Annotated in this window: 186 protein-coding genes, 5 tRNA genes and 5 pseudogenes; 116 read left to right on the top strand and 80 right to left on the bottom strand. The window is 58.2% G+C overall.

The features are described 5' to 3' along the window. Nucleotides 1-934 precede the first annotated feature (934 nt). The 4 genes from GDA65_12955 to GDA65_12940 all read left to right on the top strand — a co-directional run bounded on the left by GDA65_12955 (nt 935) and on the right by GDA65_12940 (nt 4,108). Nucleotides 935-1,690, top strand: a complete 756-nt coding sequence (locus tag GDA65_12955; GenBank protein MBA5863598.1) for a hypothetical protein — start codon at nt 935-937, stop codon at nt 1,688-1,690. A gap of 26 nt (nt 1,691-1,716) precedes the next feature. Then, nucleotides 1,717-2,475 carry a hypothetical protein gene (locus tag GDA65_12950; protein ID MBA5863597.1) on the top strand — a complete coding sequence of 253 codons (759 nt, stop codon included), beginning with the start codon at nt 1,717-1,719 and terminating at the stop codon, nt 2,473-2,475. 85 nt (nt 2,476-2,560) lie between these two features. Further along, complete coding sequence (locus GDA65_12945) at nt 2,561-3,508, top strand: hypothetical protein (GenBank protein ID MBA5863596.1); 948 nt, start codon at nt 2,561-2,563, stop codon at nt 3,506-3,508. A 354-nt stretch (nt 3,509-3,862) separates the two neighbouring features. Then, nucleotides 3,863-4,108 carry a hypothetical protein gene (locus tag GDA65_12940; protein ID MBA5863595.1) on the top strand — a complete coding sequence of 82 codons (246 nt, stop codon included), beginning with the start codon at nt 3,863-3,865 and terminating at the stop codon, nt 4,106-4,108. Between the two features lie 71 nt (nt 4,109-4,179). Here GDA65_12940 and GDA65_12935 read toward each other — a convergent pair. The 3 genes and pseudogenes from GDA65_12935 to GDA65_12925 form a co-directional block, all read right to left on the bottom strand. Next, nucleotides 4,180-5,168: pseudogene (locus tag GDA65_12935) on the bottom strand (IS481 family transposase). 289 nt (nt 5,169-5,457) lie between these two features. Next, on the bottom strand, nt 5,458-6,414 hold the full coding sequence (locus GDA65_12930) for a DUF4892 domain-containing protein (GenBank protein ID MBA5863594.1): 957 nt from the start codon (nt 6,412-6,414) through the stop codon (nt 5,458-5,460). Between the two features lie 129 nt (nt 6,415-6,543). After that, nucleotides 6,544-6,828 carry a DUF805 domain-containing protein gene (locus GDA65_12925; GenBank protein MBA5863593.1) on the bottom strand — a complete coding sequence of 95 codons (285 nt, stop codon included), beginning with the start codon at nt 6,826-6,828 and terminating at the stop codon, nt 6,544-6,546. 735 nt (nt 6,829-7,563) lie between these two features. On the opposite strand from GDA65_12925, the gene GDA65_12920 reads away from it, so the two are divergent. Both GDA65_12920 and GDA65_12915 read left to right on the top strand, forming a co-directional pair. After that, entirely contained in the window at nt 7,564-8,445 is an 882-nt protein-coding gene (locus GDA65_12920) for a DUF4384 domain-containing protein (GenBank protein MBA5863592.1), read from the top strand. Nucleotides 8,446-8,460: 15 nt separating this feature from the next. Further along, a complete protein-coding gene (locus GDA65_12915) occupies nt 8,461-9,990 on the top strand; it encodes a hypothetical protein (GenBank protein MBA5863591.1) in 1,530 nt (509 codons plus the stop codon). Between the two features lie 121 nt (nt 9,991-10,111). On the opposite strand, the gene GDA65_12910 is transcribed toward GDA65_12915, so the two are convergent. Further along, the gene (locus tag GDA65_12910; protein ID MBA5863590.1) at nt 10,112-11,458 is read right to left on the bottom strand and encodes a response regulator; all 1,347 of its coding nucleotides are present in this window, start codon (nt 11,456-11,458) and stop codon (nt 10,112-10,114) included. A 586-nt stretch (nt 11,459-12,044) separates the two neighbouring features. Between GDA65_12910 and GDA65_12905 the strand changes: the two genes are divergently transcribed. Beyond that, complete coding sequence (locus GDA65_12905; GenBank protein MBA5863589.1) at nt 12,045-13,361, top strand: GAF domain-containing protein; 1,317 nt, start codon at nt 12,045-12,047, stop codon at nt 13,359-13,361. A gap of 212 nt (nt 13,362-13,573) precedes the next feature. Here the strand turns inward: GDA65_12905 and GDA65_12900 are convergent, their stop codons facing one another. Next, the gene (locus GDA65_12900) at nt 13,574-15,319 is read right to left on the bottom strand and encodes a protein kinase (GenBank protein ID MBA5863588.1); all 1,746 of its coding nucleotides are present in this window, start codon (nt 15,317-15,319) and stop codon (nt 13,574-13,576) included. Between the two features lie 179 nt (nt 15,320-15,498). On the opposite strand from GDA65_12900, the gene GDA65_12895 reads away from it, so the two are divergent. Together GDA65_12895 and GDA65_12890 are read left to right on the top strand one after the other, a co-directional pair. After that, a complete protein-coding gene (locus tag GDA65_12895) occupies nt 15,499-16,263 on the top strand; it encodes a hypothetical protein (protein MBA5863587.1) in 765 nt (254 codons plus the stop codon). A gap of 74 nt (nt 16,264-16,337) precedes the next feature. Further along, the gene (locus GDA65_12890; protein ID MBA5863586.1) at nt 16,338-17,819 is read left to right on the top strand and encodes an FHA domain-containing protein; all 1,482 of its coding nucleotides are present in this window, start codon (nt 16,338-16,340) and stop codon (nt 17,817-17,819) included. Nucleotides 17,820-17,823: 4 nt separating this feature from the next. Here GDA65_12890 and GDA65_12885 read toward each other — a convergent pair whose 3' ends face one another. Further along, complete coding sequence (locus GDA65_12885) at nt 17,824-20,583, bottom strand: protein kinase (GenBank protein MBA5863585.1); 2,760 nt, start codon at nt 20,581-20,583, stop codon at nt 17,824-17,826. Between the two features lie 339 nt (nt 20,584-20,922). On the opposite strand from GDA65_12885, the gene GDA65_12880 reads away from it, so the two are divergent. From GDA65_12880 to GDA65_12860, 5 genes are all read left to right on the top strand, one after another. Then, on the top strand, nt 20,923-21,954 hold the full coding sequence (locus GDA65_12880; protein ID MBA5863584.1) for a hypothetical protein: 1,032 nt from the start codon (nt 20,923-20,925) through the stop codon (nt 21,952-21,954). A 79-nt stretch (nt 21,955-22,033) separates the two neighbouring features. After that, nucleotides 22,034-22,972 carry a DUF4384 domain-containing protein gene (locus tag GDA65_12875; GenBank protein MBA5863583.1) on the top strand — a complete coding sequence of 313 codons (939 nt, stop codon included), beginning with the start codon at nt 22,034-22,036 and terminating at the stop codon, nt 22,970-22,972. Nucleotides 22,973-23,386: 414 nt separating this feature from the next. Beyond that, nucleotides 23,387-25,084 carry a BamA/TamA family outer membrane protein gene (locus GDA65_12870; protein MBA5863582.1) on the top strand — a complete coding sequence of 566 codons (1,698 nt, stop codon included), beginning with the start codon at nt 23,387-23,389 and terminating at the stop codon, nt 25,082-25,084. Between the two features lie 79 nt (nt 25,085-25,163). After that, nucleotides 25,164-27,590, top strand: coding sequence for a filamentous hemagglutinin N-terminal domain-containing protein (locus tag GDA65_12865; GenBank protein MBA5863581.1), 2,427 nt, complete (start codon nt 25,164-25,166; stop codon nt 27,588-27,590). Nucleotides 27,591-27,638: 48 nt separating this feature from the next. Continuing rightward, a complete protein-coding gene (locus tag GDA65_12860; protein MBA5863580.1) occupies nt 27,639-30,104 on the top strand; it encodes a CHAT domain-containing protein in 2,466 nt (821 codons plus the stop codon). Nucleotides 30,105-30,626: 522 nt separating this feature from the next. Here GDA65_12860 and GDA65_12855 read toward each other — a convergent pair. The 5 genes from GDA65_12855 to GDA65_12835 all read right to left on the bottom strand — a co-directional run bounded on the left by GDA65_12855 (nt 30,627) and on the right by GDA65_12835 (nt 34,770). Beyond that, nucleotides 30,627-32,453, bottom strand: coding sequence for a tetratricopeptide repeat protein (locus tag GDA65_12855; GenBank protein MBA5863579.1), 1,827 nt, complete (start codon nt 32,451-32,453; stop codon nt 30,627-30,629). Between the two features lie 31 nt (nt 32,454-32,484). Beyond that, a complete protein-coding gene (locus GDA65_12850; protein MBA5863578.1) occupies nt 32,485-33,210 on the bottom strand; it encodes a glycosyltransferase in 726 nt (241 codons plus the stop codon). A gap of 372 nt (nt 33,211-33,582) precedes the next feature. Further along, the gene (locus GDA65_12845; protein ID MBA5863577.1) at nt 33,583-34,353 is read right to left on the bottom strand and encodes an IS5 family transposase; all 771 of its coding nucleotides are present in this window, start codon (nt 34,351-34,353) and stop codon (nt 33,583-33,585) included. Between the two features lie 178 nt (nt 34,354-34,531). Further along, a tRNA-Phe gene (locus tag GDA65_12840) sits at nt 34,532-34,607 on the bottom strand. Between the two features lie 72 nt (nt 34,608-34,679). Next, nucleotides 34,680-34,770 (bottom strand) — tRNA-Ser (locus GDA65_12835). A 1,293-nt stretch (nt 34,771-36,063) separates the two neighbouring features. Between GDA65_12835 and GDA65_12830 the strand changes: the two are divergent. From GDA65_12830 to GDA65_12820, 3 genes and pseudogenes are all read left to right on the top strand, one after another. Then, a pseudogene (locus GDA65_12830) lies at nt 36,064-36,156 on the top strand (transposase). A 957-nt stretch (nt 36,157-37,113) separates the two neighbouring features. Next, entirely contained in the window at nt 37,114-37,326 is a 213-nt protein-coding gene (locus tag GDA65_12825) for a hypothetical protein (protein ID MBA5863576.1), read from the top strand. Between the two features lie 384 nt (nt 37,327-37,710). Beyond that, nucleotides 37,711-40,506, top strand: coding sequence for a response regulator (locus GDA65_12820; GenBank protein ID MBA5863575.1), 2,796 nt, complete (start codon nt 37,711-37,713; stop codon nt 40,504-40,506). A gap of 515 nt (nt 40,507-41,021) precedes the next feature. On the opposite strand, the gene GDA65_12815 is transcribed toward GDA65_12820, so the two are convergent. Both GDA65_12815 and serS read right to left on the bottom strand, forming a co-directional pair. Next, nucleotides 41,022-41,111: transfer RNA gene (locus GDA65_12815), tRNA-Ser, on the bottom strand. A gap of 22 nt (nt 41,112-41,133) precedes the next feature. Beyond that, a complete protein-coding gene (gene serS / locus GDA65_12810; protein MBA5863574.1) occupies nt 41,134-42,423 on the bottom strand; it encodes a serine--tRNA ligase in 1,290 nt (429 codons plus the stop codon). A gap of 101 nt (nt 42,424-42,524) precedes the next feature. Here serS and GDA65_12805 point away from each other — a divergent pair, with 101 nt between their 5' ends. The 3 genes from GDA65_12805 to GDA65_12795 are packed head-to-tail and all read left to right on the top strand — an operon-like array spanning nt 42,525 to nt 45,037. Then, nucleotides 42,525-43,586 (top strand): PA0069 family radical SAM protein, encoded by a 1,062-nt coding sequence (locus GDA65_12805; protein MBA5863573.1) that lies wholly within the window; start codon nt 42,525-42,527, stop codon nt 43,584-43,586. Between the two features lie 47 nt (nt 43,587-43,633). After that, nucleotides 43,634-43,963, top strand: a complete 330-nt coding sequence (locus tag GDA65_12800) for a sulfurtransferase (GenBank protein ID MBA5863572.1) — start codon at nt 43,634-43,636, stop codon at nt 43,961-43,963. 3 nt (nt 43,964-43,966) lie between these two features. After that, nucleotides 43,967-45,037 carry a DUF362 domain-containing protein gene (locus GDA65_12795; GenBank protein MBA5863571.1) on the top strand — a complete coding sequence of 357 codons (1,071 nt, stop codon included), beginning with the start codon at nt 43,967-43,969 and terminating at the stop codon, nt 45,035-45,037. 3 nt (nt 45,038-45,040) lie between these two features. Here GDA65_12795 and GDA65_12790 read toward each other — a convergent pair whose 3' ends face one another. Continuing rightward, entirely contained in the window at nt 45,041-45,598 is a 558-nt protein-coding gene (locus tag GDA65_12790; GenBank protein ID MBA5863570.1) for a hypothetical protein, read from the bottom strand. 200 nt (nt 45,599-45,798) lie between these two features. Here GDA65_12790 and GDA65_12785 point away from each other — a divergent pair, with 200 nt between their 5' ends. After that, a complete protein-coding gene (locus tag GDA65_12785) occupies nt 45,799-46,200 on the top strand; it encodes a hypothetical protein (protein MBA5863569.1) in 402 nt (133 codons plus the stop codon). Between the two features lie 30 nt (nt 46,201-46,230). On the opposite strand, the gene GDA65_12780 is transcribed toward GDA65_12785, so the two are convergent. Then, nucleotides 46,231-47,817: an HD domain-containing protein gene (locus GDA65_12780; GenBank protein MBA5863568.1), complete on the bottom strand. Its 1,587-nt coding sequence runs from the start codon at nt 47,815-47,817 to the stop codon at nt 46,231-46,233. A 14-nt stretch (nt 47,818-47,831) separates the two neighbouring features. Further along, a complete protein-coding gene (locus GDA65_12775) occupies nt 47,832-49,688 on the bottom strand; it encodes a hypothetical protein (GenBank protein ID MBA5863567.1) in 1,857 nt (618 codons plus the stop codon). A 146-nt stretch (nt 49,689-49,834) separates the two neighbouring features. Between GDA65_12775 and GDA65_12770 the strand changes: the two genes are divergently transcribed. Further along, nucleotides 49,835-50,506: a hypothetical protein gene (locus GDA65_12770; protein MBA5863566.1), complete on the top strand. Its 672-nt coding sequence runs from the start codon at nt 49,835-49,837 to the stop codon at nt 50,504-50,506. Further along, nucleotides 50,503-50,832, top strand: coding sequence for a thioredoxin (locus GDA65_12765; GenBank protein MBA5863565.1), 330 nt, complete (start codon nt 50,503-50,505; stop codon nt 50,830-50,832). The genes GDA65_12770 and GDA65_12765 overlap by 4 nt, the downstream gene beginning before the upstream one ends. A 55-nt stretch (nt 50,833-50,887) precedes the next feature. On the opposite strand, the gene zwf is transcribed toward GDA65_12765, so the two are convergent. The 5 genes from zwf to GDA65_12740 form a co-directional block, all read right to left on the bottom strand. Continuing rightward, nucleotides 50,888-52,432, bottom strand: coding sequence for a glucose-6-phosphate dehydrogenase (zwf, locus tag GDA65_12760; GenBank protein ID MBA5863564.1), 1,545 nt, complete (start codon nt 52,430-52,432; stop codon nt 50,888-50,890). A gap of 26 nt (nt 52,433-52,458) precedes the next feature. Continuing rightward, complete coding sequence (gnd, locus tag GDA65_12755) at nt 52,459-53,352, bottom strand: decarboxylating 6-phosphogluconate dehydrogenase (GenBank protein MBA5863563.1); 894 nt, start codon at nt 53,350-53,352, stop codon at nt 52,459-52,461. 155 nt (nt 53,353-53,507) lie between these two features. Beyond that, nucleotides 53,508-54,314: a hypothetical protein gene (locus tag GDA65_12750; protein ID MBA5863562.1), complete on the bottom strand. Its 807-nt coding sequence runs from the start codon at nt 54,312-54,314 to the stop codon at nt 53,508-53,510. A gap of 18 nt (nt 54,315-54,332) precedes the next feature. Then, nucleotides 54,333-54,560 carry a hypothetical protein gene (locus tag GDA65_12745; protein MBA5863561.1) on the bottom strand — a complete coding sequence of 76 codons (228 nt, stop codon included), beginning with the start codon at nt 54,558-54,560 and terminating at the stop codon, nt 54,333-54,335. 76 nt (nt 54,561-54,636) lie between these two features. Then, complete coding sequence (locus GDA65_12740) at nt 54,637-55,668, bottom strand: aminotransferase class I/II-fold pyridoxal phosphate-dependent enzyme (GenBank protein MBA5863560.1); 1,032 nt, start codon at nt 55,666-55,668, stop codon at nt 54,637-54,639. 123 nt (nt 55,669-55,791) lie between these two features. Between GDA65_12740 and GDA65_12735 the strand changes: the two genes are divergently transcribed. Further along, on the top strand, nt 55,792-57,063 hold the full coding sequence (locus GDA65_12735) for an MFS transporter (protein MBA5863559.1): 1,272 nt from the start codon (nt 55,792-55,794) through the stop codon (nt 57,061-57,063). 230 nt (nt 57,064-57,293) lie between these two features. Here GDA65_12735 and GDA65_12730 read toward each other — a convergent pair whose 3' ends face one another. After that, entirely contained in the window at nt 57,294-58,007 is a 714-nt protein-coding gene (locus GDA65_12730) for a hypothetical protein (protein ID MBA5863558.1), read from the bottom strand. 94 nt (nt 58,008-58,101) lie between these two features. On the opposite strand from GDA65_12730, the gene GDA65_12725 reads away from it, so the two are divergent. Further along, a complete protein-coding gene (locus GDA65_12725) occupies nt 58,102-58,791 on the top strand; it encodes a chloramphenicol phosphotransferase (protein MBA5863557.1) in 690 nt (229 codons plus the stop codon). Nucleotides 58,792-58,824: 33 nt separating this feature from the next. On the opposite strand, the gene GDA65_12720 is transcribed toward GDA65_12725, so the two are convergent. The 10 genes and pseudogenes from GDA65_12720 to GDA65_12675 all read right to left on the bottom strand — a co-directional run bounded on the left by GDA65_12720 (nt 58,825) and on the right by GDA65_12675 (nt 70,074). After that, nucleotides 58,825-61,941 carry an MMPL family transporter gene (locus GDA65_12720; protein ID MBA5863556.1) on the bottom strand — a complete coding sequence of 1,039 codons (3,117 nt, stop codon included), beginning with the start codon at nt 61,939-61,941 and terminating at the stop codon, nt 58,825-58,827. A 19-nt stretch (nt 61,942-61,960) separates the two neighbouring features. Continuing rightward, a complete protein-coding gene (locus GDA65_12715; GenBank protein MBA5863555.1) occupies nt 61,961-63,040 on the bottom strand; it encodes an efflux RND transporter periplasmic adaptor subunit in 1,080 nt (359 codons plus the stop codon). Nucleotides 63,041-63,114: 74 nt separating this feature from the next. Further along, nucleotides 63,115-63,480: pseudogene (locus tag GDA65_12710) on the bottom strand (hypothetical protein). Between the two features lie 122 nt (nt 63,481-63,602). Further along, nucleotides 63,603-64,649 (bottom strand): TonB family protein, encoded by a 1,047-nt coding sequence (locus tag GDA65_12705; protein MBA5863554.1) that lies wholly within the window; start codon nt 64,647-64,649, stop codon nt 63,603-63,605. Beyond that, nucleotides 64,646-65,020, bottom strand: coding sequence for a biopolymer transporter ExbD (locus tag GDA65_12700; protein MBA5863553.1), 375 nt, complete (start codon nt 65,018-65,020; stop codon nt 64,646-64,648). The genes GDA65_12705 and GDA65_12700 overlap by 4 nt, the downstream gene beginning before the upstream one ends. Next, the gene (gene exbB, locus GDA65_12695) at nt 65,010-65,435 is read right to left on the bottom strand and encodes a TonB-system energizer ExbB (protein ID MBA5863552.1); all 426 of its coding nucleotides are present in this window, start codon (nt 65,433-65,435) and stop codon (nt 65,010-65,012) included. Before exbB ends, GDA65_12700 begins: the two co-directional genes overlap by 11 nt. A 90-nt stretch (nt 65,436-65,525) precedes the next feature. Beyond that, nucleotides 65,526-65,783 carry a hypothetical protein gene (locus GDA65_12690; protein ID MBA5863551.1) on the bottom strand — a complete coding sequence of 86 codons (258 nt, stop codon included), beginning with the start codon at nt 65,781-65,783 and terminating at the stop codon, nt 65,526-65,528. Between the two features lie 4 nt (nt 65,784-65,787). Then, the gene (locus GDA65_12685) at nt 65,788-68,352 is read right to left on the bottom strand and encodes a TonB-dependent siderophore receptor (protein MBA5863550.1); all 2,565 of its coding nucleotides are present in this window, start codon (nt 68,350-68,352) and stop codon (nt 65,788-65,790) included. 103 nt (nt 68,353-68,455) lie between these two features. Then, entirely contained in the window at nt 68,456-69,457 is a 1,002-nt protein-coding gene (locus tag GDA65_12680) for a DUF4880 domain-containing protein (protein MBA5863549.1), read from the bottom strand. Between the two features lie 101 nt (nt 69,458-69,558). Beyond that, nucleotides 69,559-70,074 (bottom strand): sigma-70 family RNA polymerase sigma factor, encoded by a 516-nt coding sequence (locus GDA65_12675; GenBank protein ID MBA5863548.1) that lies wholly within the window; start codon nt 70,072-70,074, stop codon nt 69,559-69,561. A 199-nt stretch (nt 70,075-70,273) separates the two neighbouring features. On the opposite strand from GDA65_12675, the gene GDA65_12670 reads away from it, so the two are divergent. After that, nucleotides 70,274-70,759, top strand: coding sequence for a transcriptional repressor (locus GDA65_12670; protein MBA5863547.1), 486 nt, complete (start codon nt 70,274-70,276; stop codon nt 70,757-70,759). Here GDA65_12670 and GDA65_12665 read toward each other — a convergent pair. The 7 genes from GDA65_12665 to GDA65_12635 form a co-directional block, all read right to left on the bottom strand. Further along, nucleotides 70,756-71,976, bottom strand: coding sequence for a PepSY domain-containing protein (locus tag GDA65_12665; GenBank protein MBA5863546.1), 1,221 nt, complete (start codon nt 71,974-71,976; stop codon nt 70,756-70,758). The two genes, GDA65_12670 and GDA65_12665, sit on opposite strands and share 4 nt — an antisense overlap. A gap of 498 nt (nt 71,977-72,474) precedes the next feature. Next, nucleotides 72,475-75,078 carry a TonB-dependent siderophore receptor gene (locus tag GDA65_12660; protein ID MBA5863545.1) on the bottom strand — a complete coding sequence of 868 codons (2,604 nt, stop codon included), beginning with the start codon at nt 75,076-75,078 and terminating at the stop codon, nt 72,475-72,477. 155 nt (nt 75,079-75,233) lie between these two features. Continuing rightward, complete coding sequence (locus tag GDA65_12655) at nt 75,234-76,244, bottom strand: DUF4880 domain-containing protein (GenBank protein MBA5863544.1); 1,011 nt, start codon at nt 76,242-76,244, stop codon at nt 75,234-75,236. A 73-nt stretch (nt 76,245-76,317) separates the two neighbouring features. Continuing rightward, nucleotides 76,318-76,845 (bottom strand): sigma-70 family RNA polymerase sigma factor, encoded by a 528-nt coding sequence (locus tag GDA65_12650; protein MBA5863543.1) that lies wholly within the window; start codon nt 76,843-76,845, stop codon nt 76,318-76,320. Between the two features lie 10 nt (nt 76,846-76,855). Continuing rightward, complete coding sequence (locus tag GDA65_12645) at nt 76,856-77,761, bottom strand: TonB family protein (protein MBA5863542.1); 906 nt, start codon at nt 77,759-77,761, stop codon at nt 76,856-76,858. Next, a complete protein-coding gene (locus tag GDA65_12640) occupies nt 77,758-78,276 on the bottom strand; it encodes a helix-turn-helix domain-containing protein (protein ID MBA5863541.1) in 519 nt (172 codons plus the stop codon). Before GDA65_12640 ends, GDA65_12645 begins: the two co-directional genes overlap by 4 nt. Before the next feature lie 315 nt (nt 78,277-78,591). Next, complete coding sequence (locus GDA65_12635; protein MBA5863540.1) at nt 78,592-78,939, bottom strand: hypothetical protein; 348 nt, start codon at nt 78,937-78,939, stop codon at nt 78,592-78,594. Nucleotides 78,940-79,160: 221 nt separating this feature from the next. On the opposite strand from GDA65_12635, the gene GDA65_12630 reads away from it, so the two are divergent. From GDA65_12630 to GDA65_12620, 3 genes are read left to right on the top strand one after another with little or no spacing between them, the layout of a single operon-like run. After that, complete coding sequence (locus GDA65_12630; protein ID MBA5863539.1) at nt 79,161-80,525, top strand: glutamate-5-semialdehyde dehydrogenase; 1,365 nt, start codon at nt 79,161-79,163, stop codon at nt 80,523-80,525. A gap of 31 nt (nt 80,526-80,556) precedes the next feature. Next, the gene (locus tag GDA65_12625) at nt 80,557-81,783 is read left to right on the top strand and encodes a methyltransferase domain-containing protein (protein MBA5863538.1); all 1,227 of its coding nucleotides are present in this window, start codon (nt 80,557-80,559) and stop codon (nt 81,781-81,783) included. Continuing rightward, nucleotides 81,780-82,631 (top strand): dTDP-glucose pyrophosphorylase, encoded by an 852-nt coding sequence (locus GDA65_12620; protein ID MBA5863537.1) that lies wholly within the window; start codon nt 81,780-81,782, stop codon nt 82,629-82,631. The genes GDA65_12625 and GDA65_12620 overlap by 4 nt, the downstream gene beginning before the upstream one ends. A gap of 10 nt (nt 82,632-82,641) precedes the next feature. Here the strand turns inward: GDA65_12620 and GDA65_12615 are convergent, their stop codons facing one another. The 4 genes from GDA65_12615 to GDA65_12600 form a co-directional block, all read right to left on the bottom strand. After that, nucleotides 82,642-86,094 (bottom strand): CHAT domain-containing protein, encoded by a 3,453-nt coding sequence (locus tag GDA65_12615; protein MBA5863536.1) that lies wholly within the window; start codon nt 86,092-86,094, stop codon nt 82,642-82,644. 614 nt (nt 86,095-86,708) lie between these two features. Next, nucleotides 86,709-87,101, bottom strand: coding sequence for a hypothetical protein (locus GDA65_12610; GenBank protein MBA5863535.1), 393 nt, complete (start codon nt 87,099-87,101; stop codon nt 86,709-86,711). Next, nucleotides 87,082-87,411: a hypothetical protein gene (locus GDA65_12605; protein ID MBA5863534.1), complete on the bottom strand. Its 330-nt coding sequence runs from the start codon at nt 87,409-87,411 to the stop codon at nt 87,082-87,084. Before GDA65_12605 ends, GDA65_12610 begins: the two co-directional genes overlap by 20 nt. A gap of 100 nt (nt 87,412-87,511) precedes the next feature. Continuing rightward, complete coding sequence (locus GDA65_12600; GenBank protein MBA5863533.1) at nt 87,512-88,777, bottom strand: acyltransferase family protein; 1,266 nt, start codon at nt 88,775-88,777, stop codon at nt 87,512-87,514. A gap of 798 nt (nt 88,778-89,575) precedes the next feature. Here GDA65_12600 and GDA65_12595 point away from each other — a divergent pair. The 27 genes and pseudogenes from GDA65_12595 to GDA65_12465 all read left to right on the top strand — a co-directional run bounded on the left by GDA65_12595 (nt 89,576) and on the right by GDA65_12465 (nt 122,031). Then, complete coding sequence (locus GDA65_12595; GenBank protein ID MBA5863532.1) at nt 89,576-91,027, top strand: AAA domain-containing protein; 1,452 nt, start codon at nt 89,576-89,578, stop codon at nt 91,025-91,027. Nucleotides 91,028-91,256: 229 nt separating this feature from the next. Continuing rightward, complete coding sequence (locus tag GDA65_12590) at nt 91,257-91,526, top strand: hypothetical protein (GenBank protein ID MBA5863531.1); 270 nt, start codon at nt 91,257-91,259, stop codon at nt 91,524-91,526. Nucleotides 91,527-91,551: 25 nt separating this feature from the next. Further along, complete coding sequence (locus GDA65_12585) at nt 91,552-93,156, top strand: phage tail sheath family protein (GenBank protein ID MBA5863530.1); 1,605 nt, start codon at nt 91,552-91,554, stop codon at nt 93,154-93,156. 14 nt (nt 93,157-93,170) lie between these two features. Further along, on the top strand, nt 93,171-93,692 hold the full coding sequence (locus tag GDA65_12580) for a phage tail protein (protein ID MBA5863529.1): 522 nt from the start codon (nt 93,171-93,173) through the stop codon (nt 93,690-93,692). A gap of 2 nt (nt 93,693-93,694) precedes the next feature. Further along, nucleotides 93,695-94,435, top strand: a complete 741-nt coding sequence (locus tag GDA65_12575) for a phage baseplate protein (GenBank protein ID MBA5863528.1) — start codon at nt 93,695-93,697, stop codon at nt 94,433-94,435. After that, a complete protein-coding gene (locus tag GDA65_12570) occupies nt 94,432-95,184 on the top strand; it encodes a hypothetical protein (protein MBA5863527.1) in 753 nt (250 codons plus the stop codon). The genes GDA65_12575 and GDA65_12570 overlap by 4 nt, the downstream gene beginning before the upstream one ends. Then, nucleotides 95,181-96,476, top strand: a complete 1,296-nt coding sequence (locus GDA65_12565) for a DUF4255 domain-containing protein (protein ID MBA5863526.1) — start codon at nt 95,181-95,183, stop codon at nt 96,474-96,476. Before GDA65_12570 ends, GDA65_12565 begins: the two co-directional genes overlap by 4 nt. Then, the gene (locus GDA65_12560) at nt 96,473-98,410 is read left to right on the top strand and encodes an AAA family ATPase (protein MBA5863525.1); all 1,938 of its coding nucleotides are present in this window, start codon (nt 96,473-96,475) and stop codon (nt 98,408-98,410) included. Before GDA65_12565 ends, GDA65_12560 begins: the two co-directional genes overlap by 4 nt. Next, nucleotides 98,407-98,721: a hypothetical protein gene (locus tag GDA65_12555; GenBank protein ID MBA5863524.1), complete on the top strand. Its 315-nt coding sequence runs from the start codon at nt 98,407-98,409 to the stop codon at nt 98,719-98,721. Before GDA65_12560 ends, GDA65_12555 begins: the two co-directional genes overlap by 4 nt. Next, nucleotides 98,718-100,712, top strand: coding sequence for a DUF4157 domain-containing protein (locus GDA65_12550; GenBank protein MBA5863523.1), 1,995 nt, complete (start codon nt 98,718-98,720; stop codon nt 100,710-100,712). The genes GDA65_12555 and GDA65_12550 overlap by 4 nt, the downstream gene beginning before the upstream one ends. Beyond that, a complete protein-coding gene (locus GDA65_12545; protein ID MBA5863522.1) occupies nt 100,670-101,608 on the top strand; it encodes a hypothetical protein in 939 nt (312 codons plus the stop codon). Before GDA65_12550 ends, GDA65_12545 begins: the two co-directional genes overlap by 43 nt. Then, nucleotides 101,605-102,300 (top strand): hypothetical protein, encoded by a 696-nt coding sequence (locus tag GDA65_12540; protein MBA5863521.1) that lies wholly within the window; start codon nt 101,605-101,607, stop codon nt 102,298-102,300. Before GDA65_12545 ends, GDA65_12540 begins: the two co-directional genes overlap by 4 nt. Nucleotides 102,301-102,517: 217 nt before the next feature. After that, nucleotides 102,518-102,604 (top strand): annotated as a pseudogene (locus GDA65_12535) (DUF4157 domain-containing protein). A 405-nt stretch (nt 102,605-103,009) separates the two neighbouring features. Next, nucleotides 103,010-104,176 carry a DUF4157 domain-containing protein gene (locus GDA65_12530; protein MBA5863520.1) on the top strand — a complete coding sequence of 389 codons (1,167 nt, stop codon included), beginning with the start codon at nt 103,010-103,012 and terminating at the stop codon, nt 104,174-104,176. A 68-nt stretch (nt 104,177-104,244) separates the two neighbouring features. Next, nucleotides 104,245-104,895, top strand: a complete 651-nt coding sequence (locus tag GDA65_12525; GenBank protein ID MBA5863519.1) for a hypothetical protein — start codon at nt 104,245-104,247, stop codon at nt 104,893-104,895. A 148-nt stretch (nt 104,896-105,043) separates the two neighbouring features. Further along, nucleotides 105,044-105,403 carry a LysM domain-containing protein gene (locus GDA65_12520; GenBank protein ID MBA5863518.1) on the top strand — a complete coding sequence of 120 codons (360 nt, stop codon included), beginning with the start codon at nt 105,044-105,046 and terminating at the stop codon, nt 105,401-105,403. Then, nucleotides 105,396-106,520, top strand: a complete 1,125-nt coding sequence (locus GDA65_12515; GenBank protein MBA5863517.1) for a hypothetical protein — start codon at nt 105,396-105,398, stop codon at nt 106,518-106,520. The genes GDA65_12520 and GDA65_12515 overlap by 8 nt, the downstream gene beginning before the upstream one ends. Continuing rightward, nucleotides 106,517-107,032 carry a baseplate assembly protein gene (locus GDA65_12510; protein ID MBA5863516.1) on the top strand — a complete coding sequence of 172 codons (516 nt, stop codon included), beginning with the start codon at nt 106,517-106,519 and terminating at the stop codon, nt 107,030-107,032. The genes GDA65_12515 and GDA65_12510 overlap by 4 nt, the downstream gene beginning before the upstream one ends. A gap of 219 nt (nt 107,033-107,251) precedes the next feature. After that, entirely contained in the window at nt 107,252-107,575 is a 324-nt protein-coding gene (locus GDA65_12505) for a hypothetical protein (protein MBA5863515.1), read from the top strand. A 2-nt stretch (nt 107,576-107,577) separates the two neighbouring features. Beyond that, nucleotides 107,578-107,901: pseudogene (locus GDA65_12500) on the top strand (hypothetical protein). Then, entirely contained in the window at nt 107,817-110,423 is a 2,607-nt protein-coding gene (locus GDA65_12495; GenBank protein ID MBA5863514.1) for a putative baseplate assembly protein, read from the top strand. The pseudogene GDA65_12500 and the gene GDA65_12495 overlap by 85 nt, the downstream one beginning before the upstream one ends. After that, nucleotides 110,420-113,233: a putative baseplate assembly protein gene (locus tag GDA65_12490; protein MBA5863513.1), complete on the top strand. Its 2,814-nt coding sequence runs from the start codon at nt 110,420-110,422 to the stop codon at nt 113,231-113,233. The genes GDA65_12495 and GDA65_12490 overlap by 4 nt, the downstream gene beginning before the upstream one ends. Then, nucleotides 113,230-115,311, top strand: coding sequence for a hypothetical protein (locus GDA65_12485; GenBank protein MBA5863512.1), 2,082 nt, complete (start codon nt 113,230-113,232; stop codon nt 115,309-115,311). Before GDA65_12490 ends, GDA65_12485 begins: the two co-directional genes overlap by 4 nt. A 53-nt stretch (nt 115,312-115,364) precedes the next feature. Next, nucleotides 115,365-118,682, top strand: a complete 3,318-nt coding sequence (locus GDA65_12480; protein ID MBA5863511.1) for a hypothetical protein — start codon at nt 115,365-115,367, stop codon at nt 118,680-118,682. A gap of 26 nt (nt 118,683-118,708) precedes the next feature. Then, a complete protein-coding gene (locus tag GDA65_12475) occupies nt 118,709-119,035 on the top strand; it encodes a hypothetical protein (protein MBA5863510.1) in 327 nt (108 codons plus the stop codon). Between the two features lie 30 nt (nt 119,036-119,065). After that, nucleotides 119,066-121,597, top strand: a complete 2,532-nt coding sequence (locus tag GDA65_12470) for a DUF4157 domain-containing protein (GenBank protein MBA5863509.1) — start codon at nt 119,066-119,068, stop codon at nt 121,595-121,597. A gap of 47 nt (nt 121,598-121,644) precedes the next feature. Next, the gene (locus GDA65_12465) at nt 121,645-122,031 is read left to right on the top strand and encodes a hypothetical protein (GenBank protein MBA5863508.1); all 387 of its coding nucleotides are present in this window, start codon (nt 121,645-121,647) and stop codon (nt 122,029-122,031) included. A 174-nt stretch (nt 122,032-122,205) separates the two neighbouring features. Here GDA65_12465 and GDA65_12460 read toward each other — a convergent pair whose 3' ends face one another. Both GDA65_12460 and GDA65_12455 read right to left on the bottom strand, forming a co-directional pair. Further along, nucleotides 122,206-122,391, bottom strand: a complete 186-nt coding sequence (locus GDA65_12460; protein MBA5863507.1) for a hypothetical protein — start codon at nt 122,389-122,391, stop codon at nt 122,206-122,208. A gap of 144 nt (nt 122,392-122,535) precedes the next feature. Further along, a complete protein-coding gene (locus GDA65_12455) occupies nt 122,536-122,817 on the bottom strand; it encodes an antibiotic biosynthesis monooxygenase (GenBank protein MBA5863506.1) in 282 nt (93 codons plus the stop codon). A 194-nt stretch (nt 122,818-123,011) separates the two neighbouring features. On the opposite strand from GDA65_12455, the gene GDA65_12450 reads away from it, so the two are divergent. Both GDA65_12450 and GDA65_12445 read left to right on the top strand, forming a co-directional pair. After that, nucleotides 123,012-123,290, top strand: a complete 279-nt coding sequence (locus tag GDA65_12450; protein ID MBA5863505.1) for a hypothetical protein — start codon at nt 123,012-123,014, stop codon at nt 123,288-123,290. Nucleotides 123,291-123,637: 347 nt separating this feature from the next. Continuing rightward, nucleotides 123,638-124,423, top strand: a complete 786-nt coding sequence (locus GDA65_12445) for a DUF1353 domain-containing protein (protein ID MBA5863504.1) — start codon at nt 123,638-123,640, stop codon at nt 124,421-124,423. 68 nt (nt 124,424-124,491) lie between these two features. On the opposite strand, the gene GDA65_12440 is transcribed toward GDA65_12445, so the two are convergent. Further along, on the bottom strand, nt 124,492-124,950 hold the full coding sequence (locus tag GDA65_12440) for a rhodanese-like domain-containing protein (GenBank protein ID MBA5863503.1): 459 nt from the start codon (nt 124,948-124,950) through the stop codon (nt 124,492-124,494). A 373-nt stretch (nt 124,951-125,323) separates the two neighbouring features. Here GDA65_12440 and GDA65_12435 point away from each other — a divergent pair, with 373 nt between their 5' ends. Further along, nucleotides 125,324-125,662, top strand: coding sequence for a hypothetical protein (locus tag GDA65_12435; protein ID MBA5863502.1), 339 nt, complete (start codon nt 125,324-125,326; stop codon nt 125,660-125,662). Nucleotides 125,663-125,675: 13 nt separating this feature from the next. On the opposite strand, the gene GDA65_12430 is transcribed toward GDA65_12435, so the two are convergent. Beyond that, a complete protein-coding gene (locus GDA65_12430; GenBank protein ID MBA5863501.1) occupies nt 125,676-126,692 on the bottom strand; it encodes a helix-turn-helix domain-containing protein in 1,017 nt (338 codons plus the stop codon). Between the two features lie 191 nt (nt 126,693-126,883). On the opposite strand from GDA65_12430, the gene GDA65_12425 reads away from it, so the two are divergent. Together GDA65_12425 and GDA65_12420 are read left to right on the top strand one after the other, a co-directional pair. Further along, complete coding sequence (locus GDA65_12425) at nt 126,884-127,705, top strand: methyltransferase domain-containing protein (GenBank protein ID MBA5863500.1); 822 nt, start codon at nt 126,884-126,886, stop codon at nt 127,703-127,705. Nucleotides 127,706-127,738: 33 nt separating this feature from the next. After that, a complete protein-coding gene (locus tag GDA65_12420; GenBank protein MBA5863499.1) occupies nt 127,739-128,086 on the top strand; it encodes a carboxymuconolactone decarboxylase family protein in 348 nt (115 codons plus the stop codon). 216 nt (nt 128,087-128,302) lie between these two features. Here GDA65_12420 and GDA65_12415 read toward each other — a convergent pair whose 3' ends face one another. Next, a complete protein-coding gene (locus tag GDA65_12415) occupies nt 128,303-129,484 on the bottom strand; it encodes a PAS domain S-box protein (protein MBA5863498.1) in 1,182 nt (393 codons plus the stop codon). A 154-nt stretch (nt 129,485-129,638) separates the two neighbouring features. Between GDA65_12415 and GDA65_12410 the strand changes: the two genes are divergently transcribed. Both GDA65_12410 and GDA65_12405 read left to right on the top strand, forming a co-directional pair. Further along, nucleotides 129,639-130,361, top strand: coding sequence for a hypothetical protein (locus GDA65_12410; GenBank protein MBA5863497.1), 723 nt, complete (start codon nt 129,639-129,641; stop codon nt 130,359-130,361). Nucleotides 130,362-130,592: 231 nt separating this feature from the next. Continuing rightward, on the top strand, nt 130,593-130,997 hold the full coding sequence (locus tag GDA65_12405; protein MBA5863496.1) for a hypothetical protein: 405 nt from the start codon (nt 130,593-130,595) through the stop codon (nt 130,995-130,997). Between the two features lie 83 nt (nt 130,998-131,080). Here the strand turns inward: GDA65_12405 and GDA65_12400 are convergent, their stop codons facing one another. Next, nucleotides 131,081-131,722, bottom strand: coding sequence for a DUF2959 family protein (locus GDA65_12400; protein ID MBA5863495.1), 642 nt, complete (start codon nt 131,720-131,722; stop codon nt 131,081-131,083). Between the two features lie 327 nt (nt 131,723-132,049). Here GDA65_12400 and GDA65_12395 point away from each other — a divergent pair, with 327 nt between their 5' ends. After that, nucleotides 132,050-132,496 carry a polyketide cyclase gene (locus tag GDA65_12395; protein MBA5863494.1) on the top strand — a complete coding sequence of 149 codons (447 nt, stop codon included), beginning with the start codon at nt 132,050-132,052 and terminating at the stop codon, nt 132,494-132,496. A gap of 4 nt (nt 132,497-132,500) precedes the next feature. Here the strand turns inward: GDA65_12395 and pyk are convergent, their stop codons facing one another. Beyond that, on the bottom strand, nt 132,501-133,925 hold the full coding sequence (gene pyk / locus GDA65_12390) for a pyruvate kinase (GenBank protein ID MBA5863493.1): 1,425 nt from the start codon (nt 133,923-133,925) through the stop codon (nt 132,501-132,503). Nucleotides 133,926-134,391: 466 nt separating this feature from the next. Between pyk and GDA65_12385 the strand changes: the two genes are divergently transcribed. Then, entirely contained in the window at nt 134,392-135,600 is a 1,209-nt protein-coding gene (locus GDA65_12385) for a threonine ammonia-lyase (GenBank protein ID MBA5863492.1), read from the top strand. A 124-nt stretch (nt 135,601-135,724) separates the two neighbouring features. On the opposite strand, the gene GDA65_12380 is transcribed toward GDA65_12385, so the two are convergent. From GDA65_12380 to GDA65_12370, 3 genes are all read right to left on the bottom strand, one after another. After that, nucleotides 135,725-136,411, bottom strand: coding sequence for a carbonic anhydrase (locus tag GDA65_12380; GenBank protein ID MBA5863491.1), 687 nt, complete (start codon nt 136,409-136,411; stop codon nt 135,725-135,727). Nucleotides 136,412-136,749: 338 nt separating this feature from the next. Beyond that, nucleotides 136,750-137,268 (bottom strand): hypothetical protein, encoded by a 519-nt coding sequence (locus GDA65_12375; GenBank protein MBA5863490.1) that lies wholly within the window; start codon nt 137,266-137,268, stop codon nt 136,750-136,752. A 170-nt stretch (nt 137,269-137,438) separates the two neighbouring features. Continuing rightward, nucleotides 137,439-138,179, bottom strand: a complete 741-nt coding sequence (locus tag GDA65_12370; GenBank protein MBA5863489.1) for an MBL fold metallo-hydrolase — start codon at nt 138,177-138,179, stop codon at nt 137,439-137,441. A 191-nt stretch (nt 138,180-138,370) separates the two neighbouring features. Between GDA65_12370 and GDA65_12365 the strand changes: the two genes are divergently transcribed. Beyond that, the gene (locus GDA65_12365; protein ID MBA5863488.1) at nt 138,371-138,949 is read left to right on the top strand and encodes a sugar O-acetyltransferase; all 579 of its coding nucleotides are present in this window, start codon (nt 138,371-138,373) and stop codon (nt 138,947-138,949) included. Nucleotides 138,950-139,013: 64 nt separating this feature from the next. Here GDA65_12365 and GDA65_12360 read toward each other — a convergent pair whose 3' ends face one another. Beyond that, the gene (locus GDA65_12360; protein ID MBA5863487.1) at nt 139,014-139,532 is read right to left on the bottom strand and encodes a hypothetical protein; all 519 of its coding nucleotides are present in this window, start codon (nt 139,530-139,532) and stop codon (nt 139,014-139,016) included. Nucleotides 139,533-139,692: 160 nt separating this feature from the next. Continuing rightward, nucleotides 139,693-140,121, bottom strand: coding sequence for a DUF393 domain-containing protein (locus tag GDA65_12355; protein ID MBA5863486.1), 429 nt, complete (start codon nt 140,119-140,121; stop codon nt 139,693-139,695). A 144-nt stretch (nt 140,122-140,265) separates the two neighbouring features. Between GDA65_12355 and GDA65_12350 the strand changes: the two genes are divergently transcribed. Both GDA65_12350 and GDA65_12345 read left to right on the top strand, forming a co-directional pair. Further along, complete coding sequence (locus GDA65_12350) at nt 140,266-140,568, top strand: hypothetical protein (GenBank protein MBA5863485.1); 303 nt, start codon at nt 140,266-140,268, stop codon at nt 140,566-140,568. Nucleotides 140,569-140,589: 21 nt separating this feature from the next. Further along, entirely contained in the window at nt 140,590-140,853 is a 264-nt protein-coding gene (locus GDA65_12345; protein ID MBA5863484.1) for a hypothetical protein, read from the top strand. Nucleotides 140,854-141,210: 357 nt separating this feature from the next. Here GDA65_12345 and GDA65_12340 read toward each other — a convergent pair whose 3' ends face one another. Continuing rightward, a complete protein-coding gene (locus GDA65_12340; protein ID MBA5863483.1) occupies nt 141,211-141,543 on the bottom strand; it encodes a transcriptional regulator in 333 nt (110 codons plus the stop codon). Nucleotides 141,544-141,658: 115 nt separating this feature from the next. Here GDA65_12340 and GDA65_12335 point away from each other — a divergent pair, with 115 nt between their 5' ends. The 10 genes from GDA65_12335 to GDA65_12290 all read left to right on the top strand — a co-directional run bounded on the left by GDA65_12335 (nt 141,659) and on the right by GDA65_12290 (nt 152,913). After that, nucleotides 141,659-142,537 (top strand): pirin family protein, encoded by an 879-nt coding sequence (locus GDA65_12335; protein ID MBA5863482.1) that lies wholly within the window; start codon nt 141,659-141,661, stop codon nt 142,535-142,537. A 217-nt stretch (nt 142,538-142,754) separates the two neighbouring features. Next, the gene (locus GDA65_12330) at nt 142,755-143,318 is read left to right on the top strand and encodes a thioredoxin domain-containing protein (GenBank protein ID MBA5863481.1); all 564 of its coding nucleotides are present in this window, start codon (nt 142,755-142,757) and stop codon (nt 143,316-143,318) included. A 384-nt stretch (nt 143,319-143,702) separates the two neighbouring features. After that, entirely contained in the window at nt 143,703-144,413 is a 711-nt protein-coding gene (locus tag GDA65_12325) for an SDR family oxidoreductase (protein ID MBA5863480.1), read from the top strand. Between the two features lie 38 nt (nt 144,414-144,451). Beyond that, nucleotides 144,452-145,645 (top strand): efflux RND transporter periplasmic adaptor subunit, encoded by a 1,194-nt coding sequence (locus tag GDA65_12320; GenBank protein MBA5863479.1) that lies wholly within the window; start codon nt 144,452-144,454, stop codon nt 145,643-145,645. Beyond that, on the top strand, nt 145,642-148,824 hold the full coding sequence (locus tag GDA65_12315; GenBank protein MBA5863478.1) for a multidrug efflux RND transporter permease subunit: 3,183 nt from the start codon (nt 145,642-145,644) through the stop codon (nt 148,822-148,824). Before GDA65_12320 ends, GDA65_12315 begins: the two co-directional genes overlap by 4 nt. 1 nt (nt 148,825) lies before the next feature. Next, a complete protein-coding gene (locus GDA65_12310) occupies nt 148,826-150,259 on the top strand; it encodes an efflux transporter outer membrane subunit (GenBank protein MBA5863477.1) in 1,434 nt (477 codons plus the stop codon). A 69-nt stretch (nt 150,260-150,328) separates the two neighbouring features. Further along, the gene (locus GDA65_12305; GenBank protein ID MBA5863476.1) at nt 150,329-151,228 is read left to right on the top strand and encodes an MBL fold metallo-hydrolase; all 900 of its coding nucleotides are present in this window, start codon (nt 150,329-150,331) and stop codon (nt 151,226-151,228) included. A 36-nt stretch (nt 151,229-151,264) separates the two neighbouring features. Beyond that, nucleotides 151,265-151,651 (top strand): NAD(P)H-binding protein, encoded by a 387-nt coding sequence (locus GDA65_12300; protein ID MBA5863475.1) that lies wholly within the window; start codon nt 151,265-151,267, stop codon nt 151,649-151,651. Beyond that, nucleotides 151,573-151,935, top strand: coding sequence for a hypothetical protein (locus GDA65_12295; GenBank protein MBA5863474.1), 363 nt, complete (start codon nt 151,573-151,575; stop codon nt 151,933-151,935). Before GDA65_12300 ends, GDA65_12295 begins: the two co-directional genes overlap by 79 nt. Nucleotides 151,936-152,148: 213 nt before the next feature. Further along, nucleotides 152,149-152,913 (top strand): methyltransferase domain-containing protein, encoded by a 765-nt coding sequence (locus GDA65_12290; GenBank protein MBA5863473.1) that lies wholly within the window; start codon nt 152,149-152,151, stop codon nt 152,911-152,913. An 875-nt stretch (nt 152,914-153,788) separates the two neighbouring features. Here GDA65_12290 and GDA65_12285 read toward each other — a convergent pair. The 4 genes from GDA65_12285 to GDA65_12270 all read right to left on the bottom strand — a co-directional run bounded on the left by GDA65_12285 (nt 153,789) and on the right by GDA65_12270 (nt 158,323). Next, nucleotides 153,789-154,619 carry an MBL fold metallo-hydrolase gene (locus tag GDA65_12285; protein ID MBA5863472.1) on the bottom strand — a complete coding sequence of 277 codons (831 nt, stop codon included), beginning with the start codon at nt 154,617-154,619 and terminating at the stop codon, nt 153,789-153,791. Nucleotides 154,620-155,443: 824 nt separating this feature from the next. Beyond that, nucleotides 155,444-156,118, bottom strand: a complete 675-nt coding sequence (locus GDA65_12280; protein ID MBA5863471.1) for a hypothetical protein — start codon at nt 156,116-156,118, stop codon at nt 155,444-155,446. 880 nt (nt 156,119-156,998) lie between these two features. Next, nucleotides 156,999-157,778, bottom strand: coding sequence for a hypothetical protein (locus GDA65_12275; GenBank protein ID MBA5863470.1), 780 nt, complete (start codon nt 157,776-157,778; stop codon nt 156,999-157,001). Continuing rightward, a complete protein-coding gene (locus GDA65_12270) occupies nt 157,775-158,323 on the bottom strand; it encodes a hypothetical protein (GenBank protein MBA5863469.1) in 549 nt (182 codons plus the stop codon). The genes GDA65_12275 and GDA65_12270 overlap by 4 nt, the downstream gene beginning before the upstream one ends. A gap of 938 nt (nt 158,324-159,261) precedes the next feature. On the opposite strand from GDA65_12270, the gene GDA65_12265 reads away from it, so the two are divergent. From GDA65_12265 to GDA65_12250, 4 genes are all read left to right on the top strand, one after another. Continuing rightward, nucleotides 159,262-159,462, top strand: coding sequence for a hypothetical protein (locus GDA65_12265; protein MBA5863468.1), 201 nt, complete (start codon nt 159,262-159,264; stop codon nt 159,460-159,462). Then, a complete protein-coding gene (locus GDA65_12260; GenBank protein MBA5863467.1) occupies nt 159,459-159,713 on the top strand; it encodes a hypothetical protein in 255 nt (84 codons plus the stop codon). The genes GDA65_12265 and GDA65_12260 overlap by 4 nt, the downstream gene beginning before the upstream one ends. Before the next feature lie 130 nt (nt 159,714-159,843). Next, nucleotides 159,844-161,742 (top strand): radical SAM protein, encoded by a 1,899-nt coding sequence (locus GDA65_12255; protein ID MBA5863466.1) that lies wholly within the window; start codon nt 159,844-159,846, stop codon nt 161,740-161,742. Between the two features lie 152 nt (nt 161,743-161,894). Next, nucleotides 161,895-163,862, top strand: a complete 1,968-nt coding sequence (locus GDA65_12250) for a radical SAM protein (GenBank protein ID MBA5863465.1) — start codon at nt 161,895-161,897, stop codon at nt 163,860-163,862. A 350-nt stretch (nt 163,863-164,212) separates the two neighbouring features. On the opposite strand, the gene GDA65_12245 is transcribed toward GDA65_12250, so the two are convergent. Continuing rightward, nucleotides 164,213-164,467, bottom strand: a complete 255-nt coding sequence (locus GDA65_12245) for a hypothetical protein (GenBank protein ID MBA5863464.1) — start codon at nt 164,465-164,467, stop codon at nt 164,213-164,215. A gap of 81 nt (nt 164,468-164,548) precedes the next feature. Between GDA65_12245 and GDA65_12240 the strand changes: the two genes are divergently transcribed. The 4 genes from GDA65_12240 to GDA65_12225 all read left to right on the top strand — a co-directional run bounded on the left by GDA65_12240 (nt 164,549) and on the right by GDA65_12225 (nt 168,740). Beyond that, entirely contained in the window at nt 164,549-165,790 is a 1,242-nt protein-coding gene (locus GDA65_12240) for a hypothetical protein (GenBank protein MBA5863463.1), read from the top strand. A 394-nt stretch (nt 165,791-166,184) separates the two neighbouring features. Continuing rightward, the gene (locus tag GDA65_12235) at nt 166,185-167,114 is read left to right on the top strand and encodes a PhzF family phenazine biosynthesis isomerase (GenBank protein MBA5863462.1); all 930 of its coding nucleotides are present in this window, start codon (nt 166,185-166,187) and stop codon (nt 167,112-167,114) included. Nucleotides 167,115-167,223: 109 nt separating this feature from the next. Then, nucleotides 167,224-168,255, top strand: coding sequence for a zinc-binding dehydrogenase (locus GDA65_12230; GenBank protein MBA5863461.1), 1,032 nt, complete (start codon nt 167,224-167,226; stop codon nt 168,253-168,255). 50 nt (nt 168,256-168,305) lie between these two features. Beyond that, entirely contained in the window at nt 168,306-168,740 is a 435-nt protein-coding gene (locus GDA65_12225) for a CBS domain-containing protein (protein ID MBA5863460.1), read from the top strand. A gap of 519 nt (nt 168,741-169,259) precedes the next feature. Here the strand turns inward: GDA65_12225 and GDA65_12220 are convergent. The 3 genes from GDA65_12220 to GDA65_12210 all read right to left on the bottom strand — a co-directional run bounded on the left by GDA65_12220 (nt 169,260) and on the right by GDA65_12210 (nt 170,736). Then, nucleotides 169,260-169,772, bottom strand: a complete 513-nt coding sequence (locus GDA65_12220) for a molybdenum cofactor biosynthesis protein (protein MBA5863459.1) — start codon at nt 169,770-169,772, stop codon at nt 169,260-169,262. 151 nt (nt 169,773-169,923) lie between these two features. Beyond that, entirely contained in the window at nt 169,924-170,250 is a 327-nt protein-coding gene (locus tag GDA65_12215; GenBank protein MBA5863458.1) for a (2Fe-2S) ferredoxin domain-containing protein, read from the bottom strand. A gap of 42 nt (nt 170,251-170,292) precedes the next feature. Continuing rightward, on the bottom strand, nt 170,293-170,736 hold the full coding sequence (locus GDA65_12210) for a gamma-glutamylcyclotransferase (protein MBA5863457.1): 444 nt from the start codon (nt 170,734-170,736) through the stop codon (nt 170,293-170,295). 203 nt (nt 170,737-170,939) lie between these two features. On the opposite strand from GDA65_12210, the gene GDA65_12205 reads away from it, so the two are divergent. After that, nucleotides 170,940-171,395: a hypothetical protein gene (locus GDA65_12205; protein ID MBA5863456.1), complete on the top strand. Its 456-nt coding sequence runs from the start codon at nt 170,940-170,942 to the stop codon at nt 171,393-171,395. On the opposite strand, the gene GDA65_12200 is transcribed toward GDA65_12205, so the two are convergent. Further along, complete coding sequence (locus GDA65_12200; protein ID MBA5863455.1) at nt 171,385-171,711, bottom strand: Rieske 2Fe-2S domain-containing protein; 327 nt, start codon at nt 171,709-171,711, stop codon at nt 171,385-171,387. The genes GDA65_12205 and GDA65_12200 overlap by 11 nt on opposite strands. A 196-nt stretch (nt 171,712-171,907) precedes the next feature. On the opposite strand from GDA65_12200, the gene GDA65_12195 reads away from it, so the two are divergent. Then, complete coding sequence (locus tag GDA65_12195) at nt 171,908-172,453, top strand: HNH endonuclease (GenBank protein ID MBA5863454.1); 546 nt, start codon at nt 171,908-171,910, stop codon at nt 172,451-172,453. A 23-nt stretch (nt 172,454-172,476) separates the two neighbouring features. On the opposite strand, the gene GDA65_12190 is transcribed toward GDA65_12195, so the two are convergent. Beyond that, nucleotides 172,477-172,929 (bottom strand): hypothetical protein, encoded by a 453-nt coding sequence (locus GDA65_12190; GenBank protein MBA5863453.1) that lies wholly within the window; start codon nt 172,927-172,929, stop codon nt 172,477-172,479. A 169-nt stretch (nt 172,930-173,098) separates the two neighbouring features. On the opposite strand from GDA65_12190, the gene GDA65_12185 reads away from it, so the two are divergent. Both GDA65_12185 and GDA65_12180 read left to right on the top strand, forming a co-directional pair. Further along, nucleotides 173,099-173,758: a bifunctional precorrin-2 dehydrogenase/sirohydrochlorin ferrochelatase gene (locus GDA65_12185; GenBank protein ID MBA5863452.1), complete on the top strand. Its 660-nt coding sequence runs from the start codon at nt 173,099-173,101 to the stop codon at nt 173,756-173,758. A 16-nt stretch (nt 173,759-173,774) separates the two neighbouring features. Beyond that, nucleotides 173,775-174,083: an MTH1187 family thiamine-binding protein gene (locus GDA65_12180; GenBank protein MBA5863451.1), complete on the top strand. Its 309-nt coding sequence runs from the start codon at nt 173,775-173,777 to the stop codon at nt 174,081-174,083. 7 nt (nt 174,084-174,090) lie between these two features. Here GDA65_12180 and GDA65_12175 read toward each other — a convergent pair whose 3' ends face one another. The 13 genes from GDA65_12175 to GDA65_12115 all read right to left on the bottom strand — a co-directional run bounded on the left by GDA65_12175 (nt 174,091) and on the right by GDA65_12115 (nt 184,634). Beyond that, nucleotides 174,091-175,512 (bottom strand): DUF4403 family protein, encoded by a 1,422-nt coding sequence (locus GDA65_12175; protein MBA5863450.1) that lies wholly within the window; start codon nt 175,510-175,512, stop codon nt 174,091-174,093. Between the two features lie 144 nt (nt 175,513-175,656). After that, nucleotides 175,657-176,820, bottom strand: coding sequence for an alanine racemase (gene alr / locus GDA65_12170; GenBank protein ID MBA5863449.1), 1,164 nt, complete (start codon nt 176,818-176,820; stop codon nt 175,657-175,659). Between the two features lie 26 nt (nt 176,821-176,846). Then, complete coding sequence (locus GDA65_12165) at nt 176,847-177,410, bottom strand: ribosome recycling factor (GenBank protein ID MBA5863448.1); 564 nt, start codon at nt 177,408-177,410, stop codon at nt 176,847-176,849. Nucleotides 177,411-177,421: 11 nt separating this feature from the next. Beyond that, a complete protein-coding gene (locus GDA65_12160; protein ID MBA5863447.1) occupies nt 177,422-178,147 on the bottom strand; it encodes a UMP kinase in 726 nt (241 codons plus the stop codon). Next, on the bottom strand, nt 178,144-178,740 hold the full coding sequence (tsf, locus tag GDA65_12155; protein MBA5863446.1) for a translation elongation factor Ts: 597 nt from the start codon (nt 178,738-178,740) through the stop codon (nt 178,144-178,146). Before tsf ends, GDA65_12160 begins: the two co-directional genes overlap by 4 nt. 51 nt (nt 178,741-178,791) lie before the next feature. Beyond that, on the bottom strand, nt 178,792-179,565 hold the full coding sequence (gene rpsB / locus GDA65_12150) for a 30S ribosomal protein S2 (GenBank protein ID MBA5863445.1): 774 nt from the start codon (nt 179,563-179,565) through the stop codon (nt 178,792-178,794). A 228-nt stretch (nt 179,566-179,793) separates the two neighbouring features. Continuing rightward, nucleotides 179,794-181,005, bottom strand: a complete 1,212-nt coding sequence (argJ, locus tag GDA65_12145; GenBank protein MBA5863444.1) for a bifunctional glutamate N-acetyltransferase/amino-acid acetyltransferase ArgJ — start codon at nt 181,003-181,005, stop codon at nt 179,794-179,796. 57 nt (nt 181,006-181,062) lie between these two features. Next, complete coding sequence (locus GDA65_12140) at nt 181,063-182,136, bottom strand: N-acetyl-gamma-glutamyl-phosphate reductase (protein ID MBA5863443.1); 1,074 nt, start codon at nt 182,134-182,136, stop codon at nt 181,063-181,065. Between the two features lie 110 nt (nt 182,137-182,246). Then, nucleotides 182,247-182,639, bottom strand: a complete 393-nt coding sequence (gene rpsI / locus GDA65_12135; protein MBA5863442.1) for a 30S ribosomal protein S9 — start codon at nt 182,637-182,639, stop codon at nt 182,247-182,249. A 42-nt stretch (nt 182,640-182,681) separates the two neighbouring features. Further along, complete coding sequence (rplM, locus tag GDA65_12130; protein ID MBA5863441.1) at nt 182,682-183,113, bottom strand: 50S ribosomal protein L13; 432 nt, start codon at nt 183,111-183,113, stop codon at nt 182,682-182,684. 62 nt (nt 183,114-183,175) lie between these two features. Further along, nucleotides 183,176-183,664 carry a bifunctional nuclease family protein gene (locus GDA65_12125; GenBank protein ID MBA5863440.1) on the bottom strand — a complete coding sequence of 163 codons (489 nt, stop codon included), beginning with the start codon at nt 183,662-183,664 and terminating at the stop codon, nt 183,176-183,178. Nucleotides 183,665-183,667: 3 nt separating this feature from the next. Next, nucleotides 183,668-184,123, bottom strand: a complete 456-nt coding sequence (locus GDA65_12120) for a bifunctional nuclease family protein (GenBank protein ID MBA5863439.1) — start codon at nt 184,121-184,123, stop codon at nt 183,668-183,670. Nucleotides 184,124-184,352: 229 nt separating this feature from the next. Beyond that, on the bottom strand, nt 184,353-184,634 hold the full coding sequence (locus GDA65_12115; GenBank protein ID MBA5863438.1) for a Fe-S cluster protector protein: 282 nt from the start codon (nt 184,632-184,634) through the stop codon (nt 184,353-184,355). A gap of 178 nt (nt 184,635-184,812) precedes the next feature. Here GDA65_12115 and GDA65_12110 point away from each other — a divergent pair. The 3 genes from GDA65_12110 (at nt 184,813) to GDA65_12100 (ending at nt 186,375) form a co-directional block, all read left to right on the top strand. Further along, nucleotides 184,813-184,899 (top strand) — tRNA-Leu (locus GDA65_12110). A 279-nt stretch (nt 184,900-185,178) separates the two neighbouring features. Further along, nucleotides 185,179-185,961 carry a hypothetical protein gene (locus GDA65_12105; protein ID MBA5863437.1) on the top strand — a complete coding sequence of 261 codons (783 nt, stop codon included), beginning with the start codon at nt 185,179-185,181 and terminating at the stop codon, nt 185,959-185,961. A 153-nt stretch (nt 185,962-186,114) separates the two neighbouring features. Next, entirely contained in the window at nt 186,115-186,375 is a 261-nt protein-coding gene (locus GDA65_12100; GenBank protein MBA5863436.1) for a sulfurtransferase TusA family protein, read from the top strand. Nucleotides 186,376-186,379: 4 nt separating this feature from the next. Here GDA65_12100 and GDA65_12095 read toward each other — a convergent pair whose 3' ends face one another. Beyond that, nucleotides 186,380-187,123, bottom strand: a complete 744-nt coding sequence (locus tag GDA65_12095; GenBank protein MBA5863435.1) for a 16S rRNA (cytidine(1402)-2'-O)-methyltransferase — start codon at nt 187,121-187,123, stop codon at nt 186,380-186,382. A gap of 65 nt (nt 187,124-187,188) precedes the next feature. Between GDA65_12095 and GDA65_12090 the strand changes: the two genes are divergently transcribed. From GDA65_12090 to GDA65_11980, 23 genes are all read left to right on the top strand, one after another. Continuing rightward, the gene (locus tag GDA65_12090; GenBank protein MBA5863434.1) at nt 187,189-187,995 is read left to right on the top strand and encodes a c-type cytochrome biogenesis protein CcsB; all 807 of its coding nucleotides are present in this window, start codon (nt 187,189-187,191) and stop codon (nt 187,993-187,995) included. After that, nucleotides 187,995-189,401 (top strand): glutamyl-tRNA reductase, encoded by a 1,407-nt coding sequence (locus GDA65_12085; GenBank protein MBA5863433.1) that lies wholly within the window; start codon nt 187,995-187,997, stop codon nt 189,399-189,401. The genes GDA65_12090 and GDA65_12085 overlap by 1 nt, the downstream gene beginning before the upstream one ends. An 86-nt stretch (nt 189,402-189,487) precedes the next feature. Then, a complete protein-coding gene (hemC, locus tag GDA65_12080; GenBank protein ID MBA5863432.1) occupies nt 189,488-190,417 on the top strand; it encodes a hydroxymethylbilane synthase in 930 nt (309 codons plus the stop codon). A 5-nt stretch (nt 190,418-190,422) separates the two neighbouring features. After that, nucleotides 190,423-191,988 carry a uroporphyrinogen-III C-methyltransferase gene (cobA, locus tag GDA65_12075; GenBank protein ID MBA5863431.1) on the top strand — a complete coding sequence of 522 codons (1,566 nt, stop codon included), beginning with the start codon at nt 190,423-190,425 and terminating at the stop codon, nt 191,986-191,988. 54 nt (nt 191,989-192,042) lie between these two features. Next, on the top strand, nt 192,043-192,435 hold the full coding sequence (locus GDA65_12070; GenBank protein MBA5863430.1) for a CBS domain-containing protein: 393 nt from the start codon (nt 192,043-192,045) through the stop codon (nt 192,433-192,435). 4 nt (nt 192,436-192,439) lie between these two features. Then, nucleotides 192,440-193,423 (top strand): porphobilinogen synthase, encoded by a 984-nt coding sequence (gene hemB, locus GDA65_12065; GenBank protein MBA5863429.1) that lies wholly within the window; start codon nt 192,440-192,442, stop codon nt 193,421-193,423. After that, nucleotides 193,300-194,382, top strand: coding sequence for a bifunctional riboflavin kinase/FAD synthetase (locus tag GDA65_12060; GenBank protein ID MBA5863428.1), 1,083 nt, complete (start codon nt 193,300-193,302; stop codon nt 194,380-194,382). Before hemB ends, GDA65_12060 begins: the two co-directional genes overlap by 124 nt. Nucleotides 194,383-194,385: 3 nt before the next feature. Next, on the top strand, nt 194,386-195,867 hold the full coding sequence (gene tilS / locus GDA65_12055) for a tRNA lysidine(34) synthetase TilS (GenBank protein MBA5863427.1): 1,482 nt from the start codon (nt 194,386-194,388) through the stop codon (nt 195,865-195,867). Between the two features lie 2 nt (nt 195,868-195,869). Beyond that, entirely contained in the window at nt 195,870-196,421 is a 552-nt protein-coding gene (hpt, locus tag GDA65_12050; GenBank protein MBA5863426.1) for a hypoxanthine phosphoribosyltransferase, read from the top strand. Nucleotides 196,422-196,508: 87 nt separating this feature from the next. After that, a complete protein-coding gene (hflB, locus tag GDA65_12045; protein MBA5863425.1) occupies nt 196,509-198,323 on the top strand; it encodes an ATP-dependent zinc metalloprotease FtsH in 1,815 nt (604 codons plus the stop codon). Between the two features lie 272 nt (nt 198,324-198,595). Continuing rightward, nucleotides 198,596-199,405 (top strand): dihydropteroate synthase, encoded by an 810-nt coding sequence (folP, locus tag GDA65_12040; protein ID MBA5863424.1) that lies wholly within the window; start codon nt 198,596-198,598, stop codon nt 199,403-199,405. Next, a complete protein-coding gene (locus GDA65_12035) occupies nt 199,398-200,747 on the top strand; it encodes a phosphoglucosamine mutase (protein MBA5863423.1) in 1,350 nt (449 codons plus the stop codon). The genes folP and GDA65_12035 overlap by 8 nt, the downstream gene beginning before the upstream one ends. Before the next feature lie 26 nt (nt 200,748-200,773). Continuing rightward, nucleotides 200,774-203,305 carry a DNA internalization-related competence protein ComEC/Rec2 gene (locus GDA65_12030; GenBank protein ID MBA5863422.1) on the top strand — a complete coding sequence of 844 codons (2,532 nt, stop codon included), beginning with the start codon at nt 200,774-200,776 and terminating at the stop codon, nt 203,303-203,305. Between the two features lie 317 nt (nt 203,306-203,622). After that, nucleotides 203,623-204,807, top strand: coding sequence for a glycosyltransferase (locus GDA65_12025; GenBank protein MBA5863421.1), 1,185 nt, complete (start codon nt 203,623-203,625; stop codon nt 204,805-204,807). Nucleotides 204,808-204,974: 167 nt separating this feature from the next. Then, entirely contained in the window at nt 204,975-206,042 is a 1,068-nt protein-coding gene (locus tag GDA65_12020) for a hypothetical protein (GenBank protein MBA5863420.1), read from the top strand. Nucleotides 206,043-206,175: 133 nt separating this feature from the next. Continuing rightward, nucleotides 206,176-207,240: an S-methyl-5-thioribose-1-phosphate isomerase gene (gene mtnA / locus GDA65_12015; GenBank protein ID MBA5863419.1), complete on the top strand. Its 1,065-nt coding sequence runs from the start codon at nt 206,176-206,178 to the stop codon at nt 207,238-207,240. A 160-nt stretch (nt 207,241-207,400) separates the two neighbouring features. Further along, complete coding sequence (locus tag GDA65_12010) at nt 207,401-207,820, top strand: nucleoside-diphosphate kinase (protein MBA5863418.1); 420 nt, start codon at nt 207,401-207,403, stop codon at nt 207,818-207,820. After that, a complete protein-coding gene (locus GDA65_12005) occupies nt 207,738-209,372 on the top strand; it encodes a tetratricopeptide repeat protein (protein MBA5863417.1) in 1,635 nt (544 codons plus the stop codon). The genes GDA65_12010 and GDA65_12005 overlap by 83 nt, the downstream gene beginning before the upstream one ends. 96 nt (nt 209,373-209,468) lie before the next feature. Next, complete coding sequence (gene gcvH / locus GDA65_12000; protein MBA5863416.1) at nt 209,469-209,855, top strand: glycine cleavage system protein GcvH; 387 nt, start codon at nt 209,469-209,471, stop codon at nt 209,853-209,855. Between the two features lie 86 nt (nt 209,856-209,941). After that, on the top strand, nt 209,942-211,369 hold the full coding sequence (gene lpdA, locus GDA65_11995) for a dihydrolipoyl dehydrogenase (protein MBA5863415.1): 1,428 nt from the start codon (nt 209,942-209,944) through the stop codon (nt 211,367-211,369). After that, entirely contained in the window at nt 211,366-211,908 is a 543-nt protein-coding gene (locus GDA65_11990; GenBank protein ID MBA5863414.1) for a hypothetical protein, read from the top strand. Before lpdA ends, GDA65_11990 begins: the two co-directional genes overlap by 4 nt. Continuing rightward, nucleotides 211,905-213,122, top strand: a complete 1,218-nt coding sequence (locus tag GDA65_11985; protein MBA5863413.1) for a tyrosine--tRNA ligase — start codon at nt 211,905-211,907, stop codon at nt 213,120-213,122. Before GDA65_11990 ends, GDA65_11985 begins: the two co-directional genes overlap by 4 nt. Before the next feature lie 69 nt (nt 213,123-213,191). Further along, nucleotides 213,192-213,266: transfer RNA gene (locus tag GDA65_11980), tRNA-Gly, on the top strand. Nucleotides 213,267-213,491: the final 225 nt, after the last annotated feature.

The following is a 213,491-nucleotide window of genomic DNA, read 5'->3' as shown; positions in this document are numbered from 1 at the left end:
AAGGATTAGCACGCTATCTGACGTTCTACAACCAGACCAGGCCGCACCAGGCGCTTGACGGCCACACACCCGATGGAGTGTACTTTGACCACCTACCGACACAGCACACCGCTGCATAGGTAGAACACCGCCAGGCTCCACCTAAGAAAGAAAACATTCTGTCTAACCAACCGGGGCCACCTCTGGCTCTCCTCTCGTTGTAGTCCGAACACCGTACAGTTGGGCAACTATTCGATTGCCGCTCCGAACACTCCAACCATCCTTCCTCAGACTCCAACGGCTTACTATTTCTCACCTGAGGATACATCTCGTATCCGAATCGATATACCAGCATTCATCCGGTTGTTCCGCTGCTGATCTCGCCGATAAACGAGTAGTCTTCGTAACTGTGCGATGCACCGTTACTCTGCTGTGTTCGCGTCGCTTCCGTTGGCTGGCTAGAAAGACGGCCCGATCTTTGCTGCTCTTCCGTAGGAGTTGTGGCGCGAGTTCGACAATACCGTCCTGAATGCACACCAAAATCGCACCGTACTGAACGAAGGAGGACAACCTGGCGAACCTCATGCGTACTGCCAATCCAACCCTCAATGATTCTACCTTTAATGAGGTGATCGATGAACATCTCGCCCACGGCACCATCCCGATAACGTTCGGGTTCGAAGTTGTCGGGAAGTATTCCTGTGACTCGATCTCAATAGTTGAGCTCGCGTATCTGATTGGATACGCGCTGTATCATTTTAGGTTTCTTCCGACGGTTCTCCTTATTGCCGAACTACGATGAAGTACTGAATGGCTAAGAGATTTGTTGCAGAGCCTCTTTCTCAATATGAGAGGGGCGTAAGCATGTATTTTGCTTGCTCCCAGGGCAGCGCGTGTACGACGCACTGACAGAAAGCACTCCATTCGCATTACACGTTGGAGAAAGGTCAAGACTATGCTTAGACGGGTAAACGCGTTCACCATTCTTGTCATCGCTGTATGCTGTCTCGCGGCACCAGCCCAGGCTATTGATCTTCCCGCGAAGGACAGTTCTCCTTCTGAGCCAGAAATCCAGGCCCTTCCCCGTGTCCTATTTATGATCGCGGAACAGAATATTGGACAGGAATTGGCCATCTTTTGGTGGAGTTGGTTTGGCCAGGGTGGTTCCCAGTTCGTGGGGCAAACGGTCGATATGGCCGTCAGTGAATCAGTCTTGAAGGAGGCATTCTTGGGACAGGGGTTCGACGTCATCGATATTTCTACTAAGACCGGGACGATAGAAATTTCCAATGCCTATCGTGTGGCTGACCTGACGAATGCGGCTGTCAGGTCCTATGGCAATAAGTTTGATGCCGACATTGTGGTTACTGGGAAGGCCTTGGCGAAAGAAGGTCCGCGTACGCCAGGAAGCAGTGTGGGGTCCTACCTCGCCGATATCACCTTATCGGCCATCCGAGTGGATACCGGCCAAGTCCTGAGTTCCGCTCGTGGGCATGGAGTTGCGCGTCATGTGGCGCAACATAGTGGAGGGAATGAAGCCCTCGCTCGTGCCACCCAGGGCGTGACCGACAGGTTCATGTCTCAAATTACGTCGAAATGGTCTTCGAGGCCAGCTTCGGGATCCAGGAAGCCTTCCGAGGCGAGTCCTAGTGACAAGATTTCCGGTAGGGGCGATCACGGCCTACCCGATAGAACGACGAACGTTCGTTAATTCACGACGCAATAGAGAGGTAACCTATGCGCAATGAGTTGCCATGCAGATATCTCAGGACGATCCTGATGATAGGACTGGGTCTTTCTTTGACCGCGTGTCTAAATCTTCCTTCAAATGTCACCCCCAATGCCTCGAATCCGATCAGGGAAGTGGCGATCTTACCCTTTGTTAATAATACGAACGACGTTGCCGGCCCGGACTATGTTCGGACGAAGCTCGCGGAAGAGCTGGTTCGGCACGCCTATGCGGTCAAACCACTAGGAGAGACTGATGTGTTGTTGCGTGACCAAATGGGAATAACCATCGGTACGCAGTTGGACATGGCTACACCTCAGCAATTCGGTGAAGCTTTGGGTGTGGATGGAGTCATGTATGCATCGTTGGAAGATTTTAGTCACAACGTATATGGGGTGACGAACAACAAGACGGTGCGCATTCGAGCCAAACTTGTTGAATGCAAAAGCGGCGCAGTCATCTGGTCGGATGGCATCGGCGTAAAAAATACCTCGGGGGTTGCCGGTGGGTTCTCCAATGAAGGCAGTGGAAACGGGGATGATCTTCCGCCGCTATTCGGCACTCCAATCAACACACGATGGGAACGGCAAGCGGGTGTGAATACAGGACTCAGCGGTGGAGGCCTTTTGGTAGGAGCCGTGGCGGGCTTGACGGAAAAGATTGCTACGAAAGCCGCTAGCGCACCCATGTTTTTTGAAACGACCACCGCCGTGAGGGGCATTCTTCAGGGGATTCCGGCCGGCTCCTATTCGGGAAGTACTCCCTAAACCAGTCTCTGCGCCTTGAGGTCAAGCCACCAAGCGATTGTAGAGTAGGATCGATGCAAATAATTTTCGCCAAAGGAGATGCACTGTGAAACGTCTAATGTTATCCCCGCTCGCGATTGGACTGCTCGCTTCGGTCATCGGATGCCAAGCCCAGATGACCGGCCAGGTCAAGGATGATGCCAGTGTGACTGGACAGCCTCAGAAGCTCGAAGCTGCCGGAAAAAACTATACTGGGCCACAATACACGATCGGTCTCGTGAGTTTTGCGAACAAGACCCCGTCGAAGGTCTTGGGCGTGGGCGAGGCTGCAACTGACATTCTGCGGACGATGCTCAAAAGCTCGGGGTTGGAACCCATCGACATTAGCACCTCTGCCATGCAGCAGCAGGAAGAACTGATCAAGCTTCAGCAGACTGGGGCTGTCAAAACCGGAAAGAAAGATGCAGCCGAAGGTTTTGATTCCATCGACTATAGAATACAAGGGGCCATTACCGGCTATTCGGAAGCTCAAGAAGGAACCGATTTGCTTGTATATCAGAAGAAAGCTCAGGTCGCGCGGGTGCAAGTTGATTATTCTCTCATCGATGTGGCCACAGGGCGGAGTCTGGTCGCAGAATCTGGAATGGGCGAATACCGCAAGGAAACATCGGGGGCATTAGGTTTGGGGTCTCGATCATCCGCTGACGCTGGCCTCCGTGATGGTGCCCTCAGAGACGCGTTCTCAAAGGCGATGGAAAAGATGATTGCGAAACTTAGCTCTCAACCTTTTCAGAGCCGAATCATGTCTGTGGAGGGCTCCGAAGTACTGATCCGTGCGGGAGAAAAATCGAAGCTGTCCGAAGGGACCAAGTTGGCCGTCTATCGGGCGGGAAAAGACTTGATTGATCCGGAGACGGGACGCTCTCTTGGGAGAAAGGAAAAGCAGATCGGAGAAATTGTCCTCGTGAATCACCAAAATGAACGCGTCTCGGAAGCGAAAGGGGCCGCGACAGCAGGGTTCGAAGTGGGAGATGTTGTTCGGGTAATGAAATAAGTCCTCGCATCTACAAACGGAATAGACTGCCTAAGATCTAACGACTTGACAATATCTGAGGCATCCCATGGCGATGTTCTAGTGATGGCGGTCTATTGAGTGATCGGTCTGGTACTTGTGCCCCTGGGTGATAGCTCACCCAGGGGTAGAGGGCAAGAGACCTGTGAGCGTACGGTGGTGTTCCTTCCGAAGTAGCCCCAGAAATGCTGTAAGAATTTGCTATGTCTCTGCAGATCTGCACTCCTTTCCTTCTCAGGACATTCGGAATCACGTATCCTAATGGAATGGACCCATCCCTCTAAGTTTGTCATGATGGTGATCCTGCGAGTCCACCACTTCACCGAGGAGGGAACCATGAGCCTGACGACGCTGCTGATCGACATCGCAAAGAACGTCTTTCATGTATACGGGGGTGATGCCGCTGAGAAAGCCGGGTTTCAGAAACGGTTCTCGTGGGTGGCCTTGATCAAGTTTATGGCCAGGCGGCGCGAGTACAACGATGAGCCACCGAAAGCAGCATTGGGCGGCCTGACACTTGCCGCCTATGCTAGGCAATTGGCTAGAAAATCGGGTACAGTCGCATCCGGACTCCAAACGTAGCTGCTACTCAAGACGGAGGGACGTCGCTCCGTCTTTAACACGGCAAATCTGTGTGATTCGGAGACAGCGTTTCACTTTTCCTGAGCCTGAAACCTCGCTTCCATATGCCGCCTGAGAACTAAATCTGTTTGATAGTGAGCAACCTGAAATCGCTCACCAGTCGCGTCATACTTGGCTTCGACCTCATCCCAAACTGGCGTGGCTTCCTGCTTGGCACAGAACGCTTCGAGGGGTGTCTGGCCGTTCAAGGAGCCATGAGGCCGAGCCCAGTTGTCATCGTGTTGCCACTCGGCCAACCGCAACTCCACGTCAGGCGTTCGCGGATCAGTCACTGCCCAGAATTCCTCGCGGTCGGTTTTCTGCGAGCGTTCAACTTTGCCAATCACATGCGGAGAGGCCGGTCGATTGGGGCGGAATTTAATGCAGTGGTCCATGAGCACTGCTGCACCGCCACCGCGAAGAATTCTCGGCCACGGTCAGTTTGGACCCGCTGCACCGGAAACGGCATTTCTTCGATGACCCGCTCCAAGAAGAGCAGCGTATTGGCCGCGGTGCATCGAGGGAACACGCCCAGCACGCGATAACGAGTGCAGTCATCGATGGCCGTGTATTGATAACATCCCGGCGCAATCTTGCACGTATCCAGCTGCACGCGGTCCCCCGGAATCGGTCGGGCATACCGGTGTCGTGTCTTCTGCCGAGCAGGGCGCACCAGTGGGGGCATGTGATTGGTGACCAGGACTTTGTGAATGGAGTCGAGCGAGAGGTTGATCTCATGTTGGCGCCGCAGCTCGTGTTGGATCCGGCGAGCTCCTAACTTCCGCTCCCTCCGCAGGCTGAGAATCAAGGCGCGCTCGCGGTCAAAAATACGTCGGTTTGGAGATTGGGTGGGACGGCGGCTGCGACTGACCAGGCCGGCCTCACCGGTTTCTTGGTATCGGCGGATCCACTTGCGAAGTGTCGGATAAGAGATCCCGCATCCACGGCATACAAGACCTGCATCTCCCGTTTCCTGATAGAGCTGTACCCACCGTAGTCGCTTGCGCAGATCAGCATTCATCCGGGCAGTTGACGTGAAACGATGTGTGCGAATCACACATCTGATTTCAGAGGAGCACTACAATTGCGCGTATCTAATCGGATACGTGGTGTATCAATTTGGTTTTCTCCCAGTCTCTCTTCTGATTCTCTAAGTCCGGCGAAATGATCGCAGATTGGAGAATCGCTTCAAAAACTCTTTGTTATCGAATCAACTCCTAGATGCGCAGATACCCAAACTGAGGGCAAGCATGGGCTGGACGTCGAATGCGGAGCCTGAGGAAGAATTGATCCTTCCCCGGCTCTCCCGTCTATTCTTCAACCAATTCCACGCGCCGATTCTTGGCCCTTTCCTCTTCAGTCTTGTTCGGGGCCACCGGCGCAGCAGATGACACTCCTACTGGAATAAGCCGGTTCTTCTCCACCCCATACTTCGCCACCAGAGTATTCACCACGGCCTGTGCGCGGCGCTGGGAGAGATCCAAGTTGAAAGAATAGGTGCCCACGTTGTCGGTATGACCGACGACAAGCAATTTTAGGGCAGGGTGAGTCTTGAGCAATCTTGCTGTCTCTTGCAAAGTCGGATCCGACTCTGGCATCAAGTCCGTTTTCTTGGTATCGAAGTAGATACCATAGAGTGCGACGCGTCCGTTCGCAGCAATTTCCTCTGCCATTTCTTGTGCCGGTATTAACCTGTTAGTTTCCATAGGCTTCTCAATAATCACATGCGCGTATAGAAGCGTCTGTCCTTGTTCGGAACCAACATGTGGATCGCCGAGAGAAGCGAAGGAATACAAGACAACATATATGTTCCCTTCGGGACGAGGTCGCTTCCAAACATTGAAGCGAAAGTCACTCCCATATGCACGATCGAACTGTTTACTGATGTAGAAAATCCTTTCCGCCTCTGTTCCCGTCGAGGCATAAAGGCTCACGTACCCCTGCTTCTTCAAATCTTCTTGGTAGTTCCGCATTACCTCCAGGGTGGAGCGTCCTTGCGGAATTGAATACATAATGCGCGTGATATCGCCTTCAAGGTGCGCTGACTTTGTAAATTGCTCTCCTCTATATGTGGCATCCGACATTTCTTTGTCCAAAGGCACAACATACTCGTCGAATACCTTGTGATCGTACTGAAGAATTGAGGCACCCATGTATCGTTTTAGCAAGGGATGATCCTTGCTGTCCTTCACATCCGCCGCACCGACTGCGGTAGACAACGAGATCAGGGCTACCAATATCCCCACGACTATCAGTCGAATGTTCATGCTCGATCCTTTTTCCGAGTTACTGGCGATGATGAGTACATGTCATCAAGCCTTCATGCTTTTCAGTGAAGGCACGTCGCTCTTGATGACATGAGGTTGTCGAGCCAGCCGCCAAGCGGATTTTGTCAATTACGCCCCAGCTCCGTATCGATTGTTTTCGGGGTCTCCTGCTTTGCAGACCCAGTAATAGAAGAGGATGATTCCCACGACAGTCATGGGGATCGGCATCCACCATCCGCTCCGGCTCACGTCATGCAACCGGCGAGCGGTAACCGCTATCCTGGGCAACACGATGGCCAGATATAACATGACAACAAAGGCAGTGACTCCATCCTCTGAAAGCCCCAACATTGCAGCCAATACCCCCGCAAAGAGGGAGAAGCACGCACTTGCGAGAATTTGAAAAAGAGACAACCACCAATATTCTGATCAAGTCGCCCGTCCTTTGAAATCCGCGTACTTTTTAATGCACGTTGAGATGGATTGTGAAAAGGTCATGGCTCCTCCTTGGGTTCTGGAGATTGGTGTGCATTGCTACGGTTAGTAAGCTCTCAATGGTCATTCAATGTTGTCCTCCCAATAGCCAACACAGGTGCACCCCCGTCGAGGTATTTGCCAAAAATCTAGAAGGCACTGAAAGTTCAGTGTGCAAGATGCATGCGTGACCGGCATGGAGCAAGTCATGAATGAGGCACTGTGCGGGGTGAAGAAAAACTTGTGCGGGAAGAGCAACGTAGAATGCGTATATTTTTGTTCTCAATCGACGAATAGTGAGGATGTCACGAAGGGAAGGGAGTGAACGTTATCCAATACGATACATATATCTATTGAGATGGATACAAAGAAGGGTCGTGCCGATGGAACATCCGTGGGTGCAATGACGCGATCGGATTGCGAGAGATGGTGGACGGCTCTATCAAATTCAGAATCGGACGCGGGCCAGACTCGTCTTTGTGGAAGGTCGGGTGGATGAGCTGGGTTGCTTGCTCTATCACACGCCACTTGACCTATCCGCGAGGGCTTCAATGAATCGGAAATCCCAAGTCTGGAAAGAGGCTGCATTTCTCATGGCCGGATACATCTAGGTATTGCTTTTGATTCCCCTTTGCTCTAGACATATGCGCGCGAATTTTCTGTCTGGAGCAGCCTGTGATGATTGCCAAATTACTCGTGCTCTTGTTCGTTTTACTATCACCCCCAGCGTACGGGCTGGATCCCGCTCGCAGGGACCCCCCTGCGGCAGATGATGCCCAGCAAGAAGGGGTCTGGGTGACTGTTGAAGGAGTTGTACTGTTTACTGATGAGTACACGATCAGTGAGGTCAAAGCTCGATCCCGAAATGAGGCACGCAGATTGGCGGTTGAGAAGGCCGTGGGGCACTTTGTCCGAGGGAGCACGGTGGTCTACAACTATGTGCTGGCCGAGGACTTGGTTCAATCGGTCGCACGCGGCCTCGTGGTTGAGGAACAGATTCTCGAAGAGGGTGTGCGGGAAAGCGTGCATGAATCCGGGACGAAGGCGCTCTTCTATGTGACGAAGCTCAGGGCGAAAGTGCAGCGGGTCCACGCGGAACACAAAGAGCATTTTAGGGTCCAAGGAATCTTAAATAAGACGGTGTTCCATTCCAAGGACGAGATGCAAGTTCGCGTGACCTCTTCGCGGGACGCCTATCTCTATATTTTCAATATCGGTCAAGACAACTCAGTGACCGTTCTGTATCCCAATCGGTTTGCGCAAGACGGTTTCATCAGTGCCGGGAAAGAGTTGGTATTTCCTGATGACAAGCTCCGGGCCGTCGGAATTGTACTCCGCGTTGTGCCACCTCCCGGTGCGGCAAAGGCCACTGAACGCATTAAACTGATCGCAGTGACGCATAAGACCGATTTCATCAAAGATCGCTTTAAGGAGGGAATCTTCCAGGTGTATGACGGCAAAGACACAGGGCTCATCACAGACTTATTGAAAGCATTGTCGGCATTGGATGATTCCGAGTGGGCGGAATCAACCATCGCCTATGAAGTGAACCGGTAACTGAGGAATCTTGATATGACAACTCGCATCACTCAAAGGCTTGCCGGCATTATGACTCTTATTCTTGTATGTGCGGAATTGTCGGGCTGTTCACCGACAAACCTATCGTTGCAAGCCTCCGCTGGTCCCATGAAGCTCAAAAAAATGCCATTATCTGCTGCGCTGGTGATTCCGGACTCACTCAAACAGGCTCACCGTGTTCATGAAGTTCCCTGTGCGGGGAACTATTCGGTTCCCACTGGGCTAGAGCTCGAAAACGCACTGATAGGTGCGTTTTCGCAAGTATTTGACTCTGTGGAGACCATCACCGACAAGAAGCATGCGGCTGGCAATTACGATGTAGTAATAGAAGTGACTGAGCCCGAGCTTGAGATTGATGGCCACTGCCTGACGAGACGCTTTCTTTACCTGACGGGTCCTTTCTACCTCTTCTTTGATCCGACAGATCGATTTGAAGGGCAGGGTCTGCTCCGTGCGACGGTGACGGATCGCAATGGCCAAATTCTTCACGAGGAAGCGTTTAAGTCACAGCGAATTACCAAAGATTCCATGTTCGCGACAAGTTCAGATCGGACCAACGCAGCGGCGGCCGTTCTGCGTGATTCCTTGGTTGATACGGTCATGCAAATGACCCGGGGAGTCGTCGGCTCGCCCCAGATGGTGGCGTATGCGCGTAAAGTTATGAAACCGGCTGGCGAAAAAGGGCAGCGACCTGTGGCTCAGATAGTGCCCCCGAGTGACGTCGATGTGCCCCCACCCTCGGTGGGCAAGCCGCATCCAAATCGGTTTGCCCTTGTCATCGGCATAGAACAATACCGGCAAGGGTTAGCTTCCGTGGAGTTTGCATCTCACGATGCCCGTGTTATGAGAGACTATTTGACGAAGACCTTGGGATTCCCCGAGGAAAATGTCGCGATGTTGGTGAACGATCAGGCGGCGAAGAGTGACGTGGAGAAATATGTTGAACGCTGGCTTCCAAACCGAGTGGATGCGAATAGCAGTGTCCTCATCTATTATTCAGGTCATGGCGCACCCAACCCGATCACGCAGGAAGGCTTCTTGGTTCCCTATGATGGGGATCCGACTTTTCTGGAGATCACCGGGTACTCACTCAAGCGTCTCTATGATCAACTCGGGAAGTTGCCGGCGAGAGATGTCGTCGTGATGCTCGATTCCTGTTTCGCTGGAACGGGTGAGCGGTCGGTCATCGCCAAGGGAACGCGGCCAGTTGTGATCAATGTGGAGAATCCTCTCCTCGCTGGCGAAAAAATTGTGGTGCTCACGGCGGGAACAGGGGCGCAAACATCGAGTACCTACCATCAGAAAAGCCATGGGTTGTTTACCTATTTTCTTCTCAAAGGCCTGCAAGGTGCTGCCGACATGAATCAGGACAGCAAGATCGACCTGACCGAGCTGTACGCGTATCTCAAGCCACAGGTACAAGGAACGGCGAGACGTGAATTTAACAACGATCAGGCACCCCAGCTGCTCGGGAACCCTGATGTCCTCCGGAAAGGGATCTCGTTGTTTGAGTTCACGAAGTGATGAGGGATCGCTGTGGGGCACCTCTGATTAATTCTACACGCCGATCAAAACGAAGTGAATTTCCCGTAGAGGAAATGAAATCTTTGTGGGAGATCAAGAAACAATTGGTTCTTCCTGGCAATTAGGAAATATTCATTTGCTTAATCAGCCTCGAAAGATAGGTGGGTTGAAGGCTGAGTAATTTTGCTGCCTGCGCCCTACTTCCGCCTGTTTTGACGAGGGCGTCTCGAATGATGAGCACCTTGTGCTGTTCGACTGAATCATGGAAGGGAAGGTGGTTGGCCGGGCTCTCCTGCTGTTGCAATTCAAGGCTGTGCAATGCAAAGTCCTCCGGCTCCAGCAGGTCCCCAGTTTTCAGCACCACTGCCCGCTCAATGGCATTTTCAAGCTCCCGCACGTTGCCCGGCCAGGCATAACCCACTAATTTCTTCATAGCTGAGGGGGACACATGCAACATGGACCGTTTCATGTCCCGGCAAAGCCTGGCGAGGGACCGTTCGATCAATTGAGGGATATCTTCCTGACGATTTCTCAGTGGCGGGATGGTCAGGCTGACAACATTCAGGCGGAAAAAGAGATCAGCCCGGAAGGCTCCGTCCTTGACAGCCTGTTGGAGGTTCCGATTTGTCGCCGCGACGATACGGACATCGACCTTGATGGATCTGGTTCCTCCCACCCGGTCAAATTCACGGTTCTGCAAGAACCGCAGGAGCTTGGCTTGTAGAGCCGGTTTCATATCGCCGATTTCGTCCAGGAACACTGTTCCCCCTGCCGCCACTTCGAGCTTGCCCAATTTCTGTGCGTGTGCGCCCGTGAAGGCTCCTTTTTCATGACCAAACAGTTCCGATTCCAGCAATTCCTCGGTCAATGCCACACAGTTTACGGGGGTGAAGATTTTGTTTCGTCGGGGGCTCCAGGCATGGATGCAGCGTGCGAACAGGTCCTTGCCGACGCCGCTTTCACCCAGCAGTAGGATCGTGGCATCGCTTTGGGCGGCCTTCTGAGCCGTGGTGAGAACCCGCAGCATTTCCGTATTGACGCTCGAGATGGTTTCGTAGCGACTGTCGACTTCATTCCGTAGGACCTCAACTTCTCGCCGCAGTCCTTCACGTTCCAATGCCTTTTGAATGACGAGGAGTAGCTGCTCCATCTCAAAGGGTTTCGTGATGAACTCCGTGGCGCCCTCTTTCATGGCTTCCACGGCTAGGCAGATCGTGCCGTGTGCAGTCATGATCACAACCGGCAAGGCCGGCCAGTCCTTGCGGAGATGCCGCAACACTTCAATCCCCGTTAGGTGAGGCATTTCAATGTCTAACACCAAGAGGTCCGGGCGATTCTGCTCGATAGCTTGAATGGCGGACTTACCATCGGAAGCTGTGATGACCTCGTAGCCCTTTGTTCGAAAGCCAAGCTTCAGAATCTCGAGAATCGACGGGTCATCATCAGCAACCAACACAATCGGTTTCATGTTGTATCTTCCTTCATTCACGTCCCAATAGGGCAATCGCAGCGGTCTGGCGTCGGACACCATTGTATAAAAGTTAGCGAATCAAATCACCACCTGGAGCGCCTGGAGGGTGATAATAAGCGGGGTGACAAATGAACGGGACAAGCTGATGCTACGGATCTGTATCCTGGCCGCTGAATCGGTGTATTCGTGAGGATATGGTTCTGCCACATTTCGGAAGAGGTTTAGCAAGTTGCCGAAAGATTCGCCTGGTGCGTCATAGCTCACGTTGAGCTCCGCGTGCCGTCTCGCGTCAAAACAAACCGCAGGATGCGCATAAATGCCGTCTTCATAACCCCTCGTTCGTGAAACGTCGTTCGCCTCTTGTAACACCCCGGTTGCGGATTCTAACGAGACACGCTTCACGATTCACGGATGTCGAGAACGCCACTGGCAGACTTCTGGTAGATATTGCTGGTAATTTCCCCGCACGATTTGATTGCTGACCCCGTTTTCTACTTCAGTGAAAGGGCTGGGCTCAGGGGCATGGGAGTTGCCTACTCCATTGGAGAGGCCTACACTCCGGGCTGAATGTGAGGCATGTTCGATGTTGCCAGAATCACAGCCGGCAGAAAATCTCGCACCGCACTTCACGCCGCGGGGAACACCACGACGGGAAGCAGATCTGCGCTTGCTCCATCGCGATCGAGAACTCGATGCAGCCAGACGGGTGAGTGAAGCCCTCTTTCAGCATCTGACGCCTGATGACGTGTCGATCCGTGCCGTCGAAATTGCGTTAGAAGCGGTCGATGCCGAAAGTGGCTCAATTCTTCTTGCCGATCAAGCGACAGAGCAACTCGTTTTTCGACACTCCATCGGGGATAGCCGAGTCAAAGCAGGAACCGCCATCCCGTGGGATAAGGGTATTGCCGGCGAGGTGTTCCGTACCGGCGTCCCGATTGTGATTCGTGATGCCCATGCCGATCCACGGCACAATGCCTCTATCGATGAAATGTTGGGGCATGTGACGCGCGACATGATTGCGTTGCCGCTGAAGCGTTGGGAAGGAAACCCGATCGGGGTCTTTGAAGTTCTCAATAAGCGTGGGGGGCGACTGGACGATGACGACCTGGCTATTTTGACGATCGTGTCGGCAATTACGGCCGCCTCGATTGAGCAGGCTCGTCTGTTTCAAGAGGCCAAGCTGGCTGAGGTAGCGAGAATCGTCGGTGATATCGGGCACGACATCAAGAACTTGCTCATGCCGCTCGTGTGCGGGGCTGGGTTGTTGGAGGGCGAAATGAAAGATCTCGTGGCTAGTTCCGCAGATCCATCCAGCGCGACCGCCAAAGGCACGTTTCAGCTATGTGCCGAAGTGATTCATATGGTGAGAGGCTCGTCCAGACGGATTCAGGATCATGTAGCGGAGATTGCGGATTGCGTGAAGGGATTGAGCTCTCCACCGAAGTTTGCCCCCTGTCGAATTGCCGATGTCGTCGGATCGGTCTATGACACCCTACGATGGCAGGCTCAGGAACAAGGTGTGATGTTGTGCCGTGCAGGGCTGGAGGGTCTTCCGACCATCATCGCGGACGAGCGCCGCTTGTTTAGCGCCTTCTATAACCTCGTGAACAATGCTATTCCGGAAATGTCCGCAGGCGGGACTGTCACGGTAAATGGAGAAGAGGATCCCTCAGGGGCACGGATCCTTCTCCATGTGGCCGATACAGGCCATGGAATGCCGGATGAGGTCAAGGACAGTCTATTTTCGGTTCGGGTCGTGAGCCGAAAAGTTGGCGGCACCGGCCTCGGGACGAAGATCGTCAAGGATGTGATTGATGTGCACCATGGTCGGATCTCCGTGGAAAGCGTCCTAGGGAACGGGACAACATTTCATATTCAATTGCCGATCGTGCAGCCCTAGCCCGGATTCTTCAAGAATATTTGCCGCGGCTTCCGATCCTCTCGCCCGGCGGAGCTTTTCTCGTTCGGCCTCCTCGACGGACTGCCAGTACGCCTATATCGGCCTTACGTGCGAGAAGCCCAGGCGGGCTTCGGTCTCGAACGCCTCGCGCACGATTTACGAATAATCCTGGCTAGAGCCCTGCGAAGGCCTCCACAAAGGATGATCCTTCTTTACCAGAGCACCTTGCTCCAGCGATCGCCCTCTTTGCGAACTGTGATCCGAATACTCCGCATGATTTGATCGGGAGCGACCGGTTCGCCGTTTTTATCGACGAGTTCCTCATGGATCAATGTCGCCGTTGCCCGGTCGTTCTTGATTTCGACATCCTGAATAGAGGTTCTAATGACAGAATAATTGTTGGCCATTATGTCCAAGAACATCTGACGGTCATGGCTGATGTCGGACAGTCGATGCAAGGAGGATACATCCTGCCTCTCATAGGCTGTTTGAAATTCGCTGAGGAGCCGGTCCAGCTGCTGCCGTGACGGAGCGATTGGCTTTTTGTGGATGGGCGGCTGTGGCTCCGGTTTAGGCATGGCAGGTTGTCTGCCTGAATCTTCTGATCTTCGGCGTTCAGATGACGTATCCGGACCTTGTATCCCTTCGTCGCGATCGGATCTAGGGGGGATGTCAATAGTTCGATCTTCTTGAGGAGGTGTGCTTGGCTCCGGCGATCTCGACCATTCGCCGCGGCTCAGAAAAAAAGCGAGGCCCCCTAACACCATAGTTGTCGCCAATGTCACGGTTACAAGGGGAAGCACGTTATATCTTTGCCAGAAGGACTCTGGCAGATGACGAGTTTCCGGCTTGTTTTGTGTTTTCGGCCTTGAGGTGACGTCTGTCTTTCCTTCTGTCACGGCCGGAGCATGGCCTGATCGGTCAACGCCTTTCCGAGGCAGAACATCCGGCTGGGACGGGGATGGATAGGGTGGCGGAGATGCTTGATAGAGTGGCCTTGAAGAGGCAAGTGGCGTCATGCGCGTCTTCGTATGTCTCGCGGTATCGGGAGTCACGACAATGGTGGGTTCCTCTGTGGCTGATTCAGGCGGGGAGGGAAGCGTTTGGAGGCATTCCTTCAGTTGAGTCACGAGGAACCTGGCTGTCGGCATGCGATATTCCGGATCGCGTCGGACCAGATCCTCGATGATCGCTTTGACGAGTGAAGGAATATTGTCGGAAAAGTCCAGCGGGATCTCTTCCTCAGTATCGAGGAGCTTACTTTGGATGACGCTCTTCGGAATGCTCCGAAACGGATGATGCCCGACGATCATTTCGTACAGGACGATGCCGAGCGAATAGAGATCGGCGCGACCGTCAACCTTGCCCCCTCGTGCTTGTTCGGGAGACATATATTCGGGTGTGCCGAGTACTTGGCCGACCGTCGTAATCGAGACTTCATCGAGGGCCGCCGCAATTCCAAAGTCTGTGAGTTTGACCCGGCCGCGGCTGTCGACGAGAATATTGGCCGGCTTGATGTCGCGGTGAACGATCCCTTGATCGTGGGCATAGGCCAGCGCCTCAGCCACTTGGAGCGCGATGTCGAGGCTTGTTCGAAGAGAGACGGGTTTACGGGCTTGCATGAAGGAACGGAGATTGCTGCCCGGACAATATTCCATGACGATGAAAGGCGTGCCGTGTTCTTCCTCGACTGCATGGATAGTCACGATATTGTGGTGGTCCAGCCGTGCCATGGCCCGTGCTTCACGCAGGAACCGTGCGGTGAAGGAGGGATCTCCTGACAAATGTTCGTGAACGGCCTTAATGGCGACGACTCGATTGAGTGTCTGATCTAACGCTTTGTAGATCACCCCCATCCCACCCTTCGCCAGCACTTCTAGGACGATATATTTGCCGGAGAAGACCTGGTCGGACATCCAACGTCTCCTGGGAGAGTGGTGCGTGGAGCGGTGTTGCATTAGCCTATCTGAAACGCTTCAAGAAGAACAAGAAGTGTCCTGTTGGTATCGTGAAACCACGACATTGTGAGGCGAGAACTTGTGGTAGAAACGGGGTTCTTCATCAGTATTCATAAGCCTTCCCTTGATTTTTCTCCGGGGGCACAAGATAATGGCGCCGCGATCGTGAGGTGATGCCGATGGGCGAGTCCAAGACAGGGCAGGCGCTGACGATAGGGGATGTGGCAGCCCTTCGTGAAAAGACGGAGGCCGTCTCTCAGATCTTAGGGGGCCATCTCCGCACCTACATCGACACTCTCAAGCCGTTATTGGCGCCGCGACGGCTGTTGGGACGACATGTCGGATCACGTGAGGATGTAAACGGTTCCGATCTTGCCCTGACGCGGTTGAAAGATCTCTATCGCGAAGGGAGCCACACTCCATTCGGGTTGCCACTCGAATTTCCCGATACCACCCTCGCTCAACTCGATAGCCAGCCGGTGATCTACCGATGGGAATATACCTATACGGCCAAATCGGAACGAGACTCCAGGGCTCTGACCATTACTTCGCCCGTGCAATGGGTGTTGAGTTACGAGTCGGGCCTAACGCTTTCCCAGGTGCATTCGATGCTGGAGAGCCGGATGGAGCGGAAGACTGAGGCCTTGCGGCAATTCGTCATCAATGCGCTGGTGATGCAGCTTTTCATAAAAAACCAGCCAAACTTGGTTCAGCTTTTAGCGGCGTTGCGTTACCAAGTCGACATGAAACCGTTGCCCGGTTTAGGGGCCTTATCCTTTGTCACCATCACCGCCCCTCTCGCATCGTTCCGTCCTGCCGACGAGCTGCTGCTCATGGCGACACGCTTTTCCGGTGTCCCTGCTTTTGTGGAGCTGATTTCGCCCGAGTCAATCGAGCACTTCGACGATCCATTGCGCACGCAACTTCAGCAAGCGCTTGCCTAGCCTTCTCAAGCTTGCGCAACCTATGTGGTGATGAGTAGCCTGTCCGTGGATCACATACTCCTTACCCACCCCACATGTCAGACGATTTAACAACCGCTCTCAATACGCCACAGTCGGTTCGCATACGGGTCCGCATAGGTACGATGTGGAGCGGCGAGCAACGCTTTACTCATGCCTTCCGGATCGGGCGATCGGCCGAGTGCCAAGTCGTAGTGCCGGAACGGGTGGTTAGCCGCGTCCACGCTGAGGTGCGTTTTGAGGCGGGACGGTGGTGGCTTCTCGATCTGCAAAGCACACATGGTTTGTATATTGACGGCCAGCCGGTCACTCGTGTGCCACTGCAAGAAGCCGTGACCGTAGAGCTTGGGTTGGGTGGGCCGGCCGTATGGCTCACGGTCGGCGACGAAATCGCCTTTTCCGACCAGCCCACGGAGGTGGCTCAGCTCGGCAAGAAAATGGAGTCGGTGACGGAAATTGTTGACCGCTGGAAACGGGGAGACACGGCGGAAGAGAGCGAAGAGGCTCGTCGTTACCGTGCGGCCGCCAAGCGCCGTGAGCGACAGCAGAGACGTCGATATCGTGTGGCCGTCGGAGTGGTTGTTATCTTACTGGTCTGCGCCGTGGGATACGCATGGTACCAGAGGGCCAGGGTCGATCAGATGACACGAACCGCCGGAGAGATGTTCTACACCATGAAGCAGGTGGAAATTCAGGTTTCCGAACTCGAAGAGGTCGTGGCCGAAACCAAGCGTAAAGACCTTATGGAGAGAATTCTGACGAAACGCCAGAAGCTCCGCGAGTTGGAGACGCAATACGATCGCTTTCTCACGGAGCTGGATATTTATGAAGGCATGGGTGAACAGGATCGTCTGGTGTTTCGGATGGCACGGTTATTCGGCGAGTGTGAAGTGGCCATGCCGCGGGATTTCCTCTCCGAGGTGAAGAAATACATCCGTCGTTGGAAATCCACGGAACGGCTGCAGAACGCGATCAAACGTGCTCGGGAGCATGGGCTTATTCCGACGGTTGCCAATGAAATGTGGACGAAAAACCTGCCTCCTCAATTTTTCTATTTGGCACTCCAGGAGAGTGGGTTCGACTCGAAGGCAGTGGGTCCTCCGACTCGAATGGGTTATGCTAAGGGAATTTGGCAATTTATTCCCCAAACGGCTGAACAGTATGGATTGAAGCCCGGACCACTAAAACATAGTGCGGCATATGATCCGCAAGATGAGCGCTTTCATTTTCAAAAAGCTACGAAGGCGGCTGCGAAGTATATTAGGCGAATCTACAATACCGATGCCCAGGCATCGGGGCTGCTTGTCATTGCCTCATACAATTGGGGGGAGGGGAACATCATCAACATTATTCGAAAGATGCCGAACAATCCGAGAGAGCGAAACTTTTGGCAGTTGTTGAAGCAGCACAAGATTCCGCAAGAAACGTATGATTATGTATTTTACATTTTTTCCGCTGCTGTCATTGCGGAGAACCCGCAGCTGTTTGGGTTCGATTTTCAGAACCCCTTTGCCGAGCAGACTCAGGCTGCTAAGTGAGTGCCTACCAGACGACCTTTGTCCATTGATCCCCGTTTTTTCGGATCTTGATTCGCGCCGATCTAAGAATCGGGCTTGGCATCACCATGTCGCCGTTCTTGTTGACGAGCACATCATGAATGATGATCGCCGAGGCTTCTTGGTCTTTGACCGCAAGATTCTGGATGGAGATTTTAATGGTCCGGTAGTTACTGAACATGGTGTGGAGAAAACTCAAGCGGTCATTCCCCATCTCGGACAGCCGTTCCAAACTCTCAAAGTCTTGCCCTTCGTAAGCCCGCTTGAATTCTTCAAGCAAGTCCCGTAATTGCCGCTGCGATGCGATGGCGCTCATCTGACCACCGGGAGTGAGTTTGGCTACCAATTGGTCCTTCTTCTGCTGTTCTTCCTCCTGGGCCGCCTGCTTCTTTCGAGCTTCTTCTTCACTCTTTGCTTGCTGAGCCGCCGCCTCGCGCTTTTCCTTTTCTAGTCGTTCGCGTTCAGCTTGTAGCTGTTTCTGTTCCGCATCGTAGCGCTCACGAGCGGCACGGGCTTCCTCCTGAGCTTTCCGCCGTTCCTCGGCTTCGATTTTGGCCCGCTGCGCCGTCATCTCCTTCTCTCTTTCAGCCCGTTCCAGTTCGGCCTGGAGTCGCTTTTGTTCCGCCTCATTGCGCTCGCGAGCAGTCCGTGTTTCTTCTTCCGCTTTCCGGCGTTCCTCTGCTTCAATACGAGCCTTCTGCGCGGCTACCTCTTTCTCCTTCTCCAGACGATCGCGTTCGGCTTGCACCCGCTTCTGCTCCGCATCTAGGCGTTCACGGGACAAACGGGCCTCTTCGGCGGCCTTGCGACGCTCCTCTTCTTGTAGTTTTGCTCGCTGGACGGCGAGTTCATTCTCCTTTTGCATGTGTCGTTGTTCGGCCTGGAGTCGCTGTTGCTCTGCTTCATGACGCTCTCTGGCCAGCCGGGCCTCCTCTTCCGTCTTCTTTCGCTGAGCCTCTGCCAGGCGAGCCTGCTCTTCGGCCACTTCCCGTTCTTTCTCTAGCCGCTGGCGCTCGGCCTGCAAATGCTTCATCTCCGTCTCTTCCTTGGTTCGTTGGGCTGCGAGTTCTTCTCGTTCACGGGCCACGCGCGCGTCTTCCTGCGCCTTGCGACGTTGTTCTTCGGCCGCCTGAGCCTGTCTGGCGGCGATCTCCTGTTCTCTCTCGAGACGCTTTTGTGCATCGGCAAACTTGCGCTGTTCGGATTCCTGCCGTTCGCGGGCGGCACGAGCCGCCTCTTCCGTTTTGTGCCGTTGTTCTTCGGCGGCCTTCGCTTGTTTGGCCGCCTGGTCCTTTTCTTTTTTCTGAATCGCTTCGGCTTCGCGACGTTTGGCTGCCACCCTAGCCTCATCGACGATGAGCTGTTGTTGTTCCTTTTCTATTTGGGCCTGTAGGTGAGCAGTGGCACCGCTTTCAGACTGCACGGTGGTGTCTCGTCGAGCGTTGTCCATTGGTGGTTGATCGCGACTTGCATCGGAGGCGGTCTGTGTTTCGCTAGTAGTAGAATTGGGGCCGGCAGGAAAGGCCGGTCCGGCCTTGTCTGCTGAGGAAGTCGGTGACCACCCTCCTTTTGACAAGAAGAATGTGAGGCCGCCAAGGATGAGAATGAGGGTCACTACTCCAACCGCGACCGGTGCAAAATTATGAGTCTTCCATAGGGATGTGCCCTGTGGCGACGGCGGTGGTTGTAAGACAGTTTTAGGCCTCGGCAGGATATCGGTCGCTTCATCCTCTGTCGGAGAGGGGGGTTGAGGGAGACTGACCTGAGGTTGTGGATCTGACTCGCTATCAGGCCGCACAGGCTGTGAGGATGGGATGGTCCATGATTCGTGAGGCGGAGAGGAGGCACTCACCGTTGTCGCGCGCGTGATACGAGTCGGCGGCGGCGGTGTAATGATAGTGGGGGCGTCTTCAGCCTCCTGTTCGGGCAAGGACGCCAAGCATTCCTTAAGTTGGTTTGCAAGAATCGCGGCCCTCGGCGTTCGATGTTCGGGATCCCGGCGGACCAGGTCTTCGACGATGGCTTTTACCGTCGATGGTGCCTCAGCTGAGAATATCAGTGGGATCTCAAATTGCGGATCAAGCAGCTTGCTCAGAATACTGGTTTTCGGAATGTTCCTGAATGGAGTCTGCCCGACAACCATCTCGTGGAGCACGATGCCTAAAGAATAGAGGTCGGTGCGGCCGTCTACCTCTTTGCCTGCGGCTTGTTCCGGAGACATATATTCCGGCGTTCCTATGATTTGCCCCGTACTGGTAATGGAGGCTTCGTCCAGTGCCGCTGCGATGCCGAAGTCGGTCAATTTGACACGTCCCCGGTTATCAACCAGAATGTTGGCCGGTTTGATGTCACGATGAACAATGCCTTGTGAATGCGCAAAGGTCAGCGCATTGGCGATTTGCAGGGCGATGTCGACACTTTCATGGAGGGGAAGCGTTTTCCTGGCCTTAATCCTGGCGCGGAGATCCATGCCGGGAAAATATTCCATCACAATGAAGTGGGCGCCCCGCTCTTCTTCAACGGAAAAAATGGTGACGATGTTTTCGTGGTGGAGGCGAGCCATCGCACGGGCTTCACGGAGGAACCGCTCGGTGAAGGAGGCATCGCCGGAAAAATGTTCGTGGATGACCTTGATCGCGACGAAGCGATTGAGAGTCCGGTCTAAGGCTTTATAAATAACGCCCATGCCGCCCTTGGCGATTTCTTCCTGGACGACGTATTTCCCGGAAAAGATCCGGTCCGGCATAAGGAGCCTCTCATCGGGCGGAATCGGGGAGGGGGCGATGGCCAAGTAGGGTATACGAAAGTCTTACGGGAGAACAAGACCGTGTGATTGGAAGCTGCCGCAAGCCGATGCTTCTCTGGTGAAAGAAATTTCCGACGTTCCTCGCTCAGTAGAAGCCTGCGTCTGGGGCTGTTTGCACATGAAATGCCTGTTGGGGCTGACAGCGGTGGGGCTGGATCTGTGTGAGGGCTTCGAAGGAGAGTAGCTGAAGGCGAGTATTCCGATGCCATCCCGGAAAACGACGCTCGCGGCATGATTATTGATTGTTTCCGGTGATGGAATCGCCAGATACGATTCCCTATGAGGATCGAAGGGAGGCAGACGATGAATCGTACGAAAACCTATCTGGTCGCACTGATTGTCGTGTCGGCCATGGGATGTCAGAGCGACATGGAAGTGCGGGAGAAGGGCGCTTCAGATGCGCGGGCTGCTAGTTCGACCAATCCGCCAGGCTCGTCAGCTGTCGCCTCGACCCCGCCCCAGAGCTCGGCCGCCTCCACTGCAATTTCAACCGCGCACGATGGTCAGGGGACTACATCCGATTCGAGTTCCTATACGGAAGTCGTCGGGCAAGAGGGTGTCGTAGATTGGACGGCGGGCATTGTGACGGCCTCAGGAATCGGCTTTCCACCGGCGGATGCCCTCAACAGCACACAGGCTCGATTGTTGGCAAAACGCGCGGCCCAGTCCGTTGCCTATCGAAACCTTCTGGAGGCCTTCACAGCAATCCGTGTCGATTCCACCACGACGGTAAAAAATTACGTCACCACCAGCGATGAAATTCAGGTGAAGGTTCAGGGGATGGTTGAGGATGCGAAAATTATTCACGAGCGGCAGTTGGAAAAGGGCGGGTATGAAGTCACGCTGAAAATGAAACTAACTGGACGCATCTCGGAGACGTTTGCGCCGAAGAATGCACCGCCGGCTAAAAGGCTCGTCGCAGAAACACTTCCGACTCCGTCACCCAAACCAGGCATGGCCTATACCGGACTTGTCGTCGACGCGCGCGGTATGGAGGTTCGCCCGGCCCTGGTGCCGAGAATTCTCACGGAGGATGGTCAAGAAGCCTATTCGCAGAGCTACGTGCTCGCGAAGTATCGGGAGAAGGAAGGAATCGCCGCCTATGTGTCTGATCCTCTGGCGGCCAAGACTCACCCGAAGGTCACGGCCAATCCGCTGTATGTCAAAGCGCTTCGACGGGCGGGAAACAGCCATACCGATCTCGTCATCAGCAATGCCGCCGCACAGACGATTCACGGGGTGAAAGATCACTTTGAATTCTTAGAGAAGGGACAGGTGATTGTGGTTGTCGATCGGGCCGGTTCCTCATGATGGTGAGAAACGAGATGAAGAGTCCGGTGACGCAAACAGGGAATTGTCATGGCAAGGCGTTGGCCTGTGGCGGGGAAGTATGAGTAACGGTGTACGACTGAATTGCTTGATCAGTGCCGGGTGTGTAGCCGTATTGATGCCGGTGCTCTGGATGGGGTTTGCCCGCGCGAGTCAGCCACCAGGAGAAACCGGGCCAACAGAATCAATTCGAGGGTTTGCTTGCTATAAGTATGGTGACAATGAAACCCCTGTTCAGGCGAAACGCGTTGCCATTGCCTTAGCTCAAGAGGACGCCGTTCGTCTTCATAGGGTTTTTGTGCAGTCTTCTTCAAAAGTGAAGAATCTTCAGCTGGAAGAAGATATCGTGCAGACGGCCAGCGCAGCGATGCTCGAGCAGGTTCACGTGGAGAAAGAGGAGAAGCAGGGCCAAGAGATCTGCATCACAATTGCAGCGAGGATGAGTCCCGTGTCGATCGACGAACTCATCAAGCAACGAATTAACGCAAAAGAGATCTCGCAGCAAGCACAAGCCCCTATGGTTGCGGCATCCGCCGGGTTTGGGTTACGCGTCTGGACCAATCGGGAGGATGGCCGTTTCAGTGAGGGGGACGAGTTGATCATCCACGTGCAGTCCGACCGCGACGGGTATCTAAAGCTGGACTATTTTCAGGCCGACGGCTGTGTGGTCCACCTGGTTCCCAATCTTTATCGAGGAGAGGCCTTCATTAAAGGCGGGCAGACCTACTCGTTTGGTAGTGCGACGTCTCCGGAGCAATTCACCGTCACGGGTCCTTTTGGGGCAGAGACCATTAAGGCCATTGTCGGCGTAAAACCGTTCGATCCTTCTCTTCAGGGGAAATCCACTGAGTGTGACGATGGCCGCGCGTACGTGCAGGGCTTACAGCAAGGGCTGCGCGGTCTGAAGGTGAGCGGAGTGGAAAAGGCGATCTCCCTCACCACGCTGAGTCGGACAGTTGATGGGTATCGGAAGGATCGTCGTCCAGGGCTGAGCCCGTAGTGTCGCGAGACATTCCGCAAGTAGTGAGTCGATCCATCGGTAGCTGACGGTAGTATCGCGCCTGCAATGAATTCAGGCCCTCGAGTGTTCACACACCCCCGACCTGTTTGATAATTTTCATCGTGATGGACTGATCTCAGCGTCACATCGTTTCTCTTCCCGCCACGCCATATCCCGCAACGATAAGTATCAAAAGAGATACGTATACTGTATCCAAAGTGATTCACCGGGGATACTACCGTCAGTGTCACATCCCTGGAGTTTGGCGGATTTTGCGCGCTCCTCGGGGAGTAATTGGGGTGTAAGTAATGCAACCATTTGCACGCGATTCGACGGCATGTGTTCTGCAGAGGTGCCAGTTCCATTGAGAATCGAGTAGAGAAAGCTATGAAGCTGGCATACCGGCAGAAACGGATGAGGCCTATCCCGATCGCATGGGGCGTAGGAATCTTGCTCGGGTTCCACGTTCTGTTGTGTGCGATGCCTCTGCATGCGCAGGTCGGGGTGCCACTGCCGCCGAAACCTCCACAGTTACCGATTGAGCCTCCGCCAGCTCAGCCCCCTGTGCTTGAAGTGCCGCCACCGGCGCCACCCGTTGCCGGTGAGCCGATTACTGGCCCCAAGATCTTTGTCAAGGAAGTACGCTTGATTGGGAACACGGCATTCACCTCGCAACAACTGAGTGAGGTCACGGGGCCCTATACCAATCGCGACGTCACGGCGGAGGAACTCGAAAGTCTACGGTTGGCCCTCACGTACTACTATGTCAATCGCGGATATGTGACCTCCGGCGCCCTTATCCCTGAGCAAACAGTGACGGATGGCATTCTGACCGTGCAGGTTGTCGAAGGGAAACTGGCAGAGATCAAGGTGGAAGATGCGCGCTGGTTTCGCCCGTCGTATTTTCAAAGTCGAATCGATGCGGCAGCCGGCCCCCCGCTCAATGTCGGAACGTTGCAGGAGCGGTTACAGTTATTGCAAGGTGATCCCCGCATTCAACGCATCAATGCGGAGTTGCGTCCCGGTCTCTCGCGGGGCGAAAGCGCATTGAATGTTCGGGTGGCGGAGGCTAATCCCCTGAAAGCCTGGCTGGAATTCAATAACTTTCAATCGCCCACGGTCGGGGCCGAGCAGGGGTTTATCACCCTCGCGCACCAAAATCTTTTCGGATTCGGCGACCAGTTGAGTCTGCAGTACGGAAGATCGGCCGGAGTCGACCCCATTCTCAATTTCAGTTATGCGATTCCTGTGAATCGGTATGACACGACAGTCGCCCTTCAATATCGACGGTTTGATTTTACCGTCAAGGAAGACCCGTTTGAAGAGCTGGATATTCGGAACAAGGCGGAGATTTTTGGCATCTCCCTGCGCCATCCGGTCTATCGCAAAGTCGATCAGGAATTTGCCCTCACCTTGACCGGTGAACATGAGCGAAACAAGAGTTTCCTGTTGGGACAACCCTTTGAATTCATTGCCGGGTCTCCCGATGGGAAGTTTCGTGTGATGGCGTTGCGGTTTGGTCAGGAGTACACGCGCCGGTCGGTTGATCAGGTGATTTCCGCTTCATCGCGATTTTCAGTCGGCATCGGCGCCATGGGCGCCACAGCGAATGCAGATCCGAATCTACCCGATGCCCGGTTCTTTTCCTGGCTCGGGCAGGCCCAGTTGATCCGGCAATTACCCTTCTGGCGGACACAGTTGGTGGGTCGCGGTCTCGTTCAATTGTCAAATGACCATCTGTTTCCGCTCGAACAGGTGGCGGTTGGAGGCCGGTACAGTGTCCGCGGCTATCGGGAGTACACCTTGATCCGCGATAACGCGGCGATCGGGTCGATCGAACTCCGAGTCCCGGTCTATACAACGAAGGCCGGCGTGGATACGGTCTTTCTCGCACCGTTTTTCGATATCGGCCATGGGTGGGAAACGAATGTGTCCACTCCCACGAGTCCTCCAAAGACGCTCTCCAGTGCCGGCATCGGCGCCATCTGGAACTTCTGGCGGGGCAGCCGATTTGAAATCTACTGGGGTAAACAACTTAGAAAATTTGATACAGGCCGCGATAATTTGCAAGATCATGGCGTGCATCTGCAGCTGGTGGTTGAGGCGTTTTGATCATGGGAAGTCTGCTCATCGGTCAGGTGTAACTGCTTTGCCGATGCGAGCCCAAGGAAGTGGTTAAGGAGGATCGGCCATGCTAGTTCTTTACAGATCCTATAGTGTCAGTTGGCTGGTCGGCCTAGTGCTTGTGGCTTCTCTCTCGCCATACGTCCAGGCCCAAACTACTACAGCCATTTCAGCCAATGGACTTGGAACTAAGGTAGCAGAGCTTTCGGGAAACCGGATTGATATTGGAGGGGGTACGCGAAGTGGACAAAATCTGTTTCATAGCTTCAGCCAATTTAATCTCGCAGCGAAGGACACGGCAAATTTTGTCAGACCTGAAGGAGCGAGTAATGTAATCAGCCGCGTCACAGGATCTCAGTCATTCATAGACGGAACTTTGCAGGCAACCGGCTGGACGAATTTTTATTTCGTCAATCCAAATGGAATCGTGTTTGCACCTACGGCTAAACTGAATATCGGCGGATCTGCGTATTTCAGCACGGCCCACTATTTGGTCTTTAGTGATGCAGGGGTATTTAATACGCGATCTGTCAGCGGTGGAGAAATACTCTCAAGTTTTCCAGTCTCGTCATTCGGTTTTCTGCAAGGCGCTCATCAAGCTCCCCTCACTATTTCTGGAAGCCAGTTAAAGGTTGGATCAGGGCAAACGCTCTCAGTTATTGGTGGCCCCATTACGATAGACGAAGCGCAGCTAATCGCACCAAACGGTACCGTGCAAGTAGCTAGTGTGGGTGGGGTTGACAGCGACACAATCGTATTTTCAAGGCGCGAAGTAGGATCTGGAGACTCTAAAGATATAGTTCGTGATTTTTTGGGCTATGGCGGTGAAGTTAATGTCAAGTCTCTTGGGCTGACCGAGCTCAGGGAGGGGAGTATCACCATGAACCCCGGGAACTCTTTCGCCGCGCTCGATGCAGGTCCCAATGGCACGGTACAAACCATCCCGGCGCCTGCAAGTATTCAAACGCCATCAGGCTCGCAGAAAATTGTCCAATCCAGCCTCGTTAAGGTTGTAACAGAACCAGTCCTCAGTACGATATCACCGAATCTGACGATTGAAGAGGGCCAAACCACCACGGTAACCATCTCTTTAAATAAACCAGCCGAAATAACTGAAACAGTGACGCTCAGTAATTCAAATGCTGGCGCGGCAACCACTGCACCGTCTGGCCCAACCATTACCTTTAATCCCGGAGAACAAACAAAAACGATCCAGGTGACCGGTGTTAAAGAAGGTTCTACACAAATCACGGCGACACTCCGCAATCTCGCGAGGAGTGCGGCGATAGCTGTCATACCCCGCTTGGCATTCTCCGGAACGCTTACCTCGACAGTCGAGCTCGGGCTCAACGGGACTCTCACGATTACTCTAAATCGAACGTCTTCAACCCCTACTGACGTGACTTTGAGCAGTCTCACTCCGGGGGTAGCTACTCTGAATAGGTCAAGAGTCACTATCCCTGCTGGGGAGACATCGTCGGCCCCGATTGAAGTGACAAGCGTTAACGTGGGCTTAGCTACCATTCGGGCATCGCTCAACGGAGTCACTGTGGACAGGTCTATGCAGGTTACACCCATGTCGCTTGGCTCGTTGAGCGGCGTTTCTATTTTGGAAGGACAGTCCGGAACAGTCATCGTGACTCTTCCCCGGAATGCGCCGTCTACGGTGCGAGTTACATTGGCGACCTCCGATTCAACCATTGCCACGGTGGAGCGCGCGTTCGTAGATATTCCCGCCAACACAAACAGTGCCTCGTTCACAGTTCGCGGTGTGGCGGAAGGTTCTGTGCAAGTACGCGCCCAGTCCGGTAATTCGACTCAAACAGCCGCTGTGGTGGTCAATGCGTTGCCTCCGCCTCCGCTCACCGCACTTGCGCCGAATCTCTCACTCAAAACCGGAAGCTCTGGTTCAATCTCAGTTGTTTTGAAGGAGTCGTTCAAACGGGATCTGACAGTCCTGCTTAGAAGCTCTGATCCTTCGATCGCGAGCGTCAACGACTTGGTCACAATCCCGGCGAATAGTACGACCAGTAGTCCGATCGTGGTGACCGCCAACCGTGTTGGAAGCACAACTATCGTGGCGTCGTTACTTAATTCAAGTGTGCAGGCCCTTGTTGATGTCACGTCACCTGGCGTGGTCCTTCCACCTGGTGCGAATGGAACTATCGGTCTTTCGTCCGCCGTCCAGTATCCGAGGGCTGTGGCTGCTCCCCAGGGGTCCGTTGCCGTCCCGCGATTGCTGGCCGACAAATGCGCGGCAGTGAAAGATGGCCAGTTCAGCAGCTTTGCGCAGCTGAATCGGGATAGTGCTCCCTCGCAGCCCGGGCGCTACTTGTCGGCTCCGACGTTGTTGGAGGGTGATCCGATAACGGGCGCACGCGACACTGTGCCGGAGATCAGTATCATGGTCGGTCCGCCGAAGGTGTTGACCGTGCGTCCCGATGTGATGAGCTTCATCGCGCTTGCACAGGATTGTCGGCTTGAGGTCAAGTGAGCAGCATTCGATGACCTTGAAGGGACCGTCTCCAGCTAGGAGGACGTCATGCGATTTGCACGACTGTTATATTTGACATTCGGCCTGTGTTTGACCATCTCAGGCCAAACTCTCGCCGTCGAACTTTCTGGCAGCGCGGCTCCCACGTCTCCAGATCAAGAGATGCAGCAGGCAAAGGCTCAATTCCAGCAAGGCGCCTTCGCCCAGGCGGCCGTGCATTGGATGGAGGCCGCCCGGTTGTATGAGCAGCAGCAACAACCACAACAGCAGTGCCAGGCGCTTATTAACCTCGCACATGCATTAGAGCAGAGCGGCCAGATCAAACGGGCGCAAGTCACATTGCAAACAGCGCTGAAGCTTTCTGAACAGACCGGCAACCGAGCCCTCACGGCGACGATCTTAGGGCGTTTGGGCAGCGCCGCGTATGCGCTCGGCAAAGGTGCCCAAGCGGCCGAGCATTTGACCAAAGCCCTTGAACTTGCGCGGGAGGAACACAAACCGGCGCTAGTGGCCGGCCTCTTGAACGACCTGGGGAATGTTCTTGCGTCGCGCAGCGAGTTTGCAGAGGCTCTTGACGTGTTTGCCGAGAGCAAGAATCTTGCGACTCAGACGAATCAATCAGCTCTGGCAGCCACTGCGCAAACGAATGCGGCCATGGCCTTACTGGAAAACCAACAGTTCGCCGAATCGGAGCGGGCGTTGGCCGTGGCATCGGCGGACCTGCAAACTCTTCAAGACAGTTATGCCAAGTCCTATGGGCTGTTGAATGTCGGTCTCGGCTATGATGATCTGCGCTCGGCTGTCGCCACGCCAAAGCTCATGGCCCAGGGAGAGCGTCAGGTCGCCGATAAAAGCCGCGGGCTGAGTGTAGGGGCTGGACAGGGCGCCGGCCTGGCTCCTCCCGCTACGACTAAGCCGAAGGAGAAAGCGTCCGGCAAGATTCAGGCACCCGGTGCGTACAAGCCGGCGGCCGGCAATCTTCTGCGACAGGCCTCCGACTCATTCGTTGCGGCGGCCCAGGTTGCCACACGCCTGGGGGACGCCAGGGCCCAGTCCTATGCCTGGGGATATCTCGGCTCCTTGTTGGAGAAGGAGCGGCGATACGGTGAGGCTCTGGATTTTACCCGCAAGGCCAGCTTTGCCGCGCAAAAAGTCAACGCACCGGAATCACTGTACCGCTGGCAGTGGCAGACCGCTCGCCTGCTCAAGGCCAGCGGCAAAGACGACGAGGCGATGAGCGCGTATCAGCGGGCGGTCTCTGTATTAAAGCCGATTCGTTATGAGTATTCGGTCGGGTATCAGGGGCGCCATTATTCTTTCCGTGATTCGGTCGCTCCACTCTTTACCGAAGTGGAAGACACCCTGCTACGTCGTGCAGCCGCAGCCGGTTCTCCGGAGCAGAGCCAACAATGGCTGGTGCAGGTTCGAGACACGGTGGAGGCTTCTCGTGCAGCTGAACTCCAGGACTATTTTCGCGACGACTGCGTCGCGACGGCCCATGCCAGGGGAGGCGGGGGACTGCTGCCTGCCAACACCGCGGTGGTATACCCCATTATGTTGCAGGACCGGCTCGAACTGCTGGTAAACACCACCGGTGGCCTCAGGCGTTACGGCGTCCCGGTGAATGCTGACACGTTGACTCAAGAGGTCAGAACTTTTCGACGGCTCGTGCAGGATCGGCGGTCCCAGAACTACCTCTCATCAGCTCAGGTTCTCTACAGCTGGCTCATGGCTCCGCTGCAGCAGGATTTCCTGGCCATGGGCATTACGACGGTGGTGATGGTGCCGGATGGGCCGCTGCGTACGATTCCCATGGCGGCGCTCCACGACGGTCGCCAATTCGTAGTCGATAAATATGCGGTTGCGGTGACTCCGAGCATGGATTTGACCGATCCACGCCCATTGGATCGAGGAAAAATTAACCTGCTTTCCATGGGCTTGACCGAATCCGTGCAGGGTTTTCCAGCGCTGCCCAATGTTGGCACGGAGGTCCAAGCGATCAAAGCCATCTACGGAGGGCAACTGTTGATGGACAACCAGTTCCTTGTGCCGTCGATGGAACGCGAAATGAAAGAGCAGGGAATCGGGATCGTTCATATTGCTTCCCACGGGGTTGTGGAGAGTGATGTCAATAACTCATTTTTGCTGGCCTACGATGACAAGATTACGATGGACCGCCTCTCGCAGCTGGTGGGGTTACTCCAGTACAGGCAAGCCCCTCTCGAATTGCTGACCCTCAGCGCATGCGAGACTGCCGTGGGGGATGATCGGGCCGCATTGGGGTTAGCCGGCGTGGCAGTAAAGGCGGGGGCACGGAGCGCGCTGGCGAGCCTTTGGTTCATCGATGATCAGGCCACATCGGACCTTGTGACAGAATTCTATCGACGGCTTCAGGATCCTGCGGTGACCAAGGCCGTGGCATTGCAGCGGGCGCAACAAAAAATTCTCGCGCAGCCTGGCCATGAGCATCCGAGTTTCTGGGCGCCGTTTCTCCTGATCAATAATTGGATGTGACTCAAGGCGATGGTAGAGATCAACGGTCGATAAGCAGTCTTGTTGTCGCGGCTGTGTGCTCCCCACACAGTAGCCAGAAAAGCTAAGGCGTGCGCCAGTTGGCGAGGGTCGGTATGGAGAAAAGCCTGAGTTAGTGGGGGTTGGATGGCCGGAAATGGGAGTTTAGAGCCTTGTTCCCGTCATGTTTTGTAGCCTTCCTCGAAGTGGGGTCAATCGTTCCTGTCGCTTCTGAGTGCCTGTAATGGTGACGCCCTGAATCAGGGCGTCTCACGTCAGTAACGCAAGAAAGCTGATAGCCAAGGCGGTTCCGGGGCTCTCTCCAGTCAAGGGGCCAGAAAATGCTTGTTCCTCACGTATTGGAAGACGGCGGGGTAACCCATTCCTCGGTTAACCCGCCTGCTCGGGATCCACCAAGTGAGTGACCTGTATGTCTGCCAAACGCCAGGAGTGGATGGCGATGGAATCCGGCGGCTCTGGCAGGTGTAGGATCAGAACCGCAAGTTGATTTTACACATGACACATCTAAAGTTTGGATTGCCGGACACCATACAGTGACCTCATGGCCTCAAGTACTCGCGATTCACTGATCGCTCTTTCTTTATCGACTCCCTCCAAAACCGCTACACGTTTTTGTCTCACCTGAAGTTTGCCGTAGTTGATCTCAAGGGAGCGGTCATATTCCAACAGCGCTTCGATTGCCCTCCCTTGCCTGTGCCATATGTCGCCTAATAATTCGTGCTTGGTCGCTGCAGCGTATGAATCATCGGAGATCTTGGATAAATACCGCAGTGCCGTATCTGTGGTCTGGTGGAGCAAGGCGTGACGGGCGAGTGAGAGATTCGCAAATGCTGAAAATGTACCGTCCATTGAAGATGATCGCTCCCAATACGCTAATGCGTCCTTGTCCTTGCCTGCTTGTGAGAGTACCCAGGCGTGAATATTGAGATAGGCTGTCCGATCATTTGCGCCGGGAATCGGGATAAATTCAGTTGCCCCGAGAAGGCCGACAAGAAGTACGCAAGCGGCACTCCTGCCAAGATGTCGTTTGCGAAAACAGTATGCGAGGTGCTCAAGGCAAATGAAGACGAAGGGTAGCAGTATGACGGCGAACGGGAGCCGGTACCTGCCGTTGATGTGAAATGGCAGTAGCGCGAGGGCATAGCCTACAAGGAGGAGAGCAACGCCGAGTTTCGCCCGTGAAGATGTGGAGTTTAGGATCAAGCCCGCCACTCCCAACGGCATGATGATACCGAAGCTCGGAAACGGAAATGCGAAGAACTTTGCGAATTGGCTTAGGAACCCGATGTCATAGTGATCACCGGCCTCCGCGGGATTGAGGAGTGCAAGCAGTTTATAGGTTTGTTTTGCCGCAAACGTAGCAGGGTTTGCGAGTGCCGAATCAATCGCTTGGTGAATCCAATAGCGTTCGGATTCTCCAGGCGAAACGAGATGCCCTAACCGCCGGCTCGCTTCAATTCGGAAGTGAATCTCAAGTTCGTCGGCATTGGATGAAGCCCAAGACACAGGGCGATAAAATGGATTCATGGTGTCGAGTTGGTTGCCAAGGTAGAAATTGAAGCCTCCTTGATGTGTAGTGAGAACCGGCTCTCCAGCGATAACATAATTGCGAACCATAAAAGGGGTGAGGGCTAGGAGCAGCCCGAGCATGAACGTGCCGCCCTGTGAGGCAACGCGTTTGAGTGGCTCGCGGCTTCGAGGGAGGTTAGTCCAGAGTAGTAACGACAAGATAATGGCGGAGAACACAATGGTGTTTTCACGTGTAGCGTTCAGTAATCCGGTTGCTAGTCCCAACAGCAGGAAGCCCCACGAACCATTTCTCGTCAGTGCTCTCGCCAGCAAGAGGGCAGTGAGGGAGAACAGAAATACTTCCAAGGCAGTTTTGAGTGGGACAATGCTGTAAAGAATGAAGGGTTGGTAGAGTGCTGCTAGAAAGGCAGAACAGAGGCCAGCCTGGCGGTTGGCCATTTCTTTGCCCAACAAGTAGAGAACCCCGCACGTGACAGTTCCCAGGCCAATGTTGAGCAACCGAAAGTACACTGGGTCCGGGTGGAAGACCATGTACAGGATTCCGACGACGTAGGCAGGCAGTGGAGACGTTTTGTAGGCCCAGGTCGATGTGTATGTCCCCGCAGCAAGCTCCGCCGCCCATGCATGGTAGATTTGTTCATCGATGATGAGGGTCTCGAAATATTCTGTTTGGGACATGGAATAGAGGGCCAGGCTCCGCACAGTCAGCGCCAAGAGCATGGATCCGCCAACAAGAGTCAACCAGGGAACGCCTGCCTCTGCTCCCTTCCAAGGTCGACCAGTTATTGGCGGTAATCCCATTGAATCAGCCGAAGGCTATGTTGAAACCTGATTAATCGAGAAAACGAAGCTTGAATAGAACCCAGCTCGCCTTGAGGCCATCTATCGCTCGAATTTTCTTCCCATCCAAAAAGCGCCTCGGTGTATAGCGAATGGGTATTTCGTGAATGGGAATTCTCCGCTTCGCCACTTGGGCCGTCACTTCCGCTTCGAACTCGAACCCTGCAGTGTTCAATTGAATGGATTTTAAGACGTCGGTTCTGAACAGTTTCTGGCAAGTCCACAAGTCCGTCAGTGCTAGACCATATAGCGTATTGGCTAGATAGGTAAGTAGAGCTGCTCCCATCCAATACCAAATATAAGAGATCCTGTTTGTTTTGTTGAGGTTTCGAGAGCCATAGACTACACAATCGCGCTCCTGCGCAGCCCTCAGAAGGCTCAATAGATCAGCAGGGGCATATTCTAGATCTGCATCCTGGATAGACACAAATTTACCGCGGACATGGCCGATGGCCGTACGGATTGCCATCCCTTTACCATGATTCTTATGATGCTCAAGAACGTGGACACTCTTGTGAGCGACTGTCTTTAAGTACTCATGTGTTCCATCTATTGAGCCGTCATTGACAATTAAAACTTCCTTGTCCACTGGGAGCGACAAGACTCTCTCCAATACCAGCGGTAACGTAGAGATCTCATTGAAGGTAGGAATGATGACAGAAAGAAGAGGGGAAGTCACAGGCACAACTGATTCGCTCTTTCCTAGAGAGGCATCCATTTTTAGCGGGTCAGCGAAACCGGCAGGTGGGTAGGGACGAATCGAGGTCGGCCAATGATGTGAGCCGGCAGTTGGATGCGTTCACCCTGTAGAGCAGCCTACCAGGTTGGGGAGGTTGGAGATAATAGAAAATGATGGCCTCGCAGATTTACGTGTGCAATTTGGATCTGGAGATGTTCTTTCACTTTGTCTCAATGAGCTTTGCGTGTGGGGGGATTGCGCGGAGCGCCGAGTCTGACTGGTAGTGAGCAACCTGGAACCGCTCCCTGCTCGTGTCTTCGGTAACTTCAATGTCACCCGAACGGCGTTTTCTCGCTCAGCATGCAGTATATCGATGGGGGATTAGCCCTGTAACGAACCCTAGAACCTATCTCAAAATTGTTTCAGGAGCATGGTGATGCAGGCGAGCTGCACAAAGCCGAGGAAATTGGTGGCGTAGTATTCCCAGCGTATCAGGAGCCGTCGTTTCCACTGGAGCCAGGCAAAGAACCGTTCGACAAGCCAACGGCGTTCGTACCGACGTAAGTGGCGGCCATCTTGGGTCTTGAGTTTGCGCGTGGAGCGATGGGGCGCAATCATGTTGACGCCGTTCTGTTTCAAGTCGTCATCGAGGCCGTCACTGTCATAGGCACGATCCCCAATGAGATGTTCGGGCTTGGCTTCGAGCATGTAGAAGTCGAAACTGAGTTGGACCAAGGTGACTTCATGATGATTCGCCGCATGGGTGCTCACAGAAAGCGGCAAGCCATGCCGATCCACAATCGCCAGGATTTTCACGCCTTTGCCGCGTTTGGTGAGCCCGACCGCCTCGCCGCCGCCCTTGGCCGCAGCGAAGGTGGCATCGATGAAGCTCTCGCGTTCATCGATGGTTCCTTCGTCGCGCAGCGTGTTGGCCAACTGGGTCAGCACCTCGCGCAGAACCTCTTGTTGGCACCACTGTTGGAATCGACGATGAACCGTTTTGTAGTTGGGGTAGCACTGTGGCAACAGGTGCCACTGGGCTCCCGTATTCAGAATCCAGAGTACCGCTTCCAGAACAGCCCGCGTCGGGATTGGTTTGCGCCCCGGCCGACTGTCCGAAATGTGCTCTTCGGGAAAATGTTCGCGTATCCGATCCCAGTGGTCATCGCGCAACCGCAGCATGATGGCACTTATAAGGATGGAACTTCGTGCCGTCAACTATTTTGAGATAGGTTCTAGTCTGCTCTTGACCGTCCTCCAATTATCTAGCTTAACCTTTGCCGGTTTAGTCTTGAGAACCGACTGCGCGAAACACTAAGGACTGCGTTGCTGAGGGACCTGAAAGAATTTGAAGGAAATATGGTGCCGAGGGACAGAATCGAACTGTCGACACCAGCCTTTTCAGGGCTGTGCTCTACCAACTGAGCTACCTCGGCATTCCGGAAGAATTTGAGAGGGGTTTCTGTCTACAGTATCACCGTCCAAAAATCAACTCTTCATCGTGGGTGTGGCGGAGAGGGCGGGATTTGAACCCGCGACAGGCTTTTGACCTGTGCCGGTTTAGCAAACCGGTGCCTTCGGCCACTCGGCCACCTCTCCGCAAGCCACAGACTGTGTGTGGATCTCTCGCGCCTGGACGCCGTCGACTAGGATCCTGTTCCACTCAAAGAAGGGGGATCATACCCTAGAGCATGGATCGCACTCAAGTGATTCTCGCGAAGGATTTTGCGCTTCTCTCTATGCAGTGAGACGGCGGGGAGGGCATGTCAGCGTTACCGTTTTCCGAATTCCCTGAGGATATCGACGAAGGTGGTATGCCAGTGGGCAAGTAGGCCCAAGTGCCGTTTGTGCCCTGTCGTGTGAATCAGTTTGGTATGCACTGATTTGCTTGGGAAGAGTGTGCGGGTAGGGCTCGTTTGGAATCGTGCGTCGGATATCTCTGGAGGATCCACGTCGGCCGCCCGGATCACCCCGCTCGTCAGGAGCATCCGCAGGGCATGTGACTTCTGATGGGTTCGAGATTTGATCGATCTGTGAGCGTTCGCCATGGATCCTCGTGCTTCGACCGTTATTCGTGGAGAAATTGAAGGGCCCGGTTGCTACATCCAGAGGATGCGGCCAAGATCTTCATCAACTTCTTTGGTTCGTTGACATTGGCTGCAGCGAGCGAGGAGGCCGTCGGTAGATGGAAGCGTGGCAGCACGAAGCACAAGTTGATACTTCTGTCCTCCGCAAAAAGGGCAGGCCTTCCCGTGAAGTTCTCGGCGCACGGAACCGATTCTTCCTACTTGTTTGTGCATACGACCTCCGGTGAATTGAAACGGAATTGCGTCGCGCTTCAGGCCGACGGACTTTTCTGTGGGGGGTGATGCGTGCATGCTCAACAATACCGAGCAAGTAGGAGGGTGAGAATACCGTGGAGGAGGGGATGGCGAGGGAGCAAAAGAGGGGGGATGGAATGGAAATGTTCTGCAGATTATGCGGGGTGGATATGTTTATGAAAAGTATTCTGTATCAATGACTTGAGATGAATTGTTCAGCGTATTATTTTGGTTTGTGAGAGGTTGGAACAGCCTCGGCTGGTGGAGCCTGTCATCGTGGGGCAAGAAGAAGTGATCTGATTGTTGAGGTTTTGGGGGTGAAGGCAGATCCCGCCAGGAGGATGCCGAGACCTCTTCCCGCCCTGGGTGGGCACTACCAAGGCAGAGACCTTCACCCTTTTTCAGTCAACCACGCGGTCGGCTGTTCACGCAAGTGCGTAGTTGTCAGGATGGATAGTCTGTCTGGACGAAGGTCGGCGTGTATTGGACAGACCAGCAGTGTCCTGCTCAATCGCAGTGAATCATGGGATGGGGTTTTATCGCGATCCTGGGAAATTGGGACTATCGGCGCGGGATCCAACTCGACTTCATTCGTCCCGGCAAGCCAGTGGAAAGTGCCTGGATTGAATCATTCAACGGGCGTCTCCGCGACCATTGCCTGAACGTGTTACTCGTTCGCATCGTTGGCTACCGAGTGGGCCATTAAGGAATAGGCGGTGCGACTACACGCATCGTCCTTCCCACGGCTCACTCGGGGACTTGGCTTCGAATGAGTGTCCCGGTCAACGTCAAGGTCAGCACATCGTTGAGGACGTCATCCCCTCTGATGAAGACACCTCACAACCGGCCCAACGGCATCAACCCTGATCAGTTATCAGTCGTCGAAACCTGGGGAATATTGTACCCCTTCGCGTGTGCCTGATCGAGCAAGCTTTTGACCATGTTGGAAGCGTGGTCCATTACCCACTAGATGTCCTGCCTCGGGACAGCCCGCGCATGAGTATTTGGGGCGGCTGGGCGTCACCGTACTTCGAGACGGAGCGTTCCTACAGCGCACTTTATGATTAAGGCAGGCATAAATAACACCGATAAAGTCATTGCGATATCACTTAACTACCCACTCGGTATCGTGGATGTGGAGCAGGAGGTGCTCGGCGAGCGAGTGGCACAGAGGGCTTGCGTGGCGGTACCCAATAAGAACGCACGGATCATCTGGGCCTTGCCAGCGCACGACACCGGCGATCAAAAAAAGGTGAACCCGGTTGATGGCGACATGGTCGGACCCGCTCTTTCTCGCCCTGGAAGAGGAGCCGGTCATCGAAGGCCGCTATTCTGAGAAGGCGCAAGAGCGCACATTCCATCACGGCCTAAACTGCCATCTGCAGTTCGCTTAGAGGCCGGATATATGCCCGCAGTCCGTCCTCGTTCATACAGCTTGAACTCTCTTGGCAGCCGGTTGGGTCCATTGATTATGCTCCCTTTGAAATTGAGCCCGACTTCAAGACGTGGTCCTGGGGGACCAAGGATGGCGAGATGTCAGCAGAAGCTATCAACCTGATTGAATGGTGGACAGCCAAACCCGGGTGACGTTGGTGGTCGGTATCGTGAAAGACGAAACCTCGTGGCTGAAGCGGCTTATCAGCATAGCCTGATCGTGGCCGAGGTGGAGGGCTGGCGAGAGAAGCCTGTGCTGAGCGCGGAGAATGCATTCCGCAGTCGTTCTCGAGATGAAGAAGCCATGAAGGACGAGCAGACAAAGAAGGTGAAACAGAAGATCGGCGATCTGGTTCTGGGCAGCGATATGTTGCGGGAGGCGTTGAAACCCTCCTCTTGAGACTGGAAGACGTCCGACGCGTGAGGGCCTGCGTGTGGGGTGTCTCGGAACGGCGGAGTTGTCACGTGTTGGGACTGAGCCGCGTCCGGCGGCATCGGACAGGCGCGTTAGTAACGCGTGTAGATACCTAAGTTATTGCCATAATTAATTCAGGTTCGGAGTATTCAATCAATCGCGATCTCGATGGCATGGCGGTCAGGTCGTGAAGGAACAGTCCTGCAGTTGAATGTATGCGTTTGCTAGACAGAGTGTCCGGGGGCACCAGACACGTGAAGCCGGTCCATGGTCATTGGGGAATCGCTATTTGGCCCCTATGCTGAACGCGGCAGCAGGCGCACTTCACTTGCTGTGTCTGGTTGAGTGAAAGCTGCGGAAGGACGGACTATGGAAGAGCCACAGGCGACGGGGGGATCTGCAAGTCCCATGGTTGTGAACTCCGGTGCACAGGCGCCCCGGGCTTCGGATAGGATTACCCCTCAGCAAAGCCCCTCTCGTCTTTATGCGTGGCTTCCCCCGCTGGTGCTGATTCTTCTGCTTGTCACCGTCGCAATGAGTGCGTTGGCATTACATTATGTTGAAGCGCGCCTCGTGGCCTCATCCGGTGAAACGGTGGCCCTGGCCGCAACGGATGTGGCCGACAAACTGGACCGCTTTTTGTTCGAACGCTATAGCAATGTCCTAATGGCGGCCAGTCTTATCAGCGCTCGGCCTGGCGATCGGACATACCAGCATGAGTATATACATCGCATGAAGGACTTGTATCCGGAATACCTGTGGCTGGGGATTACGAATGAGCGGGGACAGGTTGTCGTCGCAACCGACCCGACAACCGTTGGCCGTGACTACGGTGCTGAGCCGTGGTTTCAGGCAATGTTGCGTGGGGAATCGATTTATGCCGGCGATGTGGAACCATTCGCCATCATGGGAGGCGTCGACGCAATCGCCTTCACCGCCCCGCTGAAAGGACCCCGGGGAGAATTTCTTGGATCCATGACGACACGTGTCTCCACAACCAGCCTGGAGAATGTGCTGATTCAAAGCCTGGTGGCGTATCAACAGCGTGATGGATTGCAGGGTGGCTTGGCATATGAATTTCTGACGGAGCCAGGCATGGCCTTTATTGAGTCCGAATTACAGTTTAAAGGGAATGTCAATCTCAAGCAGTTAGGCCTGTCCTCTGCTCTCCTGGCGGAGCAGTTCGCCTCCGGATTTGTGGAGGAAGCGCATCCCCATCGTCACGTTCCGATTATCAGTGGGTACAGCAAAACGCACGCTCTCGGTACGTTCGAAGGGATGCGCTGGACGGTCCTCATGCATGTGGATCGGGACGACGTCTTGAGACGAGTCCATTCCATTCTCTGGAATCTGAGTCTCGCGGGGAGTGTCGTGGTGTTTCCCACCTTCGGCATCTTGCTGTGGACGATGAAACGGGTGCAAAAAGAACATCGTTCCGCCCAGCACGAAAGTCGGACTGCCAAAGCAGCAGAAGCATCCCTCCGTGAGAGCCAAGCCAGTGTGAATGCGTATGCGCAAACACTCGAGGAGAAGAATCGCGAATTGGATCAGGCCGTAGTCGAGGCTCAAGCGGCAACTGTAGCAAAATCCGCCTTCCTGGCGACCATGAGTCATGAGATTCGAACGCCAATGAATGGGATCATCGGAATGACAGGCCTGTTGATTGACACGTCCTTGACATCTGAACAGCGCGAGTATGTCGAGATCGTCCGGCGTTCCAGCGAAAGCCTGCTCAATATCATCAACGATATTCTGGATTTTTCGAAGTTTGAGGCCGGTGCGCTCAAGCTTGAGCAGATCGATTTTGATCTTCGGACGACAGTTGAGGAAGCCTTAGACCTGTCCATTGAAGAGGCGCAACGGAAGGGATTGGAATTGGGCTGTCTGTTGCATGCGGACGTGCCGGAATCCTTACGGGGTGATCCTGGCCGATTGCGGCAAATTCTCGTCAATTTGACAGCCAATGCGGTGAAATTTACGTCCTGCGGCGAAGTCATGATCCATGTGACGCGGGTAGCGGAACAAGGCGACCAGGTCCAACTCCAGTTCGCGGTGAAGGATACGGGCATAGGTATTCCGAAAGAAGCTCAAGCCGGGCTATTCCAACCCTTTTCCCAGGCCGATAGTTCCACGACCAGAAAGTTTGGAGGGACCGGGCTCGGCCTCGCCATCTGCAGGCAGTTGGTGGAACAGATGGGTGGCCAAATCGTCCTGGAGAGTGAAGTCGGTCAGGGCACGACATTTCGATTTACCATAGCGTTGACCAAGCAAACCAACCCCGTGCCCATTCCGACTATACCCGGAGGCGTTCTCAAGGGAAAGCGTCTCTGCATCGTGGATGACAACGCCACCAACCGATGTATTCTGGAGCAATATGCCGCACAGTGGGAGATGCCGAGTACCTCTGCGTCTGGCGGACCTCAGGCGCTCGAACTCTTGAGAGCGGCGCATGCCCACGGAACGCCATTTGATGCGGCCATTCTCGACTTGCAGATGCCCGACATGGATGGATTTGAGTTAGGGCGAGTTATAAGCACGGATCCCCTCTTGAGCGACACGCGGCTATTGCTGTTGACATCAGTTGGCATACGCGGGCAGGCCGAGCAGGCTCGAGCCGCGGGAATCGCAGCCTATCTGACCAAGCCCGTGCGTCGTGCTCAATTGCATGATTGCCTGTGTATGATTTTGGGAGAGACGAATACCTCCGCTGCGAGGCGCTCGGAGGAGCCTGCTCGTGTGTTGATCACGCGGCATGTGATAGGGGAAGCGGCTTCCGCCAGGCGTCCGCGCATCTTGGTCGCGGAGGACAACATCTTTAACCAAAAGGTGATTGTTCGAATGTTGGAAAAATTGGGCTACCGCGCCGATGTGGCGGCAAACGGTCTCGAAGCGGTTGAAGCAGTGGCTCGTATTCCTTACGCGGCGGTGTTAATGGATTGGCAAATGCCCGAACTCGATGGACTCCAAGCGACGGAAAAGATTCGGATGAATGAACGTTGTCACGCGAGTCGTCAGACTCCAATCATCGCCCTGACGGCGAATGCCATGCGTGAAGATGCTCAACGTTGTTTGGCTGCGGGTATGAACGACTACCTCAGTAAGCCCGTGAGGAAAGAGGAGCTAGCCGTGGTGATCGAAAAATGGCTGTCTGCTACGTCCAATTAAGCGGCCGCCTCAAAACTCCTTCCACGACTGAATAGGGGCAAACCCGCAATCAGCGCCCGAGCCAATCTCTCTCAAAATCTAGCCGCCGCGCCAACGGCTCGAAATGGGAACATACCACGCTCGCGAAATGAGAGTGGCTGTGTTCGCTTCCCGCCCAGCAAACCAAGACTGACAAGCTGGTGTGATGTCCCTTGCAGGTCTTTCGATACTCCTTCCTCAACTGTAGTTCCTCGTGTGTCAACGAGTTGGAATCCGTGGTAAGACCTTTCACGACCTGAGGCGTACAGGAGTCCTTACCTCATCCGCGCGGGGGGCCTAAGACGGTCGCCATGAAGATCACCGGGCACAAAACGAGCAGCGTGTTCGCCTGAGGCAACGTGACGACTGGCGAAGACCTAAATCAGGCAGCAGAAGGGTTGAATCGAAGGAGAGGATAGCGGAGTTACCGTCACGGTTACAATTATCGGGACAAGCGAGTTGGTTGGATCTATGTGTGTGGATAATTCATTGAAATTTGGCGGAGGGGGCGAGATTTGAACTCGCGGATAGGTTACCCCATCTCCGGTTTTCAAGACCGGCACGTTCGGCCACTCCGTCACCCCTCCACACCAGGCCAGGACACGTTGACTATGAGGATCGTGCGATCGTCTGAATCCCACCCATATACGGTTGTAACACTGCTGGAATAGCCACGGTACCATCCGGCTGCTGGTAATTCTCGAGAATGGCAACCAGGGTTCTGCCGACTGCCAGGCCCGAGCCGTTTAACGTATGAACGAATTCCGGTTTGGAATCTTTTTTCCCAGCCTTAGCACGGCACCGAATGTTCGCTCGCCTGGCTTGAAACGCTTCGAAATTACTGCAGGAGGAGATTTCGCGAAACGTCTGCTGCGATGGCAACCATACCTCAATGTCATAGGTCTTTGCCGCAGAAAATCCCATGTCGCCCGCGGAAAGCGTCACCACGCGATAGTGCAATCCCAGTCCTTGAAGCACGGCTTCGGCATGAGAAGTGAGCCGCTCCAGTTCATCATAGGACTGTTCGGGTTTCGCGAAGACGACGAGCTCCACCTTGTTGAATTGGTGAAGACGAATGAGGCCGCGCGTGTCTTTGCCGTAGGAACCGGCTTCGCGTCTGAAGCAGGGGGTATAGGCCGTATAGCGAATTGGCAAAGTATCTTCCGGCAAGACCTCTTCGCGGTGCAGATTGGTGACCGGCACTTCTGCGGTAGGGATCAAGAACAGCTCCTCGTCTCGCATCTGGAACAGGTCTTCTTCGAACTTCGGCAATTGTCCGGTCCCGGTCATGGCGGCGCGATTCACCATGAGCGGCGGCATCACCTCGCGATAGCCGTGTTGGGTGGTATGCATATCCAGCATATAGTTGATGAGCGCCCGCTCGAGACGGGCGCCTAGCCCGGTCAGGACGGCAAAGCGGGCTTTGGCCATGCGCACCGCGCGGTCAAAATCCAGAATGCCTAACGCTTCGCCAAGATCCCAATGCGATTGCGCCGGCGCAGAGAGTTGCGGCGGCGATCCCCATCGACGAACTTCCACATTATCCGCCTCGTTATGACCAGCCGGCACGGAGGCGTGCGGGAGATTGGGAATGCGGAGCGCGATGTGGGCCAACTGTTCCTCGATCACACGAAGCCGGTCCTCAAAACTCTTGATGGTGTCTCCCACGGCCTTCATGGCCGCCATGGCCTCTTCGGCAGGTTGCTTCTCTCGTTTGAGGCGGGCGACTTCCTCGGAACCCTTTTTGAGCTGGTGCCGAAGTTCTTCAACCTGAATCGTCTGGGTACGACGATCCTCCGTCAATTTCCTCAGATCCTCCCAGGCGACGTCCTTCCCGCGTGCCCCTAACCGGTCACGAAGTTCGTCCAGGCTCTCCCGCAATACTCGAAGATCGTACATATCCTCTCCCGTTGAAGCGGCCAGAAATTTAACACCCGATGCCAGCGTAGTCAATGAAACGGGTCTCACCCCGCGATGACGCCTCATCAAGCCCGGCGTCATTGACAACGCGCGGGCGGGGCGGCACCATAGCCCGCGTGAAGCCCGTCTCCAATCCTCCCAATCGATTTGAAACAGTGCAGCGTGAAGCGCTTGAGCCAGCCATGCGCGCCCGCATTCAGCTGTTTGAAGATAAGACGCAGCAGATTCTCAGCCGGAACGACAGCCCTGATCTCCCGTTTCAATGGAGCGTGAATCCCTACCGGGGCTGTTTTCACGCCTGCGCCTACTGTTACGCGCGCCCATCCCATGAGTATTGGGGGTTCGGCGCCGGAAGCGATTTTGAGTCGAAGATCGTGCTGAAGCGTCGGGCGGCAACTCTCTTGCGTCGGGCATTCGAGAAGCCAACCTGGAAAGGCGAGTTAGTGGTGTTTTCGGGCAACACCGACTGTTATCAACCCATCGAGGCGACGCTCGGTTTGACCCGAGCCTGTCTCGACGTCTGTGCGGAGTACCGAAATCCCGTGAGCCTTATCACAAAAGGCGCAATGTTAACACGTGATTTGGATGTGTTCACTCAATTGCACGAGCAGGCCTGGATTCGCGTCTACTTCAGTATCGCCTTTGCCGATGATGAAACCGCGCGTGCGGTGGAGCCGCAGGCTCCCGGCATCAGTGCGCGCTTTGAGGCGATGCGTATGCTTTCCGAGGCCGGCATTCCTACTGGAATTTCCGTGGCGCCGATCATCCCGGGTTTGAACGAACAGGCCATTCCTGAAATACTGTCCCGTGCCAAGCAGGCGGGAGCGACCTCTGCGACCTGGAGTCTGCTTCGGTTACCGGGACATGTCGAGCAGGTCTTTATTGAGCGTCTGTGCGAGGCCTTTCCCGATCGGGTTTCGAAAATCATGCATCGCATTCGGGAGGTTCGCGGGGGAGCCTTGAGCGACGCGGAATTTTTCAGCCGGCATCATGGCAGGGGGACCTATTGGCGCTGTATCGAGCAGTTATTCGAGTTGGGACGCAGGCGTGCCGGCTTCATGTCGGATGAGTTGCCCGTTCCGCAGACGTTTCGGCGCCCGACGGGGCAACAATCGCTGTTTTGCGAGGAGGAGTCGCTGTGAAGCATAACCCGGGATTCTTAAAAGTCGTGGATGAAGCGCGGGCCCGCGTGTGCGAATGTACCGCATCTGATGTGAAACTCCGACTGGATCGCGGCGAACGGTTCTACTTTGTTGACGTCCGGGAGGATGACGAATTCTGTCAGGACCATGCGGCAGGGGCCATCCACATCGGCAAGGGTGTGATCGAGCGTGATATTGAAACGGCGATTCCCAACAGGCAGGAGCCGATCGTGTTGTATTGCGGTGGCGGGTATCGGTCGGTATTGGCTGCCGACAGCCTCCGCCAAATGGGTTATACAAATGTGATTTCGATGGACGGTGGCATCAAGGCATGGCGCGCCGCCGGATACCCGATTGAGAAAGGGCGGCGTCCCTAACGCATGCCGTTTTCAAGGCGCGAATTCTTCCACAATGCCGGATTTGGTGTCCTCCTGCTGCCGGCACTGCTGCGCTCGCCACAGACCATTTTACGTCATCTCCTGTTCGATCCCGAGGGGCCGCTGGTTTCGCCTAAGCCCATTCCGGTCAATCCATTCATGCGGGAAGGCCGCTCCCTTGTGGTTATAGTCTACGGCACAGACCCCGGGCGTATGCTTGCGCGCGCCCTTGAGCTGCTTGGCGGGATTGACCGGTTGGGCCTCGGCGGGACCCGTGTCCTGCTGAAACCCAATGTGCTGAACGATCAGCCGCCGCCGTCGACGACCAATCCTCTGGTGGTGAAGGCCATGGCCGACATGGTCAGGGCCAATGGCGCGGCAGAGGTGGTGGTGGCCGACGGGTCGGGGATCATCCGCCTTCCGACATCCGCCAACCTGACCAGCACAGGGATCCGAGCGGCAGCGGAATCAGCCGGGGCCAAGGTGCTGGCGCTTGAAGATGAGCCCTGGGTGCGGCTTGAACCGCCTGAAGCCAAGGCGATCGGCCATTTCTATTTCTCGAGGCCGGTGCATGAAGCTGATGTAGTGATCAACATGCCGGTCATCAAGACCCATCGCTTTGCAGAGTTTTCCTGCAGCCTGAAAAATTTCGTGGGGGCGGTCCATCCGCGCTATCGTCCTTCAGTGACTTTTTGGAGCGGGGATTGGCACGAGCGCATTGCTGAAATCAATCTCGCGGTTCATCCCGCGCTGACCGTGGCCGACGGCACCACCATCATGATCGAGGGCGGGCCGACATCAGGCACCCCCTCGAAGACGGATCTACTCATTTGCAGCGGTGACCGAGTTGCGGTGGACCTCACGGCCATCGCGCTGCTGCGGTCGTTCGGCGCGTTGTCGAAACTGCAGGGCAGGCGGATCGGCGATCAACGGCAGATCCGACGCGCGGCGGCACTTGGATTAGGAGTCGAATCTGGGCGAGGGATTGAACTCGTCACTGGGGCGGTGGGTCCGGCTCCACCAGCTTTTTTCCAGCTGGTGGAGCATATTCGGCAGGAACTGCTGGAGCCATGACGGCTATTTGTTGGTGCGGTCAAACTCCTTGATGACCTGTTCGGTCAAATCGATCGTGTCTTTGTTGAAAATCACGATTTTTACCGTTTGCTCGCTCCCCTTATCCAACACCAGTTGATACCCGCCCTTGTCGGCGACCGCCTGTGTGGCCACGGCAATCTTCTTCATATACTCATCGACGAGTTCCTTCTGCTTGCCCTGCAGTTCTTGGTTAAACTCCTGCGCGCGCTTCTGGTAATCCTGGATCTTGCTACGAAACGAGGTTTCCTTGTCTTTCTTTTCCGCGTCGGTCAATTTGGAGGTCGGCTCTTTGAGCTGCTTCTCCGTATTGCGCAACTCTTCCTCATCCCGGGACAGCAGCTTCTGGCGTGTTGCCACATACTCCCGCAGCCCGTCCAGCGCTCGTTTGCCGGCCTTGCTCTTTTCGAGGATCACTTGAGGATCGACGACCCCCATCTTGAACTCCGCCGCTGGACTTGTTGAAAACAAGCCGAGGGTCGCTGCGACAAGCGCTCCGACCACGACCGCGAGCCGGCCTGCTCCATGCCACTTCACACCCATCTCGGGACTCCTTTCGCGGGAAAAATGTCGTACTTCAAACCTTGGGAGAATAGCTGCCTGCCGGTATCGTGTCAAGAAGGGAGGTATTGAGGAGGGAGGCTGATTTGACAGGCGTTGGACTGGTGGCTATAAGCCAGACACAGGCATGTATCGTCAGAACATCCGGCCGGCGCCAGAGGCGGGTGAGAAAGGAATCCATAATGTCTTCCGAGCAAGAGCAGGCGCACCGCCTCTTTATCCGTGCGCTGCAACATGACGTTATCGGTTGCGGAAACGCCGGATGTCCGGGGCCGGTCGAGGCGGTCGATCAGTCGCAAACACGAGACCGGGTCAAGACCTTTGAGATGCATTGCGAGCGTTGCGGGTGGCACACCAGCGTGACGGGGCGTGAACAGCCTACCCCGCTCTGGGACAATGCTTCCTTGGAATTGATGGCAGATGAACATTTGATGCATCAACAGCCGGTCTGCCCCTACGATGACACGCCGGTCGTGTTCATCTCCCTGCCGAATCCGCGCCGGAAGGCGAAGTACCGTGTGGCCTGTTTTTATTGCGGCAGACAAACCGAAATGGATTGGCCGCCGCCTGAGAGCAGGCGATAGCGACGGGATCTGACATGAGGCGCCGGGAGGTTAGACGAAGTAGCGGCCCGTGTCGAAGTGGTATTCGGCGTTGTCGACAAGCTGCAGAATGTTGTGGGTATACGTTCCAGTTCCGTCCTGCGCGGCCAGGTCGAGCTCGGGGCCATCCTCGATCGGAGTTCCCTCCGCATCCGTAATCACTCGTACCATTGGACGTTCGGCATTGCTCTTGTCCTGAGCGGGCTTGATGACGACCGCCAGCGGGCCGGAGTCGAGACGTACGAGGCTGCCGATGGGAATGATGCCCACGCAGTTCACGAACAGTTTGAGCAGCACGGGATCGAAGGATTGCCCGCTTTTCCCAAACATGAATTTGAGCACGTTCGCGGGGGACATCGGCTCCCGGCGATACACGCGTGAGGAGGTCATCGCATCGTAACAGTCGGCGATCGTGATGATACGGCTGGCCACGGTTTGACTCCAGGGTACCCGGAGTTTGGGATACCCCGAAAAATCATAGTTCATATGATGTTCGAAGGAGGCCGAGGCCATGCGTGCGGGCACATTGTTGATGCCGCGCGCCTTGACAAGGGTGAACACTCCTTCAATCGGGTGTGAGCGCATGATGGCCCACTCGTCCTGCGTAAACTCGCCGGGCTTGTTCAAGACATCCAGGGAAATGGCGCACTTGCCCACGTCGTGAAACAGCGCCGACAGCCCAAGATCGGCCAGTTCGACCTTCGGGTATCCGGCTCGATTGCCGAGGGCCATCGCCAACAGCGACACGTTCACGGAATGGTTATGGGTATATTGATCATGACAGCGGAGGTTGGTCAGCCCCAGGAGCGTGGATTCGTCTTGCATCAACAATTCGACGATATTCTGAATCGCGCGTTTTGCCTGCTTGAAGCTGACGGTCCCGCCGGCACGCGTATTCTTTGTGAGGTCGCCGAGAGCCGACGCCGCTTTCGCATAGCGGCCTTTCGCGATGGCCTTCCGCTTCTCCCTCACATCTTCCGGGCCACCCGCTAACGTCCCGAGCCGCGTTCCAGACGTGCCGGCGTCGTTCGACGGTTGAAGCTGAAGTGCTCGAGGTTCCTCCAGTGCGATCCCTTTGACGCCCGCCGTTTGAAGGGCTTCCTGCAGATCGGCGAGCGTCTGCTTTTCCGGATCCAGGCTGACAAAAAGATAGGCGAACTCACGAAAGTCTTTGGACTCGGCCGCCGAGGCAAACGTGATCCCGCCGATATGCCACTTGTTCAACGCTTCGATGATGCTCGCAAAGACGGCCATCTGCTGTGAGCTCATTTTCAGATGGCTGTCTCCGAGAAAGAGAAAGTCATTCTGCAAGCGAAGCGCAACGGGATGGTCCGCCGCCAGCGTTTTCACCAGGGTCAATATGGAATCCACGGGCTTGTCGAGCGCCGCATTGGTGCGACCGTGAATGCGCGAGGTTTTGATCAGGACGTTCAGCTGAGTCACCAGCTGGATGCCCAGCATGGCCAGTTGTTGGTCGAGAATATCCCCGGCCTCGGAACCTTTGGCGATCTTGTTGGCGAGCGACCGTTCATGGGTGAGGATCGGATGCGCCGCGTCCGTGCTCGGGGCCGGATTCGCAGGAGAAGGAGAGTCGGTCACAGGGTTCCTCGCAATTAGGAGTTGGCTGCGCTGGGAATGGTATGCCGCTGTTGGCGGTTTGCGAAGGAGAGGGCCGCGCTGCAGGCTTGCCGGATGGCGGTGCCACCCTTTTTTTGTCCGAGCTCAAGGGCGGCCATTGCCGCAGGGGTGGCCAATTTGCCGAGGATTTCTGCCGCCAATAACGCAAGCTCCTCTTTCTTTTTTCGATTGGTCCAGGACCATTCCGTCAACAGTCCTTGCCAGTAGGGCACGGCTTCATCCGCGGTCGTGTGTTTGATGGCCTGATAGATCGCGCGTTTTTCCGCCGGCGAACGGTCGTAGAAGTCATCGGCCGTAACGAAGGGGGCCCACGCTGAAAAGGCGGCCGTATATTGGCCGCCGGTGAGTACTTTCATCGCCGTGAGGCGAACGGTTTCATCGCTGTCGCTTAAGACCCCGACCAGCTTCACACCGCTGCCGGAGGGGCGAAGGGCCGACAGAATTCGCAAGGCGTCGCGACGCACGGTGGCTTCGGGATGGCGCAGCGCTTTCTCCACGCTGTCGGCAAAACGGGCATCATTCCATCGGGAGATGAGGGTCAGGAGATTCCTTACGAAGGTCGGCCGTTTATCGGTCAGGCCGCGGATGATCGGTTCGGCATGATCCCGCGCGAGCGATTGCAGGGTCTCCATGACGACGGCCTGATGTGCCGGCGTATCAAGGGTTGCCAGCACTGAGCAGAGTCCCGGGATCACAGCGGGTTTCATCATGAGCAGGAGGGTGATCAGCCCTTCCGTGTTGGCCTGGGGGTTGCGGTTCAGGTAGACACCAATGGCTTTCAATCGCTCAGGGCGACCCAAGCCATCGAATAATGCGGCGACCTGTTGTTTGTGGCTTTCCGAAAGATCAGGCCGGACCGTCTCCGCTTCCTGCAACATCGTCAGCACGGTTTCGATCAACGTCCATTGTCCTGCCCGAATCAGCGCCTCCAACACGTGATCCCAGACGTCGAAGAGTTTGGTCAGGAGCACAGGGGACGGTTCGGAAGCCAGCACAGCCGAGAGGATATCGAGGATGTACGCCGTGGCATCGCGAGCGGTTTCGCGCTGGATTTCTTGAGTCAACGCCTCGTGCTCTTCGTCCGAGACATCATAACCGACGACATTGGTCTGGAAGCGACGGTTGCGGTTGGCGGTGCCGCTGGTGGCATTCCCACTCGCCGGTTCGGCGGTGCCGCCGGCGCCTTCCTTTTCAGCGGCCTTCGTTGCGCGCTCGCGATCGAGTAGTTCGCGCAATGAGCCGACGGGCATACTCATGTAGCCCTGGGTCTGAAGTTCGAGTTCGTCGAGTCCGAACCCGGATGCCCGGACAAGTTCTTCCGCGGTCACCAGGGTAATGGTCTCAAGGTTTTTCGCCCACAATCGCGTCACGATATCGTCGTCTTCTTCATGCTCGACGGCGCCGTCGGCCGATGTGCTCTCGTCGGCCGGCATGCCCCAAAGCGCCTCTAGAAAAAAGGCGAGGTCTTCGCGGGAGAGTCCCTGGTGGAAGCTCAGCTCACGGATCCCGTCCGAATACATTTTGAAGGCGAAGCTATCTCCGGTGGCATCGCGCTCCGGTTCGTAGACCACTTCGTCTTGGAAGAACAGCTGGTTGCGCTGCACCAGCAGGGTGAGGCGGGTGTGCTGCGCCAGATGGTTGGTCAGGTCATCATAAAATTGTTGGAAGAATCGCTGCGCCACCGGGTTGTTCGTGCCATACGTACGAGCCGATTTGGCCGCCTTATCGAGCAGCTTCAACAACTGCTTGATGGCAGCGACTTGCGGGTCGGCGCCTGCTTTCACGAAGGGAGTCAGCGGAATGCCGTCTCCGGGCGGTACCGTAGGTTCCATACGGTCAGTCGTACCGTGAGGCTCACTATTCGTCAAGAAAATAGCCGGTCTGCGCACGACTTCCTGCGCAGGAGCCCGTCGCGATTCCCGGACAAGGCCGGTCCGCCGCCATTGCGCCGGCCAGGACGAGACAGTAGAATTCCTCCGTGACTAGTCCGGCTCCATCCCCGCTCATTCTTTGTTTCGGTGATAGCCTCACGGCCGGGTATCAAACGCCCGGTCCGGCGCATCCCTCCGGTGAAGACACGCCATATGGTCACATCTTGCAGGAATATCTCGGCAAGCAAGGCCGGGTCGAGGTCAGCGGAATCTGCGGTGAAGTGACCGGCGAAATGGTGCTGCGTTTCCGCACGGCGGTCCTCGAACGCCGTCCTCAGATGGTGATCATTCTGGGAGGCACGAATGATCTGGGATGGAACGCCGATCCCGCGGAGATCATGCGCAATCTCACCAAGCTGTATGAATTGGCGAGAGCCTCGTCGATCGTACCGGTTCCCGTGACTGTCCCATCCATCCGGGTTGAGCTGGGCGGGGAGAATGCCGATGCCGCCTCGTGGGTGGCGCAGCATATTCAGCGGCGGCAGCAATTGAATGCCATGATCGCAGACTACGCGGAAAGAAAGGGCCTTCAGTGGGTCGACTTGTTCATGGCGACAGCTGAACCGGCGTCTCTGATGCTGGCGCAGCCGTACTCGAATGACGGGCTGCATTTGACCAGCAGCGGCTACCGCGTATTCGGCCGGCTGGTGTATGAGCAGATCTTCGCCGCGGGTCACGCCATCTCAGATGGGGCGCCTTCGGATGCGGCGGGTTCATGATCGAGGAGGTGACGGATCACGATTTCGCGCGCACAGTGGAGCAGGTCTCCATCCCGGTGCTCGTGGAGTTCTGGCAGCCTGGATGCGGACATTGTGTGGCGCTTCTTACGCAACTCGAGCAGCTACAGGATGAGATGGGAACAGCGGTGAAGATTGTGAAAATGAACGTCCAAGAAAACTTCCAGATTCCTGCCGAACTCGAAATCAGGTCCTTACCGGCCCTGGCGCTATTTGAGCACGGAGCATTCGTGCGGTTTATCGGCGGGATCGGGAAGAAGGAGGAAATCCGAAAACAATTGCATGCATCAGTCAGCGCTCAGCAGTGATCGTGCTGGATTTCGCCACGGCGAATGTCGCCGGTGGCCGTATTGTTGTCTCAGGCTACAGGATCCTCCAGGTCCGCCCGTCGTGTTGAATCATCCGTTCGGCCTCCACCGGCCCCCAGGTTCCGGCCTGGTACTCGGGCAACCAGCGCAGCTTCTGCTGCGTCCAGCCTTCGAGAATCTTGGTCACCCAGTCCCATGAAGCCTCCACCGCGTCTCGCCGCATGAAACGCGAGGCGTCACCCGCCATCACGTCCAGCAGCAACCGTTCATAGGCTTCCGGGGAGGGGCATCCGAACACGTCGCTATACTGAAAATCCATCTCCACGGGATGCGTCTGCGCCCGTGTGCCGGGGACTCGCGAGATGATGCGCAGGGAGAGGCCTTCGTCCGGCTGAATGCGCAAGGTCAAGACGTTGGCCGGTTGAGGATTGGCGGGGTTGGCATTGAAAAGAATCTGCGGAATGTCTTTGAATTGCACGGCGATTTCACTCGCCCGCTTCGGAAGGGCTTTCCCGGTGCGAAGATAAAACGGCACGCCGGCCCAACGCCAGTTTTCGACGAACGCTTTGACCGCGACAAATGTTTCCGTGGTGGAGGTCGAGCTGACGCCTTTCTCCCGTCGATATCCTGGAATCGGCTGGTCATGCGCGACACCCTCGGCGTATTGCGCCCGCACCGTATACTGCTCCACATCCTTGCCGACGATGGGCCGGAGACAGCGCAGCACCTCCATCTTGGCGTTGCGCACCACGTTCGGGTCGAGCGAATAGGGCGGCTCCATGGCCACAAGACAGAGCAGCTGCAGTAAGTGATTCTGAATCATGTCCCGCAGCGCGCCGGCCTCTTCGTAGTAGCTGGCTCTGGTCCCCACGCCTTCCGATTCGCTGACGGTGATTTGGACGTGATCGATATATTTGTGGTTCCAAATCGGTTCGAAAATGCTATTCGCGAACCGGACCACCATGAGATTCTGGACCGTCTCCTTCCCCAGATAGTGGTCGATCCTGAAAATCTGAGATTCATCGAACACTTTTCCCGTCACTTCATTGATTTGTCGCGCGGAGGCCAGGTCACGCCCGACCGGCTTTTCGACGATAATCCGCGAGTAGGGCGAGGCGGAGGCCGCTGAGGCGGCCAGGCCGGCCTGGGCCAATCCTTCACACACCGAGGCGAAGGAGCTGGGTGGAATACTCAGATAAAAAATGCGGTTGCCGGGCAACTGCATCGCTTGCTCCACGGCCTCCGCTTTGGCGCGGAGCGTGGCGTAGGTCTGTGCATCCTCATTCTCTCCCTGGATATAAAAGAGATGAGACTGGAAGGTGGACCAGGTGTCCTCCACCAGGGCCTGTCGCGAGTGTTTGACGATCCCTTCTTTGACCAGATTGCGAAATTCGTCATCAGTCATCGGCTTGCGTCCCAGGCCGATCACGGCGTATTTGGCCGGCAGGAGCCCGTCCAGCAGGAGGTTATAGACTGCCGGGATGAGGCGGCGGCGCGCGAGATCGCCGGAGCCGCCGAAAATGACGAGGGTACAGGCCTCGACCGGGGTGACGGTTTCAGGAACAGGCTTGATATCGACTGGCGTTGTTGGCGAAGGCATGGTGTTGGTGTCCGTTGGGTTGAAGCTCAGCGCCGGACGCTATGTCCGCCGAAGGCGTTGCGCAATGCGGCCAGCATTTTTTCCGCAAACGATTCTTCCTGCCGCGACCGGAAGCGGGTGAACAGCGCCGCCGTAAGAGTCGGCACGGGCACATCCTTATCGATCGCATCTTGTATCATCCAGCGGCCCTCGCCGGAATCCTGCACATACCCTTTGAGTTTTTCGAGCTTGGGATCCTGCTTCAACGCGCCGACCGCCAATTCCAGCAGCCAGGAGCGGATCACGCTGCCATGCATCCACACATCGGCGATCTTCCCCAGATCGAGGCGATACTCGCTTTTCGCCATGAGCTCAAACCCCTCGGCGTACCCTTGCATCATGCTGTATTCAATGCCGTTGTGAACCATCTTGACGTAGTGGCCGGCGCCGTGCCCGCCCATATGAGCCCACCCCTGTTCGGGAGCCAGCGTCGTGAAGACGGGGGTCAGGCGCTGAACCGGTTCGGTCTCGCCGCCGACCATCAGGCAGTACCCAACCGTCAGCCCCCAAATGCCGCCGCTGGTGCCGACGTCGATATAGTGGATGCCTTTCTTCTGTAATTCGGCGGCGCGGCGAGTATCGTCGTGGAAGCGGGTGTTGCCGCCGTCGATAATCGTGTCGCCTGGCTGCAGCAGCGCGCTGATGGCTTGAATCGTTTCTTCAGTCGGCGCTCCCGAGGGAACCATGACCCACACCGCGCGAGGGGCGGCGAGTTTCGAGACAAGGTCGCTCAAGGAGGCGGCGCCCATACAACCCTTGCTCTCGGCCTGCTTGACGACATCTGGTGAACGATCGTAGACCACGACGCGGTGCCGGCCCTGCTGCAGGCGCGTCACCATATTCATGCCCATCTTGCCGAGTCCGACGAATCCAAGTTCCATAGATCACCTCTCTGATGAAGACCGGTAAACGATGACTTGCGCGGCGCAGGTTCTGGACAACGCGCCGCTCCATTGGTTCGGTGAAGTCCCGATGCGATTACGGTCGGGGCTCCGTGCACACGAATGCCACCTTTGAACGGGATGACGGAGCCCTGTTAATCCACCCGGGGCGGAAGGGGGATATCGCGGAACAGGGTCTCGGCAAACCGTCGGCCGGCCATCAGCCGGTCGTGAAGGGTAGCCGCGCTCAGGAACTGGCCGGCTAATTCCCCGAGTGCCGGGTCACGGGAAGCCAGGAACCGGAGGGTGTCTACCGGCGCGGTGAACCAGAGTCCACGGGTTCGAAAGAATGCGGCTACGCACTCCTCGAAAAAGAGGTGCAGCAGGTATTGCGCGGTGTTGGGCTTGTCGCGCAAGTCCTCGACTTTTCCGAGCCAATGCAGGCACTCCGCCTTCAGGCGGATGCGTTCGTGCATCGTGGCCGCAGGCGGACCCTGGCGAAAACGTTGCGCAGCTTTAGCGATGAGTTGCGCGGCGATGTCTTCATGGTCATAGAGAACCCGTCCTTTGCGAAGCAGGGGCGCGAGACGAGGAGAATAGGCCAGATCCTCGGAGACGGTCTTGTATTCCCCGTAGCGGAGATCGACAAGCCGGTCTCCCACGCGAATCATTTCCTGTCCATCGGTCGGGCCTTTGACCAAAACAATGAGATCGATATCGCTGTGCGCGGTCACGGCGCGCCGTGCGCCGGTCCCGACGAGGATGATGCCGACCAGATCGCCGCCGCGTTTGGCCCGCACGTACTTGACGGCGCCAGCGAGGGCTTCGTCGTAACCGGGCGGCGTCACTGCCGGAGGCATCTCAGGCGGTTCGGGAATATCCAGTAACTCGGCCTTCAGTTCCTCTGACGAAGGGAGTGCCGAGGAAGACTGCGGTGAAGAGGCTGCAAGGGGTGATTCCATATCTATCCTTGAACGTGGTCAGGCGGCCTGCACACGGCGTATCTGTTGCTCAAGCGTGCCGAGCCAGGTGTCGAACGGCTGGTCGGCATCGACGACAATCTCAAGCTTTCCATTAGGGAGTTTGCGGACGATGCCGGGATGTTCCGGCGAGAGGGGAATTTCCACCCACTCGCGATTGAGTCCTAGGGCATCCGTCACGTCAAGAATGCGACTGATCTGTTGAAACGACACTGCCTGAAACGACACGCATTCCTCTCTGCTCGAATCGGCTGGTGGGCATTGTAGGAGGGGGAACACAGCCTGTCAATGTGAGGCGCCGGGCCTATGGGTTGAGCACGCGCGCGATATGGTCGGCGGCCTGCTCGATGGCCTCGGACGATACGTCGAGATGGGTCACTGCGCGACACGTGAATCCGCCGACGGCGTTGATCAGCACGCCTTCCTGCTTGAGAGCGGCCACGAAAGCCGGTGTGGAAAATTTCGGGCTGTGTACGTCGAAGAACAGAATGTTCGTCTCGACCAGGGTTGGATCGATGGTGACGGCCGGAATCTGTTGGAGTCGGGCAGCGAGACGCTTGGCGTGTGCATGGTCGTCACTGAGGCGTTGAATGTGATGTTCCAAGGCGTAGAGGCCCGCCGCCGCGAGAATGCCGGACTGGCGCATGGCGCCTCCGTACATGCGGCGAAAACGGCGGAGTCGCTCCAGCAAGCCGGGATCATCGGTCGCAATCAACGAGCCCGCCGGCGCTCCCAGTCCCTTGGAGAGGCAGAAGGTGACCGTGTCGAAATGCCGCGCGTATTCCGCGGCTGACACTCCCGATGCCACGACTGCGTTGAAGAGGCGGGCGCCGTCGAGGTGCATGGGCAAGCCATGCGCGGTGGCGACGGCGCGAATGGCGTGAATGGTTGAGAGCGGGTAGACCCTGCCACCTCCGGCATTGTGCGTGTTCTCAATACAAATCAGCGCACTCTGGATACTGTAGGGATCCTTCGGACGAATAGCGGCTTGCACCTGTTCCGCTGTCATGAGCCCCTGCTTGCCGGTCACCCAATGGAGTTGCACTCCGGCCAATGCGGCCGCTGCGCCCTGCTCATACCGAATGATATGCGACTGACCTTCAACAATCACTTCATGTCCTGGTTGAGCCTGCGCGCGCAGAGACAATTGGTTGCCAAGGGTGCCCGAGGGCACAAAGAGTGCGGCGCGTTTTCCCACGAGGGCGGCGCCGACCTCCTGGAGACGGTTGACCGTGGGGTCTTCCCCATAGATGTCATCACCCACTTCGGCGCGGGCCATGGCTTCGCGCATGGCGGGGGAGGGTTTGGTGACCGTATCGCTCCGGAGATCGATCATGGATGGGCCTGTGTTCAACAAGAAGGGCCGAATGATTCACGACCAGCCGCGGGCCCCATTCTAACAAATTTTCTTCGTGCCGGTGGTCATCGGCCTGGTACACTGACACACAGTTGGAGTCTCATGGAGAGATCGCATTGGTCAGTGCTCCGCTTTGTGCAGGCTGAGCCGCAAGAAGTGCGGCCGTTGGCCTGGTCGTTCGGATATTTTTTCTGTCTCCTCTGCGGCTACTACATTCTTCGCCCCGTGCGCGATGAAATGGCGATCCAGGGCGGGGTCCACAATCTTCCCTGGATGATGACGGGCACGTTTGTCACCTTGCTGGCTGTCACGCCGCTGTTCGGCTGGTTATCGGCGAGGTATTCCCGCTATCGGTTGCTGCTCGCCGTCTATCTGTTCTTTATTGCCAATCTGATCGGCCTGTATTTTTTGATGACGAGCGGTGTGTACATCGAATGGGTCGCGCGCGGGTTTTTTGTCTGGCTCTCGGTATTCAACCTGTTCGTCGTCTCGGTGTTCTGGAGTTTCATGGCCGATCTGTTTACGCCGGCGCAGGGGGCGCGCCTCTTTGGAATGATTGCGGCAGGCGGCAGCACCGGCGCCTTGTTCGGACCGCTTATCACGACCGGACTGACCTATGTGTTCCCGGTTCCGGTGTTGATGCTGGTATCGGCTGCCTTCCTTGTGGCCTGCATCGGCTGCATCTACCAACTGGAGATGTGGAGCCGCAGCCGGTCACGGTCCCATCACGAGAACAGCGGGGAACCATTGGGTGGAGGCTTTCTGGCCGGCGTTCGCCTCGTGTGGTCGTCGCCGTATCTACTCGGTATCTGTGGCTACCTGACCTTTTTGACCATGACGGCCACCTTCTTATATTTCGAACAGGTGCGTCTGGTGGCTCAACAGTTCGACACGCCGGAAGCCCGCACGCGCCTGTTCTCCATGCTGGACTTTGCCACCAACATCCTCACCTGGCTGACGCAGCTACTGCTCACCAACCGCGTGGTGGCCAGGTTCGGGCTGGCGGCGGCCTTACTGTTTCTGCCGGCGGTGAGTCTCCTCGGGTTTCTGGGCATTGCGCTCTGGCCGGGATTGGTCGTGTACGTCAGCTTTTCCGTGCTGCGTCGAGTAGGGGAATATGCGCTTTCGAAACCGGCGCGTGAGGTGCTGTTCACGGTGGTCAGCCGCGAGGAGAAATATAAGGCGAAAAATTTTATCGATACGGCGATTTCTCGCGCCGGTGATGCCTCGACCGGTTGGGTAATCTCTGGCCTCAAGGCGCTCAGCGTGACGACGGTACAGATCGCCTGGGTCCTGGTCCCTCTCATGGTTCTGTGGGCCTGGCTGGGCCGATGGCTGGCCGCGCAACAGCGCAAACAGGCCGACTCAGGGTAGGCCGGCGCTTGACGGGGCGAGGCTGCATCGATCGATCCTCGTCCTCGAAGTGAGCGCCAGAAGCTGCCAACGGCTCCTTCCGTTTGGCTCTCATCTTCATAAACGGGGGCGTCCCCGTGAACGCATAGCTCATCTATCACGTGAGAGGTTGATCGACCGGCGGTGTCTTGGCCTTGTTGGCAGCGCAGGTGCTGGAACCAGGAGGAGAATCGGTGGGCTTCGTTGGCCTGCTAGATGCCCAACACGCTACGCCGTGGATGCACCGAAGGGACCGACGCCCATGGAAAAACTGATGGTGTACATTTGGCGAGACTTGCAGGACGCCTGGGATGCGACGGGTGAATCCAAGCACGAGGACGTGAAGCCTCCTCTCGAACAACGAGGTGAAGAGGCCCGAGTGGAGACTCCAATGCAGTGGGCACAGGACCGAGGTCCGTTACCTGAAGCGGGCAGGCTGCCTTCGGTTCGCTGAAACTGGGATACGCCATGGCATGCGAAGCTGGACGAGTGGTCGCTTGGTCACTCGTTCGCCTCCCGGTCGATGGGGCGGATCGGAGTTGTCTCATAAGCCTGGGGAAATCTATTTCTCCCCATGATTCTGCAATGGTCGTGCACTCAATTCGGTAAACGACTATCGCGGTAAATTCTACTTTCCGATCTGCGGGCGCCAGACCTTGGAACTCTCCATGATGTGTGGCTCGTGCGGTCGACCGCAGGACTACTCGGTCATCTTCTGCAATCAGATCATCGATGGAGTGGTGAGTGTCCGGAAAGGCACGACGAAACTCTCGTTCTGATCGGTCCAATTCCAGTCGATCCATTGTGCTCCCACCCACATGACCGACATAGTCAGGAGCGATAAACTCGTCAAGATTTCCTGCAAAGCCAGAGTTCGCGAAGGCAATCCACCGGCGAATGAGATCTTTGTTGCGATCCTGGGTCATAGCCTCAACACGTTGCCGAACGACGAATGCGATGGTCGCGCACGCGTGTAGGTTTCAACCTTCCTGCCCGCGCGACCCATGATATAGTCGGTCAATGACGAAGCAGCCGGACGTGGAGGGCAGAGAACGCCCCTGTCTTTCTCCAGCCATCATGTCCCTACGAGAAGGTGATATGGATCGGCATTCGCGCGAAAGGCATGACATGATAACCCCACAAATCATTTGCCTGAATGGCACATCAAGCGCCGGGAAAACTGCCATCGCCAAGCAACTTCAGGAACAATTGCTCCCGACAGTCTATTTGAACTTCTCAATCGACAGCATTTTGTACACCGTGCCTCCAAGTGCCCTTTACCGCATGACGCATGGAGAGGATATCGCTGACCTCAACTATCCTCAGTTGGTGCGGTCCTTTCATGCCTGCGTCGCTCGCTTGGTCGAGATGGGCAATTTTCTGGTGATCGACAATGCGATGGATCGAGCCGAACACGCGATCGATTTGCTAGAGAGGGTCCAGGCATGTAGCCTGCTCTTGGTGGGGGTTCACTGTTCGTTGGATGAGCTGAATCGGAGGGAACGTCAACGGCAGGATCGAACGATCGGGGAAGCGGCCGCTCAGTTCAATCGGGTTCATCAGGGCATCATCTATGATGTGGAAGTTGATTCCAGCACCAAAGATCCATCTGAGTTGGCAGCAGAGATCGTGGATTACATCAAACGAGTTGGTGTTTTACGAGGACGCGACAAGACCATGGCAAGCAGGCGAACACTCGATCGCACATAGATAGAGACACGGATCGTGGAGTCCTTCCAACGATTAGGACTGCGTCGGCTTAAGCGCCACGACGGGCGAACGGCCTGATTGCGTCTCCTGCTGCGCACGCTCTCGATGACGCACCTCCGCAAACATCGTATACATCACCGGTACCAAAAACAGGGTGAGGAGTGTTGATAGGGCGAGACCGGTGATGACGACAAGGCCGATGTGCCAACGGCCCGCCGCGCCGGCACCGGAAGCCAAGGCCAGGGGAAGCGCAGCCAGAATCGTGGCCATGGTGGTCATAATGATGGGGCGCAGACGCAGGACCGACGCTTCGACAATGGCGAGGTGGAGCGAGCGGCCGTCGTGCCGAAGCTGATTGGCAAACTCGACGATGAGAATGGCATTCTTCGTGACGAGTCCGATCAGGATCATCAATCCAATTTCGCTGTAGATGTTCAGGGTGCCACGAAACAGCGAGAGCGCCAACAAGGCGCCGGCCATGGCCGGCGGAACCGACAACAACACCGTGACCGGATGGCGGAAGCTTTCGAACTGTGCCGCCAAAATGAGATAGACCACCAGCAGGGCCAGGACGACGATGAAGTGAAGATTCCCGGATGATTCCTTGAACTCTTTGGTTTCTCCCGCATAACTGACACTGGCCCCTGCCGGCAGGTGTTTCCGGATCATAGTCTCGAGTGCGTCGATCGATTGACTCAGCGTAGATCCGGACCCGACTCCCGCGCTGATCGTGACGGCTCTCAGTTTTTCATAATGATTCAGTTGTTTCGGCGCGACCGTCTCGCTCAGCGTGACCAGATTGCTGAGCGGGATGAGATCGCCCCGGCTTCCGCGAACGTGAAGATGGTCGATATCCGATTTCGTGCCGCGGTGCAGGGGCCGCGTTTGCATAATGACCGGATACTCCTTCCCCTCGCGCATGAATGTGGACGATTTCCGCCCACCCAAAAATACCTCCAAGGTACGGCCGATCGTTTCGATTGGAATCCCGAGGTCGGCAGCCTTGTCGCGGTTGATCTCCACACGCAGCCCGGGTTTGTTCATGTCCAGGTCACTGTCAACGTTGATCAATGAAGGGTGTCCCGTTGCGTCATGGCGGACTTTCGCCACGATCTCGTCTAAGACGTCGTAGGTCGGGCCTCGCACGACGATCTGCACCGGGGTTTTACTATCCTCCTGGTTGAAGGGCGGCGGGTTGAGTGCGAAGACCGTGGCGCCCGGAATAGCTGAGAGCGCCGGTTCGACGTCGTTGACGATTTCCCGTTGCGCACGGTCGCGGTCGGACCAATCCTTCAATGTCACCCATGTGACGGCACGATTGACTAATGTGGGGCGGAACCCTCGCGCAACGACCGTGTAATAGGAATCCATTTCAGGAATGTTCGCGGCCTGCTGCTCGCTGTCCTTGGCATACCGGTCCGTGTAGTCGAGGGTCGCCCCTTCGGGCGCGTTCACGTGAATTGCGAACCAGCCGGTATCTTCAAGGGGAGCCAGTTCGCTGGACAGCGTCCAGAACAGCAGACCGCTGACGGCAAGGGAGAGCAAAGCCGCGAGCATGGTCAGCAGCGGTCGTCGCAGCGTCATCTCCAAGGTCGCCCGATAACGTCGGGTAAGCCATTGCAACCAGGCGGAGGCATCCAGTGCTGAGCCCTGCGTGGACGATCCGGCGGTGGCCGCCGAACCTAAGAGGCGGGCACACATTGCCGGCGTGAGAGTTAAGGCGATGAACCCAGAGAGGAGCACCGAACCCGCGACGGCGATTCCTAATTCAGAGAAGAGGCGGCCCACGATGCCGGGAAGGAATATGATCGGGAGGAAGACGGCGGCGAGTGTCAACGTCGTCGAAATGACAGCGAACCCGATTTCACGGCTCCCTGTGAGCGCGGCCTGCGTCGGACTCATGCCTTGTTCGATGCGCCGGTAGACATTTTCCACCACGACGATCGCATCGTCCACGACCAGGCCGATCGCCAACACGAATCCTAACAAGGTGATGGTGTTGATCGAACTACCGGTCACGTGCATCAATACGAAGGTGCCCAGGATCGACCCCGGGATGGCCACAGTCGGAATCAGTGTCGCTTTGGCGCTGCGTAGAAAAATGAACACCACCATGACGACCAAGAGTACGGAGATGCCCACGGCCTCGTAGACCTCCTTCAGCGACCGTTCGATGTAAATGGAACTGTCGAAGGCGGTAACGAGTTGCATGCCCTCAGGCAATAACGATTCCAGAGAGGGAAGGGTGCGCTTGACGGCGCGCGCGGTTTCGAGCGTGTTGGCCTTTGACTGCTTCATAATGCCCAGGCCAATTGCCGGTTTCCCGTTGACCCGGACCAGTTTCCTCTCGTCTTCCGGGGCGATTTCCGCGATTCCGATATCCTGCAGGCGGACCGGGTATCCGTCACGGTAGGCCAGGATCAATCGATTGAATTGTGCTGGTTGCTCCAGTCCTCCTCCCATCCGCACACTGAACTCACGGTGGGTGCTTTCAATTCGGCCTGTGGGTATGGACACGTTCTGCGTGAGGAGGGCATTCTCCACGTCCTGCACCGTCAGGAGTCGCGAAGCAAGCCGATCCGGGTCCAACCAGATCCGCATGGCATAACGTCGCTCGCCGTCGAGCACCACACTCGACACGCCCGGCAGTGGGGCTAGACGATCCTTCAATTGCCGTTGGGCGAAGTCAGTCATGTCTAATTCGCTATGCCGGTCGCTGATCAACGCCAGCCACATGATGCCGTCGGCTTCGCTGTCTTCTTTCATGACGAGTGGCGCTTCAATGGCTTGAGGCAAGAGGGATTGCACTCTGGTGACGCGATCGCGCACATCGTTGGCCGCCGCATCCAGGTTGCGGGTCAAGGCGAATTCGAGGCTGATGGCGGAGAGACCTTCTCTGCTGCTTGAACGCAAGGTTCGCAGGCCCTCGACGCCGCTCAGGGCATCTTCAAGCACGGAAGTAATGTCCGTTTCCACCAGCTGGGCGTCGGCGCTCTTGTACACCGTCAGTACGGACACCACAGGGAAAGTAATATCGGGGTACTCGCGAACGGGGAGCCGAGAGAAAGACAAGATCCCAAAGAGCATCAGCAAGAGCGTGGCAACGGTGGCCAGGACCGGACGCTCGATGGAGAGTGCGGACAGTCTCATAGTGGTATGGGATGAAGGGTCAGCGGACCGAATCCGTCACGGCAACGATCGGATCGTTCTCTTGCACTTTATGGTGGCCGACGCGGATTACCGTGTCCTGTTCCGTGAGTCCGCTTAGCACTTGCGCAAAGCCTCTGATGCGCGTGCCCAACGTAATCTCACGCAGCCGCGCGGTCCCGTCATTGGCCAGGTAGACATAGATCTTGTCCTGTTTCGGCATGACGGCTTCTTCGGGAATCATCAGGGCCCGCTCGTCCTCGCCGTACGTGAGGAGCACTTGGGCAAACATGCCTGGACGAAGGAGCTGTTGCGGGTTGGGAATGCGGGCCCGTAACTGGACGGATCTGGTGGTCAATTCGACCTGTGGATCGATCACGTAGACGGTGCCGTTAAACGTCTTGCCTGTGTATGCATCGGTGGTCAACTCGATTGGTTGGCCCGGCGCCAAATGGCGAAGAAGTGTCTCCGGCACTTTGAAGTCGATCTTGAGCAGGCTGAGGTCTTCGAGATTCACCAGATCCAGGCCGGTGCCGACGAAGTCGCCCGGTGAGACACGACGGATCCCGGTGATCCCTGAAAATGGCGCGCGTATTTTCGCTTTTGCCAATCGCGTGGCAGAGAGACTTTGGTTGGCGTGGGAAACTTGGAGCGCTCCTGCCACCTCATCAAGCTGCTGCTTTGTCACATATCGCTTGCCGTCCAAATCTAACTGTTTCAGTCGTTCATACGTGAGACGGGACACTTTGAGTTGCGCCGCGGCTTGAGCCATTTCGGCTTGGAGTTCGGAATCGTCGAGTTCGACCAGCAGTTGATCTTTCTCCACGGCCTGGCCTTCCTCGAACCAGATCTGACGGATGCGCCCTGCGATCTCGGGGCGAATCATGATGCTTTCGTTGGCGCGTAGCGTGCCGACCGCTCTGATGGTATGCCGGATCCGGTCGAGCGTCACCGGAGCGAGCACCACCGCCGTCGGTGACGGCGGTGGGTTTGGTATGTCTGAAGCTGGGACGGGGGTTAAGCCAATCCATCGGACAGCCAATAGCCCCAGGATCGCGCTCAGAGAGAAGAGCAGTAGGTATATGGTGCGGCGAGGAGTCATGAAATGGTACCGGTACTCAAGATCCCCCGGACACGCAGCCTGAGAGGCGCACACGGGAAGAAATTCTGCGATCGCTATTTGAACTCGAGTTTCTTCAGTCCCTGGACAGGGAGTTCAACCTGTCCGAAATCGGAGTCGCCCTTGAAACTTCCCTCAATCGCGAGTGGAAAATCTCCCGTCTTGCCGTTCGCCAGCGTGATGTGGAGTGTCGGCAGGGCCTTGTCGGCGCCGGGTGTCACCTCCAATTGTTTCACGCCGTCGAACTTGATGTTGACCGTCGCGGTGCCACGTTTGACCGGCAAGTGCTTTAACTCGTGCGGGATAAAGGACGTTTCGTTGACTTTTTCTTCCCAATAAAACAGCACGTTTTTCAAATCGGTCTGCACGTCTTTCGCATCGGTGACCAGCGCATGAAACGCTTTGTCGCCGTTCTGCTGCGCGACAGCGGGCCATGTGCCAGCGCAGAGTGTCGTGACAGCCATGGCCAGGACAGTAAATGGAAAATATAGCAATTGACGACGGTGTGCCATGAAGTCCTCCGTACTTGATAAAAGACAGGCGGTTATTCCATTCGATATGAAAAGGGCAAATCCAATTGTATTTTTGCCAGGGCCAATTGATGTTTGACCTGCAAGGGAAAGGCGTTTCGCACCATGTCCAGCGTGTGACGGTCCAGAACAGAATGCCCTGAGCTTTCTTCGAGCACGAGATCGAGCAAATGGACGGCGGCGCCCCGTTGTTCGATCGTCAAGCGCAGTATGACGCGGCCTTCCCAACGATTCCGTTTTGCCTCTGCCGGGTAGCGTTTGCGTTGATCGACGGAAGACCAGAGAGCCTGCGAAAGCCACCCGTAGTCAGGACGTTCTCCAGGTCGCGCCCGCACGGTTCGCTGTTGCACGACCCGATGCTGGACGGGTTCTACCGGCCGTTGAACGATCGCCTGTTCGACTTGTTGTGGAGCCTCGACCGGCACGGGCGCCGTTTCGATTGGCGCGGCGTCGCTCTCAATGGCGGCGATCTGAGTGAGAGGCTCCGCCTGTTTGATGACCGGTTCGGTTGAAGCGACCGCTTGAGGCACGGAGTATTGTTGGACGACTGGAGTCGATTCTTGGACGACGGCAGTGTGTTCCACAACGGTTTTCGCGACTTCCGTGGTGGAACTCACCGGTTCCTGGATGGTCGGGGTAACAGTTGCGATCTGTTGCGTGGTGACCTGTTGAATTGGTTGAGCAGTCTGTACCGGCAGGCTGTCCCGGATGGGCTGGGTCTGTTGAACCGGCCGCGGCTCCGTCACGCGTTGGACCTGTTGGACGACGGGTTGACTCTTGACCTGCTGAACCGGCTGAGGCCGAGGGTGTGTCTGTGTCACCGGTTGAGGTGTGGGCGGAGGCTGCGACTCAACGGGCGGCGACGGCGCTGGTTCTGTCGCAGGAGGCGGAGGTTGCACGACCGCCACGTCCCACTTGAAGGTGGGGGGGGGCGGCGTTGGTATTTCCGTGAGCAACGCGACGGCTAGCCCGATGAGCAGGCCGTGGATCGACATGGAGAAGGCCCAGCAGAGCGAAGCCCGTTGGCGTTGCGACGAGTCCACTGGCAGTGCCAGACTCATGAGCGAACCACCTCAAGACTGACCTGCTGAAAGCCCAAGCTGCGGATCTCATCGACGACGGACACGAATCGGTCGAGCACTGTCACTCGATCAGCGCGCACGAGCACGGATGATTCCCGTGGGTGGGCAGTGAGCAGGCTGCTTAAGCCATTTTCAGGAACCGGCGTATCGTTCATGAAGATTGTCCCTTCCGCCGTTATGGTGATGACGAGAGGGACATCCTTTCGCTCCGAGGCAGCGTGCGCCTTCGCCAACTGAACCGGGATTTGTCCCGTCGTAATGAACGTGGCCGTGGTCAGGACAATGACCAGGAGGACGAGCATGACGTCGACCAAGGGGATCACATTGATCTGGTCCAGATCACGTCCCATGCTGAATCTTGAATTGCGTCATTAACTCCGTGACCCGCCGCCGGAGCACATTGTTGAGCACGACACAGGGAATCGCCACGAGTAGGCCGACCGCCGTGGCCTTGAGCGCCAGACTCAGGCCGACCATGATGGTCTGAACCGCCATGGTGCCCGAGGATCCCATGGTGTGGAAGGTCAGCATAATGCCGAGCACCGTCCCGAGCAGGCCGATATAGGGAGCATTCGCGGCTACGGTTCCAATGACCACCAACCGCTTTGTCAGGGCCACTTCGAATTCTTCTTGGGAACCGTATCGCCGGAGGTCGATACGATGGTAAAAGATCCAGCGTTCCGCGGCTACCGCAATGGCCCAGAGACTGAGGGCCAACAGCAGCCCGATGATCCCGTAATCCACCAACCCTTTGAGATGTTCCACTCGATTCGCTCCCTTTCCGTTCGAATCCGCTCCCCCTCACTATATCGACGTTCAAGCGAGCGAGTTCTGCACCCCCTGCGAAGATATTTTTTATCGCTGGGAAGGGACCGGGGGCCGTGACGGTTCTTCTGTGTAGGCATAACCTTTGCTGTGCATGCAGCCGCTCAGATTGATGCCGCCGGCCATGGTTTCTTTTCCATGTTCGGCTCCGGAGAGCACCTCCGCTTTGCATTGCTCCCAATCTTCCTGCGTGTGGAGGTCGGACTTTCCGGTTTGCCCCCATCGCCCCTCGGCACAAGCGGACAGGAGCGTGAAGAGAAGGCCTGTTGCGATCCAGATCAACGGCATGGCCTTAGAACTTCAACCCAACGGTGGCCAACACGGTCCGAGGCTCGCCGAAAAAGAAGAAGCTCGAACCGTTGTAGGAAGTGGCCACGTACCGCTGGTCAAGCAGATTTCTGACGTTGAGCGCGATGTGCATGCTCTTCGCTCCCACCCAGTTTCCCTTCTGCAGGTCATGGTTGTAGTAGAGGGCCGCGTCGGCGCGGATGTACCCGGGCATCTCGGTTTGATCCCCGAAGATGGAGGCGTTCCGGCTCGTGTAGGCAAAGAGGCCTCCACCGACGCCGAATCCCTGCAGGAGACCTTCCTGAATATGGTAGGTCGACCAGAGCGTGAATTTGTTGTAGGGCACGTTGGCGAGCCGTTTGGCAACCAGCGTTGTATCGGTGTCTTTCGTCACCTCTGCATCGGTGTAGGCGTAACCGGTGAGGAGGTTCCATCCGGGCGTCAGCTGTGCCGTGATATCCAATTCAATACCCTGGCTTCGCTGTTCACCAGTCTGGACAGAGTAGCCCAGGGCGGCAAGTCCGGGATCAGGATTGGGCGTCAGAAGATTCTCGCGTGTCAGGTGAAACCAGGCCAGAGTAGCCGACACGCGGTTATCCAGAAAGAACGTTTTCATGCCGACCTCATACTGAGTCGACCGTTCCGGTTTGAACAATTGTCCATTGGGATTCACGTTGAGTAAGGAGCTGGGCTGGAACCCTTTGGTCCAGGACGTATACAGGGAGAGGGGCTCGATCGGCTGATACACCAGACCCAAACGAGGACTGACGGCATGATCGTCCGACCTCCGTTCATCCGCTCCCACGGCTTGGGTGGATTGATGAACATAGTCGAATCGCAGGCCACCCATAAATTTCAGGTTTGGGAGAATGGTGACTTGATCTTGGACGTAGAACGCCGCGGTCTTGTTCTCGGACTGAGAGCTGATCAGGTCACCGGTGAACGGAAGGGGAGTGAGCGAATAATCGGGCGCAAACAAATCGATCGGTGGCGCCCCGGCGAAGGTAAACGCGAAGCGATCCGTCTTTTCTTGCCTGAGTTCGACACCGGTCAGCAGCGTATGGTCCATGTCCAGGAATCGAATGTGTCCCACGACGTTCGTGATCATCGAGTTGGCATGGCGACGCGCGATCTGGGGTTGAAGCACCTGAAAGCGTTGGAGGGTGCGTTCGTCGGGGTCCAAGGAAACTGGGGAGGCATAGAGGTTATTTTTGTCGTCTTCCACAATCGTGTGCCGAAAGGCGTTGCGGATGGACCACGTGTCGTTGAACTGATGGGTTAGGTCATACCCGACCCGATAGGAGGTGCGGTTGAAGGTGCTGAACTCTCCCAGGGTGACCGAGCGATTTCGTGCAATGGGGCCATTTATATTCGGGAGAAGCGTTCCCTGTGCTGGCAGGCCGTACGGATCGTTGCTCCAGCGCCGCAAGTAGTCCGCTTCGACAGTCAAAGTGGTGCGTGAACTCATCAACCACGTGATGCTCGGAGCGATGGCCGCCACATTGCGGTTGGCATAGTCCATGAAACTGCCGGCTTTCTGCCCTGCCACGTTTAAGCGATAGAGGATTGTCTTGCTGGCATTGAGCGGGCCGGTGGCGTCGAGTTCCGATCGATAGAAGTGAAAATTCCCCAACGTGACATTCGCCGAGTAGGCGGCGTTCGGCAGGGGTTTGTTCGTCACGATATTGATCACACCGCCCGGATCTCCCTGTCCGTACAGGACGGATGCCGGGCCCTTCAGCACTTCCAGCCGGCGAATGTTGTAGGTGTCGGAGGCCGTAAACTGCGCGAAGGGGTCGAGCAGGCCGTTTCGGAAATAGCTGCGATCCGTGGCGGTGAAGCCCCGGATGATCAACGAATCGTAGAGAGAAGCGGCGGACTCCGTCGCATTGATGCCGGAAATATTTTCCAAGGTGTTTTGCAAGCGGAAGGTGCGCTGCTCTTCGATGACCTTGCGGGTGATGACGTGAATGGATTGCGGCACGTCGCGAATCGGAGTGTCGGTTCTCGTCGCCGAAATGGCTTCTTCCGCCACGTAGGTCTGGAGATCGTCCTCTCGTTCGTGGACGTCCTTGACGACGATTTCCGGAACTTTCACCGACTTCTGTGCGGCGGGTCGAGGCGAGGCCTCGGACGCCGCGACTGATGTGACACCGCGGGCGCTGGCCGCGGACAGGGATTGAGGGGCGGAAGTTCGTTCGAGCGTGATGCTGTCCGAGGATGTGGTGCGGGCGCTGAGGCCCGTCTCCTGCAAGAGAATGTGCAGGGCCTCTGCAGGAACGTGGTCGCCCGAGACTCCCTGTGTCCGGAGGTCGTGCGTCATGGCGGCATCGAACAACAGTTCAATCTGTGCCGTGGAGGAAAACTCCAGCAAGGCGGATGAGAGCGCCTGAGGTGCGATGTCGAACCTTTGCGGAGAGGCTGCGGACATTTCCTGCCCCTGGGCTGCAACCAGCGGAGCCTGGTGAATCATCAATAGACTGAGGAGTAATAGCGTGCAGCCTTGACGGCGTCGCTGATGCCTGTGAACGAAGTGTGGTGGGTATCCGGAAAAACGGAACGCAAACATGGGTCATCCTTTCCGTCGTCGTGCGAAATGTCATGGGGCTCATGAGGGGCCATTCACTACGACGGACGAAGGAAGGCAAAGGTCTACTGCAGAACCCTGCGGTTTAAGATTTTGTGGAGCGGGATCGGTAGAGAAGGGAGATGCGATCGGCGAGGGTGACGATACGAACCGGAAGACTTTCCTCCAAGGCAGGCAGGAAGCGATCCAAACGATCGGTATCAAACGACCCGGTGACCAGCAGCTCGTTCAGGGAGTGATCTCGCAGAAACACGAGATGACCGGAGCGATACCGTGCCAATTCGGCCAGGACGACAGGCAATGGGTCATTGTTGAAAACCAGGCGGTGCCGCTGCCATGCCAACGCGCGGGGCATGTCCGTTCGTTCCACCGATCCTAGCCATCGGTTGTGGTGGTACTGAATCCGTTCCCCCGCGTGTATATCCATGGACGCATCGGACTCTAACATGACCTTCACGGTATGTTCCGCCACGGTGACGGTGGTGTGATCACGTTCCGTGCGAACATTGAAAGCGGTTCCCAAGGCGCGAATCACACCGTGATCGGCCGTGACTTCAAAGGGGCGGCTGGAATCGGGCGCCACTGTGAAGAAGGCCTCTCCTCGATGGAGTGTCAACCGACGTGCTCCTTCTGTCATGCTAATGGACAACGCGGTATTCGTGTTGAGGTGTACCGTTGAGCCATCGGAAAGCGGCACGGTGCGCTGCTCTCCCACCGCCGTGCGGTAGTCGCCGACTGGAAGCCCCGCGACTGCGATCCAGGTGACGATTGCGACGACGAGGAGAACAGATGCGGCCAGTGCCATCCGCCGCCATGGCAGGATCGCGTGCGTCGATGTTGCGTGGAGCGGCTCCTGAGGCAGAAATCGATCCCACTCGCGAACATGCTCCGCGCTCACGTCATCCAAAGCGTGCCAGAATTGTTTGGCCTTACGATAGGCGGCGAGATGAGCCGGATCGGCGGAAAGCCACTCGGAAAATCGTTGGCGCTCCTCGGCTGTGACGGGTCCGGTCTCTATCCGGACAAGCCACGCAGAGGCGGTTGAATCGACAGTCTTGGATTCAGGTGTGCCCATCGAGTGGGTCATGGTAACGCCTGGTGGAGGCCTTGTCACGTGGTTGACTCAACCGTCTCTCAAGAGAGGAAAGGCGTCATGTTGAGTGAACCTCCATGAGGTAACGGCGATCGCTAGTACGGCTCATCGAGCCGGCTGCGACAAAAGTCGATGGCCTTGATCATGTGCTTGACGACCGTGCTTTGGGCAATGCCGAGTTTCGTGGCCACCTCCGCGTGAGTGCAGTGGTGAAATTTGATGAGCAGGAAGACCTGGCGGCACTTTGGGGGCAGTTCTTCGATCGCACGGGTCAGGCGCGCGACCTGTTGCTTCGACCAGACGACCGTTTCGAGAGACGGCGCCTGGTCCGAGTGATCGAGCGGGCGCTCAGGGTCGTCCAGTGTCTCCGTGGCCCGGTGTTGCTGCCGACGGTGATGATCGATCAGTAAATTCGTGGCCACCCTGAAAAGAAATGCGCGTGGATTGCCCAGCACTTCACCAGGCCTGTTTTGAAGCACCCGAAGGAACGTGTCCTGCACGAGGTCCTTGGCCGTGTCGATGCAACCCAAGCGGCGCGTCAGGAACTGTTGCAGTTCCGAGGCATGATCACGAACTAGTGTCGATACGTCGTGTTGAGTTAATTCCGACATAGGCTCCTGTGCTGTCGGTCGAGAATCGTCACGCTCACGCGGCGGATAGTAGGGGTGAGAACTGGTGAATGGGAATGCTCATCTTCCCGATCCATTCGGCCCTGATCATTTTTGGAGGTGCGGAGACCGTCGCCTCGCGCGTCTTACTGAACAAGAGCCGGAATCGACGTCAGAGGGGAGACTCGGCTGGATGAACGGTATGACGCAATTGCGCGCCGATCGAAACGATCGGCAGTCGGTACAGGGAATTGACCACATCCGGAGGAGTTTGGGTCGCACGCGGCTGAATTGGAGTCTCCAGCGGGAACGAATCGTCCAAGCGTTTTTGCAAGGGGAGCACATGACAATCCGAGAGTTGTATCGCGTGCTCAATCGCCGCGGCCATCGTGCGCCCTTGAACACGATCTATCGAACGATGCGGATCTTGTGCGAAAAGGGCTTTGCGCAGGCAAGGCGGTTCGGGGAAGAAACACAGTACGATAATGTGTTTGCGAAAGGCGATCACGATCATCTGATCTGCACCGGGTGTGGGCACATCGTGGAGTTTGAAGATCCGACCATCGAACGGCTGCGGAAGCAGGTTGCAGAAGCGAATGGATTTCATCTGACCGCGCAGAATCTCGAACTGTATGGACTCTGTGCCGGCGGTCGCGCGTCCAGCGCACGCCTGATACCCCGGCGTTAACCTTCCCGACGGCGCCTGTGCGCGTCTCGTTTCAGCCACCACATCCGCAGCGCCGTGCCATATAACAGAAGCGGCGTGAAGCCCGTGACGAAGATCAACCATCGACCCGTGAGGCCGAAGGCCTCACCGTTGTGCAAGGGGAAGAGCCAAGACAAGAATGTTTCTCCTCCGGTAAATTGACGCCAATCCGTGATCCGTCGAACGAGGCCGCTGTATTGATCGATCCACACCTCGGTTTCTCCCCCCGCCTGCCGAACTTCCCCAGGTTGCCGAAGGCCCACGGAATAACTGTCCCGCTCATGCTGAGGGAGGCCGATCCACATCGGTTGAGCATCGGGAAAGGTGGTCCGGGCGATCGCGATCGCTTGTTCGACGGGAATCTTTTTCATCCCCGGCTGGAATTCCGACTGCGGCTGTTCGGGCGACAGATCCCGAACGGGCGAAAACCAGCTGACGACGGGGGAGACCACACGGGGAAACTCTAAGTAAAACCCTGTCAGGGCAAGAAGCGTGAGCAAGACGGCTCCGGCCAGACCGGTGAGTTTGTGCAGGTCGTAGTGGTTTCTGATAGGGCTACCGCTAGTCTGAAACGTGAGGGCGCGACGGAGTTTTCCCGGCTTCGGCCACCAGAGATAGAGTCCCGTTCCGATCGACAGGAGGAGAAGCAGGGCCATGATACCGACGATGACCTCTCCCGGCTTTCCCAACAGCAGCTCCTGATGCAACTCATAGATGATGGATACCAGAAACGACCCCCAACGGCGATCGCTCAAGGGGCGAGCCGTCGAGGGATCGATGGCGACGACATGCCAACGGTCTTCGGCGAGAGGGGGCGTCTGGTCCTTGAACCAGGCATGGAATGAGTCGCGGTTGTGGAGCGGAAAGATAAGGGTATCGGGAGAGGACCAATCCGGATGTGCCGACTGGGCTCCGGCCAGGATCTCGCTCAGAGGCTGTTCGTTTCCGGAGGTTCGGATCAACTGAGCGGGATTCAGCCATTCATCGATGGCCTTGTAGAAGACCAGAAAGCTGCCCGTAAGGCTCGTCAGGACGAACAGCGCGCCGCCCAGGAGGCCCACGTACAAGTGGACCTGTAGCCACAACCTTTTTAGACGATGGCCAGATGGTGGAGATGCTGTACCCGCTGGCGACGACGCGAGACGATGTCTCGCGGCCTTCGACGCGGACACGTGTGATTTCAGATGGGTGACGGGCATGCGTCTTGGTTCCTTCTCTCTGTTGACGTTTGACGGAGAAGAAACCGCACCGGGGCCCCCTGAAAAAGCCACGGATTCATGAATGATGCGTGTCCGGGGTGATGTTTTACGACGTTCGTGCGTCCTATACCGTATGGAGCTACTGTTGGCTGCCAGTCTGTCATAGGCCACAGCATGGACAAACCTACCGATACTCAGGGCGCCACGGATGTGCGTTGTGTCTGTGGTCGACTAACAGCCCGGCTCGAGAAGCGTGGTGTGGTGGTTAAGTGCCATCGTTGCGGTGAACTTGTGGTGCTTTCTCTTGCCGATCTTCCCGAAGATCACTCACACCCCTCAAAAAGACCTCCCGCTGACTAGTGCCTCATCTTAAGACAGATCCGGCTGGCTTCTTTTCGAAAACGGTCAGGCTTGGGTACAGTGCTTTCGGCCGCAGTGCCGTCTGGCGAGACAGCCCTCTCAGGAAGGAACTGTCTCGCCAGGTCATCCCTATGAAAATTAGTGGAACTCGAACTTCAGTGACCCGATAGCGGTGAACGGTGCACCGGTATATACGATTTCCCGGAAATTCTGTGCGCCGGTGAAGTAGCGGTGGTCAAGCACATTGGTGAAGTTGATCGCCGCGAGGAGATTAGTTCGTTTGAAGAATTCCTGCTTTCGGTAGTACAACGCTGCATCCATCCGCACGTAACCGGCCATTTCAAACGGTGCTTGGCAATTGGCCGGATCCTGACATTGGAAAATGCCGTTCCGTTTACCTTGCGCATACATGCCGATACCGGCGCCGAATCCCTGCGCGATGCCTTCCTGGAAGAAGTAGGTAGTCCAGAGGCTTCCTTGGTGCAGCGAGCTGTTGGGTACGCGGCTGCCTTCGGCGAAGAGCACATCCTTCGTCACGCGCGTGTCGATGTAGGCATAGTTTGCAATGATGTCCCATCCGGGCAGGATTTGCCCCGCAATGTCGAATTCGACGCCCTTGCTGCGTTGTTCGCCAGTCGCGACGGAAAAGAAGAAGCCGTTGAGCGGATCGGCCGTCAAAACATTCTTCTTCTTGATGTCGAACAGAGCGACCGTGGACCGTAACCTGCCTCCAAAGGCTTGGTACTTGATACCGCCTTCATAGGATTTTCCACGTTCGGGGGTGAAGAGAGTGCCATTGATGCTTCGCGACCCGGCGCTCTGCGGAGCGAACGATTCCGTGTAGTTGGCAAACAGCGTGATCGGCTTCATTGGTTGATAGGCGATGCCGACTGATGGGCTGAAGGCCGTGTCGGTTTGGTTGTTCTGACTACTGGTCGAGGTGAAATCGTCCGGACGATTCGTGATGGTTTGATCAAAGAGATCGAACCGGCCGCCGAAGTGCATGTGCAGGTTGTCCAGCAAGTCGAGCTGGTCACCGACGTACGCACCGAGAATGTTGTTTTGCGTGCTGGAATCGCTGAATTTTGTGAGGGCCGGATTCAGAAACAGCCGATCCCTGGTATTGAAGAGGTTGATGTAGCTGAAGGCTCCAGGCGTGCTCGTGTCACCGCCGAAATCACCCGAGGCTGTGGCGGTCGAGTTTTCCCGGCCAAGTTCAATACCGATGATCGTCTTGTGTTTGATCGAGCCGGTCGTGAAGTTGCCGTGGAGTTCGTTTTGTAAGTAGTGACTCTGGACCGTCGTTGGAAGTTCGTAGCGAGCCAGATTCAAGATGCCATCGCTTTCGGCTCCGACTAGGAAATTGGATTCCAGGCTTGAGTAGCGGCCGCTGGCGACGGCGGTTCGGAAGGCGGTTCGCCACCGAAATAGGTTGCTGATGTCGTGCCACAGAGTGATGGTCGCCTTCCCTTGATGAGTCTCCAGTTTGCGGGACGGATCGCCCAGGTAGCTGGAGACTGGAATCGGGGCGACCCCGTTGCCGAACGCGACGAGGCCTCGATCAATCGGGGCTCTGTCGTACATATATTCGGCCTCAAAACGTAGGTTCGTGCGTGAACTCATCTCCCATCCGAAGGTCGGCGCGAGGAAGATACGTTCTGAATTGACACCGTCTCGATAACTCCCGGCCGATTCATACATGCCGTTGAAGCGATAGGTGAGGGTCTTGCTTTCGTTAAGCGCACCGCCCATGTCGATCTGCGGACGGTAGAGACCGTAGCTTCCGATGATCATCTCAGCGGCATAATAGGAGTTCTTTAACGGGGCTTTGGTGACTTGGTTAATGACGCCACCCGGATCGGAACGGCCATAGAGATACGATGGTGGACCTTTCACGACTTCCACGCTCTCGATGTTGATGATGTCGCGTTGTGCACGGGAGCTAAAGGTACTGTCGTCGCGGAACCCGTTCTTGAAGACGTTGAGTTCAGATGCGAAGCCGCGAATCATGAAGGTGCCGGCTTGACCGCCCTGTGTGCTGGACTGTGAAACGCCGCTGACGTTCCGGAGGGCTTCGCTGAAACGAATCACTTTTTGATCGTCCAGGACTTGCCTGGTGACCACTTCGACCGAGCGCGGTGTGTCGTGGATCGGCGCCGGAATGCGCGTGGCCGTTGAGGAGTCGTCTACTGCGTATCCTCGATCTTCGACGTCCTTCACTACAATTTCAGGCACTTTCACGGGTTTCGCTGATCGGGGGACCTCCGTATTGAGATTTCGGGGTTCCGGTGGGGTCGATTGTGCAAGGGGTGCCGGTGGCGGTGGCAATGCGGCGGCTGGCTCGAGAGTCATGGTGTGGGGTTCGGTTAACCGGTACGTGAGTCCGGTCCCAGCAAGCATGAGCGCCAAAGCCTCTTCCGGTGAGTGATGACCGGTCACGCCGGTGCTGGTCTTCCCCTCTGTCATTTCTGAGGGAACCAGCAGACGATAGTTCGCTTGATCGGCGAAGGCAGTGATGGCCGAGCCCAGCGGCTGTGGCGGAATGTCGAACTCCGTGCGTTCTGACAATTCGTCGCCCGAAGTCGCCTGTGCCAAGGAGAAGATGCCTGGCCGGCCGGCCGTCTTCGCTTCGTGTGCTGCCCCGGCCCGGGCGTCGGCCGCGTGAAACGATACGACCGAGAGAAGTGTGAGTATGATGCCCCGCCATGAGAGCTGCATGATTCCCCCTGTTCTTGTCCCCATGAAGCCGAAAAAATATAGAGAAAGACCGGACGATTTCTGACCGTCGTTCCATAGGTAAAGACGGACGGAGCCGTTGAGACTGCAGTGAAATTCATCGGTCGGGTAAAAAATCCTGCGAGGAAACAGCTCGGGACGGGGAGAGAGTTGTTGGGGCTTTAGTGCAAGAATACAAAATATGGACTGAGAGTGGTGTCGCGGATACCGAGCGTCTGTTCGATGACGCGCAAGGCCGCATCGGGATCGTGGGTCTCGAATACGCCGGTGACCGGTAGCGAACGGAGGGATGGATTCAGGATAAAGATATGGCCGTGGCGATATCGATTCAGATCTGCCACTACCGTTCCGAGTGGTTGGGCGTGGAAGATCATTTTGCCTCGTTGCCATGCGGACACCTCATTGGCATCCACTGACCAGGCCGCGCTCCAGCCTCCATCCGTCGAATAGGAGACCTGTTGTCCTTCTCGAACCATTCTAGGTGACGCAGTAGGGCTGTTTAGAGAGGAAACCTGTACAGCATGTTCCGACACAGTGACCGTCACTGAATCATTCCGCGTCTGTACCACGAACTTCGTGCCTAATGCGGTAGCAGCGGCACCATGGGTCTTGACGGTAAAAGACCGCGTTGAGTCGGGTGCTACGGTGAAAGCTGCTTCTCCCTTGAGCAGGTAGACCTCGCGCCTTTGCGGCGAGAACACCACGTTGAGTGCGGTGTCAGTATTCAGCATGAGTTGGCTGCCGTCTTGGAGCACGATCTGCGCTTGCTGTCCGACCGCAGTCCGATGCTGGGCCGTCCGAAGACGAAATTGAGTGAAGAGGGGTTCCCAGGAGACCCAACCGATCGTCAGAAGGAAGACACAGGCGACCAGGCTCCAGCTTCGGAGCCGTGGCCACTCTTGACGACTATAAGAATCAGCAGGCCGCACGGTTCGGGAAGGTGAACGCCGAGTGGGGCCTATAGAACCGATCTCTTCCCACAAGGTCGAGGCTTCCCGGAACGCGCGTTGATGAGCGGGACTGACGCGTTGCCATGCTTCGCAGGCACGAACCTCTTGGTCGGAAGCATGGCCGGAGTGAAGGCGCACGACCCACGCAAGGGCCTCGTCTTCGAGCGCTGAAGGGGATTGTGGGGGATTCGCGTCGGACATCCATCCATCCGTCGCATGCATACCAGGCGATTTTTCGGTCAAGCCTGGGGCGAACAGCTACTGTATAAGACGGATGGAGGCGAGCTTGCAACAGTCACGAACCAGATGGCAACTCTTCCGCATCTAGGCGCGCACGGCAGTGCTTCAGTGCCTGGATGACATACTTGGCAACCATGCTTTCCGATACCCCGAGTTTTTCCGCGATCTCCCGATGCGTTTTTCCCTCTAAGCGATTCATCAACAAGGCGCTCCGGCACTTGGGTGACAGTTCCCCAATGGCGCGTTCCACCCGGACCAGCCGCTGCTTGGCCTCCAATGCATCTTCTGCCGAGGGCGCCATGCTGGCGGCATTGTCTGGGGGCGGGTCGACACTCAATGTTTCCCGGCGAATGCGGATCTTCCGGAGATTGTCTACGGCCAAATTGGCGGCAACGCGAAAGAGAAATGCACGGGGGTTTTGCACATCAATGGTCGAGCGCATGCGGACCAAATGGACATAGGTCTCTTGCGCACAGTCCGCTGCGAGGTCGCGACAACCGAGTTTATGGGTAAAAAACCTCAGGAGATCGTTATGATGCTGTTCAAACGCAGAGAGGCAGGAGATGCTCTGTTCGTGTTGCATAGTCAAAGTCCTATTCCAGGCGATAACCAATTGGGATGCGGATGACAATGAATGACTGATCGAGTGGATACTGCAACTGCATCGGAGAAATGCGCTCTAGTAAAGCGATCGCATCAAGGTCGAGCGTGTCATGTCCTGAGGAATCCATCACCTCAACATCGCTGATGCGGCCATCCTCATGGATGATCGCCTGAACAACAACCTTGCCTTGCCACCGGTGCCATTTCGCTTGAGCCGGATACCGTTTGATTTGCTGGACTTCCGTGGCGACTGCGCTGGCCAGCCAGCCATAATCGGGCTGCGTGCGACGCGAAACCGGTGTCGGCCTGAACTGCGGTGCTGGAAGGTTCTCCAAGCGAGGCGCCTCCTGCACCGTGGGTTTCATCGCCATGTTTGATTGATCGGACGCTTCCACGGCGGGTGGTGGCATCTCGGCTGGTGTAGAACTCGTCACAGGCCAGATCATCTTGGTCGGCGTGGGGCTTTCAGCACTAGGTTTCTGGGGCGAGGGTTCGGCCACATCCCTGGAATTCTCAACAAACGGAGTTGCCTCGGCAGGGGCATGGAGGTGGCTGCCTGGAGCCAGGCGCCCGATGGTCTCATGAACCGCCTGTTTTATGACGGAGCGAGACAAATCCTGGGCCCGGCGCACAGCCTGCGTGCGAGGGGGCAAGGGCGGATCATCGCTGACAGACTCTTCATGAACTGGTGAGGCCAAGGTGGGGCTAGGGGTGTCCGACATCAACGGTTCCGGCTTCGAGGCGGCCACCAGAGAGATATGCCAGCGAAACGGAGCGATCTGCGGCACTACAGAAAATTCCGCCGCGAGGAGAATTGCGACGCAGAGACCCGACGCATGCACGATCATGGAGAAGATCCACGCGCCCAGTGAGGTTAGTGGAACGCAAGGAGTCATGCCCTATCCGCCTGCCGGAGTTGCTGTCTGCGATATTCCATGGGTGAGCAGCCGACGGCTCGTTTAACGAAGTGACTGAAAGCAAACGCGTCACTGAAGCCAATGGATTCGGCGATCTTGCTGATGGTATGCCCTTTTTCCCGCAGCATGGAGATGGCTCTGTCGAGACGAAGCTGCTTCAGGTGCGTGGAGAACGGACGACCCATACAACGTTGGAAGACATCGGAGGCGTATTTTTCGGAATAGCCCAGAAAACGAGACAGTTCTTTTAATGTGACCCGTTCACGGACGCGACCGGAGAGAAATGTAGGGAGACGCTCCACTACGATGTCGGAGCCATGCGGATGTGAACATGCGTTCTGTTGTGTAGAGGGCCTTGATATCGGAGTGTGCTCCACTGGTCTGGTCTGCTCATATGTCGCGTTGGCTGCGGATTGACAAACGTTAGGAACAGATGAATTGCTTGCTGGATCGGGATATTCGGCTTCGACGTATATGTGGATTGTTTGAACCATGCTCACCTCAAAAAAAGAAAAAGCCCACGATCAAAAGGGACCGTGGGCTCAGGGAATCAAATTCCTCGGGCCTCTACTGCATATGCGTAGAGAAGTATGTTGAATATGGTTCTCAGTATCATTGATCGCGCGATCTTTGTCAAGTGCTCCCTAGGAGCCTGTGTTCACCGGGGGAATTCCGGGTGCCATCGGGTTGCGCTCATGGCGAATTGAAGGAAGAAAGGAAGATCGGAGAGGAAATCAGGAGTGATGACCAGTAACAAGCGTCAGCAACAGGGCGGTGGTGAACATCACTGTGATACCAGTCCATACGCCTCAGACGAACGGGACTTTCTGAGGGCTGCTCCCGGCCAGAGTCACAAGGGTGAAGACCACGTAGAGAAGTGAACCAGCAGCCAAGGCATTCCATGACAAGGAAAAGGAGGACGATAAGGCGAGGCCGCTGAGCAGCGTGCCGAGACAGGTCGGTACTCCGCCTACTACGCCAAAAAGCAGCGCGTCTCGAAGGGATAAGGAGGCGTTGCCAGCTGCGCCGATCTTTCCGAATCCTTCGGTGCCGTTATGGAGGGCAAACCCAAGAATGAGCAACCAGCTGGGTTCCCAGGCTCCGCTCGAAAAACTTGCCCCGATGGCCAGTCCTTCGCCGAGATAGTGCAACCCCATGCCGGCGATCTAAGCCCAACAAGGGTTATAAAGGTGGTGAGGGAATTATGCCCCCGGTACGCGCCTGTTGCAGGCAGACCTCGCTTTGACTCGCAAAAAAATCGCATGGTATAGTCCGGCGCGGATCGTTCAGGACCGTTGATGCTGTTGCCCTGACGATTCCCTGCGCTCTATGGCAATGCCCAAGACGACCACTCACCAGATCACCAATTGGGGAAACAATGGTTGAAGTTCCAGTTAAGCTATACCTCGATAAAGTATTGAAGACGGCCCGTGCAGCGGTGCGACCGACTTCGCTTCTTTCCGGTCCCATACGGGATAAGGCGCTGCGCGGAATGGCCGCATCTATTGCTGAGGCGGAAGAGTCCATCCTGGCTGCGAACGAAAAGGACGTGGACGCGGTCGGGAAGTCAATGACGGGATACGAAAACCGGGAGCGTGTGCGCGACGCCGTGGCCCGAATTCGTATGACGGCCGACGACGTCAAGGCTCTCGCGGATCGATTGCATCACATTGCCGATTTGCCGGATCCGCTAGGAGAGGTGCTGGGGCGCCACGAGGAACCGAACGGGCTTCAGGTCAGCCGGGTGCGCGTCCCGATCGGGGTGATCGGCATCGTCTCGGAGCTATCGCCGCTCGAAACGATCGATGCGCTGGCGCTCTGTTTGAAGTCAGGCAACGTCTGTGTCTTTCGCGGCTCACCGGACTGGACCCATACGCAGCAAGTCATTGCGGCCGGTCTTGCGAAGGCCATGCAGGACGCGGGAATTCCCAAGGGCGCCTGTACGATTATCGATCGTCAGGAAAAAGAGGCGGCCCTGGAGCTGATCAAGTCCGGCAAGGCGTTGGATGCGATCATCCCGCGCGGTGGCGCAGGACTCCGGAAGGTGGTGCAGGAACAGGCCAAGATGCCGATTCTCTGTCACGACGGCGGGATTACGCACATCTACATCGACGATGACGTGGAGATCCCGCTCGCGCAGAATATTGTGGTGAATTCCAAGGTGCAGAATCCGTCGGCGCCTAACTCGGTGGATACGCTGCTGGTCCATCAGGGGATTGCCCGCCCGTTGTTGTCGGCACTCATCCTTCGATTGCTGGATGAATTCAAGATCGATGTTTACGGCTGTCCGAAAACCGTGTCCTTGATGGGGCAGATGCTCATGACGGGCCACAAGGCGGTCAAACCGGCGCAAGAGTCTGATTGGAACAAGCAATTTCAGGGGCCCGGCATGGCTATCAAAATGGTGCCGGACTTCGACGAGGCGCTTGCGCATATTGCGCAGTACGGTCCCAGCCATACCTGCGTTATCGTGACGAAGTCGTATGAGTCCGCCATGCGGTTCAGCAAAGAAGTGGATGCCGGGTCAGTCTTGGTCAATGCCTCGTCCCGATTAAACGCCGGCGATAGCCTGGGCTTCGGCGCGGATATCGGTTTGAGCTCCGCGCGGCATCATGCTCGAGGTCCGATCGGATTGAACCAACTGACCTGTGAAAAATATGTCGTATTCGGCAGCGGGCAACTCCGGCATCCGCATCCGGTACCGCTGGCCTATGAAGATGCCATCATGCTGAAAAGGCCGTAAGGCCTGAAGCGTCTTTCGTGAAGAGGATTCTGTGCCTGGCGACACGAATGAGGAGATCCGAGCGTCGCTTCACGAGCACTTGACCTGGTGGGGGCTCCGGCACATCGAATCCGATGCCGCCTATTTTGCTTGGCAGCGAGAGGTCTTCACCCCCGAAGAACTGTCCACGCTGCACCGGGCTATCGAAGCCAAACGAGCGGCGACTGCCGGATCGTCCGCCGAAATCGCCTTTTACGATTTGACGGCGCAGCCCCGGTCTGTTCCCGCCCTCTACAGTCAACGCTACGAATACTATCTTGAGGTCGGCTCGCGGATCGCCGCTCACCTCAAGGGCGCACGGACCATTCTTGATGCCGGGTGCGGCATCGGCCTGCTCACGACCTTCTACGCGAAACAGTGTCCCGCTGCCACGGTAGTGGGAGTCGATCGTTCACCGGCGTCAATCGCTCTCGCGCGACAGCGGGCACAGGATCTGGGTTTGACCAATCTCCGCTTCGAGTGCCTCGATCTGGATCAGCACCATCTCGCCGGCCGGTTTGACGTGATCGTCGCCACACATGTATTACTCCAAGCCGAGCAAGATCCCGGGATTCCCAGTGCCGACTGGCAGGGGTTTACGCGAGCGACGGATGCGGAGACACAACAGGCCTTTGAACAGCGGACCGGCGTAGGTCCTCGGTTGGATCAGCTCCGCTGCGCGCTGACATCGCAGGGCTGTGTGATGGTGTTTGAAAAAACCAGACAACTCGCGCGGCGGATTCCTTTTCAGCGGGCGTTGGCGGCTCGCGGCCTGCAGTTGCTCGCGCCGTCCGAACCGATCCGATATCGATCCATCGAAGAGGTGACGGATGACGGCCCTCTCTATGTCACCGGATTGGCGCCATCAGCGAGTGCCCTGCCGTGGGATGAATCCCCCGAGCCCGACGGTGTTCCTCCACTCAATCTGGAGCAGTTGCGCTCCGTTCACGTACCCCAGGATCAGCCCCTTTACGAAAATCATGGAGCGTCGGCGCAGCAGGCCTGGCTGGATCTTCCCGCGAAACAGGCGGTGGATCAGGTTACCAGGACAGAGACGGATGGACGGCAGCTCCACGTCGAGTGGGGGCGGGCAGGTGAGTTCATGTATCTCTATTGCGCGAATACGTTCGATCAGCGCCAGCTGGTTGTGGTCGAACCGGGCCGCGCGGCGATGATAGAAACCTACTACCGGGAAATTACCGGCAGGCAGCCGGACGGCGAGCGGGCAGTCTTGCGATGAGCGCGTTGAGCGGTCACTCCAAAGGTTCTGTGCAGGGTGTGCCGGAAGTCGTCGGGCTCATTCCGGCGGCCGGAATGGCCACACGCCTGCAGCCCTTTCCGTGCAGTAAGGAGGTCTATCCGGTCGGCTTTGTGCGAGATGAGAAGAGCGGGCTGCCTCGTCCGAAAGTGGCGGCACAGTACTTACTGGAGAAATTCAGGGCAGCTGGAATCACGAAAGCCTTCCTCGTAATCAAAGACGGCAAATGGGATATTCCCCACTATTTCCGAGAGGGCAACCTGGTCGGCCTCTCGCTGGCCTACGTCGTGATCGCCGGATCCCTCGGGCCGCCCGATACCCTCGATCGTGCCTTCCCGTTTATCGAACAAAACCGCGTGGCCTTTGGGTTTCCGGATATTCTCTTCGGGCCTGACGATGCCTATGTCCGCTTGATTGCGCGGCAGGAACAGACCGGAGCCGACGTGGTGTTGGGTCTGCATGAGATCGAAGACCCGCGCGTGTGGGACATGGTGGACAGCGACGCAGCAGGCCGCGTCCTAGACCTTGTGATGAAACCGGCCTCGACCAAGCTGACCCATGGTTGGTGTTGCGCGGTCTGGACGCCACAGTTCTCGGCTTTCCTCCACTCGTTTCTTCGATCCGAGGAGACCAGTCGTAATCTCGACCGGCTCGCGAGCAAAGCCAACGACCCGGGCGGTGATCTGGCCGTGGGCGTTGTCCTCCACGCTGCCTTGAAGGCCGGCCTCTCGATTCAGAGCGTGACATTCCCCGGCGAACGTTATCTCGACATCGGCACGCCGGAGAACCTGGCCAAGGCGGTGACTCGGTTTCACCTGCCTGAATCGTGAGGGGCATCGATCAGGGGTAGGCCGAGAGAATCTGTTCGGCGGCCTGCAGCCGCTGTTTCGCGTCGTTGCCCGTGAATTGGTTGCGGCAGTTTTCGCAAAAGCTCAGCCGCCCGGCGATCGATCGGATGTCCCGTTTCTCGTTATAAAAAAGTGGGCAATCGGCGGGCCCCACCCGGCGCGGATGCGGCGGGATTCCCGCGACAACCGCCGCCGCCAGGTGAGCTATCATGTGTTCCACCGTGAATTCCCGTTCGTTCAGCTGTTCCAGCAACCCGAAAGTCGAGGTCACGATCAGCGGGTCCCGCCGCCAATAGTACAGATACCTCGTTCGCGCGTCCTTCATCGGAAAGTTGATCATGCAAATGAGCGCATCCACGCCCAATTCTTTGGGTTTGTCCTGTAGTCGGTCATAGAGCGTTTCGGCCACCACAAAGGCCTGATCCTTCTCCTGCTCCCGGCGCCAGATTCCGATCGGGGCTGGAAAAGACACGGTTTCGAAGGCGTATTGATCCTGGGTCCTGGTGAGACGCTCGCAGATTTCCGGCAAGTGGGGAATCATGCGATGCGCGTTCCACATTCCGATTTTGGTTCGATCTTCCATCGCGCGCCGCCGCTGGCGTACGGCCGCGCTTCTCGTCCGCTCGTAGTCGGCCGCCGTCCTTGGCAGGCAGAGACGTTGTGCAGGGTTACGGGCAAAGACCACGGGGACGGCCCAGTCGATCGCTTCTCCGGAGATCGAGTAATTCACCGACACCCGCGCCTCACGGGCGGCATCGCCGATGCTGTGTCCCATCGCCAGGGCCCAGTAGAAGTGGCGGGAGAAGGCGGTGGCGGAGACATCCAGCACTGGGTACTGATTGGCGACCACGGCCGGCACGCCGCCGGCAATGAGGGCCTGGGCCACGCCGCGACTGAAATCCTGTCGGCCGCCACGGCCGGTTTCGCAAGCATTCAGACAGACAAGACGAATGCCCCGGCGGCAGACGATCTGGCGCAGCGTGGATGAATCCAAACGCTGCTCGCCGCCGTCTTGATTCTCGAAGATCACATACCCGCAATCGGTCTGCTGGTTGTATTCCCCATGGCCGATAAAGTGGATCACGTCGATCGGGGCGGCCGTTGATTCCAGGGTGCGATGCAATAGCTCCGGAGTGGCGTCGAGCAGCAACTCGACCTCGGCCAGCCCTGCGTCGAGGAGACGGCGGAATCCGCTCCGAATCACGTCGGCTTCTTCCTCCACCGAGAGGGTGCCGAGTCCCAGCGGTTGGGCGACCACGACGAGGATGCGCATGGTGGGGCGAGCCGGTATGCGTTCAGCCGGAATGGCCGTGAGCACGTTGCGCGTAAAATTGACTTCCTCCAGTGCAAGAAAATTTCTGCGATCGGGGTCGTAAATGAACTCCCACGACTGGTCGGCGATCCACCCGATGTCCGAGGTGAAGATCAGGTTCAGTCGCTGGCTGACCTGTTCCGCCCGGGCCGCATCATAGAGCCGGCGAACTTGTCCGGGAAACAGCGCGGCGAAGAGTGCAGCACCCATCTGTTGCAGCTCGGCTTCATTCGGAAGCTGCGGGTAGGCAGGGTCCCCGTTGATGTAGCCTTGAATATGAGCCTGGCCTGCCTTGATCCGGTCCCACTGGGTCGGTCCGTGATCCGTGGTGTTTCGACGGGGCGTTCCAGTGCTTCTTCGCTCGCCTCCCGTGTGCAGATGTTCCATGACCCGGGCGTTGCGAAACGTGGCAATGAGTTGTGCGACGTCGGCTCCCTGCTGGGGAGCGATGAGCGCAATGTGGAACACGTCGTCCGGCTCCGGCGAGGGCGCAAGCGAAGTGACGGGTGCGGCGACGCGTTGAGGGGGGAGCGCCGGTTGTGTTGCGGTCGGTTCCTGGCGTGGTTTGGCGGCCACAGCGGGCGAAGGTGATTCCATTCGAGCGACACCTCGACGTCTGCCCGACGGCAGGTCATGCTCGATGTCGATGGGCGTGGAGGGCTGTGGCTGTCCGCGTAAGGCTCGGACGAGAAAGTCTACTGTGCCGGGATCCTGAAAGAAGTTCACATGGTTCACGGGCGTTTGCTGCACAAGATTCCCGCCCAAGCCGAAACAGCCGACACGGGCTCCCGGAATTGCGGCCGTTCCGGTTCCCGGATCCACACGCCAGCCGCCTTCGGTCGGGACGACGAGGTCATTCGCCGTCGGAAAAAACAAATCCGCGCCCGTATCGATGATGCGTTGAAGCAACCCGGCATCCGGTTCGAAATTCGCGACGAGGGCGGAATAGGCCTGACCGGGCGGGCTCGGTGCCGCCTGTAATCCCCGGATGATCTCGCCATTGTTATCCATCGAGGCCAGGCCCGGGAGGCTGCCGACCAACCGTCGCGCGATCCAGGACAACGCCTCGCTTACGAATTCCACGCCGGTTGTGAAGGGATTCTCAGGGAAGAGCTCCATCACGTTGGAGAGCCAATTGGTGTATTGCGTCACATGGTCCGGTGAAGCGAGGGGGGTTCCCCCGTTCGGACTGGCGACCAGCACAGCGCGACCGACGGCGAAGCGACTGGCCAGCGTCCCGAACCGCTCGCGGCGTTCAACCAGATGTCGAAGGACCAAGCCGCCGCGTGAATGGGTGATCACGTCGAAGGTGGTGGTGCGATCGGGCAGGGCGTCGAGCAACATGCGCACGTTTTCTTCCGGCGTGCGGCTGAGGGTGAAGTGATCAAACCCATAGATGCGGTTTCCGTAGGCTTCCTGCAGTTCCTCGAAGAACGTCCTGCCGTTGCTGCCGCGCGTCTTGGCCAATTCCTTGAAAGCGGCGGTCGTACTTGAAAACGTCCCGTGGATGAACAGGAGATTGCGTCCGGTGCTACTCAGGGTCTGCAGATCAGCCGCAGGCAGGACGTTGTTGCTGCCGAGTCCTTCGGGGGTGACCGCAAGCCATCCTTCCCGTCGACCCTTCATCTTCCAGGTGCTGGTCTCCCAGAGCAGGGCGAGTTTGGCGAGGGTATAGTCGGCAATCTTGCCGGCCACTTTGAGCACCACGGTTTTGATGGCGGCGCTGATGAAGCCACGGCGTCCTCCCGCTTCCGGCACCGGTGCGGCTGGAACCGGGATCGAAAACCGATAGACCGTGCGTGTCCCCCTGCGCTTTCCGCGACGAGCCGGTTCGCTGGGAATGTGAAACCGGATCGCGCCCGAGGCATACCGCGTCATCACCACGTAACTATCGTCGGTGCCACCTTCGACATCCAAGGTGAGAGGAGTCGGCGCTGCGTCGCCGCGCCTGGCCTTGGGCGTGGCGGTGAGAGTCTGCTCGATCTGCCAGCGTTTTGTCGCAGTGAGATTTGCCAAAAACGGATCCGGCGCCTCGGTTGCTCTTCGTCGTCCGCCGCGAGCCGGTTCCGCCGTGCGAACGTCCCATTCCCCTGATGTCTCCCAGCTGACCGTGCCCGATTTCATTTTCGCCATGATGGGCTCCTGCTGATGTCGTGCCGCCTGCCGGCACCTGATTGTGCGACGATGTCCCGATCAAGGCTCGGTGATTCGTCGTTCTCACGCGTAGCCTGTAAATCGATCCCGATTCACCGAGGAACGACGACTCACGATTGATGAAAGACAAAAGTTGATCGCCGCGCTTATCCCATAACCGGAGCGATCAGGCAAGGGGTTCCTTGAGTGCGCAGGGGACAATACAGGTATTCGGTTGCGGGCAGTCGGAAGATGACGAATCTATTGCTGCCGGTGGTGGGCTGCTTAGCAGGATGCGGAAAACGTCCACCAGCGGCGTTCTCGCCTCGTTCAGCGGCTCAACGTACGACACGAGTACGATTCGCCGCTTCACTCGCTGCGGCCTTGCTGGATGGCCTTGTTGCGCATCCTGGCTACTATCCTGATACCAACACGCCACGTGAGCTGATCGCGGCGTAGCGTGCAAAAAAAAACGAGTTTTTCCGCAGCCTGGTTAGAAGCCGGGAGCTTTCTCCAGATCGGCCGGCTCCTTTTTGAGGGTGTTCTCGCGCTCTGCTTAGACCTGCGCCTGGCGAGGCCCGGTTTGCTTCCGGACGGTTTCAGCCTGCTCGTCATCAGAGATGGCCAGGCGGAAGAACTTTCGGCCTTCCTTGGCAGGCAGGGTATTGGCGTGTCGCGCGGCTCGCGCGCAGATCCGTTCCTCCTATATCCAGCTTTTTGTAGCCATGAGAATTTTGGAACGGCCCGGCCGGTTGTTTGCTGCCCGTGATAGTGATCTGCCCCATCTTGACGCGCGCCTTCTGTCCCTGCTCGACCGCAAAGGCGTCGATCCTGGCCGGAATGCCTTCTTTCGTGAGCGATATGAAGCCGCCCATCTTCGCGCCGTCATTGCCGGTCGTGATGATCGTGCTCGTGTTCATGACGATCCCGTTCAATGTCGTCTGTTCGATATGGAAGCCCGAGAGGTCGGATGTATCGTGCGCCTGTTTATTGCCCGGCGCTTCCATTACACCTGTTGTCTTCCGGCGTGAGCGTCCAGCTGACCTGCTTGTCACGACGGGTGATCATCATGCCGGCGCCTTCTTCTGCCTCGATGGTGTGGTCGGTCGAGGTTGCGACGTTCATCCGGTCGGTTGCGAGTGCGAGTCCCGAGGTGCTCAGTGTCGCAGCGGTCAGCGCAAGAACCAGCGTGAATCCTGTCAACCTGAACGGCTTCTTAATGGGTAATGGGCAGATGACGAATCTGCCGCCTGTTGCATCGGCGAGTATCTTCGGCCTTGCCGGAACATGGGCGGGAAGGGGCTGCTCGGCGTGCAAGCCTGTCGATTCACGCTGCGCAGACGAGCCGGAAGATCAAGGTGTCTCCTGGTGTGCCGGCGTCTCCATAAGGAGCTGGAGACACCTGGGCGGAGGCCGATTACCTTGCTGAAGCCGGGGTTGGAGCAGTTTTGGTTCGGGGAGCCGGCGATTGTCCGGCCCTGGGCCGCGCCTGCTGGGGAGATTTGCTGGACTGCGCCGTGTCTGTCGATACGGGAAACGCCCGTTCAGGGAGGGCCGGTCGGATGCGCAGAGCGCGTGTCGTGGACAGGCGAGCTGCCAGCCGCGAGCCCAGCCGGATCATCGGCGCTTCCACAAGATGATAAAGGGCCACGGGCAGGCCTATGCTGAGTACAATGAGCAGGCTGTAGCGAACGGCTGCCGGTTGGTCTTTGAGTGCCACCAGCGCAGCCCATTGCGCGTGCAGATGGGTCAGATAGATTCCGTACGAGTACCGGGCGATCAGTTCGGCGCCTTTGTTCAGCGCCGGCCGGTTCAATTCGGCAAAGAACGGCGCGGTGAGACCGATCATCAGGCACAATGTCCATCGCGCTACGAGCTCATATCCGTAATAGTTTCCCAAGGCCTGGATTCCGGCGGCGGCAAGAAGGATCAGCGGCCACCCGAAAAACGGAAGCGGGCGCCGGCGAACGCCATACCCCATAAAGTAACAAGCCACGCCGGCGATGAAGCAGGGGGCAAATTGCGCTACTTCTAAGCGGCCAGAAATGTAGGGCTGGACGATGCCGCCGCCGACTGCGAGGCCCCAGAGCGCAAGGATCCCTCTGATCCCATAGGCCTTGCCCGCCAGGTAACAGAACGGAAGGACGGCATACATGGCCACTTCATAGGGGAGACTCCAGAGCACAGAGGTGACGACAGGCTTATAGGCAAACTCGGTATACAAGAGAAGATTCGCTAGAATGGTCGACGCGTCCGGTTGGGACCAGGGCCACCAGGGGGCCCGGGGGAGTTGAAAGAAGACGATGAGGCAGACGCACACGATGCTGAGCGGGTAGATCCGGAACAAGCGGCGCAAATAAAAGGTCGCAAACAGTCTCTGCCCCCTGAGGTCAATCCGCTCCAGCGAGAACATCAAGACCAAACTGGTGTGAACAAAAAAGAGAAGAACTCCGAATTGAGCCAGGAAGTCGGGCAACCGGGGGCCAGTCGTAATAAACAAATGGAAGAAGTACACCAGGAGAACGGCTACGGCGCGCAGGAAATCCAGATTAGGTGACAGAGAGGTGACTGGAGTTGCACTGCGGGTCATCTCGCGAGGTCCTTCTCGCCGCAAAAAATGAGTTGGCCCTGCCTGGCCGGGTGATCCCGCATTCTCCTCAGGACGAGCCTGATGGGCGCGCATCTGCCGAGATGCATGAACGCCGGGAGGCCTTCGATACGTTGAAGTGACTGTCAGGATGCCAATGTCCCGGTGGGGAATTTCGGGAATTGGGCCACACTGAGAGCCCTGGTGTTGCAGGTCACATGGGCCCCAATGGGGTGGAACGTGGTGACCGCACGTGAGTACAACCTATCCTCCATCGTGGTGTCAACCCTTCACGACATTTTTCTGTGAACGCGCCGTAAGTTGTATCATGGCGCGTCGTTCAGGGAAGCGCAGATCTGCCAAAAAATAAAATACCGGTCCAGTCGGAAACCATGCCGGAAGGAGTTCTTCCTGATGCCGACCGAGTAATGGAGGCGTTGCCGGCTGTTCTGCAAGGTGAGAATGAGACGACTATGGACACAGCGCTGGCCACGTGAACTTGCGTAGCGCGCCAGTCAGTTTCAGTCATGTTCGCTCGCAGGCCGCATGGTCGAGTGTGGCGTTCTGTGCTATAAGTCCGGCCTACAACATATGTGTTGGTACTGTATCCAGTTGCAGCGATGCCTGTATCGGATCACATACAGAGAACCGATCGGGAGACGATGATGTGTACGGACGGGGCACGCGGCCTCAGGAATACAACTGTCGAGCAGCCTGTGTAGAGGCGGCTTCCGTCGGCATGCTCTAGATTGAGACAGTGATCGCCCCGTTGTGCACGTCATGTGGTATGGATGGTGCAGATCTAATTCTAGATGAGAAAGGTGATTCGATCCTGTCGAGTGTTTCCCCGGCCGATCATACGAAGCGCTTCATCCTAAAAGAGAGGTGAGTCGAATGAGGGACGTCATCAGAATCGTCTTTCTCTCCCGGGAGGAAGATGGCCGGTCCTGTTGTGATCACGCCCGTATCCGGGAATATGTGGAACGCGCCCTGGCCGGCGAACGGGTTACGCTCGACTCCATGGCCGACCCGTCTCTCGCGGCTCACGTGCCCCACCTCGTGCTGCTCCATCAAGATTCCTCCATGCGATCATACGAAGAGCGCATCGCGACTGTGACACGGCGATGGCCGGATGTGCCCATTGTAGGGGTCTTCGGTGGGCTGCGGGGTTGCGCCGGGATGCTCGCGCAGGACGTTCCAGCGGAACTGCGTGATTTTATCGTCTGCCCGATAGACGGACAGGAATTGGCGCTCCGGGTGCGCCGGGTGCTGAGTCGGGACCCTCCGCCTGCCCAGTGTGGCGCCGGTCATGCGCGCTCTGTGCGAATCAATTCCCTAATTGGAGAAAGCGCGATTTTTCAGGCGCAGGTGGAAAAGATTCCCCTCTTCGCCGACGTCGACGCGCCGGTGCTGCTACAGGGAGAAACGGGAACGGGCAAGGAGGTCTTTGCCCGAGCCATTCATTATTCGAGTGCACGACGAGACTACGCGTTCATTCCGATCAATTGTGCCGCATTGCCGGATCAGTTATTTGAAAACGAATTATTCGGGCATGCCAAAGGCGCCTATACCAGCGCGGCCCAGGAACAAGGCGGGTTGGTGCTTGAAGCTGAAGGCGGGACGCTGTTCCTCGATGAGGTTGATGCGTTGAATCCCTATGCGCAGGCGAAACTTCTGCGGTTCGTGCAGTACCGGGAATTCCGGCCGTTGGGTTGTTCGCGCACGAAGTTGGCCAATGTGCGCATCATTGCCGCGTCCAATCTTGATCTTCGGCAGGCCGTGGCCAACCGGCAGTTCCGCGAAGATCTGTTCCACCGCTTGAACGTGCTGTCGCTGCTGGTGCCGCCCTTACGCGAGCGGGCAGAGGATATTCCCTTATTGGCCAAGCGGTTTTTGCAACGGTTTCAGCGCGCCGATGGCCAGGGACCACGCCGGCTGTCCGAAGAGGCCATCCAAAAACTACTGGCGCATGTCTGGCCGGGTAATGTGCGGGAATTGGAGAGCACCGTCCAGCGCGCCGTGGTGATGTGCGCGTCCTCCACCATACAGGCGCAGGACATTGAGTGTGCTGTAGACACGTCGCGAAGCGTCCCGCTGAATGGGTCGCTCCGTGCCGTGAAGAACTCTGCCACCATGGACGCCGAGCGGGCCTATCTCGTCAAGACCCTGGTGACCTTCCGGGGAAATGTGACCCATGCGGCAAAAGCGGCCGGGAAGGAGCGCCGCAGCTTTCAGCGGCTACTTCGAAAATATGGGATTCACCGGGAGTCGTTTCAACATGACGAGACAGGTCCAGTGGGGACGTATCCGCCTCCGCTCCATCAGCCATTCGACGGGCATGCCTAACCTCCGCAGTGCTGCGGTGATTGTGCCGCACCGGGCATCACGCTGATTTCCCACGCGCTTGCGCGATCGTCCTTGCGACTCACCTGCGGCAGAATTACCGCACCTCCGGGAGTCGATCATCAGAAATCCCCGATAACCGGTACACACAGGGGATTTCCCCTAGTGGCATTGCTTTTGCTCGTTCCGATCTTCGAGCCACGGCGCGTAGCGTCCCCGGGGACAGATCCGGATGGAATCACTGGATGCAGTTCTCAGATACAGCATTCTCGACTATCTGGTTCGCCATCCCGGGGCGAAGGACACCAGAGCAGGCGTCCTCAATTGGTGGATTGCCAAGCCTTGTCCGGACGAACGTCTCGCGATGGAGGCGTTGGAAGCCCTCGTGACACGCGGATGGATTGTCAAGCGGGCCACGTCGAATCAGCCGATCTACAGCGTGAATCACGCGCACTTGAACGAGATCCGTGAATTCGTGACTCAGAACGGACAGCCGAAGTGAATGTTCTCAGCCGAGGAGGAAGAGTATGCCAGTGCAACCAACCTATCCGGGTGTGTACATCGAGGAATTGCCGAGCGGAGTACGCACCATCACAGGCGTGGCGACATCGATCACCGGGTTGATCGGCAAGGCACTGCGAGGCCCGACGGATCAGCCGGTCACCATCACGAGTTTCGCGGATTACGAGCGGATCTTCGGCGGTCTCCATCGCGATTTCACCCTGAGCTACGCGGTGCGCGACTTTTTTCTCAATGGCGGCGGGCAGGCCGTGGTCGTGCGGCTCTACAGGGCAACCGGTGGCAGCGCCAGCAAGGCGACCTATGAAGTACCCAATTTAACATTGCAGGCTGCCTCCGAAGGCGCGTGGGGCATGCAGGTGCGCGTGCGCGTTGACAAGAAGATCGTCACTGATCCGAACCTGATCGCGGTGGCCACGCGGCTGGGCGTGCAGCCGGCCGACCTCTTTGATCTGACCATACGCGACGCGGGGACCGGCGTCATCGAAACCTTCTTGAATTTGACGACTAAAGAAAGCGCGCGGCGCGCGGACCGGGTGCTGGCGGCCGAGTCGACGCAGGTGCGCGTGACGTCGATCCTGCCTGCCAACACGTCGCCCGCGGCCCATGCCGGGGCGTTGGTAGATGCCGATGTCTGGACGGCCAACACCAAGTCCACGGCCGCCAAGAATGCGGCGCCGGCGGATGTGGCGGTTGATAGCGCGGCGCTCGATGCTGCGACCTACAAGGGAAGCCAATCGTCCAAGACCGGCTTGTATCAGTTAGAGAAAGTCGATCTTTTCAATCTGCTCTGCGTGCTGCCGGATGCTCGCGGCGGCGATGTGCCCGATGACGTGTACCAGGAAGCACTGGGGTACTGCGTGAAACGCCGGGCGATGTTGATCGTCGATCCCAAGGCGGCCTGGGCGACAGTGAGCGCGGCGCAAAGCGGGGCGGCGGGCATGAATCTGAACGGAGACATGGCGCGTAATGCGGCGATCTACTTTCCGCGCATCAGGCAGGCGGATTCGCAACTCGGCGGGCAGATCGACATGTTCGTGCCCTGCGGGGTGATTGCCGGAGTCATGGCCCGCACAGATAGTCAGCACGGAGTCTGGAAGGCGCCGGCTGGGCTTGATGCCTCATTGAACGGGGTAGCCGGGCTGCAACTTGATATGACGGATGCAGAAAACGGGTTGCTGAATCCGCTGGGCATCAACTGCCTGCGGACCTTCCCGGTGCACGGGCGGGTGGTGTGGGGTTCGCGGACCATGCGAGGGGCTGACGCGGCGGCGGATGAATACAAATACGTTCCTGTCCGCCGGTTGGCCCTGTTTCTCGAAGAGAGTCTCTATCGCGGGACGCAGTGGGTCGTGTTCGAACCGAATGACGAACCGCTCTGGGCCCAGATCCGGCTGAACCTCGGAGCCTTCATGCACAATCTGTTTCGGCAGGGTGCGTTTCAGGGCACCGCGCCGCGCGATGCCTACTTCGTCAAGTGCGACAAGGAGACGACCACTCAGAATGACATCAATCTCGGCATCGTCAACATCGTCGTCGGGTTCGCACCGCTCAAGCCAGCCGAATTTGTCGTCATTAAGCTGCAACAGATGGCTGGCCAGATTGCGAGCTAACCAAAGGAGAGACCATGGCGCAGTTCACCGTGAACACGACTCGATTCGATCCGTACAAGAATTTCAAGTTTCGCGTCAAATGGGATGGGCGCTACGTGGCCGGCGTCAGCAAAGTCGGCTCCCTCAAGCGGTCCACTGAGGTCGTTGAACATCGGGAAGGTGGAGATCCCAGCAGCAGCCGCAAGTCGCCCGGCCGCACCAAGTTCGAGGCCATTACGCTCGAACGGGGCGTCACGCACGATACGGCTTTTGAGCAATGGGCGAACAAGATCTGGAATTTCGGCTCCGGGTTGGGCGCGGAGGTGTCGCTGAAGGATTTCCGGAAGGACATTATCATCGAGCTGTACAACGAGGCCGGACAATTGGCGATCGCGTACAAGGTCTTTCGTTGTTGGGTCTCGGAGTATCAAGCGCAACCGGATCTCGATGCCAATGCCAACGCCGTGGCGATTCAGACCCTCAAGCTCGAAAACGAAGGTTGGGAACGCGACTACGAAGTCGTCGAACCGTCTGAACCCACCTTTACGGAACCATGAGCATGATGCAGCAACCTGTCCAGGGCCTGTCTGCCGCCGCCATGCTGGAGGTGTGGGAACAGGGAGAGGGGCGGCATCCCCTCGACCGGGCATTGCTGTTGCTGCGACTCGCCTGTCCCGGTCAATCGTTTGAAGCGCTCTGCGAATGGACGATCGGGCAGCGTGATGCCTGTGTGCTGGAGCTTCGGCGGCACACCATCGGGGATCGCATCGAGGCCTACGCGGAATGTCCGGCCTGTCGCAACGGGCTCGAATTCGAACTGTCATGCACCGAGCTCCTGGCGTCGGTGGTCACATCGGAGGCGACCTGGACGGCCGTGGAGCAGGACGGCCGCTCCGTTGAACTGCGCAGGCCGAACAGCCGGGATCTGGCGCTGGCGATCACTGCCGCCAATCCGGAGCAGGCGCGGCGGATCATTCTGTCCCGCTGCGTTCGCAGAGGGGCTGTGGATGCCGAGGCGGCGGCGTGGGACGACGCTGATGGAGCTGCGCTAGCCGGACGTTTGGGCGAACTGGATCCGCTGGCTGAAGTGCTCATCGATGTGCGATGCGAGATGTGCGGGCAGCAGTGGCAGGCATTGTTTGATATCGTGACGTTCTTCTGGAATGAACTCCATGCGCGAAGCCGGCGATTGGTGCAGGAAGTCGATCTCCTGGCCCGTACCTACGGATGGACGGAAGGAGAGATCCTTCGCATGAGTGCGCAGCGTCGGGGGCTGTATGTGGAGATGGCCCTGTCATGAGTGATTTTTTGACCAGGCTTGTGGAGCGACAGACCGGGACCGTGGCGATGGTTCAGCCGCGCACTCCTTCGATGTTTGCCCCGGCATCGGGTTCGCAGGGCTTCTCGATCATCGATGAGTCGGCGATGACGGAGTCTGCTCCAGTAGAGGTTTTTAGGCGGGCGCCCGAGGCGCCCAGTCGCGTCGCTGCCGCCACGCCATCAGCCTCAGCCATCGATGCACCGTTGCCCGCAGAGACTCCGGTGGGTCGAATCCAGGCCGCTCCTGTCGTCCAGCCGCCGCACGTGGCTGAGACATCGCCCACGGCAACCAGGGCGGAAGGTCGCGCCGCCAGAAGCGAAGCCACGAGTATTGAACTGCAGCCTCCACTCCGTACCCGCTCACTGCCTGTGGCTTCTTCTGGACCGGAACCGAACCGTCGGCCGGCGGAGAACCGTCCTGAACGACCTGGTTGGACAGAGGCGGCGGCGGGTCCTCTCATGACGCCTCCGCCGCCGTTGGTCCGGCCCTCGCCAATGCAGCAGTCACCCGTTCTGTCGGCTCCGCCCTCGCTGCGGCCGGCCGAACAATCGGGACAAGGGCCCAAACAGGGGCAGCTGAATGAGGAGCCTCCCGTGCAAGTCACGATCGGGCGTATCGAGGTGACGGCCGTGTCCACCACGCCCGAGACGAAGCGGAAATCGGGCTCTCGCCGGCCGGCGATGTCGTTGGAAGAATATCTGACTCGTCGTCAGGGAGGAAAAGCGTGAGCAGTGCACTGGCCATTGCGGGTGTCACGGCCGTCCTTCGGGATCTGCTCAACGATGGCTTGATCAACCACAACGTGAGCGGCCTCTTGGGCAGCACCGTCACGGTGAGCGCCTTGCCGCCGGATCGTGTGGTGCCGGTCAATGGAACCGAGAGCACCCAGCTGAATCTCTTTCTCCATCAAGTCACCTTCAATACCGGCTGGCGCAATCACGCGTTGCCCTCCCGCGACGGATCGGGCCAGCAGCGCCTCAGCAATCCGCCGCTGGCGCTCGATCTCCATTATCTGCTGAGCGCGTACAGCGCGGAAGAATTGGGGAGTGAAATTCTGCTGGGGTACGCCATACAGTTGCTCCATGAGGTGCCGGTGCTGGATCGAAAAGCCATTACGACGGCCTTGACGCCGTCGCCATCGGTCGATACCAATCTGCCACCGGCGCTTCGGGCCTTGGCGGAATGCGGGTTGGCCGACCAGGTGGAACAGATCAAACTCGTCCCGGACCCTCTCAGCAGCGAGGAAATGTCGAAACTTTGGACCGCCGTGCAGTCCCATTACCGGCCTTCCGCGGCCTACGTCGCGACAGTCGTGCTTATTGAATCCAGCAAACCGACCAGGCCGACTCTGCCGGTGCTCACTCGGGGGCCGGTTGATCCAGTCACGCACTTGGAGCGGGGCGTGGTGGTGCAGGCCGATCTGCTCCCGCCGTTTCCGACCATTCAGACCGTGGCTGCGGCCAGCGGGCAGCCGGCAGCTACGATCGGCGCGACCGTCGAACTCACGGGGCATCACCTCGATGGCACGAATCGCACAGCCCTGCTCTCGAACAGCCGGTTCGGCATCGAACAGTCGCTGCCGGCCGCAGGGGGAGGGGGCAGCCTGGCTTCCTTCACGGTGCCCATCGTGCCGGCCGGGGTGTATCAGGTTGCGCTGCAGGTCATCCGTCCCGGTGAATCCGATCCACGCGCCAGCAATGCCCTGGCATTGGTAATCGGACCGGAGATCACGACGGCGATGCCGATTGCGGTCGCGCGGGACGGCAGCGGAGTGGCCACTCTGGCGCTCACGGTGCAACCGCAGATTCAGCCGGGGCAGTCGGCCTCGTTGCTGTTGGGAACCCGTGAGGTTCCAATCGGGCCCGTTACCGTGGCAACGGGGACGTTGACGGTTCCCGTCCCCGACGCGCAGGCGGGAGAGTTTCTGCTTCGGATACGAGTTGATGGCATCGAGAGTCCGATCATCAACCGGTCAGCCGTTCCGCCGGCCTTTTTCAACTATCGGGTGACGATCACATGAAGACCGCCGCGACCTCCGCAGCATGGTGCGATGCGAATCAAGCCTATCTGGTGGCTGAGTTTTCCCGTCTGAAACTGCGGCTGGGCGCTGAGCATGATGAACGGGTGGTCGCAGCGCGGGTGGAGGCGGCAGATGCGGAACTTTCTGCTCCGGCCGCCATCGATACCCTGTCCGGGCTATTCGGTCTGAGCGCCTTCGAGCGGGATCTCCTGCTCCTGGCCGCCGGAGTGGAAATGGATGCCGACCTCGGGCGTGTGTGCGCCGCGGCATTGGGGCAATCGCAAGCGCCGCGGCCCCAGGCGACGTTCGGCCTGGCCCTGGCGGCGTTGGAGCATTCGCACTGGAGCGCGCTGGCGGCGATGGCGCCGTTGCGCCGGTGGCGCCTGCTGGAAGTCGACGACAGTGCCGGACTGGTGAACGGAAGACTGCGCATCGACGAACGGGTGCTCCATTATCTGGCCGGCGTCAACTACCTCGATCCACGCCTGCAGCCGCTGCTCAGTCCGGTTCCCGCTCCGCAGGTCATGGCCGGGACGCATCGGCACATTTGCCAGTCGCTACTGGAGCGTTTGCGGGAACCATCGTCCTCCTATCCTGTGGTCCTGCTGTCAGGCGACGATGTGGATGGACAGGCTGATGTGGCGGCGGAGGTGGCGGTTCATTTGCACGTACAGTTGTACCGCGCGCAGGCCGAGGACTTGCCGGGCAGTCCGGCAGAGGCCGATGCCTTCGCGACGTTGTGGCAACGCGAGGCGGCCTTGCTCGGCGCGATTCTGTTGATCCACTGCCAGGACGGAACACCCGCGAAAGCGGTCGCGTATCTCGCCGACCGCAGCGGGAGCCCGTTGTTTATCGCCGGTCGCGATGTCCCTTCATGCAAACGGGCAACCATCCGATTCACGGTGAACAAGCCGGACGGCGCTGAGCAAAAGCAATTGTGGCAACAGGTGCTGGGCCCGGCCACGGTCCGCATGAACGGGATGTTGGACGGTGTGGCGTCCCAGTTTTCGTTGAGTGCCAGAGCGATTGCCATCGCCGGCGCCGGGCTCCGCGACGTGGCTGAATCCGGCAGCCAGGCGGACAGTGCCTTGTGGAAGGCCTGCCGCAGTGTGAGCCGTTCCCGCCTGGAGGATCTGGCGCAGCGCCTGGACCCGGTCGCGGGATGGAACGATCTGGTCTTGCCGGAGGCGCAGCAGCGGACGCTGCGACAAATTGCGGCGCACGCGAAACACCGACTGATGGTCTATCAACAATGGGGCTTCGCCGGGAAGGGCGTGCGCGGCCTTGGCATCACGGCCCTCTTTGCGGGTGAAAGCGGGACGGGCAAGACCATGGCGGCGGAAGTTCTGGCGAATGAGCTGCGTCTTGATGTGTATCGCATCGATCTTTCCGGGGTCGTCAGCAAATACATCGGCGAGACGGAACGCAACCTGCGGCGCGTGTTCGATGCCGCCGAAACCAGCGGGGCGATGCTGTTGTTCGACGAAGCCGATGCGCTGTTCGGAAAACGGAGCGAAGTGCGCGACAGCCATGATCGCTACGCGAATATCGAAGTCAGTTATCTGTTGCAACGGATGGAGGCCTATCGCGGCCTCGCGATTCTGACGACCAACATGAAGGCGGCGCTTGATGTTGCGTTCTCGCGCCGCCTCAGTTTCGTGGTGCAGTTTCCCTTTCCGGACCAGCATCAGCGGGAATTGATCTGGAGTCGCATCTTTCCCGCTGCCGCGCCGTTGGAGCCACTCGATTACGCCAAACTCGCCAGGCTGAGCATGTCCGGGGGAAATATCCGCAGCATCGCCTTGAATGCCGCGTTCCTGGCGGCGGATGAAGGGGCGGCGGTGGGGATGCGGCATCTTCTGCAGGCTGCGCATACCGAGGCGGCAAAGCGTGAACGCCCGCTCTCCGACGCCGAAACCAGGGGGTGGGTATGAAGCGGGTCATCGTAAACATCGACCGCCTCGTCCTCAAGGGCTTCCGTTTCGAAGACCGGCATGCGATTGGGGAAGGGCTCAGGGAGCACTTGGCGCAATGGCTCTCTGAACCGGGAATGGCAGAGCGGCTCGGCGCTACCGGCAGCGCGCCGCGTCTCCGTCTCGGCAACATTCAGGTGGCGGGGGAGATGAGGGGGCAAGCAATCGGGAGGGCGATGGGGCGTGCGATTGCCGGTCACTGGTCGCAAGACGGCCGGGTGGCCAGGCCGTCGGCAACCGATTCAGCGCCGGGACAGGGGTCATCGACATGAGTGATCGACGGGCGGCCGCCTCACAGACCAAAGACCCATCCGGGAAGGGGCGTCAGCCGGCTGCCGCGTCAAGCGGCCTGTCGGCGTTTTCAGCTCAGACGTCAGGGCCGCAGCCGACCGGCGACCTCGTGAGCGGCGTGTTGCGATCCGCAGGGATGCCGTTGGACGACACCTCCCGGACGGCGTTCGAGCCGCGTTTCGGACATGATTTCGGGCGGGTTCGGGTTCATACGGATGCGCGTGCGGCTGAGTCGGCTGATTCGCTGCTCGCAGATGCCTACACCGTCGGCGAGCATATCGTGTTCGGGCCGGGGCGTTATGCTCCGGCCAGCCCCAAAGGCCGGGACCTCCTCGCTCATGAGCTGGCTCACGTGGCGCAACAGTCAGGAACGCCGTCCCTCGCGGGATCGTTCCGGGTGAGCCGGCCGGATTCGGCTGCGGAACAGGCGGCGGAGGTGAGTGTACAACGATTGGCGCTCGGACTTCCGTCCGCGTGCCAGCCGATGTCGGAGCCGGGTGTCATTCATCGTGCGATCAAGGAGGACCTGCGCGAAGCGATTGAAGGCTGGGGGACGGATGAAGAAGCGATTTATGCGCGATTGCGCATTGCCGGGGAAGAAGAAAAAAAAGCCGTGCTGGGCGATCCGGTGCTGATGCAGGAGTTGCAGGATGATTTGTCGCGCGGGGAGTGGGGAACCGTGCTGGGACTGCTCGGCGCGACTGCTGAATCGCGCGTGCATGCCGCGTCGGAGGGATGGGGGACCGACGAAGAAGGGATCTTTGAAGCGCTCCGATCGACGCCGGCGCTCGAACTCAAACGCCAGATGGAAAGCAGCACGATGCTCATGGAGTTGCGCGATGAGCTGTCGGACGACGAGTTGGGGCAGGCGCAGGCTATCATCACGAAGGCGTTCTTCAACGAAGCGGCGATCAATATTCGCGACACCTATCATGCTCTGCTGCTCTTTCCCGACACGGTGAATGAAGCCTGCGATCATTTCGAGGCGCTTGGCTATGATGTCGTCAAGAACATCATTGCGCATCTGGCTCGCGGACATGAGATGCAGGAATCCGTGGCGACGGATACCAACACCCAGATCAACCACGACAAGAAGCTGGCACGGGTACAAGCCGCGTTTGAGGCGCGCTGGAACATTTCGAGTCAATCGAAGGCGGGCAAGGAAAAGAAGGCGCCGGTCTGGACGGTCGAGATGATTCGGCGGCTCAATGTCGCGCTCAGACAGGTTCCTGAGGGGCATGTGGTGCGGGCCGATCAAGATGTGCCCGGCATCCAGAAGGGTGAGTTGTCGGGCTTCCGCCTGATCGAAGGCAGCACCGGCTACTGGGCGAATCCGTTTATCGAGGTCGGCATGGAGCATTCGGATATCGCCGGATTGACGAGACATGAGGTCGGCCATGCCATGGACGATTACCTGGGCTCCTCCACCGAGACATTCAAGAAGAACTCCACGAATGGCTGGGATTGGTCGAAGACATCCACGATGTGGGAAACGCACATGACCGATCCCTGGAAGCGCAAGGGCGGCAAAGATGTGCCTCTGGCGGACCGGCTGAAGATCAATGCGTTGCTCGACGCCTACGTGAATGGCGACGGCAGCAAGGGACTGCGCAAGGACACCGACAAGACGCATCCGATCCAAACCTATTGGAATGATGACGTCCCGATGATTGAAGCGGCCAAGGATTTAGCCGGCAAGAAGGATAAGGTGTACCAACATCTCGGCAGCGTCAGGAAGTTCGGCGCCTGCTACTTCAGTTGGAGCACCTACTACCACGAATTCTACGTCTACAACCTGGTGGTGCAGGACAAACGATTGACCGACTATTCGCTCTTCGGCCACCCGGAATTCTTTGCGGAGATGTACGAAGCCTACTATGAAGAAGGCTCAGGACCGAAGCGCGGGGACAAATTGAAGGGAGTGCCCAATTGGAAGCAGTTCTTCGACACCGTGGTCCATCCGGCGAAGTAGCCCTGGGACTTAGGCTTGGGACCTGTGCCCGGCTGCTCGGCGGGATCATGCCGAATGCCGTCGAAGAGGTGGCGGGTCTGGAGTCCATCCTCTTGCCGGAATTCGAACAGTACGGGGAACTCATTGCCGCGACCGACCATTCGTTGGCCGGTCTCCTGCTGCGCGGCGAGGGCTCCGGCTTCACTGACCGGATTCAAGGCCTGCTGCGACAGTGGGATCTGGGGGATGAGGCGGCCTTCGTCCAGGCTCGTGTGGCTGGTGCCTTCGAGCACAAGCGATGCTTCCTGAAACTTGAATGGTGTGGCCATGCGACAGGAGTCGATCGGCAGGCGGCCGTCTATTATCGCCGTCGACCCAAGCTCCACGAGGCGTTAAAGATCGTGGCTCAATCGGCGGGCACCACCGTTGCGCTGGATGATCTTCGTGAACTGGGCGCGTTGTTGGGAAAGGATACGGTTCACTTTGTATCCGCCGTGATGCGGCCGGGTAGGCCGATTCATTACAAACTGTATTTTTCTCAGTATGTCACGCCCGCATCGCATGAACAGGTCTTTGGGCGATTGCAGCGGGCCATGCGGCGCTTTGCGGGACAACCGTCGGCTGAGGGCCGCTGGGCGACTTATCACGATCGATTGTCGTCACGACAGCTCGCGCATACGCTCTTCGTGTCCCTCGCGGTGTCCGAAGACGGCACGGATCCGTCCCTGAAGGTTGACTATCCGGGCGTTGCTCCGGTCGTCGCGGCGGGGCTCCTCGATGGGGCTCGTCTCAGGCAGACGGAAGCACGCCTGCGGCATCTCTGCGAGGCGGCCGGCCGCACAGAGCTGTCCTATCTCGGGGTCAGGATTCGCGCCGAGGGTGATCCCGTTCTGAAAGGGTATGCGGATTTCGTATGAGCCGTTGCGTCGTCCAACGCCTCCGCTGTCCCACCTGCGGTGTGGAGCAGGAGGAGAAGGTGTTTGTGAGCGTGAACGGGGCACGCATCAAAACGGCGGTACAACGGATCACCGACGGCACCTGGGGGGAAGTGTCTTGCCTGGCTTGCGGGCAGCGCTACCTGGCCGATCCGCCGCTGTTGTATAGCGATCTGCCTGGCGGTATTTGGCTGGTCCGGTATCCGTGGGAGCGGCGAGGCCAGTTTGTCGAGTTGGAGGCCGAGGCGGACCGGATTTTCTCGCGAGAATTTTTCGAACGTCCACCCGCCGTCATTCGTGAGCAGGCAGCCGCAGTGCGGCGGCGTATCTGTTTCGGACGGGAGCAATTCGTGGAGAAGCTGCTGGCATTGCGCCATGGCATCGATGATCGCGCATTGGAATGTCTGAAACTTGGCCTCAGCCGCGATCTCGTCGGACAACTCTTCATGCATGGCCCCTGGGAGTGGGTGACGGTGGCGATCAATGCACAGGGGATAGATCTGACCGCCGTGACGTTGGCCGATCAGCAGCCCATCCACCGCACGGTGGTACCGATGGACGCGGTGCGACACCTAGAAGAAGACCTTCGACAGTATGAGGTGTTGTTCCCGGAATTGTTCGGACATCTCTATGTGAACGCGTCCCGGTATGGGATGGAAGAGGCGCCCGCATGAGGCGGAGCAGACGGAAGCGGGCGCCATGGGGATGGCAGTGGGACGGGCATAGGTCGCCCCTATGAGAACGGAAGCGAGTCAGCAGCGGCCGGATACCGTACGGACCGGGGCTCTGCACGTCGGTCTTCTGCAACGTCAATGTGCCTGCGGCGGGACGAGTAATCTGACCGGCGCCTGTTCGGAGTGCGAGAAAAAGAAGATGCTCGGCCACTCGCTGCAAACCAAGTTGCGGGTCAACGAACCGGGCGACCAATTCGAACAGGAAGCGGATCGGGTGGCGGCGCAGGTCATGCGGATGCCTGATGCGAGCGCGCAGGCGCAACCTCTGCAGTCGGAACCTGTGATCCAACGGTTTGTCGAGGACAGTGGTCGTCAGACGGGTGAGGGAACCATGCAACGCGCAGACGAAGCTGGAAAGGAATCGGCACCGGCTGGAGAACAATCGGCCTCCGGCGGAGCGGCGCCTAAGGATGGCTCTCTCGACGACGGTGGAAGCCGTTGCCCGAGCTGGCGGGCCGACCCCGAAAGCATCAGCAAACGGGCCGCTGAGAATTATGTCCAGCACGACATCACGCCGCCGTCACAGGCAACGGTGGAGAAAATCCGGTGCGAACCGCCCATCGCCAACGGCAATTACGGCTGCTTCGTCCATTTCAGCGACGGGTTGGTGATGAGAGTGATCGTGCGGGCGGCTGACATCGTGGTCGGGATGGGGCCGGGCCAAATTGCCACGGAAACTCCGCCGCCTGCGACCCCCTTGTGTTTTTACGATTACCACTGTCCGGATGGATTGTTGGTGCTGACGAAGCGTGAGTGTAAGAGCGCGAAGTCGTCGAAGCCGCACCCGCCTGGCGCACCGGTTGGCCCGCCGGCGGTCGCGCAGCGGAAGGCAGCCTCGCAGACGCCACAATCGGCAGGGTCCCTGTCGTCGGTCCAGAATGTCCTCGCGTCGCCGGGTCGTCCCTTAGATGCGTCGACGCGCGAGTTTTTCGCGTCACGCTTCGGCCACGATTTCGGTGACGTGCGGGTGCATGACGATGCGGCAGCAGCGGCGTCGGCGCGCGGGGTGCATGCCCTGGCCTACACGGTCGGCAAAAATGTGGTCTTCGGCTCGGGGCAGTACTCGCCCGGTACGAGTGCAGGCCGCCATCTGCTCGCGCATGAGCTCACCCACGTCATTCAGCAGGGTGGCCGACCTGCATCGACGATTCAGCGTCATAAGGACGACCTTGTCGGCTATACGGGCGGGCAAAGCGGCCGGGTGATTGTGCTCAATGCGGGCAATCCGACCTATGTCGCTCCGGCAGTCTCCGGTCACCCGGGGCATGGAGAAAATGAACCGAGCGTCGGACCCATTCCCACGGGAAGCTATGCAATTCAGCCGGGAGTGACGCGAGCGGTGGTGTCTTCGATTCAAGCGGGCGTCTGCGGAGCGGCTGGGATCGGAAGCGGATATCAGGAAATCACCAGCACCGATCCGAGTCCCTGTGAGGGCGCCCACTATTGCAACGTGCCATGCCCGACGGCAGACAACCCGGCGCAACAGTGTTACACGCCTCAGGATTGTTGGGGACCGAAGCGGATCAAGATCCAGGGGTCGAAGACGGTCGTCACACCGGAAGGCGTGCGAAAGCGACGGGACGGGTTTTATCTGCACGGTGGCAATCCGCACGACGCCGTCAGCAGCGGCTGCGTGAAGACTCTCGACAACAGTGTCTTTGCCGAGATTCGTAAATTAACGGGAGTGAAGGGCACCGTGCCGTTTTGCGTGGGGACAGCCTGTCCCAAAGACCTTGCAGGGAAGGGCACGATGTTTCAGGTTTCGCAGGCGGTGATTCGTGCAGTGGCTGCCGGAAGCGGAATGATTCTGCCCTAAAGGTTGCTTCGGGAAAGACGGCGATCGGATGATGCGTCGCACATGATGAGCTGAGAGGCGTGGCACCCATGACATCCTTTACCGGTTCCCCCAAACTCCTCAAGGGTGGCATTGTGCTGATCGATCCGGCCACCGCGCAGGTTCAACGGATCATCGCGCTTCAATACAACCCGGAGTCACTCAGCCGCAGCCTTCAAATACAGGGAGTGAGTGAGGGAGGAGATCGGTCCGAAGCGCTCCGGCTGAAGGGGCCAGCGGTGGAGACCATCAAGCTGGAGGCGGAAATCGACGCCACCGACGACATGGAAGCCGGAGACCGCACGGTTGGAGACGCCGGTATCTCTCCCCAGCTCGCAGCCCTCGAAACCCTGCTGTATCCCAGCACGGCACAATTGACCACGAACCATACGTTGTCCAGTCTGGGCACGCTCGAAATTCTTCCGATGGAGACCGCCTTGCCGCTGTTTGTCTTTGGGCAACACCGCGTCATTCCCGTGCGGTTGACCGATTTCAGTGTGACGGAGGAGGCATTCGATCCGAACCTCAATCCTATCCGCGCGAAGGTGAGCCTGGGCATGCGGGTGTTGTCCATCGACGATGTGGGATTTACGCATAAGGCAGGCAGCTTGTTCATGAGTTATCTGCAACAAAAGGAAGGGCTGCGCGCGAAGGCGCACAGCGGCACGTTGGGGGCGCTCGGACTGACGGGGATTCCGTGAATGGGTCTTAGCGTGGTGCAGGGCTGATGGCTGGAAGGGAGCGTCGTTCGTGAAGCGTGACGCGTCGCTCAGAAAAGCTGGAACGCGTCCTTCACGAAATACGAAATACGAAATACGACTCGGAGCTGATAGCTACTTGGAGTCCACAATGGCCGATCCACTACAGACACTATTGGACAGTGCGCTCAAACCCAATCCTTTCCCGCCGACGAGTCGGTACTACGGGGTGAAGACTACGTCGGTCGTCGGGAGTGACGGGACCATGGTGGTGCATTTGCGGCGGCGATTCGTGCCGGCGAGCGACCGGTTTACCGTCGTGCAGGAACATCGCGTGGTGGCCGGTGAGCGGCTGGACCATCTCGCCAGCACGTATCTTGGCGATCCGGAGCAATATTGGCGCTTGTGCGATGCGAACGATGCGGTCCGGCCGGACGCGTTGGTCGAACGGTTAGATATGGTGGTGCACATCGCATTGCCGGAAGGTGTCACGGGGGTTCCCGGTGCTTAAGGGTGTCCATCTGACAATGCTGGCGGGGCCGGTGGTCCCGTTTCCCGTTCCCCAGCCGGTGCTGGATGCGCTGACCGAGGTGCAGGTGACCAGCGCGACCGGCATGGCCGGCGGGTTTCAGTTGCAGTTCACGATTCAGAACAAGTCGCCTCTGCAGCAGGCATTCCTGGTTGCGGCGACGCGGACGCCGCTGATGCGCGTGATTCTGGTGGCGACCATCAATTTGATTCCCCACGTGCTGATGGACGGGGTCATCACCAACCAGGAAATCACCTCCGGCGACAAGCCGGGAGAGTCGACGCTGACGATCACCGGCGAGGATCTTACCAAGGTCATGGATCTGCAAGCGTTCGACGGATTGCCGTTCCCCGCCATGCCGGCCAATCTTCGCGTCACGACGATCCTGGCAAAGTATGCCGTCTTCGGCGTGATTCCGTTGGCCATCCCGCCGATCGGGTTTGATGTGCCGATCCCCACGATGCGGATTCCATCGCAGCAGGGCACAGATCTCAATTACATCCTTCAATTGGCGGAAGCTGCCGGCTATGTGTTCTACATCGATCCGGGTCCCGTGCCCGGCACGAACACGGCCTATTGGGGGCCGCAATTGAAGGTGGGCGTTCCACAACCGGCGCTCAATGTCGATATGGATTTCGATCGCAATGTGGAGTCGCTCGCTTTTCAGTTCAACTCGACGAAGAAGGACCTGCCCATCGTGATGATTCACAACGCGTTGACCAAGGTGCCTATTCCCATTCCGATTCCCGACATCAACCCGTTACAGCCGCCGTTGGGCCTGGTCGGTCCCCCGGTGACAAAACTGTCGATGCTGAAGGCCACGGGAAAACTGTCCGCGCCGGAGGCGCTCAACGAGGGGCTGAAGGCATCGAGCGAATCGATGGACGCGGTGACGGGGAGCGGGTCCCTCGATGTCGCGCGGTATGGGCGGCTCTTGACGGCGCGCGGCCTGGTCGGGGTGCGTGGCGCCGGGTTGGCTTTTGACGGTTTGTATTACGTGGACAGCGTGACGACGACGATCAAGCGCGGGAGTTGTAAACAAAGTTTTCGTCTCACGCGGAACGGATTGGTCTCTCTCACGCCGCTGGTGCCGGTATGAGCGACGCGCAAAAATACTACGGCAAGTATCGCGGCACGGTCTTAAACAATATCGATCCTATGCAGATGGGGAGGTTGCAGGTCCAGGTGCCGGATGTCGCCGGGTTGATTCCGACCTCGTGGGCCATGCCCTGTTTTCCCACGAGCGGCAAACAAATGGGCGCCTACATGCTGCCGCAAATCGGTGCGGGCGTCTGGGTCGAGTTCGAGCAGGGGAATATCGACTACCCGATCTGGAGCGGCTGTTGGTATGGCAGCGTCGCCGAAGTGCCGGTCCTGGCATTGGCCGGGATTCCGGCTAGCCCGAACATCGTCCTGCAGACGGGGGCACAGAATGCGATCGTGATCAGCGACGTACCGGGTCCAACAGGAGGGATCATGCTGAAGAGTGCGACCGGGGCCACGCTCATTGTGAACGACACGGGGATTTACATTCAAAACGGCAAGGGCGCGATGGTGACGTTGGTGGGGCCGGCGGTCACGATTAACAATGGCGCCCTCACAATCATCTAGCATGATGCTGAAAACGTCCGCCAGCGGCGTTCTCGTTGCGTTCAGGCCCTCAACGTACCGCAAGGGTACGCCTCGGGCCTTCACTGACTGCGGCCTTGCTGAACAGCCGTTTTGAGCATCATGCCGAAGGATTTGCCGCTTCTGGCTAGAAGCGAATCATCGTGGCGTTTGTGCAGACAGTTATATGCAAGCTGTGAACTATTCATGGAGGGCAAGCTGATGCCGGGATTCTTGCTTCACCTCGGGGCGACGGTCATGTGTGCGCATGCGGGGCAGGCGACGCCGGTGGCGCCGAATCCACGCGTCCTCGTCAGCGGGCAGCCGACGGTGGCCATGAACAGCCTCTTTGTCGTGGCTGGCTGCACGCTGCCGCCACCGACAGCTGCGAACGGCCCCTGCGTCACCGCGCAATACATCACGGCGGCCACCCGGGTGACGAGCAACGGCCTGCCGCTGTTGCTGATCGATAGTCAGGCGATCTGCGCACCCTCCGGCACGCCGCTGCTCGCGTCGGTTACCCAAACCCGGGTCATGGGGGTGTAACGATGGTACAGGTGGATTTTCCCTATCGGTTCGATGCGCGTGGCCGCACCGCCGGGGCAGACGACGCCGACCACATTCGCGACCTGATCGAGCAGGTGTTGTTCACCCATCCCGGTGAACGGGTCATGCGGCCGGATTTCGGCAGTGGGCTCCTGCAGTTGGTCTTCTCGCCCAACAGTGCGGTCCTGGCCGCGACTACCCAGGTTTTGGTGCAAAGCTCGTTGCAGCGCTGGCTGGGCGAATGGATCCTGGTGGAGTCGGTGCAGGTGGAGGCTGTGGATTCGACGTTGCGTGTCACAGTGCAGTATGTGATCAGGCAGACGGGTACCCGCGTCGTCGGAACCTTCGTGCAAGGAGGGGGCGCGTGAGATATTCCTGTTGCGATGCCTTGCGCCGTCAGGTCGTTCGCAATCATCCGACCCTGAACGGGATCGACTATCTCGAAGTCATCGATCACGCCGCGCCGACGGAGGCCGAGCGGCAACGAAAGCTCGAACTTCATTTTGTGAAACCTCTGGGTTCGTTGACGCTGACGACGAGCAACATCAGACTCGAAGGTGGAGAGCGCATCACCACGTTCCATGTGTTGTCCGTGCTCGTCGGCAGCGGATCGTCCGCCAACGTGCTGACCGTCGAAGTGGATCAGGCCGGAGACTTTTCGACCTACGTCCTGCGTCTGGTGACCGATGCCTTGAATGATGCGGCGCCTGCTGGAGTCGACCCGCAACTGGCCGCGATCGAATTTTCATTCAAGGTCGAATGCCCCAGCCCCTTCGATTGTGCGCCGCAACACATCTGCCCGGAGGTGCCGGCACCGGCGCCGGTGATCGATTATCTGGCCAAGGACTATGCGAGTTTCCGCCGCGTCATGCTCGACCGGATGTCGGCAGTGATGCCGCAATGGAAGGAGCGCAGTCCCGCCGATCTCGGGGTCATGTTGGTCGAGGTCTTGGCCTATACCGCTGATCAATTGAGTTACCAGCAGGATGCGGTCGCGACGGAAGCCTATCTGGGTACGGCGCGGCGCCGCATCTCTGTCCGACGCCACGCTCGTCTGATGGACTACTACATGAGTGAGGGTTGTAACGCGAGGACCTGGGTACATGTCCAGGTCTCTGCCGACGTGGTGCGGGTCGATCCGGCCAATCCGGCGATTCCCATCGGGACGAAGTTTACGACGCTCATTCCGGGGCAACAGGTCGCCATCGCCGACGATCCGCGAGCCTACGAACTGGCCGACATGCTGTTTGAAGCGATGGAGTCCCTACAGTCTCTCTATGCCGACCATAACGAGCTGCGGTTTTATAGTTGGAGTGATCAACGGTGTTGCCTGCCGAAGGGCTCAATCTCGGCCACTCTCGCCGGGCATCATCCGCAGCTGAAGCCGGGCACGATCCTTTTGTTCGAGGAAGTCCTGGGGCCGGAAACGGGGTCAGTCTCGGATGCCGATCCCACCAGACGTCATGTGGTGCGTCTCGATCGAGTCGTGGCAACGGCTTCAGGGGGCGGACCGCTCAGAGACCCGGTCACGAACCAGCTGATCACGGAAATCACGTGGCATCAAGAAGATGCTCTGCTGTTTCCATTCTGTCTCTCTGCAGCCACGAGCGCCGGCTATCGTGATGCTGTCAGCGTGGCGAGAGGCAACCTGGTCTTGGCGGATCATGGAGTGACGTTGGAAGGAGAGGAGTTGGGATCTGTGCCGGAGCCGTTCCTGTTCAGGCCCCGGTCGAAGGAAGCGGATCAATGCGCCCTGCTCACTCGTGAATCGATTGCACCGCGCTTCAGGCCGAGTCTGTCTCAAGGGCCGCTCACACATGCCGGGCCTGCCTACGACCATGCAAACTCGGCCCGGACTGCGCTGCAATGGGACTTGCGAGAGGCACAGCCGTCCATCAGCTTGACGGGAATCAAAGGCACAGAGACCACAACGTGGACGGCGCGGCGAGACCTCCTCAACAGCGGTGCGGAGGCGGATGAGTATGTCGTGGAGGTAGAGAATGACGGCAGTGGCACGATTCGCTTCGGGGACGACGTGCACGGTCGCCGGCCTGAGTCGGGTACGGTGTTCACCGCTCGGTATCGCGTGGGGAATGGCCGTGCGGGAAACATCGGGGGCGATTCGTTGGTCCACATCGCACTCGCCATTCCCGAAATCACCCTGGTACGTAATCCGTTGCCGGCCGTCGGCGGTCAGGATCCGGAATCGTTGCAGGACGTGCGTCAGCGAGCACCCGTGGCCTATCGCGTTCAGGAACGCGCCGTGACAGAACCCGACTATGCCGAGATCACCGAACGTCGAGCCGACGTGCAGCGGGCCGCCGCCACATTTCGCTGGACGGGGAGTTGGCACACGGTGTTTGTGACGGTCGATCGTGAAGGAGGCGCCGGTATCTCAGACGAATTCGAGACCGGCATTCGCGCGCATCTCGAGCGGTATCGCATGGCCGGTCATGATGTGGAGGTCGACGGCCCGCAGTTCGTGTCGTTGGAAATCGATCTGCATGTCTGTGTGCGGCCCGATCATTTCCGGAGCGATGTCGAAGGTGAACTGCTCGATGTCCTCAGCAACCGCGATCTGCCGGATGGAGGCCGTGGACTCTTCCATCCCGATCTCTGGACCTTCGGACAGCCGGTGTATCTCAGTGCGCTCTATGGGGCCGCCCATCAGGTCACGGGTGTCGAGTCGGTGGAAGTGCGGACGTTTCAGCGGCAGGGGGTGCCGGAGACGACAGGGCTGGATAGTGGACGGCTGAACATGGCTGCGCTGGAAATTCCCCGTTTGGACAATGATCGCAACTTCCCGGAGCATGGCCGGTTGACCATGACGTTGGGAGGGGGGAAATGAGTCAGGACGTTCGGAATGAATGCGGCTGCTGCGCCGGCATCGAGGCCGCCACTCCCGGCTTGCTCTTCAATCGACCCGGCCTTTCGGCGATCGCCTATCGCGTCGGGACCTACCAGACGTTTCGTCAGAGTCTCCATGCGCGGCTTTCCGACAGCCAGTGGCCGGTCTTGCGCGGGCTGCGAACACGCGCCGACGATGATTTCACCATCGCGCTGCTGGACGCCTGGGCCGTCACCGGCGACATCCTTACCTTTTATCAGGAACGCATCGCCAATGAAGCCTATCTGCGGACAGCCACGGAGCGGCTTTCCATCTTGGAGCAGTCGCGCCTGCTCGGGTATCAACTCGGCCCCGGCTTGGCTGCCGCCACGCATCTGGCTTTCACGCTGGAGGACAATCCCGGTCTGCCGGCACAGGCGACCCTGCCGATCACCTTGGCCGTCGGCACGAAAATTCAGACGGTTCCCGGGCCGGATGAGCAACCGCAGACCTTCGAGACGGTTGAGGCCATCGAAGCGAGGCCGGCGTGGAATGCGCTCCTGGCCCAGCAGACCGCCACGCAACCGCTGAGTTGGAACATGCCGGAGTTGTGGGTGGCCGGCGCGAACATCAGTCTGACTGTCGGGGAGGTGGTGTTGATTGTGGCGGAGAGCGGCAGTGGCTTTGAAGCCTCGATTCGCCGTGTGACCGGGGTGGTATCAGATCCTGATCGCCGCAGCACGAAGCTCTTGCTCGCAACGATATCCATCAGTGCAAAAACCATCGCGGCGACCAAGCCGGGGGTCTATGTCCTGCGAAGCCAGGCCTCGCCATTCGGGCACAATGCGCCATTACAGCCGCAGTACAACAGCAGCGGCGTGTTTCAGGGCACATTCAGCGAGTGGGCGCTGGACGCCGATGAGACGGTGACCTTCATCACCCTCAGCAGCCGCAACGACAAGATCCTGAAGGATAGTTTCGCCGTCGTCGAGCAAGACGATCCGGCGAACGGCACACGCATGTGGACCTTTGCCACCGTCACCGAGGTGGTCCATCGCTCGGTAGCCCGGTACGGCATTGCCGGGAATGGAACGAGGCTCAGTCTGAGCGCAGGCTGGACGAAGGGCGCTGACTCGAAGCTGGATCTGCTGCGCACCATGACGATCTCGGCTCAGAGCGAAGAACTCACCCCGGCCGCCTTGCCGCTGCTGTATCCGCTCTACGGCGAGAGGCTGGCATTCGATCAACTGGTGGACGGTCTGATGACGGGACGGCCACTTGCCGTGACCGGCGTTTGCCAGGCGGTTCGCCTGAAACATCCGGCGCCCGCCCCATTCAAGGGACACAAGGTACCGCTAGGCGGATCTCAACCACCGCCGGCTCTGGTCCTGGATGCTGGGGGCTCGGTCCTGCTGACACCGGGTGACCTACTGCACATGATCGGTGCTCCGGCAACCGTGGCGGGATCGTCGCTGCTCCCGTTGACGCCGGAGGAGTTCGGCGCGTCGCTGACTCAATCCGTCCCGCCGCTGTTGCGGTTGCCTTTGATGGATCGCGACGGCCACGCGGGGTTCTTGGATGTCAGCGCAGGGGACATCGAGCTCGTCGCGTCGGATCCCGCCACTGAAACGGTGTCGGAGATCGTCTTCATCGACGAGGCGATCGGGACCAGCATCATCCAGGATCGCGATCGGACGACTATTCAACTCGCCACGGCGCTGGCCAATGTGTACGAGCGCACCACGGTTCGCATCAATGCCAACGTGGCCGCCGCTACTCACGGCGAAAGCGTGAAGGAACCGTTAGGCAGCGGCGACGCGTCCACGACGTATCAGCAGTTCACCTTGCGTCAACCGCCTGTGACCTATGTCAGCGCTGATACGCCGGACGGTTCAGCCTCGACGCTGAAGGTCTACGTCAACGAAGTGTTGTGGGAGGAAGTCCCGTTTTTCTACGGGCATGGCCCCACCGAGCGTATTTACATCACGAGGCGGGACGACGAGGGACGCACCACAATCCGGTTCGGCGATGGCATCACGGGAGCGCGGTTGCCGACCGGCCAGAACAACGTGCGGGCCGAGTACCGTAAGGGCATCGGTCTTGGCGGACTCGCGCGGGCCGGGCAATTGAGTTTGCTGATGAGCCGACCGCTCGGGTTAACAGGTGTCGTCAATCCGGAAGCCGCGCAGGGAGCCGAAGATCCGGAGTCGAGGGACGACGCGCGCACGAACGCACCGATGACGGTGCTGACACTGGATCGCGCGGTGTCGTTGCAGGATTACGAAGACTTCGCCAGGACGTTCTCGGGCGTCGCCAAGGCTCAGGCCGTGTGGGTGTGGGATGGCCGCAAGCGGAGCATCTTCCTCACGGTCGCCGGACCGGCTGGGGAACTATTGGATGAAAGCGGCTCCGTCATCACGAAGTTGGAAGCGTCGCTGCGCACGTACGGTGATCCCTTCGTGGCGTTCACGATAAGGCCCTATCGGCAGGCCTGGTTCGAGATCGACGGCACGGTCACGATCGATCCGGACCATGTGACCGATGCCGTGATGGACGCGATCTCCGCCGACCTTGAGCAACGGTATGCCTTCGAGGCTAGAGCCTTTGGGCAGCCGGTTGCGCTGAGTGAGGTCATCGCCGCGATACAGGCGGTTCCCGGTGTCGTGGCGGTGGACCTGGACCGGTTCGCGCGCACAGGCCAGTCGCTGCCGGCGATTCAGCCGCGTCTGATTGCCGATCGTCCGGCCATGGGCGCGGATGGGGTGGTGCCCGCGGCGGAACTGCTGTTGCTCGAGCCCGCGTCATTGACTCAACTGAAGGCGGTCCAATGAATCCAGAAGCAGACAAGTTGTACCAGCTTCTTCCCGCGATCTACCGCATTCGTGATGCGGAACAGAACGGCGCGCTACGCGCCTTGTGCGAGGTGCTGGCCGAAGACATCGCCGTGCTGCGGGAAAGTCTCGATCAACTCTATGACGATCAGTTTATTGAAACCTGCGCCGACTGGGCGGCGCCGTACATCGGTGACTTGATCGGGTACAGGACATTACATGCCGTCACCGAGCGGACGCGCAGTGCCAGGGCCGAGGTGGCCAATACCATCGCCTATCGCCGCCGGAAAGGCACGGCGACTGTTCTCGAACAACTGGCCAGGGATGTCACGGGCTGGAATGCGCGAGTGGTGGAGTTCTTCCAGTGGCTGGAAACCAGCCAATACATGAACCACCTGCGCCCGACCAATCTTGCCACCGTCGACCTGCGGAATTGGGAGGCCTTGGAGCGACGGGACACAGCGTTTAATGCGATCGCGCATTCCGTCGACATGCGGCGTATTGAGACACAGCAGGGACGATACAACATTCCCAATATCGGGCTGTTCCTCTGGCGCTTGGACGCCTTTGCGGTGCGCCGCTCGCCCGCGTTCCGCGTCGACGACGAACGGTTTCTGTTCAGTCCCCTGGGGAACAACCAGCAGCTTTTTACCAGGCCGCAGGCGGAGACGGATATCACGCATCTGGCCGAACCATTGAATGTGCCGGAGCCGATCAGCCGCAGGGTATTGGACAAGTACCTTGCTCATTACTACGGCCCGCAGTTGAGCCTGTTGCTGGAGGCGGACAATGTGGACATGAGCGCGAGTCAGGTGCAGGTCTGCAACCTATCCGATGACGGCGCCACATGGGCGCATCTTCCGGTGAGCAAAGTCTCGATTGACCCGGTGCTGGGGCGAATCGCCGTTCCGCCTGGAACCCCGCCGGTCAATCTGCGTGTGACGTACCACTATGGGTTCAGCCTGCCGACCGGCGGGGGATCGTACGAGCGTGGGAAAACCTTTGCGCTCGGCGGCGGGTTTGCCTCGGTGACGCAGGGCCAGAGTCTCCAAGCGGAGTTGACCGCGTCTCAGGCCGGCGGCATCGTACAGATCGACGACAGCGGACGTTATGCGGAAATGTTGAGTGTGAACCTCCCTTCAGCCGCGAAGGTGGAGGTACGCGCCGCCAATGAGCATCGCCCGACGCTGGTGCTCAACGGCGACTGGACGATCACCCTGGCGCCGGGGGCCGAACTGACCTTGAACGGGCTGCTCATCACTGCCGGGCGGCTGCGCGTGATTGCAACGGGTGCCGTCGGGACTCGTATCCTGCGATTGCGCCATTGCACGCTGGTGCCGGGCCTGAGTCTGACGAGAGAGAGCGAACCGGTGTCGCCGGCCGCTCCGTCGTTGGTGATCGAGCGGGAGGGGACCACCGTCGAGATCGATCACTGCCTGCTAGGCGGCATCCGCGCTGTGGACGATACCGACATCTCGATGAGCAATACGCTCGTCGATGCGACCTCGCCGACCGGGGTGGCGTATGCGGCCCTCGACGCTCAGGGCCCGGGCGGGGGCTTGAGCACGGTGAATTGCACGCTGATGGGCAAGGTACACACGAAACGGCTGGACCTCGCCTCGAACACGATCTTCGCGGCGGCTCTCGCCGGCGGCGACAGTTGGAGTCATCCGGTCTGGTCGGAACAAAATCAGCAAGGCTGTTGCCGGTTTTCCTTCGTGCCGCTGAATTCGATTGTCCCCCGCCGGTTCCGCTGCCAGCCGGATTTGGCCGTGGAGGCGGCTCTGTTGGAAGCCGACCAGCCGAAGGGCAGCCTGACCGGTCCGCAAACACAGGCCATCACGCAGGCGACGCAGGCACGTGTCAGGCCGGCCTTCACCGCTCGCCGGTATGGTCAGGCCGCCTATGGGCAATTGGCGGGGCATTGTCCGAAGGAAATCAGTCGGGGAGCGGACGATGAATCTGAAATGGGTGTATTCCATGATGTGTTCGCTCCGCAGCGGGCGGACAATCTGAACATTCGATTGCAGGAGTATCTGAGGTTCGGGCTGGAGGCGGGCATCTTCTATTCGACGTAATCCTCCGGTCCTGGCTATGGCATTGAAACGAACGATCTATCAGGAGAGCGCACATGAGTGGCGATTACAGCCGGAAACGATTCAACCCTGAGAAGCTGTACCAGGCAGTATTGCGGCAGCAGGGGCGCGTGGACCTCGATGCCGATTGGAATGAGTATGTCGATCTGCAGGACCGCCGCTGGCGAGCCGAGACCATCGATGTCGTGGGACGCTGCGGCGTGCCGGCCGAGACGCCGGATGGATTCAAGATCGAGGTGAGCAGCGGGGAATTGACCGTCGGCCAGGGGCGGATGTACGTCGATGGGTACGTGGCTGAAAACCACGGAACGGCGCCGGCGCTCGATGCGACGATCGAAGAGCCGTACGGCACGGCGGCGCTGCCGGTGAAGAATCAGCCCTTTGGCGGGCCGGTGACGATTCCCGCTCAGGTGCGGTCGCTTGTCTACTTAGATGTGTGGCGCCGGGAAGTCACCTACCTGCAGGCGCTGGACCTCATCGAGTCGGCAGTGAACGTGGATACGACCACCAGAAATCAGACCGCCTGGCAGGTCAGAACACTGGGCGGCATTCCGGCGGAGGTGAATTGCGAGACCCCATTGGAGGATATTCCCGGTTGGCCGGCGGGGAACCGTCCGTCTTCGGCGCGGCTGACGACTACCACGGTCGCCGTCACCACGGAACCCGATCCCTGTCTCGTGCCGCCGACCGGCGGGTACCGCGGCCTGGAGAACCATCTGTATCGCGTCGAAGTCCATAGTGCGACGAACACGACCGCCAAGGTGAAATGGTCGCGTGAGAATGCCCATGTTGCGACCGCCCTCGTCGAGATCATGGCAGGCCGGACGACCGTACGCGTGGAAAGCCTGGGCCGCGACAATGTGCTGCGCTTCAAAACCGGAGACTGGGTGGAGTTCACGAGTGATGCGCGCGAGTTCGCCGGCCTGCCTGGTGAGATGCGCAAGGTGACGGTGGATGACACCAACAAGACGCTGACATTCAGCCCGGCCCTGCCGGTCGCCGATTTTCCCCAAGGGGTGGCTGATGCGACCAAACATGTGCGCGTGATCCGGTGGGATCAATCCGGGATCGTGCGCAAGCCAGACGGCTCGCAACTGGTGAACCTGGACCTGACGACCGACGGGTTGATCGAACTTTCTGCGGCAAATCCGAGCTTCGTGTTGGAGCACGGGGTGCAAGCCACCCTGACGGTCCAGGCGGGAGGGACGGCGCACAGCGGTGACTACTGGTGCTTTGCGGCCAGGACCGCGGATGCCGATATCGAGCGGCTCAATCTGGCGCCTCCGCTCGGGCTGTACCATCATTACTGCCACCTCGCGATCATCGAAGCCGACGGCGACATTCACGATTGCCGGACCGTGTTCCCTCCGCTCACGGAGCTCACGCCCGGCTGTTGCACGGTCGTGGTGCGTCCCGGTGAGGATATTCAAGCCGCGATCGATTCATTGCCGGAGGATGGCGGATGTGTCTGTCTCAAGGTCGGCGAACACAAAATTGAAGCGCCGATTCGGATCGAACAATCCAACGTGTCGTTGCACGGGGAAACGGTCGGCGCGCGCGTGGTGAGGAGGAATGGGACTGAGCTTCTGCACCTCGGGCATCCGGACGGGTTGTTGCTGGAGCACGTGACGGTCTCCGGGGTGTCATGGCTGCTGGAGAACAAGGGGCAGCAGGGGCAGGGCCTGCAGGCCATGGTGACGGTAGACCGTTGCCGCGATGCCACGATTGACCGGTGCCTCCTGCATGCGCAGGTGTTGAACCAGGTCGCCGGTGTCGTCATCAGCCGGAGCACCGATGTGCGCATGACGGGCGCTGTCGTCGACAACGTGCAGTATGGAGTCTGGACACTTGCCGATACGACCGGCTTGGTCGTTGCCGGTAACAGTTTCGATGCCGCGAATAAGCGCCAGAGCGACGGGGGGCTGGTTGCGCTTCTATTGCAGGACCTGTCCTTCCCAGCGCGCGTTGTAGACAATCGTATCCTGGGATTCGTGTTCGGCATTGTGCTCAACAACGGGCTCTTGACCGGTACGCCCTCTTCGCTGGCTGCCGGTTCCACCATTGCCGGGAACTACATCGTGCGGCTTGGCGTAGAAGTGGAGACTGCGACCATCAAGGCGTTCGGCATCGACGTGGCGGCCGATGGCTGCGTCATCAGCGACAATATCCTGCTCTACAATTCTCCCGAGTATGGAGGCATTACCGTCAGCGGGCGGAACACCGTGGTAGAACGCAATCAGCTCCGCTCCATGCTGAAAGAAGCCGGAGCGGTCCGCCCCATCGCGCTGCTATTGGCCAAACTTAGCGGGAACGGCAGTCTCGGATCTGTTGGGGGGAGGCTGTCGGGCAATCTTATCCTCGGGGTACAGGATGGGATTGTCGTGATCGGCAACGAGGGAGCCGAAGTCCTCGACAACAAGGTGGACAACGAGGGACAGGAGGTTCGGTTCGGCATTCTCGTGGCATTGTCGAGCCGAGTCCGGGTGCAAGGAAATCGCGTGACGAACACCGCCTGGCCTGTCGCGACCAGCGGCGGCACGGCGAACAGCCTTGTAGACAATAACCTGGTACGGGGTGGCGGCGGGATCACCGCGGTCTTTCATACCTCGCTCACGTGCAGCCAGAATCGCGTCGAAGACATGCGGCATTGGGGCATTCTGAGCCTGGTCGGGTTTGCCAAATGCGCCCTGACAGAGAACCGGGTGTTGAACTGCGGGTATCAGCAAGCCCCGTCGATCGGTATCGGAGCGTCTGTGCAACTCGGCGAATTGTGCGTGGAATCCTGTGAGGTGATGAACACCGGGGTGTCGCCGGACAATACGACGATCAGTGCGCTCTCCTGGGGCATCATTGCCGACTTGATGCTGGAGGCGCGGGTGCAGAGCAACCTGGTCACCTACGCCAACGCAGCCTTGTTGGATGCGAATCAGGAGCATCGCGCGCTGTGGATGCGCGGGTGGTTGGAACAGGTGATTAACTTCGGTGCGGGTCAGCTGGTGTTCGGATTCAGCGCGCAGATTCTCGACAATAAATTTCTCGGGCCTGGTCGCACGGCATTAGTGGAGGTGGCTCAGCAGAATGTGAGCGACAATCTGTTCCGCCGTTTCGAGCGGCTCTTCTTCAGCAACAATTTCTGCTGGCACGCCAGCGTGGCCGCCCAGGGGACCGCAACCGTGTCGCTCTCGGCCAGGAGCGCGATCGTGATGGGCAACCACATCAAGACGAATGTGCCGATCCCGTCCGTGGATTTCCACGGCATGAAGGATGCGGTGTATATGGGTAATCTGGCTCAGGCCAATCCGGTGAATTTCGGCGGCATTCCATCACCGGTTTCAGGATTTAATCGACCATAGGTATGCGCGGCTAAAGGAGAACAGAGATGGCAACCTTGAATCAGATGATGGCAGAACAGGCGAAAGTGATCGGCGAGGCCAGGGCTTCACTGGAAGCGGCATTCAAGAAGCCGCCGACCCAGGCTGCGGCGATTGCGGCAAGGGAGGCGACGGTGGCGGAATTGAAGACGCGGGTGGCCAACCTTGTGGAGGCGAAAGCCACGTTCACCCGCCAGATTGATCAACAGCTCGCCGGATACCAGGCGGAGATCACGGCATTGGAAAAATTGATCGAAGAAGACAAGAAACGCTTCGGTGATCAACCGGCGCCGACGCCCCCGCGGCCGATCAGGGGGAAGGGGCGTGGCAAGTAACGGCTACGGTCGCCTTGCTATGAGACGTCGATGGAGCGGGTCCCGCAGGCGAAAACAACGTCCGCGCAGAAACCAGGCGCGCCGACGCTGCGCCGGAGTGCATCGCTGTCCGGGCGTGCCGACGACAAATCTTCGCCAGGTGGGTCGGTAGACTCGGCCTCCATTTCCCCTCAATTCTTCCACCATCCGAACCGGTTCACAATCTATCCGCAGGGACCGGCTTCGACCGAAGCCGCAGTGAGTGCGCCAAGCCCGGTTCCCTACCGGGCCGGCATGGAGCGTGCCTTCGCGGCAGATTTGTCCGGTGTACGGGCCTATTGCGGCGTCTCCGCTCTCCTGGCAGACAGCGGTGCCCGTGCCGCCGCGTGGCCGGAAACCGTCGCCTTCGCGTCTGCCAACCCCACTCCGCCTGTTGTGGCGCACGAAGTGGCGCACATTCTGCAGTATCGTCAGACGGCGTCTCCTTCAATCGGTCGGGGCAAGGAGACAACTCACCGTGATGCGGCGGAGCAAGAGGCCAGTCGCGCCGCGGCAAGCTTCAAGGCCGGTGTGCCCATTCGCCTATTCGCCCGTCCGGCCGTGGCGCCGTTGTTCTACACTGATGAGGAAGACCTTGATTCAGAGGAATTTCTTGCGGAACGCCCGCCGCAGTTTGTGGGCCAGGAGGTGGGAACATGGGGCAATACCTGGCCGGTCAGTCTGGTCGCGCGAGAACGATTGCCCGGGAGTGTGCCCGCCACGCAGCGCAGCCATGCCATCGTGGAAGCCATTGCCCGGAAGGAGCCGATCGTGATTCTAAATGAATACGATCGCCTCTGGCTCTATCGGCTGGAATGGGAAGGACTCTCCGGCCGCTATTCTCGTTTCACCAACGCGGAAACGATCTTCCACGAGGGGACTGCGGAACGGGGAGACTATTCGGTGTCCAACGTCCAGGGGCGACCGGAAGTCGAGGCCTTCGTGACGGAGGACGGCGGTGTCCTGTCACCACCGGGTGCCGGCAAGTTGTTTTCCCACACCGGCGGAGAGTTTGAAGATCCGCTGGTGTCGACATTTCAGAATGCGTCGGCCTTCCTCGGCGGAATGCACAAGGGGTTGGAGGCCGCCAACTTCGAGGCCTTGTCGGTACAACTGCGCCGCATGGCGGCCCTCAATACGATCTTTCCGACCCCGTTTGCGATCGGCGCCGTTCGTGGCCTGGCCGACCAAATGCTCGGCTATGCGCAGTTGTTGAATCCCCGACAGTGGGCAGCCATCGAAGCGGCCGCGCGCGAAACGATCTTGATGCTGAACGACCCGGACGGGGAGGAACTGGCCACTGCGCTGGGCGAAGAGTTCGGACACACCCAGGCGGCGACCGTGAACACGTTAGTCGAGCAGAGCCTGCCGATTTTCGCCTACGAGGTCGGGAAATTGATTGGCCCGACGATCGTCGAGCTGCTGCTCGCTCTGGTCGGCATTGAAATCGGCCCGGTGGCCATGCTCCAAAAATCGCTGGCCGCCATGAAACAAGCGCCTCGAGTCGCAGGCCTCGTCCGCGACGTGGCCCTGGTCCTTCCTGATCTCCCCACTGGTGCCTCGAGGTCTTCGAAGCTCATTCCAGATAAGGCGCCGGTCGCTCATGCTCTCAGTGAGGCGCTTTCCCCGGAAGGCCTGCCGGCGCCTAGACCGGTGCCGCGCGGGCTTCCCGATTTATCATCGGAAGAGATGGCGCTCTTGGCGAAAACGGGACATCCGACGAAGTTCCCCGCTGACTTGCCGCCGGACTTGGCCGATCGAGAACTGGCTATCGTGAAACGTTCCCAAAAGGCGCCCATCAGCGGGGGGGATGGCAAATATGTCAACGAAGTGGACTTGGGTAATGGACATACCTGGAGAGAGCAGCCCAATGGCACCTGGTGCCGGTTCTCAGACCGCCCCACCAATTGCACCGTGCTGGTCCAAGAGCCGGGGCATCAGGCGCCTGGGACCGTGGTGGCGTTTGCCGCTCGAAAAAGCAGCCTGCGTGATGTCTATTTCAGTTGGGCGGAAAACCGAGCGGGCGCCAATGTCGAGGTGGCGTTGCTTCGGAGCAGAGGGACACCGGACTATCCGGAAGGGACCTATGTGGTAGTTGTGGGTGGGGCGGATGAGTTCATCTATCCGGGGGATACCAGCCAGCCGTGGATCATGGTTGCCCACAGCCATCCCGGTGCACCACGACAGCCTGGTTATGCGAATCCATCGGGCAAGGACATGCAAGTGAGCATGCGCGGAACGTGGGAGCAGACGGCGGGGAGAATCCAAAAATGGATCCATTCCCAAGCGCCGGATGGCACGTGGAGAGAAGTGGAATATGGGTTGGATCTGGATCGTGGACAATATTATGTGCAACCGAGCGGCGCAGAACCGATCTTCTTCGACGAGATCACTCCTGAAAACCTGCCGCGAGATGCCGCTCTCAGGTATTGGGAGCTAGAGAAGACCGGGATGGAGCGCGCACGGATCGATCTGATGATCGAACAGAATGGGATCGAGTTTTACCTTGGCTGGTATGCGCGGCAGTTCCGATTTGAGCAGTAGCGGCTGAAGGCATCCGTACAGGCCGCGGAGGGTGACATCGGCGGCTGATGATGATACGAAGGCTGCCGCCTCAATCACGGTCTGCCTTCGTTCCTCTGTTTGTCGTGCCGGGTTGTCCGGTGCGGGTGGAGCGATTGACCGGCGTCGTGTTGAAAGAGTATGGCGATGGTGCGTGGGAGGGCACGCACTGCGGCGATCATCCGCAGCGGCTTTGTGAGCGCCAGTCGACGCCGGGTTCGTTGAACGAAGAGGAATGGAATCCGGCACGGTGGAAAGCACCGGCCCTTCTCCCGGCTAGCAGGATGCGGAAAAAGTCCACCAGCGACGTTCTCGCATCGTTCAGCGGCTCAACGTACGACAAGAGTACGAGTCGCCGCTTCACTCGCTGCGGCCTTGCTGGATGGCCTTGTTGCGCATCCTGCGTACTATCCTGATACCAACACGCCACGTGAGCTGATCGCGGCGTAGCGTGCAAAAAATGAGTTTTTCCGCAGCTGGCTAGAAGTCGCGAGAACACGAATCGGGCAGAGGCGGGCGGCAGTCATGGACGAGTGACTGGGCATAGCACAATGGCCGGAGCGTGTTGGGATGGATGAAGGCCGTTTCCGTTATCCCATCGCGGCCCAGAGCTTTTGGGCATTCTCGCCGGTAAAGGTCATATCGTCTTGCGATGAGGAACTGCGCTCGAAATACAGGTGCAGTAAGCCTCCTCCGTAATGTGCTTCCCGAACCAGGTCGAGGTTGATCGCCACTTCACCGGCACGTTCTTCGTCCTTCACCTTCACAAATCGCATGGGGCTGCCTCCTCTGTATGGCAACGCCCGGTGTCCGGGCGCAGCTTCTGAAGAGGCAGCATACCTCATGTCGATAAAAAGTGAGAGCGAAGGCCGGAAATGCGTGTGCCGGCGCGGCGTGTGCGGCGACGCATCTCCCGGCGATCACAACAGGCCCTGCTCGATTTCGTGCAGATAGTGGAATTCAGGCGCGTTGACTCCCGCTTCGCGTCTGATCTCGATCAGCTCCGGCGACTCAAAAAAATGCCGGGCCTGGTCGAGCGACGTCCATTCTGAGAAATGGACGATACGGTTGGCGTCGGTGTCATGGCGCAACAGCTGGTATCTGATTTCTCCGGCCTGCTTTCGGATCCCTGCCGCGTGATCAAAAATCGTCTTCCATGCCGGATAGGCGTCGACTTCATGAATGATCAATACGTATGGCATGCGTCTCCTCGGTCCCGGTGACAGTGGTTGGGGTTCGTCTCCTTGCGGCGAGTCTATCTCACCGGCGACGGCAGCGCATCAGCGGCCCTGTCGCGCTGCAAATGCGATAGAAGTTTGTGCCGGACGGGTCTCTTGATACAGTGAGGTTGGAGGCCGCTGGATCATTATTTACCGTCACACCGTAAGGAGCTCGTATGGCAGACCTATTTGCACGACACCCACATACAGTCAAGGACACCATTGTGGCGGAGACGCTCTGCCCGCTGCATCAGCAGCCGGTAAAAGTCAGCTTCGAGATGAACGGCGTCCAGGGGAAGGTGACCGTCCGGGACCATTGCTCTATTCTGGAGATGGGCGAAACCTGCAATGAGGCCTGCCGCAGCAATCCTGAAATTCTCCATGCCGTTCACAAAAAGATGGAAGAGTTTAAGGAAGAGTCGGCGCGGGAAATTCCGATTATTTCCACGCCCTAGTGCCCGTCATGCGTCCGGGTCCGGCTGAAAGCCCCGCGGCCAGACGTCTCTCAGCCGCCTTCGCTTGTGACGCGAGGGCGGCAGTTTTCCCTCTCGTGCGCCTGTAATCCTCCGTTGCGCCTGATCCCGTCATCACTCGTCGCAAGCCTGTCTCGGCGCTCGTCTGCTTCTTTGTATGCTCTCGCGCGTAGGTGTAGCGATTGAAGGAGACTGTCCTGTCCGCCTGCCGATTCATCCCCACCTGTCGTCACCTTCATAGTCTGTTACAGGAATCGGCAACCTTGCATGAAGGAAGGCTTGAGATAGGTCCATGAGTTTAGGCATGATGCCGCAGCCGATGCGGGGGAATGACCCAAACCGAGGAGACACGTATGCCCGATCAGGTACAGGTGCAATGCACCCAAGCCCAGGTGTATCTCACCGAACTTATCAGGCAGTTTGAGGGGATTGAGAAACGGATCGAAGGCGGCGAAACGGTAACCCTGAACCTGACCGACCAGGGACGCACCCTTTCACTGGTGGTCAGTCGTGAGAAGGTCGTCGAAAGCGCCGCGCCGGCCAAAGCTCCCAAGACAGGCGCCGCTTCCACGCTGGCCGGCAATCATACGCTGGTCGCCGCGGTGACAAAAACGTTTGCCTTCGATCTTGGCGAGGCGCACCGCAATATTTCCTCTGCCGAGGTGCAGGCTCACCTCAAACATGCCGCGGACCGGATTGTAGTGGCTGGGGCGGATGCGCTACCCACGCTGCCCATTCCGGTCCTCACTCACGATGGACGCCTGTGGGTCGTGGCTGAAGATTGCCGCTATGTTGCGTTGGATGGCTGCATCATTACGGCGAAGCGCGGGTTTCAGAGCGACCTGGCCAGTATCCCGCGTCTGTTCTGGGCCATCATCGCCTCGTTTGAGCTTTCGCTGGTCGCCCCGATCATGCATGATCTGATCTATCGATCCGGAGGGCTGGTGATCCTTCCGGAGGGTGAAGTGACGCCAGCCGGCAGGGTGTTCAATCGAAAAGAGGCCGATGACCTGTTTCTGGAATTGATGACGAGGTCGAAGATCGCCTATTGGAAACGGAACGTGGCGTATCTGGCTGTTCGAGCGTTCGGTCAGTCATCCTGGCGTGAGGGCTAGCCGGTGGGCCCTGAGCCCAGGACTGGCGACATCCGTTCCGGCTATTCGATGTGGCGCGGTCACGATTGTTACTTCACGAACGGCTGCCCGGATTTCTGCCACTCGTCAAGGCTCATAACGACAGCTGTCGTCTGCGTCAATCCCAACTCTGCGAGGGATTGCGCCGCGAGAGACGCACGGTTCCCGCTTTGGCACTGGAGGTAGAGGGGTTTTGCCATCTGCAGCGAGGCAGGAGCCCCGACATGCTTCCAAATCTGGAACTCGAATACGCCTCGGGGAATGTTCACGGCGCCGGGCGCGTGACCAGCGGCGTATTCGTGCGGCTCGCGCACATCGATGATGAGGGCCTCGCCGGGACCGTCCACAACCTTCCGATAGTCTTCCATCCCGATCGTTTTGATGTGCTGTTGCGCAGCGTGAATTTTCTGCATGACGGCAGGAGGAAGGGTTTCCGCGAAGGCTCCAGTCGAGAACGGCAACAGGACCGTGGCGCAAGTGAGCAGAGTGAAGATGGTCAAACGATGCATGGTGTGATCCTGTTCATGGTCAGAACGCGGTGAAAGGGAGCATGGTCCTGGGGCCTGACTCTAGTCGAATACTCTACGCCACCGGTGAGAAAGGCTCAAGGTACGGATCGCGAGACGAAATCGACCAGTCATCAGCACACGACCAGTGCGGATGGAATGAAGATCTGGCGTTTCCGCACAGTGCGTGGTGAGCGAAACTGCACATTCTCTCAAGCGAAACGGAAGAGTGATACGAAGGCGCAGGCGTCTTGGCCTGCAATCACCACAAGCCGGCGTCGCCTGCGGGGATGAGGTGGGTGGCATGCGATGTGCTGATGGATGTGCTGATGATGGACAGGAGAACGTTGCGCGAAGGCTTGTGGAGGACATGGTCATGAAAGCATTGACGCTCGGTCTGTGCCTGGCAGTGCTGGTGCCAGCAGTCGGCGAGGCACGATGCCGAACCATCGGCGAGAGTGCCAGCTTGGGCAGCGAGTACGGGACGTTTCCACTCTATCCGGCGGAACGCATGGTTGCGGCAGGGCGGAAACGCGACAGCGTCGCGCTCCAGTGGGTCGGGTATGGTATCGGGCTGCCGCTGTTTGTGGTGGCGATGCCGTTTGCGATGGTCGGAGCGGTTGCTGGTGCCGTCGCCCATCCGTGGACGACGTGCCAGGAGATCGAGAGGCGTCACGAGTCGCCAGAAGACCGCCTCTCATGGGTAAAAATGTAAATTCGTTTGAGCGCTATCTTGTGTGGAGGCGAGTCGTTTTGTTCCTGTTGGGGACGGCTGTTCCGTCCGTGGCTCTCGACTGACTGCGGAATCTTGCCGGTGGCAGGCCGAACTCTCGTTTAAACGCACGATTAAAAGAGGGTTCGGACTCATAGCCGACCTCGCCCGCCACCTCCGCCACGCTCTTGGAGGTCGACGCAAACTGCTGTGCCGCCAGTTGCAGCCGCCAGCGTGTGAGGTATCCGATGGGGGTCTCCGACAAATAGTGTCGAAAGCGTTCCGCGAGGACAGAGCGGGACAGACCCACCTCATTGGCCAGCGTGGCGATTGTCCAGGGACTGGCTGGGTCTCGATGCAGGCACGCCAGGGCTTTTCCCACGTCCGGGTCGCGCAACCCGGCCAGCCAGCCGGTCTGGGTGGCGGGTAATTGCGCCACATATCGCCGTAACGCTTCAACGAACAACACCTCGGACAGTTTCGCCAGCACCGCCATCCCGCCGGGGTTAGCCGCCTCGGCCTGTTCCACCGAATAGCGGAGCGAATCCTCCAACCAGCGTCCTGACGGTTCGTCGCGAATGTGGAGCTTCATCAGCGCTGGCAGTCCCGCAAGGAATACCTGACTCAGGTGCCGCTCGCAGGTCAGGTACCCGCAGATCAACTTCGTCATCTCGCCGCCGCCGCCGTATTGAGACAACATGCGGCCCTCGGCCAACACCCGTTGCAGTTGCGTAGAACTGTCGACCGGTTTCACCGGCGGGCCGTTTCCCATCACATGCGCATTGCCATGGGGAACAATGACGAGGTCTCCCGCGACTAGGGACAGGGGGCGCGCCTCACCCTCGATGCGAGCATGGCCGCGTCCTTCGGTCAGGAGATGAAAAATGATCACATGCTTCGAGGCAGCGGAGAGATACGAAGCCATTGTGTCCGCATCCGGTTCGCGCATACACCAGGGCGCGGAGAATTCTCCGTGGAAGAACACGGCGCCGTCGAGCGTTACGGCCTTCAACACTTCGGACAGGACATCCATGGAATAGACGCTCGCCATGAGCCACGTCCCGGCTAACCGGCCCGGACGCCGGGATAAGGAAGATCAGAGGGTACCATGCTCCTGCTAAGAGAACCAGACGCGCGGATAAGACGCCTGGGCTGCATCTCGCTAGACTGGTCCCACGCCAACATGGTGAGCACGCCAACACGACGGACACAGAGGAGGACATCATGACGACCAGCACGCTGACCACGGACATGGATGGGTTGAAACAGAAGCTCCAACACATTTGGACGGCGGGGGATTATGATCGGTTTTCACGCTACCTGGAAGGGGGCGCGCGCGAGTTTTACGAACGGCTGCCGGTCTCGCCAGGCGCAACGCTGCTCGATGTCGGCTGCGGCTCCGGCCAGCTGGCATTGATTGCGGCCAAGGACGGACTCGAGGTCACGGGCGTGGACATCGCACCCAACTGGGTGGAGCGGGCGCGAGCGCGTGCCCAGGCCGAGGGCTTGCGAGTCAAGTTCGACGAGGGCGATGCGGAGGCACTGCCCTATGCCGACAGGTCGTTCGATCTGGTGGTGAGTATTCTCGGCGCCATGTTCGCGCCACGCCCGGACCTGGTTGCGCAAGAGCTCTTGCGCGTGTGCGTCCCGGGGGGCGCGGTGGCGATGGCCAATTGGACGCCGCAGGGATTCGTTGGGCAGATGTTCAAGACCGTTGCGAAGTTCATCGCACCGTCCGGGATGCCGTCGCCGGTGTTGTGGGGTGATGAGGCCACGGTCCGCGAACGACTCGGGCCAGGCCTCTCGTCGCTGTGCCTGACGAAGCGAATCTACCGGCTCGACTATCCGTTCCCGCCGGCCGAGGTCGTGGACTTTTTCGGCCAATATTACGGCCCGATCAATCGTGCGTTTGCCTCGTTAGACGAATCCGGTAAGGAGCGCTTACGGGCGGAGTTGGAATTGCTCTGGTCCCAACACAACCGGGCGCAGGGCGGCGCCACGGTGGTGGAGGCGGAATACTTGGACGTCATCGGCACGCGAGCGTAGGACATTCACGGCAGTCAACCAAGGAGGGCCATCATGTCGCAGACATCGACCAGCTTGGAACAGGAGCAAGCCGTTGGGCTCTACGATCTGACCAATCTCGGCAAGATGAAGGACCTCGGCACCCTGGCGCCGGAAGCGATGGCGGCATTTGTCGCGTTCGACAAGGCGGCCCTGGCCGACGGAACCATTCCCAAAAAGTACAAGGAGCTGATCGCACTGGCAGTCGCCTGTACCACGCAATGCCCCTATTGCATCGATATCCATACGAACAGTGCGCGGAAATTAGGCGCGACTGAACCGGAGCTGGCTGAAACGGTGCTCGTCGCAGCCGCATTGCGCGCTGGCGGCGCTATCACGCATGGCACCCACGCGTTGAAGTGAACACGCATAGAGAGGTCTTGCAGGGTGAGGGAGCCTGGGGCTGATTTCCCGGCCGCAGGCTCCCTCCGGGTGGAAGGCTCTCCTCGGATGTCGGAGCAGCAGGCCATCCGTTTGTTCCTGATCTCATGGCCGGGGTGTTGTGTTGTGAGAGGCGTGGGGTTGGCCTTGATAGTCGATCGGTCAACGAGCTCACGTACGACCGGCTGTGTGGTGAGTTCAGGGCGTCGGTTTCGTGTTGATGAGTGATTGGCTTCCGAAGAGCAGGAAGAATTCAGACCCGCCGCCGTCTCGCGGTTGCACCCACGCGCGTCCACCGTGCCGATGCGCAATCTGTTGGACAATAGCCAATCCCGCGCCCGTGCCGCTCACCTCGCGCCCCACCGCCCGTTGAAACAATTGGAAGATCCGATGGGCCTGATCCGGCTCAACCCCGATTCCGCGGTCTCGCACCACAATGCCTGCAAGCGGGCGCGAATCCTCCGCCAGCCAGAACGGGGCGACCTCAATATCGGGAACCTCTCCATCCCGGTGAAACTTCAGCGCGTTCGCAATCAAGTTGTACAACGCCTGCGTGATCCACGTGGTATTCACTCGAAATGAGGGAAAATTGGCGGCGACCTCGACGCGCGCGCCCGTGCGCCGGATCGTTTCATCCAGTTGCGTCAAAGCCGCGATGACCAAGTCGTCGCCGCGGACCTCTTCATAGGGCATCTCCAAACGTTGCGCCCTCGACAGCGTGAGCAGATCCTCCATGAGCTGATCCATCCGTTGTGCCGAGCGAATGATTCGATCGATGTAATCGGTCCCTTTGGAGTCCAGCCGGTCTCCGTAGCGCTCGCGTACCAATTGCGAGAAGTTTGAGATCGACCGGATGGGCTCACGCAGATCGTGTGAGGTGATATACAGCAGCGTTTCCAAATCGCCATTGCGTTGTTGGAGTTCCGCCGTGCGCTCCTGCACGCGATGTTCCAATTCCTGGTGGGACCGTTGTAACACCTGCTGCGCCTGCTCACGCTCCGTGACGTCGCGTGCAATGGCATACAGATGTCCGTCTGGGTGCGGAGAGGATTTCCACGACAGCAGCCGCCAAGTTCCGTTCTTGTGCTGATAGCGGTTTTGAAATTCCAGGACCGGTTCGCCTCTGCCGATCTGGCGCTCGACCTCAAGGATCGTGCTGGCCCGGTCGTCGGGATGCACGAAGTCGAGGAACGGACGACTCATCAATTCATCGAGGCTCCAGCCTAATGTGCGGGTACACGAGGGACTCAGGCGCGTGAAATAGCTCTCGGCATTCGCAATGCAGAGCATGTCCAGGGACAGCTCGAACAAACGTTCGAGATCCGTGTCAGCCTGCTGCCGCGGTTTATCGTGCGGGGGCAGGGAGGAATGTGCTGTCATGGGGGGATCTTAGTAAAACCGCTACGGTGGTGCAAGGCTTCTGTTCTCATATGACCCGTGCTCGCCTTGACTTCGTTGGAGCCTCGCATGATACTTCGACCGCGTTGACCGGCATAACCGGCGACTGCGGTCGGTCCCACAGCGGAGGACGTTGATGCAGAAAACGGGTGCTGGCGTTGCTGTTGTAGTGATGATTGTGTCAGTCATGTCTGGAATGCCGAATGCGGCGCGGGCTGATTGTGTGGATGGTGTGCGCAACGCCACTCCCGAAGAATTGGCGTTCGCGGCCAGGGCAGAGGCGGCCCTGGCCGCGGCTCTGCCGGCGCCCATTCCGAACAGCGAGCGGCGTGGCGGACCGTATGATTTCGCCCGGCAGCCGCGACTCTCATTCTGTAAGGGCGATCAGGTGGGTGCGTTTGTCCCGAGTGTGGGTGGAGGGTATTTGTACAAGTTCCCCAAGGCAGAAGCCGACCGGTTGTACGCTGAGCGCAAGGCCATTGAAAAGCAAATCGACGAGGCGGAGAAACTGCCACTCGAAAAGGATGCGGAGTATAAGCAGGTGCTGAGTCAGATGAAGGTCGCCTATGAGGCCGCCCCACGTCGCAGCCGGAAGGATCCGCCCTTCACGCCCGAGCAGCAAGCGCAGGTGGATCGTGCGATGGCTGAGGGAAAGAAACTCGAAGACGCGGCGAAGAAGCTGGTCAGCGACCATGTCGCATCAGTGAAATCCCAAACCGATCAGCTACGCGCCCAAGCCAAGCGGTTGGAGTCCTATCCGCAAGATCTTGCCGTGCGCCTTGCGATGAACATGGAGCGCTTCCCGGAGTCCGTTCCGATGCTCGCGACATTCGGTGCGCCGAGCGCCCGCCGTAGCTGAGGCCTCGCCGTGCATAACGTTGTGATGGCCGTCGAGGGACCGGAAGGAGCCGCGCGTCAAGCTCTGTTCGATGCTGTGGACAAGGTCTACCTCCAGGGCCTCGTCGGGCAGCCGTTGCCTGAGCTCGACGCCTCAAAGACGCGGACTGAACGAAACAGCCAGGCTGTGCAGGCAGGGCAATAAACGTGGAACGTAAATCTCCTTGGTGTGCTCCAGGACTCGGGCTATATTGTGGCCATGGAGAGACAGCGCCAGCGGGGTAGGGGGACGGGCGTCGGCATCTTCGCCGGGTTTGTTGTTGGTTTCCTCTGGTTTTTTCTGAGTTTCGCGGCCATGTTCAATGGCGTCTTTCTGTTCCTGTTATTTCTGGTTCCCGCGTATGCGCTATCGGGAGCCCTGCTCGTGTGGCTCTTCCGGCTTCCGCCGATCCATGCGGCGTTCTCCCTCGTGGCTGCGGCCTTACCCTGGGTGGCCTGGTTGTGGCCCGCGACCATTTCAAGCTCCGGATGGCTAAAGTCCCTCGCCTGGCCCGTTTTTGTAGGCACGGCCTTCGGGATGAGTCTACTCGGCGCCCAGCTCGTGGCGGCGAGGCGGCGTCGCCGCGAACCGACCCAGGCAGACCCGACTCCCGCTTAGAGACTCATCGCTGTTCGACCGGCCTTTCATCCCTGATGGTTGTGGGATGTATTGAAAGAATGCGGGCGGGTATCGTCCGGCACTCAGGCGGTCTCCTTTTCCATGGACGCAATGAAGGTATCCGCTTCCTGGATGGAGGCGTTGAGATCCTTGATCAGCGCGTCGACGTTCCCCTCCACCGTGGTCAATTCACTCTTGAGCGACGCAATGGCCTGCGCGTTTAGGTTGTGCTTCAGAAACAAGACATGGTCTTTGAGCTTGGCTAGGACGGGGTCCATCTTCGCCTCCGCACGTTTCATGGCCTTGATCAACTGCGCATACTGGCTTCGCGTTTGCGTGAGCTGCTTCTGACTTTTCTGACGGAGCGACGCGTTGGAATACTGCTTCAATTCCCCTTCCCACTCCGTGAACAGGGCTTCCGACACATCTTCCACTGAAGCGATGCGGCTGCGAACGGCTTGCGCGCGTTTTTCACTCTGCTGATATTCGTCGTTCAACAGATCGTACTTGTCCTGCAACTCGCCGCCCGGGACGTTCAACGTTTTGGTGAAACGATCCAGCGCCGACTTGAACTGTTCTTTGGCCTCCTGTTGCGCATCACGGGCTTTTTTGACATCGGTGACCATCAGGTCGCGTTTGTGATACCCGAGCTTTTCCATCGTTTCATAGTAGGCCGTCTGGCAACCGGTGCCGGCGAGGCATACGAAGGCGAGTCCGCCAGTCAAGGCGAGCGTGGCGAGTCTATGAATGAAGACAGGATACCGAAAAGTCATGATGCCATCCTTCTCTAGCGGGGCGTTGCGGCGGCCTGCCTGGCCTTATGCTCTGTGTCACCGCCGATATTGGTGATTCCATACCAAGCGCGTCGCTCAGACCGCTTGCCTGCCGATGTCACTGTAACAGACCGATTCTGCTTCTTCCATTGTTCTTGTGCCCCGCGGAGGCCTTGTCTGGACAGTGATGTGTAGATCCTGGCATGCTTCACATGACGAAATATGCGCTGATCTCCCGTCCGAGCGGGAGACGATACCTTTGAAAAAGGAGCCAGGAGCATGCCGACCAATACCGTCCGCCTTCACCGCGTGCTTCGCTCTACGCCGGAACGAATTTACCGGGCCTTCCTTGATGCGGACGCGATGACGAAATGGCTGCCGCCGAACGGGTTCACTGGGAAAGTGCATCATTTGGACGCCACGGTAGGTGGCACCTTCAAGATGTCGTTCACAAATTTCTCGACCGGGAAAAGCCACTCATTCGGCGGAACATATCTGGAACTCGCACCGCATACGCGAATCCGCTACACGGACACGTTCGACGACCCGAATGTACCGGGGGAGATGCACGTGACCATCACCTTGAAACAGGTGTCGTGCGGGACTGAGATGACCGCCGTGCAAGAAGGGATTCCTGAGATGATTCCCGTGGAAGCCTGTTATCTCGGCTGGCAGGAATCGCTGACGCTGCTCACGAAACTCGTCGAGGCCGAGATTCCCGACTAGCGCATCAGGCCTCCACCGGCGCATCGTCCAGCGGTACGTCGCGAATCTGAATCGAGTCGACCCGTTGCTGCGCCAGGACGTCTGAAATAATGACAACCTTGTCTCCGGCCTGGAACTGCTCACGATCCTTCAGAATCCGGAACGCCGTTTGGAGCGTCTTTTCAGGGTCCGAACTGAAATCAATCTTAAATGGCAAGACTCCGCGATTGAGCAACATCGTCCGCCGGGGTTGGCTCATGTTGGTGAAGGCATAGATGTTGGTGGCAAAAGGGCGGCAGTTGGCGACGAGATCGGCCATGAGTCCGCGTCTGGTGATCACGACGATCCCTTTGGCCTTGACCCCCTCCGCGAGCTGCACGGCCGCTGCTGCCAGCTGCTGCTTATTGCCCGCGTCGCGCAAGTGTTTCGCAAACTGCAACCCCGGTATCGTTTCAGATTTGAGCGCAATTCTGCGGAGGTATTCGACGCATTTCACCGGATATTTGCCCACCGTGGTTTCGCCGGACAGCATGACGGCATCGGCTTCTTCGTAGATCGCATTGGCTACGTCGGTGACCTCGGCGCGGGTGGGGTGCGGGTGGTGGATCATGGATTCGAGGAGATGCGTGGCCACGATCACGCGTTTGCCGTATTCGGCGCAGAGTCGCACGATCGTGCGTTGCACATTCGGCAGATCTTCCAGGTTGATCTCCACTCCCAAATCTCCACGCGCCACCATGATGCCGTCCGACTCCTTGATGATCGCTTCGAGATTCCGGACCCCTTCCTGATCCTCGATTTTCGCGACGATTTTTACCCTTCCGACCTTATCGCCCATGAGCGTCTTTAGCTGCTGGATATCTCCGGCCTCACGCACGAATGAGAGCGCGATGAAGTCCACATCCCGTTCCAGGCCGAACAGGATATCTTTCGTGTCCTTCGGCGTGATGGCCGGAAGGTTGACGCGCACGCCGGGCAGATTCACGTGGCGCTTGCTCTTCAACAGCCCCCCGTCTAAGACGCGGCACCGCATGTGGCGCTCGTGTTTCTCCAGCACCTCGAAATTGATCAGCCCGTTGTCCACGGTGATCCGGTCTCCTACACTCACCGCTTCGAGCAAGTCGGCATAGTTGATGTGGATCGAGCTTTCCTCGACGTTCAACGGCCCGCGCGTCGTGACGGATACGATCTCGCCTTGCCGCAGATCCAATTCGTTCGAGAGATCCCCGGTGCGGATTTCCGGACCTTGCGTATCGAGGAGAATGGGGATGGGGAACTTCACTTTGCGATTCAGGGTCTTGATGTGCTGGATCACCTTGGCGTGGGACTCGTGGTCTCCGTGAGACATGTTCAGACGGGCGATACTCATGCCGGCGTCATAGAGCTTCTGCAGCATCTCGTAGGAGCCTGTTGCCGGGCCGATGGTGCAGATGATACGGGTCTTTTGCATGGCACTCTCCGCGAGGGGTGACGGCACACATTCAGAGCCGCCGATGCGCGAGCAATCGGGGAAGCGACGGCGATGTGATACCAGAAGAATCGGTTGAATCGAGGCCATTCTACGTTTTCTCACGAGTCTCGTCCACGGTTGCCGGCGCACATGTTGCCGTGGAATGCTACAGTGGCGCACTCGGTGGATGGGCTCTGACGCCGCGAAGGCCTGCTTGATCCACCGGACGGCTCTGATATATGATCCGCATCTTAAGTGTGTCCCGGTACGTGACTGATCGAACATGACTATTAATCGGCAGGGCATCGGTATGAGCATGGCGGCGGCGATGATGATCGCCAGCTCCGCCTGAGCCTGCCTGCCATCGAACGTGTACGTATGCAGCAGAGGCCCCTGGCGGATTCACTCCCGCCAGGGGCTTTTTTGTTCTCGAAATCAGGCTGAGACAGTGAAAGGAGAGCAGGGCATGGTAACCGTGCAGTCGATCGCCGCCGCGGCCTCGCGCATCGCATCTTCAATCTATGAATCCCCATTGGTTCATTCCAGGACCTTGTCCCGGCTCACCGGCAATACGATCTTTCTCAAACTCGAAAACCTTCAAATGACGGGATCGTTCAAAGAGCGAGGCGCTCTCAATCGGATTCTCATGATGACCGCCGAGGAGCGACACCGCGGCGTTATTGCGGCCTCGGCCGGCAACCACGCGCAGGGCGTGGCCTACCACGCGGCGCAGCGAAGCATTCCCGTCCAGATTTGGATGCCGCGGTCGACGCCCCTGGTGAAGCTCTCGGCGACGCGCAATCACGGCGCGGATGTCGTGCTCCACGGCGAAAATTATGACGAGGCCTGCCGGGCGGCGATGGACCGCAGCCGGGAGCGGCAGGCCACCTTCATCCATCCTTTCGATGACGACGAGGTGATTGCAGGGCAGGGTTCGCTCGGTTTGGAGCTGCTACGGCAGAATCCGGCCTTGGATGTGATCGTTGTGCCCGTTGGAGGCGGAGGGTTGATCGGTGGGGTCGGCTGCGCGGTGAAGGAACGGGAGACCCAGGTGGAAGTCGTGGGTGTCCAAACGGCCCGCCTTCCGTCGATGAGTGCCGCGCTTCAGAGCGGGGTTCCGGTCGAACTGCCGGCCGGCCCGACATTGGCAGACGGGATTGCCGTGAGAACAGCCGGCTCCCGCACGTTGCCGTTGGTGCAACGCTACGTCGATCAGATGGTCAACGTCGATGAAGACGAGATCGCTGCGGCAATCCTCACGTTGCTCGAAGGAGAGAAGACCGTGGCGGAGGGGGCAGGGGCCGTGGCTCTGGCCGCATTGCTGCAGGGCAAGACGGGACATCGCGGTAAAAACATCGCAGTGCTCGTGTCCGGCGGGAATTTGGATGTCAATCTGCTGGCTCGCATCATCGAGCGTGGGATGGTCAGGGACGGCAGGCGGTTGCGGCTGCGCGTGCGGTTGCCGGACTATCCCGGCTCGCTTGAAGGATTGACCTCGGTGATCGCCAAGGCCAGTGCCAATATCGTGGAAACGTCCTACAACCGCGCCCACTATGGCGTCGGACTGAACGAAGCGGCGCTGGACGTGACCATGGAAACGCGCGGGCGAGACCATGCGTCGGAGCTACTGGCGGCGTTGACCGGGTCTCGCTATGAATTCAGCGTGATCGAGTAGCCGATGCGGATCACTCTTGGGCAGCGGACAAAATCATGAGCGGACTTATTTCGCGAACGACTTCGTGATGATTGTGGTGAGGCAGGGAGAGCCGGGGGCGGCACGCCCCTCTGCAACGACCCTCTTAGCGAGCAATGGCTTGTGGTTGCCGGGCTTCGGCTAGTTGCACATTGACGCGGACCACTCCCTCATTCAAGTTCCGGTAGGGATAGCGATCCGTGATGAGCGGCAGGTTATCAGCCGCATCCTGGGTTGTCACAACCGTGAGTGCCGGCACGTACCGTCCTGAAGGCACCTTCACGCCGATGATTTTCGCTCCCGGTTCGACGACCACACGATGGCCCAACTCTGCGCGAAAGACCAGCGCTTGCATCCCGACAAAGGTGTCGTTGCCGACCTTGGCTGGTCCGTGGACCTGCGATTGGTGGGCCAGCGACACGCGATCTCCGATGTACACTGAATAGGGTTTGCCGTCCACCTCGACTTCGTTCTCCGGAAGTTCGTGGTCGCCTTCGAAGGTCTCCAGGCCGTGGACCACAACTCCATCCTGCACATTGCTATCGTTGCCGATATGGATGTGTCGCCCTTCATCTCCACGGACAGACGCGGCGGGCGCGACGAACACTCGATCTCCGAGGGTGACAGACCCAATGACGACGCCGAGGGGGTGAATCCTGCTGTGATTCCCGATGACCGGCGCTTCGACGTCCGGCATGAACGTCGTCTTCACACTGGGGCCGACATAGCCGGTGAGGATGAAGCCGAGCAGGATGAGGTTCAGGCAGAGGGACAGTTTCAGGTAACGGTACATAGATGCGACTCTTTCCTGTGAAAATTTTGTGATGCGGTGGTCTGCCTAAGGAGGAGCATGCAGGTTGTCCATAGGGGAGAGTGTAGGCGTTGGGCTCTGAATACACAAGAAAATGAAGCAGACCCGAAAGACGGGGAGGGCTGTCCGCTGTGCCAACTACGGACTGATCTCCGGCCCTGTTGCTAGGGAACGCTGAGCTGAACGCGTGTGTTATCGAACAGTTCATGAGACGGGTGACGGGAGACGCGTCACAACTTACGAAGCCGACGTCGCAGCACTTGCATCAGGCTGGGAGGGGGCGTGGGCATGGTACGTGAAAGTTATCGGGTGCAGACCTGTCAGCGGCGATCGTCCCGCCTGATCCGCATGGGGGCGGTGATGGCCTGTTGCGTCAGGCTGCCATGTTGCGGGGCGAGTTGTGAGAAGGTGGTCTCATGGGCGTCCTGCACGGAGAAGCGATATTCCTTGCCGGAGGCCACTTGTTGTGGAACTTCGACCAGCACCCTGCCCACATAGGCCACGTCACCCGGTTGGCTCTCGAAGACGAGACTGAGGTCTCCCCCCGTGCCGGATATGCCTGAGCGATGAAAGTTCTTCATCAGATACTGCCCGGGCCGTAGCCGGGCGAGAAACGGCCGTTCTTGTCCCGCCACGGCTTCGAGATGGTAGCGGCTGGCGTAGGGGCTTTCTCCGTTCGGGTCCGCCGGTTGAATCTGCACGACGTCGAACTCATAGATGGTGGAGCGGTCGCCCGCCGTTGTTCCGGGACCGGCGCCTGTCGGCTCCTGCCGCACCAGCACCGAACCGATCACGATCCCCCATTCGGGACCCGGTACCGCCGTCCGTTCATGTGACATGTCCAGAGACGAGGCGCAGGAAGCGAGGCTCAAGGCCAGAGACGCGAGTACGAGAGCAAGAACGCGGGTTCGCAAAGTTGCGTGGTCGCAAGATCTCATGCGTCGCACGATCTCCGGTTGCGCTCCGGCGGTCAAGAGATGGCTGCTCATCTTGGATCAGGCCGTCCTTCTCATCGCGCCATGCGACCGGCGCGCAGATTGGCCGGAATAGCGATATCGATTTTGGCGGGCAGGGGCTGCTTTCGCCTGTTCATCAATTCGATGAACCCCTCCTTGTCGATCGAGAGATTGAGCCGTTCGTTGAACCGTTTTTCTTCGCCGATGGTGGAGGAGACCCTGCCCTGGTAGTCGTGGCCGGGATAGACGACCGTGTCGTCCGGCAGCGAAAAGAGCTTATGACGGACCGATTCAAAGAGCATGGCTGCGGACCCCCCTTGGAGATCCGTCCGGCCATTGCCTCGAATAAACAACGTGTCTCCCGTGAAGACCGCCCCGGGCAAAACATAACTTGTGCAGCCATCCGTGTGACCGGGCGTCGCCAGCGCTTTCAATGCGGTATGGCCGATGTGCAGTTCTTGCCCGTCGGGAAGGAACAGATCGGCACCCGTTACCGTGCCGGCCGCGCCACCGCCATACACGATTTGCGCACCGGTGCGATCCTTGAGCAGCGAGGCTCCGGTAATGTGATCGGCATGCACATGGGTTTCGACTGCATAGAGCAGGGCCAAGCCCAGCTCCTTCAGGAGTTTCACATCGCGTTCAACATTCTCAAGGACGGCATCGATGATGACGGCCTGGCCTGTTTCCCGATCGGCCACGATGTAGCTGCGGCTCTCCGCCCGGTCATCGACATCTTGCGTCTCGTTCACGTCCAGCAGCACGGTGACGGTATAGGTGTGGCTCGTTGCCATCGATGGACTCCAATGTGGGGCGAATAGTCATGGGAAGAAACCGGCGCATTGTAGACCGGGTGCGTCGTTCCGGTCCATGGCTTCATGAGGGGCGACAGGGTGAACTACATCTGCTTTGCATCAGGCCTTCCCATGCCGCATGCTAGGGGAGACCTGCCGATTGAATGAATCCTGAGCCTGACGGAGGAGACATGTCCGAACGCACACAGGACGATGGTCGCACACAAAAGGAACGGATGTTAGCGGGAGATCTGTACATCGCGAACGACGCGGAGCTCGAACGAGCGTCCCGCCGCGCCTACCGGTTGATGAAGGAGTATGAAGCGCGCTATGCGGCGGATCGAGATGCGGCCACCGAGGTGCTGAAGGAATTGCTGGGAGCGGTCGGGTCTGGAGTCCACATCAAGCCGCCGCTTTTCGTTGATTACGGTAGCAACATCTTCGTTGGAGCGAGGACCTTTGCGAACTATGGCCTGGTCGCTTTAGATGTGGCCCGGATCACAATCGGAGAGGATGCGCAGATCGGTCCCAACGTGCAGCTCCTGACTCCCACTCACCCCACCGGGCCGAGCCTCCGTCGAGAAAAGTATGAGGCGGCTAAGCCGATCGTCATCGGAAACAATGTCTGGCTTGGTGGCGGCGCGATCGTGTTGCCCGGGGTGACGATCGGCGACAACAGCGTCATCGGCGCCGGTTCAGTGGTGACGAAGGACATTCCCGCCAACGTGATTGCCGTCGGCAACCCGGCCCGAATCGTACGGAACCTGTAAATTGCCGGTTCACCGCAAGGGGAGAGGGTCGTTCATCGGGGCCTATAGTGGGACCAGTCCGGCGTCATTCCCGTATCCGTTCCGAAGCCGGAACAAGCCGGCCTTGCTGCAACAGGAACCAGCCGGAGAGCAGCAACAGCAGGGTGAAGTTGGGGATAAGAATGGCCGACTGATTCCATTGCCACCCGTCGAACTTCCAGTCGGAGAGCGGCCAGAGAAACGGGGTCGGAAAAAAGGCGAAGGAATGGGTCGGAATGTCGACCAGCACGTGCAGGCCCCAGGCGCCGAGTTCCAGGACCGGCCGCTTGGTGACCATCCATAGGAGGGCAAAGACGGCGAGAAATACCACGAAGCTATGGGTGACATCGTAGAGATAATGCACGTAGAGTGGAATGGAGGATTCCGGCGGCGTGCCATGACTGAAATCCGGCTTCGGCGACAGGCCCATAGTGGCCGCTGCCCAGAGAATGCCGAACGAGAACAGATCAGGCGCCAGTCCGATCCCGAATGCCAGCCAGAAGCTCGCGCGACTCTTGCGCCCGAAGGCCAACGCTCCCCAGAGACCATGCGAGACGATATCCATGTTCCGCTTCTCCTCAGCGGACTATCCGCGCCCTCATTATAAGGGGAGACCAGACGTTGAGGCTACTGCGCGTGTCTTGGCCCTGTCGGGAGATGCCGGAGAGGCTGAAGAATCACCGGCTGGTGGTCGTTCCGCGTATCTGTGGTATGCCATGAATGGCTCAGACAAACCGGCTGCGTTCTTCGGCGGTGGGGACCCGGCAAGATTGGGCCTTGCCCATGAGGCGATAGCGGTGGCGCGCCACAGAGTTGTACAGAGCGTCGCGCAGGGAGCGAGGTATCAGGATGAACAGGTGGAGCAGGGGCCAGCAGCCGGAGAGGTGCTTGGCGATTCTCAACGCCGCGGTGGATTTTGTGAACACCCGGCCTTGCTCCAATAGCAGAAACGTCTCGAAGTCTTGTGCGGGCATTCCCAACAGCTTGAGCAGCTCCTGCCCCTGGTCGGACTGCAGCGTCGCGAAGTGAAAGCGGCCACGGTCCCGAGCCATCGTGAAATTGACCCAGGCATTGCACCAGTTGCAGATGCCGTCGAAGACAATCACCCGCTCAAGCGCCGCCCATGCATGCGTGCCGGGATCGATCTGCCTCATCGCCCGTGCTCCGTTGATCATCCCCTGAGCGATATTGTGCGTTGCCGCAGGGAATATTTCCACTGCTGAATCGAGGGCGTCTGCATTCCATCGTCATCGCCGGTTCGGTATAATGCGCCCGAACTTTGAGAGGGGAGGGCTGTTATGGCATTTAATCAGGTCGGAGACTTCTGGCTGGCGCCCGGTAAATCCACCCGCATCCATCTCGCCCTCGGGGGCTTGATCAATGAAGTGGAATGGGGCGGGCACGATTTCGGCGCCCAGTGGATCATGGCCGACGGCGTCGGGATCAACCCGGTGCGGCTCATGGTTAGCGAGCACACCAAGGAAAAGAAGCCGATTCGCCTGCATCCTGGTTCACCGAGTCCGATCGTCTATTCCGTGACCGTAACCAACATCGGCGAGGAGTTGGCACATTTCACGGTTCAGGGCGGGGGAAATGTGTAATCGCTCCACAGGAGGCTGCCAGTGAAAGTGAAACGGACCATGCATGTGCTGACGGATAAGAAGGGCGCGATCGTGGGAGGCGGCTTGCTCACTCCCGGCAAGGATCACAAGGGCAAACCAGTGCATATCCGGATCGAGCCGATGAAAGGACAGTTGTTGAAGGAAGTCGCGGTACCGGCTGACCTTGCGCGGCTGGAAGGAGCCGTCTTCTTCAGCCGTTTGATGTGCGACTTTCATCTCCCGCGCGGCAAGAAGGAACTGGTAAGGAAAGCGACCAAGCGGTAGCCGGACACGATTTCTTGCATCATTGGTTCGACTCGTCACAATCGACCAGCATGCCTTGAACCGCAACAATCGGCCGCCCGTTCCGAATGAAAGTCGCGGCCGTGAGCGCCACGACACCTGTCCCGCCCCAGCAGGGGGTCCGCTCACGACAGCCGCCCGCAGAAATTCCCTGAACTCTTCAGCGGTGGAAACCGGAAATCCGTTGGAGGACAGCGCCACGAGGTCGGTCCTGGACCCGTCTGAAGGGAAAATTCGACAGCCATGCCACGTGGCATCTGGTTGCCGCCGGGCACGGTCGGTTGCCCTGAGCCGTCTGGCAGCCTTGTCACACATGCCACAATAGTTCCCCCACACGTCTTAGGCATCCCGGGATTTCCGCTTAGCCTGCGGATGTGCGGTTGCCCAATCATGCATGGCGAGCAAAATGGGCTCAAGCGAGCGTCCTCGCGAGGAGACCCGATATTCAACGCGCGGCGGAATTTCCTTGAAGTCCAATCGTTCCACGAGACCATCAGCTTCCATTTCGCGTAACTGCTTTGCGAGCGTGCGGTGCGTGATGCCCTGGAGGTCGCGCTGCAACTGATTAAAGCGCCGCTCGCCCTTCAGCAACCAGTAAATGACCATCACTTTCCAACGACCGGAGATCAGGGCGAGCGTCCGCTCTGTCGGGCATTCGGTATTCTTTGCCATGTGCAGTATCCATTGGGACCGTACTTGAAAATTGTGAGTACAAGCCTATATTACTTTCCATGGAAAATCCAAGATCAACTGATCGGGATCACCCCGTCTCGAAAAGGGAGCAGGTATGAAGCAGATTGCAGAAATACTGCGCGCTCATGGCAGCCATTGGGTCGGTGACGGTTTCCCAGTCCGGTCGCTATTTTCCTACCATCATGATAGCGCAGCGATCAGCCCGTTCCTGCTGTTCGATTATGCAGGCCCCCATCAATTCGATCCCACCGAGACGCCACGCGGCGTCGGGCAGCATCCGCATCGTGGATTTGAGACGGTGACCATCGTCTATGACGGAGAGGTGGCGCATCGCGATTCTGTCGGGAATGGCGGGGTCATCGGGCCGGGCGATGTCCAATGGATGACGGCGGCCCGCGGCATCCTTCACGAGGAATTTCACTCACCGAACTACAGCAAGACAGGCGGCCCGTTCAGGATGGTCCAGCTCTGGGTTAATTTGCCGGCCAAAGACAAGATGAGTCCCGCGGGGTATCAGGGGATCACGAGCGCGGACATTCCGGTCGTCCCCTTTGCGGGTGGGCGGGCCAGGATCATCGCCGGCGAATTTCGCGGTGTCCGTGGACCGGCGCGCACGTTCACGTCCGTCAATCTGTGGGATCTCCGTCTCCAACCAGGCGCCGATCTCACGCTTCACCTGCCAGCAGGGCACAATGCCATGGTCGCGGTGCTCACGGGCCAAGTTGTCATCAATGGCGCGCAGACCGCCGGTGAGGCGGAGATCGTTCGCTTGGAGCGAGAGGGCAGCGATGTGTCCATTCACGCCGATCGCGACGCGATCCTGCTCATCTTGACCGGCGAGCCCATCGATGAACCGGTGGTTGGTTATGGCCCGTTCGTCATGAACAGCGCGGCTGAAATTCGGCAGGCCGCCGACGATTTCAACAACGGCCGCTTCGGCCACATGGAGTCATCTCAACCGCTTATCCGTTGAGCTCCCCGGTTCGAACAACGACAGTGTGCACGGCCATAGGTCCGGCGTCCGCGTGATGTACCGGTTGCGCGGTATCTGTTGGAGGAGAGTCCATCGAGCTCCACCTGCCTCACGATAAGCCGGCGCACCGCTGGTGTGATGTCTATGGCATTGATGAGAAGCGATTCTGACCTCAGCCGCGAAGACGTAATCGAGTGCGTTCAAGTTGGAGGACACCATGGCGACGCCCAAACAATCCACCACGCAGTTGTCTCGGCCTGTTGGTGATCAGGAGCATGTTCTTGGCTCACCCAATGCCGCGGTCACGCTTCTCGAGTACGGCGACTTCGAGTGTCCGTACTCGCAAGAGGGGACCGAGATCGCGAGAACGCTGTTCGAAGCATTCCAAGGGCGCCTGCGATTTGTCTTTCGTCACTTCCCTCTGATGAAACATCCCCATGCGCAGCAGGCGTCGGAAGCGGCCGAAGCGGCGGCGGCACAGGGAAAGTTCTGGGAGATGGCGGAGATTTTGTTTGCGAACCAAGACAGACTGACGGACCGGGAGCTGACGAGGCACGCCGGGCAGATTGGATTGGATCTGGACAGGTTCAAACGAGACCTCTCTGAGCACCGTTATGCGGAAACGGTGCGGGCTGATGTCCTCAGCGGGACAGAGAGCAGGGTCACGGGCACGCCGACGTGGTTCATCAACAGTGAACCGTATGACGGTCCGGACGATCGTGAAACATTGCACGCGGTCCTGCAACGGCACATTTGCAACGTCGAAGCCTGCGATCCGTGACGTGAGAGGATCAGAGCCGGCAAGATATCCGGTTCTTGTGACGAGACATGGGCTGCGAAGATCAGCCTAGATGGCGTCTCTTGGAATGCGCGCCGGCGTTGTCGGAGCAGGCAGGATCAATCGTCGGGATTTCAACGTCAATTTTCACGGCCTCTTGGATAACGGCGGCATGATCGTGAGCGACGAGATTAGCATCAGAATCAACACCGAGTGCATCAAGACCAAGGCGACCACACCGTAGAGTGGCGACCGGTCTACGCGTGCTAGGGGATCGGGAGAATTTGCCTTAGGCACGCCCATCCATACGTACAAATCCGGCGCAAGACACAGGAGTCCGACGGCAAGCCGGAGCAATAGAGGCGGCCGCCTCAAGGGAGCAGCACTATGTCATTTCATGAAAGAGTTGTGCTAATTGTGGGAGGCTCCGGCGCACTGGGACGGACTGTCACACCGGCTTTCGCGCGATCCGGCGCCCGTCTCATCAGCGTAGACCGCGATCCGCCGCCGGATGAGATCGCAGCAGGGAACGCGATGAAGGCGGATGTCACCGATGACGCGGCCGTTCGCCGTCTCGTAGATGACGTGATTCGAACAGCAGGCCGTCTTGATGTGTTGGTGAACCTTGTCGGTGGTTTTGCCATGGGGCGTGTGGTGGACACTGATCTGTCGCTCTGGCAAAGGATGTTGACCATGAACGTGACGTCGGCGTTCCTGCTGTCGAAAGCCGTCCTGCCTCACATGATGACACGCGGAACCGGTCGCATCTTGCACGTGGCGGCCTGGGCGGCGGTCGAGCCGTTCCCCGGCGCCGCTGCCTATCTCGTCGCCAAGTCGAGCTTACTCGCGCTCATCCGCGTATTGGCGCTCGAACTGAAAGGGTCGGGAGTGACGGTCAACGGGGTGCTGCCTACCACTATCGATACTCCCGCCAACCGTGCGAGCATGCCGAAGGCCGATCCCTCCTTCTGGGCCAGGCCGGAATCCATCGCCGAGACGCTGCTCTTTCTCGCCTCGGACAAGGCTGCTCAGATCAGCGGGGCCGCAATTCCGGTCGGCACCGGGGGAGGCGGAGCATCCGCAGGTACGTTCTCGTGAGGAGGCCGGATCATGAATGACGTTTGGTGTGCAGGATCATGAGGGAGACGCCACGCAACACACTCACATTCGGCGTAGGTCTTTTCGCCGGCATGGTGGCATTGTTCGGATGCAAGGGCGAGGCCTCTCCCCCGCCGGCGCCGCCGATGCCCGAAGTGCAGGTGATCGAAGCCTCCCTTCAGACCGTTCCCGACGAGCCGGAATTCATCGGACAGGCTGAGGCCTCGAGTATTGTCGAGATTCGGCCGCAAGTGACCGGTATCATCAAGCACCGCTTCTTTTCCGAGGGACGCGACATCAAGCAAGGGGACCGCCTCTATGAGATCGATCCCGTCCCCTTCAAGGCGGCGTATGCGAGCGCCAAAGGCCGGGTTGCTCAAGCCGAGGCACGGCTCGTTCAGGCCAAGCAGAATCTGCAGCGGGTGAAGCCGTTGCTCGTCGAAGACGCCGTCAGCCAGAAAGACGTTGATGATGCGGTTGCGGAAGACCTTGCCGCGCGGGCCGCGCTAGAAGCGACGAAAGGTGATTTGGTCAAAGCCAAGTTCGATCTGGACAACACGCTCGTGATGGCGCCGGTCGACGGGTTGATCGAGCGGACACGCTACCATCAAGGCCGGCTGGTGACGGCTCAGACCGACTTGTTGACCGTTATTCATCAAGTCGATCCCATGTACGTCATCGTGAGCGCGCCGGAGAGTTTTCTCCTGAAACGCAGACGGGACAGGTTGTCAAAACGGATTCAGCATCCCGGTGTCTATAGCCTCACCGGCACCATTATCTTCGTGGACGGCACGACCTATTCTCACGAGGGCAAGCTGGATTTCACGGATATCAGCCTGCGAACGGAAACAGGCTCAAGGCAGGCGCGGGTGGTCTTCCCGAATCCGGATCGTCTGCTCTTGCCGGGCCAGTTCGTGACCGTACGGTTTCACGGCGTGTCGAAACCCGATGCCATTCTGGTTCCGCAGCGTGCGGTGCAACAGGGGGCGAAAGGCACGGTGGTGTATGTGATCGGTCCCGGCGACAAGGTCGAAGTCCGCGACGTGAAAGCCTCGGATTGGCAAGGAGATCGATGGCTGATTGAGGAGGGGCTTCACGTCGGGGAACGCGTGATCGTAGACGGATTTCAACGGGCTGTACCGGGAGCCCAGGTCAAGACTGTGCTGGTCTCCTCCGCCGCAACCGCCGCCGGTTCCTCCGGTGTCGTCACCGAGACGGACCGGCCGAAATGAACCTCAGTTTTTTTATCGATCGCCCGATTTTTGCGTCGGTTCTCTCTATCGTCATCATCGTGGTGGGGCTGGTTGCCATGCAGGCCCTGCCCATCTCCCAATTTCCGGAAATCACCCCGCCGGTCGTGCAGATCGAGGCCGACTATCCGGGAGCCAGTGCGGAGGTCGTGGCGGAGTCGGTGGCGCGTCCGATCGAACTGCAATTGCCCGGTATCGACAACCTGCTCTACTTTGATTCGACGAGTACGAACGATGGGCACATGAGCATCCGGCTCACGTTCCAGATCGGCACCAACGTCGATATTGCGCAGGTCCAGGCCCAAAACCGCCAGAAACTGGCCGAGCCTCAACTGCCGCCGGAAGTCGTCCGGCAAGGGATCACGGTCAAGAAGATGTCTCCGGATCTCCTGGCCGTCATGGTCATGCAATCGGACGACCCGCAACAGGATGCCTTTTTCCTCTCCAACTTTGTCACGCTGCGCATTCTCGACAATATCAAGCGCCTGCCGGGTGTCGGTGACGCGTTGGTATTCGGGCAACAGAACTACAGTATGCGCCTGATCCTCGACCCGGTTCGCATGGCGCAGCTCAGCCTGACGCCGACGGATATCGCGAACGTCGTGCGCGAACAGAACCGGGATTTTCCCGCCGGCACGATCGGTCGGGAACCCATGCCGGTGGCCACGGAGCTCACGCTCCCGTTGATTACCGACGGACGGATGTCGGATGTGCGCGAGTTCGAAGAGATGATCGTCCGGGCCTTGCCGAACGGCTCCATGGTCCGCCTCAAGGATGTGGCGCGAGTGGAGCTGGGCGCGCAGTCGTACGTCCTCGAAGGCCGCTATAACCGCAAACCCACCGCTCTGCTCCTCACATTTCTTTCGCCCGGCGCCAATGCTCTCGACACGGTCAAACGGGTCCGGGCTGAAATGGAGCGCATGAAGAGAGTGTTCCCGCCGGGCGTCACGTACGATATTCCCTATGACACGACGCGCTTCGTCGAAGTCTCGATCCACGAGGTCATCGCTACGTTGCGCGACGCCATGATTCTCGTGTTGCTGGTCGTGTATCTCTTTCTGCAAAGCTGGCGGGCCACGTTGATTCCCGCCCTGGCGGTTCCGGTGTCCCTGATCGGCACGTTCGCAGGCATGGCCGCGCTGGGTTTTTCGATCAACACGCTGACGTTGTTTGGGTTGGTGCTTGCCATCGGGATCGTGGTGGACGACGCCATCGTGGTGGTGGAGAATGTGGAGCGCCACATGGCCGGCGGACTGTCGCCGAGAGACGCGGCGAAGCGAGCCATGAGCGAAGTCGCCGGCCCCGTCATTGCTATCGTGCTGATTCTCTGCGCCGTGTTCGTCCCGGTGGGGTTTCTGGGGGGTATTACCGGCCAGTTGTACAAGCAATTCGCCATCACGATTGCGGTCTCCGTGACGATCTCGGGATTCGTGGCCTTGACCCTCAGCCCGGCACTCTGCGCGTTGATCTTGAAGCCGGGTCACGAATCTCACCGGGGCCTGTTCGGACTCTTCAACCGCGCATTCGATCGGATTCAAGGTCGCTATACGAACGGCGTGGGCCTCATGTTGAAACATGGGCTGCTTTCGATGGTGCTGTTCGGCCTGCTTCTCGTGATCGCCGCCGGTCTCTTTCGTTCGATTCCGATGGCGTTTTTGCCCGATGAAGATCAGGGGTACTTCATCACGGTCGTGCAGCTCCCGGACGGAGCCTCGAAAAAACGCACGGATGCCGTGCTCGATCAGGTGGAGCAGTACTACCATACCTTGCCCGCGATCTATGGGACACAAGTGTTGTCGGGGCAGAACTTTGTCTTCAATACGCGGGGCACCAACACCGCCACCATGTTCACGCCGCTCAAACCGTGGGACGAGCGGAAGCGCGAACAAGATCATGCGAAGTCGATTATCGGCGGCGCGTTCAGAGAGTTTGCCAAGATTCCCGGCGCACTGGTGTTAGCCTTCAATGCGCCTTCGATCCGCGGGCTCGGCGCGACCGGCGGGTTCTCCATGCAGCTTCAAGATCCGACCGGCGGGGACTTCAAAAAGTTCGGCGCCGTGGCGCAGGAATTCGTCGCCAGGGCCAGGCAGGACCCCGCCATCGGATCGGTCAGCACTAGTTTCCGCGTGAGCGCGCCGCGCGTGCAGGCCAAAATCAATCGGGAACGGGCCAAAGCGCTCGGGGTGCCGATCTCCGAAGTCTTCGATACCCTCCAGGCCTACTTCGGGAATCTGTATGTGAACGATTTCGTCAAGTTCGGCCGCGTGTATCGGGTCCAAACCGAAGCCGAACCCCAGTACCGCGCCCGGCCCTCGGACATCAGCAAAATCTATGTGCGGGCGACGAACGGGCAGGGGGTCTCGATGATCCCGCTCGATACGGTCGTCACGACGACCTATTCCAGCGGACCCGATCCTGTCACCCACTTTAATGGGTTTAACACCGCGCTCGTGCTCGGATCCGCGGCGCCGGGATACAGTTCAGGCCAGGCGCTCGATGCCCTGGAGCGAGCGGCGCAAGACGTCCTCCTCCCGCAGGGCTTCGACATTGATTGGAGCGGGATTTCCTATCAGGAACGCAAGGCGGGAACGCAATCGATGGTCGCATTCGGGTTCGGACTGCTGATGGTATTTCTGCTGCTGGCCGCGCAATACGAGAGCTGGAGCGTTCCCTTTGCGGTCATTTTGGCTGTGCCGTTCGGGGTGTTCGGCGCGCTGGTTGCCGTGTGGCTTTCGGGAATGGCCAACGACATCTATTTTCAAATCGGCCTGGTCACTCTCATCGGGCTTGCGGCCAAGAACGCCATCCTGATCGTGGAGTTTGCCAATCAGCGCTATGCGCACGGTCTCTCGCTGAAGGATGCTGCGATCGAGGCCGCGCAGTTGCGGTTCCGGCCGATCCTCATGACCTCAATGGCATTTATTCTCGGCGTGGTGCCCTTGCTGCTTGCCAGTGGCGCCGGGGCTGCCAGCCGCCATTCGATCGGCATCGGCGTATTCGGCGGGATGCTGGCCGCAACCTTTCTGGCCGTCTTTTTCGTTCCCTTGTTCTTCGTGCTGGTCCGATCGTTCGTCCGACCGGCTGCAAGACCGGTTCCGGCGGACGGAGCCGAAGCAATCCGGGCCGGATCGACCCCGACATCCAGGGAAGGAGGGCAGTGACATGCGTGTTGTCGCGTTGATGGGAGCCGCTGTGTTGTTGTCGGCCTGCGCGATGGGGCCGGATTACTCGCGGCCCGACATTCCCGTCACCGAGTCGTTCCGGATGGCCGGGGAAGAGAAAGATCTGCCGTCGCTCGCCAACATGCCTTGGTGGGAGCTCTATCGGGATGAAGAACTTCAAAAACTGATCCGCGTATCGCTGGAGGAGAACAAGGATCTTGAGCGCGCCGTGGCGACCGTCGAAGAATTCAAGGCGCGGCTATTCATCTCCAGAACCGACTATGCGCCGCAACTGACCGCGACGGCGAATGGACCTATTGTGCGAGAAGGTGGTGTCCGGTTTCCCGGATTCAGCAACCCCTTCAACTATTATTTGCAGGGCAATCTCGCTTGGGAGATCGACGTTTGGGGACGCATCCGCCGCTCCAACGAAGCCGCGCGGGCCGACCTGCTGGCCAGGGAGGACAACCGACGCGCGATCGTGCTGCAGTTGGTCGGAGGCGTGGCGCAGTCGTATTTCGATCTGCGGCAGTTCGATCTGCAATTGGAAATCGCCGAGCGCACCTTGAAGGCGTGGAATGAATCGGTGCGCATCAGTCAGGCGCGCCACAGGCAGGGATTGATTGATCGGCTGGATGTCGAGCAGTTCCAGGCCGAGCGGGAAAACGCGGCAGCCCGTATCGCCGATTTGAAACGCCAAATGATTCAGAAGGAAAATGAACTGAGCGTGTTATTGGGGAGGAATCCCGGCCAGATTCCGAGAGGTCTGGCGTTGACCGGGCAAACGATGCCACCCTTCGTGCCGGCCGGCCTGCCCTCCGAACTGCTGCAGCGACGCCCGGATATCGTGCAGGCTGAGCAGCAGTTGGCTGCGGCGACCGCCAGGATCGGGGCCGCGAAGGCCGACCGCTTTCCCAAAATCTCCCTCACCGGGACGTTGGGCATCGCGAATCCGAGCTTGGGGAAGCTGTTCACTCCAGGCGGGGATTTCGGGGTGTTGGGTCCCGGGTTGACCGGCTCGTTGCTGAATGCGCAGGCGCTCGGGTTTCAACAGGACGCGGCCGAGGCCCAGGCCCGCCAGGCAGTGGCCCAATACAAGCAGACGATTCTCGTAGCGTTCAAAGAAGTCGAAGATGCGTTGGTGGGCGTCAGCACCGCCCGCGAGCAGGCGGCGGCGCAGGAGCGACAGGTCAATGCCTTGCAAGCGGCGCTGCGACTCGCCAGTCTCCGCTACAAGGGCGGTCTGGCGAACTATTTGGACGTGCTGATCGCGCAACGCAATCTGTTCGACGCCGAACTCTCCCTTGCCTCGACCCGTCGTCTCTATCTGACGTCGGTGGTTCAACTCTACAAAGCCTTGGGGGGAGGGTGGTCACTGGAGGAACAGGGGCCGGCACGGCCGATGGCGACCGCCGTCGAGGCCCAATCCAAATGATGCGCGGTTCACGAATCTTGATATCGATGGAGGCTGACCGTTCTCCTGACGGTGCCGACAAGGCGTTTCATGAGCGGGTCGCCGGATCATCGCAAGGAGGGGCTCATGACGGTTTCGAAATGGTTCCCCTGTTGGCTGATCATTGGCTGTCTAGTGATGCACAGTGTCGAGGCGGCAGCCCAACAATCACGACCCGATGATGAAATCACCAGGCTGGCCGACAACGTCTATCTGTTCCGGCATCAATTCCATCAGGCTGTGTTTATCACGACGCCGCAGGGCGTGATCGTCACCGACCCGATCAGCGCAGACGCGGCCGCTTGGCTGAATGCCGAGATCAAGAAACTCACGGATCAGCCGGTACGGTACGTCATCTACAGCCATCACCACAACGACCACATCACCGGCGGCAGCGTCTTTGCCGAGCACGCTATTTATGTCAGCCATGCTCTGGCTCGGCCGAACATTCTGCAGGCGGCGGATCCGGCAACTCCCGTTCCGGACATCACCTTCACCGACCGATTGTCCATCGACCTCGGCGGCACTCACGTTGAATTGATTTATACCGGCAGGAACCATTCGGACAACAGCGTGGTCGTCCTGTTGCCTCAGCACAAGCTGCTGTTCGCCGTGGATTTCATTCCCGTCGAAACCGTCGCCTATCGCACGCTGAAGAGCGACTATCCCGACGAGTGGATCGAATCGCTCAAGAAGGTTGAGCAGTTGGATTTTGAGATGCTCGTGCCCGGCCATGGGAAGATCGGCAGGAAGGACCACGTGCGCCTGTTTCGCGGCTATCTTGAAGATCTCCGGGCCGCCGTACTCGAGCACGTGAAGCAAGGCCGCAGCATGGAAGAAACCAAGCAGGCCGTAAGGCTTCCCAAATATGAGCAGTGGCAGCGCTATGCCGATTGGTTTCCGGAGAACGTGGAAGGCATGTATCGGTATCTGTCGCAGGCGAATCACTAAGACTCCTGAACTCCTTATGCGCGCGTAGCCGTTTAAATAGAGGCGCAGGATGAGGGTCGCCTTGATCGACGCACCACCGGATTCATCAAATCGGCTCTTGTGCAGGACGCCGTGGGCCGCGGCCATGAGGTCACGGCCATCGTGCGGCATCCGAACACATTACCGCCGCACCCGCATCTTCATCCCCTGAAAGCCGATATCTACCAGGCCGATGAGGTGGCTCGTTCGGTTGGCGGTCACGGGGCCGTTACCAGCGCCTTCAATCCAAGTTGGAGCAATCCGTACATCTACAACCGTCAGGTCAAGGGCGCGAAAGCCATTATCGGTGGATCGCGATTAGCCCTGTGGTCTATCTTTTGTTGGCGAGGGATGAACCTTCGACTCCGGCGGGCAACGACTTCCTTGAAACGCTCTGCCTCGTGATTCCGTTAGGCGGGATTCCCCTCACATTTCTCACGGCCTATGCGTCGGGGAGAGGTGGCTGGTGGTGGCTCCTGTGCGTGGTGGTTCTCTCCATGGTTGGCGTGTCGGTGGCCTCGTTCATCGCGGCCAGTGGCGTCGACTATCACGATTCCCGTAACTCCGGCTTACTCGACGCGCCCGCGTACAGTCTTTCAGTTGGGCTCTTGCTGCTGGTGCCCCATACGTTCATCGCTGCGGCTCTAGCATGGAAAAAAAACGGGCGAGGACGAGATAACGGTGCCTAGTGCGAGTTGCTGCGTCCGCAGGTGGACTGTGCGATTTCCAGAGTTGAAGTCGCCCGTATTTGACAGCCACCATTCGGAGCTCCAGTCGGCAGGTCGAGTTCCCGTTCTATTATGGACAGACTCAGAGTTATGGGGCATATATGGCTTGCGGTTCACGTCCGGCGTATAGCAGTGGGCATTGATGAAATTGAACCCTCGTGAAAGGGGCTTGGTATGAGCGTGCCTTCCTTTACTGCACACAACATCCGGCTCGATGGCGGCAGGCGCACCATACCTGATGCGCCACTGTTGGTGGAGGAGTGGCCTGGGTTTCACTCTCTCAGGAGGCTGTTAGACGTGGTGTTTCCTGCCGGCAAGGAGAACCATCGCATTGTGGATCTGGGATGTTTGGAAGGGGGCTACTCGGTCGGATTTGCCAGGATGGGATTCGAGGCGGTGGGGATCGAGGTCAGAGACGCGAACTTTCAATGCTGCTCCTATGTGAAGGAGCATGTCAGTCTCCCGAATCTGCAATTCGTGCAGGACAATGTGTTGAACTTTTCCTCTTATGGCAGATTTGACACGGTGTTTTGCTGTGGTCTGCTCTATCACTTGGATCAACCAAAAGCATTTCTGGAACAGGTGGCCAAGCAGACGAAAAAAATGCTCATTCTTGATACGCATTTTTCGATCGAGTCCGATCGGGTAAAATCGCAGTATGTGCTTTCTCCCATGACATCGAACGAGTCTCTGAAGGGCCGTTGGTATAGAGAGTTCCAGGACAATGCCTCCGTTGACGAACGGCAAGGGCTTCGCTGGGCCTCTTTTCATAATAGCCAGTCATTTTGGGTGAAACGGGAAGACCTGATCGGACTGATATACGAATTGGGTTTCAAGACGGTCTTTGAGCAATTTGATCATCACGCTCCGGACATGACAAAGGTCTTGACTGACAGTTACGAATATTCACTGCGAGGAAGATTTGTCGGCATTCGGTAGGATCGGGACTGCTCATATCACAACCCCTCTGCTTGGCTAGCCTCCAAGTTCAGGGCGTCTCTTCTCAGCACCCTTCCGGTCGTCTCCGTGGCCTGAGCGACTCCATTCCAAACCGCTTTGCTAATCCCCGCACCCAAGCTTCTTAAGCGAACAGGTGGCCCCGTTGCACACTCGTTCGGAGTGATTCCAGCTGCGATGCAGTCTTCGGGCGATTCATGCGCGCCACCCAATCGCGTGGCCGCCTCATGGGCTAGTCACTGAGCCAAGCTGTCAGCTTGGCATCTCCTTGATCCCGCCCTTGTTTCTCAACGCAAGCCCCACTGCGACGCCCAGTATCAGGCCGATGAGGCCGATGATGATGCGTCTATACAACGGGATCTGCAGCCATCGTGCAACCAGCCTGGCTGGGAAGTGACGGTGGCCGTGTATTCCAACATAGTATCGTCCACGAACTATCCGCTGTGCTCCTGTTTCTCGGGGAATGCGCAGCCGGGTTGTTGAGACCAGCTCAGATGTTGCCTTGTCGGTTGTAGCGGATAGTAGTAGATCTGCTTCGGCACGGGGGGAAGTGATGGCGGGGTTCTAGTGTGTTCACTTGCGCCCCGCAGCCGTAGGCTTGCTGAATCAGTGCTGAATCGCGGAAACGGCCTGCCGCGTATATTCGCGCAGGAGAGGGACTATACGGCTATTGAACGGATCCCGGCGAGTGGCTGGAGAAGGCGAACGATCGACAAGCGTCAGGCCGGGTTGCAGCTGCCTGTCGGAGTGTAGTGGGGGGACGGCGGACTGAAACGATTCCTGGCATGTTTTGCATGGTTCAAAAAACGACTTCCCGTTGTTTGTTCATTGGCGGCACACACCATTGCCCGCAGGGATTAAGCTACGTCGGGATAGAAATAGTCGGCTCCGACGGGGAGTTTGCCGAGCCATTGCGTAAAGCGCGAGACCTCTTCCCCGCGAAAAATGCATCCGTGCTGAGGAAGAATTGCCGTGATCGGCAGTGGTGCGAGTCGTGTGTTCATCCCGGCGACAGCCCGGTTGCTGGACATATAGCGTTGATGAAATCCCTGCATGGCTTGGGTGTGCAGGGTCCAATCATCGATCACGAGCCTGAATGTGTGGTCCTTGTACATGGCTGCTCCGACATCTCCTGAAAACAGGAACCCGCTGACCGTATCGTGAACAAGAATATTACCGGGGGAGTGAAGAAATGGCGCGGAGATACAATCGAGTCGGCCGCCTTCTTTCAACGGGATCGAAAGGCCCTCGTCCGGTACTTTGACGAAATCGAGATGGTGAGCCTTGCCGCTCACGTCTCTGGATTCGTAATGCAGCATGAACCGAGTCCATAGGCTCGACACGACCAGCTTGATGTGTTCATTCCACTTGGTCCAACTGGGAAATGAGGCGCAGATATCGGGATCTTGGTGGCTGAAGAACAGGTGGGTGATGCTCATCGGGCTGAGGAGAAGGCACACTTTCTTGAACACGTGTGGAAACCGGTCGAACCCACCCGGTTCAAGCAGGTAGCCTTCGTTTCCGTCGATAATCAGGTAGGTGTTGCACTCTATCTCGTCTCCTCCAGTGTGTGTGCCGATCCAATAGACCTTGTGGCTACCGCTTTCAAAAAGCAGGATTGCGTCGTCGGAGTTGATCGAATCATTGGTTAAATTATTCAGCGGAACAGAAACCATGGCAACCTCCATCTGGCGAGTCACTGACCAGCCCGGCCTCTGCACTTCTGGGTTAAATTATAGAGGAACATCCATCGATCACAAACTGAATACGGAAAGTGAGAGAGGCTGAAGAGGAGTCCTGGTTTTAGGATCCTTCCGTCATTTCCCGGATCTGAACTGAGTTCTGACACAATTCACCATGCGGTGTCTCGGTTCAGCTGCTCCCGCATCGGCCTTGGCGTCTGGAGTCGGCACTACAGGGACACATATGGGCCTCCTGGGCCTCCGCACGCACGGTGAAGATCTGAAATGGAAAGGCTGGCTGTGCTCTTTCCATTTGGGAAGTAGGGTCAGTGATCAGTGAGCGCCGCAGGGGCACGCCGGTTGACTCGCATGCGTCTCGCAGCCAAGATGGCGCCCCGAGGTGGCGTGTTGTGTCTCTTCTGTTTGGACCCGAAGGAATCTGGATTGCGATAAGCCTTGCGGTCTATCTCTTCGCGGCGAGGAATGAACCTTCGACTCCGGCGGGCAACGACTTCCTTGAAACGCTTTGGCTCATGATTCCGTTGGGCGGGATTCCCCTTACATTTCTCACGGCCTCTGTGCAGGGGGGAGGTGGCTGGTGGTGGCTCCTGTGAGCGGTGGTTCTCTCCATGGCCGGCGTCCTGGTGGCCTTGTTCATCGCAGCCAGCGGCATCGACTATCATGATTCCCGAAACTCCGGCCTACTCGGCGCATCCGCGTACAGCCTTTCAGTTGGGCTCTTGCTGCTGGTGCCGCTTACGATTTCGGCTGCCGCTCTTGTTTGGAAAAGGAACCGCGCAGGAAGGAAATAGCAATTCCTGGGTGCGAGCTTATTCGCCGGACGTGAAAATGTATGATTGCAAGACCTGACCCCTTCTACGGTGGGCATGCCAGCGTTGTGTGTAGGTGATGGTCATCCAGCGGAGCACCTCGGAGAGTTCTTCATCCTGGCGAGGCCAGAGGAGGAGGTGCCAGTGATTCGGCATCAGGCAGTAGGCGGCGATGCGAATGCGGGTCTGAGCGTTGGCTTCGGCGAGAATCGTTTCGAACGCGGCGTAGTCAGAGGGCTTGTCGAATAAAGCCAAGCGTCCCACGCGACGATTCAGGACGTGATAGGCGAGGTCTCCGGCTGCGAGCCGTGGACGGCGTGGCATGGGCGATCTTGTACCGATTCGGCGCGATCCTGTCAAGAAAAGACTCCCGACCCCTTTTCTTGTCCCCCGGCGTGATCCTGTCAGATTCCCGCCCCCTTTTTTTCTCTGTGCGGGGGAGCTTACAAAAGCTTTTCTAATAACTTTGTCCCGAGGAGGTTTGCTAGAAATCCCATTGCTATTGCCCCCCAAACATCGTTTACCGTGATCTGAATGAAAAACTTTGTATCTGCGATTCTGGAAAGAAGAATGGTGACAATTACTGCAAGTAATATGCATCTCAGAAAAGTGCCGGAAGTTGCAAGAGCGGTAATAGGTATACCCTCTCCATCTTTCTTTGAGACACGAAGCCAATAGAAGGCAAGAATTCCTCCTATGGCCGCTCCTATCATGATCACGATATTTGGGGCCGCGACGGGGATGCTAGCGCTCTTGGTTACAAGCCGATAATTATCCCCTCCTACCTCTTTGGCATTCGTCCACTGCTTAATGATTACACTGACCTCGTAATTGGCGGGGGAGAAAAAGAGAAATCCAACCTCCGTGATGATTACTTTGAGAGTACTAAATACTCCTGCCGATGTGGCCATATTTTCTATTTCTGGGGGCGAAGGAGTCCAAAATAGAATATAGGAATCACCCGGCTTTATTCCGATTGTTTCATTAGGCGAATGTTTGAGCTCAGTCGCAAAAGTAGCATGCCAGACATCAGTCCGTTGAGCGAACGGGTATAAGAGTTCGGGTGGGACGACTAGCACAGTAGTGTCCCAGGTAATAAATACGGTTTCTTCGGATTGATTTTTCACCTGGACTATGAACCCCAATCCGGACCCAACGGTTGGCTGCGCTTTTGTTGGTTGTATTGATACTATCTCCAGCAGCGACTTGCTTGTCATCAACCTTTCAGTTGGCGAAGTGTCATTCGAAGAGGAGGAGCCTGATAGCATAAGTAGGTTCATGAGGAAGGCTGTTAAAATCCGGCTCGCCCAAATAACATACTTGCGATCTGATCTTGTTGTCATAAGGATTGTCTCCAGGAAATCCTTAAAAGGCGGAAAGTCAAATGCGGTCTAGAGTCCCTCCTTGGTGTAAGGGCAAGTCCCAGTGACGTGTCGAGAAAAGACTCCCTTCAAGCTTTGTGGGCCTATGCCTCTGAGCACCGCGCGTCGGGAAATGGGGTATGACACCTTTTCCGCAATGAGCAAAGGCTCCCGCCCACTTTTCTTCCAAGGCCCTACGACTTGCGTGACTGTAGGACTCGTTCTTCGACTTCTCTGGCTCCTTTCGGCGAGATTCGGGCTGTACCCGAAACGTTGTCATGCTCGATGAGCCTTGCAGAATGCAGCGGGCGAAGAACTCTTGTGCGAAACATGGCTAGCGAACTGTACTCAACCCAACTTGTGAGGTCCTTTTCGCTAACCCAGCTAGGCTTCTGGTATAGTAGAAGGAGGGCTTGGTCCCGCGCTGGCATTTCGGAGTCGAGAACACGTCGAACAGAGCCGACTTCCCAAATCACAGGGAGTTTACGCTCGATCAACGCATCAACCGATTCTTGTGCCTCTTTCGTAGACACATTGTGAAATACCCGCACGAGTTCAGCTACCACCCAGCTCGACATACTTAGCACAGCAGTGGCATCGAGATAGTTTGGATCAACGTCGCCACCTAGATGGCCAACATTTCGATTGTTTCTGATCTCATAGAGCGCGGTCAGCATTCTCGGGATGAGTACTCTTAGAGACCTGTCGCCTACGCGTGATGCTGAGGGGGGTATCTTCTCCAACGCTCGACACGAATCAACCATGTTTGCGGGCTTGGACGGTTTTGCCGCAAATGCGCCTTTCAGAACTCCATCGATGATCGTGAACACCACCTCGCAGAGCTTCCCGCCATTGAGCTCTGCAGGCTCCCAGCGGTGCTCGGCATAGTTTGCAGCGATCTCCTGAAAGCTCATGATCAGAGGATCGCGCAGGCCTGCAGGAATTCCAGCGAGCAACTTCGCTGAGTCGATCATGCCTGCTCAGGCGAAAGGTTTTTGACTAACGTGGCGGCGTGTTTCAAGCCCGGGGCTGTTAAGATCCACCCCTTATCCTTCGATCCGGTGAACCAATTGCCCTTGGCCCTCAACGTCGTAGCATGATTGGGGGCGTCGTAGCAGCCGACCGATGAACACAAAGCGCGCGCGTCTTTGTCAGTGAATTTCGCCTCGCCACTGATCAACAGCTGTGCGATTCCAGCTAGGACATATGCGTTGAGCGTTTTTTCTTTCTTATTCTTTCCTGGCATTTCTCCGACAATCACGTCGACTCTGCCGTCCTCGCAATGGAACACTTGGCCGAGCTGATTAGCCGTGATGTTGTTATGCTTCTGCCAGGTTTTGGCCTTTCCTGACGTGGTAATTGTTCCGCCGTCCTCAGTTTCTCTATCGCTACCCGCGTTTGTGGTTTCGCCGAGTAGGGTCAGAGATGCAGAAACCACGCGCCGCCTCTCGTCAGATGAAAGCGGGGTTAGGAGGTCAACTATCTTCCCCACGATGTCGGACGGTTTGGCTTTTCCCATGACAGTGTTCCCTCACCAAACAGATGGTTGAAGATACTTCGCGCTCTAATCAGCGTCGTGTCACGTGTCAACTGATGCGCAGTTGGCCCTTTGACTGCAGCAAGTGTACTGTAAGTAAAGTCGGATATCCACAGGCTGAATTGTTGGATCAGAAATGGTGTCAACAATAGCATGGGTGTGAAAATTGTCGCGCCATTTCCTACGCCTTACGGTCTAGGAAATCAACCGTAATTTATAGCCGTTGCCTGACATAGGGTGTAGAGGACCATAACGGATGAGCGGGGGATGGGGTCTTGCGTCTCTGCCCATACTCCCATGGTCATGCCAAGCTCGCTTGTTTTCCTTTAGGGTAGGGAGCCTGATTGGTCTCGCAGTCCGCGCGTCCAATGAGGAGTGCCTGCGACCGCGCTTTGCGCTGTCCATTCACTCTCACCAGGAATGGCCGGATTGCCCTTCAACTGCGCGCATGGGACGAGCACCGTTTCACCGTGCGCGTTCTGCGAGCAAGAAGGGTGACCGGCCGTTCCTTCCCTCCCACTCTTGCATCTCCATCTTTTCCCCCCTTACAATGTCGTTCTTCAAGCTAATCCCTTGGCATTCTGACTGTTTCGGAGTGCCGGGTGATCTCAGAAGCCGTGAAACGTGAGACGTGAAGGGTGAAACGGGGGCGGCCTGAGCTACCGATTCGCCGGCCTTGATCCGTCCGTTCCCGCCCTCCACTTCCCAGGCCTTTAGAGTCCGGCTATAATCCCGCTCATGGAATCGATCCGGTATATTGGGTGGCAGAATCAGGCGCAGTGGCTCGGTTACCTTCAGGACTATCCCGATTACTGGACGCAAGGGGAGTCGTTCGAGGATCTACAATCCCATCTTGGTGATCGTTACCGTGACTTGTTAAATGGCGGAGCTCTTTCAGATGTGCAGTAGAAAGGGTGATCATGAGCAAAGTGGAAGCCATTGAGCAGCAGATCGAAAAGCTTTCCTCTGACGAACTCGCCGCGTTTCGCCGATGGTATGCGGCATTTGATGCAGAGGCATGGGATCGTCAGTTCGAGGCTGATGTGAAGGCCGGTAAACTCGATGCCCTCGCTGAACAAGCGCTTCGGTCTCATACCTCCGGCCAGTCGAAGCCGTTTTGAATCACCACACCTCACCAGAGTTTTGGGCTTGCTACGACGCCCTCCCTGCTTCGATCCGCGAACAAGCCGACCGCGCCTTTGAATTGTTAAAGGCTAACCCTCGGCATCCGTCGTTGCATTTTAAGCAAGTAGGCCGGTTTTGGTCTGCGCGTGCAGGGCTTCAGTATCGAGCGGTCGGAGTTGAAGCAGCGGACGGCATCGTCTGGTTCTGGATCGGGACTCATTCAGAGTATGACAAATTGATTCGTTAGACCCCGCCACGTTCCTATTTCCCACTCTTGCATCTCAATCTTTCCCCCTCGTACAATGTCCTCTCTCAGAGCCTAACCCTTTGGCATTCTGATTATTTCGGAGTGCCGGACCGATACAAGGGCCGTCTTCATGCGGGTTGAGTACACAAAGGGCGAGCGGGCGTCGCGCGAGCTGATCATGCTCCAGCGCCAATCGTCTGAAGCCGCCGCCGGCCGGAAGATGAAGGTCATGCTCATCTTTCCGCCCGACTGGTTCCCTTCCGAACCCTATCTCAGTCTTCCATCCCTCACCGCCGTCCTCCGCCAAGCTGGGCATCAGGTCGTTCAAAAAGACATCAATCTCGAGATGTGGGATTGGTACTTCAGCGAAGACTTTCTCAAGAAGGTCTTGCGCAAGGTGCCGCAGCAGCTCGATCGCCTGAGGAAGCTGGCAAAGAAGCGCGAGTTGGAGGACTGGGAAAACGATCTTCAGCTGCAGCTTTGCGAGGTGAGCCGCCAGCGGATCGACGAACTGATCAGGAAGGCGGAGCAGGCCAAGGCGATCATTCGCGGGGAAATATTCTACGAAATCGACCAGTTGGAATGGGCGATTCAAGTCTTTCGTGAGGTCACCGCGGTGATCTCCCTGGTCTATGCCCCGGCGCGGATCTGCATGCCGCCGATGGAGACCAACCTCTCCTATAAGGTGTTCGTCTCCAGCGAAGTGATCGAGGCGGTGAACGACGCCCAGGTGAACGTCTACCGCGATGTGTTCGAGCAGCTGGTGAAGCCGGCCATTCAGGCCGAGCAGCCGGATGTGATCGGCATCTCGATCGTGTTGCAGCAGCAGATGTTCTCCTCCATGACCTTCTGCGCGCTCATTAAGCAACACTTTCCCCACATTCATGTCACGATCGGCGGCAACACGGTCACGCGTCTGCGCGACGTGCTCCCGCAGTCGCCGTTGTTTCAGTACTTTGACAGCGCCGTGGTTTATGAAGGGGAGACGGCGTTTGTGCAACTCGTGTCGGCGGTGGGCGCGAAGCAGAGCCTGGCCGACGTGCCGAACACCATCTATAAGGACGCGAGCGGCGTACATGTGTCCGCGACAAGTTTCGCCGAAGATATGCAGACCCTGCCGCCGCCGGATTTCGACGGGCTGCCGCTGGGGAAATATTTCGTCCCGACGAAGATCCTGCCCTATTTGGCGACGCGAGGATGTTATTGGGGCCGCTGCGAATTCTGCGATCATGGCGAGGGCTACACGGCGGGCTACCGGTCGAAAAAGATTCAAGACGTGCTGGCGGAGATCACCTACCTGCGCGACAAGTACGGGGCGAGACATTTCCACTTCACCGATGAGTCGTATCCGCCGGCCCTGTTCCGGAAACTCACGCGCGGCTTGATCGACAGCGACATGGGGATCGCCTGGACGACCCACATGCGGTTCGAGAAGAGTTTGCTGGAGGATCAAGTCTGGCAGGATGCGAAGGACAGCGGCTGCAAGTACCTCCACTTCGGCTACGAATCTGGCAATGAGCGGGTGCTCAGGCTGATGGACAAGGCCACGACCACCGAAATCATGATGAAACACTTGAAGTATACCGCCGAGGCCGGCATCTGGAATCACTGCATGGGGTTCTTCGGCTTTCCCGGCGAGACGCGCGAGGAGGCCTGGTCGTCGGTACAGTTCTTGGAACAGAACAAGGATCACGTCCACTCGCTCGGCTTCGGGACGTTTGATCTTGGCCGGCACAATCCCGTGGCGAAGAATCCGGAGAAGTTCGGTGTGACGGCCTATAAGAATCCCGAGTGGGATCTGGCGCTGGATTATTACTTCACGGTGAAGCAGGGCTTGAGCATCGAAGAGGCGGAGCGGGTGTTTGAAGAATTTGAACGGAACCACAACCCCGGCTGGGACCTGCGGCTGTTCATCCGCGAATACATTTTTCTCTACATCGCGCGCTTCGGGTTGCAGAAGCTGCCGGATCTTCAGTATCGCGCGGCGAAAATCGCCGGGGCCGTGCCGACGCTGGCGGGGAAGATGTAGCGAAGGCGTGAAACATTACGCGTGAGACGTTAAAGGTGAAACGTGAAACGGCGTGAAAGACAACGGGGCGAAAGATAAAACTTTAAACGTGAAACGCAGGCCGTTCCGTTCTCGTTTCACGTTTGACGTCTCACGTTTCACGAAGGATATCCATGAGTAGTAACGGTCTCGTCCAAATCGACGGGCTGTCGCCGATCAAAACGGAAGATCGGAAGCAGTCGAAGGTCATGTTGTTGTTCCCGCCGGAGTGGGTGCCGACTGCGCCCTACCTCGCCCTGCCGATGTTGACCGCCGTGCTGCGGGAGGCCGGCCATCAGGTCGTGCAGCGCGATATCAACATCGAGATGTACGACCACTTCTTCAGCATGGAGTTTCTCATCTGGGTGAAGGGCCGTCTGGGCATGCACCTCAAGCCGCTCCAGGACAAGGAGAAGGCTGGGACGCTGACCGACCAGGAGGCCAGCCAGAAAGCGGTGCTAGAAGACGCCTATGCGGTGGACGTGTTCGATCTCGCGGAGCGGGCCGAAGATGCCAAATTAGTTGTACGCGGCGAGCGGTTCTACCATGCGGAAAAATTGGAACGCGCGCTCAATACGTTTCGCGAAGCGATGCAGTACATCTCCGCCGCCTACTATCCGGCCTCGCTCGTGTTCTACCCCATGGAAAGTAATCTGGGCTATCGGCCTGGCGTGTCCAAGGAAGTGTTCGCCTGTCTCGACGATGAGCAGGTCAACGTCTATCGCGACATCTGCAATCAATTGGTGCTGCCCAGCGTGAGCAAGGAAAAGCCGGCGGTGATCGGCATTTCCATCGGCACGCAAATGCAGCTGATGGCCGGCCTCACGTTCTGCAAGATGATCAAGGAGAGCTTTCCGGAGATCCGCGTCGTGGTCGGTGGCAACGTCGTGACGCGATTGCAGGAAGAATGGGCGCACCATGAGCGGTTTTTCACCGAGGTATTCGACGCGGCCATTTTGTATGAAGGCGAGCATGCGCTGCTCTGGTATCTGGAGGCCGTGAACGGCCAGCGGGCGATGGAGCAGGTGCCGAATCTCATGTATCGCGACGCGGACGGCGTGAAGCAGAGTAAGGAAGTGTACACGGAGAAAACCTCCGCGCTGCCGCTCCCGGATTTCGACGGCTTTCCGCTGGATCGTTATTTCGTGCCCGAGCGCATCATTCCATATCTTGCCACGCGCGGCTGCTACTGGGGCCGATGCACCTTTTGCGATCACGGACAGGGCTATTTCGACCAGTACCGCGGCATGAGCGCGCAGCACGTGGTGGAGCAAGTCACGGCGCTGCGGGACAAGTATAACTGCCGCCATTTTCTCTTCTCCGACGAGTCCTATCCACCCGCGCTGTTCAAGAAGGTGTCGCAATTGCTCGTGGACCGGAACGTCGGTATCAAGTGGACCACGTTGATCCGTTTCGAAGAGACTTTGCAGGATCAGGCGATTTGGGATCTCGCGGCGAAGGCCGGCTGCTGCACGCTCTACTACGGCATGGAATCCGCGAACGAGCGTGTGTTGAATCTCATGGACAAGCATGCGCGGAAGAGCGTGATCCAGAACAATCTGCACCAAGCGGCCAAGGCCGGCATCTGGAACCACGTGATGGCGTTCTACGGGTTCCCGGGCGAGACGCGCGATGAGGCGCTGGAGACGCGGCAGTTCGTCATCGACAATCAGCCGGTGATCCATTCGGTCGAGCTGTTTTATTTCGTGGCCTATCGCCACACGCCGATGGTGCGCAATCCGGACAAGTTCGGTATCACGATCCATAAGCAAGAGGAGTATGACCTGCCGCTGGATTATTACTACACGCTGAATGAGCCGGTGGGGATCTCTTGCCTAGACGCGATGCAGCTCTGCGAAGAGTTTTATAAGAACGACTTTCAGCCTTGGGCGGTGCGGGTGAATAGCCGCGAACATGTGTTCCTCTACATCTCCAAATTCGGCACGAACAAGTTGCCGCAGATTTATGCGGCGACGAAGGATGGCGCAACGACCGAAGGGGTATCGGGGTTGGTGACCTGGCCGATGGCCGTCGCCGAAGGAGCAGGAGAGAAGGACGGGGAGACGTCGCTCTCGCGGGTGGTCTCCCACGGCGTCGAATAACAGGGCTGCTGAAAACGGCCTCCCGCGTCGTTCTCGGCTCGTCAAAATCCTCACCGTACCCTGAGGGTACGCCTCCGGTTTTGACCCGCCTGCGGCCTAGCGGGAAGCCGTTTTGAGCAGCCCTGGGGCTGCGGAGTTGCCTGGATGATGAAAACGCCATCTCACGGCGTTCTCGGTCGGGTGTCTCCCTGCGACGTACCGCAAGGGTACGACTCAGTCGCCACCATCCCTGCGGCCATGTGGTATGACGTTTTGATCATCCGGTGGGGAAATCCGGCGCGTGAAACAAGAAGCGTCTCTCGCGAGATACGAACGACGAGAGAGGGGCGACGGTGTTCTCAGGGGGCGTTTCACGAGCGACGGTGGTTGTCGTCGGGGACGACTAACGCAGCAAGCAGGGCATAGGAAGCCTCGACCAAGCGGGTCATCTCCTCGGCTTTTGTGTAGGCCTGCATGTATTTCTTGGGATTGTTCGTGAGGTTGGCGAAGCGCTGAGGCGCCCAGGTGTGGAGAAGAGCGTCGCGCTGTTGATTGAGTTGTTCGAGGCTATAAGGCTGAGAGAGTGCGAACAGCGCCAAAGCCTGGGCCAGCCGGTCGTCGGTCATAGCGGAAGTTTCCCGGTTCGATCCTGACATTGTCAATGGAGTCTTCGTCGTCCCAGCGGCGACAGGCAAGGGATATCACCTGTGGCCACCACTCTTCCGATTTTTCAGCCGACCCCGATCTTCAAAGATCGCACCGACTATCGGCAGGTGCTCATTAGGGAAATGGACGCGGGAAAAATTCCCCTGAGTCTGGGGCGGGACTGCCCGGTCAAATGCGAGTTCTGTTATGAACTCGATCATTCCTACCGTGAAACACTCGATCCGCCGAAAACCAGCGATGAGGATTGGAAGTTCATCCTCGAGTACATCAGCCGGAAGCCCACTGATCCCACGCAGTTCTGGTGCCTCGGCGGCAATGAGTTCATGGAATGGACCGATCTGTTTCTCCATCCCAAGGCCATGGAATGGGTCGAGGACTTTCTCAAATATACCGACAAGAGTATCCAGTTTTTTACCGTCGGGTTTGTGCATGTGCCCAAGATCCACCAACTGGCTGCACAGTATCCGGGACGAATCAACTTTGAACTGTCGGTGATTACGCTCAGCGACTACCGGCAGCGGTTGATGCCGCATGCGCCGTCCGTCAAGCATCTCATGAAGGTGTTGGATGGACCAGCCGTGTCTTCCGCGAACTTCTACGCGTTCGACCAATACACGATGTCGAAGGATGCGGCGACGATTTCCGCGATCAACCAGCAATGCGTGCTCTGGATGGGGACGCTCACTCCGGTGCGGGGTCTCAAGGAAGAGACGGCCTCGCTCATGCGGCAGGGGCGGAAATTCCTGCCGGAGGAGGCGACGCGGATCTATCACTTAGGGTTGCCGAATCTGCAGACCATTCACACCGAATCCTACACCACGGCATTCTTGAGCCGCCGCCGCATCGTCAGCCTCTTCGATTCATTGGAATTGCAAAAAAAGGATACGGTGGTGATGGCGGGCAGTGTCCACAAGATTCTGACTATGTTTCGGAAGAATCGCGCGAAGTTTCTCTACGTCCCGAATGCCTTGCTCAGCGGCGATTCGGATTGCACGGTGCTCTTAACCTTCGATGATATCGCGCGTCGGTTGACGACGGAAAAGGTCGTCCACGTGCCGAAATGCATCATGCAGTCCGGGCGGGGCCCCTATACCGATATCACCGGCGTGAGCCTGGAGCAGTTCACCAGGAAAACTGGTGTGCGCGTGAAGGTGCTGCACAAGATCGACACCCGATTCGCCAATCAGCAGCTCTATCGACACGGGTCACTGCAGAACTACGTGGAGCAATACCTCAATAATCCGTTGAGAGCTGCGTACGAAGCGATTCCACGCCCCTCTTAGACGGCTGGTGAAAACGCCATTTGCCGGCGTTTTCGGTCACCTGTCTCCCTGCGACGGTAGAAGTAGGGAGGGGGCACTGAAGGGGTTTATCCGTTCACCAAGAGTATGTGATTGGTGAACGGGTCGACAAAGTTTGGTATGTACCGCCTCAGTTGCCGCGCTCCCCGCGGCCTTGGCAGATGCCGTTTTGACCAGCCGGCGCCTGCAACCCAAGATGCATGCCTAACACATCGGGTTGCCGAAATCCTCAATGTACCCCTTAGCTACGGCCTCGTGGGACGCCGTTTTGAGCAGCCTTCCCAATTCTTAGGCGCCGATCTGTGTCGCTCCGCCTCCCCCTTGCAAAAAATACTGGCTCGGGGCAACATGCCGCCAGCATCTTCTTGAGGAGTGTATGCCCGGGCAACGGCGATTACAGTTCTATCAGGCCGACGTGTTTACCGATGAACCATTTGGCGGGAATCCCGTGGCGGTGTTTCCGGACGCGGACGGGTTGACCGACGTCGAGCTACAACAGATCGCTCGCGAGATGAATCTCTCGGAAACCGTGTTTGTGTTTCCTCCCACTGACCAGGCGGCTGTCGTCAAGATGCGCATTTTTACACCAACGCAGGAAATTCCCTTCGCCGGACATCCGGTCATCGGGACGTTTTTTGTGCTGAGTACATTGGATCGCTTCGCGCTCCGGGAACCGGTCACACGGGTGCTGCAGGAATGTAATCTCGGCCTGTTTCCCGTCGATATCCATTCCCATGACGGGATGATCGAACGCGTGGTCATGGCGCAACCGAGCCCGCAGTTTCTGGATGTGATCGACGAACCGGAAGCGCTCTTTGCCATCGCCCGGTCCCTGGGCATTACCAAGGCCGCGATTACCGAAACCCGTTTTCCCGTGCAGGTGGTCTCGACGGGGCTTCCGGTCATCATCGTGCCGGTGCGCACTTTGACGGCTGTGCGTTCGATCGTTCCTGATGTCGCGGCTATCGCCGAGTTGTCACAACAGTATGGGGCCAACGGCATGATGGTCTTCAGCACGATGACGGTTGAACAGTCTTCCACCGTGCATACGCGCATGTTCGCCCCGTTGATCGGCATCGTGGAAGACCCCGCGACCGGCAGCGCCAGCGGCGCGCTGGGTGCCTATCTGGTGCAGCATGGAGTCGTCGATATCAGACCGGAGACTGAGATCACCGCCGAGCAGGGGTACGAGATCGATCGCCCCTCTCGCATTTTCATTCAGGTGAATTCCGACGACGATGCGATTCAGGGTGTGATGGTCGGTGGAGAAGCGGTGATGGTGGTGGAGGGGACGCTCACCTTCTAAGGCAGTTGTGAGTTGTGAATACTTAAGTGTTGAGTCACGAATCGCTCCGAATCCCGGGACTCAGGACTCACAACTCGACACTCAACATGGTTTGTTACACTGAGGTGTTATGAACGCGGTTGTCTTCCACGAGCATGGCGGGCCGGGAAAGCTGCAGTATCAGGACATGCCGATGCCGACGATCGGCGCCGACGAAGTCCTTGTGCAGGTCAAGGCCTGCGCATTGAACCATCTGGATATCTGGATTCGGCAGGGGAGTCCCGCCTATCCGATGCCGCTCCCTCATATTCTCGGCTCGGACATCGCCGGCGTGGTGCAGCAGATCGGCTCGCAGGTGGAAGGGGTGGCCGTGGGGGAGCGCATCTATGTGTCTCCCGGTGTCGGGTGCGGCCGGTGTGAGCAGTGTCTAGCCGGTCGCGACAATATGTGCCGGTCCTATGGATTGATCGGGGCGATGTGCCACGGCGGCTACGCAGACTATGTGAAGGTGCCGGCCAGGAACGTGCGCCCGATTCCCGGCACTCTGTCGTTCGAACAGGCCGCGGCTTTTCCTCTGGTGTCCGTGACTGCCTGGCATATGCTGTTCGGGTTAGCGGAGATACGGCCCGGCGAAGACGTGTTGATCATGGGCGCCGGCAGCGGGGTTGGGCACATGGCGATCCAGATGGCCAAACTGGCCGGCGCTCGTGTGTTGACCACGGTCGGGAGCGAAGAGAAAGTTGCGAAGGCCGAGGCCCTAGGCGCGGATGAAGTCATCATTCACAGCCGCGAGCAGGTCAATCAGCGGGTGCGGGAGTTGACGCATCGCCGCGGTGTGGATGTGGTGATCGAGCACATCGGCCCGGAGGTTTGGACGCAGTGCATCGATTCGTTGGCGAAGGGCGGGCGGCTGGTCACCTGCGGCGCGACGACGGGCGCTGAGGTTAAGCTCGATCTGCGCTACGTGTATTCGCGGCAGCTGACGATCAAGGGGTCATACATGGGCTCCCAGAGCGAGTTGTTGAAGGCCGCTCACCTGATCGGCGTCGGGAAGTTGCGGCCGGTGATCGACCGCACGTTTCCACTGTCGGAGGCCAGGGGTGCGCAAGAATATCTTTTGAATCGGAAATTTTTTGGTAAAATCGTGCTGACTGTTCCGTAATCGGCTTCATTATCCGCTCTCTTGTCCCAACGGGCAGAAAGGTATGTGACATGGCGACTGTTGCGCAAATCATGAACAAGAAACCTCAAAGCGTCGGTCCGGCGACGTCTATTCGCGGTGCGGCGAAGAAGATGCGCACCTTGCGAGTCAGCTCCCTGCTGATCAAAAAGGGGAAAAATCATGTCGGGATCGTGACCGACACGGATCTGGTCCGAAAGGGTTTGGCCACCAATCAGGACGTAGGCAAGCTCACGGTCGAACAGGTGATGACCTCTCCGCTCTGCACCATCGAAAGCAATCAGGCCGTTGACGACGCTCAGGATATGATGGGCGATCTCGGCGTGCGCCATCTGGCGGTCACCAAGGGCGGGTCGATCGTCGGCGTCGTGTCGGTCCGCGATCTCTTGCTGCACTACAAGCGGTATGCGCAATCGAGACTGGCTGAGAGGCAGACGTATTCTGAACCCAAGATCAGCCAAGACTAGTCGGATGCTGAAAACGGCCTCCAACTTCGTTCTCGGTCGCACGGCTCCCTGCGACGTACCGCAAGGGTACGCCTCAGTCGCCGTTCTTCCTGCGGCCTTGTTGGAGAACCGTTTTGAGCATCCTCAGCCACCGTTCAAAACGGCTTCCAGCTTCGTTCTCGGCTCATCAAAATCCTCGACGTACCGCTGCGGGTACGCCTCCGGTTTTGCTTTGCCTGCGGCCTTGCTGGAGAGCCGTTTTGAACATCCTTCATCGGGCGGATGCTGAAAACGGCCATCAGCTTCGTTCTCAGTCGTGCATCTCCCTGCGACGTACCGCAAGGGTACGCCTCAGTCGCCGCACTCCTTGTGGCCTCGCTGAATAACCGTTTTGAGCATCCTTGATTAGGCAAAGAGCGCAAGCGGTTTTCTGCTTCCTTTTCGGCGCATCAAAATCATCGACATCAGCTCACAGACGTCAGTTCTGAGCAAACCTCAAAGCTGAAGACTGATTGCTGATCGCTGAAAGCGGACGAGCTACTACTTCGTGAGTTCTTTGATGAGGTGACCAAGTTCGGGGAGGATGAGCTTTTCCATCGCCAGGCGCACGGCGTTTTCCGACCCTGGGGTGGAGAACAACACGCGGCCTTTGATGATGCCGGCGGTGGCCCGGCTCATGATGGCCGGTGAGCCGATTTCTTGATAGGTCAGGAACCGGAAGACTTCGCCGAATCCGTCCAACCGCTTTTCCAGCATGCCATCGACCGCTTCAAACGTGGAGTCTCGTCTGGAGATCCCCGTCCCGCCGTTGATGATGATGGCCTGCACGGAATCATCAGCAATGCCCTCTGTGATCCGTGCCGTGATCTGCGCCGGCTCGTCTCTGACGAGATGGTAGGCTGCGATCGTGTGGCCGTTCTCTTTCAGGAGCTTCTGAATCAACTGGCCGCTGGTGTCGGTGTCGGGCGTCCGTGTATCGCTGCAGGTGATAACCATGCAGCCGACAGAGCGTGGAGCGTGGTGTTTGTGTTCTTTGTGGCTTGGGGTGCTCATAGCGATCGAATGATGAACATGCCTTCCAGCATCGTTCTCAGCTCCTCAAAATCCTCAACGTACCCATGAGGGTACGCCTCCGGGTTTGAGTCGCCTGCGGCCTTGCTGGAAAGGCATGTTGATCATCCTCAAAGAAAAGGGATGATGGGAGTTACTTCCAGATGCTGTCCGGATTCAGCTTCGCGGCCGGTTTGCCGCCCTTGATGTGTTCATCGAGGATGGTCGCGACATCGGCTTCCGTCACCTTGGAATACCAGGTGCCTTCCGGATACACGACGACGGTTGGTCCTTGCTCGCAAGGGCCCAGGCAGGAGGATCCCGTGACCAGCACGTCACCCGGCATGATGCCGCGTTGCATCAGGCCCATATTGAAGGTCATGAGCAATTGCGCGGAGCCCTGGCCTCCGCAGGACGGTTTCGGGTGACCCGGCGGTCGGGCGTTGGTGCAGACAAGGATATGATGTTTGGGTTTCGGCATCGTGACCTCAATGTATGGATAAGTGACGATCTGTGGCGTGTGTCAGGCCGGCTTATACGCTTTCCACTGCTCGCTGCATGCTTCGGGCAACTTCCATTGTTTGACGCCCTTGAGCACCCAGTCGATATAATGTTCCTTCGGTTTGAACTTGCCGATGGGATTCGCCGCATGGGTCGTGACCAATAACTTTTCGCCCTCTTCGGTGATCACGGTCACCGGGAGGTGCCGGTATGCGCCTTGCGGCACATCGTTCTCGAACTCGTCGAGGATTTTGAGATCTTCGTCGGTGATTTCAAAGACGGCCCCCCAGACTTTCTCTCCCGGCGACGGCACGACGCTCGCCAGGCCGCAGCGCCACTGCGTCGACCAGCGGCAGAACTGTACGTTGTGGTCGGGGAGATAGGCCGTGAAAAGGAACTTATGTTCCGGGGCACGACGCTTGAGTTGGGACGGGTTCAAGTTATCCGCGTAAAAGAAGAACTTCATTGAACGGTGAGGCTCCCAATGGTGTCTTGTAAGTTGACCGGTACTTGTACCATAGCGCTGCGCAGCCTTGTCAAGCGCGGCGATGGCGCTTCGCTTCCAGGCTTCTCATTTCTCCGCAGGCTGGTCACTAATTGACAGTGAAATCACCTGCCACATATAGTGATCAGTTCATTCGACATGATCGGCAGAGGTCGTAAACGGTTATGAGTAAAGTCATCCATTACGCGGTGCTCCTGCTTCTCGTCATCGGGGGGCTGGTCTATTGGTGGATGAAGCCGCCAGGCGCCAATCCAATGACCGATCCGCGCGCGGCCGAGGCTCTCGCGCTGGTGCAGACTCACCGCGCTGCCGGCTATCCGACAATCCTTCAGGCGTTCAACGAACGAGCGCGAATTCTAGCGGCCCGCAAGCTGGGCCTGCGGTTAGGGGAATGGCAAGTGATCAAGCAGGATGAGCAGCGATACGAAGTACGAATTTACATGCGCGAACAGGGCACGACGCAGTGGTTCGAGCGTGATTTTATCTGGCACGTCGATCTGGGTACGAAACGCGTGAATGCCGCTTCGTTGCCTGCCGACGGATTGATGCCCGAAGGTCCTGATAGCGGACGCGCAGGAACTCCTCCCGCCGGTGCGCCTCCGTTCCCTCCTACAATGTAAGCGGCACTTTCACCTGCACGTCGGACCCCTGTACGCGCACTTCTACGCAGGCGACACGGATCTCTGGATTCTCCGGCCGCTCGCCTGTATGAACATTGAACCGCCACCCATGCCAGGGGCATTCAATGAGGTCGCCTTCCAGACAGCCTTCGCCCAGCGGTCCGCCTGCGTGCGGACACGTGTTGTCGACGGCTCGAAACGTTCCCTCCACATTGCAGAGGGCGAGGAAGATGCCGTCGACTTCCACGGTGCGACAGGTACCCGGCGGGATCTGGTCGACTTGGGCTACGGTGACATAACCGGCGTGAGCATCCATGTGTCCCTTGTGCGTTACAGGATGATCCAGAGTGATTTACCACGGGGTAACATTGTGCGGACTAGGGCCTAAGCGCTTGATTTCATTGGCGGCATATGGCATAGATGAAGCGGGAACCATTCACGGAAGGGTCACAACAGCGCCGCCGTTTGCTATGCTTTAAATAGTGTTCTCATAGGAGACCGCCGGAGCCACTATGGAAATGACCTTGTTGCTCAACTCCACCTATGAACCGCTGCGTGTCCTGCATTGGCAAAAGGCCATTACCTTGCTCTGGCAGGGGAAGGTCGAAGTCCTCGAAGTCTACGACCGTCAGATCCACGGCATCTCGATCTCGATCAAACTCCCCTCGGTGATGCGGCTCTTGAAGCTGGTCAAGCTCAAGGATAGTCACCGCGCCGTGAAATTTTCACGCATCAACATTTTTACGCGGGACAGCTACTGCTGCCAATATTGCAAACATAAATTCCGCACGGAAGAACTCACCTTTGACCATGTCGTGCCCATCGCGAAGGGCGGGCGCAAGACCTGGGAAAACATTGTGACGGCCTGTTGGCGATGCAACAACCGGAAGAGCGGACGGACGCCGGAAGAAGCCAACATGCGCCTGATTAAAAAACCCGTGAAGCCTCGCTGGAGTCCCACGGTCACCATAACCATCGGGATTCGCAACACGCCGGAAAGCTGGCGGGACTATCTCTACTGGAATCTCGAGTTGGATGCCGATCCTTCCGATCCATAGAGTGTTTATCAATCTTCTCTGGGTCAGTACACTTTGTCGATGGTGATGGTCACGTCCTTCCCGCCCGGTAGTGTCGGATTTTTCGGATAGCGCCCTTCCATATCGCCCGGCTGCGGTTGCCCTGCTTGGCCATCGCGATCCAGGCGAGCGATTACATCGACCATCCCTTTCAACTCGCTGCCCTTCACCATCACATCCTCGTTCGTAATTTCGAATTGCACCGGAAATTTCGGTCCGTCGAATCGTTTTGCTGCGATGGGGCGCGGGGGACCGGTTGGACGGCGCACGATGACGAACAGCACATCCGTCGGTTTGACCTGGTCGGCCAGATTGGGCGCGATCTGCACCTGTCCGGCGATCGATCCTCCGCCCTGATCCGGCTCTCCGATATGGGCGACGCCGAAATAGGCCGCCACGGCCGCTATGCCGATGATCCCGCCGGCCATCGCCAGTGATCGTCCTGTATATCCAGCCACAATAGACTCCTTTGTTGCGCGATAGCCCTGAGACTTCCGTCCTAAACTGCGGCGCATTATACCCAGCTCGCGGCGCAAAGGGGAATGGCGTGGACGGTTTACGCTGTGAAATCCGCTGTTGTATGATACGCGTTCACGGTATTGTCGGCTTGTTGGAGGAAGATCAATCATGGCTGCAAATTCCGGGTTTCAAATTTCACTCGATGTGCGTGGGTGGCCGGTCCTTGTCATCGGGGGCAATGAGGAAGCGGCTGAAAAGGCACAGCGGCTGTTGGATGCCGGCGCCAAGGTGACGGTCGTCAGTCCTACGCTCCACGAAGCGCTCCGCAAACTTGCGGCCTCCGCGAAAATCATTCATCGCGGGAGGCATTTTCGCGCCAACGATCTGGAGAGCGTGATTCTCGTCTTAAATACGTTGCGCGATGATCGCGCACTCGCGCACTCGCTGATCAGGCTGGCTCGCGAACAGAAATTCCTGCTCTGGTCCGTCGACCAGCCCGATGTCTCGAACGTCGTGATGCCGGCCGTGGTCAGTTCCGGTCATGTTCGCGTGGCGATCAGCTCGAGCGGGCAGGCGCCGGCCTTGTCCGGGTTCATGAAAGAAGATCTGGAGCGGATTCTGGACAGCGAATTTGCCGCCTTCGTCGATTGGCTTGCCCAGCTTCGCGAGCAGGCAAAGGCCAATGAGCCCGATGCGGAAAAACGCCGGGCGCTTCTTCGTGAAGCGCTGGACGGATTCCGTCTCCTCGGCAAGGTGCAATACCCGAAGGTGTGGCAGGAACAGCGCGCCGCTCAACAGGCTCCAGCAGCCCCGGCATCCACGACGTAGGAAGGACAATCGGACCATGGTGTTATTGGAATTCAGCATGTCGCCGCTGGGCAAGGGCGAAAGTGTGAGCAAGTATGTCGCGCGCTCCCTCGACATCATCGATAAAAGCGGGGTGGCCTATCGATTGAATCCGATGGGCACGGTGTTGGAAGGGGAGTGGGACGAGGTCATGGCGGTGGTGAAGAAGTGCTACATGCGCATGCGCAAGGATTGTAACCGCGTGTCCTGCAGCATCAAGATCGACTATCGCAAGGGGCCGAAGGGGCGGTTGGACAGCAAGGTGTCGAGTGTGCAAACGCAATTGAAACGAAAACTGAAGGTGTAAATTCGAGTTACGGCGCGACGACGTCTGGGCGGGCGTCGTAGCGCAGGGTACCTTCGGTCTTGAATCGGACCGAAAGACTTGCGGTCTGTACCGCGAGGTCTTTCAGCGACAACCGGCTGACCGTTCCTCGCAACCGCCCACCGGCCAGCTCGCGGTTGAGCCCCTTCTCGAGCGCCTGCCGCATCAGATCCAATTCCTCACGAATCGGTAAGGTCAGTCTGCGGGCCAATTCTTCCCGCAGCGGTTCGTGCAGCCATTCTTCCGCCAGGTCCGTGGCGGGGGTGCGTTCCTTGATGGTGTAATCGACCTCCCGGAACAGGATACGTCCCGCCGGTTCGTCATAAGCCGGTGTTCCCTTGAGACGGAGGGTCAACGGCAGGAGTCCGCGGAGGGTCAATTCAACTCCCACCTGGTTGCCCAGAGGATAGAGGGTGGCGTTGACGATCTTGATCGCGCCCACGCCCAGCGACCATTCCTGGCCGATGACGGCTTCGCGCAGACGTTGATTCGCTTCTTCGATCGGCACCTGCAACGCGAAATCGACATGAAACCCGTCGTCCTGGAAGTGATCCTGCGGTTCGGGAAGCGGCAGGCGGCGCGGCGCGGGTTTCGAACCTCGTACCACGGCCGGTTTGGCGATCACACCAAAGCCGGCGGCGGGGCTGCCGGAAAGCGGCGCGATGCCGGCCGTGGCAGTGCTCTCAGGGTTCAGCAAGAGCCACAGCTGTTCCGTCTCATCCAGCAGCAACGGTTCCTGAAGATCGTTCCAGATGCGGGCTGCCGCCGGTTTTACGGTGACGAGGCCGGCTGCCTTGCGATCGACCGCCGGCAGGACTTCCTGTAAATCACTCCGATACACTTGTGCCATCAATGGGCCGGCGTTCACGCCCTGCTCGGACAACACACAGGATTGAGTCGATTGCACGGCGCTGACCTGACTGGCCGGGAGTACCGTATAGCTGCGACCTTGTTTGAGCCGCGTCGTCACGGTGACCGACAGTCGTCCTGTTCCTGTGGACGCGTCGCGCTGTCCGCATTCGGCGATTTTCGTGATGGCCCCTTTGATCTGCTTGGCATATTCCACACCGAACGGCACGGTGCTGTTGGACAGCAACTGGTCTCCCGCTGTGGTCAAGCCCTGTTCGTCAGGCCAGAGCCGATACTTGAGAAAACCGCTTCCTCCGCCCAACGTGACCCATTCACGACCGTGGCTTCGATGTGTCGCGAGTTGCTGATGGATAGTCCCATACAACTCGGCGAGAGGTGTCACCGGAATCGGGATGTGGATGGTCATGGTGGAAGGGGTTACTCCGGCTTGTCCGGAGGCCGGTGTCCCTGCGGCCATGGCCGGGGTGATCGGGATTGCCGCCAGGATGGCGGCGCACACGCGAATCAGATGGCACTGCGTCAATGAAATCCAGCTGGTCATGCTCGTGTCCTCATGCCGTGTCCGAGACGGATCGTGATCAGAGGGCTCTCTCGAGACTACGTATGGACTATGAGGGAACGGGGCTGGGAAGGCAAGGGGAGGCCTGGCGCCACGTGGCAGGACGCTTTTCCTGGTGCGTGGGCGTCAGCTTTCCCGGGAGGTTTCGCCGGCAGGCGAGACGAGTGGGAGATAACGACGCGGCACACGGGGACCGATGGCGCAGAGAATTTCGTAGGGAATGGTCTGCTGCCAGGCGGCGAGGTCGGCTGCGGTGATCCGCTGGGAGCCCTGTTGCCCGATCAAGATGGCCTCCTGTCCAACTTGGACGCCCTGCACATCCGTGACGTCGATCATCGTCATATCCATACATACCCGCCCGATCACCGGCACTCGTTGTCCGCCGATGAGTACCGTTCCACGATTCGAGAGCAGCCGATTGTACCCGTCGGCATAGCCGACCGGAAGCACTGCCACGCGCGTCTGCCGAGAAGCGATGAAGGTCCGGTTGTAACTGACGCTGCCTCCCGGTGGAATCGTATGCACATGAGCGACCGCCGTCTTCCAGGTGAGGATCGGTTGCAACTCGGGAGCCGCCGTGTCGTTCGAGAGGGTATGGTAGCCATACAGCATGATGCCTGGCCGTACGAGGGAGTGAAGGCTGGCAGGATATTTGATAATGCCCGCGCTGTTGGCCACATGAATCAACGGAATCGCGAGGCCGCGTTCACGCACGTGGTTGAGGCCCTGTTGGAATTGCGCGAGTTGCTCCTCCGTCTGTCCGGCATCCCGATTGTCGGCATCAGACAGATGCGTCATGAGGCCCTCCAGGCGCAGAGGCGCGTGCAGTTCAGCCCTGGAAAGGAGTTCGGGCAGTTCACGGGGCAGCACACCCAAGCGCCCCATGCCGGTTTCGATCTTGATGTGGACGGGATACGGGGTGGTAGCGGGCTCGACCGCCGCGGCAAAGGTCTGGAGCAAATCGGCACGATAGAGGACCGGAGTCAGCCGATGCGCAGCCAGATCCGGAAATTGAGCGGGCATGGTCGCGCCTAGGACGACGATGTCATCACGGACACCGGCCTGGCGAAGCGCGACGCCTTCGTCCACGGTGGCCACGCCGAACCGGCGCACGGCCAGTTGTCGTAAGGCGCGGGTAATTTCGATTGCGCCATGTCCGTACGCGTTGGCCTTGACGACGGCAAGGATGTCGGCGTGCGGCGCCAGACGCCGCACATGGGCCACATTCTGTGCGAGGGCAGTCAGGTCGACGGAGGCTGAAGTTGGGGAGGATTCGGACGGCTGGTACACGCAGTGTTTGACAACAGAATCTAGCGCTAGACTTCCAGAATTTCGCCTTCTTTTTTCTTCATCATGTCGTCGATTTTCTGCACATACTGGTCGGTCAGTTTTTGAATTTCTGTTTCCGACTTTCGCAGTTCATCTTCGGTAAGCGCGGCATCTTTTTGCAGCTTCTTGAGTTCTTCGTTTCCGTCCCGCCGAAAACCGCGAATCTGCACCTTCATCTCTTCGCCGTGTTTCTTGCAGACCTTGATGAGATCTTTGCGGCGCTCTTCGGTGAGCGGTGGAAGGGGAATGCGAATCATCTTGCCGTCGTTCGACGGCGTCAGTCCAAGGTCGGAGGTTTGAATCGCCTTTTCGATTTCCCGGATGAGGTTCTGTTCCCACGGCTGAATCGTGATGAGGCGGGCTTCCGGCGTGGCCACGTTTGCCACCTGTTTCAGTGGGGTTAGCGTACCGTAATAGTCGACTTTGATCCCGTCGAGGAGAGCCACTGAGGCGCGACCGGTGCGGATTCCCGCCAAATCGCGTTTCAAATGCTCGATCGCGTGATCCATCTTTTCGGTAACCCGGTGTTTCACGTCTTGCGCCGTCGACATCAGCTTCTCCCTTAACGGCTTTCCACGGTGACCAGAGTTCCGATGGGATCACCCTGGACGACGCGTTTGAAGTTGCCCTTTTCTTTCAAGTTGAAGACGATCAATGGCAGCCGGTTGTCCATGCACAAGCTGATGGCGGTCGAGTCCATGACTTTGAGATTCTGGGTGAGAATCGAGAGAAACGGAATCTCACGGTACTTTTTAGCTTGCGGATTTTTAACCGGATCGCTGTCGTAAATGCCGTCGACTTTGGTGCCCTTCATGATGACCTGCGCGCCGATTTCCATCGCCCTGAGCGACGCGGCGGTATCGGTGGAGAAATAGGGGTTGCCCGTTCCTCCGGCAAAGATCACCACGCGTTTCTTTTCCAAGTGCCGGATGGCTCGCCGCCGGATGTAGCCCTCGGCCAGCTGTCGCATTTCAATCGCCGACTGGACACGCGTGCTGACCCCGCGGCCTTCCAGCGCGTTCTGAAGCGCGAGCGCGTTCAACACGGTCGCAAGCATACCCATGTAATCGGCGGAGGCCCGCTCCATACCGCGGGCACTGGCGGCCAGGCCGCGGAAGATATTGCCGCCGCCGATGACGACGGCCACCTCGACGTCCATCGCGACCACGTCGGCAATTTCTTCCGCCAGCCCTTCGAGAATCGAGGGTTGGATGCCATAGCCCTGCTCACCGGCCAGCATTTCTCCGCTGACTTTCAGGAGGATGCGGCGGTAGTGGGCAGAACTCATGCTTGGCCTAGTTGGAACCGTGTAAACCGGCGGATGTTCATGTTCTCGCCGATGGTGGCAATTTGTTGCGCCAGGAGATCCTTGATCACGACGGACGGATCCTTGATGAACGCCTGTTCGAGCAAGCAGTTCTCTTGATAGAACTTTTCGAGTTTGCCTTCAACAATTTTCGGCCAGGCGGCCGGCGGCTTCCCGAGTTCCTTGGCTTGCCCTTCGTAAATGCTCCGTTCTTTCGCGACCACATCGGCGGCGATCTCTTCCCGTCTTACATATGACGGGCTTGCGGCTGCCACCTGCAGGGCGAGATCGTTGACGAAGGATTTAAACTGCTCATTGCGCGCCACGAAATCGGTTTCGCAGTTCACTTCGATGAGCACGCCGATTTTTCCTCCGGCATGGATGTAGGCGTGGATCAGGCCCTGGTTGGTTTCACGTCCGGCCTTCTTCTGCGCCGCCGCCAACCCCTTCTGTCGAAGGTAATCGATCGCTTTGTCGATGCTGTTTCCGTTTTCGGTTAAGGCCTTCTGGCAATCCAGAATGCCGGCCCCGGTTTTTTCACGCAACTCTTTCACGAGCTCACTCAAACTTGCCATGGCTTCCTCAGTTGGTCGAATACAACAATGTCATCATGCGGGATGCGGCTCTTAGGATGCGGACACGCCGGCCAATTTTGCCGCCGGTTTGGCGGCGCCGCCGGCCGGTGCCGATGCGAATTCAGTCTCTTCCTGTTGGGTGCGGAGATGGGCGCCTTCAAGGCAGGCGTCCGCAATCCGGGAGATAATCAGCTTGATGGAACGGATCGCGTCGTCGTTGCCGGGAATGGGATATTGAATGTGATCCGGATCACAATTCGAATCGACGATGGCAATGACGGGAATTTCCAGCCGGCTGGCCTCAAGGATGGCAATGTGCTCGATGCGCGTATCGAGAATAAACACCGCGCCGGGGAGGGCGCGCATGTTGCGAATACCGGACAAGTTCTTCTGCAGTTTGACGACTTCCTTCTGCATCTGTCCGAGCTCTTTTTTCGTGTGGCCCTGATGCGTCGGATCAGCGAGGGTCGCTTCCATTTTTTTCATTTTGTCGATGCTGCGGCGTATGGTCTGGAAGTTCGTCAGCATGCCGCCCAGCCAGCGCTGGTTGATGTAGAACTGGTTGGCTCGCTTGGCCTCTTCTTCCAAAATCTCGGCCGCTTGGCGCTTGGTGCCGACGAACAGGACGGAGTCACCGGCCGCCACGGTGTCACGTGCGAAGGCATAGGCCTGTTCCATGCGCTCGACCGTCTGTTGAAGGTCGATAATGTAGACGCCATTGCGTTCCCCGAACAGGAATCGTTTCATCTTCGGATTCCAACGGTTCGTCTGGTGTCCGAAGTGGACGCCGGCTTCCAGCAATTCCTTAATCGCAACTACTCCCATACCTTCACCTCCCTCCGAAGCCTGCAGAGCGCCTGGCGAACGCCAACGGCGAGGGGGATGTCCCCCTTATACTCAGGCTGCGCAGCGTGCGCATCACGCTGGTGTGGATTTAAATAAGACGTCCCTGATTTTGGATGCGATCATGTGAACGGTGGGACGAACCATTCACCGCTCGAAACGCCGGAACGCTAGCACAATGGCTGGGATTTTGCAACCGCGCGAGGCCGCTTATGATCGATAACTCGCGTTGATCCGCACGTATTCGTAAGATAAATCTGTCGTCCACATGTGTGCTCCGGCCTTGCCCTGAGCCAGATCGATGAGAATGGTGAACTCTTTGGATTTGAAGACCTTGGTCAATTGCCGTTCGGCTGCCCGCCCGAGTCCTAAGCCCTTGCGCACCATCGGCACGCCTCCAAATTGCAGGCTGACGCGGGAGGGGTCAAGGGGCACCCCTGCGCGTCCGAGCGCTGCCATGACGCGCCCCCAGTTGGCGTCGCCGCCGAAGAGCGCGGTTTTGACCAGATTTGACGTCGCCACCGTTTGCGCGATCTGTTTCGCGGCTGTAGTCGTCGCGGCTCCTGTCACTTCCACCCGGACGACTTTGGTGACACCCTCGCCGTCCCAGCAGATTTTCAGCGCCAGGGTGCGGCAGACTGTTTCGAGCATCGCGCAGAAGCGTGTGAAATCTGCCGACCCGGGTTTAATGAGACGATTTTCTGCCATCCCGTTGGCCAGGCAGAGCACGGTGTCGTTCGTACTGGTGTCGCCATCGACGGTGATGCAATTGAATGATTGATCGACCGCCTGTCGGAGCGCCGCTTGAAGGGCCCGTTGCCCGATGGCGGCGTCTGTCGTCAGATAGCCCAGCATCGTCGCCATGTTGGGATGAATCATGCCCGAGCCCTTGGCCATGCCGCCGACGGTCACCATTTTCCCGCCGAGTTGAGCGCGGACAGCAACTTGCTTGGGTTTGAGGTCGGTCGTCATGATGGCTGAAGCTGCCTCGGATCCGCCTCGCCGTGTCAGGCGGGCGGCCAGTGCGGGCAGCGCTTCTCGGATACACGCGATCGGAAGCGGTTGACCGATGACTCCCGTCGAACCGACGAAGATGGTGTGCGGGGGGCAGTGGAGGGCGGTTGCCGCCAGTTTCGCCATCTCCTTGGCAGCCTGCAGGCCTTCCGGCCCTGTACAAGCGTTGGCGTTCCCGCTATTGACGAGAAACGCACGGCCGACGCCCTGCTTGAGGTGCAGGCGATCGAGGATGACCGGTGCGGCCACGACTTGATTGGTCGTGAACACTCCGGCTACCGGACCTTCGCGGTCAGACACGAGCAAGGCCAGGTCGAGTTGCTGCTTTTTTTTCTTTTTGATGCCGCTGTAGACTCCGGCGGCCCGAAAACCGATCGGCGCGGTCACGCCTCCAGAAATTGTCTTCATCGCTCTTCCTGTGTGAGGTGAAATTGACCCGGTCCGGCATGCTCATGCATGTGGGTGCTAGGGATAGATGCCTGGAGCCACGAGTCCGGTTTCCTCCGGATAACCCAACATGAGGTTCATCGCTTGAATCGCTTGTCCGGCCGCTCCTTTGATCAGGTTGTCGATGGCAGACACGGTGACGACCCAGCCGGCCCGCCGATCGATGTGCACGGCGATGTCGCAGTAGTTGGCGCCTCGCACGTGGCGGGGATTCGGCATAGCTCCTTCCAGAAGTCGCACAAATCGCTCGCCCTTATAAAAATCCCGATAGAGTGTCCGTAGTTCGGCGACATCCGGTTGTGCCTTCATTCGGGCATAGGCGGTACTGAGGATGCCTCGGTTCATGGGGACGAGGTGTGGCGTGAAGGCCACGGTGACTGGACGCTGTTCACCGCGAGCCGCTTGTCCTCTGGTGCCGGCCAATCCGGTGAGTTCCTGTTCGATTTCGGGGATGTGCCGATGCTGGCCGATCTTATACGGCTCCAGTGATTCGTGAGCTTCGGGAAAGTGATAGGGTAGGGCGGGGCTTCTTCCTGCGCCGGAGATGCCCGATTTCGCGTCAATCACAATGCTGTCAGCCGCGACCAATCCATGGGCGATCAAGGGCGCCAGCTGGAGGATGGCCGCCGTCGGGTAACATCCCGGCGAAGCCACGAGTCGGGCCTGGGCAATGGCTGCTCGATGAAGTTCGGGGAGGCCATACACGGCATCCTTGATCAAGTGAGGCTGCGCATGCGGGGTCTGGTACCAGGTTTCATACGTCGCGGAATCTTTAAGCCTGAAGTCCGCGCTCAAATCGATGACACGTTTTCCGGCGTTCATGCAGCTCGCCACGGGACCCATGGATTTGGTGTGGGGGAGCGCAAGAAACAGAACATCGGCTCGTTCTGCCAGTGCTTCCGGTGCCAACGCTTCAAATGACAGTGGCACGATCCCTTGTAGGTGAGGATACACGGCAGAGATGGCCGCGCCCGCTGACTTTTCCGAGGTGACCGCTGTAAGTTGTACGTTGGGATGTTGAGAGAGCAGCCGTACTAGTTCCGCCCCTGTATATCCGCTGGCCCCTGCTACCGCGACTCGTACCGACGTCATCTTAGGCCTCCGCGCCCGTCACAAGTTGTTGTCCGCTTCCTGTGGCGAGCCAATAAAAAAGGGAAGGCTGCGGAGCCTTCCCTTTTGAACCCTGTCGCTCCAGTCGATCGTTACCGCTTCGAGTATTGGAAGCGCTTTCTGGCGCCCTTCTGACCGTACTTCTTACGTTCCTTCACGCGAGAATCACGGGTCAGGAGCCCTTCCTTCTTGATGGGACCCCGGAAAGCTGCGCTCATGATGACCAGCGCTTTCGAGATGGCGTGGCGGAGAGCTCCGGCCTGGCCAGCTGGGCCACCACCATAGACGGTGGCGCGGACGGAATATTTGCCCGCGACGCCGGCCAACTCAAACGGAAATTGAATCACATTCCGCAGCGTCGGGCGTGGAAACGCTTTTTCCAGCGGCTTCTCGTTGATGACGATGTCACCAGCGGCGGCGGTGACCCATGCGCGCGCGATCGCGCTTTTTCTCTTTCCGGTTGCGTACTGCGTCATTGCTGCCATATCAGGCGGTCTCCTTCACTGATCGAATTCGAGGAATAAAAATCACAACGAGAGTGATTCCAGTTTTTGCGCTTGATGCGGGTGCGTTGCGCCGGCGTACACGCGCAACTTCTTCGCCATGTGGTTGCCGAGCGGGTTCTTGGGCAACATGCCCTCGATGGCTTTCGTCAGCAGTTTGGTCGGATCTTTTCGGTGAACATGCTCTGCCGTGAGCGTCTTCAATCCGCCAGGAAATCCGCTGTGAGTCGAGTAGGTCTTATTCTCCATTTTGTTGCCGGTGAGGACGACCTTCTCCGCGTTGACAATGACGACATGATCCCCGGTGTCGACATGGGGAGTAAAGGTCGGCTTATGTTTGCCTCGCAGCAGAGTGGCGACTTTTGCCGCAAGGCGGCCAAGCGTCTTTCCCTCGGCGTCTACGAGGTACCATTTTCGTTGCACATTGGCGGGCTTCTCGAGATACGTTTTTGTCATGGTCTCCATCTACTCCTGCACGAAAGGATTCTGAAAGGATTCTGCATGTGAGGGATCAGGCCTCACGCCTGTTGGGTTTCGGTATTGTTGGCGTCCTGTTTATTGATCCAGGCGTCTAAGTGCACCGCTGTACGGCGGTTGAGTACATCCTGTGTCGCATAAATCGGGCACCCTGCGCGAAGCGCCAGGGCAATGGCGTCGCTCGGTCTGGCATCCAAGGTTCGATGGAGTCCCTTAGAGGCAAATGCGATGCTCGCATAGTACGTACTGCTCTTCACATCCGTAATCACGACCCGTTCGATTCGCACGCCGAGGTGATCCGCAAAGCTCCGAATGAGGTCGTGGCTCATGGGCCTGGGCGTTACGACATGTTCCATAGCAAGCCGAATGGCATTGCCTTCTGCGGACCCTACCCAGATCGGCAAAGTCACGCTTGCATCCTCATTTTTCAGGACGACGATGCGGGTGTCGGTGTTCCCGTCGTCCAGTACTTGCTTGACGGACAGTGCGACCAATTCCGAAGCGTCATTTGGTGGTGCGGCGGTATCCATAGGCTAGCTATCTAGTTTGCCGAAGTCTTCAGGCTTGAGATTTTCAAGCCACTGTTCAAGCTCTTCGGACGACTGTTTCTTGATGACCTTCTCGCTGGCAAAGATCGGTGCGCTGGTTCGAAGGGCCAGGGCGATCGCATCGCTGGGGCGAGAGTCAACGGTATATTCAGAGTCTTCGTACATCAGGTGAATCGTGGCAAAGTACGTGTTGTCATTCAGATCTGTGATCACCACGCTGATGATCTTGGCATCAAACGTTTCTAAGAATGACTTCATCAAATCGTGGGTCATCGGGCGCGGCGCGGTGACGCTCTCGAGCGCAAGGCCAATGGCGCTCGCTTCTGATTTTCCCACCCAGATCGGGAGCATATCTGAATTTTCTTCGTCCCGCAGCACCACGATGTAGGCGTTGTTATAGGGGTCGAAGATGAGCCCCTTGACCCGCATTTGTGTAATCACGGCGGGAGTATCCTTCCCGATGTCTGCCAAAAACCTTAAGAAGCAGGGCACTCTATCACTTCTGAAAACAGAGTGTCAATGAATCCGGTGTCGTGATGGAGCAGGGAGGGTAGCCGCGGTGTGAAGCATGTATTTTTGTTTCGTCCGCCGAGATAAAGTGAAATAGAGAGGGCACATTGGCCCGTACGCCTCGCACGTCATGCGGGCGACGGGCTGTCTCCGCTGAGGTTTATGTGCCGGCTGGCCGAAAATTCTGGTCCAGTTTTGACGTATCGGTTTGTTCGCCCAGCTTTAGGAACGCCTTCATCTGTTTTTTGACCAGTTCACGGCCGCTTTCATCGCCGAGGTTCACCTGATACTCATTGATGACCATGACCCGCATGCCTTCCCACTTCTTCCAGCAGGGCTTGCAGACCTTCGCCTTAATTTCAGCTTCAAGTTTTCCCAGAAACAACATATCAGTGATTGCTTCCCCTGCCTGACCGCAGGTGACACACTGCACATCCGCCATGGTTGCCTCCCTAAAATCTACAAGTTCCGATGAACATTGAAAAGCGCACTATTCTAGCATCCGTATCTCTCAGAAAAAAGGTAGGTCACCCAGATTGACGGGCCTTCAGGTTCATGCTAAAAATGCGTCCCCTCAAAATTTGAGGTTCGAGAGCTGAATGTCGCATCACGAGACAGGTGCCCGGATGGCGGAACTGGCAGACGCGCCGGACTCAAAATCCGGTTCTCGCAAGAGAGTGGGAGTTCGACCCTCCCTCTGGGCACCAAATTATACTGTAGCCGCAACTCAATACACGACGCCCTCCGCGTATTTCCTATATCATGCAACAATGGCATACATGAATGCAGACGGAGTGCGAATGAATTGGGCTGTGCCAGTTGCGACGACACCATATAGTGGATGTCACAGCCGAAAACCTCTTGACATGATGTGGGGGTTGGCCTATAGTTCGCCCGAATTTGCTATGGAATACTTATGACTCGGTTAGTTTATTGTCGTCCATCATCAATCTCTTACCAATTCCATCTCACTAAGGAGGCAGCACATGCGTAACGTGTTGGCACTTGGAGCTGCGGTGCTTTTTATCAGCTCCGTTGGTGTTGCAGGCGCTCAGGAGCGTTTGCCACAGTCCTCGTCAGGATCAGGGTTCGGTGTCGGCACCGGAGTCGGGGATGTGTCGGGTAACTCTGGCCGTACGGCAGCATTTGACCGGACCGCGTTCATGGAGCGTCTGTCTCAGGCGGAAACGGTTTTCGGGCGCGTGCTGGCCATCGATATCCCGGGTGGAAAGCTTCACCTGGAGACTGGTGGTAGTTCTCATGATGAAGGCCGCGCCGGAACCGGTGCAATGTCTTCGCTCACTCTGTACATTGACGAGAAGACCAATCTTGACCAGATCCGCGCCTTGAATGCTGGTGATGACATTTCGGTGCAGGTCATGGAGCCAGTCAATCAACGGGCCGAACAGGGTGTATACGGGACTGGTCGTAAGCTGGTGCGAGAAGTGTATCTATTCCGCGGCAACGAGAAATTGGCAGGATTCGGTGGCCTCGGCCAACGTCCGGCCCCTTCCACCGAGCGTGGAATCGAGACGTCTTCCGGCACCGTTACCGGCGGATTGGTTGGTGGAGTATTTCCCGGAACGGTCACGACGGGTGTGGTGACTACCAGCGTCGGTGAATTTACCGGGCAGGCACCATGCTGGAACTGCGAACCTCAGCCAGGATGGGGTTATCAGACCGTGGCCCCGGAAACCAAAGTTCAAAACAAGTCTGACTATGGTACCGATGGTGCCAAGCCAAACTTACAGAAGGGTTTGACCAACTAAGAATTCACGCCATGTAATTTGGCTAGTTTCACGAGCGGGGTGCTTCGTAAGAGGCACCCCGCTTTCTTTTTCTGTCACGCTTTTTTTGAGTCACCATTGTAACCGCAGGAATTGCTTGGTACCATCAACCTATCACTTCCCTTGAGAGCTTGAATGTCCGACTCATCAGTACATGATCGCACCCCCGATGAAGAATTGGATCTTCGGGGGGTCATTTGTCCTTACAATTTCGTAAAGACGAAGCTCAAGCTTGAAAGCATGGCTCCCGGACAATTGCTCCTCGTTCACCTGGATGATGGCGACCCCATTCGCAATGTGCCTCGCAGTGTCAGCGATGATGGGCACGATGTGGTCTCGCAGGAGCGTGCCGAGCAGTCTTTTCGTGTTGTGATACGAAAGCGTCCCGACGAATAAGTCGTCACGCCGGTCCTTTTCCTGTATTCCCTTTCAATCCCTCCACAATTAGCGTGACCCGTGCTGCAGTGTCACGAAATGAATGTCTGGCCAGGACAGTTTGGACTCGTCCCCTGACGACTTTCTGTGTGGCTTGTGTGAGGTCCAGCGCTACCACCACTCGTCGATTGCCGAATGTAGAGGAGATGAGGGAGAGAAGATGGGGAAGGGTTTGCGCGGGAGGCAGAAAGATCATGGTGCGGGGCTCGGCTCGCAACGACTGAAGGCGATGCGTCACGGTGCGCAGCCCACCCGACCAGCGCCCCTCGAAGAGAAAAGCATCTCCGTCCATGCCACACAGCGCAGCTGCCGCAACAACCGCAGAGGTTCCCGGAATCACTTCGATAGGGATGTGTTCCTTGGATGCCGCTGAAATCAGCACCCTGCCGGGATCGTAGATCGCAGGCATTCCGCAGTCCGAAACCAATGCCATGTGGAGTCCTTGTCTGAGTCGATCCAGCAGAACTCGCGCTTTCTCAGCAGCATTGTTCCGATCATAGGTGGTCACGACGGCATGAATGCCGTGATGCGAAAGCAACGCTTGGGTAGACTGGGGATTTTTGGCGGCAATCAAATCGACTTGCCGAAGCGTTGAAATGGCCCGAACGGTGAGATCATCCGGATGCCCGATTGGTACGCCCACGATGAACAACTTCCCTGGTCCAGTGCCGGATTGAGCGCGCTTTCCTTGACTCTGTTCTGGTCGCATCGATATAATTTCCAATTCCCGAAAAAAGTGGCTTTGCGCTGAAATGTTGCGAGGATAGGGGCAGTATGTCGTCGGTTTTTTTCATGCTCACGATGGGCCTGTATTTCGTGAGCACGGTGTGCTACCTGGCCTATTTGCTCCGGCGGGCTGAAACCCTTTCAAAGGTCTCGCTTGGCATTACGGCTGCCGGCTTTGCCACCCACACCGTTGCGCTGGTTGCCCGGATGGCTGACTCCGGCCAGGCTCAGCTGCCGACATTTCACGAAGCCCTCTCATTTTTTTCTTGGATGCTGATTCTGGTCTTCCTTGCTGTAGAATTTCGGCGGCAGCTCCATGTGCTCGGCTCCTTCATCGTACCACTGGCGCTGGTTTCCCTGGTCACCGCTGCGGCGTTTCGTTCGGATGGAGCGTCCAGCCTTCAACCCGTCTTCAAAACGCTGTGGGTGCATGTGACCCTCAGTATGCTGGGAACTGTGGGTTTTGCCGTCGCGTTCGTCGCGGGGGTGATGTATCTCATTCAGGATGGTCTTCTCAAGTCAAAGCGCTTCAATGTGCTCTACGCGAAACTGCCCGCCCTGGACTATCTTGATCATCTGAATCAGCAATCGATCGTGATGGGGTTTCCCCTCCTGACCCTCGGCATCATCAGCGGCGCATTTTCGGCGGAGATTGTTCGGGGATCGTACGTGAACTGGAACCCTGAGCAAACCTGGGCCATGGTGACGTGGGGCTTCTACTTCGCCGTGCTGGTCGGGCGGTTGACCATCGGATGGCGGGCTAAACGAGCCGCGTATCTCACCATCATCGGATTTGCGGGCGTCATTCTGACCCTGATCGGCGTCGTGCTGAAAAGTCACGGTTCGGTGTCCTGATGCATGTCATTGTTGTTGGGCTGAGCCATAAGACCGCCCCTGTCGAGATTCGTGAGAAACTCGCCGTTCCTGAAAGTCGCCTCCGTGAAGCGCTCAGTCGTCTCTGTACGTATCCAGGTGTGCGCGAGGGGCTCTTGCTCTCCACGTGTAACCGCGTCGAAGTCTATGCCGTCGTCGAAGATTTGGAAAGCGGCTATGGGCGTGTGCAGGAATTTCTGGCTGATACCCATCTGTCTCTTTCCTCGGACCATCTGACCCCGCACCTCTATTGGCATGCCGGCGATCGTGCCATTGGCCATCTCTTCCGCGTGGCGTCAAGCCTCGATTCTATGATTGTCGGTGAATCGCAAATTCTCGGACAAATCAAGGATGCGTTCGAAGTGGCCTTGACGCACAAGGCCTCCGGGTTGTTGCTCAACAAGATCGTCAAGAAGGCCATTTCGGTCGCCAAACGCGTGCGTACCGAAACCAAAATTGCCGAGACCGCCGTGTCCGTGAGTTACGCGGCCGTCGAATTAGCCAAGAAGATCTTTTCGAACTTGACCGAGAAGACTGTCCTGTTGATCGGGGCAGGGGAGATGGCGAAGTTGGCTGCCCGTCATCTGATTGCCAACGGGGTACGCCAGGTGAGGATCACCACCAGGAATTTCCAACATGGGTTGGAGTTGGCTCAGAAGTTTAACGGCACCGCCGTGCCATTCGAGGACTACAAAACGGAACTGGCCGGAGCGGATATCGTCCTCGTGTCTACCGGAGCGTCACATTATCTGGTCACGGCCGAGGATGTGCAGCGGGCAATGCGGCAACGGATGAGTCGCCCGATGTTTTTGATCGATATCTCGGTGCCGCGCAACATTGATCCTGCCGTGAGGCCGATCGACGACGCGTTCCTCTTCGACATTGACGACCTGCACATGCGGGTCGAGCAGAACCGGGAAGACCGGTTGCGGGAAGCGGCGAAAGCCGAGCAGATGGTGGTGGAAGAAGTCAGCGTGCTCGGACAGTGGCTGCAGTCGTTGGAAGTGACGCCGACCATTGTCGCCTTGCGCGGCCGGACCGAAGAAATCAAGCGGCGCGAGGTCGATAAGGTTCTTGCGCGGTTGGCGCATCTGTCCTCGGAGGATCGGGCCGCTGTCGAATCGCTGGCGTCGGCCATTGTGAATAAAATGGTGCATGGCACGATGGTGACGTTGAAAGCCGAGGCCACGTCTTCCAGCGGGGCGGCCTATGTCGACGCGGCCCGCCGGTTTTTTAGCCTGGAGGATACGCCTGCGGCCTACCCGCCCGCGCCGACGGATGTTCAGGATGTACCGGAAGAGAGCGGAGCGGGGAACGGCGCCACTCGATTTTCGGAGCCGTCATTGGTACAGCATACAACGAAGGAGCAAGGCCGGCGGGTGAGTTGATCCGTCTCGCCGGTGATTCCCATGAGTAGATTATCCGTCACAGACAACTGCGTATTCATGGCCGACCGATTCGATTGTGGGTTGCGATGAGTCGCGCGCTTATTCTCGGGACACGCGGCAGTAAATTGGCTGTGCACCAGAGTGAGTGGGTTCGAGCGCGCCTCCAGGAACTGGTCCCCGGTCTCACCGTCACCTTGAAGCGCATCCAAACTTCCGGCGACAAAATCCTCGATGTGCCGCTGGCGAAAATCGGCGGCAAGGGGCTGTTCGTCAAAGAAATCGAGGATGCCCTCCTGAGCGGGGAGATTGACCTGGCCGTCCACAGCATGAAGGATGTCCCGACGGCATTACCGGATGGCCTGGATATTCTCTGCGTGCCTCCTCGTGAAGATGCGCGCGATGCGCTGATCACGCGGGATGGCCGCCGATTGGATGAGTTGAAGACCGGAGCCCGCATCGGAACCAGCAGCCTGCGGCGGCAAGCCCAGTTGCTGCATCATCGTCCCGATTTTGTAATCGAGATGCTGCGCGGCAATTTGGACACTCGCTTGAGGAAATTACGCGAGGGACAATTTGATGCCATCGTGTTGGCTGCTGCAGGCTTGCGGCGCTTGGGGTGGGATGCAGAAATCACGGAATACTTGCCGGTGGAGCTCAGCCTGCCTGCCATCGCTCAGGGAGCGCTGGGCATCGAGGCGCGCCGCAACGACAACGTCGTGCGCGAGGTGCTCACCCGTTTCGAAGATCGCCCCACCCGTATCACCGTGACAGCCGAGCGCGCCTTGCTGCACCGGCTCGAAGGAGGGTGTCAGGTTCCCATCGCCGCCCATGCTCAATTGGATGGCGAGAGTCTGACGCTGGATGGCCTGGTAGCCAGCGTTGACGGCCGGCGAATGATCCGGCAGCGCATTCAAGGCCTGGCCACAGACGCGCACCGGCTTGGAACCACGCTTGCGGAACGGTTGTTGTCGGCTGGTGGCGATGTGATTCTCAAGGAGATCTACGGGCGAGCGTGATGGTGGTGACGACGCGCAAAGGAACCGTCTATTTGGTCGGCGCCGGTCCCGGTGATCCGAAGCTGCTGACATTGCGCGGCAAGGAGTGTCTGGAGCAGGCCGATGTCGTCCTGTACGATTACCTCGCGAACGAAGCGCTGTTGCAACACGTCTCCCCAGCGGCTGAACGACTGTACGTCGGCCGGCGGGGTCGCGGTCACTATCGTGATCAATCAGAGATCAATCGCCTCTTGATCGACCATGCCCGGGCCGGAAAATGTGTGGTGAGGCTGAAAGGCGGCGATCCGTTCGTGTTCGGGCGGGGTGGGGAAGAGGCGGAGGCCGTGGCAGCCGCTGGGTTGGACTACGAAGTGGTGCCGGGTGTGACCGCAGCCGTGGCGGCTCCCGCCTATGCGGGTATTCCCGTCACGCATCGGACGCTGGCATCGACCGTGACCTTCATCACTGGCCATGAAGATCCCGCGAAAGAGCACAGCAGTATCGAATGGACTCGCTTGGCGACCGTGCACGGTACGTTGGTCTTTCTCATGGGCATGACCAACTTGCCGAAGATTGTGCAATGCCTCCGGGCCGAGGGGAAAGCGGGCACGACGCCTGTGGCCGTCATTCGTTGGGGGACGCGTGTGTCGCAGCGGACGGTCGTGGGCACTTTAGAGGATATCGTGGAGAAGGCGGCGGCGGCCCGGATGGAACCACCGACCGTGATCGTGGTGGGAGAAGTCGTACGCTTGCGCGCGCAGTTGAACTGGTTCGAGCAACGTCCGTTGTTCGGTAAACGGATTCTTGTCACGAGACCGAAGCGCCAGGCCGCCGAATTTTCCGATTTGATCCAGGCTCAGGGCGGGGAGGCCGTGGAATGCCCGACCATCGAAATTGCGCCGGCTGAAGACCGGGCCCCTCTGGATGCCGCTCTTGCGCGGCTGTCTAGCTACAAATGGTTAATCTTCACCAGTGTGAACGGCGTAGATCCCTTCATGACTCGCTTGCTCGAGACGCAGCGCGATGTCCGCGCCTTGGCCGGTCTCACCATTTGCTGTATCGGACCACGCACCGCGGAGGCGCTGGCCGCGTATGGCTTGCGCGCAGATATCATTCCGGAACAATTTCAGGCCGAGGGCATTCTTGAGTCATTGGCCGGGCGGCAGCTCCGCGGAGCGAAAGTGCTGATTCCCCGTGCGTTGGTGGCTCGGGAACTGCTTCCGGAGCAGTTGCGCGCGCAGGGAGCGGACGTCGATGTGGTGCCGGTCTATCGCACCATTTCTCCTGCTGTGGCGCTGGATCGCCTTGCCGGGCAGCTCGAGGCCGGTGAGATTGATGTGATTTCGTTTACCAGTTCATCGACGGTGCGAAACTTTGCGGGGTTGTTTTCCTCGAAGGATGAATTGTTGCGACTGGTCGGGAAGACGACGGTCGCCTGCATCGGCCCCATCACGGCGGGGACCGCCCGGGAAGCCGGTCTGACGGTTCACGTCATGGCGGCGGAGAATACCATTCCTGCGCTGGCGGAAGCCATTGTCCGGCATGTTGAGCATCAGCTCGACCGCCGGCCCGCGTCGGCGGCGAATCGATGATCGTGTGGAGTTGATCGGCAAGAAGGTGGTCCTTAATAGAGAGGAGGAGGTGGCATGGTTCCAGTCAAGTCATTCATGGTTCCGAAAGATAAGTTCATCACCGTGGAGCGTGATGTGGATGTGCGCACTGCTGGCCGCGTCATGCGGGATCGCAACATCGGCAGTCTGTTTGTCACCAACGGCAAGGATGTCATCGGCATTATTACGGACACGGATATGGTTCGGAGGGTCGTGGCGACCGGGGCCGATATGACCAAGACGACGGTTGAACAGATCATGTCCGCGCCGCTCGTCACGATCGAGGAACATAAGACGCTGTTGGACGCCAATGACCTGATGGCCCAAACGCATCTTCGCCATCTCGGGGTGACGAAGGACGGGCAACTGGTCGGCATGATTTCAGTCCGCGATTTGGTGGTGTTTCTCACCAACTTGCCGAGGAAGTAAGCGCATGGCCTTTCCGGTGCAGCGCATGCGTCGAATGCGGGAAACGGAGCCGCTTCGGCGAATGGTTCGGGAAACGAGCCTGACCCCGAACGACTTCATCTATCCGGTGTTTGTCACGGAAGGACAGGGACGGCGCGAACCGATCAGCTCGATGCCGGGACAATTTCGTCTCTCCATTGATCTTCTGATTCAGGAAGCCCTGGAGGTCAAGGCGGTGGGTATTCCTGCCGTGATCCTCTTCGGCATTCCGGATCGGAAAGACGAACGGGGCAGTTCGGGATTCGACCCTGATGGAATCGTGCAACGCGCCATTCGCGCCGTGAAGAAACAGGTTCCCGAGTTGGTCGTGATTACCGATGTCTGCATCGACGAGTACACGAGTCATGGACATTGCGGCATCGTGCGAGACGGAACCATCGTCAACGACGAGACGCTGGATTGTCTAACGGCCATGGCGAAGACCCATGCGGAGGCGGGCGCCGATATGGTCGCCCCGTCAGACATGATGGATGGACGGGTGGCCGCCATCCGTGACGAACTGGACCGGGCCGGTTTCGCCGACCTCCCGATCATGGCGTATGCCGCGAAATTCGCGTCCTGCTTTTATGCCCCGTTTCGCGATGCCGCCAATTCCAGCCCGCAGTTTGGCGACCGGCAGTCGTATCAAATGGATCCGGCCAACAAGCGCGAGGCGTTACGGGAAATTGACCTGGATGTCGAAGAGGGCGCGGATATCATCATGGTGAAGCCGGCCATGCCCTATCTGGATGTCATCAGCGCGGCGCGTGAGCGGACGCTTTTGCCCATCGCCGCGTATCAGGTGAGCGGCGAATACAGCATGATCAAAGCGGCTGCGCAGGCGGGATGGCTGGACGAGCGTCGAGCCATGATGGAGTCGCTGCTATCGATCAAACGCGCTGGCGCCGAGATCATCTTGACCTATTTTGCCAAAGAAGCTGCCGCTGTGCTTCAGTCACGACACGCATGAAAGTTTCGCGCGGTCTCACTCCATCCGTCGCACGGCCCTATTCGGTGGTGACCATCGGTAATTTCGATGGTCATCATCACGGCCATCGAGCCCTGTTGGATCTCGTGGTGTCGACTGCTCGGCGCGAGGCCGGCACAGCCCTGGTGCTCACATTTGATCCGCATCCGGTCAAGATTCTCGCTCCTCAGGTCAATCTGATGTTTCTGACGTCGCCGGAAGAAAAACTGGCCCGCTTCGAGGCTGCCGGCATCGATGAAGTGGTGTTTCTCGAATTCACGCCCGCGTTTGCCGGGTTGAGTCCCGCGCAGTTTGCGAAACAGGTGCTGTGCGACGGAATCGGGACGCGGGAGCTGTTCGTCGGAGAGCATTTTGCCTTCGGGAAGGGGCGGGTCGGTCGTATTGCGGATCTGCTTGAGCTTGGGGCGCAGCTCGGGTTTCGAGTTCATCCGACGCCGCCCGTGACGATCGACGGCGAGGTGGTGAGCTCGACACGGATTCGCCAGATGATTCAAGCGGGTGATCTGCACAAAGCCATTCGTTTTCTGGGGAGGCCCTATCGCATCGAAGGAACGGTAATCACCGGCGCTCATCGCGGGACGGAGCTCGGATGGCCGACAGCCAATCTTCGACTGCCTCAGGGACGGGTCATTCCGCCGGATGGCGTGTACGCAGCGAGGGTGCTGTGGCGAGGGCGTGCCTTGGACTCGGTCGCCTACATCGGCACCAGGCCTACCTTTGAGGCCGGAGAACGATTACTTGAGGTCTCTATCTTGGACGAACGGCTGGATCTCTATGGCGAAACAATTCGTGTTGAGTTGCTGGGATTTGTTCGCGAGGACCGGGTGTTCGCCTCTGCCGAGGCATTGACCAGACAGATTGAGTTAGACGTGGATAGAGCCCGCGCGCAGTTGCGTGAGGCGTCCGTAGAGACGGTCTCACCCCTCCATTCCCAGTCATGAGCGATGGCAGGTTCTCTCGCAGCAGGACATCATCCGCTTCATCACCAGGTCGTCCGTGCTCTCCGCGCGCGTGCGTTACTCCAACCGGGACAGTCTATCCTGGTGGCCGTTTCCGGGGGGCCGGATTCTGTGGCCTTGCTCTCCGTTCTCCATCGTCTCGCCCCGGCCTGGAATTTTTCACTCACGGTCGTCCATTGTAACTATGGATTACGGAGTGCGGAGTCTGACGGGGATGCCTCGTTTGTCGCCGCTCTCTGCCGCCGCCTCAACCTTCCTTGTCTCATCAGGTCTCTCCAGATTTCCTCTCGCCAGGCGGGTCTTTCGAGCTCATTGCAGGCGCGCGCCCGGGAGTTGCGCTACCGGCTGTTCCGTGACCTCAGCGCCGAACTCGGCGCGGATCGTGTCGCCCTTGGGCATACGGCGGATGATCAGGCTGAAACTGTGCTATTGCGATTGTTGCGCGGGGCCGGTTTGCGCGGCCTGGCCGGCATGCCGCATAGCCGCGGGCAGCTCTTCGTGCGCCCGCTCCTGACTGTCACTCGTGGCCAGATCCTGTCGTATCTGAAAACGATGGGGTTGTCCTTTCGGACCGATTCCAGCAACGCGACATCCGTCTATCTTCGTAATCGTGTCCGGCATGAACTGCTTCCCGTGATGGAGTCCCTGGCCCCTGCAACGGTCCGGCTGCTGGCACGACAGGCTGACATTGTGCGCGAAGACGACCGGCTATTGGACCGGTTGGCAGCGCGGCGTCTGGCGCGGGCGACGCAGAGTCGGGACTCGACAACGATCAACCTTGATCGGGCGGCCTTGCTGAAACAGCCGGTGGCCTTGCAGCGCCGTATGCTGAGACAGGCGGTGCAGGCCCTCTCGTCATCGGCCGCCGGACTGCGTGGCGATGTGGTGCTCTCGATGGTAGCCTCCCTGGCCAGCAGGCGCTCAGGCGGTGTGTGGAAGGTAGGCTCTCTAGTGATGACGTCCGAACAGCGACAAGTACGGATCACGACGGACACGTCTCACCCGCGGACAGAGGCTGACCCTCAGCCGGCATCTATGATATCTGCCCCTGCTGTCACGTGGTCCACTTTGCCGTGCACTGTACCATGGCCGCCGACAGGGGCCTTGATTCGCATCCATGTGGTCACGCGCAAACGGGGGCTGGCGCTGCTGGAAAAGCCTTCTTCGACCGTTGCGATTTTGGATGCTGGGCGACTGTTGTTGCCATTGACGGTCCGATCGTGGCGCCCGGGTGATTATTTTTTTCCTGTCGGGATGGGCGGTCGACGAAAGAAATTGCAAGATTACTTCACAGATGCAAAACTGGGTCGGTCTATGCGAGAACACATACCACTGCTGCTGTCTCGAGAGAACATCGCCTGGATCGTGGGGCAACGGATCGATGCCCGATTCGCGGCGACTGCTTCGACGACCCGATTTATTCTGGCTCGTGTCACGCATCCCGTGCGCCGGAAAGGAGTCTTGTAGGAATGGAACGCATTTTTGGTCGCCCCATTGTGACACAGGAACAGATGCGGACTCGAATCCGTGAACTCGGCCGGCAGATCGCGTCCGACTATGCTGGCAAAGAGTTGGTGCTGGTAGGGGTGCTCAAAGGAGCGTATGCCTTTTATGCCGATCTGGCGCGGGCCATCCGTATTCCGATGCGCGTGGAGTTTATCGTGGTCACCAGTTATGGCGCTGGCAAGAAAAGCTCCGGCAAGGTCAAGTTGATTTCCGATCTGACGGAACCGATCGCGGGGAAGGATGTCCTGCTCGTGGAGGACATTGTCGATTCGGGGCTCACGGTGCAGTATCTCATGAAGACCTTGTCGAGACGAAAACCTCGATCGTTGAAGGTCTGCACGTTGCTCAGCAAACCGGAGCGGCGACAAGTCGAGGTGGATCTCGAGTATGTCGGGTTTAAGATTCCCAATAAGTTTGTCGTCGGCTATGGACTTGATTACCGGCAGGAGTACCGCAATCTGCCGTACCTTGCGGCGCTCGACCAAGGGGAGGAAGGGGAGCAGGAGTCAGCATGAAAGGTTGTTCCCTCCGCGGAATCTATGGTAACATTCTGCACGGTTAGCTAATTTTTGGTCTGCCTAATATCCTCAAAGGAGAGGTGGATGAATTCACGTGTAAAGAATTTATTATTCTGGGTCGTGGTCGGCCTGTTCATGATTTTGTTGTTCAATTTGTTTAGCGTGCCGACCCATGCGCCGGAAGATGAAGTCATATTCAGCGACTTCATGGCCAAGCTCGATAAGGGCGAGATCATGAAGGTCACGATCAAGGCCAATCACATCAGCGCCATTCTGAAAGACCAAAGCCGGATTCGGACGTATACGGCTGAATATCCGGAATTGGTGAAGCATTTGCGCGAGAAAGATGTGCAGATTGAAGCTCGGCCTCCTGACGAGAGTCCGTGGTACATCACCTTCTTAGTGACCTGGGGCCCCTTCATTCTGTTTCTCGGACTCTGGTTCTTCCTGATGCGCCAGATGCAAATCGGCGGCAACAAGGCTTTATCCTTTGGGAAAAGTCGCGCTCGCATGCTGACCGAAGAGCGCAAGAAAGTGACGTTCTCGGATGTTGCCGGCATCGAAGAAGCCAAAGAAGAAGTCCTTGAGATTATCGAGTTCCTGAAGGACCCGCGAAAATTCCAGAAACTGGGCGGGCGTATCCCGAAGGGCGTGCTCATCGTCGGCCCTCCCGGTACGGGGAAGACGCTTCTTGCCAAGGCCATTGCCGGTGAGGCGGGAGTGCCGTTTTTCAGCATCAGCGGTTCCGATTTCGTCGAAATGTTCGTCGGCGTGGGCGCTTCACGGGTGCGGGATCTGTTTGAGCAAGGCAAGAAGCACGCCCCCTGTATTATTTTCATCGATGAGATCGATGCGGTCGGTCGCTTGCGTGGCGCAGGCCTTGGCGGAGGTCATGACGAGCGTGAGCAAACCCTCAACCAATTATTGGTGGAGATGGACGGGTTCGACACGACGGAAGGCGTCATTCTCATTGCCGCCACGAACCGTCCTGACGTGCTGGATCCGGCCTTGCTACGCCCGGGTCGATTTGACCGTCAGGTCGTCGTGAACCGCCCGGATTTGCGTGGCCGGTCGGAAATCCTGAAGGTCCATACCAAGAAGGTTCCTTTGGCCACGGATGTGGAGCTGGAGAAAATTGCACGAGGCACGCCAGGCTTCTCGGGTGCCGACCTCGAAAACCTCGTCAACGAAGCGGCGCTGTGGGCGGCTCGGCTGAATAAGAAAGAGGTCGAGTTGATCGACTTCGAAATGGCGAAGGATAAAGTGTTGATGGGGGCGGAACGGAAGAGCATGGTGCTCACCGACGAAGAGAAACGCACCACCGCCTACCATGAAGCTGGCCATGCGCTGATGGCTAAACTCCTACCGGGAACGGATCCGGTGCATAAGGTGACGATTATTCCTCGCGGGCGGGCGCTCGGCGTGACGATGCAGCTTCCGACCGACGATCGCCACAATTATTCGAAGGATTTCCTGTACAACAACCTCGCCATTCTCATGGGCGGGCGCGTTGCGGAGGAGTTAGTGTTGCATGATGTGACGACCGGAGCGGGCAATGATCTGGAGCGCGCGACGGATCTCGCGAGGAAAATGGTGTGCGAATGGGGCATGAGTGAAAAGCTGGGTCCGCTGACCTTCGGCCGGAAGGAAGAGGAAATTTTCCTCGGCCGGGAGATCGGGTCAAAGCGCGATTTCAGCGAGCAGGTTGCTCTGGAAATCGACCATGAAGTCAGGCGTCTGGTGACGGAAAACTACGAACGCGCGAAGCGAATCCTCACCGACAATATGACCAGCCTGAAGGCGCTGGCCGAAGCCTTACTGGAAAAAGAAGTGTTAGACGCATTGGAGATTGATCAGATCCTCATTCAGGGATCCTCATCACAGACGGTTCCTGCCTAATTTGTAGACTACCAGCTTCGCAGGGACGCCTTGGTGGTCTTCCTGCGAAGCAGATTCCTCTTGTGAGTTCCGGGCCAGGGGTTGGGAAAGCCTGCTACCCTCGCCGGTTGTTGCTCCTCATGTCCCTTCCGTCATCGGCTCACTGTCATTTCAGTGTGTAGATCCTGATTGCCCGAGGACTTGCCTTGACCATCGGAAACCCATCCTCAGCACATCCTGTTGTGCTCACGGCTGGACCCCGCACGATTACGATTGAATCGAATCCACTCATCATGGGTGTCCTCAATGTCACCCCTGACTCATTTTCCGATGGGGGGGCCTACGTTACGATTGAACAGGCGGTGAATCATGCCAGGCAAATGCAGGCCCAAGGGGCCGATATCATCGACATCGGTGCCGAGTCTTCGCGGCCAGGCGCACAACCGATCGCCGAGAGCGAGGAGTTGCGGCGGTTAATTCCCGTCGTGGAAGCAGTGCGGGAGGCTGTTTCTCTTCCCATTTCAGTCGATACGACGAAGGCCGTCGTTGCCCGAATGGCTATCCAGGCCGGCGCGGTCATTGTGAATGATATCAGCGCCTTACAGGGAGACCCGTTGATGGCGGGGCTGGTGGCCGAGACCGGGGTCGCAGTGGTGTTGATGCATATGCAGGGGACGCCGCAGACGATGCAACAGTCACCACGGTATGGGAATGTGGTGGAAGAGGTAACGGTATTTCTGCAGCAGCGGGCTCAGCACGCCCTCGCTCGCGGTATCCGGCCAAGTCAAATCGTCCTTGACCCGGGCTTCGGTTTTGGTAAGCTCCAAGAGCATAACCTTCACATGCTTGCGGAGTTCGAGGCGTTCACGAAATTGGGGTATCCGGTATTGGCCGGGGTATCCCGTAAACAGTTTATCGGGAATCTGACCCGGCAACCGGTTCACGACCGGGAGTTCGGTAATGCCGGAGCCATTGCGGTGGCTGTGTTGAAAGGCGCCCACATTATTCGTGTGCATGACGTTCGAGCGATGAAAGATACGGCCACTGTCGTGTCAGCCATTTCCCGTCACGCGCGTTCTTCTGTAGAGGTATCCAATGCGTAAATTGTTCGGCACAGACGGCGTTCGCGGGGTTGCGAACCTTGAGCCCATGACCAGCGAAATCGCCATGCAACTCGGCCGTGCGGCCGCCCATATATTCATGCGGCGGGCGGGCAGGCATCAGGTCGTGATCGGAAAAGACACGCGTTTGTCCGGGTACATGCTGGAATCGGCTTTGACCTCCGGTATCTGCTCGATGGGGGTCGACGTGCTGCTCGTGGGGCCCTTGCCGACCCCTGCCATCGCGTTTCTCACCCGAAGTTTACGCGCAGATGCGGGTGTGGTGATTTCCGCCTCGCACAATCCGTATCAGGATAACGGGATTAAGTTTTTCTCCAACCAAGGCTTCAAATTGCCGGATGAGTTGGAAGCGCGCATCGAACAGTTGATCATTTCCGACGAGATCAAACATCTCCGACCGACGGCGGATGCGATCGGAAAGGCCTATCGCATCGGTGATGCCGAGGGGCGGTATATTGAATTCGTGAAACGGTCGCTTCCCAGGGATCTCGATTTTCAAGGGATTAAATTAGTGGTGGACTGCGCCAACGGCGCGGCCTACAAGGTGGCTCCCGCTGTGCTGCGTGAGCTGGGTGCCGACATTGAAGTCATCGCGAATACTCCTGACGGGATGAACATCAATGATCACTGCGGCGCCGTGCATCCGGAACGGCTGCAGGAGGCGGTGCGTCGGCATGGCGCGCACATTGGCATCGCGCTCGACGGCGATGCCGATCGAGCGATCTTCGTTTGTGAGCAGGGCCACATTGTGGACGGAGATCACGTGATGGCCGCGCTGGGACTCGACTTGCACGGGCAGGGCCGGCTCGCCTCTAGGACGGTCGTGGGAACCGTGATGAGCAATTTCGGGTTGGAGCTTGCCATGAAGAAAGCCGGGATCCAGCTGATGCGAACGCCGGTGGGGGACCGGTACCTCATGGAGCGGATGCTGGCGGACGGATATAACTTCGGCGGCGAGCAATCCGGTCACTTTATTTTCCTGGACCATAACACCACCGGCGACGGATTGATTTCGGCATTGCAGATCCTCTCCTTGATGAAACGTACAAGGAAGCCGCTATCCGAACTCGCGAAGGCGATGACTGCCGTGCCGCAGATCCTGCTGAACGTCAAAGTGAAACATAAGCCGGACTTGAACCAGATTCCTGATATCCAGCAGGCCATCAAAACTGCGGAAGCCACCCTGAATGGAAGTGGCCGTGTGTTGGTGCGGTATTCCGGCACCGAAGCGCTGTTGCGAATCATGGTTGAAGGCGAACGGGATTCGACCATTCGTGAGGTCGCCGATCACCTTGCGGATATCGTTCGAGCTCGTATCGGGTAGGACCGGCTCCTTGCCCGAGAAGTCGGATGCTGCCGTCACTGACGATCACCTTCATCCTCGGAATCGTCCTCGGCTCGTACCTCCTATTTTTCCCTCACAGCATTGCGACGCTCCTCATCGCCTCGACCGTTGCGGCTGGGCTAGCCGAGCGGAAAAGGCTGCTCACATTGCGGCAAAGTAGTCTGTTGCTGGCTTGTCTGTTCGGCGGCTGTCTGTATTGGACAGTGTTCGCGTGGTTGACCCCGCATGTTCCGGTGCCGGACCGTCCCGGCGCCTTTCCCTCTAGCCTTGTCGGAACCATCGTCGAATCGGTTCGTCATGCCCCCGGCCGACTGACCGCGCTCGTGCAGGTGACCAGCAGCGACGATCCCGACCTCGCCACGCCGTTGTGCCTGCGTCTGACCTGGCGTAACCCTGATCGCGACCTTCAACGCGGCCTGCAGATCCGCATACGAACCCATGTGCACGCCCCGTCGGGGACCTTGAATCCGAGAGGATTTGACTACGCCGCGTACCTGGATGCGCAGGGTGTGGATGCCGTGGGCTCGGTGTCCGGCGCCGGCGCCGTTGAGGTGCTTGATGCAGGTGGAGGGCTGACGTCGTATCCGCTTTCATCACGGATCGACGCATGGCGCAGCCTGGTACGAAATGCAGCCGATACGTTACCTCAGCCGGCTCATGGCCTGTTCCTCAGCTTGACCATCGGGGAGCAGGGTTTCCTTTCGCCGGAAGTCCGCGAGTGGTTCATGACGACCGGAACGGTGCACATACTCTCCATCTCCGGATCCCATCTCGGGCTCATCGCATTGTTGTCCTTCGCCCTGGTCAGGAAAGCCTGCCTCCTGCTTCCTTCCATGCTTCTCTTGAGTCTTTCACGATGGCTGATACCAAGCAGGCTGGCGGCCGTACTCACACTGGTGCCGGTGTTGGGGTACACCATGCTGGCAGGGGCGGAAATGGCGACGATTCGTTCGGCTATCATGATCATTGTCGGTCTCTGGACCGTATGGCTTGGCACACCGCAGTATCTTCTCCACGCCTTGGCCGCGGCAGCCGGGTTGACGCTCCTGGTACACCCTGCCGCCCTGTATGATATTTCCTTTCAACTCTCGTATGTTTCCGTGTGGGTGCTGGCATTGGCACTGCAACGGGAAATGCACGCAGACGAATTACCACCGCCCGCGAAAGAGATCACCGGACGAACGCTCTATTGGCTACGGGAGTCTATGCGGCTGACGGCCTGGGTGACGCTGGCAACCCTGCCGTTGGTGGCCTGCTATTTCAATCAAGTGTCCTGGATGGGGCTGTTCGCAAATCTGCTCATGGTGCCCTTCGTAGGGTTCATTCTGTTGCCGGTCAGTTTGCTGTCCGCCGTCTGGGTCATTGTCTCGCAGGACAGTACGCTTCCCGGGGCCGGACTCATTGAAGTACTTGGTCAGGGAGTGATTGCCTCGACGCAGTGGCTGGCCGGCCTGCCCGGGGCGGAATGGTTTGTGGCCGCGCCGACTGTTCCCATGATGGCGCTGTTCTACATTCTGTGCTGGGCCATGCTGACGGATCGGCCGGCGCACGCATCCCCATTGGTGAAACGCGCGATGGCGGCGGGCATGGCCTGTCTCGTTCTCTGGTGGTTGTGGTCTCCGCGCCCGTTCAGCCGGGAGGGACAGGTGCAGGTGACGTTTCTCGACGTGGGCCAGGGAGACAGTGCTGTGATTGAATTGCCGAAAGGGGAGGTGCTGCTCATCGATGGCGGCGCGACCTATGAGCGGTTTGACATGGGGCGGAGTGTTGTGGCGCCCTTCCTCTGGAATCGCGGCATTCGCGCCATCGATCATGTCATCGCGACACATCCTCAATTGGACCATGCAGGAGGACTGGCCTGGATACTGGCGCATTTCCAGGTTGAGAATTTCTGGACCAATGGCGTCACGCGGAACGAAGAGTTCTGGCAGAAAATCGAACGGACTCTGGCAAAGCGGCACCTCCAGGCGACGGTGGCTGAGCAGGGGCGACGAATCGTGGAGGGCGCAGACTGCGACATGGCCGTACTCAACCCGCCGGCAGGCCGTGACGCGCCCGCGGCGGGGAAGCAGCCATCATTGAACAATGTGTCGGTCGTGACCGAACTCACTTGTGGTCACCAACGGATGTTGTTTACGGGGGATATCGAACGGGAGGCCTTGGCGCGGATGACGCAATCCGGTCATCTGAGCCACGTCAATCTGCTTAAAGTCCCACATCATGGGGCGCTGAGTTCGCTGGATCGTGAATGGCTGAACACCGTTCAACCGGACATAGCCGTGGTGTCGGCCGGGCGTCGCAATCCCTATGGCCATCCAGCTGGAGAAGTGCTAACTGCTTATCAGTCCGTCCAGGCACAAATGTTGAGAACGGATCAGGACGGCGCTGTCTGGGCCGAGCTTGACCTGGCTCAACAGCACCTGACCATGCAGAGCGCCAGAAAGTGGCAGCTTCAACCGGCGCTGATGTCGGTTCCCCTGTGGACAATCGAGCAGGAGAATCTTCGTCGCCTGTGGCGTCGTTGGAATTGGGGCTAGGTTCACCGGCAGTCTCAGCCTCATTGGCTGGTATGGAGTTCGCCGGGCAAAAATCCCCACTTTGCAGATGTCGAACTTGCCGGGCTGTTCCGTTTTTCACCAGTACCGCTGTCAATTTTGCCGATGCGCGGAGCAGATGCCGGCATAAGCCGGCAATAATGCGCAGGTATGCCGGAGTTTGTTCAAGGCATAGCGCATGCACATCTTTTCCTGCGTCTGACCTCGGCATATGTCCGAGCGGCCAGTCTGTTGAGAGGTGACTCTCGGAAGAACCCCAGGCAGCGGTGCCACGAGGTGATGGTCGGAAAGGCGAGGCGATGATGGCGAATCGATTGTTATTTCTGGCCCCGGCGCCACCCTCCGATCATCAGGGCGGAGGCGCCTTGCGGATGCTGCATCTGCTCCGTTTCCTGGGGAGCCGGTTTCAGGTGGACCTGATCGCCCCGGCGGTTGATGGCTGGGAGGAGGCCCAACGCGTGTTGCAGAGCGTCTGTTCGGAGACAACCTTCGTCCCGTCTCAAGGGCCTGGCTTACTGGATCGCATCGGCCGGGTCAGCCCCTACGGAAAAGATCGGGCGTTGGCTTCGGTGGTGCGCGAGCGCTTGGCAAGCGGCGTCTATGGCGCGGTCCATGTCGAAAAACTTGGGATGATTCCTTCTTTGCCGCCACAGACGGCGGTCCCGGTGGTGTTGGATATTTGGTCTTATGGCCTGCCCAGCCCGCTCCGAATACTCAGGAGCGGCGGCGGACCCACCGGTCGGCCGAAGCAATTGGTGCGTCGGTTCAAGCTGGGAATGTATGACCGTTGGTGTTGGCCCCTGACCTATTGTGTCACCGTCGTCTCAGAGGAAGACCGCATTCGTTGTGAAGGCGCGCATCCGGGGCAGCGTGTGGTGGTCGTGCCCAACGGTGTCGATTGTCAGGCGATTCGCCCGAAACCCGATCATGCCATGACCTCGCCCGTGCTGCTCTTCACGGGCGACATGGGCCTTGAGGCGAATGTGGAGGCCGCAACCGTTCTAGCCACGGAGGTGTTCCCCGCCATTCGCCGGGAATTTCCCAAGGCGGAACTCCGTCTGGTGGGAAGAAACCCGGATCCCCGGGTGGTTCGATTGGCCGGTCAGGGCATCATGGTCACCGGCGCCGTTCCCGACATGCAGCTCCATCTGCGGGCCGCGACGATCTATGTTGCGCCACATTTCTCCGGCTCCGGCACGCGCACGAAACTGTTGGAAGCGATGGCGGCGGGGTTGCCGATCATCACGACCTCTCTCGGGATGGAGGGCATGAAAGTACAACCAGGCCGTGATTTGCTCGTGGCTGATCAGCCGGCCGACATGATTGAATCGATTCACACGTTACTCGCGAGTCAACCGGATCGGGAGCGTTTTGCACAGGCCGCCCGCCATATGGCCGAGATCTGGTACGACTGGAGTCGCTGTCTCTGGCCGTTAGAGCCGCTCTATCAGAATCTTCTCACACCGAAAGCCGTGGCTTGTTAAGCCTGCGGTCGAATTCGTATGCGCGTCCACGTCATCGTGCCAGGATCGGGTTCAGAGTCACGCCTGGCCGGAGGAAGCTGTTGTGTTCTGACAGTGCTCCACGTAGAATTTTCCGCCGGTGTGAGTCGTAGATCGTATGACGATTGAACAAGGCCGCCCCTGACACGATGACGTTGATCCCGCACTCCAGCCCCTCGCTGGGACCAGAAGAATTGCGCGCAGTCACAGAGGTGATTCGATCGGGCCAAATCACCGCCGGGCCGGTGGTGGCGCAGTTTGAACGGGGGGTAGCTGCGTATATCGGCCTGCACGGCGGCGTAGCGGTGAGTTCCGGCACGGTCGCCCTGGAATTGGCCCTGCGCGCTCTCGGTGTCGGACATGGCGACAACGTCATTCTTCCGAGTTATGTCTGCTCGGCCCCATGGCTCGCGGTACAACGTGTCGGCGCCCAAGCCAGACTCGTCGATATCGATCCGGCCACTTACAATCTCGATCCCCACAAAGTGCGCAAAGCCCGCACCAGTCGCACGCGAGCCGTGATCGTTCCGCACATGTTCGGCTTGCCGGCTGATTTGACCAGCCTGCAGTCGTTGGACATCCCGTTGATCGAAGATTGCGCGCACACGCTGGGCGCCATGGAACAGGGACGCGCGGTCGGCAGCGTGGGGGCGCTGACGGTCTGTTCGTTCTATGCCACCAAGTTGCTCTGCACTGGTGAAGGCGGCATGGTGTTGTCGAACGATGAGGCCTTGCTCGAACGGGTCCGCGCGCTGCGGGAATATGATAAGGCGCCATCCCTCAATGCAGCGTCGGGCAACTGCAAATTGACGGATCTGCAGGCGGCGATCGGGGTCGCGCAGCTGAATCAGTTGGGAGAATTTCTCGACCAGCGGTCCATGTTGGCCGCCGTCTATCGTGACACGTTGCCGGCGGAGCTGTTCACAGTGCCCGCTGTGCCTGCCGGCCGAACGCACATCTATTATCGCTTCGTCGTACGCCTGATGAAGGGGTTACAGTCGCCCGATGACTTCACCGACTATCTGTCGCGCCTGGCCCATCGTGGCCTGCAATGCCGCAAACCGGTGTTTCGTCCTCTGCATCGGTATCTCGACTTGCCGGACTTTCCAGCCAGTGACGAGGCGGACGAGACCGCCATTTCCCTGCCGATTCATCCTTCGCTCACAGAAGAAGCGATCCGGCAGGCTACGCAGATTCTGCAGGAAGAGCTTCGCTGACGGGGGTCGGCCCTCTCGGGACACTCCGCCCTTGACCCTCGCCTGATTGATCGGCATGATGAGTGCGAATTTCAAGACGTCGTGTGACGGCATCATGTCCTGCTTCCCCAGCTGAAACCCGGAGACCATTGGTATGGTGCCCACTGTCGAGTGGAAAGATGGAGCGGTTCGGCTCTTGGATCAAAGCCGACTTCCGTCCCAGGTCGAATTTCTCGAATGTCGTGACTATCGTGCGGTCGCGCAGGCCATTCGGGAATTGAAGGTGCGCGGCGCTCCTGCAATCGGTGTGACCGCCGCGATGGGCGTCGCCCTCGGCGCGCAGAGTCTGAACGTCGACGACTATCACGCGTTTGTGAAACAGGTCGAAGAGATTTGCGATCATCTGGCCGCCTCGCGACCGACGGCTGTAAACTTATTCTGGGCGATAGCCCGCATGAAGGACACACTGGCGTCCCTCAAAGGGAAGACAATTGCGGAGATCAAGCGTGAGTTGATCCGGGAATCGCAAACCATTCTCGACGAAGACATCGCGCTCTGCAAGGTCATGGGCCGGCATGGTGCGACCGTGCTTCAAGATGGACAGACGGTCTTGACCCACTGCAATGCGGGCGCGTTAGCGACGGCCGGATACGGAACCGCGCTTGGCGTGATCCGTGCTGCATGGGAGGAGGGAAAACACATTCGCGTCATTGCTGACGAAACCAGGCCGGTCCTGCAGGGAGCGCGGTTGACCGCCTGGGAACTCATGCAGGACAAGATTCCGGTGACGTTGATTACGGACAATATGGCGGGTAGCCTCATGCGCCAGGGGAAGATTCAGGTCTGTGTCGTCGGTGCGGATCGTATCGCCGCCAACGGCGATGTGGCCAACAAGATCGGCACGTATTCAGTTGCAGTCCTGGCCCGGGCGCATGGGATCCCCTTTTATGTTGCCGCGCCGTACAGCACGATTGATCTGGCCACCAAGACCGGAGCCGATATTCCCATCGAAGAACGGAACCCGCTCGAAGTGACGTCCATCCACGGCAGCCATCCTGTGGCTCCGACCGGCGTGGCCGTGTACAATCCGGCGTTCGACGTGACCCCGGCCGAGTTGATCACCGGCATCATCACCGAGCGGGGCATCTTCAAGCCAGGAGAACTCGCCGGTGCATTCGGGCCGGACCGGGCTGCGAAGAAGTCCGGCATCGTCTCCTGATACTCTGATACCCTGTTCTCAGGTATGCTGGGAATCTCGTCAGTGCTTCGGCTTCCGGTGGATCGCAGAGTCCTTTATCTTGCCAGCACTTCCGCCGCTTCTTTATAATGCCACGAGAGTGTGCCATTGCGATATTTCTAGCTGAAGGAGCTGACGATCCATGAGTGAACGAACCCTTGCCATCATCAAGCCGGACGCCGTGAAAAAGGATGCCATCGGCGACATTATTCATCGATATGAAAAGGCGGGGTTGAAGCCGGTCGCCATGCGTCTGATGCACCTGACCAAAGCCACGGCGCAAGGGTTTTATGCCGTTCATAAGGCGCGCCCCTTCTTTGACAGCCTGTGTACGTTCATGTCTTCTGGGCCTTGTGTCGTGTTGGTCCTCCAAGGCGACAATGCGGTGAAAAAGAATCGCGAACTGATGGGCGCGACCGATCCCGCGAAGGCGGAAAATGGAACCATCCGCGCGGCCCATGGCGCAAACATCGAATTTAATGCGGTACACGGGTCCGATGCGCCGGAGACGGCAAAATTCGAGATCGGGTATTTCTTTCCTGAAATGGAGTTGGTCGGGTAGGCGCACATTGAGCGCAGACTTTCCCCAGGTCTCGCAAGCCCGACGGCCGTTTCCTGGCCGTCGGGCATCCCTTTCGTTGGTGATGCTGCTGATCGCACTTGGTGCCGGTTGCACCAAGCCGCCCGTTGTTCCAGTTGCCCAGCCCATCGAAAATCCCGGAATCGAGGCCGAGACGCGTCTGTGGTACCAGGCCTCGACGGCCTTTTCCGACGGACGCTATTCCGCTGCGATTCATCTCTATGAACGGTATCTGACGACCTATCCGAAATCCCGGCGCGCGAATGAAGCCCATTGGGAATTGGGACAGTCGTATGAACAGATGGGTGAAGCGGCAGGAGCGTTGAAAGAGTACCGGATCTTGGCCGGTCCGGAAGGCGTCCCGGTCTCGACACAGAGTGTCTATGCTGAACGGGCGCTGCATCGTATCGAGGCCTTGCGGAATCAATCGGCCGTGCCGGCCGGCGCCAGATCCGGTCATACCGCGCTCTATGTGTCGTTCAGCAATTTGCCCCCCATGGCTCAAGTGGAGTCCTGGGTGCGTCAACTGAGCGCCCAGGGCGTCAGCGCAATTCTCATGGATGCCAGTTTGGAGTCGTCGTTTACCAGGGCGCCTGTGCCGACCGGTCCTCCCCCCAGCAGCCCCCTGCCGAAGTTACCTGCGGGCGCCTTGTTTTCGACCTCCCAGGGGCCCGTGATGACTGATTGGTTCAACGTCATGGTGCCGCAGGCGCATGAACTGGGCATTTCCGTGTTTGCCGTGATGGATTTGTTTCATGCCCCGCTTTCCGATCACCGTCAAGCATCCAGGATGATGCTGTATGATCCCACCAGGCGCAAGGTTCATCCCTGGACGCAGTTCGATCTGCTCGCCCCGCCGGTCCAGCAGGAACTGGCTCACCTGTTGGCCGATCTCCTGAGGAGCGGGGTCGATGGGATGGTGTTTCGCGCGCGGGCAGAGAACAGTTTCGCCTATGAGGTGAGTGACGGCGTGTTACGCCAGTTTGAAGCGCAAGTGCGCCAGCCGTCAGCCGAAGTGGCGCAGGCGCTCCGTGAGCGGATGAGTGTGCGTCAGGATGCGGGCGCGCTGGCCTCCGACAAAACGCTGTGGCGATGGGTTGGCTGGAAGGCTCGCCAGGAACTTGATGTGCTGGCGCGCCTCAAGAAATATTTGCAGAAAGCGGTGCCGCGGTTGCGCATGGTGCTGGAGATTCATCCGGAGGCGTTGTCGAATCCGACGTCGGCCTTGGTGAACTATGGAGAAGATGCCGCTGAGGCGCGCCGCCGGGGATTTGATTTATTGTTGGGAGGGCCGTCCCGGGAGGCGTCGGATGTGCGGACATTCGGCGGGGCGTTCAAGGGGTGGAGCCGCGAGGTGATTCAATCCGAGAAAGGGGAGCCGCAAACCCTTCCGCAAGGCTGGGTGTTACTGCGGCCGCCGGCCGAGCACGGCGCCGGCATGTTTACGGGGCTGGCTCAGCAGGCGGATGAATTGCGGACGCCGGACATTCGCCATCTGGTGTTTGTGCCGGACGCGCCGGCAGCGATTCCTTGACAAAGATTTTCGCAGCTTTTACGATCGCGCCACTTGTGTCTGGAGCGCGTTTTATTCACGTAGGCCGCCGGGAAGGCGGCCGCCACGAGGAGTCCCATGATACCGTCCAATCTCCGTTACCACCAGGAACACGAATGGGTCCGCGCTGAAGGACAGCAGGCGACGATCGGCATCAGCCATTTCGCACAGGATGCGCTGGGAGATATCGTGTTCATCGATCTTCCCAAGGTGGGCGCCAAGGTGACTGCCGGTCAGCAGATCGGCGAGGTGGAGTCGACCAAAACCACGTCCACCATTTATACGCCGGTCAGCGGGACCATTGTGAAGATCAACGCCGATCTCAAGGACCATCCCGAGGCCGTCAATGCCGATCCTTATGGCAAAGGGTGGATGGCGGTGATCGAGCTCACGACTTCCGCTGAAGTGGACAAGCTCATGACGGCCGCGCAGTACGAAGAATTTTTGAGCAAGCAACAGCACTAAGCCGGCATCCGTACACCATTAAATCGGCGACGCATGATGGCGTGCAACCTGTGATTCAATCCGCATTCGTTCACTGAGCCATTTTTATGTCGAAGCATCTCGCAATTCTTGGCGCCGGTCCCGGAGGGTATGTGGCGGCGATTCGCGCCGCTCAGCTGGGCGCGCGCGTGACGGTGGTCGAGAACCAGGCGCTGGGTGGCGTGTGCCTCAACTGGGGCTGCATTCCGAGCAAGGCGTTGTTGTCGGTGGTCGAATTGGGCGACAAGGCCAAAAAAGCCAAAGACTTCGGGCTGCTGCTCAACGGTCCCGTCTCCTACGACCCTGCCGTTATGGTGGCCCGAAAAAATAAGGTGGTCTCCACTCTGGTGAAGGGCATTGCCACCCTGTTCAAGACCTGGAACATCGAGCATGTCGAGGGCACCGGTGAATTGGTGGATGCCCGTACCATTCGCGTGACCAAGCCTGATGGAACAACCATACAGGTGGCGGCCGACGGAGTCATCGTTGCTACCGGCTCGTCCTGGCCGAATCTGCCGCTGTTTCCCATCGACGGGACCCAGATCATGACCAGCAAGCAGGCGCTGGAGCTCGCCCGAATCCCTGCCAGCCTCCTGATCATCGGTGGTGGTGTGGAAGGCTGTGAGTTTGCCTCGCTGTATAGCGGGCTGGGGACTCAGGTGACGCTGGTCGAACTGGTTCCGCGAATCCTGCCGCTGGAGGACGAAGAGATCAGCCAGGTGATGGAGCGGGAGTTGAAGAAGCGAGGAGTGGACATTCGCACCGGCGTCACGGTCGACCAGATTGTCCGGCAGCCGGACACGGTGACCGCCCATTTTCGAGACGGACTCTCGTTGAACGTGGAGCAGGTGTTGGTCTCGGTGGGGAGAGGGTTCAATTCGCGTGGAATTGGCTTGGAGAAAATCGGGGTACAGGTCGGGTCTCGCGGCGAGATTGTCGTCAATGAACGCATGGAAACGAATGTTCCCGGGGTCTATGCGATCGGCGATGTCGTTGGCAGGGCGATGTTAGCGCATGTCGCCTCGCAACAAGGCAAGGTGGCGGTGGAGAATTTCATGGGCCACCCGCGCGCGATTGATTACGATGTCATCCCGACGGGCATCTTTACGTTGCCTGAAATCGGACGAGTGGGATTGACTGAACAGCAGGCGCGTGATCGTTGCGTTGGAGCCGGCAAGGATCCGCAAGCGGGCGTGAGAGTTGGACGTTTTCGCTACGGTGGAGTGGGGAAGGCTCAGGCGACGGGGGATATTCAAGGATTGCTCAAGGTGGTGGTGGATACGGAGAGCGACCGGATTCTCGGCGTCCATATCCTCGGCGCCCATGCGACCGATTTGATTCACGAAGCCGCACTGGCGATGCATCTTGGGGCAACTGTTTCGCGCACGGCCGAAATGATTCACGCGCACCCGACTCTGGCGGAGGGACTTATGGAGGCCATGGAGGATGTGCACGGCCAGGCGATCCATCTCGCGCGAAAACCGGCGGCGTCATGATGCAATCACTGCTCATCAAAGTCTCGATGCTGGCCGTGACCCTGGGATCGTTGATGTGGATTGCCTCGGTCACTCCCGTGACGAAGGTGATGCCGGGGCAACCGCAACTGCTCGCAAAACGTCCCGTGGCAACCGGTTCCTCGCCTCAACCGCAGGATATCCCCACGACGAAGCCCGCCCTGCCCAGTGCAAATCAGACGGGTATGCGACCGCATCGACCGGTGGCGATGCCGAGTGAAGAGCCTGAATCCTCGAAGCCATTGGAGAAGGCCTTGCTTGACCCTTCTTCTACCGGTCAAGCGGGTGTTCGACAGGTTGATCTGAATCAGGCCACCCGTTCTGATTTGGAGGCGTTGCCCGGCATCGGCCCGAAATTGGCGCAGCGGGTGATTGAGCATCGCGACGAGAAAGGCCCGTTTCATTCCGTTGACGACTTGCGGCAGGTGAAAGGCATTGGCCGGAAGAAGTTTGACCGTCTGCGTCCGCACGTCCTCGTCACCAATACCAAATCATTAGCACGACACAAAGGAACTTTGTGACACCGTTAGGGCAACAGCTGGATCTCATACTTCGAGGGATTGTTGAGGTTATTCAGCGGAGCGAACTGGAATCGAAGCTGGCTCGGTCAATCAAGGAAAACCGCCCCCTTCGCGTCAAGGCGGGGTTCGACCCCACCGCGCCAGATCTTCACCTGGGCCATACGGTCTTGATTCATAAGCTCAAACACTTTCAAGACCTCGGGCATCAGGTGATCTTTCTCATCGGTGATTTCACAGGCATGATCGGCGATCCGACCGGGCGATCCGAAACACGTGTGGCGTTATCGAAGGAAAAGGTGCTCGAAAATGCCAAAACGTATGAGCGCCAGATCTTTAAAATTCTCGATCCTGCGAAGACGCAGGTGGAGTTCAACAGCCGCTGGATGAGCACGATGACCGCCGACGGGCTGATCGAGTTAAGCGCCCGCTATACCGTGGCGCGCATGCTAGAGCGGGAAGATTTCCATAAGCGGTACACGGAAGGGACGCCGATCAGCATCCATGAGTTCATGTATCCCTTGATCCAAGGCTACGATTCCGTTGCGCTGAAAGCCGATATCGAATTGGGTGGAACCGATCAAAAGTTCAATCTCCTGATGGGACGAGACTTGCAGCGGGATTACGGGCAGGAGGCGCAGGCAGTCATCACCATGCCGCTGCTGGAGGGCACCGACGGCGTCCGGAAGATGAGTAAGAGTTTCGGCAACTACATCGCGCTGGAAGATCAGCCGGCCGACATGTTCGGCAAACTCATGTCGATTAGCGACACGCTCATGCACCGGTACTACGAGCTGCTGACCACCGAGGATTTGACCTGTGTGAAGGCCGCGCATCCCATGGACGCAAAGCAGGGTCTGGCTGAGCAGATCGTTGCCCGGTATCATGGGGCTGAGGCCGGTCGTGAAGCGCGAGCCGCCTTCCAGCATAAATTTCAGGCGCGGGAGTTTCCGGAAGAGCCGGACGCGCGCGTCGTCCTGACGCCATCCGACGTGAAGGATGTGAAAGTGCCCTCGATCGGCCTTGTCGATCTGATCGCCAGGACCGGGCTAGTTCCCAGCAAGAGCGAAGCCCGCCGGTTGATTGTGCAGGGCGGGGTGGAGCTCAATGAACAAAAGATGACCGATGCGAATGCCGTGGTGCCGCTGGCGGTTGGTCATCTGCTTCGATTGCGTGTCGGTCGGCGGAAGTTTGCGGTGGCCGAGTACAAGGATTGAGCAGGTGGCCTCGGTTGCCTTGACTTCGCTTCGTCGCCGGCGTAGGATTCGAATTCTCTTCAGCCAGGGGCGGGCGTAGCTCAGTGGTAGAGTCCTTGCTTCCCAAGCAAGTTGTCGTGGGTTCAAATCCCATCGCCCGCTCCACACATCCTTCTTAGCCTAGATGCGTCCCTCTCGATTCAAGGCTTGGACGCTTTTTTTGTTGTTCATGAGGTCAGCGAAGGGCGTTACGGTCGAGCAGGAGTGTCCTGGAATGGCTCACCGCTGAAGACGGTTCCATTCTGCCTGTCTTGTTCCAGGCAGATTATGCGAACGGTGAGGTGTTCGAGGAAGTTGCGATGTCGCCCCAGGCCTGGGCTTGTTGGTTAT

The organism is Nitrospira sp. CR1.1, from assembly GCA_014055465.1.
In the GTDB taxonomy this organism is placed as follows: domain Bacteria; phylum Nitrospirota; class Nitrospiria; order Nitrospirales; family Nitrospiraceae; genus Nitrospira_A.
The sequence above is the reverse complement of the archived record's forward strand: the minus strand, read 5'-3'. Positions and strand labels throughout refer to the sequence as shown.

Coding starts and splice junctions, on each gene's coding strand:
- GDA65_12955 (MBA5863598.1), top strand. CDS start 935: ATGCTTAGACGGGTAAACGCGTTCACCATTCTTGTCATCGCTGTATGC.
- GDA65_12950 (MBA5863597.1), top strand. CDS start 1,717: ATGCGCAATGAGTTGCCATGCAGATATCTCAGGACGATCCTGATGATA.
- GDA65_12940 (MBA5863595.1), top strand. CDS start 3,863: ATGAGCCTGACGACGCTGCTGATCGACATCGCAAAGAACGTCTTTCAT.
- GDA65_12930 (MBA5863594.1), bottom strand. CDS start 6,414: ATGAACATTCGACTGATAGTCGTGGGGATATTGGTAGCCCTGATCTCG.
- GDA65_12915 (MBA5863591.1), top strand. CDS start 8,461: ATGACAACTCGCATCACTCAAAGGCTTGCCGGCATTATGACTCTTATT.
- GDA65_12910 (MBA5863590.1), bottom strand. CDS start 11,458: ATGAAACCGATTGTGTTGGTTGCTGATGATGACCCGTCGATTCTCGAG.
- GDA65_12905 (MBA5863589.1), top strand. CDS start 12,045: ATGTTGCCAGAATCACAGCCGGCAGAAAATCTCGCACCGCACTTCACG.
- GDA65_12900 (MBA5863588.1), bottom strand. CDS start 15,319: ATGCAACACCGCTCCACGCACCACTCTCCCAGGAGACGTTGGATGTCC.
- GDA65_12895 (MBA5863587.1), top strand. CDS start 15,499: ATGGGCGAGTCCAAGACAGGGCAGGCGCTGACGATAGGGGATGTGGCA.
- GDA65_12890 (MBA5863586.1), top strand. CDS start 16,338: ATGTCAGACGATTTAACAACCGCTCTCAATACGCCACAGTCGGTTCGC.
- GDA65_12885 (MBA5863585.1), bottom strand. CDS start 20,583: ATGCCGGACCGGATCTTTTCCGGGAAATACGTCGTCCAGGAAGAAATC.
- GDA65_12880 (MBA5863584.1), top strand. CDS start 20,923: ATGAGGATCGAAGGGAGGCAGACGATGAATCGTACGAAAACCTATCTG.
- GDA65_12875 (MBA5863583.1), top strand. CDS start 22,034: ATGAGTAACGGTGTACGACTGAATTGCTTGATCAGTGCCGGGTGTGTA.
- GDA65_12870 (MBA5863582.1), top strand. CDS start 23,387: ATGAGGCCTATCCCGATCGCATGGGGCGTAGGAATCTTGCTCGGGTTC.
- GDA65_12865 (MBA5863581.1), top strand. CDS start 25,164: ATGCTAGTTCTTTACAGATCCTATAGTGTCAGTTGGCTGGTCGGCCTA.
- GDA65_12860 (MBA5863580.1), top strand. CDS start 27,639: ATGCGATTTGCACGACTGTTATATTTGACATTCGGCCTGTGTTTGACC.
- GDA65_12855 (MBA5863579.1), bottom strand. CDS start 32,453: ATGGGATTACCGCCAATAACTGGTCGACCTTGGAAGGGAGCAGAGGCA.
- GDA65_12850 (MBA5863578.1), bottom strand. CDS start 33,210: ATGGATGCCTCTCTAGGAAAGAGCGAATCAGTTGTGCCTGTGACTTCC.
- GDA65_12845 (MBA5863577.1), bottom strand. CDS start 34,353: ATGCTGCGGTTGCGCGATGACCACTGGGATCGGATACGCGAACATTTT.
- GDA65_12820 (MBA5863575.1), top strand. CDS start 37,711: ATGGAAGAGCCACAGGCGACGGGGGGATCTGCAAGTCCCATGGTTGTG.
- serS (MBA5863574.1), bottom strand. CDS start 42,423: ATGTACGATCTTCGAGTATTGCGGGAGAGCCTGGACGAACTTCGTGAC.
- GDA65_12795 (MBA5863571.1), top strand. CDS start 43,967: ATGCCGTTTTCAAGGCGCGAATTCTTCCACAATGCCGGATTTGGTGTC.
- GDA65_12790 (MBA5863570.1), bottom strand. CDS start 45,598: ATGGGTGTGAAGTGGCATGGAGCAGGCCGGCTCGCGGTCGTGGTCGGA.
- GDA65_12785 (MBA5863569.1), top strand. CDS start 45,799: ATGTCTTCCGAGCAAGAGCAGGCGCACCGCCTCTTTATCCGTGCGCTG.
- GDA65_12775 (MBA5863567.1), bottom strand. CDS start 49,688: ATGGAACCTACGGTACCGCCCGGAGACGGCATTCCGCTGACTCCCTTC.
- GDA65_12765 (MBA5863565.1), top strand. CDS start 50,503: ATGATCGAGGAGGTGACGGATCACGATTTCGCGCGCACAGTGGAGCAG.
- zwf (MBA5863564.1), bottom strand. CDS start 52,432: ATGCCTTCGCCAACAACGCCAGTCGATATCAAGCCTGTTCCTGAAACC.
- gnd (MBA5863563.1), bottom strand. CDS start 53,352: ATGGAACTTGGATTCGTCGGACTCGGCAAGATGGGCATGAATATGGTG.
- GDA65_12750 (MBA5863562.1), bottom strand. CDS start 54,314: ATGGAATCACCCCTTGCAGCCTCTTCACCGCAGTCTTCCTCGGCACTC.
- GDA65_12740 (MBA5863560.1), bottom strand. CDS start 55,668: ATGATCGATCTCCGGAGCGATACGGTCACCAAACCCTCCCCCGCCATG.
- GDA65_12735 (MBA5863559.1), top strand. CDS start 55,792: ATGGAGAGATCGCATTGGTCAGTGCTCCGCTTTGTGCAGGCTGAGCCG.
- GDA65_12730 (MBA5863558.1), bottom strand. CDS start 58,007: ATGACCCAGGATCGCAACAAAGATCTCATTCGCCGGTGGATTGCCTTC.
- GDA65_12725 (MBA5863557.1), top strand. CDS start 58,102: ATGACGAAGCAGCCGGACGTGGAGGGCAGAGAACGCCCCTGTCTTTCT.
- GDA65_12720 (MBA5863556.1), bottom strand. CDS start 61,941: ATGAGACTGTCCGCACTCTCCATCGAGCGTCCGGTCCTGGCCACCGTT.
- GDA65_12715 (MBA5863555.1), bottom strand. CDS start 63,040: ATGACTCCTCGCCGCACCATATACCTACTGCTCTTCTCTCTGAGCGCG.
- GDA65_12705 (MBA5863554.1), bottom strand. CDS start 64,649: ATGAGTCTGGCACTGCCAGTGGACTCGTCGCAACGCCAACGGGCTTCG.
- GDA65_12700 (MBA5863553.1), bottom strand. CDS start 65,020: ATGGGACGTGATCTGGACCAGATCAATGTGATCCCCTTGGTCGACGTC.
- GDA65_12690 (MBA5863551.1), bottom strand. CDS start 65,783: ATGCCGTTGATCTGGATCGCAACAGGCCTTCTCTTCACGCTCCTGTCC.
- GDA65_12685 (MBA5863550.1), bottom strand. CDS start 68,352: ATGTTTGCGTTCCGTTTTTCCGGATACCCACCACACTTCGTTCACAGG.
- GDA65_12680 (MBA5863549.1), bottom strand. CDS start 69,457: ATGACCCACTCGATGGGCACACCTGAATCCAAGACTGTCGATTCAACC.
- GDA65_12675 (MBA5863548.1), bottom strand. CDS start 70,074: ATGTCGGAATTAACTCAACACGACGTATCGACACTAGTTCGTGATCAT.
- GDA65_12670 (MBA5863547.1), top strand. CDS start 70,274: ATGACGCAATTGCGCGCCGATCGAAACGATCGGCAGTCGGTACAGGGA.
- GDA65_12665 (MBA5863546.1), bottom strand. CDS start 71,976: ATGCCCGTCACCCATCTGAAATCACACGTGTCCGCGTCGAAGGCCGCG.
- GDA65_12660 (MBA5863545.1), bottom strand. CDS start 75,078: ATGGGGACAAGAACAGGGGGAATCATGCAGCTCTCATGGCGGGGCATC.
- GDA65_12655 (MBA5863544.1), bottom strand. CDS start 76,244: ATGCATGCGACGGATGGATGGATGTCCGACGCGAATCCCCCACAATCC.
- GDA65_12650 (MBA5863543.1), bottom strand. CDS start 76,845: ATGCAACACGAACAGAGCATCTCCTGCCTCTCTGCGTTTGAACAGCAT.
- GDA65_12645 (MBA5863542.1), bottom strand. CDS start 77,761: ATGACTCCTTGCGTTCCACTAACCTCACTGGGCGCGTGGATCTTCTCC.
- GDA65_12640 (MBA5863541.1), bottom strand. CDS start 78,276: ATGGTTCAAACAATCCACATATACGTCGAAGCCGAATATCCCGATCCA.
- GDA65_12635 (MBA5863540.1), bottom strand. CDS start 78,939: ATGGGGTTGCACTATCTCGGCGAAGGACTGGCCATCGGGGCAAGTTTT.
- GDA65_12630 (MBA5863539.1), top strand. CDS start 79,161: ATGGTTGAAGTTCCAGTTAAGCTATACCTCGATAAAGTATTGAAGACG.
- GDA65_12620 (MBA5863537.1), top strand. CDS start 81,780: ATGAGCGCGTTGAGCGGTCACTCCAAAGGTTCTGTGCAGGGTGTGCCG.
- GDA65_12615 (MBA5863536.1), bottom strand. CDS start 86,094: ATGGCGAAAATGAAATCGGGCACGGTCAGCTGGGAGACATCAGGGGAA.
- GDA65_12610 (MBA5863535.1), bottom strand. CDS start 87,101: ATGGAAGCGCCGGGCAATAAACAGGCGCACGATACATCCGACCTCTCG.
- GDA65_12600 (MBA5863533.1), bottom strand. CDS start 88,777: ATGCGCGCCCATCAGGCTCGTCCTGAGGAGAATGCGGGATCACCCGGC.
- GDA65_12595 (MBA5863532.1), top strand. CDS start 89,576: ATGAGGGACGTCATCAGAATCGTCTTTCTCTCCCGGGAGGAAGATGGC.
- GDA65_12590 (MBA5863531.1), top strand. CDS start 91,257: ATGGAATCACTGGATGCAGTTCTCAGATACAGCATTCTCGACTATCTG.
- GDA65_12585 (MBA5863530.1), top strand. CDS start 91,552: ATGCCAGTGCAACCAACCTATCCGGGTGTGTACATCGAGGAATTGCCG.
- GDA65_12580 (MBA5863529.1), top strand. CDS start 93,171: ATGGCGCAGTTCACCGTGAACACGACTCGATTCGATCCGTACAAGAAT.
- GDA65_12575 (MBA5863528.1), top strand. CDS start 93,695: ATGATGCAGCAACCTGTCCAGGGCCTGTCTGCCGCCGCCATGCTGGAG.
- GDA65_12570 (MBA5863527.1), top strand. CDS start 94,432: ATGAGTGATTTTTTGACCAGGCTTGTGGAGCGACAGACCGGGACCGTG.
- GDA65_12560 (MBA5863525.1), top strand. CDS start 96,473: ATGAAGACCGCCGCGACCTCCGCAGCATGGTGCGATGCGAATCAAGCC.
- GDA65_12555 (MBA5863524.1), top strand. CDS start 98,407: ATGAAGCGGGTCATCGTAAACATCGACCGCCTCGTCCTCAAGGGCTTC.
- GDA65_12550 (MBA5863523.1), top strand. CDS start 98,718: ATGAGTGATCGACGGGCGGCCGCCTCACAGACCAAAGACCCATCCGGG.
- GDA65_12540 (MBA5863521.1), top strand. CDS start 101,605: ATGAGCCGTTGCGTCGTCCAACGCCTCCGCTGTCCCACCTGCGGTGTG.
- GDA65_12530 (MBA5863520.1), top strand. CDS start 103,010: ATGGGGCCGGGCCAAATTGCCACGGAAACTCCGCCGCCTGCGACCCCC.
- GDA65_12525 (MBA5863519.1), top strand. CDS start 104,245: ATGACATCCTTTACCGGTTCCCCCAAACTCCTCAAGGGTGGCATTGTG.
- GDA65_12520 (MBA5863518.1), top strand. CDS start 105,044: ATGGCCGATCCACTACAGACACTATTGGACAGTGCGCTCAAACCCAAT.
- GDA65_12510 (MBA5863516.1), top strand. CDS start 106,517: ATGAGCGACGCGCAAAAATACTACGGCAAGTATCGCGGCACGGTCTTA.
- GDA65_12505 (MBA5863515.1), top strand. CDS start 107,252: ATGCCGGGATTCTTGCTTCACCTCGGGGCGACGGTCATGTGTGCGCAT.
- GDA65_12495 (MBA5863514.1), top strand. CDS start 107,817: ATGGATCCTGGTGGAGTCGGTGCAGGTGGAGGCTGTGGATTCGACGTT.
- GDA65_12490 (MBA5863513.1), top strand. CDS start 110,420: ATGAGTCAGGACGTTCGGAATGAATGCGGCTGCTGCGCCGGCATCGAG.
- GDA65_12485 (MBA5863512.1), top strand. CDS start 113,230: ATGAATCCAGAAGCAGACAAGTTGTACCAGCTTCTTCCCGCGATCTAC.
- GDA65_12480 (MBA5863511.1), top strand. CDS start 115,365: ATGAGTGGCGATTACAGCCGGAAACGATTCAACCCTGAGAAGCTGTAC.
- GDA65_12475 (MBA5863510.1), top strand. CDS start 118,709: ATGGCAACCTTGAATCAGATGATGGCAGAACAGGCGAAAGTGATCGGC.
- GDA65_12470 (MBA5863509.1), top strand. CDS start 119,066: ATGGAGCGGGTCCCGCAGGCGAAAACAACGTCCGCGCAGAAACCAGGC.
- GDA65_12465 (MBA5863508.1), top strand. CDS start 121,645: ATGATGATACGAAGGCTGCCGCCTCAATCACGGTCTGCCTTCGTTCCT.
- GDA65_12460 (MBA5863507.1), bottom strand. CDS start 122,391: ATGCGATTTGTGAAGGTGAAGGACGAAGAACGTGCCGGTGAAGTGGCG.
- GDA65_12455 (MBA5863506.1), bottom strand. CDS start 122,817: ATGCCATACGTATTGATCATTCATGAAGTCGACGCCTATCCGGCATGG.
- GDA65_12450 (MBA5863505.1), top strand. CDS start 123,012: ATGGCAGACCTATTTGCACGACACCCACATACAGTCAAGGACACCATT.
- GDA65_12445 (MBA5863504.1), top strand. CDS start 123,638: ATGACCCAAACCGAGGAGACACGTATGCCCGATCAGGTACAGGTGCAA.
- GDA65_12440 (MBA5863503.1), bottom strand. CDS start 124,950: ATGCATCGTTTGACCATCTTCACTCTGCTCACTTGCGCCACGGTCCTG.
- GDA65_12435 (MBA5863502.1), top strand. CDS start 125,324: ATGAAAGCATTGACGCTCGGTCTGTGCCTGGCAGTGCTGGTGCCAGCA.
- GDA65_12430 (MBA5863501.1), bottom strand. CDS start 126,692: ATGGATGTCCTGTCCGAAGTGTTGAAGGCCGTAACGCTCGACGGCGCC.
- GDA65_12425 (MBA5863500.1), top strand. CDS start 126,884: ATGACGACCAGCACGCTGACCACGGACATGGATGGGTTGAAACAGAAG.
- GDA65_12420 (MBA5863499.1), top strand. CDS start 127,739: ATGTCGCAGACATCGACCAGCTTGGAACAGGAGCAAGCCGTTGGGCTC.
- GDA65_12415 (MBA5863498.1), bottom strand. CDS start 129,484: ATGACAGCACATTCCTCCCTGCCCCCGCACGATAAACCGCGGCAGCAG.
- GDA65_12410 (MBA5863497.1), top strand. CDS start 129,639: ATGCAGAAAACGGGTGCTGGCGTTGCTGTTGTAGTGATGATTGTGTCA.
- GDA65_12395 (MBA5863494.1), top strand. CDS start 132,050: ATGCCGACCAATACCGTCCGCCTTCACCGCGTGCTTCGCTCTACGCCG.
- pyk (MBA5863493.1), bottom strand. CDS start 133,925: ATGCAAAAGACCCGTATCATCTGCACCATCGGCCCGGCAACAGGCTCC.
- GDA65_12385 (MBA5863492.1), top strand. CDS start 134,392: ATGGTAACCGTGCAGTCGATCGCCGCCGCGGCCTCGCGCATCGCATCT.
- GDA65_12380 (MBA5863491.1), bottom strand. CDS start 136,411: ATGTACCGTTACCTGAAACTGTCCCTCTGCCTGAACCTCATCCTGCTC.
- GDA65_12375 (MBA5863490.1), bottom strand. CDS start 137,268: ATGTCACATGAACGGACGGCGGTACCGGGTCCCGAATGGGGGATCGTG.
- GDA65_12370 (MBA5863489.1), bottom strand. CDS start 138,179: ATGGCAACGAGCCACACCTATACCGTCACCGTGCTGCTGGACGTGAAC.
- GDA65_12365 (MBA5863488.1), top strand. CDS start 138,371: ATGTCCGAACGCACACAGGACGATGGTCGCACACAAAAGGAACGGATG.
- GDA65_12360 (MBA5863487.1), bottom strand. CDS start 139,532: ATGGATATCGTCTCGCATGGTCTCTGGGGAGCGTTGGCCTTCGGGCGC.
- GDA65_12355 (MBA5863486.1), bottom strand. CDS start 140,121: ATGAGGCAGATCGATCCCGGCACGCATGCATGGGCGGCGCTTGAGCGG.
- GDA65_12350 (MBA5863485.1), top strand. CDS start 140,266: ATGGCATTTAATCAGGTCGGAGACTTCTGGCTGGCGCCCGGTAAATCC.
- GDA65_12340 (MBA5863483.1), bottom strand. CDS start 141,543: ATGGCAAAGAATACCGAATGCCCGACAGAGCGGACGCTCGCCCTGATC.
- GDA65_12335 (MBA5863482.1), top strand. CDS start 141,659: ATGAAGCAGATTGCAGAAATACTGCGCGCTCATGGCAGCCATTGGGTC.
- GDA65_12330 (MBA5863481.1), top strand. CDS start 142,755: ATGGCGACGCCCAAACAATCCACCACGCAGTTGTCTCGGCCTGTTGGT.
- GDA65_12325 (MBA5863480.1), top strand. CDS start 143,703: ATGTCATTTCATGAAAGAGTTGTGCTAATTGTGGGAGGCTCCGGCGCA.
- GDA65_12320 (MBA5863479.1), top strand. CDS start 144,452: ATGAGGGAGACGCCACGCAACACACTCACATTCGGCGTAGGTCTTTTC.
- GDA65_12315 (MBA5863478.1), top strand. CDS start 145,642: ATGAACCTCAGTTTTTTTATCGATCGCCCGATTTTTGCGTCGGTTCTC.
- GDA65_12310 (MBA5863477.1), top strand. CDS start 148,826: ATGCGTGTTGTCGCGTTGATGGGAGCCGCTGTGTTGTTGTCGGCCTGC.
- GDA65_12305 (MBA5863476.1), top strand. CDS start 150,329: ATGAGCGGGTCGCCGGATCATCGCAAGGAGGGGCTCATGACGGTTTCG.
- GDA65_12290 (MBA5863473.1), top strand. CDS start 152,149: ATGAGCGTGCCTTCCTTTACTGCACACAACATCCGGCTCGATGGCGGC.
- GDA65_12285 (MBA5863472.1), bottom strand. CDS start 154,619: ATGGAGGTTGCCATGGTTTCTGTTCCGCTGAATAATTTAACCAATGAT.
- GDA65_12275 (MBA5863470.1), bottom strand. CDS start 157,778: ATGATCGACTCAGCGAAGTTGCTCGCTGGAATTCCTGCAGGCCTGCGC.
- GDA65_12270 (MBA5863469.1), bottom strand. CDS start 158,323: ATGGGAAAAGCCAAACCGTCCGACATCGTGGGGAAGATAGTTGACCTC.
- GDA65_12265 (MBA5863468.1), top strand. CDS start 159,262: ATGAGCAAAGTGGAAGCCATTGAGCAGCAGATCGAAAAGCTTTCCTCT.
- GDA65_12255 (MBA5863466.1), top strand. CDS start 159,844: ATGCGGGTTGAGTACACAAAGGGCGAGCGGGCGTCGCGCGAGCTGATC.
- GDA65_12250 (MBA5863465.1), top strand. CDS start 161,895: ATGAGTAGTAACGGTCTCGTCCAAATCGACGGGCTGTCGCCGATCAAA.
- GDA65_12245 (MBA5863464.1), bottom strand. CDS start 164,467: ATGACCGACGACCGGCTGGCCCAGGCTTTGGCGCTGTTCGCACTCTCT.
- GDA65_12235 (MBA5863462.1), top strand. CDS start 166,185: ATGCCCGGGCAACGGCGATTACAGTTCTATCAGGCCGACGTGTTTACC.
- GDA65_12230 (MBA5863461.1), top strand. CDS start 167,224: ATGAACGCGGTTGTCTTCCACGAGCATGGCGGGCCGGGAAAGCTGCAG.
- GDA65_12225 (MBA5863460.1), top strand. CDS start 168,306: ATGGCGACTGTTGCGCAAATCATGAACAAGAAACCTCAAAGCGTCGGT.
- GDA65_12220 (MBA5863459.1), bottom strand. CDS start 169,772: ATGAGCACCCCAAGCCACAAAGAACACAAACACCACGCTCCACGCTCT.
- GDA65_12215 (MBA5863458.1), bottom strand. CDS start 170,250: ATGCCGAAACCCAAACATCATATCCTTGTCTGCACCAACGCCCGACCG.
- GDA65_12210 (MBA5863457.1), bottom strand. CDS start 170,736: ATGAAGTTCTTCTTTTACGCGGATAACTTGAACCCGTCCCAACTCAAG.
- GDA65_12205 (MBA5863456.1), top strand. CDS start 170,940: ATGAGTAAAGTCATCCATTACGCGGTGCTCCTGCTTCTCGTCATCGGG.
- GDA65_12200 (MBA5863455.1), bottom strand. CDS start 171,711: ATGGATGCTCACGCCGGTTATGTCACCGTAGCCCAAGTCGACCAGATC.
- GDA65_12195 (MBA5863454.1), top strand. CDS start 171,908: ATGGAAATGACCTTGTTGCTCAACTCCACCTATGAACCGCTGCGTGTC.
- GDA65_12185 (MBA5863452.1), top strand. CDS start 173,099: ATGGCTGCAAATTCCGGGTTTCAAATTTCACTCGATGTGCGTGGGTGG.
- GDA65_12180 (MBA5863451.1), top strand. CDS start 173,775: ATGGTGTTATTGGAATTCAGCATGTCGCCGCTGGGCAAGGGCGAAAGT.
- GDA65_12175 (MBA5863450.1), bottom strand. CDS start 175,512: ATGACCAGCTGGATTTCATTGACGCAGTGCCATCTGATTCGCGTGTGC.
- GDA65_12165 (MBA5863448.1), bottom strand. CDS start 177,410: ATGTCGACGGCGCAAGACGTGAAACACCGGGTTACCGAAAAGATGGAT.
- GDA65_12160 (MBA5863447.1), bottom strand. CDS start 178,147: ATGAGTTCTGCCCACTACCGCCGCATCCTCCTGAAAGTCAGCGGAGAA.
- tsf (MBA5863446.1), bottom strand. CDS start 178,740: ATGGCAAGTTTGAGTGAGCTCGTGAAAGAGTTGCGTGAAAAAACCGGG.
- rpsB (MBA5863445.1), bottom strand. CDS start 179,565: ATGGGAGTAGTTGCGATTAAGGAATTGCTGGAAGCCGGCGTCCACTTC.
- argJ (MBA5863444.1), bottom strand. CDS start 181,005: ATGAAGACAATTTCTGGAGGCGTGACCGCGCCGATCGGTTTTCGGGCC.
- GDA65_12140 (MBA5863443.1), bottom strand. CDS start 182,136: ATGACGTCGGTACGAGTCGCGGTAGCAGGGGCCAGCGGATATACAGGG.
- rpsI (MBA5863442.1), bottom strand. CDS start 182,639: ATGGCAGCAATGACGCAGTACGCAACCGGAAAGAGAAAAAGCGCGATC.
- rplM (MBA5863441.1), bottom strand. CDS start 183,113: ATGACAAAAACGTATCTCGAGAAGCCCGCCAATGTGCAACGAAAATGG.
- GDA65_12125 (MBA5863440.1), bottom strand. CDS start 183,664: ATGGATACCGCCGCACCACCAAATGACGCTTCGGAATTGGTCGCACTG.
- GDA65_12115 (MBA5863438.1), bottom strand. CDS start 184,634: ATGGCGGATGTGCAGTGTGTCACCTGCGGTCAGGCAGGGGAAGCAATC.
- GDA65_12105 (MBA5863437.1), top strand. CDS start 185,179: ATGCGTAACGTGTTGGCACTTGGAGCTGCGGTGCTTTTTATCAGCTCC.
- GDA65_12100 (MBA5863436.1), top strand. CDS start 186,115: ATGTCCGACTCATCAGTACATGATCGCACCCCCGATGAAGAATTGGAT.
- GDA65_12095 (MBA5863435.1), bottom strand. CDS start 187,123: ATGCGACCAGAACAGAGTCAAGGAAAGCGCGCTCAATCCGGCACTGGA.
- GDA65_12090 (MBA5863434.1), top strand. CDS start 187,189: ATGTCGTCGGTTTTTTTCATGCTCACGATGGGCCTGTATTTCGTGAGC.
- GDA65_12085 (MBA5863433.1), top strand. CDS start 187,995: ATGCATGTCATTGTTGTTGGGCTGAGCCATAAGACCGCCCCTGTCGAG.
- hemC (MBA5863432.1), top strand. CDS start 189,488: ATGAGTCGCGCGCTTATTCTCGGGACACGCGGCAGTAAATTGGCTGTG.
- GDA65_12070 (MBA5863430.1), top strand. CDS start 192,043: ATGGTTCCAGTCAAGTCATTCATGGTTCCGAAAGATAAGTTCATCACC.
- hemB (MBA5863429.1), top strand. CDS start 192,440: ATGGCCTTTCCGGTGCAGCGCATGCGTCGAATGCGGGAAACGGAGCCG.
- GDA65_12060 (MBA5863428.1), top strand. CDS start 193,300: ATGGCTGGACGAGCGTCGAGCCATGATGGAGTCGCTGCTATCGATCAA.
- tilS (MBA5863427.1), top strand. CDS start 194,386: ATGGCAGGTTCTCTCGCAGCAGGACATCATCCGCTTCATCACCAGGTC.
- hpt (MBA5863426.1), top strand. CDS start 195,870: ATGGAACGCATTTTTGGTCGCCCCATTGTGACACAGGAACAGATGCGG.
- hflB (MBA5863425.1), top strand. CDS start 196,509: ATGAATTCACGTGTAAAGAATTTATTATTCTGGGTCGTGGTCGGCCTG.
- folP (MBA5863424.1), top strand. CDS start 198,596: ATGGGTGTCCTCAATGTCACCCCTGACTCATTTTCCGATGGGGGGGCC.
- GDA65_12035 (MBA5863423.1), top strand. CDS start 199,398: ATGCGTAAATTGTTCGGCACAGACGGCGTTCGCGGGGTTGCGAACCTT.
- GDA65_12030 (MBA5863422.1), top strand. CDS start 200,774: ATGCTGCCGTCACTGACGATCACCTTCATCCTCGGAATCGTCCTCGGC.
- GDA65_12025 (MBA5863421.1), top strand. CDS start 203,623: ATGATGGCGAATCGATTGTTATTTCTGGCCCCGGCGCCACCCTCCGAT.
- GDA65_12020 (MBA5863420.1), top strand. CDS start 204,975: ATGACGTTGATCCCGCACTCCAGCCCCTCGCTGGGACCAGAAGAATTG.
- mtnA (MBA5863419.1), top strand. CDS start 206,176: ATGGTGCCCACTGTCGAGTGGAAAGATGGAGCGGTTCGGCTCTTGGAT.
- GDA65_12010 (MBA5863418.1), top strand. CDS start 207,401: ATGAGTGAACGAACCCTTGCCATCATCAAGCCGGACGCCGTGAAAAAG.
- GDA65_12005 (MBA5863417.1), top strand. CDS start 207,738: ATGCGGTACACGGGTCCGATGCGCCGGAGACGGCAAAATTCGAGATCG.
- gcvH (MBA5863416.1), top strand. CDS start 209,469: ATGATACCGTCCAATCTCCGTTACCACCAGGAACACGAATGGGTCCGC.
- lpdA (MBA5863415.1), top strand. CDS start 209,942: ATGTCGAAGCATCTCGCAATTCTTGGCGCCGGTCCCGGAGGGTATGTG.
- GDA65_11990 (MBA5863414.1), top strand. CDS start 211,366: ATGATGCAATCACTGCTCATCAAAGTCTCGATGCTGGCCGTGACCCTG.